This window comes from Plantibacter sp. PA-3-X8 (assembly GCF_003856975.1).
Classification (GTDB): Bacteria; Actinomycetota; Actinomycetes; order Actinomycetales; family Microbacteriaceae; genus Plantibacter; species Plantibacter auratus.
The window spans coordinates 56,433-279,347 of sequence record NZ_CP033107.1 but is presented as its reverse complement, the minus strand read 5'-3'; the positions used below and the strand labels follow the sequence as shown (position 1 = coordinate 279,347).

216 protein-coding genes, 4 tRNA genes, 1 pseudogene and 1 riboswitch (2 of these 222 running past the window's edge) are annotated in these 222,915 nt (G+C 69.0%); of the genes and pseudogenes, 129 read left to right on the top strand and 92 right to left on the bottom strand.

Annotation, left to right across the window (positions count from 1 at the left end; all coding sequences use genetic code 11):
* The 3 genes from EAO79_RS01340 to EAO79_RS01330 form a co-directional block, all read left to right on the top strand.
* On the top strand, positions 1-500 hold the 3' portion of the coding sequence (locus EAO79_RS01340) for a TetR/AcrR family transcriptional regulator (protein WP_124767497.1). It extends 49 nt beyond the left edge of the window; 500 of the gene's 549 nt are visible here — the last part of the coding sequence; its start codon lies off the left edge, out of view; it ends in the stop codon at positions 498-500.
* 181 nt (positions 501-681) lie between these two features.
* Positions 682-1,209, top strand: coding sequence for a cytochrome C5 (locus EAO79_RS01335; protein WP_124767496.1), 528 nt, complete (start codon positions 682-684; stop codon positions 1,207-1,209).
* Between the two features lie 148 nt (positions 1,210-1,357).
* Complete coding sequence (locus EAO79_RS01330) at positions 1,358-1,915, top strand: OsmC family protein (protein ID WP_124767495.1); 558 nt, start codon at positions 1,358-1,360, stop codon at positions 1,913-1,915.
* 97 nt (positions 1,916-2,012) lie between these two features.
* On the opposite strand, the gene EAO79_RS01325 is transcribed toward EAO79_RS01330, so the two are convergent.
* Both EAO79_RS01325 and EAO79_RS01320 read right to left on the bottom strand, forming a co-directional pair.
* Entirely contained in the window at positions 2,013-2,771 is a 759-nt protein-coding gene (locus tag EAO79_RS01325) for an MmpS family transport accessory protein (protein ID WP_124767494.1), read from the bottom strand.
* A 119-nt stretch (positions 2,772-2,890) separates the two neighbouring features.
* Positions 2,891-3,391: a DUF2510 domain-containing protein gene (locus tag EAO79_RS01320; RefSeq protein ID WP_124767493.1), complete on the bottom strand. Its 501-nt coding sequence runs from the start codon at positions 3,389-3,391 to the stop codon at positions 2,891-2,893.
* Between the two features lie 315 nt (positions 3,392-3,706).
* Between EAO79_RS01320 and EAO79_RS01315 the strand changes: the two genes are divergently transcribed.
* Together EAO79_RS01315 and EAO79_RS01310 are read left to right on the top strand one after the other, a co-directional pair.
* Positions 3,707-5,035 carry a HEPN domain-containing protein gene (locus tag EAO79_RS01315; RefSeq protein WP_124767492.1) on the top strand — a complete coding sequence of 443 codons (1,329 nt, stop codon included), beginning with the start codon at positions 3,707-3,709 and terminating at the stop codon, positions 5,033-5,035.
* A 116-nt stretch (positions 5,036-5,151) separates the two neighbouring features.
* Positions 5,152-5,916: a hypothetical protein gene (locus EAO79_RS01310; RefSeq protein WP_124767491.1), complete on the top strand. Its 765-nt coding sequence runs from the start codon at positions 5,152-5,154 to the stop codon at positions 5,914-5,916.
* A 185-nt stretch (positions 5,917-6,101) separates the two neighbouring features.
* Here EAO79_RS01310 and EAO79_RS01305 read toward each other — a convergent pair whose 3' ends face one another.
* The 3 genes from EAO79_RS01305 to EAO79_RS01295 form a co-directional block, all read right to left on the bottom strand.
* Positions 6,102-6,809, bottom strand: a complete 708-nt coding sequence (locus tag EAO79_RS01305) for an MmpS family transport accessory protein (protein ID WP_124767490.1) — start codon at positions 6,807-6,809, stop codon at positions 6,102-6,104.
* A 143-nt stretch (positions 6,810-6,952) separates the two neighbouring features.
* A complete protein-coding gene (locus EAO79_RS01300; RefSeq protein WP_124767489.1) occupies positions 6,953-7,375 on the bottom strand; it encodes a nuclear transport factor 2 family protein in 423 nt (140 codons plus the stop codon).
* Positions 7,366-8,172, bottom strand: a complete 807-nt coding sequence (locus EAO79_RS01295; protein ID WP_124767488.1) for an MBL fold metallo-hydrolase — start codon at positions 8,170-8,172, stop codon at positions 7,366-7,368. Before EAO79_RS01295 ends, EAO79_RS01300 begins: the two co-directional genes overlap by 10 nt.
* A 164-nt stretch (positions 8,173-8,336) precedes the next feature.
* Here EAO79_RS01295 and EAO79_RS01290 point away from each other — a divergent pair, with 164 nt between their 5' ends.
* Both EAO79_RS01290 and EAO79_RS01285 read left to right on the top strand, forming a co-directional pair.
* Positions 8,337-8,831 (top strand): MarR family winged helix-turn-helix transcriptional regulator, encoded by a 495-nt coding sequence (locus EAO79_RS01290; RefSeq protein ID WP_124767487.1) that lies wholly within the window; start codon positions 8,337-8,339, stop codon positions 8,829-8,831.
* Between the two features lie 82 nt (positions 8,832-8,913).
* A complete protein-coding gene (locus EAO79_RS01285; RefSeq protein WP_124767486.1) occupies positions 8,914-9,474 on the top strand; it encodes a suppressor of fused domain protein in 561 nt (186 codons plus the stop codon).
* Between the two features lie 239 nt (positions 9,475-9,713).
* Here the strand turns inward: EAO79_RS01285 and EAO79_RS01280 are convergent, their stop codons facing one another.
* On the bottom strand, positions 9,714-11,564 hold the full coding sequence (locus EAO79_RS01280; protein WP_206428265.1) for a DUF262 domain-containing protein: 1,851 nt from the start codon (positions 11,562-11,564) through the stop codon (positions 9,714-9,716).
* Positions 11,565-11,756: 192 nt separating this feature from the next.
* Between EAO79_RS01280 and EAO79_RS01275 the strand changes: the two genes are divergently transcribed.
* The 3 genes from EAO79_RS01275 to EAO79_RS01265 all read left to right on the top strand — a co-directional run bounded on the left by EAO79_RS01275 (position 11,757) and on the right by EAO79_RS01265 (position 14,406).
* The gene (locus tag EAO79_RS01275; protein ID WP_124767485.1) at positions 11,757-12,077 is read left to right on the top strand and encodes a nucleotide pyrophosphohydrolase; all 321 of its coding nucleotides are present in this window, start codon (positions 11,757-11,759) and stop codon (positions 12,075-12,077) included.
* Complete coding sequence (locus EAO79_RS01270) at positions 12,064-13,863, top strand: DUF2075 domain-containing protein (protein ID WP_124767484.1); 1,800 nt, start codon at positions 12,064-12,066, stop codon at positions 13,861-13,863. Before EAO79_RS01275 ends, EAO79_RS01270 begins: the two co-directional genes overlap by 14 nt.
* A gap of 81 nt (positions 13,864-13,944) precedes the next feature.
* Positions 13,945-14,406, top strand: coding sequence for a very short patch repair endonuclease (locus tag EAO79_RS01265; protein ID WP_124767483.1), 462 nt, complete (start codon positions 13,945-13,947; stop codon positions 14,404-14,406).
* Between the two features lie 15 nt (positions 14,407-14,421).
* Here EAO79_RS01265 and EAO79_RS01260 read toward each other — a convergent pair whose 3' ends face one another.
* From EAO79_RS01260 to EAO79_RS01245, 4 genes are all read right to left on the bottom strand, one after another.
* On the bottom strand, positions 14,422-14,640 hold the full coding sequence (locus EAO79_RS01260; RefSeq protein ID WP_241160952.1) for a DNA cytosine methyltransferase: 219 nt from the start codon (positions 14,638-14,640) through the stop codon (positions 14,422-14,424).
* Between the two features lie 419 nt (positions 14,641-15,059).
* Positions 15,060-15,572 (bottom strand): hypothetical protein, encoded by a 513-nt coding sequence (locus tag EAO79_RS01255; RefSeq protein WP_124767482.1) that lies wholly within the window; start codon positions 15,570-15,572, stop codon positions 15,060-15,062.
* Positions 15,569-16,129: an ImmA/IrrE family metallo-endopeptidase gene (locus EAO79_RS01250; protein ID WP_124767481.1), complete on the bottom strand. Its 561-nt coding sequence runs from the start codon at positions 16,127-16,129 to the stop codon at positions 15,569-15,571. Before EAO79_RS01250 ends, EAO79_RS01255 begins: the two co-directional genes overlap by 4 nt.
* A gap of 2 nt (positions 16,130-16,131) precedes the next feature.
* Positions 16,132-17,532 carry an ATP-binding protein gene (locus EAO79_RS01245; protein WP_164486865.1) on the bottom strand — a complete coding sequence of 467 codons (1,401 nt, stop codon included), beginning with the start codon at positions 17,530-17,532 and terminating at the stop codon, positions 16,132-16,134.
* A gap of 120 nt (positions 17,533-17,652) precedes the next feature.
* Here EAO79_RS01245 and EAO79_RS01240 point away from each other — a divergent pair, with 120 nt between their 5' ends.
* The 3 genes from EAO79_RS01240 (at position 17,653) to EAO79_RS01230 (ending at position 25,923) form a co-directional block, all read left to right on the top strand.
* Complete coding sequence (locus EAO79_RS01240) at positions 17,653-19,026, top strand: DNA cytosine methyltransferase (protein WP_164486863.1); 1,374 nt, start codon at positions 17,653-17,655, stop codon at positions 19,024-19,026.
* A 288-nt stretch (positions 19,027-19,314) separates the two neighbouring features.
* Positions 19,315-19,680, top strand: a complete 366-nt coding sequence (locus EAO79_RS01235) for a Swt1 family HEPN domain-containing protein (protein WP_124767478.1) — start codon at positions 19,315-19,317, stop codon at positions 19,678-19,680.
* 186 nt (positions 19,681-19,866) lie between these two features.
* Positions 19,867-25,923 (top strand): DUF4011 domain-containing protein, encoded by a 6,057-nt coding sequence (locus EAO79_RS01230; protein ID WP_164486861.1) that lies wholly within the window; start codon positions 19,867-19,869, stop codon positions 25,921-25,923.
* A gap of 112 nt (positions 25,924-26,035) precedes the next feature.
* Here EAO79_RS01230 and EAO79_RS01225 read toward each other — a convergent pair whose 3' ends face one another.
* Both EAO79_RS01225 and EAO79_RS19150 read right to left on the bottom strand, forming a co-directional pair.
* A complete protein-coding gene (locus EAO79_RS01225; protein WP_124767476.1) occupies positions 26,036-26,527 on the bottom strand; it encodes a hypothetical protein in 492 nt (163 codons plus the stop codon).
* 109 nt (positions 26,528-26,636) lie between these two features.
* Entirely contained in the window at positions 26,637-27,434 is a 798-nt protein-coding gene (locus tag EAO79_RS19150) for a DUF2510 domain-containing protein (RefSeq protein WP_206428264.1), read from the bottom strand.
* 239 nt (positions 27,435-27,673) lie between these two features.
* On the opposite strand from EAO79_RS19150, the gene EAO79_RS01215 reads away from it, so the two are divergent.
* Both EAO79_RS01215 and EAO79_RS01210 read left to right on the top strand, forming a co-directional pair.
* A complete protein-coding gene (locus tag EAO79_RS01215; RefSeq protein WP_124767475.1) occupies positions 27,674-28,186 on the top strand; it encodes a hypothetical protein in 513 nt (170 codons plus the stop codon).
* Positions 28,187-28,409: 223 nt separating this feature from the next.
* Entirely contained in the window at positions 28,410-28,814 is a 405-nt protein-coding gene (locus EAO79_RS01210) for a hypothetical protein (protein WP_124767474.1), read from the top strand.
* On the opposite strand, the gene EAO79_RS19265 is transcribed toward EAO79_RS01210, so the two are convergent.
* Both EAO79_RS19265 and EAO79_RS19260 read right to left on the bottom strand, forming a co-directional pair.
* Positions 28,786-29,235, bottom strand: a complete 450-nt coding sequence (locus EAO79_RS19265; protein ID WP_241161033.1) for a VOC family protein — start codon at positions 29,233-29,235, stop codon at positions 28,786-28,788. The two genes, EAO79_RS01210 and EAO79_RS19265, sit on opposite strands and share 29 nt — an antisense overlap.
* A 24-nt stretch (positions 29,236-29,259) precedes the next feature.
* Positions 29,260-30,105: pseudogene (locus EAO79_RS19260) on the bottom strand (LysR family transcriptional regulator); the annotation flags it as partial.
* A gap of 160 nt (positions 30,106-30,265) precedes the next feature.
* On the opposite strand from EAO79_RS19260, the gene tdh reads away from it, so the two are divergent.
* Positions 30,266-31,378, top strand: coding sequence for an L-threonine 3-dehydrogenase (tdh, locus tag EAO79_RS01200; protein WP_124770020.1), 1,113 nt, complete (start codon positions 30,266-30,268; stop codon positions 31,376-31,378).
* 51 nt (positions 31,379-31,429) lie between these two features.
* The gene (locus EAO79_RS01195; RefSeq protein ID WP_124767472.1) at positions 31,430-32,599 is read left to right on the top strand and encodes a glycine C-acetyltransferase; all 1,170 of its coding nucleotides are present in this window, start codon (positions 31,430-31,432) and stop codon (positions 32,597-32,599) included.
* A gap of 9 nt (positions 32,600-32,608) precedes the next feature.
* Here the strand turns inward: EAO79_RS01195 and EAO79_RS01190 are convergent, their stop codons facing one another.
* Both EAO79_RS01190 and EAO79_RS01185 read right to left on the bottom strand, forming a co-directional pair.
* Positions 32,609-33,154, bottom strand: coding sequence for a GNAT family N-acetyltransferase (locus tag EAO79_RS01190; protein ID WP_124767471.1), 546 nt, complete (start codon positions 33,152-33,154; stop codon positions 32,609-32,611).
* Positions 33,154-34,332 (bottom strand): Fic family protein, encoded by a 1,179-nt coding sequence (locus tag EAO79_RS01185; protein WP_124767470.1) that lies wholly within the window; start codon positions 34,330-34,332, stop codon positions 33,154-33,156. The genes EAO79_RS01190 and EAO79_RS01185 overlap by 1 nt, the downstream gene beginning before the upstream one ends.
* A gap of 153 nt (positions 34,333-34,485) precedes the next feature.
* Between EAO79_RS01185 and EAO79_RS01180 the strand changes: the two genes are divergently transcribed.
* Positions 34,486-35,295: a MerR family DNA-binding transcriptional regulator gene (locus tag EAO79_RS01180; protein ID WP_124767469.1), complete on the top strand. Its 810-nt coding sequence runs from the start codon at positions 34,486-34,488 to the stop codon at positions 35,293-35,295.
* Positions 35,296-35,354: 59 nt separating this feature from the next.
* Positions 35,355-36,677, top strand: coding sequence for a GNAT family N-acetyltransferase (locus EAO79_RS01175; protein WP_124767468.1), 1,323 nt, complete (start codon positions 35,355-35,357; stop codon positions 36,675-36,677).
* Positions 36,678-36,719: 42 nt separating this feature from the next.
* Here the strand turns inward: EAO79_RS01175 and EAO79_RS01170 are convergent, their stop codons facing one another.
* Positions 36,720-37,097 carry a bleomycin resistance protein gene (locus tag EAO79_RS01170; RefSeq protein ID WP_124767467.1) on the bottom strand — a complete coding sequence of 126 codons (378 nt, stop codon included), beginning with the start codon at positions 37,095-37,097 and terminating at the stop codon, positions 36,720-36,722.
* A gap of 38 nt (positions 37,098-37,135) precedes the next feature.
* Positions 37,136-37,972 carry a dienelactone hydrolase family protein gene (locus EAO79_RS01165; RefSeq protein ID WP_124767466.1) on the bottom strand — a complete coding sequence of 279 codons (837 nt, stop codon included), beginning with the start codon at positions 37,970-37,972 and terminating at the stop codon, positions 37,136-37,138.
* A gap of 166 nt (positions 37,973-38,138) precedes the next feature.
* Between EAO79_RS01165 and EAO79_RS01160 the strand changes: the two genes are divergently transcribed.
* The gene (locus tag EAO79_RS01160) at positions 38,139-41,231 is read left to right on the top strand and encodes a lamin tail domain-containing protein (protein ID WP_124767465.1); all 3,093 of its coding nucleotides are present in this window, start codon (positions 38,139-38,141) and stop codon (positions 41,229-41,231) included.
* Positions 41,232-41,365: 134 nt separating this feature from the next.
* On the opposite strand, the gene EAO79_RS01155 is transcribed toward EAO79_RS01160, so the two are convergent.
* The 6 genes from EAO79_RS01155 to EAO79_RS01130 form a co-directional block, all read right to left on the bottom strand.
* Complete coding sequence (locus EAO79_RS01155; protein ID WP_124767464.1) at positions 41,366-42,331, bottom strand: N-acetylglucosamine kinase; 966 nt, start codon at positions 42,329-42,331, stop codon at positions 41,366-41,368.
* A gap of 2 nt (positions 42,332-42,333) precedes the next feature.
* Positions 42,334-43,506 (bottom strand): SIS domain-containing protein, encoded by a 1,173-nt coding sequence (locus EAO79_RS01150; RefSeq protein ID WP_124767463.1) that lies wholly within the window; start codon positions 43,504-43,506, stop codon positions 42,334-42,336.
* Between the two features lie 114 nt (positions 43,507-43,620).
* Positions 43,621-44,517, bottom strand: a complete 897-nt coding sequence (locus tag EAO79_RS01145; protein WP_124767462.1) for a carbohydrate ABC transporter permease — start codon at positions 44,515-44,517, stop codon at positions 43,621-43,623.
* Positions 44,517-45,482, bottom strand: a complete 966-nt coding sequence (locus tag EAO79_RS01140; RefSeq protein WP_124767461.1) for a carbohydrate ABC transporter permease — start codon at positions 45,480-45,482, stop codon at positions 44,517-44,519. Before EAO79_RS01140 ends, EAO79_RS01145 begins: the two co-directional genes overlap by 1 nt.
* Positions 45,482-46,837 (bottom strand): ABC transporter substrate-binding protein, encoded by a 1,356-nt coding sequence (locus EAO79_RS01135; RefSeq protein WP_079706575.1) that lies wholly within the window; start codon positions 46,835-46,837, stop codon positions 45,482-45,484. The genes EAO79_RS01140 and EAO79_RS01135 overlap by 1 nt, the downstream gene beginning before the upstream one ends.
* 62 nt (positions 46,838-46,899) lie before the next feature.
* Complete coding sequence (locus EAO79_RS01130; RefSeq protein ID WP_124767460.1) at positions 46,900-48,216, bottom strand: alpha-glucosidase/alpha-galactosidase; 1,317 nt, start codon at positions 48,214-48,216, stop codon at positions 46,900-46,902.
* A 173-nt stretch (positions 48,217-48,389) separates the two neighbouring features.
* On the opposite strand from EAO79_RS01130, the gene EAO79_RS01125 reads away from it, so the two are divergent.
* The 4 genes from EAO79_RS01125 (at position 48,390) to EAO79_RS01110 (ending at position 51,742) form a co-directional block, all read left to right on the top strand.
* The gene (locus EAO79_RS01125) at positions 48,390-49,142 is read left to right on the top strand and encodes a DeoR/GlpR family DNA-binding transcription regulator (protein WP_124767459.1); all 753 of its coding nucleotides are present in this window, start codon (positions 48,390-48,392) and stop codon (positions 49,140-49,142) included.
* 68 nt (positions 49,143-49,210) lie between these two features.
* Positions 49,211-49,558 carry a GntR family transcriptional regulator gene (locus EAO79_RS01120; RefSeq protein WP_124767458.1) on the top strand — a complete coding sequence of 116 codons (348 nt, stop codon included), beginning with the start codon at positions 49,211-49,213 and terminating at the stop codon, positions 49,556-49,558.
* 80 nt (positions 49,559-49,638) lie between these two features.
* Positions 49,639-50,634: a hypothetical protein gene (locus tag EAO79_RS01115; protein ID WP_124767457.1), complete on the top strand. Its 996-nt coding sequence runs from the start codon at positions 49,639-49,641 to the stop codon at positions 50,632-50,634.
* A gap of 58 nt (positions 50,635-50,692) precedes the next feature.
* Positions 50,693-51,742 (top strand): aldo/keto reductase, encoded by a 1,050-nt coding sequence (locus tag EAO79_RS01110; protein WP_124767456.1) that lies wholly within the window; start codon positions 50,693-50,695, stop codon positions 51,740-51,742.
* A gap of 36 nt (positions 51,743-51,778) precedes the next feature.
* On the opposite strand, the gene EAO79_RS01105 is transcribed toward EAO79_RS01110, so the two are convergent.
* The 3 genes from EAO79_RS01105 to EAO79_RS01095 all read right to left on the bottom strand — a co-directional run bounded on the left by EAO79_RS01105 (position 51,779) and on the right by EAO79_RS01095 (position 53,996).
* Positions 51,779-52,531, bottom strand: coding sequence for a hypothetical protein (locus tag EAO79_RS01105; RefSeq protein WP_124767455.1), 753 nt, complete (start codon positions 52,529-52,531; stop codon positions 51,779-51,781).
* 89 nt (positions 52,532-52,620) lie between these two features.
* Complete coding sequence (locus tag EAO79_RS01100; RefSeq protein WP_124767454.1) at positions 52,621-53,178, bottom strand: hypothetical protein; 558 nt, start codon at positions 53,176-53,178, stop codon at positions 52,621-52,623.
* A 227-nt stretch (positions 53,179-53,405) separates the two neighbouring features.
* A complete protein-coding gene (locus EAO79_RS01095) occupies positions 53,406-53,996 on the bottom strand; it encodes a TetR/AcrR family transcriptional regulator (protein WP_124767453.1) in 591 nt (196 codons plus the stop codon).
* A gap of 83 nt (positions 53,997-54,079) precedes the next feature.
* Between EAO79_RS01095 and EAO79_RS01090 the strand changes: the two genes are divergently transcribed.
* From EAO79_RS01090 to EAO79_RS01080, 3 genes are all read left to right on the top strand, one after another.
* The gene (locus tag EAO79_RS01090; protein WP_079706584.1) at positions 54,080-54,796 is read left to right on the top strand and encodes a TetR/AcrR family transcriptional regulator; all 717 of its coding nucleotides are present in this window, start codon (positions 54,080-54,082) and stop codon (positions 54,794-54,796) included.
* Between the two features lie 32 nt (positions 54,797-54,828).
* Entirely contained in the window at positions 54,829-56,493 is a 1,665-nt protein-coding gene (locus tag EAO79_RS01085; protein WP_124770019.1) for an MDR family MFS transporter, read from the top strand.
* A 153-nt stretch (positions 56,494-56,646) separates the two neighbouring features.
* On the top strand, positions 56,647-57,441 hold the full coding sequence (locus EAO79_RS01080; protein WP_124767452.1) for an SDR family NAD(P)-dependent oxidoreductase: 795 nt from the start codon (positions 56,647-56,649) through the stop codon (positions 57,439-57,441).
* Positions 57,442-57,458: 17 nt separating this feature from the next.
* Here EAO79_RS01080 and EAO79_RS01075 read toward each other — a convergent pair whose 3' ends face one another.
* Genes EAO79_RS01075 through EAO79_RS01060 form a run of 4 tightly spaced genes read right to left on the bottom strand, consistent with a single transcriptional unit; the run spans position 57,459 to position 59,996 of the window.
* Positions 57,459-58,022, bottom strand: a complete 564-nt coding sequence (locus tag EAO79_RS01075; protein WP_124767451.1) for an SRPBCC family protein — start codon at positions 58,020-58,022, stop codon at positions 57,459-57,461.
* Complete coding sequence (locus tag EAO79_RS01070) at positions 58,019-58,480, bottom strand: hypothetical protein (RefSeq protein ID WP_124767450.1); 462 nt, start codon at positions 58,478-58,480, stop codon at positions 58,019-58,021. Before EAO79_RS01070 ends, EAO79_RS01075 begins: the two co-directional genes overlap by 4 nt.
* On the bottom strand, positions 58,477-59,712 hold the full coding sequence (locus tag EAO79_RS01065) for a serine/threonine-protein kinase (protein ID WP_124767449.1): 1,236 nt from the start codon (positions 59,710-59,712) through the stop codon (positions 58,477-58,479). Before EAO79_RS01065 ends, EAO79_RS01070 begins: the two co-directional genes overlap by 4 nt.
* Positions 59,713-59,735: 23 nt before the next feature.
* Positions 59,736-59,996, bottom strand: a complete 261-nt coding sequence (locus tag EAO79_RS01060) for a DUF6458 family protein (protein ID WP_064295666.1) — start codon at positions 59,994-59,996, stop codon at positions 59,736-59,738.
* A gap of 114 nt (positions 59,997-60,110) precedes the next feature.
* On the opposite strand from EAO79_RS01060, the gene EAO79_RS01055 reads away from it, so the two are divergent.
* The gene (locus tag EAO79_RS01055; protein WP_371413660.1) at positions 60,111-60,776 is read left to right on the top strand and encodes a metalloregulator ArsR/SmtB family transcription factor; all 666 of its coding nucleotides are present in this window, start codon (positions 60,111-60,113) and stop codon (positions 60,774-60,776) included.
* Between the two features lie 42 nt (positions 60,777-60,818).
* On the opposite strand, the gene EAO79_RS01050 is transcribed toward EAO79_RS01055, so the two are convergent.
* On the bottom strand, positions 60,819-61,505 hold the full coding sequence (locus EAO79_RS01050) for a M15 family metallopeptidase (RefSeq protein WP_206428263.1): 687 nt from the start codon (positions 61,503-61,505) through the stop codon (positions 60,819-60,821).
* A gap of 196 nt (positions 61,506-61,701) precedes the next feature.
* Between EAO79_RS01050 and EAO79_RS01045 the strand changes: the two genes are divergently transcribed.
* Both EAO79_RS01045 and EAO79_RS01040 read left to right on the top strand, forming a co-directional pair.
* A complete protein-coding gene (locus EAO79_RS01045) occupies positions 61,702-62,397 on the top strand; it encodes a response regulator transcription factor (protein ID WP_124767448.1) in 696 nt (231 codons plus the stop codon).
* Positions 62,394-63,566, top strand: coding sequence for a HAMP domain-containing sensor histidine kinase (locus EAO79_RS01040; protein ID WP_124767447.1), 1,173 nt, complete (start codon positions 62,394-62,396; stop codon positions 63,564-63,566). Before EAO79_RS01045 ends, EAO79_RS01040 begins: the two co-directional genes overlap by 4 nt.
* Before the next feature lie 64 nt (positions 63,567-63,630).
* Here the strand turns inward: EAO79_RS01040 and EAO79_RS01035 are convergent, their stop codons facing one another.
* The 3 genes from EAO79_RS01035 to EAO79_RS01025 all read right to left on the bottom strand — a co-directional run bounded on the left by EAO79_RS01035 (position 63,631) and on the right by EAO79_RS01025 (position 66,666).
* Positions 63,631-64,086 (bottom strand): hypothetical protein, encoded by a 456-nt coding sequence (locus EAO79_RS01035; RefSeq protein ID WP_124767446.1) that lies wholly within the window; start codon positions 64,084-64,086, stop codon positions 63,631-63,633.
* A 118-nt stretch (positions 64,087-64,204) separates the two neighbouring features.
* A complete protein-coding gene (locus EAO79_RS01030; protein WP_124767445.1) occupies positions 64,205-65,272 on the bottom strand; it encodes a hypothetical protein in 1,068 nt (355 codons plus the stop codon).
* A gap of 44 nt (positions 65,273-65,316) precedes the next feature.
* Entirely contained in the window at positions 65,317-66,666 is a 1,350-nt protein-coding gene (locus EAO79_RS01025; RefSeq protein WP_056777107.1) for an alpha-L-fucosidase, read from the bottom strand.
* A 224-nt stretch (positions 66,667-66,890) separates the two neighbouring features.
* Between EAO79_RS01025 and EAO79_RS01020 the strand changes: the two genes are divergently transcribed.
* The 3 genes from EAO79_RS01020 (at position 66,891) to EAO79_RS01010 (ending at position 70,053) form a co-directional block, all read left to right on the top strand.
* Complete coding sequence (locus tag EAO79_RS01020; protein WP_056777104.1) at positions 66,891-68,111, top strand: ABC transporter substrate-binding protein; 1,221 nt, start codon at positions 66,891-66,893, stop codon at positions 68,109-68,111.
* 72 nt (positions 68,112-68,183) lie between these two features.
* Complete coding sequence (locus EAO79_RS01015; protein ID WP_082455641.1) at positions 68,184-69,128, top strand: carbohydrate ABC transporter permease; 945 nt, start codon at positions 68,184-68,186, stop codon at positions 69,126-69,128.
* On the top strand, positions 69,121-70,053 hold the full coding sequence (locus EAO79_RS01010; protein ID WP_082455639.1) for a carbohydrate ABC transporter permease: 933 nt from the start codon (positions 69,121-69,123) through the stop codon (positions 70,051-70,053). The genes EAO79_RS01015 and EAO79_RS01010 overlap by 8 nt, the downstream gene beginning before the upstream one ends.
* A 34-nt stretch (positions 70,054-70,087) precedes the next feature.
* On the opposite strand, the gene EAO79_RS01005 is transcribed toward EAO79_RS01010, so the two are convergent.
* Entirely contained in the window at positions 70,088-70,759 is a 672-nt protein-coding gene (locus EAO79_RS01005; RefSeq protein WP_124767444.1) for a FadR/GntR family transcriptional regulator, read from the bottom strand.
* A 279-nt stretch (positions 70,760-71,038) separates the two neighbouring features.
* Here EAO79_RS01005 and EAO79_RS01000 point away from each other — a divergent pair, with 279 nt between their 5' ends.
* Genes EAO79_RS01000 through EAO79_RS00985 form a run of 4 tightly spaced genes read left to right on the top strand, consistent with a single transcriptional unit; the run spans position 71,039 to position 75,901 of the window.
* Positions 71,039-72,073, top strand: a complete 1,035-nt coding sequence (locus tag EAO79_RS01000; protein WP_124767443.1) for a sugar ABC transporter substrate-binding protein — start codon at positions 71,039-71,041, stop codon at positions 72,071-72,073.
* Positions 72,070-73,788 carry a sugar ABC transporter ATP-binding protein gene (locus tag EAO79_RS00995; protein WP_124767442.1) on the top strand — a complete coding sequence of 573 codons (1,719 nt, stop codon included), beginning with the start codon at positions 72,070-72,072 and terminating at the stop codon, positions 73,786-73,788. The genes EAO79_RS01000 and EAO79_RS00995 overlap by 4 nt, the downstream gene beginning before the upstream one ends.
* Positions 73,785-74,813: an ABC transporter permease gene (locus EAO79_RS00990; RefSeq protein WP_124767441.1), complete on the top strand. Its 1,029-nt coding sequence runs from the start codon at positions 73,785-73,787 to the stop codon at positions 74,811-74,813. Before EAO79_RS00995 ends, EAO79_RS00990 begins: the two co-directional genes overlap by 4 nt.
* Complete coding sequence (locus EAO79_RS00985; RefSeq protein ID WP_124767440.1) at positions 74,810-75,901, top strand: ABC transporter permease; 1,092 nt, start codon at positions 74,810-74,812, stop codon at positions 75,899-75,901. Before EAO79_RS00990 ends, EAO79_RS00985 begins: the two co-directional genes overlap by 4 nt.
* Before the next feature lie 179 nt (positions 75,902-76,080).
* On the opposite strand, the gene EAO79_RS00980 is transcribed toward EAO79_RS00985, so the two are convergent.
* Positions 76,081-78,072 carry an aldo/keto reductase gene (locus EAO79_RS00980; protein WP_124767439.1) on the bottom strand — a complete coding sequence of 664 codons (1,992 nt, stop codon included), beginning with the start codon at positions 78,070-78,072 and terminating at the stop codon, positions 76,081-76,083.
* 96 nt (positions 78,073-78,168) lie between these two features.
* On the opposite strand from EAO79_RS00980, the gene EAO79_RS00975 reads away from it, so the two are divergent.
* The 3 genes from EAO79_RS00975 (at position 78,169) to msrA (ending at position 80,690) form a co-directional block, all read left to right on the top strand.
* A complete protein-coding gene (locus EAO79_RS00975) occupies positions 78,169-79,275 on the top strand; it encodes a LacI family DNA-binding transcriptional regulator (RefSeq protein WP_124767438.1) in 1,107 nt (368 codons plus the stop codon).
* Positions 79,276-79,343: 68 nt separating this feature from the next.
* The gene (locus EAO79_RS00970) at positions 79,344-79,991 is read left to right on the top strand and encodes an MOSC domain-containing protein (protein WP_124767437.1); all 648 of its coding nucleotides are present in this window, start codon (positions 79,344-79,346) and stop codon (positions 79,989-79,991) included.
* Between the two features lie 150 nt (positions 79,992-80,141).
* On the top strand, positions 80,142-80,690 hold the full coding sequence (gene msrA / locus EAO79_RS00965; protein ID WP_124767436.1) for a peptide-methionine (S)-S-oxide reductase MsrA: 549 nt from the start codon (positions 80,142-80,144) through the stop codon (positions 80,688-80,690).
* Between the two features lie 61 nt (positions 80,691-80,751).
* Here the strand turns inward: msrA and EAO79_RS00960 are convergent, their stop codons facing one another.
* The gene (locus EAO79_RS00960; protein WP_124767435.1) at positions 80,752-80,961 is read right to left on the bottom strand and encodes a hypothetical protein; all 210 of its coding nucleotides are present in this window, start codon (positions 80,959-80,961) and stop codon (positions 80,752-80,754) included.
* A gap of 220 nt (positions 80,962-81,181) precedes the next feature.
* On the opposite strand from EAO79_RS00960, the gene EAO79_RS00955 reads away from it, so the two are divergent.
* The 6 genes from EAO79_RS00955 to EAO79_RS00930 all read left to right on the top strand — a co-directional run bounded on the left by EAO79_RS00955 (position 81,182) and on the right by EAO79_RS00930 (position 86,806).
* Positions 81,182-81,403, top strand: coding sequence for a hypothetical protein (locus tag EAO79_RS00955; protein WP_079706600.1), 222 nt, complete (start codon positions 81,182-81,184; stop codon positions 81,401-81,403).
* Between the two features lie 99 nt (positions 81,404-81,502).
* Positions 81,503-82,198, top strand: a complete 696-nt coding sequence (locus EAO79_RS00950) for an LON peptidase substrate-binding domain-containing protein (protein WP_241160950.1) — start codon at positions 81,503-81,505, stop codon at positions 82,196-82,198.
* A 236-nt stretch (positions 82,199-82,434) separates the two neighbouring features.
* Entirely contained in the window at positions 82,435-83,388 is a 954-nt protein-coding gene (locus tag EAO79_RS00945) for a sugar phosphate isomerase/epimerase (protein WP_079706601.1), read from the top strand.
* 27 nt (positions 83,389-83,415) lie between these two features.
* Positions 83,416-84,369, top strand: a complete 954-nt coding sequence (locus tag EAO79_RS00940; RefSeq protein WP_079706602.1) for a 3-hydroxyacyl-CoA dehydrogenase family protein — start codon at positions 83,416-83,418, stop codon at positions 84,367-84,369.
* Positions 84,370-84,444: 75 nt separating this feature from the next.
* Positions 84,445-85,218, top strand: coding sequence for an SDR family NAD(P)-dependent oxidoreductase (locus EAO79_RS00935; protein WP_124767434.1), 774 nt, complete (start codon positions 84,445-84,447; stop codon positions 85,216-85,218).
* A 214-nt stretch (positions 85,219-85,432) separates the two neighbouring features.
* Positions 85,433-86,806, top strand: coding sequence for an MFS transporter (locus EAO79_RS00930; RefSeq protein WP_228501934.1), 1,374 nt, complete (start codon positions 85,433-85,435; stop codon positions 86,804-86,806).
* Positions 86,807-87,016: 210 nt separating this feature from the next.
* On the opposite strand, the gene EAO79_RS00925 is transcribed toward EAO79_RS00930, so the two are convergent.
* The 5 genes from EAO79_RS00925 to EAO79_RS00905 form a co-directional block, all read right to left on the bottom strand.
* Positions 87,017-87,730 carry a GntR family transcriptional regulator gene (locus EAO79_RS00925; protein WP_241160949.1) on the bottom strand — a complete coding sequence of 238 codons (714 nt, stop codon included), beginning with the start codon at positions 87,728-87,730 and terminating at the stop codon, positions 87,017-87,019.
* A 102-nt stretch (positions 87,731-87,832) separates the two neighbouring features.
* Positions 87,833-88,609, bottom strand: a complete 777-nt coding sequence (locus EAO79_RS00920) for a triose-phosphate isomerase family protein (RefSeq protein WP_342365738.1) — start codon at positions 88,607-88,609, stop codon at positions 87,833-87,835.
* Between the two features lie 26 nt (positions 88,610-88,635).
* Entirely contained in the window at positions 88,636-89,097 is a 462-nt protein-coding gene (locus EAO79_RS00915) for a ribose-5-phosphate isomerase (protein WP_071258616.1), read from the bottom strand.
* A gap of 147 nt (positions 89,098-89,244) precedes the next feature.
* On the bottom strand, positions 89,245-90,975 hold the full coding sequence (locus tag EAO79_RS00910) for a dihydroxyacetone kinase family protein (protein WP_124767432.1): 1,731 nt from the start codon (positions 90,973-90,975) through the stop codon (positions 89,245-89,247).
* Between the two features lie 286 nt (positions 90,976-91,261).
* Positions 91,262-92,026 (bottom strand): GNAT family N-acetyltransferase, encoded by a 765-nt coding sequence (locus EAO79_RS00905; RefSeq protein WP_124767431.1) that lies wholly within the window; start codon positions 92,024-92,026, stop codon positions 91,262-91,264.
* 111 nt (positions 92,027-92,137) lie between these two features.
* Between EAO79_RS00905 and EAO79_RS00900 the strand changes: the two genes are divergently transcribed.
* Together EAO79_RS00900 and EAO79_RS00895 are read left to right on the top strand one after the other, a co-directional pair.
* Positions 92,138-92,929 (top strand): response regulator transcription factor, encoded by a 792-nt coding sequence (locus EAO79_RS00900; RefSeq protein ID WP_064295688.1) that lies wholly within the window; start codon positions 92,138-92,140, stop codon positions 92,927-92,929.
* An 80-nt stretch (positions 92,930-93,009) separates the two neighbouring features.
* Positions 93,010-94,557 (top strand): cell wall metabolism sensor histidine kinase WalK, encoded by a 1,548-nt coding sequence (locus tag EAO79_RS00895; RefSeq protein WP_206428262.1) that lies wholly within the window; start codon positions 93,010-93,012, stop codon positions 94,555-94,557.
* Between the two features lie 144 nt (positions 94,558-94,701).
* Here EAO79_RS00895 and EAO79_RS00890 read toward each other — a convergent pair whose 3' ends face one another.
* From EAO79_RS00890 to EAO79_RS00880, 3 genes are all read right to left on the bottom strand, one after another.
* Positions 94,702-95,340, bottom strand: coding sequence for a GntR family transcriptional regulator (locus tag EAO79_RS00890; RefSeq protein ID WP_124767429.1), 639 nt, complete (start codon positions 95,338-95,340; stop codon positions 94,702-94,704).
* The gene (locus EAO79_RS00885) at positions 95,337-96,311 is read right to left on the bottom strand and encodes a DMT family transporter (RefSeq protein WP_124767428.1); all 975 of its coding nucleotides are present in this window, start codon (positions 96,309-96,311) and stop codon (positions 95,337-95,339) included. The genes EAO79_RS00890 and EAO79_RS00885 overlap by 4 nt, the downstream gene beginning before the upstream one ends.
* Before the next feature lie 119 nt (positions 96,312-96,430).
* A complete protein-coding gene (locus EAO79_RS00880) occupies positions 96,431-96,880 on the bottom strand; it encodes a hypothetical protein (RefSeq protein ID WP_124767427.1) in 450 nt (149 codons plus the stop codon).
* 262 nt (positions 96,881-97,142) lie between these two features.
* On the opposite strand from EAO79_RS00880, the gene EAO79_RS00875 reads away from it, so the two are divergent.
* The 3 genes from EAO79_RS00875 to EAO79_RS00865 all read left to right on the top strand — a co-directional run bounded on the left by EAO79_RS00875 (position 97,143) and on the right by EAO79_RS00865 (position 101,292).
* Positions 97,143-99,146 (top strand): carboxypeptidase regulatory-like domain-containing protein, encoded by a 2,004-nt coding sequence (locus EAO79_RS00875; RefSeq protein ID WP_124767426.1) that lies wholly within the window; start codon positions 97,143-97,145, stop codon positions 99,144-99,146.
* A 104-nt stretch (positions 99,147-99,250) separates the two neighbouring features.
* Positions 99,251-100,528, top strand: a complete 1,278-nt coding sequence (locus EAO79_RS00870) for a CDP-alcohol phosphatidyltransferase family protein (protein WP_124767425.1) — start codon at positions 99,251-99,253, stop codon at positions 100,526-100,528.
* An 80-nt stretch (positions 100,529-100,608) separates the two neighbouring features.
* On the top strand, positions 100,609-101,292 hold the full coding sequence (locus EAO79_RS00865; protein ID WP_079706612.1) for an HAD family phosphatase: 684 nt from the start codon (positions 100,609-100,611) through the stop codon (positions 101,290-101,292).
* A gap of 10 nt (positions 101,293-101,302) precedes the next feature.
* On the opposite strand, the gene EAO79_RS00860 is transcribed toward EAO79_RS00865, so the two are convergent.
* Complete coding sequence (locus tag EAO79_RS00860; RefSeq protein WP_079706613.1) at positions 101,303-101,812, bottom strand: DUF1622 domain-containing protein; 510 nt, start codon at positions 101,810-101,812, stop codon at positions 101,303-101,305.
* 60 nt (positions 101,813-101,872) lie between these two features.
* Positions 101,873-101,973: riboswitch (TPP riboswitch) on the top strand.
* Between EAO79_RS00860 and thiM the strand changes: the two genes are divergently transcribed.
* From thiM to EAO79_RS00840, 4 genes are all read left to right on the top strand, one after another.
* Complete coding sequence (thiM, locus tag EAO79_RS00855) at positions 101,965-102,816, top strand: hydroxyethylthiazole kinase (RefSeq protein WP_124767424.1); 852 nt, start codon at positions 101,965-101,967, stop codon at positions 102,814-102,816. Its footprint overlaps the riboswitch before it by 9 nt.
* Positions 102,813-103,523, top strand: a complete 711-nt coding sequence (gene thiE / locus EAO79_RS00850) for a thiamine phosphate synthase (RefSeq protein ID WP_241160948.1) — start codon at positions 102,813-102,815, stop codon at positions 103,521-103,523. The genes thiM and thiE overlap by 4 nt, the downstream gene beginning before the upstream one ends.
* Positions 103,520-105,088, top strand: coding sequence for a bifunctional hydroxymethylpyrimidine kinase/phosphomethylpyrimidine kinase (locus EAO79_RS00845; RefSeq protein ID WP_124767423.1), 1,569 nt, complete (start codon positions 103,520-103,522; stop codon positions 105,086-105,088). Before thiE ends, EAO79_RS00845 begins: the two co-directional genes overlap by 4 nt.
* A 47-nt stretch (positions 105,089-105,135) precedes the next feature.
* Complete coding sequence (locus EAO79_RS00840; protein WP_064296149.1) at positions 105,136-105,432, top strand: pyrimidine/purine nucleoside phosphorylase; 297 nt, start codon at positions 105,136-105,138, stop codon at positions 105,430-105,432.
* Between the two features lie 154 nt (positions 105,433-105,586).
* Here the strand turns inward: EAO79_RS00840 and EAO79_RS00835 are convergent, their stop codons facing one another.
* The 3 genes from EAO79_RS00835 to EAO79_RS00825 form a co-directional block, all read right to left on the bottom strand.
* A complete protein-coding gene (locus tag EAO79_RS00835; protein WP_124767422.1) occupies positions 105,587-105,988 on the bottom strand; it encodes a hypothetical protein in 402 nt (133 codons plus the stop codon).
* A gap of 51 nt (positions 105,989-106,039) precedes the next feature.
* Positions 106,040-106,744, bottom strand: coding sequence for an ABC transporter ATP-binding protein (locus EAO79_RS00830; RefSeq protein WP_124767421.1), 705 nt, complete (start codon positions 106,742-106,744; stop codon positions 106,040-106,042).
* 61 nt (positions 106,745-106,805) lie between these two features.
* Positions 106,806-107,891 (bottom strand): ABC transporter permease, encoded by a 1,086-nt coding sequence (locus EAO79_RS00825; protein WP_124767420.1) that lies wholly within the window; start codon positions 107,889-107,891, stop codon positions 106,806-106,808.
* A 176-nt stretch (positions 107,892-108,067) separates the two neighbouring features.
* On the opposite strand from EAO79_RS00825, the gene EAO79_RS00820 reads away from it, so the two are divergent.
* Positions 108,068-109,333, top strand: a complete 1,266-nt coding sequence (locus tag EAO79_RS00820) for a sensor histidine kinase (RefSeq protein ID WP_124767419.1) — start codon at positions 108,068-108,070, stop codon at positions 109,331-109,333.
* Positions 109,326-109,982, top strand: a complete 657-nt coding sequence (locus EAO79_RS00815; RefSeq protein ID WP_124767418.1) for a response regulator transcription factor — start codon at positions 109,326-109,328, stop codon at positions 109,980-109,982. The genes EAO79_RS00820 and EAO79_RS00815 overlap by 8 nt, the downstream gene beginning before the upstream one ends.
* Before the next feature lie 159 nt (positions 109,983-110,141).
* Here the strand turns inward: EAO79_RS00815 and EAO79_RS00810 are convergent, their stop codons facing one another.
* From EAO79_RS00810 to EAO79_RS00795, 4 genes are all read right to left on the bottom strand, one after another.
* The gene (locus EAO79_RS00810; RefSeq protein WP_124767417.1) at positions 110,142-111,512 is read right to left on the bottom strand and encodes a deoxyribodipyrimidine photo-lyase; all 1,371 of its coding nucleotides are present in this window, start codon (positions 111,510-111,512) and stop codon (positions 110,142-110,144) included.
* 710 nt (positions 111,513-112,222) lie between these two features.
* Positions 112,223-112,783: a methylated-DNA--[protein]-cysteine S-methyltransferase gene (locus tag EAO79_RS00805; RefSeq protein ID WP_124767416.1), complete on the bottom strand. Its 561-nt coding sequence runs from the start codon at positions 112,781-112,783 to the stop codon at positions 112,223-112,225.
* Positions 112,780-114,282, bottom strand: coding sequence for an AlkA N-terminal domain-containing protein (locus EAO79_RS00800; RefSeq protein ID WP_241160947.1), 1,503 nt, complete (start codon positions 114,280-114,282; stop codon positions 112,780-112,782). The genes EAO79_RS00805 and EAO79_RS00800 overlap by 4 nt, the downstream gene beginning before the upstream one ends.
* 88 nt (positions 114,283-114,370) lie before the next feature.
* Positions 114,371-114,802 carry a MarR family winged helix-turn-helix transcriptional regulator gene (locus tag EAO79_RS00795; RefSeq protein WP_079706622.1) on the bottom strand — a complete coding sequence of 144 codons (432 nt, stop codon included), beginning with the start codon at positions 114,800-114,802 and terminating at the stop codon, positions 114,371-114,373.
* Positions 114,803-115,201: 399 nt separating this feature from the next.
* Here EAO79_RS00795 and EAO79_RS00790 point away from each other — a divergent pair, with 399 nt between their 5' ends.
* A complete protein-coding gene (locus EAO79_RS00790; protein WP_164486859.1) occupies positions 115,202-118,870 on the top strand; it encodes an SdrD B-like domain-containing protein in 3,669 nt (1,222 codons plus the stop codon).
* Positions 118,871-118,931: 61 nt separating this feature from the next.
* Here EAO79_RS00790 and EAO79_RS00785 read toward each other — a convergent pair whose 3' ends face one another.
* Genes EAO79_RS00785 through EAO79_RS00775 form a run of 3 tightly spaced genes read right to left on the bottom strand, consistent with a single transcriptional unit; the run spans position 118,932 to position 120,482 of the window.
* A complete protein-coding gene (locus EAO79_RS00785; RefSeq protein WP_124767414.1) occupies positions 118,932-119,300 on the bottom strand; it encodes an Asp23/Gls24 family envelope stress response protein in 369 nt (122 codons plus the stop codon).
* Entirely contained in the window at positions 119,293-119,910 is a 618-nt protein-coding gene (locus EAO79_RS00780) for an Asp23/Gls24 family envelope stress response protein (RefSeq protein ID WP_124767413.1), read from the bottom strand. Before EAO79_RS00780 ends, EAO79_RS00785 begins: the two co-directional genes overlap by 8 nt.
* Positions 119,907-120,482 (bottom strand): RNA polymerase sigma factor, encoded by a 576-nt coding sequence (locus EAO79_RS00775; RefSeq protein WP_236555260.1) that lies wholly within the window; start codon positions 120,480-120,482, stop codon positions 119,907-119,909. The genes EAO79_RS00780 and EAO79_RS00775 overlap by 4 nt, the downstream gene beginning before the upstream one ends.
* Before the next feature lie 175 nt (positions 120,483-120,657).
* Between EAO79_RS00775 and EAO79_RS00770 the strand changes: the two genes are divergently transcribed.
* Positions 120,658-121,932: an AI-2E family transporter gene (locus EAO79_RS00770; protein ID WP_079706627.1), complete on the top strand. Its 1,275-nt coding sequence runs from the start codon at positions 120,658-120,660 to the stop codon at positions 121,930-121,932.
* Positions 121,932-122,939, top strand: coding sequence for a DMT family transporter (locus tag EAO79_RS00765; RefSeq protein ID WP_124767411.1), 1,008 nt, complete (start codon positions 121,932-121,934; stop codon positions 122,937-122,939). Before EAO79_RS00770 ends, EAO79_RS00765 begins: the two co-directional genes overlap by 1 nt.
* 81 nt (positions 122,940-123,020) lie before the next feature.
* Here the strand turns inward: EAO79_RS00765 and EAO79_RS00760 are convergent, their stop codons facing one another.
* Together EAO79_RS00760 and upp are read right to left on the bottom strand one after the other, a co-directional pair.
* Positions 123,021-123,728 carry a winged helix-turn-helix domain-containing protein gene (locus EAO79_RS00760; protein ID WP_079706629.1) on the bottom strand — a complete coding sequence of 236 codons (708 nt, stop codon included), beginning with the start codon at positions 123,726-123,728 and terminating at the stop codon, positions 123,021-123,023.
* A gap of 502 nt (positions 123,729-124,230) precedes the next feature.
* On the bottom strand, positions 124,231-124,863 hold the full coding sequence (gene upp / locus EAO79_RS00755; RefSeq protein ID WP_079706630.1) for a uracil phosphoribosyltransferase: 633 nt from the start codon (positions 124,861-124,863) through the stop codon (positions 124,231-124,233).
* A gap of 51 nt (positions 124,864-124,914) precedes the next feature.
* Here upp and tadA point away from each other — a divergent pair, with 51 nt between their 5' ends.
* The 3 genes from tadA (at position 124,915) to proC (ending at position 127,581) form a co-directional block, all read left to right on the top strand.
* The gene (gene tadA / locus EAO79_RS00750) at positions 124,915-125,391 is read left to right on the top strand and encodes a tRNA adenosine(34) deaminase TadA (protein WP_124767410.1); all 477 of its coding nucleotides are present in this window, start codon (positions 124,915-124,917) and stop codon (positions 125,389-125,391) included.
* 111 nt (positions 125,392-125,502) lie between these two features.
* Positions 125,503-126,690 carry a MarP family serine protease gene (locus EAO79_RS00745; RefSeq protein ID WP_124767409.1) on the top strand — a complete coding sequence of 396 codons (1,188 nt, stop codon included), beginning with the start codon at positions 125,503-125,505 and terminating at the stop codon, positions 126,688-126,690.
* Between the two features lie 48 nt (positions 126,691-126,738).
* Positions 126,739-127,581 (top strand): pyrroline-5-carboxylate reductase, encoded by an 843-nt coding sequence (gene proC / locus EAO79_RS00740; RefSeq protein ID WP_124767408.1) that lies wholly within the window; start codon positions 126,739-126,741, stop codon positions 127,579-127,581.
* Positions 127,582-127,617: 36 nt separating this feature from the next.
* Here the strand turns inward: proC and EAO79_RS00735 are convergent, their stop codons facing one another.
* Together EAO79_RS00735 and EAO79_RS00730 are read right to left on the bottom strand one after the other, a co-directional pair.
* Positions 127,618-128,112 carry a GNAT family N-acetyltransferase gene (locus EAO79_RS00735; RefSeq protein ID WP_124767407.1) on the bottom strand — a complete coding sequence of 165 codons (495 nt, stop codon included), beginning with the start codon at positions 128,110-128,112 and terminating at the stop codon, positions 127,618-127,620.
* Positions 128,109-128,708: a TetR/AcrR family transcriptional regulator gene (locus EAO79_RS00730; RefSeq protein WP_124767406.1), complete on the bottom strand. Its 600-nt coding sequence runs from the start codon at positions 128,706-128,708 to the stop codon at positions 128,109-128,111. Before EAO79_RS00730 ends, EAO79_RS00735 begins: the two co-directional genes overlap by 4 nt.
* A gap of 61 nt (positions 128,709-128,769) precedes the next feature.
* Here EAO79_RS00730 and EAO79_RS00725 point away from each other — a divergent pair, with 61 nt between their 5' ends.
* On the top strand, positions 128,770-129,228 hold the full coding sequence (locus tag EAO79_RS00725) for a GNAT family N-acetyltransferase (RefSeq protein WP_164486857.1): 459 nt from the start codon (positions 128,770-128,772) through the stop codon (positions 129,226-129,228).
* 4 nt (positions 129,229-129,232) lie between these two features.
* Here the strand turns inward: EAO79_RS00725 and EAO79_RS00720 are convergent, their stop codons facing one another.
* The gene (locus EAO79_RS00720; protein WP_056013885.1) at positions 129,233-129,904 is read right to left on the bottom strand and encodes a TrkA family potassium uptake protein; all 672 of its coding nucleotides are present in this window, start codon (positions 129,902-129,904) and stop codon (positions 129,233-129,235) included.
* Positions 129,897-131,339, bottom strand: coding sequence for a TrkH family potassium uptake protein (locus tag EAO79_RS00715; protein WP_124767405.1), 1,443 nt, complete (start codon positions 131,337-131,339; stop codon positions 129,897-129,899). Before EAO79_RS00715 ends, EAO79_RS00720 begins: the two co-directional genes overlap by 8 nt.
* 72 nt (positions 131,340-131,411) lie before the next feature.
* Here EAO79_RS00715 and EAO79_RS00710 point away from each other — a divergent pair, with 72 nt between their 5' ends.
* The 4 genes from EAO79_RS00710 (at position 131,412) to EAO79_RS00695 (ending at position 132,927) form a co-directional block, all read left to right on the top strand.
* The gene (locus tag EAO79_RS00710; protein WP_064294613.1) at positions 131,412-131,816 is read left to right on the top strand and encodes a helix-turn-helix transcriptional regulator; all 405 of its coding nucleotides are present in this window, start codon (positions 131,412-131,414) and stop codon (positions 131,814-131,816) included.
* A 126-nt stretch (positions 131,817-131,942) separates the two neighbouring features.
* Positions 131,943-132,137 carry a helix-turn-helix domain-containing protein gene (locus EAO79_RS00705; RefSeq protein ID WP_124767404.1) on the top strand — a complete coding sequence of 65 codons (195 nt, stop codon included), beginning with the start codon at positions 131,943-131,945 and terminating at the stop codon, positions 132,135-132,137.
* Between the two features lie 139 nt (positions 132,138-132,276).
* Positions 132,277-132,375, top strand: a complete 99-nt coding sequence (locus tag EAO79_RS00700) for a 30S ribosomal protein bS22 (protein WP_003792170.1) — start codon at positions 132,277-132,279, stop codon at positions 132,373-132,375.
* A gap of 243 nt (positions 132,376-132,618) precedes the next feature.
* Entirely contained in the window at positions 132,619-132,927 is a 309-nt protein-coding gene (locus EAO79_RS00695) for a hypothetical protein (RefSeq protein ID WP_079706639.1), read from the top strand.
* A gap of 42 nt (positions 132,928-132,969) precedes the next feature.
* Here EAO79_RS00695 and EAO79_RS00690 read toward each other — a convergent pair whose 3' ends face one another.
* Entirely contained in the window at positions 132,970-133,269 is a 300-nt protein-coding gene (locus EAO79_RS00690; RefSeq protein ID WP_064294610.1) for a helix-turn-helix domain-containing protein, read from the bottom strand.
* Between the two features lie 192 nt (positions 133,270-133,461).
* Between EAO79_RS00690 and EAO79_RS00685 the strand changes: the two genes are divergently transcribed.
* Together EAO79_RS00685 and EAO79_RS00680 are read left to right on the top strand one after the other, a co-directional pair.
* Entirely contained in the window at positions 133,462-133,722 is a 261-nt protein-coding gene (locus tag EAO79_RS00685) for a glutaredoxin family protein (protein WP_124767403.1), read from the top strand.
* Between the two features lie 40 nt (positions 133,723-133,762).
* Complete coding sequence (locus tag EAO79_RS00680) at positions 133,763-134,071, top strand: Dabb family protein (protein WP_124767402.1); 309 nt, start codon at positions 133,763-133,765, stop codon at positions 134,069-134,071.
* 18 nt (positions 134,072-134,089) lie between these two features.
* Here EAO79_RS00680 and EAO79_RS00675 read toward each other — a convergent pair whose 3' ends face one another.
* The 3 genes from EAO79_RS00675 to aspS all read right to left on the bottom strand — a co-directional run bounded on the left by EAO79_RS00675 (position 134,090) and on the right by aspS (position 136,767).
* Positions 134,090-134,866, bottom strand: a complete 777-nt coding sequence (locus EAO79_RS00675; RefSeq protein WP_124767401.1) for a putative protein N(5)-glutamine methyltransferase — start codon at positions 134,864-134,866, stop codon at positions 134,090-134,092.
* Positions 134,867-134,955: 89 nt separating this feature from the next.
* Positions 134,956-135,408, bottom strand: a complete 453-nt coding sequence (locus EAO79_RS00670; RefSeq protein WP_124767400.1) for a flavodoxin domain-containing protein — start codon at positions 135,406-135,408, stop codon at positions 134,956-134,958.
* An 18-nt stretch (positions 135,409-135,426) separates the two neighbouring features.
* A complete protein-coding gene (gene aspS / locus EAO79_RS00665; protein ID WP_124767399.1) occupies positions 135,427-136,767 on the bottom strand; it encodes an aspartate--tRNA(Asn) ligase in 1,341 nt (446 codons plus the stop codon).
* An 85-nt stretch (positions 136,768-136,852) separates the two neighbouring features.
* On the opposite strand from aspS, the gene EAO79_RS00660 reads away from it, so the two are divergent.
* The 5 genes from EAO79_RS00660 to ccsB are packed head-to-tail and all read left to right on the top strand — an operon-like array spanning position 136,853 to position 141,539.
* The gene (locus tag EAO79_RS00660; protein ID WP_124767398.1) at positions 136,853-137,488 is read left to right on the top strand and encodes a histidine phosphatase family protein; all 636 of its coding nucleotides are present in this window, start codon (positions 136,853-136,855) and stop codon (positions 137,486-137,488) included.
* Positions 137,488-138,096, top strand: coding sequence for a TlpA disulfide reductase family protein (locus EAO79_RS00655; protein ID WP_079706646.1), 609 nt, complete (start codon positions 137,488-137,490; stop codon positions 138,094-138,096). Before EAO79_RS00660 ends, EAO79_RS00655 begins: the two co-directional genes overlap by 1 nt.
* Complete coding sequence (locus EAO79_RS00650) at positions 138,093-138,839, top strand: cytochrome c biogenesis CcdA family protein (RefSeq protein ID WP_124767397.1); 747 nt, start codon at positions 138,093-138,095, stop codon at positions 138,837-138,839. Before EAO79_RS00655 ends, EAO79_RS00650 begins: the two co-directional genes overlap by 4 nt.
* Complete coding sequence (locus EAO79_RS00645) at positions 138,823-140,487, top strand: cytochrome c biogenesis protein ResB (RefSeq protein WP_079003290.1); 1,665 nt, start codon at positions 138,823-138,825, stop codon at positions 140,485-140,487. Before EAO79_RS00650 ends, EAO79_RS00645 begins: the two co-directional genes overlap by 17 nt.
* Positions 140,484-141,539, top strand: coding sequence for a c-type cytochrome biogenesis protein CcsB (gene ccsB / locus EAO79_RS00640; protein WP_079706648.1), 1,056 nt, complete (start codon positions 140,484-140,486; stop codon positions 141,537-141,539). The genes EAO79_RS00645 and ccsB overlap by 4 nt, the downstream gene beginning before the upstream one ends.
* Positions 141,540-141,555: 16 nt before the next feature.
* Here the strand turns inward: ccsB and EAO79_RS00635 are convergent, their stop codons facing one another.
* Complete coding sequence (locus EAO79_RS00635; RefSeq protein WP_124767396.1) at positions 141,556-142,533, bottom strand: o-succinylbenzoate synthase; 978 nt, start codon at positions 142,531-142,533, stop codon at positions 141,556-141,558.
* 62 nt (positions 142,534-142,595) lie between these two features.
* Here EAO79_RS00635 and EAO79_RS00630 point away from each other — a divergent pair, with 62 nt between their 5' ends.
* The 5 genes from EAO79_RS00630 (at position 142,596) to EAO79_RS00610 (ending at position 149,566) form a co-directional block, all read left to right on the top strand.
* The gene (locus tag EAO79_RS00630) at positions 142,596-144,083 is read left to right on the top strand and encodes a hypothetical protein (RefSeq protein ID WP_124767395.1); all 1,488 of its coding nucleotides are present in this window, start codon (positions 142,596-142,598) and stop codon (positions 144,081-144,083) included.
* A 16-nt stretch (positions 144,084-144,099) separates the two neighbouring features.
* Positions 144,100-145,026 carry a 1,4-dihydroxy-2-naphthoyl-CoA synthase gene (locus tag EAO79_RS00625; RefSeq protein ID WP_064294597.1) on the top strand — a complete coding sequence of 309 codons (927 nt, stop codon included), beginning with the start codon at positions 144,100-144,102 and terminating at the stop codon, positions 145,024-145,026.
* Positions 145,027-145,083: 57 nt separating this feature from the next.
* Positions 145,084-146,244, top strand: coding sequence for an AMP-binding protein (locus EAO79_RS00620; protein ID WP_124767394.1), 1,161 nt, complete (start codon positions 145,084-145,086; stop codon positions 146,242-146,244).
* Positions 146,245-146,350: 106 nt separating this feature from the next.
* Positions 146,351-148,492, top strand: coding sequence for an acyltransferase family protein (locus tag EAO79_RS00615; protein WP_241160946.1), 2,142 nt, complete (start codon positions 146,351-146,353; stop codon positions 148,490-148,492).
* Between the two features lie 39 nt (positions 148,493-148,531).
* Positions 148,532-149,566, top strand: coding sequence for a 1,4-dihydroxy-2-naphthoate polyprenyltransferase (locus EAO79_RS00610; protein WP_079706653.1), 1,035 nt, complete (start codon positions 148,532-148,534; stop codon positions 149,564-149,566).
* On the opposite strand, the gene EAO79_RS00605 is transcribed toward EAO79_RS00610, so the two are convergent.
* A complete protein-coding gene (locus EAO79_RS00605) occupies positions 149,507-149,851 on the bottom strand; it encodes a DUF4229 domain-containing protein (RefSeq protein ID WP_079706654.1) in 345 nt (114 codons plus the stop codon). The two genes, EAO79_RS00610 and EAO79_RS00605, sit on opposite strands and share 60 nt — an antisense overlap.
* Positions 149,852-149,922: 71 nt before the next feature.
* Here EAO79_RS00605 and EAO79_RS00600 point away from each other — a divergent pair, with 71 nt between their 5' ends.
* From EAO79_RS00600 to EAO79_RS00590, 3 genes are all read left to right on the top strand, one after another.
* Positions 149,923-150,345 (top strand): PLD nuclease N-terminal domain-containing protein, encoded by a 423-nt coding sequence (locus tag EAO79_RS00600; protein WP_124767392.1) that lies wholly within the window; start codon positions 149,923-149,925, stop codon positions 150,343-150,345.
* Positions 150,342-152,078 carry a 2-succinyl-5-enolpyruvyl-6-hydroxy-3-cyclohexene-1-carboxylic-acid synthase gene (menD, locus tag EAO79_RS00595; protein WP_124767391.1) on the top strand — a complete coding sequence of 579 codons (1,737 nt, stop codon included), beginning with the start codon at positions 150,342-150,344 and terminating at the stop codon, positions 152,076-152,078. The genes EAO79_RS00600 and menD overlap by 4 nt, the downstream gene beginning before the upstream one ends.
* Before the next feature lie 98 nt (positions 152,079-152,176).
* Positions 152,177-153,040, top strand: coding sequence for a PPK2 family polyphosphate kinase (locus EAO79_RS00590; RefSeq protein WP_124767390.1), 864 nt, complete (start codon positions 152,177-152,179; stop codon positions 153,038-153,040).
* A 16-nt stretch (positions 153,041-153,056) separates the two neighbouring features.
* Here EAO79_RS00590 and EAO79_RS00585 read toward each other — a convergent pair whose 3' ends face one another.
* Together EAO79_RS00585 and EAO79_RS00580 are read right to left on the bottom strand one after the other, a co-directional pair.
* Positions 153,057-154,295, bottom strand: a complete 1,239-nt coding sequence (locus EAO79_RS00585; protein ID WP_241160945.1) for an isochorismate synthase — start codon at positions 154,293-154,295, stop codon at positions 153,057-153,059.
* 88 nt (positions 154,296-154,383) lie between these two features.
* Positions 154,384-155,226: a helix-turn-helix transcriptional regulator gene (locus EAO79_RS00580; protein WP_124767389.1), complete on the bottom strand. Its 843-nt coding sequence runs from the start codon at positions 155,224-155,226 to the stop codon at positions 154,384-154,386.
* A 101-nt stretch (positions 155,227-155,327) separates the two neighbouring features.
* Here EAO79_RS00580 and EAO79_RS00575 point away from each other — a divergent pair, with 101 nt between their 5' ends.
* From EAO79_RS00575 to EAO79_RS00540, 8 genes are all read left to right on the top strand, one after another.
* Positions 155,328-156,008, top strand: coding sequence for an SDR family NAD(P)-dependent oxidoreductase (locus EAO79_RS00575; RefSeq protein WP_124767388.1), 681 nt, complete (start codon positions 155,328-155,330; stop codon positions 156,006-156,008).
* Between the two features lie 63 nt (positions 156,009-156,071).
* The gene (locus EAO79_RS00570; RefSeq protein WP_124767387.1) at positions 156,072-156,776 is read left to right on the top strand and encodes a demethylmenaquinone methyltransferase; all 705 of its coding nucleotides are present in this window, start codon (positions 156,072-156,074) and stop codon (positions 156,774-156,776) included.
* 150 nt (positions 156,777-156,926) lie between these two features.
* Positions 156,927-158,486: an APC family permease gene (locus EAO79_RS00565; RefSeq protein WP_085514037.1), complete on the top strand. Its 1,560-nt coding sequence runs from the start codon at positions 156,927-156,929 to the stop codon at positions 158,484-158,486.
* 169 nt (positions 158,487-158,655) lie between these two features.
* Entirely contained in the window at positions 158,656-159,093 is a 438-nt protein-coding gene (locus tag EAO79_RS00560; RefSeq protein WP_079706662.1) for a hypothetical protein, read from the top strand.
* Between the two features lie 102 nt (positions 159,094-159,195).
* Complete coding sequence (locus tag EAO79_RS00555) at positions 159,196-160,257, top strand: polyprenyl synthetase family protein (RefSeq protein ID WP_079706663.1); 1,062 nt, start codon at positions 159,196-159,198, stop codon at positions 160,255-160,257.
* A gap of 113 nt (positions 160,258-160,370) precedes the next feature.
* Complete coding sequence (locus tag EAO79_RS00550; RefSeq protein ID WP_079707009.1) at positions 160,371-161,756, top strand: FAD-dependent oxidoreductase; 1,386 nt, start codon at positions 160,371-160,373, stop codon at positions 161,754-161,756.
* 96 nt (positions 161,757-161,852) lie between these two features.
* Positions 161,853-162,938 carry a hypothetical protein gene (locus EAO79_RS19145; RefSeq protein WP_206428345.1) on the top strand — a complete coding sequence of 362 codons (1,086 nt, stop codon included), beginning with the start codon at positions 161,853-161,855 and terminating at the stop codon, positions 162,936-162,938.
* A 74-nt stretch (positions 162,939-163,012) separates the two neighbouring features.
* Positions 163,013-164,050, top strand: coding sequence for an alpha/beta hydrolase (locus EAO79_RS00540; protein WP_124767386.1), 1,038 nt, complete (start codon positions 163,013-163,015; stop codon positions 164,048-164,050).
* A gap of 296 nt (positions 164,051-164,346) precedes the next feature.
* Here EAO79_RS00540 and EAO79_RS00535 read toward each other — a convergent pair whose 3' ends face one another.
* The gene (locus EAO79_RS00535; protein WP_056014685.1) at positions 164,347-164,835 is read right to left on the bottom strand and encodes a YajQ family cyclic di-GMP-binding protein; all 489 of its coding nucleotides are present in this window, start codon (positions 164,833-164,835) and stop codon (positions 164,347-164,349) included.
* A gap of 53 nt (positions 164,836-164,888) precedes the next feature.
* Here EAO79_RS00535 and EAO79_RS00530 point away from each other — a divergent pair, with 53 nt between their 5' ends.
* The 5 genes from EAO79_RS00530 (at position 164,889) to EAO79_RS00510 (ending at position 170,337) form a co-directional block, all read left to right on the top strand.
* A complete protein-coding gene (locus EAO79_RS00530; protein WP_124767385.1) occupies positions 164,889-165,653 on the top strand; it encodes a lytic transglycosylase domain-containing protein in 765 nt (254 codons plus the stop codon).
* 105 nt (positions 165,654-165,758) lie between these two features.
* A tRNA-Tyr gene (locus EAO79_RS00525) sits at positions 165,759-165,840 on the top strand.
* A 408-nt stretch (positions 165,841-166,248) separates the two neighbouring features.
* Positions 166,249-167,520: an HNH endonuclease signature motif containing protein gene (locus tag EAO79_RS00520; protein WP_124767384.1), complete on the top strand. Its 1,272-nt coding sequence runs from the start codon at positions 166,249-166,251 to the stop codon at positions 167,518-167,520.
* Positions 167,521-168,047: 527 nt separating this feature from the next.
* Positions 168,048-168,875: an inositol monophosphatase family protein gene (locus EAO79_RS00515; RefSeq protein ID WP_124767383.1), complete on the top strand. Its 828-nt coding sequence runs from the start codon at positions 168,048-168,050 to the stop codon at positions 168,873-168,875.
* 259 nt (positions 168,876-169,134) lie between these two features.
* Entirely contained in the window at positions 169,135-170,337 is a 1,203-nt protein-coding gene (locus EAO79_RS00510; RefSeq protein ID WP_124767382.1) for a M23 family metallopeptidase, read from the top strand.
* 224 nt (positions 170,338-170,561) lie between these two features.
* Here the strand turns inward: EAO79_RS00510 and rfbB are convergent, their stop codons facing one another.
* Together rfbB and poxB are read right to left on the bottom strand one after the other, a co-directional pair.
* Positions 170,562-171,560, bottom strand: a complete 999-nt coding sequence (gene rfbB, locus EAO79_RS00505) for a dTDP-glucose 4,6-dehydratase (RefSeq protein WP_124767381.1) — start codon at positions 171,558-171,560, stop codon at positions 170,562-170,564.
* Positions 171,561-171,615: 55 nt separating this feature from the next.
* On the bottom strand, positions 171,616-173,352 hold the full coding sequence (poxB, locus tag EAO79_RS00500; protein ID WP_124767380.1) for a ubiquinone-dependent pyruvate dehydrogenase: 1,737 nt from the start codon (positions 173,350-173,352) through the stop codon (positions 171,616-171,618).
* A gap of 244 nt (positions 173,353-173,596) precedes the next feature.
* Between poxB and EAO79_RS00495 the strand changes: the two genes are divergently transcribed.
* The 4 genes from EAO79_RS00495 to treZ all read left to right on the top strand — a co-directional run bounded on the left by EAO79_RS00495 (position 173,597) and on the right by treZ (position 180,933).
* Positions 173,597-174,658, top strand: a complete 1,062-nt coding sequence (locus tag EAO79_RS00495) for a serine/threonine-protein kinase (RefSeq protein ID WP_159453425.1) — start codon at positions 173,597-173,599, stop codon at positions 174,656-174,658.
* Between the two features lie 94 nt (positions 174,659-174,752).
* On the top strand, positions 174,753-176,801 hold the full coding sequence (glgX, locus tag EAO79_RS00490) for a glycogen debranching protein GlgX (RefSeq protein WP_124767378.1): 2,049 nt from the start codon (positions 174,753-174,755) through the stop codon (positions 176,799-176,801).
* A complete protein-coding gene (gene treY, locus EAO79_RS00485) occupies positions 176,798-179,152 on the top strand; it encodes a malto-oligosyltrehalose synthase (RefSeq protein ID WP_124767377.1) in 2,355 nt (784 codons plus the stop codon). Before glgX ends, treY begins: the two co-directional genes overlap by 4 nt.
* A 5-nt stretch (positions 179,153-179,157) precedes the next feature.
* On the top strand, positions 179,158-180,933 hold the full coding sequence (treZ, locus tag EAO79_RS00480; protein WP_206428261.1) for a malto-oligosyltrehalose trehalohydrolase: 1,776 nt from the start codon (positions 179,158-179,160) through the stop codon (positions 180,931-180,933).
* A gap of 202 nt (positions 180,934-181,135) precedes the next feature.
* Here treZ and EAO79_RS00475 read toward each other — a convergent pair whose 3' ends face one another.
* Entirely contained in the window at positions 181,136-182,917 is a 1,782-nt protein-coding gene (locus EAO79_RS00475; protein WP_124767376.1) for a glycoside hydrolase family 13 protein, read from the bottom strand.
* Between the two features lie 218 nt (positions 182,918-183,135).
* On the opposite strand from EAO79_RS00475, the gene EAO79_RS00470 reads away from it, so the two are divergent.
* The 4 genes from EAO79_RS00470 (at position 183,136) to EAO79_RS00455 (ending at position 184,768) form a co-directional block, all read left to right on the top strand.
* Positions 183,136-183,513, top strand: coding sequence for a PGPGW domain-containing protein (locus tag EAO79_RS00470; RefSeq protein ID WP_124767375.1), 378 nt, complete (start codon positions 183,136-183,138; stop codon positions 183,511-183,513).
* 231 nt (positions 183,514-183,744) lie between these two features.
* Positions 183,745-184,497, top strand: coding sequence for a lytic transglycosylase domain-containing protein (locus EAO79_RS00465; RefSeq protein WP_241160944.1), 753 nt, complete (start codon positions 183,745-183,747; stop codon positions 184,495-184,497).
* An 80-nt stretch (positions 184,498-184,577) separates the two neighbouring features.
* Positions 184,578-184,649: transfer RNA gene (locus EAO79_RS00460), tRNA-Thr, on the top strand.
* Between the two features lie 42 nt (positions 184,650-184,691).
* Positions 184,692-184,768: transfer RNA gene (locus EAO79_RS00455), tRNA-Met, on the top strand.
* 100 nt (positions 184,769-184,868) lie between these two features.
* Here the strand turns inward: EAO79_RS00455 and EAO79_RS00450 are convergent.
* The 6 genes from EAO79_RS00450 to EAO79_RS00425 all read right to left on the bottom strand — a co-directional run bounded on the left by EAO79_RS00450 (position 184,869) and on the right by EAO79_RS00425 (position 190,594).
* Positions 184,869-185,246 carry a hypothetical protein gene (locus EAO79_RS00450; RefSeq protein WP_124767374.1) on the bottom strand — a complete coding sequence of 126 codons (378 nt, stop codon included), beginning with the start codon at positions 185,244-185,246 and terminating at the stop codon, positions 184,869-184,871.
* Positions 185,233-188,076, bottom strand: a complete 2,844-nt coding sequence (locus EAO79_RS00445; RefSeq protein WP_164486855.1) for an immunoglobulin-like domain-containing protein — start codon at positions 188,074-188,076, stop codon at positions 185,233-185,235. Before EAO79_RS00445 ends, EAO79_RS00450 begins: the two co-directional genes overlap by 14 nt.
* A gap of 228 nt (positions 188,077-188,304) precedes the next feature.
* Positions 188,305-188,802: a DUF3592 domain-containing protein gene (locus tag EAO79_RS00440; protein ID WP_124767372.1), complete on the bottom strand. Its 498-nt coding sequence runs from the start codon at positions 188,800-188,802 to the stop codon at positions 188,305-188,307.
* A gap of 37 nt (positions 188,803-188,839) precedes the next feature.
* On the bottom strand, positions 188,840-189,391 hold the full coding sequence (locus EAO79_RS00435; protein WP_124767371.1) for a hypothetical protein: 552 nt from the start codon (positions 189,389-189,391) through the stop codon (positions 188,840-188,842).
* 82 nt (positions 189,392-189,473) lie between these two features.
* Positions 189,474-190,052, bottom strand: coding sequence for a hypothetical protein (locus EAO79_RS00430; protein WP_124767370.1), 579 nt, complete (start codon positions 190,050-190,052; stop codon positions 189,474-189,476).
* A gap of 143 nt (positions 190,053-190,195) precedes the next feature.
* Positions 190,196-190,594, bottom strand: coding sequence for a MerR family transcriptional regulator (locus EAO79_RS00425; protein WP_124767369.1), 399 nt, complete (start codon positions 190,592-190,594; stop codon positions 190,196-190,198).
* A 92-nt stretch (positions 190,595-190,686) separates the two neighbouring features.
* Here EAO79_RS00425 and EAO79_RS00420 point away from each other — a divergent pair, with 92 nt between their 5' ends.
* Positions 190,687-191,388 (top strand): SDR family oxidoreductase, encoded by a 702-nt coding sequence (locus EAO79_RS00420; RefSeq protein ID WP_124767368.1) that lies wholly within the window; start codon positions 190,687-190,689, stop codon positions 191,386-191,388.
* Between the two features lie 101 nt (positions 191,389-191,489).
* Here EAO79_RS00420 and EAO79_RS00415 read toward each other — a convergent pair whose 3' ends face one another.
* From EAO79_RS00415 to EAO79_RS00405, 3 genes are all read right to left on the bottom strand, one after another.
* Positions 191,490-192,179, bottom strand: coding sequence for a M23 family metallopeptidase (locus EAO79_RS00415; protein WP_124767367.1), 690 nt, complete (start codon positions 192,177-192,179; stop codon positions 191,490-191,492).
* 100 nt (positions 192,180-192,279) lie between these two features.
* A complete protein-coding gene (locus EAO79_RS00410) occupies positions 192,280-193,032 on the bottom strand; it encodes a M23 family metallopeptidase (RefSeq protein WP_164486853.1) in 753 nt (250 codons plus the stop codon).
* Positions 193,033-193,138: 106 nt separating this feature from the next.
* Complete coding sequence (locus EAO79_RS00405; RefSeq protein ID WP_206428260.1) at positions 193,139-193,510, bottom strand: hypothetical protein; 372 nt, start codon at positions 193,508-193,510, stop codon at positions 193,139-193,141.
* Between the two features lie 154 nt (positions 193,511-193,664).
* On the opposite strand from EAO79_RS00405, the gene EAO79_RS00400 reads away from it, so the two are divergent.
* From EAO79_RS00400 to EAO79_RS00365, 8 genes are all read left to right on the top strand, one after another.
* Positions 193,665-194,108, top strand: a complete 444-nt coding sequence (locus tag EAO79_RS00400) for a helix-turn-helix domain-containing protein (protein WP_124767365.1) — start codon at positions 193,665-193,667, stop codon at positions 194,106-194,108.
* Positions 194,080-194,547: an ImmA/IrrE family metallo-endopeptidase gene (locus tag EAO79_RS00395; RefSeq protein ID WP_164486851.1), complete on the top strand. Its 468-nt coding sequence runs from the start codon at positions 194,080-194,082 to the stop codon at positions 194,545-194,547. The genes EAO79_RS00400 and EAO79_RS00395 overlap by 29 nt, the downstream gene beginning before the upstream one ends.
* On the top strand, positions 194,540-194,845 hold the full coding sequence (locus tag EAO79_RS00390) for a DUF3253 domain-containing protein (protein ID WP_124767363.1): 306 nt from the start codon (positions 194,540-194,542) through the stop codon (positions 194,843-194,845). The genes EAO79_RS00395 and EAO79_RS00390 overlap by 8 nt, the downstream gene beginning before the upstream one ends.
* A gap of 58 nt (positions 194,846-194,903) precedes the next feature.
* The gene (locus EAO79_RS00385) at positions 194,904-195,494 is read left to right on the top strand and encodes a histidine phosphatase family protein (RefSeq protein WP_124767362.1); all 591 of its coding nucleotides are present in this window, start codon (positions 194,904-194,906) and stop codon (positions 195,492-195,494) included.
* A complete protein-coding gene (locus tag EAO79_RS00380; RefSeq protein ID WP_124767361.1) occupies positions 195,491-196,288 on the top strand; it encodes a sulfite exporter TauE/SafE family protein in 798 nt (265 codons plus the stop codon). Before EAO79_RS00385 ends, EAO79_RS00380 begins: the two co-directional genes overlap by 4 nt.
* 63 nt (positions 196,289-196,351) lie before the next feature.
* The gene (locus tag EAO79_RS00375; protein ID WP_079706694.1) at positions 196,352-196,801 is read left to right on the top strand and encodes a MaoC family dehydratase N-terminal domain-containing protein; all 450 of its coding nucleotides are present in this window, start codon (positions 196,352-196,354) and stop codon (positions 196,799-196,801) included.
* Complete coding sequence (locus EAO79_RS00370; RefSeq protein ID WP_241160942.1) at positions 196,798-197,229, top strand: MaoC family dehydratase; 432 nt, start codon at positions 196,798-196,800, stop codon at positions 197,227-197,229. Before EAO79_RS00375 ends, EAO79_RS00370 begins: the two co-directional genes overlap by 4 nt.
* A gap of 11 nt (positions 197,230-197,240) precedes the next feature.
* A complete protein-coding gene (locus EAO79_RS00365) occupies positions 197,241-198,377 on the top strand; it encodes a UDP-N-acetylmuramate dehydrogenase (protein ID WP_124767360.1) in 1,137 nt (378 codons plus the stop codon).
* Between the two features lie 48 nt (positions 198,378-198,425).
* Here the strand turns inward: EAO79_RS00365 and EAO79_RS00360 are convergent, their stop codons facing one another.
* From EAO79_RS00360 to aceA, 3 genes are all read right to left on the bottom strand, one after another.
* Complete coding sequence (locus EAO79_RS00360) at positions 198,426-199,637, bottom strand: pyridoxal phosphate-dependent aminotransferase (RefSeq protein WP_124767359.1); 1,212 nt, start codon at positions 199,635-199,637, stop codon at positions 198,426-198,428.
* 121 nt (positions 199,638-199,758) lie between these two features.
* Positions 199,759-201,414, bottom strand: coding sequence for a malate synthase A (gene aceB / locus EAO79_RS00355; protein ID WP_124770007.1), 1,656 nt, complete (start codon positions 201,412-201,414; stop codon positions 199,759-199,761).
* Positions 201,415-201,507: 93 nt separating this feature from the next.
* Positions 201,508-202,818 carry an isocitrate lyase gene (gene aceA, locus EAO79_RS00350; protein ID WP_124770006.1) on the bottom strand — a complete coding sequence of 437 codons (1,311 nt, stop codon included), beginning with the start codon at positions 202,816-202,818 and terminating at the stop codon, positions 201,508-201,510.
* 187 nt (positions 202,819-203,005) lie between these two features.
* Between aceA and EAO79_RS00345 the strand changes: the two genes are divergently transcribed.
* Entirely contained in the window at positions 203,006-204,499 is a 1,494-nt protein-coding gene (locus tag EAO79_RS00345; RefSeq protein WP_124767358.1) for a helix-turn-helix transcriptional regulator, read from the top strand.
* Positions 204,500-204,559: 60 nt separating this feature from the next.
* Here EAO79_RS00345 and EAO79_RS00340 read toward each other — a convergent pair whose 3' ends face one another.
* Complete coding sequence (locus EAO79_RS00340) at positions 204,560-205,633, bottom strand: alkene reductase (protein ID WP_124767357.1); 1,074 nt, start codon at positions 205,631-205,633, stop codon at positions 204,560-204,562.
* Between the two features lie 238 nt (positions 205,634-205,871).
* Here EAO79_RS00340 and EAO79_RS00335 point away from each other — a divergent pair, with 238 nt between their 5' ends.
* The gene (locus tag EAO79_RS00335; protein ID WP_164486849.1) at positions 205,872-207,140 is read left to right on the top strand and encodes a low temperature requirement protein A; all 1,269 of its coding nucleotides are present in this window, start codon (positions 205,872-205,874) and stop codon (positions 207,138-207,140) included.
* Here EAO79_RS00335 and EAO79_RS00330 read toward each other — a convergent pair.
* On the bottom strand, positions 207,115-207,675 hold the full coding sequence (locus tag EAO79_RS00330) for a DUF805 domain-containing protein (protein WP_124767355.1): 561 nt from the start codon (positions 207,673-207,675) through the stop codon (positions 207,115-207,117). The two genes, EAO79_RS00335 and EAO79_RS00330, sit on opposite strands and share 26 nt — an antisense overlap.
* Positions 207,676-207,815: 140 nt before the next feature.
* Between EAO79_RS00330 and EAO79_RS00325 the strand changes: the two genes are divergently transcribed.
* The 9 genes from EAO79_RS00325 (at position 207,816) to EAO79_RS00285 (ending at position 215,701) form a co-directional block, all read left to right on the top strand.
* Positions 207,816-208,415, top strand: coding sequence for a hypothetical protein (locus EAO79_RS00325; protein ID WP_124767354.1), 600 nt, complete (start codon positions 207,816-207,818; stop codon positions 208,413-208,415).
* Between the two features lie 81 nt (positions 208,416-208,496).
* Positions 208,497-209,852: a signal peptidase I gene (locus EAO79_RS00320; RefSeq protein ID WP_124767353.1), complete on the top strand. Its 1,356-nt coding sequence runs from the start codon at positions 208,497-208,499 to the stop codon at positions 209,850-209,852.
* Positions 209,853-210,026: 174 nt separating this feature from the next.
* Positions 210,027-210,099 (top strand) — tRNA-Trp (locus EAO79_RS00315).
* Positions 210,100-210,140: 41 nt separating this feature from the next.
* Positions 210,141-210,413 (top strand): preprotein translocase subunit SecE, encoded by a 273-nt coding sequence (gene secE, locus EAO79_RS00310; RefSeq protein ID WP_079706702.1) that lies wholly within the window; start codon positions 210,141-210,143, stop codon positions 210,411-210,413.
* A gap of 139 nt (positions 210,414-210,552) precedes the next feature.
* A complete protein-coding gene (nusG, locus tag EAO79_RS00305) occupies positions 210,553-211,515 on the top strand; it encodes a transcription termination/antitermination protein NusG (RefSeq protein ID WP_079706703.1) in 963 nt (320 codons plus the stop codon).
* Between the two features lie 93 nt (positions 211,516-211,608).
* Complete coding sequence (rplK, locus tag EAO79_RS00300; protein ID WP_056014074.1) at positions 211,609-212,040, top strand: 50S ribosomal protein L11; 432 nt, start codon at positions 211,609-211,611, stop codon at positions 212,038-212,040.
* Positions 212,041-212,154: 114 nt separating this feature from the next.
* Positions 212,155-212,844 (top strand): 50S ribosomal protein L1, encoded by a 690-nt coding sequence (gene rplA / locus EAO79_RS00295; RefSeq protein ID WP_079706704.1) that lies wholly within the window; start codon positions 212,155-212,157, stop codon positions 212,842-212,844.
* 79 nt (positions 212,845-212,923) lie between these two features.
* Positions 212,924-213,475: an N-acetyltransferase gene (locus EAO79_RS00290; protein ID WP_124767352.1), complete on the top strand. Its 552-nt coding sequence runs from the start codon at positions 212,924-212,926 to the stop codon at positions 213,473-213,475.
* 174 nt (positions 213,476-213,649) lie between these two features.
* Positions 213,650-215,701 (top strand): hypothetical protein, encoded by a 2,052-nt coding sequence (locus tag EAO79_RS00285; protein WP_124767351.1) that lies wholly within the window; start codon positions 213,650-213,652, stop codon positions 215,699-215,701.
* Between the two features lie 50 nt (positions 215,702-215,751).
* Here EAO79_RS00285 and EAO79_RS00280 read toward each other — a convergent pair whose 3' ends face one another.
* Positions 215,752-216,708 (bottom strand): NADP-dependent oxidoreductase, encoded by a 957-nt coding sequence (locus EAO79_RS00280; protein WP_124770005.1) that lies wholly within the window; start codon positions 216,706-216,708, stop codon positions 215,752-215,754.
* Between the two features lie 301 nt (positions 216,709-217,009).
* On the opposite strand from EAO79_RS00280, the gene EAO79_RS18985 reads away from it, so the two are divergent.
* Positions 217,010-217,639, top strand: coding sequence for a Pr6Pr family membrane protein (locus EAO79_RS18985; protein ID WP_164486847.1), 630 nt, complete (start codon positions 217,010-217,012; stop codon positions 217,637-217,639).
* Positions 217,636-218,409, top strand: coding sequence for a DUF998 domain-containing protein (locus tag EAO79_RS00275; protein ID WP_164486845.1), 774 nt, complete (start codon positions 217,636-217,638; stop codon positions 218,407-218,409). The genes EAO79_RS18985 and EAO79_RS00275 overlap by 4 nt, the downstream gene beginning before the upstream one ends.
* Here the strand turns inward: EAO79_RS00275 and EAO79_RS00270 are convergent.
* Both EAO79_RS00270 and EAO79_RS00265 read right to left on the bottom strand, forming a co-directional pair.
* A complete protein-coding gene (locus tag EAO79_RS00270) occupies positions 218,376-219,602 on the bottom strand; it encodes an ROK family transcriptional regulator (protein ID WP_124767349.1) in 1,227 nt (408 codons plus the stop codon). The two genes, EAO79_RS00275 and EAO79_RS00270, sit on opposite strands and share 34 nt — an antisense overlap.
* 42 nt (positions 219,603-219,644) lie before the next feature.
* Positions 219,645-220,307 carry a YqaJ viral recombinase family protein gene (locus EAO79_RS00265; RefSeq protein WP_124767348.1) on the bottom strand — a complete coding sequence of 221 codons (663 nt, stop codon included), beginning with the start codon at positions 220,305-220,307 and terminating at the stop codon, positions 219,645-219,647.
* 154 nt (positions 220,308-220,461) lie between these two features.
* Here EAO79_RS00265 and EAO79_RS00260 point away from each other — a divergent pair, with 154 nt between their 5' ends.
* The 3 genes in view from EAO79_RS00260 to EAO79_RS00250 are tightly spaced (each overlapping or abutting the next) and all read left to right on the top strand, a layout consistent with a single transcriptional unit that may run on beyond the window.
* Positions 220,462-221,208, top strand: coding sequence for a sugar phosphate isomerase/epimerase (locus EAO79_RS00260; RefSeq protein WP_079706711.1), 747 nt, complete (start codon positions 220,462-220,464; stop codon positions 221,206-221,208).
* The gene (locus EAO79_RS00255; RefSeq protein WP_079706712.1) at positions 221,205-222,314 is read left to right on the top strand and encodes a Gfo/Idh/MocA family protein; all 1,110 of its coding nucleotides are present in this window, start codon (positions 221,205-221,207) and stop codon (positions 222,312-222,314) included. The genes EAO79_RS00260 and EAO79_RS00255 overlap by 4 nt, the downstream gene beginning before the upstream one ends.
* Positions 222,311-222,915, top strand: partial view of a Gfo/Idh/MocA family protein gene (locus tag EAO79_RS00250; RefSeq protein WP_124767347.1) — the 5' portion only. 514 nt of this gene lie beyond the right edge of the window; only the first 605 of its 1,119 coding nucleotides appear in the window; it begins with the start codon at positions 222,311-222,313; the stop codon falls past the right edge of the window. The genes EAO79_RS00255 and EAO79_RS00250 overlap by 4 nt, the downstream gene beginning before the upstream one ends.

Genomic DNA, 222,915 nt, shown 5'->3' with positions numbered 1-222,915 from the left:
CGATCGTGGCCGCTGCGCGTGATGTCTTCGACCGCGACGAGCAATTGCGCTTCGATGACTTCGCGGCGCGCGCCGGCGTGGGGGTTGGAACCCTCTACAGACACTTCCCTACCCGTGACGCGCTGGCCGCCGCAGTGTACGAGGGCGAGGTCGCCGCACTCTGCGACCAGGCCAACGACCCGGCGCGGTCTCCGGGGGTGAACCTCGACATGTTCCTCCGCGGATTCGTCGAGTACGTGCTCGCCCACACCGGTCTCGCCCGCGCCCTGGCAGCGACGACAGACCCTGCAGTACTGGCCGACGGCGGCATCGCAGTCGAACGTGCCGTCGCCGACCTCCTGGAGCGAGCGGCCGCCGATGGCGCCATCCGCCCCGGCACGCCTGTCGGGGCGGTCATGATCGTGCTCCACGGCATCTCGTCTACGATCGATCGTCCCCTCTGGGCGTCAGAGGCGCGCGCAGCCGTCGAACTCCTGCTCGCCGGACTCCGAGAACACTGATCGCCGCATCGCAGAGGGGGCGAACTTCACCTTTCCAGGCGACTCAACGTGCGCGGGCGTCGCCACCTGTGTTGAGTCGCCCGGAACTGTTCCAATCTCGCCCGCTTTCCGACACATCCGGGCACCTCAGCGCGACGGCACGTTCCGCCTCCGTTCACCCGGTCGCGATAGCCTGGCGCGCATGACTGCATCGCTGACTGCCCTGGCCGAAGAACTCACGCGTCGGGGCCTCGTCGCCTCGCCCGAGGTGGAGGACACCTTCGTCTACGGGCTCGCCCGCTTCGACGCGATCGACGCCGAGGTCATGCTCAACGTCGACCCCGAGCCCGAGGAGCAGGAGGGCGAGCCGGAGCCGGCGGCGCTCGCCGACTTGGCGCAGCGGGTCCTCTCGACGCCGACAGCTGAATGGAAGGTGCTGCTCGACCGGGTGGCGTCGGAGATCGAGGAGGCCGTCGAGTCGGACGAGGTCATCGAGACCGCCGACCTCCGTGACGACCTCGTGCTGCGCTCGGTGATCGTCTTCATCGACGCCGTGCTGCTCTCGTTCGATGCGCCGAAGCAGTTCCCCGACAGCTCGGTGCTCGTGCAGCTCGACGCCGACCTCGCGTTCGAGGCCGTCGAGGTCGAGCCCGACGACGACGACGAAGAGGGCGTCGAGTCGATCAAGTTCTCGACCGTCGAGGAGCTCGTGCGCCGCCTCTCGATGTGAGTGCCGCGTCGGAGTGGCGGTACCGACTGCGAGTCGCCCCGTCAGTTGCGACGTTCCCGCCCCCCCCGAGGCCGGTGCCGTCGCCTTCGTGACGAGTTGTGTCATCGGACGCTGGCCAGGAGCCGTCCACACCGCTGACACTGTCCGCATGACTCTCCTCACGAACAACCTGGCCCCCGTCCCCTCCGTCTCCGCAACCGAGCGCGCGGACCGCCTCGCCGCCGCGGGCGCCTCCTGGTCTGAGCGGATCGCTTCCGCGCCATCGAGTGCGGCGCTCACCTACCGCGTCTCCGGCTCCGGCGAGGGCTCGGTCGCGAGTGCGATCACCGCGGGCAAGCACCGCTTCCTCGTCGACGAGCCGGCCGCGCTGGCCGGTGACGATGTCGCGGCGAGCCCGGTCGAGTTCGCGCTCGGAGCGCTCATCTCCTGCCAGATCGTCGTCTACCGGCTGTACGCGAGCGCGCTGGGTATCCAGGTCGACGACATCAGCGTCGATGCCGAGGGCGACCTCGACGTGCGCAACCTCTTCGGCATCACCGATGAGGTGCGCGCGGGGTTCTCGACGATCCGGCTGAACATCAGCATCACCGGCCCCGAGACCGAGGACCGCTACCAGGAGCTGCGCGCCGCGGTCGACGCGCACTGCCCAGTGCTCGACCTGTTCCAGAACCCGACACCGGTGGAGATCACCGTTTCGAAGGGATGATCGGGGCAGAGCGGCTCATCTCGTCCGCGCGACGACAAGACCCCACGAACCGGCCGAGGCGGGTTGGTGGGGTCCTGAACGACGACGGGCGAAGTGACTACTCGTTGAGGTCCATGCTCGAGGCGGAGCACGACGCCGAGGCGTACGCGCCGGTCGAGGTGTTCTCTGCGAGCACCTTGCCGTCGACGGTGATCTTGCAGGAGATGTCACCCGCGTCGTCGGCACCGTTCATCGCCATGACGTAGAACGAGCTGTAGTCGAAGGTGCCACCGGCCTTGATGGTGAACTCCTTGGTGAAGGGGAGCGCCTGGTCGTTGGCCTGCTCGGTGCCGCTGTTGCCGTCGGTGAACGTCATGTACGTGATCGACGATGCGGCGGACGTGCCGGTCACCTCGTAGACCACGGTGACGTCGCGGTCGGCTTCAGCGGACGACTCCGCCTGCGCGGTCTTGATGCCTTCGCTCACGGCACCGGCGAACCCGGCGGTGTAGGTGATCGCGAGGATGATGCTGAGGATCATCGCGATGAGCGACAGGACCGTGCCCGCGATGGCAAGCCCCTTCGACTTGTTCTTCAGGAAGAGGGCGATGATGCCGAGCACCAGGCCGACGAAGGCGAGGAAGCCGGAGACGAAGTTCACGAACGGGATGAACGCGCCGACGAGTGCGACGACACCGATGATGAGGGCGGCGAGTCCGAGGCCGTTGCCGGTCTTCGCGGGCGGCGGCGTCGGCTGGCCGAAACCGGGCTGGCCGTAGGGTGCCTGGCCGTAGGGCTGCTGGCCCTGGGGTGCCTGGCCGTACGGCTGCTGACCGTAGGGCTCCTGCGGTGACGGAGGCTGCTCGGGGTAGGACATGGTGGTGGTGCCTTTCTGCGGTGTGGTCGGCCGGCGTGCTGGCGTCGGTCGGTGATGCGGGGAAGCGAGGGGGAGAGCGCCTGGTCAGTGCTGCGCGCGCGACCTGGGTGCCCGGCGGGTCAGTAGGGGTACGCGATGAGGCGCCGGTTGGCGGTGTCGACCTGGGACTGCATGGTGCAGAGATCGATGATCCACCACACGAAGGCGGCGAGGATCGCGACGAAGCCGATGCCGAAGACGCTCAGCGCCCAGCCGCCCCACCAGAGGGCGATGAAGCCGATGCCGGCGCCGACGTTGCCCAGATAGAACTGGTGTGCACCGAAGCCGCCGAGGAGGATCGCCAGCAGGTAGCCGGTGCCGCTCTCCTTGAATGGACGGGCATACGGGACCGGTGCCGGGTAGGGCTGATGGTTGTAGGGCATGGGCGCATACGCGGATGGAGCAGCGGGTGCTCCGTACTGCGGTGGTGCGGGAAGCATCGGCATCGGCCCGGTCGGAGCGAGCGGTGCGACGGCCGAGGTCCAGGCGGTGCCGTCCCAGTACTGCTGCTGACCGGGGCGCTGCGGGTTCGGGTACCAACCGGCCGGGATGTGTCCGGGCTGCTGCGGGACGAGCGTCATCGAGGTGCTTTCGGAGAGGGCATGCACCGGCGGAGGTTCAGCGGGCAGGCGGCGAGGTCAGGTTCACGCCGTGAGGCCCCCTGTGTGTTCAGTCTGATGTCCGCACTGTGGGGGACATCAGTCACAATGTAGGGCACGCGACCAACTTCGAAGAGGGGGTTATCCCCTGGTCTGGAAGCGGATTGGGGCGTCCCGTTCCCGCGCCGCGCTCTGGATCAAGGGCCTACCATTCACGGTGAAGCCGATCTAAGCGGGGTCACCTCAACGATGGGATCCTTATCACCGAGAGGGGAACCTCTTCGGAGGGAGAAGCGAATGCCGAACAAGCTGCCGATGGGAACGCGGCGAACCGGGGATCTGTACGACTCTTACGAGGACACGCCTGATGTGAAGGTGACTCTGGAGAGATCCGAACAGGGACTGAGCGTCACCGTCGCGTGGTCGAGCCCTGAAGTGCCATACGCTGCCTGGTTCATGAGTCGGGGCGGCTTCTTGCCGGGTACCGAACCGAAGGAGCCGAAGCCGGTGCCGCAACGCGTGGTCTTCCATGATTCCCATGGGTCAGTCTTGCTGATCCGGTGCTGGGCTCGTGGATTCCACGCCGATGCCTTTGGTCCTGGAAGCGGTACTCTCTGGGCACGCGCAGCGATCCTGGGTGTCGAAGCGGATCTGCAGTATGACCGACCGCATGGGCTGTCGAGCGAAATATCCGGACTACGTGAGTGGCTTGGCGTGACTTCCTGGTCGATAGAGCACGAGCTGGTCGATGGTGTCGGTGTTGCGCGTCTGACGTCGGTCCCACCCGCCCGAATTGAGTTGGGAGATCATTCGGGTCTTGTCTTGGAACTCACCTCGGGTTGGCAGGTCGTTCCGGATGAGGGAGGCGATCGACGGGAGCTCCTCGACCTGCTTTGGTGCACGACTCGAAGCTCGGAGCCCATGGCATGGGACGAGCATCTGCAGCTGCATAAAGCTCTACGTGACCTTCTTGTTTTGTCGAGGTGGAGAAACGAGTCGTGCGTCGTTGTCCATGCGTTTCGGCAGGATGACCCCCTGGTCACCCTGGATGGTGCGACCCACGGGGAACAGTGGAGGGAAGTCATCGTCCCCGGCGACGAGCGTGTGCCGCCGCCGTCGGGTTGGCACCCTCATCTGCTGCGATTTGAGGATCTTGGAGTAGCTGGGATCAATCATTGGATCAATCTGAGGGACCATTTCGCCCGCGCCCTGGATCCGGTCATTTCCAGCATGGATTTGCGAAATGCTACGCCTCACACACGCCTCGCGCATACCGGGCCAGGCCTTGAGGCTCTCGGATACCTCCTGGTCCTACGGGATGGTGCTACCGAGCAAAAGGCTTCGAGGATGCCTTTGAGAGCACGCTTCGAGCGGATCTTGTCGGAGGTGGGCGATTGCCTCCCATTCGACGGTTCGACTTGGGTTGAAGACGCTGTAAGTAGGTACAACGGACTCAAGCACGCCAATCGCGCGCAGCCAGATGAGGTAGACCTGCTGAACACCTGGGCTGACAGCGTCATGGTGGTGCGCACTTGGGTCGCTCTGGAGCTTGGAATCCCGAAAGCTGAGGTCACGAAGCGTCTCGTGGACGACCGGCAGCCGCGCGGATTTTCGGTCCGGAATTGACGCTCGTGGAGTCTGAAGGCTCTCTGGCTGTGGACCACAGCAACGCTGGCTGAATACTGCTTCTCCTTCCCCGCAGCACTGTGAGCTCGTGTAACGCCCCGCACTACTCTGAGCTCATGTCACGGATGCCCTCGCGAGAACAACTCCTTCCCTGGATGCTTCGATTCGTCCAGGATCAACAACACGCGGCGGGTATTCAGGTCTTGGACGAGTATGCGTGGGACTTTCGGGTGCTCGGCGGACTGATTGAGCGCGTCCGTAGGGCAGCGCTCGCATATCTCCTTCTCGAGAAGCGCGGATACAGAACTGAAGGGCGTGCTCTAGTTCGGAGTGCGCTCGAGCACGCAGTAACCGCGCAGTGGGCGTATCTGACTCACGATGGAGTGTCGCGGCTCCAGACCAGACTCCTGAACGCGCGAGCTGACTACGCGACAGGTCTTCGAGATCCCGAAGACCCTGAATGGGAAGGCTTGATCGACGGTATTCGCGCCCAAATCCCGCGCACGGCCGACGGCAAGCCGGTCACAGGCATGCCTAAGCTGACCGGAAAAGGAGGAGTGATCGCCGAGCTTGACGCTACCGGCTACCTAACGCGAGCGTATGTCGTTCTGTCACGCGCTGGTCACGTGACAGATCAGGCCGTGACCGATTACTTCGTTGATGGAGATGATGGCGTTGCGGTGGCCTCCGCACCAGCAGAAACTCATGATTTGGATGTGTTTCATACGCTTGCAACCAGCTGCTGTCTGGCGGCATGGGTACTTGCTCGTATCGAGGGCGACGAGACCGGCATGGCGTTGGCGACTGAGCAGGGACTTCTTTGGAGGTTGGACACGCACCTGCCAAGTATTCGACGCAGGTTCCCAGGTGAAGATGCCTAATTGGTCGACACGTGCCTGGGCGGTATTGGGCGCGGGTATCCGTAACAATCCGAATCAGGCGAAGCAGACCCGCCCGGTGTAAGGGTAGGACCGGCGATCCTGCGAAAATTGGACCAGCTCGATACTCGTGACTAAGCCGCTATGGCCGCTCACGTCTGACTCTATTGAACCTCCCGCAACGGGGGTCAATTGTTCTCCGTCACCCCGTCGGCACCCGACGCGGAGCACGACACCGTCGCGTACGCGCCCGTCGACGTCTGCTCGGCGACCACGTCGCCGTCGACGGTGATCTTGCAGCTCACGGACCCGGTGTCCTCCGCGCCGTTCTGCGCCTGGAGGGAGTAGGAGGCGAAGTCGTACTGATGGCCGGCCTTGACGGTCAGCTCTTTGATGAAGGGGAGCGCCTGACCGGAGGACTGCTCGGTGCTGCTGCTGCCGGCCGAGTACGTGGAGTAGGTGATGGAGGCATCGGTCGCGGTGCCGTTGACCTCGTAGACGACGGAGATCTCCTTGTTGGCGGCCTCGGAGGAATTCGCTTTGGCGGTCTTCACGGCGTCGCCGATGAGCCCGGCGAACCCGGCCGTGTACGTGATCGCGAGGATGATGCTCAGGACGATCGCGATGGCCGAGACGATCGTGCCGGCGACAGCGAAGCCCTTCTTCCGGTTCTTCAGACACAGCGCGATGATGCCAAGGACGAGGCCGACCAGACCGACGAACCCGGCGACGTAGTTGAGGATCGGGATGAACGCCCCGATGAGCGCGAACCCACCGACGATGAGTGCGGCGATGCCGAGTCCGTTGCCGCGCTTGCCGGTCTTCACCGGAGCCGGGCCGGGCACCGGCAGCGGGTAGGGCTGGTTCTGGGCGGGCGGCTGATTCGAATACGACATGCGCGTGGTGCCTCTCTGCTGCGTTGGTTCCACCGTACCGAGGTCGACGCTCTGGATCACTGCCGTCTTCGGTTCGTGGCCCAAGCCGATAGCGCAGGGGCGGGGCATGTCGGCCCCGCCCCTTCGCTTGCTGGCACCAGTCGCTACCGGCTCGCGTCGCGGACGAGTGCCGTGTCGACGAACTGCTCGAAGCGCACGATGAGCCCGCCGCGGACGACGAAGTGGTGGGCCACCCGGGCATTCAGCTCTTTACCCGTGCCGCGGTGCGTCGCCGTGTACCGCGCGAGCACCACGACGTTCTCGCCGTCGACCACGTAGGTGTCGTCGTGCGCGGTCCAGTCGGCCCAGTCCTCACCGAGTCGTTCCATCACGTTGCTCGTGACGCCCTCCGGCGTCCGGTACGTTCCGGCGAGCGGGAAGCCGGCCATCTCGGTCCACTCGACATCGGGGGCGAGGGTCGCGCGCAGTGCGTCGAGGTCGCCGGCGGCGGAGGCGAGGTACTGCCTCCGCACGACGTCGCGTGGTGCCGAGGACGGCTCGGTCGTGGTGGTGTCGTTCAGCCCCATGTCATCTCACCCATCGCGACCTTCGGGCCGATCTGCGCGGCGATGAGCATGCCCGAGGACGGGTACTGCTCGACGAGCGCCTGCGTCGCGGCAGCACCATCGGCGGACGCCGCGACGATCGCCTCGAACGCCTGCAGGTACGAGCGCGTGTAGTCGATGGCGGTCGCGTCGTTCGCCGTGTCGGGGAGGCGGTGGCCGGCGATCACGAGCTGCGGGTCGAGGGCCTGCATCTCGTCGAGGAGTTCGATCCACGCTGCGCGGAGTTCCGGCGTCGCCGTGTCTGCCGTCCACACGTGCTCCTGCTGGAAGAGGAGGACGCCACCGAGGATGGCGCGGTGCTCCGCGTTCCAGAGGTACTGGCGGTCCGGGAGGGCGGTTGACGCGCCCTTGAGCTCGAGGCGCTGGCCGTCGACGACGAGCGCGTCTCCGCTGAGCGGGGTGTGGGGGACGAGGCGGGTGGGCAGGTTGGCGCCGAGGGACGCCCAGGCCGTCAGTTTGCCTTCGAACGACGCGTTGATGTGCTCGATGACGATGGGGGCGGCGACGAGCGCCGCGTCGGGGAAGGCGTCCGCGACGACCTCGAGGCCGAAGTAAAAGTCGGGGTCGGCGTGGCTGACGAACACCGTGGTGAGTGTCTTGCCGGAGTCGAGGATGGCCGCGACGAGGCGGTGGCCGTCGGCGCGCGTGAAGCCGGCGTCGACGAGGAGTGCCTCGGTTTCGCCGGTCACGAGGACGGCGGACTTGTTCTTCGAACCCGCGGGGAAGTCGAGGTCGAAGACGTCGAAGTTGAGCGTCATGGTGGTGGATCCTTCGGTTGGACGAGGCTCGGTGCGCCCGAGTCGATGCCGCGGTGCGGCCTACTTGAGGGTGCAACAAAAGCTGACTCGTCAGCTATTCCCGATCCCTAGGCGAAGATCTCCCGACCGATCGGCGGCCTGTCCCCGGCGTCTACTGTGGAGACGTGACGACTGAGAACGAGTTCGCTTCGGCGAAAGAGGCGGCGAGTGATGCCCGCATTCTGGTGTTCGGTCGTCTGTTGGGCGCGGCGAACGGCCTCGAGTACCTGCTGGGTAAGGAGCTCGAGGAGCAGACCGGTCTCAGCCATTCGCTGTTCGAGCTGTTGCTGATCGTCGGTCGGGCCGGAGCTGGTGGGCTGTCGGTGCGGGACATCGCGCAGGCGAAGGTCGTCACCTCCGGTGGGGCGACGCGGCTCGTGCATCGCGCCGTCGAGCAGGGGCTGGTGAGCCGCCGGGCCTCTGCCGAGGATGGCCGGGTGCAGCTCATCGAGCTGACGGCGAAGGGCGAGCGGGCGGTCGTCGAGGCCGCTGGTCTGCATGCTCGGAACATCGAGCGTCTGTTGCTTTCCGTCCTGCCGGCCGAGAACCGCGCGGCTTTCGAGGAGTCGGTGAAGACGCTGAGCAAGCATGCCTCGGGGGCGCTGCCGGTGATGCCGTAGGGCGCGTCTGCTCGTCTGTGATCCGCCGGTTTCAGTGGCTGCCCTCTGGCTCGCCGAGCACTTGCTTGGCTAGGCTCGCCGCATGACTAGCGACGTCCCTCTCGTCCCGGGCGAAGACGCCTTCCCGCTCCACATCTTCGACGCCCTCGGCTTGGATCCGGTGGTGTTCAAGGAACGCATCGGTGGGTCGGTGATGGTGATCGAGAAGCGGCCCGAGAATGGGCCGGTGACGATCCTCACCTCCGGGGTGTCACGGCTCGCGACCGACTCCGGTGAGCGGATCGAGTTCGCGGTGGAGGTCGTCGACGGTCAGCAGGGTGCGGCGATGGTCGCGCTGCGCATCGTGATCAACGAGATCGCGACCAACCGACGGGTACCACCGGTGCTCGCTCCGTGGCGCAACGGAACGCCATTCCTCAACGGGACGGAGATCTCCGCGCTCCTGGTGACGCCGTCGCGCTGGGGAGCATCGTTCGACGAGATCCGGAACGAAGCCGGCCAGGTGGTCGGGCACGTACGAACGCTGCGGTTGCTCACGGACGGCGAGGCCGCCGTCGCAGGGGAGCGTGGGTGGGATGCGCTCGTCGCCGAGGTGGGGTCAGTGGATGCGTTGTTGGATGTGGAGCGGAGGGCTAGATTCTGATCCGTGCGCTCGCCGGGATCCACGGCATGTCCGATCCCTAATTCGGTGACCTCGATAGACGGATGCGGAACTGGACTCCTATGCGCCACCAAGCTCTGCTGCGCGCGCTCACGCGAATCTCCGAAGGATCCCTGCAGATTATGCCCCGCTAGTAGGGCTGCGATGGAGGCCTGCGTCATCGCCAATTGTTCGGGGCGCTGTAGCCCGAGCCCAACGGCTGCCCGCCGGATCGTCTCCAGCTACGCGCCTGCTACAGATCCAGCAACTTCTGACTTCGTTACCAACTCGATGGCGGCAACCACGTCATCCAGTCTGCGGTCGATGAAAGCCGAGTAGTCGTCGGTCAGGAACGGATCGTGATCTTCATCCGCGTCGATCAAATGGGAACCGAGGATCTCTGCAATCTCTTGTTCTCCCGCGGCATCGCGAAGAGATCCGATATACGCACTCGGAGCCTTAGAGCCGATCGCCTTATTGGTAATCGGGTCAATCAGAGCGCGGTTGAGAGCAAGTTCGGAGTTGAAGGGCAACCCCTCTTCGTCCAACTTGCCGTTCAGGAAGGCCTTAGGGAAGATATGATGAGAATCGACCTTATCGGCGCGAACCTTAGCGGCGGTCAGCTTCTTGCCTGAATGAAAATCACGCGCGCCTGAAACGACCGTGAGAGCCAGAATGCCTGCGTAAAGCGCTTTCCTTCGGGTGGTGGCAGACCTGATAGCGCCACTCGATAGCTCAAAGTCAGTTACGGCTTCGGGCGCATCTTGAGTTGAGTCGAATACCCAGTGCTTCAACTTGGCATAGTCTGCGCCTGCCTGGCTGTTTGCGCCTTGGTCGTAATTGGTTGAAAATACGGTGCACCAAAAGAACTGCTTCAGGCGGCCCAGGACGTTGATTTGATCTGGCCCCTTGATCTTCGATACTTCATCCCAAACTGCAGCCAGAGGGACCAGGACCATGGAGTACGGAAGTAGTTTCGGTGAGACAACGCCGCACTCGTCCTGCACGAGTTCGAGCACTCTGGCGAACCCTCGAACCACGGGCTCCCAGTGAGCCTTCACGTCCGACGCTGTGAGTTTCCGAAGGACATCACTGCGCTGTGCGGAATTGTGCGCTCTCAACGTAATGGCCTGAAGGATGCTATAGGCGTCGATGGAGAACTCGCGCAGGATCTCGTAATCCGCAATTGCTGCATCCCACAAGTCGCGTAGGTGAACACTCTCTGGATAATAGCGCGCAGTTAGAAGCTCGAAAGGGCCAAGTGGCTTTCCGGTGCTGTTCAGGGTTTCGAATACTGTCGCAACAGCTTCGATGCGCGTGTTGCTTGGAAGGGTCACGACCGGGAAGCCATATGACCGAAGGGGAGACAAGTAGGCATCGCGGAATGCCCGCAGTAGCGACTTCGTCGTCTTTCTGTCCATCGTGCTTGCGTGATGATCGGCATAGTCATCGAGCCACTCATCGAACTGCTTGTGTTCAGAGACTGCCAAGATGTGTTTTGAGATACGATCTGATCGTTCAGTAAGAGCCTTCTCGTCTTTGCTGTCCGATGTATGCCAGAAAATCGCTTTCTCAAAGTCGACGTCCTGTGGATCCTTCAGTGCGCCCTGGGGGTGTGTAGGCGAGGGGAACGTAAGAAAATCGGGGATGGACAGGTAGAATCTCTCGTCACCAATGCCATTGAGTGCCCTGTAAAGTGATGTAAGGCGTTGTTGCCCGTCCAGAACCAGCTCTTGCGGTGGGGTGGTCTTCTCGGGAGCGCCTTCGACTTCACGCCAGCCGAACATCTCGTTGTCGGAGCCTCTAGCCCAGAACAAGAATGTTCCAGCCGGAAAGCGGGACATCATGGAGCGTAGTAGTGTTGCGGTTCGTCTTGGTTCCCACGTGAAGTCCCGCTGAAAGTCGGGTATCGCGAGCGATCCAGCATGAATCCGTTGGAGTAGGTAGTCAACATGCTGCGGAGTCGCTTGGAAAACAGGATCGGCGTCGTACGCTCCAGCAGTCATGTCGTGTGCTCCAAGCCCTTCAGGTCGTAATTGGTCTTCGGAGATAGTGAACCACACCTGATGGATTATGGCGTTGATCCGCTGCATGAGGCGACAGCCTCGCGGCTCTGGGCGACGTGAAAAGATGTCGAGTGGCTGGTGGTCATGGTTCCACCTATGCATGGAGGCTCGCGAAATTGCTAGGTAGCTGTTCAGGCTCGGCTGCTTCAGCAGCCTGTGGGATACTGTCGCTGGAGCAGGGGCCGGTGGTTGGCTGATTGTCACTGGTAGATTCATGCCATGGCGGACCCCTCACTGCGCGACGAGCTCGCCGTTTTCGTGGCCGAGCGTGACTGGGCGCAGTTCCATACGCCGGAGAACCTTGCGAAGAGCATCTCCATCGAGGCAGCCGAGCTCCTCGAGTGCTTCCAGTGGGAACCCGATGCCGACGACGATCGCGTGCGCGACGAATTGGCCGATGTCCTCACCTACTGCTTGTTGTTGACGGATCGGCTCGGTCTCGATGCGGAGACCATCGTCCGCGACAAGCTCGCACGTACGCGGGAGAAATACCCGGTGGAGAAGGCGCGGGGGCGGTCTGCGAAGTATGACAAACTTTGAGATCACGAGTCTCGACTTCACGTCGACCGAGGTAAAGCTCTGGGCGGCGGGTGATCGGCGGTTCAGCGACTGGCCTGTCGTGTATCTGTTGGATGGGCCGGTCGGATCGTCCAAGGTTCCTTCGGCCTCGCGACGGAGGCGGGTCGGAGCCGCCGCCGAGCGTGATGTCTATGTCGGTGAGTCGCTCAACGTCGCCGCGCGTATGCGCCAGCACTTCGAGTCCACGGCGAAGGAACATCTCACCGGCCTTAGGGTGATCGTGGATGAGACATTCAACAAGTCGGTTTGTCTTGATCTCGAATCCTTCCTGATCCGCATGCTCGCCGGGGACGGTGCCTACCAGGTGCTCAATCGCAATGACGGCATCGTCGACGCCAACTATTTCGATCGCGACCGCTACCGCGAGTCCTTCGAGGACGTCTTCGATCGACTCAGGGCGGATGGTGTCTTCACTCGATCCCTTCCCGAGATCGAGAACAGTGACCTCTTCAAGCTGTCGCCGTTCAAAGCGCTCACACCTGATCAGACCATCGCTGTCGAAGGCGTGCTCGAGGGGCTCTTCGAAGACCTCTCCCGGTCGCAACGAAGTACGACCGTCGTTCAAGGCGATCCCGGCACCGGCAAGACGGTCGTCGCGATCTACTTGCTGAAACTGATCGCTGACATCCGAGGATCAGCGGCCCTCGACGAACCTGACGATGACACGCTCTTCTCGTCGTTCTTCACCGAGCGTCACCGCGAGCTGCTGCAGGGTTTCAAGGTCGGGATCGTCGTCCCGCAACAGTCATTGCGCGCTTCGATCAAGGAGGTGTTCCGCAAGACGCCTGGCCTGCACCCGGACATGGTGATGACCGCTTTCGATGTCGGGGCATCCGACGAGGAATTCGACCTCCTTGTCGTCGATGAGGCGCACCGGCTCAATCGGCGTGCGAACCAACCATCCGCGGCACAGAACAAACAGTTCCGCGAAATCACTACCAAGTTGTTCGGTGCGGACGACAAGTCGAAGACGCAACTCGACTGGATCATCGAGAAGAGCGCGCACCAGATCTTCCTGCTCGACGCCGGACAGAGTGTCCGTCCCGCGGACGTTCCCGCTGAGCACCTGCACCAGCTGGTCGCCAGAGCGCAGTCTGCTGATCGATACGCGGGCCTCGCCTCGCAGATGCGTGTGCGCGCGGGGTCGGGTTACGTGGACTACGTCAGGAACATCCTCGGAAACCAGGTGGAGATCGAGTTGGCGCCGGACTTCGGCGAGTACGACCTCAGGTTGTTCGACGATCTCGCTGAGATGCGAGAGGAGATCCGCAAGCGGGACGCGGAGTTCGGACTCGCGCGAATGGTCGCGGGCTACGCCTGGGAGTGGAAGACGAAGAACGACAAGGAGGCGTTCGACATCGTGATCGGTGACGTCTCCATGCGCTGGAACGGAACGCAGACCGACTGGATCGCGTCATCGAAGGCCCTCGAGGAAGTCGGCTCGATCCACACCGTTCAGGGATACGACCTGAACTACGCAGGAGTGATCATCGGACCAGACCTGCGGTACGACGCTGAGACGAACCGTATCGTCTTCCACCGAGAGTCCTACTTCGACAAGAAGGGCAAGGAGAACAACCCGGCTCTCGGCCTGACCTACTCGGACAACGATCTGCTGCGCTACGTCACGAACATCTACACGGTGCTGCTGACGCGCGGTATACGCGGTACGTACGTCTACGTGAGCGATCCTCCGCTAAGGGCCCATCTGGCGCGCGTCATCTCCGGCTATCTGGTGCCACCGTGAACATCGCGGTGACAGTGTGGCCAGTGCCCGGCCTGTGAGTAGACAAATGACGATGTATGCCCTTTCAGCTACCTTCTGAGTATGGAGGCGGAGAGTTGGGCAACCACCGCGGGCACACGCCGGAGCATGCGGAGCAATCGGGGGCGTGACACGAAGCCCGAGATCGCGGTGCGACGGATGGTCCACGCCCAAGGCCTGCGATACCGAGTCAGCGCGCGGCCGGAACCGGATCTCCGACGAACAGCTGACCTATTGTTCACCCGTGCTCGCGTCGCTGTTTTCATAGACGGCTGCTACTGGCACGGATGTCCGGTCCATTACACCGCGCCCGTTGCGAATGGTCGCTTCTGGGCCGAGAAGGTGGCACGCAATCGGGAGCGGGACGGTGAAACCACAGCAGTACTGAAGTCACGTGATTGGACGGTGCTCCGCTTCTGGGAACACGAATCGGCCCAGCTGGTGGCAGATGAAATCGTGGCCACTGTCCGGAACAGGCGGGCTGAACATTCCGGCAGTACTCGACGAGCTACCAAAGGGCGGTGAAGTGACTCGGGCGGATCAGAGGTGATCCGCAAGCACAGACGCGACTGCTTGGCCGAGAGGAATGGGCACGGCGTTTCCGATCTGCCGAGCGATGGCGGTCTTCGATCCCACGAACTTGTGGTCGTCAGCGAACCCCTGGAGCACGGCGGCCTCGTAGTGGGTGATCTCACGGTCGGCAGACGGGTGCAGGTAGCGACCCTTTTCCGGCTTGAAGAACTCCGTGCGGATTGTCATCGAAGGACGGTCGACTCGCAGTCGCCCCATCACGTCACCTGAGCCCGACTTGTGCTTCTTCACGCAGACGGCGAGCAACTAATCCGCAAGGCCGAAATGGCTGCAACAAGCGGGGGCGGCCGCGAACCGGGCATCGGGCAGCTCCCACTCGCGCCGTCCAGAATGGAGGCCATTTGAGGTCAACGGGCCGGCAACTACTTTGCCGGCGAACGCCGTCCTGTCGGTGCAGGGACGGTCGCCCCGTCTGTTCTGATCAGGGTCTCGGACAACGTTTCGCCCACCGTACGGTGACGGCTGTCAGAACTTCAGTCGGTACCGCATGAGTTTTGGAAGGCCGATTGTCGTCCTCCGACAGGCCGTCGGCGGAGGACGCAGATTCGTGCTGCCGAGCGGATCGGGAGCTTCAGGAATAACTCCCGCTAGCCACTCCTTCTTCTCTTCTTCTGCTTCGGGCGTGCCTGATCCGATTTTCTTTTCGTACGATCTGGGAACAAATTGCGCGCAACTATAGCGACAATACCAATTACCTCCACGACGGAAGCTGAGAGCCAGGCAATCAGCACAGTGTCTGACGGATTGGGTGTAGCTAGGAGAACGTAATGAGCCAGGAAAGCATCGGCCACCAATAGCTGCAAAATAACCGCCGAGATAGCCACCCAGGCCATTAGCCGTTTCAAGCCAACGTCCTGCTCGCGTGCGCGAAGCTTGAGCGTAGCCTTCCTTGCTTCTCGTTCGGCTGGCTGCAATTCCACAGTTGCTCGTGGTCGTCGACGCCATCGAGGCCTCAGATCTGTAATCGGCTGGGCATCCTGAATCCCAGCGGCCTGCGCGAAGGCTCCCTCGTCGACCTGGGTTGCGTCCTCAGGCCCTTCTTCCTGGTCCTCCGGTTCGCGCAAGATGTCGACATCTATCGAAGCCTCTGGCTCGCTCATGCGAGCCCAAGGCTTGTCAGGCGAACGTCAACCGCAGCTGGGGAGACACCGAAAACACGAGCCAACCGCGACGGGCTCTCCGCCTGTGCCCAGAGGGCTCGCACCGCAGCGGCAGGCATGAGCAGTTCGGCTGCAAACTGATTCGCCCAAACCTCCTCCGGGTTTCGCCCCGTCCGAGCCTCCAGATCGCGGCTGTCCACATACCCAATACGCTCACCCTTGGTGATGCCACGCCTGCGAAGGTGCCCGAGCTCATGTGCACAGGTGAACCGCTGGCGTTTTTCGGCATCACCGGCATTGAGGTAGATGGTCGCTGCCTCGTCCTGCGGTTCCTTGACTAATAGGCCGGAAACATCGTCCTCCAAAGTCGCTCGGAGCACTCTTGCACCCATCCTCTGGGCGATCAAAACCGGGTCCACCGGGAAGTCGACTGTGCCGCTGCCGTTTGCCCAAAAATCGCTGAGGACGTCGAGCGCGGCCTGGCGAGGAGTCAAGTTCCGATCACTCCTGTCCAGCGATTGCTTTCGCTTCTGGTGCTCATTAGTTTTAGCGGACATCGCTACAACTCCACGTTCGCCGCATGATATGCATCGAAGGACTGGCGTCCGATTTCGGCGGCGTTGTTCATTCCCAGAGCAGAGGCGAGTTCATCGAAGTTTCGGACCAAAACGGTGTACTGGATCTTCTTCCAAGCCTCGGCCAGTTCGGGATTCGCTGCAGGATAAACTGCGCCGACAGAAGTGCCGCTCCGCAGATCCTCGATGGACATAGAGAATTCGACTTCTAGCAGAGAGCTTGCGTTCACGGGTATTGCAGAACGAATGGCGTCCAATGTAGGCGTGACCATGTCATCTGTGGCAAGCCGGCGTTCACCCTTTGCCTGATTCAGTAGATCGATCACCCCACGAGCCGACGAAATCATCCGTTCCAATACCTGGTGCCAGATCGGGCTGTCGGGATCTACGGTCGTCTTCATCGTGTTCCACGGAATGGCGGCTGCGTTGCTGGCGGTCATGTAAACGAATCCGCGGAAGCGTGCGTACTGGTTGTGGTACTGAGGGATTTTGGTGCGCCCAGAGCCCCAGCCGGTGAGTCGAGTCTTATCGTTGGCGAGCAACAGACGTCCGTTACCGAATACAAGCCAACCGGCGTCCGCGGCTGGACGGGACTGTTCCTCCGGTTCCGCGTCTTCGTCAACGCCGTTGGATCCCGAAGGGGCTACGCCTACTACGATTCGGACCGAAAGCTCTCCCGCTCCGGGTGTCGCGACTACAAATGAGCTCTTCGCGGGGCGCAAGAGATCACTCGTTGCGACCATGGAGTCTGCAGCAGTGAGGGGACTCCCGTTGAGGGTGATTCGAAGACCGTTGCCCATGGCGAGACGATGCCTCGAGCGGAGTTCTTCAGCCAGTTCGTCGAGAAAGGTCTGTGACGAGAAGGCATCCCTGACCTGCGGGTAGAGGCCATCGACAATGATGGTCGTCCCCGGTTGCTGGTCGAACGTTCCATGAATGGTCATTGGCAAGGTCCAGGTGTGCTCGTCGCTCATCCAAGTATTGGTGTTCACGTCCACGGTAAAGCAATCTTCCATCGTTGTAGATTCGACAACGAAGGCCGAGCCCATCTTGAATAACGCACGCTTCATGCCAACGCCGAACTGACCGATCGACTCGGGAGATGGATCGATGCCGTCGGGGCGCCCGATTCGAAAGACATATTCCCGAGCATTCGCCGCACCGATACCGGCGCAATTGTCCTCTATCGAGAATTCGCTAGCTGACGCCACAACCGCGACGCTCAGGCCGTCGAGCCTTCCATCGGGGCGCATTTCGTTGGCGCTGTCTATCGAATTGTCGACGAGGTCCATGATCGCTGCCGTGATTGAGATATCACGCGTTAGAATTTCAATGAAGAACCTCTTGGTTGGACTGCCGTCTATCAACTCGAGTACATCTGTCATCTTCGGTTCCCCCCAATTTCGTGCTCGTCTTCGAGCTCCATGCGAGTCTAGTTGTGGGCAGCCCCGATGATGTGCGATCGTTACCTGGTGAATGCCCCGATCGAACGTACCCGTCGCCCCGTGGTCGTAGACCTCTTCGCTGGGGCTGGCGGGCTCAGCCTTGGCTTCGAGATGGCGGGCTTCGACGTCGTTGCCGCTGTTGAGTATGACCCAGTCCATGCGGCAACCCACGCTTACAACTTCCCCAACGCACCCGTGATCTGCCGGGATGTCAGGCGGGTGGAGGCGCTCGATCTCCTTGCAGCAGCGCAGGAGGGGTGGAAGGCGCACAATCCTGAAGGAGAGTGGGACGGGGTCATCGATGTGGTTGTGGGTGGCCCATCGTGTCAAGGGTTCTCGTCGATGGGAAAGCAGGATGTCGACGATGATCGGAACGAGCTTGTTAGTGAGTTCGTGCGTCTCGTTGAGGGCCTATCGCCTCGCGCCTTCGTGATGGAGAACGTGCCGGGAATCCTGGCACCGCAGTTCGCGTCGCTCGTTGATGACGCCATTCGTCGTTTTGTCGCCGCTGGATATACTCTTCGGGACCACTCGCAGCCCTTGGATGCTACTGAATATGGTGTTCCTCAGCGACGGAAGCGCGTATTCATAGTCGGTGTTGCTCCTGGTTATGAACTGGTTCCAATTGCGAAGACTGGGTCCGAAGTGGTTACGGTCGCCGACGCTCTCATTGGGCTTCCATCGCTAAGTGGACGGACGCGATCTGATGGCGAGTTGCTAGAGATGAATAGAGAGCAGTCGGCTCGGTATTCAGAGAGTCTGACGACGCCTTATCTCCAAACTCTCACGGACATGGCGCCTGCTCGTCTAGGCGAAACCGATGGTGTACTAAGCGGCTATCTAGTGACTGCGCACTCGGCTGAGTCGGCCAGACGCTTCGCGCTGGTGCCGCAGGGAGGTACGGATCAGGTCTCGCGGTTGTGGAGGCTCGACGAACATCGACCGTCCCGAACGTTACGTGCGGGAACAGGAAGTGAACGTGGCTCATTCAGCGCCGCGCGCCCGCTGCACCCTTCGGAGCCACGTGTCATCACGGTTCGCGAGGCCGCCCGACTGCACTCATTTCCGGACTGGTTCCGCTTTCATGGCACAAACTGGCATGCCCATCGACAGATCGGTAACGCTGTACCGCCACTCCTGGCTAAAGCGGTTGCGGAGTCCGTCAGGTCATCCCTGGGGGAGCAGTTCGTTTTACGAACTTGCACCGAGATGAATGCAGAACGGGATGAGCGTCTATTGGTCATGACTTCTTCGGAAGCGAAGCTCTACTTTGAAGCTGGAGACGACGATATTCCGGCGAAGCGTAACAGGGTCCGCCATGCCACCGCGCCGCTGTTGGCGACCCCGATGGTCGACCCCGTAGACGCTGGCATCGTGTTGAACCGAACGCCCATCTCCACATCGCTCGGGATGGCTGTCTCCGCTCAGCTATGAACGCATCTAGTTGGCGTAGGACGCCCAGAGTCGAAGCTGCGGCATCCTCGTGCTGCCGTTTGTAATTTCGAAAGAAGGTGGCGGTCATTTGTAGTCATGGTGCTCGCCGTCGGCTCGTGTAGTTTTGAGGCCGCGCTAGGGGTGCCTAGTTGACGACAGCCGGCCAGCCTGGTGTCGGGCGCGAGATTCAATGCGAGTTACGGCCGCGGCCTTGCAATCTCGCAGTTGTGGTCAGAGGTACGTCCGTCGCACCGCTCAGCCCGCACCACCCCGATGAAAGGCCCGCACGTGGACGCTTCTGAACTCAACTCCGCCGTCGGCCAGGGGCTCGAGCTGCTTGGGTCGGGCCTTCGCCCGCTTGTGGAAGGCGCCTTCGCTGAGGTCGTGCCCGGGGTCGAGTGGACGCGGATCCTTGAGGAGAAGGACCGTGCAGCCGGGGGTGGCCACGGGCGGTACTCGGTTACCGACGTGCCGCTCATGCTTCGGGCGATGACCGAGCGGATCGGGGAGCTGGGGTACCCGTTCGACCGCGTGCTGTCGCGGAGCGCTCGCGGGTATGCGAGTGAGCTTCGGGAGGTTCGGAACGCCTGGGCCCACAACGCAGGGTTCACGGAGCAGTCGGCCTATCGGGCGTTGGATTCGATGCAGTTGTAGTTGGAGAGCGTTGGGGCTGCGGAGCAGGCTGCGGCTGTGGGGGAGTTGAAGGGGCGGGTGTTGCGACCTTCGACAGGCTCAGGGACCGAAGGAGTGGGGTCAGAGACCGAGACGGGTGTGTTGACGAAGACGGCGAGCGAAGACGAGATGGGCCCTTCGACAGACTCAGGGACCGAGAGGGTTGCGTTGACAGGAGACGCCAGCGATCGCGGAGCGGACGACGAGCAGAGCGCCGCAGGCTCCTTGTCTGCAGCAGGCTCCTCTCCCGCAGGCCCCACCTCCGTCTCCATCCGCGTCAGCGCGACGCCGACGCTCAGCTACGCGATGGCGCACTGCAGCATCGCGGTGATCGACGAGATCGTCCTCGAGAACCACGGCGGGGAACGCCGGGCGGCGTCCGTCGAGATCGACGTCGTCACCGCCGACGGCCCTCTCACCGACACCAAGGTGCTCCTCGCCGACCTCGGCGAAGACCGCACCACCCTCCTCCGCAGCCCCGAGGTCCTCCTCGACCCACGCCGCATGCTCCTCGTCGAAGAACAGCGTCCCGGCGTCATCCGCGTCACCGTGCGCGACGCCGCAGGTACCCAGCTCGGCACCGTCGATAGCCCCGTCACCGTGCTCGCGTCCAACCAGTGGATCGCCGCACCCGTGCAGCTCGGCCTCGAACTCCTCGCCGCCCACGTGCAGCCCAACGCGCTCGTCGTCAGCGAACTCATGCTCGAGGTCTCCGACCTCCTCGACAAGCAGACCGGCAACAGCTCCCTCGCCACCTATCAACTCGACGACCCCGCCCGCATCGATGCCATCGTCGCCGCCGTCTGGGACGCCGCCCGCGCCCGCGACATCCGCTACGCCGAACCGCCGGCCAGCTGGGGCCAGAGCGGCCAGAAGGTCCGCACCCCCGAGGAAGTCCTCACCAGCCACCTCGGTACCTGCCTCGACACCACCGTCCTGCTCGCGTCCGTCCTCGAAGCCATCGGCATCCACCCCCTCCTCTGGCTCCTCAAAGACCACATCTTCCTCGGCTACTGGCGCGTCCAGACCACCCTCGACGTCGTCGCCAGCACCGACGTCTCCGAAGCCGTCAACTCCCTCGAACTCGGCCGCATCGGCGTCGTCGAGACCACCATGCTCACCGGCAGCTCCGCCACCTTCGCCGACGCCTCTCGCCGGCCCCACACCGACCACCTCGCGGGCTCGCTCGACGACTTCATCGGCATCACCGACGTCGTCCAGGCCCGCCTCCGCAAGATCTACCCGCTGCCGAGCCGCCGGATCAACGCCGAGGGCGAACCCGTCGTCACCCTCTACCAGGCACCCGAAGCCCGCGCCCTCACGCAGGACGCCCCGGCCACCGCCGAGTCGACCGCCGCCGGCCACGGCCCCGACGTCCCGAAGCGCGTCTCCACCTGGAAGAACGCCCTCCTCGACCTCAGCCTCCGCAACAAGCTCATCAACTACACCGACCGTTCCGGCTTCGAGCTCGCCGTCCCCGGCCCCGCGCTCGGCCGCCTCGAGGACAGCATCAACCACGGCACCCCGCTCACCCTCGTCGCCTCCGACAGCGTCGCCACGATCGACCAGCAGCGCGGCATCCGCTTCGGCCGCGACCTCGACGAGAGCGACCGCATCAACTTCCTCGAGGACAAGAAGAGCGCCTTCATCGACGTCACCGAGGCCGCCTACCCGACGAAGCTCCGCGCCCTCGCCTACAAGGCCAAGACGATCGTCGAGGAGACCGGCGCCAACAACCTCTACCTCGCGTTCGGCATGCTGAGCTGGCGCTTCGGCGACCGCGACCTCCGCTCACCCCTCGTGCTCGTGCCCGTCACGCTCACGACCACGAGCCGCGGCTCCTCCTACCGCCTCACCCTCGACGAGTCGGGCTCCTCCACACCCAATTACTGCCTGCTCGAGAAGCTGCGCCTGAGTTTCGGCCTCGAGATCCCCGGACTCGCCAACCCCGTCGAGGACGGCTCCGGCATCGACCTCCCGGCCGCGTTCACCGCCGTGCGCCAGGCGATCCTCGACGCCGGCCTGCCGTTCCGCGTGGAGGAGACGGCGTCGCTGTCGATCCTCCAGTTCGCGAAGTACCGGCTGTGGAAGGACCTCGACGAGAACTGGGAGACGCTCGCCTCCAACAGCCTCGTCGACCACCTCATCAACTCGCCGCTCGAGGCCTATGCCGACCCCACGCCGGCGCAGACCGACACCGACCTCGACCGCCTCGGCCTCGACTGCCCGGTCGCCGCCGACTCCTCGCAGCTCGACGCCGTCGCCGAAGCGGTAGCCGGCCGCACCTTCGTGCTCGAGGGCCCTCCCGGCACCGGCAAGTCGCAAACCATCACCAACCTCCTCGCCCGGTCGCTCGCCGAGGGCAAGAAGGTCCTGTTCGTCGCCGAGAAGCGTGCGGCGCTCAACGTGGTGAAGCAGCGGCTCGAAGACGTCGGACTCGGCGCGTTCTCGCTCGACCTCCACGACAAGGGCGCCAGGCCCAACGTCGTCCGCGCGCAGATCAAGACCGGCCTCGACCTCCGCACCAAGGCCGACATCGACGCGCTGAGCACCAACCGCGAGCTGTCGGAATCCGGCCTCCGCACGCTCACCCGCTATGCCGACCGCCTCCACGAGGTCAACGCCGCCGGCTTCTCCCTCTACTCCGCGCGGAGTCGCCTGCTCGCGATGGACCACGACCTCGTCCCGATGGCGATCCCCGAGCAACTCGTCGCCGCCGGCACGCCCGAGGCGTTCGAGCAGCTGCGGCAGGTGTTCCGCGACCTCCCCGAGCGTTCCGACCTCGCGCGTCCGAGCACGACGCACCCGTGGGCGTTCCTCGACGGCCCGTCGGCTCCCGGGCTCGACGCCGCGACCGTGCAGCAGGCCGGCCGCGCGCTGGATACGGCCCTAACCTCGACCCTCGACGCAGGCCTCCCGATGGACGCGTTGCGCCTCGCGTCGCGCCCCGACCTCCTCGGCCTCTGGTCGACCGCGGTCGCCGCACCGCGCCTGCCGACCGGCGCGCTCATGGCGGGAACGCGGCCCGAGGACTTCGTCCGGCTCGACGACGCCCTCGCGGCAGCCGAACAGCTTCGCGACGCCCAGGCCGAGTGGCGCTCGACGTTCACGCCCGCCATCCTCGACCGCGACATCGCCGGCCCCCGCCACGCGGCCGAGCAGGCCGCGGCGTCGAGCTTCTTCGGTCGCAAGAAGCGGCTGCGGGCCGCGCTCGCCCAGCTGAGTGACGTGCTGGCCGTCGACGCGACCTCGTTCAAGGTGAAGCAGCTCGTTCCGCAGCTCACCGAGGCGAAGGCGGCGCAGGACCGTCTCGTCCAGCTGCGCGGCACGCTCCGATCCACCGCGCTCCCGCTCGTCGGCGACCGCTGGAACCCGCTCGTCGAGCCGACCCAGCCCGTGCGCGAACTGCTCGGCTGGTACCGCTGGCTGTCGGAGGGCTTCCGCCTGCCGGGCACCCCCGACGACGCGTTCATCACCGCCGTCCGCGACCAGTACGCCACGACCCAGCCGTCGCAGCAGGCGGCCCAGGCACTGACGACGCTCGCGAGCACCTGGAGCGACTTCCTGCGCATCGCGTCCGTCAGCACCGAGCGTCTCTCGGCGTGGTCGGGTGGCGAGGGCTTCCTGCAGGCCTGGTGGTCGACGCGCGACTCCCGCCGTCTCGACGCCGCCGAGCCCGTCGTCCTCGAACGCTGGCTCGACCTCGTGCGGGTCATCGAACCGCTGCGCACCCACGGGCTCGACGACGTCCGCGCTGCGATCCTCGCCGGTCGCATCGAGACCGAGGACGCGACGCTCGCCTTCGAGAAGGGCCTCGCGCAGGCGTCGATCGACGAGCGCGAGCGCACCACCACGCTCGACGCCTTCGACGCCACCGCCCACAACCGCAGCGTCACCCGCTTCACCACGAGCGTGAAGGCCGTGCGCGAGGAGCTGCCGCGGGCGATCCCGGCGTCGGTGCTCGGGCTGCGGACGTTCAGTTCGCAGTCGGAGAGCGGTCAGGTCGGCGGGCTGCGTCGGCAGATCGACCGTCAGCGCGGCGGCATGAGCGTCCGTGCCCTGCTCGAGAACTTCGGCGAGCTCATCACGCAGATCATGCCGTGCACACTCGCGAGCCCGGAGTCGGTCGCGCGGTTCTTCCCGGCCGCGGCCGAGCTGTTCGACATCGTCGTGTTCGACGAGGCGTCGCAGATCCGCGTCGCCGACGCGATCGGGGCGATGGGACGCTCGCGCTCGGTCGTGGTCGTGGGCGACAGCAAGCAGATGCCGCCGACGACCTTCGCCGAGGCCGGCGCGACGATCGACGACGACGCCGACTTCACGAGCGAGGTGTTGCAGGACGAGGAGTCGATCCTCTCCGAGTGCGTGCAGGCGCGGGTGCCGAGCAAGTGGCTGTCGTGGCACTACCGCAGCCAGGACGAGTCGCTCATCGCGTTCTCGAACCACCACTACTACGACAGCCAGTTGTCATCGTTCCCGGCGCCGTTCGCGGGCGCGGGCGACGGTGGGGTCGCGGGTCACGGGCTGGCGTTCGTGCGGCTCGACGGGCAATTCGAGCGGGGCGGTCGTGGCAAGTCGTTGCGGACGAACCCGGTGGAGGCGCAGGCGATCGTCGAGGAGATCTCACGCCGCTTCGAGGCCTCGCCGGACGAGACGCCGTCGCTCGGGGTCATCACCTTCAACGCGCAGCAGCGGACACTGATCGAGGATCTGCTGCGCGACAGCGCCGACCCGCGGATCGCGCTGGCGCTCGACGAGCAGGACGGGCTCTTCGTCAAGAACCTGGAGAACGTGCAGGGCGACGAGCGCGACACGATCCTGTTCTCGATCGCGTTCAGTGCGAACGAGAAGGGCGTGATCCCGTTGAACTTCGGTCCGCTCACACGGGCTGGCGGTGAGCGGCGGTTGAACGTCGCGGTGACGCGGGCGCGGCGGCAGGTGGTGTTGTTCGCGAGCTTCGACCCGTCGGAGCTGCGGGCAGAACAGACGTCGTCGATCGGCATCAAGCACCTGAAGGCGTACCTGGAGCTGGCGCAGCGGGGGAGTGAGGCGGCCGGCGAGGACGGTCGTCGTCAGGCGATCGTCGACCGCCACCGCGACGAGATCGCCGACGAGCTCCGCTACGCCGGGCACGCGGTGCGGACGGACGTTGGTTTGTCGGACTTCCGCGTGGACATCAGCATCGCGACCGAGGCGGAGCCGGACCGACCGCTGGTGGCGGTGTTGCTCGATGGGGCGTCGTGGCGTGAGCGTCGGACGGTCGCGGACCGTGACGGACTGCCGGTCGAGGTGCTGAGCGGCCTGATGCGGTGGCCGGGCGTCGAGCGCGTGTGGTTGCCGGAGTGGTTGCACCACCGCGAGGAGGTGCTGGACCGGTTGGTCGCGGCGGTTGAGGCTGCGGCTGAGCGGGTAGCTGCGGGGAGTGCGGTGCCGGAGGTGTCGGGTGTTGCGGAGTCGGATGCCGCTGATGCGTCGGTTGCCGACGATGCGGACGCCGCTCGCGATGCCTCGGATGCGCCCTCACCCGTTCGCAGCGCCCGCGTGCGCGAGTGGTCGGAGCGGCTGGCGTCGCTGGAGACCCTGTCGGAGTTCCGTGACCGCAAGGTCGGTTCGGTGGCTGCGGTCGAGACAGCCCCGGGGGCGGTCGCGTCCGATCGGCACCCAGAACTGTCGGAGTACCAGCCCTGGGACGCACCCATGCTGGGTGGGATCGAAGTGCTCGACCGCTTGCCCGGGCGGCAGTCGGTCGTCGCGGTGCAGGGCGCGATCCGTGCTGCGGTGGAGGCCGAGGGACCGATCCATGTGACGCGCCTGGCGAAGCTGGTCGCGGGTGCGTTCGGTCTGGACCGGGTGGTGGGTTCGCGGGCGAAGTCGATCCTCGACAAGGTCCCGGCCGAGTTGCTGGGTCGCTCCGACGAGCCGTTCGCCTGGCCGACCTCGATCGACCCGCTCACGTGGCGCGGTGCTCGTCAGTCCTCGGCGGAAGCCGCCCGAGCGATCGAGCACATCTCCCTGGTGGAGATCGCGAACGCGATGGCGATCGCCGCGGAGGAGTCCGCCGGCCTCTCGCCCGACGAACTCCGCCGCGAGACCCTCGCGATCTTCGGTGGCAAGCGAGTCACCGCTGCGATCGGAGCCCGCCTCGACGAGGCCCTCGAGTTCGGGCTGGGCTCGGAGCGCCTGGCGCGGAATGGGGAAGACACCATCGTGGCTCAGACCGTTTGAGATGTGTCTCCGCAGCGTCGTTCAGACCCTGAACGATGCTGCGGACGTATCGGTGAGCTGCGCCGCTCAGGCTCGACCTTGAGCCCGAACGCGCAGATCGAACTGGCCAGCACTAGGCGTTGTCGCCGCCGATCTCCGTTTTCACACCGAGTACCGCGACGGCCGCTGCCAGGCTGAACATCGCGACCGTACCGACAGCGCCAACGAGCTTGAACACGAACATCTTGTGCTCCGAATCCTTCGCCGCTTCGCGATCAATCGCTTCCGTGAGCAGGGCGAGGATGGCCAACCGATCGTCTGATGTCAGTCCCTCGCGATCGAGTTCGCGATTGAGGGTCTTCCGGTAGTCGGCAAAGGCCTTGTGGACCTTCTTCTGGCTCTTCCAATTGGCCTTGAGCCCGCTGGTTGCTTGGCTCTGCACCTCCGTCAGGGACTCCATCACGAGCGATTTGAAGTCGGGAAACTGCTCGACGACCTTGAGGGCGACTTCTTCGCTCATGTTTGGAAGCTCCGAGACGAACATCATGAACTTGTCCTTCGACAGGTTCCTCCAGGAGTCGATCCCCATCTTCTTCTTGAGCGCGTCTTCGTTATCGATGTTCATATTCGTCCTCTTTCTGGATGTACAGGGCAGCCGTTCGCTGGACACCGGGAGTCGGTCCTGTCGACCGTTGCTTCGCCGTGCAATCGTCCTCGTAAGGCGAGGCACATGATCAGGCCGCCCGAGTACCGATATCGCGTAGCACGGCGGCCGACGCGCGGACGCCGTCCATCGCGCCCTGGATAGTGGCTGGGTCGCCGCCCGATACCGCGGTCGTCAGCGTGTCGAGGTTGGTCTGCAGTCCGACGAGGGCGGGCGCCCACTCGGCGGCGATCGACGCCGGCGCGTCCAGCGATTCCAGCTGACCGAGGTTGAAGCTGATCTCAGCCGTGTTCGAGATCAACCGCCAGGTGCCACCTTCGGCCAGCGTGGTGACCATGTCGTCGAGGTCCTTGTCGATGTCGGCGGTGTGCTTGCTCGCGCCCGCCTGGAACGCGGCGACATCGACCACGGCGGGCGCAGCGGGTTCGGCAATGGGCTCGACCGTCGCGGTCGGAACTGGTGTCGGCGTTGCCGAAGGCGTCTGGGTTGCGGTCTGAGCGATGGCAACCGGCTCGGTTCGTCCGCCGTTGATCGCATTCGAGACGCCACCGACGAGTAGGAGCGAACCGACGACAGCGCCGGCGACGATCCAACCCTTCGCTTTGCCGCTCATGCCGGACGCGGTGCCTGGCTGTGCGGCGTACGGGGTCGGAACCGGCGCGGCGGCGAACGCGGGCGGCGCGGACTTCTGCAGCTGGAGCGGCTGGTTGACGAGCGGAGCGGTCGCCGCCTGCTGCGGAGGCGTGACTGCGGCGGGCGCGGTGTGGGTGGTCCATGCGGCACCGTCCCAGTAGCGCTGCTGTGTCGGGTCCGAGTAATCGGTGTACCAGCCGGCGGGCGTGGCAGAGGGCGGGGTGGTCGAGCTCATGGGAACGGTCCTTGCATCGGGTCAACGCGACCCGCAGCGGCATTGGATCATCGACGGCAGGTGACGGACCCGCGGACCGGGCCAAGCACAGTCTGGCGGGGGAGGGGCGGGGGTCATCAGTCCCAGAATGGGTCACGCGCCCGAGTTGTGGGAGGGTAGCGCAAGGTGGATCGACGAGCCCGGCATCTCCCGGCCAGCATTGACCACTCCGACTTGAACCGATGGAGAGTGACCTCCGCATGTCTGAACCGCTATCCGAAACGGATTCCGGGGGAGACCCACCCGCGCCGATGAAGTTCACGCGAACGACGGCGGGACAGTTGCTGATCGCGTGCTCGATCATCGCGGCGATCGGTGCGATCGTCGTCGTCAGCGTTGTCGTCGGCGGATCGCGTCCTCCAGCCGTCCAGTCGGACAGCCAGTCGTCGATGCACTCGCCGCCAGCTGACGGCCCTTCGATGCAGGCTGCAGATGATCCGATAGAACAAGCACGCGAGGTGGTTGGCGGCTCGTACTCCTACGAACGAGTGCAGCAGGCGACTGCCGCGGCGCTGGTCGCAACCGGCACGCCGGTCACGACCGACAACTTCTCCAGAGCCTGGAGTTCGGCCCTCGCTGTCACCGACAAGCTCGGTATCGAGCCGATGGAGGTCATGTTGTGCGTGCCAGAGCTCGCTTCCTCCAAATCGGGCCTCACCTTTCCAGAGGTCGCTGCGCTCTGTGCCAGTGAGATCTATCTCGGCAAGCGATGACGAGGGCTACTGGCCACCGACTCCGAACGAACCCGCTGGCGTTGGCGTCCTCGCGAGCTGACCCTGCGCCGCACCGTCATGAGGCGCGCGATCAGCGGTGGAGTAGCTGGTCTCACGGACCACGCGTGTGGCTTATGTCACCAGTGCATTGACGTCACTTCACCCTGCGCCTAGCGTCGATGAGATGCTCGGCATCGGCCGACCGCAGCGAGGGAGGAGCCTGATGGGGAAGCCCTGGTACATCTTCACGGCCGCCGTGGCAGGCGCCATCGTGCTCGTGTGGCTCGTCCGGACGGTTCTCTGGCAGGAGGTCCCGCCGCCGATCGTCAGTGCGGTCTATGCGGTGATTGTCCTCTCGGCCGGCCTGGGTTCCAAGATGCTCCGGGAACATCTCCTCGCGAAGGGTCGGGTCGACGAGTCGGCTGGTCTTGAGCGGGATCTATCCGTCACAGCCCGGGCCGGGAGCTTCAACGATCTCCTACTCGTCTGCCTCGGGCTCGGCGGAATCTTCCTGCTCAGCGGCAACACCATCGCCGGGCTCGGCTGCGTCGGCCTGGTCATCATCGCGATCGTCAGCGTCGAGACACGGGTGGCGCTGCTCAGACGTCGTCAGCCCGCGAACCGTTGAGACCGGGATCCGCGACCACCTCGACCTTGAACCCCGCCTCGTTCTCAAGCCAGCCCGCGTAGTGCTGCTCGCCACCGGCGTGCGGATAGCGGTCCTGGTACAGCGGCCGCCAGCCGCGCTCGGGGCCCGCCGCCATGATCGCGTCGACAGCCTCCCGCGTGCCTCCGCGGAACGCGAGATGGTTCACGCCCGGCCGTCGCCGATCGTGCGACTCCGCACTGAGGTTCGGCGACGCCGTCAGCGAGACGTAAGTGCCGCCGGCCTCCCAGGACTCGCCGCCCGGCCATTCGCTCTCCATGGAGAACCCGATACGCGACAGCAGCCAGGCCCAGCCCGCACGCTCCGCCTCCACATCTGCGAGCCACACCTCGACGTGATGCAGCCCGGGCCCGGCCGGCGCCGACGGACGCTCCCGCTGCAGCGCATCAGCTCCGTCCTGCAGCCGCTCCAGCGTCCCCGCCACCGCGACCCGAGCCAGCGCGTGCGGCCGCGCGAGCACGTCGATGTTGCGCGCGATCCGCACGTCCTCGAGCGGCACGAGCACCAATCGCGGGTCGGCCCGCGGCGCCGTGTACCGGGGAAACAACGCCAGCAGTTCCCCGCCCACGATGAGCGACGCCGCCAGGTGGTAGTCGTTCACCCGATGCGCCCGATGGAACCGCACCCCAGCCGTCGCCTCGACCACCCCGAGCGCGACATCCGGCGCGAAGCCCGCGTGGGCGGCGATCCACGACTCGTCCGCGAGTTCGACCGCCGACACCGACGACCGGCCCGCGAGCGGATGGTCCACCGACATCGCCACATCGAACGGCTCGCTCAACAGCGTCATCACCGACAGCTGCTCCGACGGCCAGGGCTCGTCGTGGTCCATCCGGTGCGCGATGACGAGGTCGTACTGATCGACGAGCCCGGCGAACTCCGGTTGCGCGACATCATGCTCGCCGAACACCAGCGACGGTCCACCCTCAGCGTCCTCCAGCAACCCCGGCAGCAACGCCTGCCCGGCACTCTGGAACGCCGCCACCCGCACCCGCGCACCCGTGTCGCCGCCGTACTCGCGCACCGTCTCGGCCGCGCGGTCGATCAGCGTGTGCACCGTCCCCGCCATCTCGGCCAGCGCCATGCCCGCCTCGGTCAGGCGGATCTCGCGCCCCACCCGATACGTCAGCGCGACACCGAGCTCGCGATGCAGGGCGGCCAGCTGCTGCGAGATCGCCGGCGCCGTGACATGCAGGTGTCGCGCGACCGCTGCGATCGTGCCGCGCTCGGCCAGTTCGCGCATGATCCGCATCTGAGAGAGATTCATCAGCTCAAGCTAACTGGTCACGTGGAAACCCTCAATATTCATGACGGATCGATCTGACTACGTTGGTCACCAGGACAGCGCAACGACGCCCGTCCGCGACAGCCGGCACCACCGGCCGCCGCCGCTCCCGCAGGAAGGAACGCCGTTGCTCGCCCTCTGGAAACGACCCGACACCGCCGGTTTCGAACTCGTCGAGCGCGCGATGCCGGCCATGGGTTCCGACGACGTCCTCATCCGCGTCCATCGCACCGGCATCTGCGGCACCGACCTCCACATCGAGTCGTGGGACCCGTGGGCGGCCGGCGCGGTCGACGCCCCGCTCGTGCCCGGCCATGAGTTCTCCGGTGAGGTCGTCGAGGTCGGCAGCCGCGTCGAGGGGATACCCGTCGGCGCAGCGGTCTCCGGTGAGGGGCACCTCGTTTGCGGCACGTGCCGCAACTGCCGCTCCGGCCGCCGCCACCTCTGCCGCCACACCCGCGGCCTGGGCGTCAACCTCGACGGCGCCTTCGCCGAGTACGTCGTCCTGCCGGCCTCCAACGTCTGGGTCCACGGCGACCAGGTCACCCCCGACCTCGGCGCCCTCTTCGACCCCCTCGGCAACGCCGTCCACACGGCCCTCAGCTTCCCGATCCTCGGCGAAGACGTCCTCATCACCGGCTGCGGCCCCATCGGCCTCATGGCCATCGCCGTCTGCCGGGTGGCCGGTGCGCGCAACATCGTCGCGACCGACGTCGTCGCCGACCGCCTCGAGAAGGCCCTCGCCGTCGGCGCGGACCGCGTCGTCGACGTCTCGAAGGAACGGGTCGCCGACGCCCAGGCCGAGCTCGGCATGCTCGAGGGCTTCGACATCGGCCTCGAGATGTCGGGACAGGCTGCCGCCGCCAGCGAGCTCATCGAGAACCTCAACACCGGCGGCAAGGTTGCGCTCCTCGGTCTGCCCTCGACCAACATCGAGATCGACTGGACCAAGGTCATCACCCGCATGATCACCATCAAGGGCATCTACGGCCGCGAGATGTTCGACACCTGGCACCACGCGAGCGCGATGGTCGACCACAGCCCCGAGCTCCGTAACGCCCTCGAATCGCTCGTGACCGCCCGCTTCCCGCTCGCCTCCTGGCAGGACGCGTTCGACACCGCACGCGGGGGAGCGGCGGGCAAGGTGCTCATCGACTGGACCGACACCCGCGACGCCGTGATCACCGGCGTCGTCGACGAGCAGGCACCGGTCGCCGCGCACGCCGCGACCGCCGCCTGAGCGACCGCGACAACCTCAGCTCAACCGCCCACTCGACCCCGAGGAGACGACATGTACGGCACCATCAAGACGCAACTGCGCGACCAGCTCGACCGCATCGAGGCCGACGACCTCACGAAGCGCGAGTTCGCGATCACGTCCCGCCAAGGCAGTCACGTGACGATCGACGACCGCGAGGTGCGGAACTTCTGCGCCAACAACTACCTCGGCCTCGCCAACGAGCCGTCGATCGTCGATGCGGCGAAGGTGGCGCTCGACGAGTGGGGCTACGGGCTCGCGAGTGTCCGCTTCATCTGCGGCACGCAGCAGATCCACCGCGACCTCGAGCAGGAGCTGAGCGCCTTCCTCGGCACGGAGGACACCATCCTGTTCTCCTCCTGCTTCGACGCGAACGGAGCGGTCTTCGGGGCGCTGTTCGGCGAGCACGACGCGATCATCTCCGATGCGCTCAACCACGCGTCGCTCATCGACGGCATCCGCCTGAGCAAGGCCCGACGCCTGCGCTATCGCAACCGCAACATGGCCGACCTCGAGCAGCAGCTCATGAACGCGGCCGACGCACGTCGCACCGTGATCGTCACCGACGGCGTGTTCTCGATGGACGGCTTCTACGCACCCCTGGACGAGATCTGCGACCTCGCCGACCGCTACGGCGCGCTCGTCCTCGTCGACGACTCGCACGCCGTCGGCTTCGTCGGCCCGGGTGGTCGCGGAACGCCGGAGTTGTTCGGCGTGCAGGACCGCGTCGACATCCTCACCGGCACCCTCGGCAAGGCGCTCGGCGGTGCGTCGGGCGGGTACGTGAGTGCGAAGCAGGAGATCGTGGACGTGCTGCGGCAGTCGGGCCGGCCGTACCTCTTCTCGAACAGCCTGGCGCCGTCGCTCGTCGCCGGAGCGCGTCGGGCTGTGGAGCTCGCGGTGGAGGGTGACGAGCTGCGCGAGGGACTGTTCCGCAAAGCCGACCTGTTCCGTGCCCGCATGACCGAAGAGGGCTTCCGGCTGCTGGAAGGCTCGCACCCGATCATCCCGGTGATGTTCGACGACGAGCAGCAGGCGGTGCAGGTCGCGGCGCGGATGCTCGAGCAGGGCATCTACGTGATCCCGTTCAGCTTCCCCGTGGTGCCCCGCGGCGAGGCCCGCATCCGCGTGCAGATCAGTGCCGCCCACAGCGAGCAGGACATCGAGGACTGTGTCGCGGCCTTCGTGGCGGCGCGGGGGTAGGTGTGGCGGCTACTCAGCGAGGTGATCGGCGTCGCTGAGGGCGGCCGTCGATCGAAGTCGCATGCTCAGCACGTGCCGCACCGACCCGTCTGCCCCGAGGTCGTCGTCCACGCGCCGCATGCCGATCTTCTCCGCCACGCGCGACGACGCCCGGTTGTCGGGGTGGACGATCGCGACGAGCTCTGACGAGTCCGTGTGCTCCTGGGCGAAGTCCCGACTGGCGGCGGCGGCCTCGGTCGCGAACCCTCGACCCTGCCAGGCGGGGCTCACGTGGTACCCGACCTCGAGCTTCCGGACGCCGTTGACCCGCTGCCAGGTCAGGCCGCAGTCACCGACGAAGTCGCCGTCGTGGGTCTCGATGATCCACAGTCCGAGGCCGTAGGACGTGTAGTTGTCCTGGTTCCAGGTGATCCACGCCGCGGCCTGCTCGCGGGTCTTCGGCGCCGGATAGAACTCCATGACTGCGCGGTCGCCGAGGAGCTTCGCCATCTCGTCGAGGTCCGCCGGTGTCATGCGCCGGAACCGCAGGCGCTCCGTGTCGTGGGGGAGCGCCATCAGCTGCGCCGCATGCTGCGCGCAGCGAACCCGTCGCGCGCTGCCAGAACGGGAGGCGCAGTCCAGAGACGGTTCCGCTGTCGCGACGAGCCGACCGTGAGGATGCCACGGTCGACGAGGGTGTCGAGGGTGTTGAAGACCGTGCGATCTGAGGCGTCGAGATGTTCGCGCACGAGTCGACTGTTCATCACCGGATGCTCCAGTGCCAGCGCCGTGATGAGGTGCGCGGCCGAATCGGCGCGGATGTCGCGCAAGGCCTGCTGCCATGCGGCTCGGATGGTCTCGATCTCCTCCACCAATGTCCGTCCGTTGGCGATCGCGAGGAACGCACCGTCGGCGAAGACGTGGACGATCGGCTCGACGTCGCCCTGCCGATAGCTGGTGAGTGCAGCGAAGTAGTCGTCGCGCTGCTGCAGGATGCCGGCTGAGATGGGCACAGTGACCCCGCTGGTCAGTCCGACTCGCCGGAGGGCGGCCTGCACCAGCGCTCGACCGGTGCGCCCGTTGCCGTCAGGGAACGGGTGGATGGTCTCGAATTGCGCGTGAGCGACGGCGATCGCAGCGAGCGGGAGGGGTGCCGGTCGGAGGGAGTAGGCGATGAAGTCGTCCATCGCCGCTGCGACACGGTCATGGTGCGGCGGAACGAAGTCCGCTTCATGCGGACCGAAGTTGCCGCCCCCGATCCAGACCTGCTCGTCGCGATATCGGCCGGTGATCTCCGGTGCCGATGTGCCGAGGAGCTGCTCCTGCATGGCGATGATCGTCGTGTTGGAGAGCTCGTCCGATGCCGCGAGTGCTGCCTCGAGAGCTCGGACATTGGCGACGATGAGTGGGGCGTTTCCGGTATCGCGCTCGTCCAACTCGGCCTCGGCGATCGCCTTCGCGCTGCTCGTCAGGTTCTCGATCTGCGAGCTCGACGCCGATTCGCTCCGCAGCAGGATCGACGAGAAGGGCGCGGTGACGTGACCGACCTCGCTGTCGAAACGGATGATCCGCTCCTGCGCTTCGCCCAGCAGCTCCACGAGATCATCCGACAAGCGGATGTCGAGGTCCGCGATCGGCGGCGGGACCGCGGCGTCGTATGGCTGTGCGAGGAGCAGCCGCTCGCGCTTCGGCAACGCGTCGGGAGCGATACGCGACCGCCAGGGCCGCTGTTCATACGTGACAGCGGTCGTCATCGTCCCCTCCTGTTTCCCGGCCGAAGTTGCAGTTACGACAGCCGTTAGTGAAGTTTAGGCGCTTATCCTTCACTAAGGAACCTTCGGGGTGCGGTTTGGACGCCGATGTCAGCGGTTTGACTCTCCCGTAGGGGGAGGCGTGATGCTTGAAGCATGTTGCACATCGGAGAGTTCGCAGGCATGACCGGGTTGAGCGTGAAGGCGCTCCGCCACTACGACGAGAAGGGCGTCCTGGTTCCGGCCGACGTCGATCCCGACTCCGGCTACCGCCGCTACGGCGAGGAGCAGGTGCGTTCGGGCGTGATCGTGAAGGCGCTCCGCGATGCCGGCGTCCCCCTCGCCGCGGTGGGCGTCTCCATCGCCGGCGCCGACCCGTCGACCGCTCTCGACGTGCACCATCGCCTGGTCCTGGAGCAGCGGGAGCAGGAGGACCACGCGTTCGCGCAGGCCCGCTCGGTCGTCGCGTCGCTCGCGGCACCGGTCGAGATCGTCGAACGCGCGCTCCCACCCCAGCCCTACGTCGGCCGGGTGCTCACCGTGCCGCGCGGCGACGAGGACGCCGTGACGGACGACGACGCGAACGAGCAGTTCTCGCAGCTCTACGTCGCCCTGCAGGAGGCCGGCGTCGGCCCGACGGGCACGTTCTGGACCGCGCTCCGTCCGGGCGAGCAGGGGGCAGTCGAGATCGTCTGCTGCTGGCCGACCTCGTCACAGCTCGAACCGACGTGGGGTGGTGACGAGACCACGGTCGACGTGCTGCCCGAGCGGACCGAGCTCGCCGCGGTCTGGCGATCCGAACCGGGCGTCGAGCTCCCGGAGGGATCGACCCACCCCGCGGTGGTCGCCCTGTTCGACGCGATCGCGGAGCGGGGGATCACGATGCCGACCACCGAGCTGCGGCAGCGGGTGCTGGGCCAGACCGCCGACGAGTACACGGTCGAGGTGTCGATCACCCTGCCGTGAGGTCGCGGTCCCATCGCGCTTCCCGGGGGCGTGTCAGGCCGGGTCGTTAGGCTGGAGTCGTGGCCAACAGCAAAGATTTCGACACCCGGTACGAGCTCCGTGAGTTCCCGTTCGCGAACGGGGCCGACGGCGAACCGACGCCCGAGAGCCTCGCGGCCCTCGACGCCATCGGATTCGGCTTCCACGAGTCCACCCCGAAGCCGGAGGCGCGCAAGCGCAAGGTGAACGAACTCATCGCCGACGAAGCTGTGCTGCTCGGCGCCTATGTCCGCAAGCCGCAGCCCGGTTCGGTCGACGAGACCTGGCCGGCGGGGACCTTCTCCTGGTTCCCGAAGGCGCTCAGCTGGGGCGACGGCACCAGCATCAACACGCAGGCGATCTCCGACGTCACGGTCCGCCCGACCGAACGACGCCGCGGCATCCTGCGCCGCATGATGACGCAGGCTCTCGAGCGCGGCGTCGCCGACGGCTATGCGATCGCGGCCCTCACCGCCAGCGAGGGCACGATCTACCGTCGTTTCGGATTCGGCTCCGCGATCCGCGAGCGCAACGTCGTCGTGAAGCGCGCGAAGGCGCTGCCGTTCCTCGCGCCGACGAGCGGCATCGTGTCGGTCGTCACCCCCGAGTACCTGGTCGACGGCGTCGCACGTCAGGTGTTCGATCGCTTCGACGAGCGTTCGATCGGGTCCATGGTCCGCAACACCGGATCCTGGCCGCTGGTCCTCGGCACGCTGGGTCGCGACGGTGAACCGGCGAAGGACACCCGCGCCGCCGTGCACCGTCCCGCCGACGGCGAGGAGGTCGACGGCTACGTCACGTGGCGCATGGTCGAGCTGCCCGGCGGTCAGACCGGCATCGAGATCATCGACCTCGTCTACGCGACCGACGCGGCCTACCTGTCGCTCTGGGAGTTCCTGCTCTCCATCGACCTCAACGACGTCGTGAAGTACAACCGCGCCAGGCTCGACGACCCGATCGTGTCGGCCCTCGGCGACAACCGGGCGTACGACATCGAGCACGAAGAGGACCACGTGTGGCTGCGCGTCCTCGACCTCCCGGCCGTCCTCGCGTCGCGTCCCTTCGCGGTCGACGGTTCGTTGACGATCGCCGTGACCGACGCCCTCGGCTACGCGGCGGGCACCTTCCGCCTCGAGGTGACCGGTGGTCGTGGAACTGCCACGAAGCTGAGCGACGAGACCGACGCTGCCGGCGCCGACCTCGCGCTCGACGTCGCCGACCTCGGTTCGCTTCTGCTCGGCGCGGTCTCCCCGGTGTCGCTCGCCGCAGCCGGTGTGCTGCAGGCGACCGACCCTGCTGCGCCGCTCCTGCTGCGATCAATGCTCCAGACGCCCCGCGCGCCGCACGGGATCACCTTCTTCTAGGCGGTCCCGAGCAGCGACCCGCGGATGCCGCGCCGTCGCGGATCAGTCGCGTTGCTCGATGAGGGTGAGTTGCGTGCCGTCCGGGTCGATGAGGAATCCGGCCCGGAGTCCCCAATCCTGCATCCGGACCGGATGCAGGCGAGGCGCGCCGACGGTCGCCTCGGGGACTCCTGAACGTCGGATGGCGTCGTAGAGTTCGTCGACGTCGGCCACACGCAGGCAGCACATGAAGTTACTCGATGCCGGGTCGAGGTCGGGTGCGGGGAAGAACTCGAGCTGCAGGCCACCGCGGACGAGGATCAGCCAGCCCTCGTCTCGGAACGTGCGCTCGAACCCGAACGCCGAGTAGAACGTCTCCGTCGCGTCGAAGCTGCGCGACGGCAGGTTCGGTGTCGCGCGGTCGTGTCGTGTCGAGGTCATGGAGTCGATGATCGCAGCGCGGCGGGCGGCTGGGAAGGTCAGGCCTGCGTGGCCGGTGTCGCGAGTCGTTCGCGGAGGAAGGCGACCACGCGCTTGCGGGCTTCGAACGCCGGGTGGCCGTCGCGCTCGCGGACCTCGCCGGTGAGGACGGAGTGGGCGGTCTTCGCGAAGCCGGCTGCGTTGCCGGGGGAGGAGTCGAGTTCGATGACTTCGAACGCGTCGCCGAGCTTGGCCGCGATGGTGGCGAAGCGCTCCCGCGGGACGGCCCGATCCTCGCTGAAGCGGAGGCCGAGTGCGCAGACCGAGCCCTGAGCCGCACGGGCTGCGACGGCGTCGAACTCGGTGGCGGACATCCCGGGATCGATGCGGCGGGCCCGGCTGACAGGGAACGGCGTGGACGGCTGGCTCATGACGGAGGCGAGGACGTGCTCGTCGACGGCAGCTGCGAGCGCGAAACCGCCGGTGAAGCACATGCCGATGACGCCGACACCAGGGCCCGGTGTGCGGGCCGCGAGGTCGGCGGCCAGTGCCCGGACGTGGTCGGCGACCGGTCGGTGGGCGCCGGTCGCGAACGCCTTGAACTCGGCGGAGACGCAGACCTTGCTGACGCTCGCGAGCGTGTAGCCGAGGGTCCCCTCGTGCCCAGGCGTCCCGAACGGTGACGGGATCGCGACGGTGAAGCCCTCCGCGACGAGGTGCTCCGCCAACCCGAGGACCTCGGGCGTGAGCCCGGGCAGCTCGGGGATGAGGACGACGCCCGGCCCGGACCCCTTCTCGAAGCGGTCGTGCGTGACGCCGCCGCCGGTGAACGGGGTCCGCACCCAGCCGGTGAGGTCTGCGCGCGGAGCGGTGTCGGTGGTCGCATCGTCGGTCATGGGGTGAGCGTAGTCCTGGTCGCTGCGTCCGATCTGCTGGATCGTGGCACGTCCCGCCTGGGAAGCCACCCGCCGTTCACCTCCCGGTCACCGCCGCTCCTCCACCCGGCCACCCCGCGCCGATGGGATGGAACACGATCCCCGTCCCTTCGTGCCCTGGAGACCCATGCCCCGCCTCACCCGTGTGTTGACGATGACCGCCGCGTGCGCCATCGGTGCAACCGCCCTCATCGCGACGCCCGCCGCCGCCATCGCCGCCCCAGCGCCGGGGCTCCAGATCAACGAGATCGAGTCCTCCGACGGCCAAGCCTCAGATTGGATCGAGTTCACCAACACCGCGACGACCGCCGTCACGCTCGACGGCTGGGTCGTGAAGGACAACAAGGACGACAAGCCCTACGCCTTCCCGGCCGGCACGGTCGTCGAGCCCGGCGCGTTCCTCGTCATCGACGACACGCAGTTCGGCTTCGGTCTCGGCAAGGACGACTCGGTCCGCCTGTTCGACCCGACCGCGGCGCTCGCCGACGAGTACTCGTGGACCGCCCACGCGCTGGTCACCTACGGCGTCACCGCCGACCGCACCGGCTGGGCCGAGACCACCGAGTCGACGAAGGGTGCCGCGAACGTCTTCACCGCACCCGAGGTTCCCGAGACCGACGGTGAGATCCGAATCAACGAGATCGACTCGCAGCCATCCGACTGGGTCGAGTTCTTCAACCCCGGCACGACGGCGCTCGACATCTCGCGCTACGAGATCCGCGACAACTCCGACGACCACCGCTGGCAGTTCCTGCCCGGCACGTCGATCGCTCCCGGCGAGTTCCTCGTGGTCGACGAAGCGACGATCGGCCTGGTCGGCGGCACCGAGACGCAGGGCGCGTTCCGCGACCCGATCGGTATCGGCAGCGCCGACGAGATCCGCCTGTTCGACGCCACCGGCACGCTCATCGACCGCTCGGGAACGTGGAGCGGCCACGCGGCCATCGACGGTGACTTCATCGCCGCGACGCTCGCCCGCTGCCCCGACGGTGAAGGCGACTTCACGCTCGCACGCATCACCAAGGGTGCCGCGAACGACTGCGTGCTCCCGAACGTCGCGATCAACGAGGTCGAGTCGAACAAGGACACGACCGACTGGGTCGAGATCGTCAACCTCGAGGCGGCCGCGCTGGACATCTCCGGCTGGACGCTCATGGACAACGACCCGGTGAGCCACGCTGCCGACACGACCCCGCTGCCCGCGGGCACGATCCTCGAGCCCGGCGCCTACTTCGTCTTCGACCAGAACGTGAACTTCGCGTTCGGTCTCGGCAACGGCGACACCACCACCGTGCGGAACGCCGCCGGCGCGACGGTCGCCGAGTACACCTACGCGGCTCACGCTGCTGGTGTCTTCGCGCGCTGCCCCGACGGCACGGGCGAGTTCGTCGACACCGCCGTGTCCACCAAGGGCCTGCGCAACGCCTGCGGCAACCCGGTGCGCATCAACGAGGTCGAGTCCGACGGCGGATCGCCCGACGACTGGATCGAGCTCGTCAACCCGACGACCGCAGCGCTCGACGTCTCCGGCATCGTCGTGAAGGACGACGACGACACCCACGCCTACGCCATCCCCACCGGCACGAGCATCGCGGCCGGCGGCTACCTCGTCATCGAGCGCGCAGCCCTCGGCTTCGGGCTCGGCGGCGGCGACACGGTCCGTCTGTTCGAGGGCGACGCATTGCTCGACTCGACCACCTGGGGCGAGGGGCACCCGGCGAACACCTGGGGACGCTGCCCCGACGCGACCGGCGCCTTCGCTGCGACGGCCGAGGCCACCAAGGGCACAGCCAACGTCTGCGCCGGTGAGATCCCGGTCGGTCCGTGGCCCGGTTCGCCCGACGTGACGGTGCTCGACACCACGCCGATGTTCCTCGAGGACAGCTCAGGACTCGACACCCAGGTCACCGCCGACGGCGCGTTCCTCTGGGCGGTCGACAACGGCACCGGCTCGTTCTGGAAGCTCGCGATCGCCGCCGACGGTTCCGTCTCGTTCGTCGACGGTTGGGAGAACGGCAAGCGCGCCCGCTTCCAGAAGGACGCGTCGAACCCCTCCGCAGCCGGCCCCGACACCGAGGGCATCACGGTCGACGGCGCGGGCTCCGTCTATGTCGGTGTCGAGCGCGACAACAGCGTGAAGGGCGCGACGCTCAACGCCGTGCTCAAGGTCGACCCGAACGCGCCCGGCCCCGACGTCGTCGCCTCCCAGGAGTGGGACCTCACGGCCCTGCTGCCGACGGTCGGTGCAAACCTCGGTGTCGAGGCCGTCGAGTGGGTGGCAGACGGCGACCTCGCCGGCAAGCTCTTCGACGACAACACGAAGGGAACGTACGACCCGGCGGACTACGCGGGCCACGGTGACGGGCTGTTCTTCGTCGGCGTCGAGGACACCGGCGACGTCTACGCGTTCGCACTGAACGCCGACGGCTCGGCCACGCTGATCTCGACGATCGACCCGGGCCTCCCGGCGGTCATGGCGCTCGACTACGACACGACGCTCGGCGTGCTGTGGGCCGTGTGCGACGACGGCTGCGCGGGTACCGGTGCTCAGATCACGTTGAACGGAACCGAGCAGCCGGGGATCGCTCAGGTCGAGCGTCCGGCGGGCCTGCCCGACCTCAACAACGAGGGCTTCGCGACCGCGCCGGCCTCGCTGTCGGTCGACGGCAAGCGTCCCGTGTACTGGTTCGCCGACGGCTACGCTTCCGAGGCCCTGCGTCTCGGGTCGCTGCCCGGCACGACCACGCCGCCCGTGACCCCGCCGACCGGTGGCGTCACGCCACTGCCCGGGACGAGCCTCACCGAGGGCAACCGCGGTGCGATCACGCTCGCCGACACGGTGCGGCGGGGCGAGACCGTGACGGTCGGCCTCGAGGACCGGTTCGCGGCGACGGCCGTCGAGGTGTGGTTGTACTCGACGCCGGCGCGGATCGCCACCGGCACGACGAACGCCGCCGGTGACCTGTCGGCGACCATCCCGGCCGACGCGACGCTGGGCGACCACCGGGTCGCGGTCTACGCGGCGGACGGCTCGCTCATCGGCTGGACCGAGGTGCGGATCATCGCGGCCGACGGGACGAGCGTCGACGGTTCGGCGTCGGGTGGGGCGCTCGCGACCACCGGTGCCGAGCTGCCGTTCGGCACGATCGGTGCGGGGGTCCTGCTGGTCCTTCTCGGTGGAGTCCTCGTCGCGATGCGTGCGCGTCGCCGCGCGGTCTGACCGACTGAAGGTCCGACGGCCCCGGGAGCACACTGCTCCCGGGGCCGTTCGCGTCACCTGTCGCCCCGCCGCGTGCGTAGTGGTCGCGTCAGCGCACCGCGCTGGCCCATGGCGACGGCGGGCGGAGGAGCGGGCTACCGGGAGCGCAGCACTTCGAGCGCCTGGGGCGAGAGCGGTGACCCGGCGCGCTTCGCGGCGTACAGCGCGGCGCCGATCGCCGGACCCAAGAGCGGGGTCCGGAGTTCGTACCGGGCGGGCAGCGCCGCGATGGCCTGCTCGAAACCCGACCGCACCGGCTCAGCGGAGAACACCCCGCCCGAGTACGACACCGGAACGACCTCGTCGCCGCTGAAACCGAGCTCCACGCGGGTCGTCTCGACGATCTCCGCCAGCTCCCCGCTCGCGTCGGCCAGGATCCGCCCCGCGACCTCGTCGCCCTGCTGGGCAGCAGCGACGACCGTCTTCGCGAGATCCGCGATCCGGCCACGCTGACCCTTCCAGCGGTTCATGACGACGTCGATCACATCGAGGTCGCTCGTGATCCCGACCCTCGCCCGCACGAGGTCGACGAGAGGACCGCGCGGCAGGCGACCATCGCTCATCCGCGTGAAGGCGTTCAAGCCCCGGGCGGCGATCCAGTACGCCGACCCTTCGTCGCCGAACAGTTCGCTCCACCCGCCGACCCGGTGCCCGCGGCCACGGCGCTCGCCGTACGTCATGGAACCGGTTCCGCTGATGACGTTGATGCCGTCGACGGCGCCGAGCGATCCGGCCCACCCGCACACCATGTCGTTGTCGCAGGAGAACCGGTCATGACCGAGCACGTCGCGCGGTAGCGCATCGAGGTGGGCGATGTCGGAACTCACCTCGCCGTACCCGGGCAGACCGAAGAAGGCCTGATCGATGTCGGCGGTCGTGACACCCGCCTGCCGGCACACCTCCGAGACACCCTCGGTGAGGATGCGACCGACCAGCTCGATCCCCTCGTCGAAGTAGTAGCAGCTCGCCGTCCTCGCTTCCGCGAGCACCCGTCCGGCGTCGTCGAGCAGCACGAAGGCCGTCTTCGACCCGCCACCGTCGACGCCGAGGTACCGCGCCACGACTACTGCTCCTGCAGCTGAGCGGCGACACTCCGAGCGTCGTCGACGCCGTCGAACTCGTGGATCCGGACGCCCTGCACGACGCGGTTCACTGTGCCGCTGGGGAACGGGTTGTCCGGGGTCGCACCGAGCTGGAGCGAGTACGACAGGCCGAGCAGCTGCGCGACGAGCACGTAGCCGATCGCGAGCTGCGCGTCGTCGAGGCCGACGAGCTCGGGCAGTACCCAGTCGTACGCCGTGGCGTCGGCGAGCGGCTCGGAGGAGATCGCGATCACGCGTTCCGGCGACAGCGTCGCGCGCAGTTCGGCGACGATGTCGAGGTCGTACTGCCGCGTGTACGGATCGGACGACAGGTAGACGACGACGAGCGTGCTGTCGTCGACGACCGCCTTCGGTCCGTGACGGAACCCGAGCGCCGAGTCGTAGTAGGTGACGATCCGTCCGGCGGTCAGCTCGAGCAACTTGAGCGCCGACTCGCGGGCCAGGCCGGTGAGCGGGCCGCTGCCGATGTAGACGACGCGTTCGCACCCCTCGTTGGCGAGGGCGCGGATGTCCACCTCGCGCTGGTCGAGGATCGTCGTCGCTCCGGCCGCGAGCGCCTGCACCGCGGCGTCGTCAGTGCCGCCGAGGATGAGGAGGACCGAGAGCAGCATCGAGCTGAAGCTCGACGTCATCGCGAAGCCCTCGTCGTTCGAGCGCAGGGGCATGAGGACGGTCAGCGACGAGGCGCGGTCGTGGTGGCGTCGGTAGAGCTCGCCGGTCTCGTCGCACGTGATCACCAGGTGGTGCACCTCGGCGAGCGACTGGTCGGCGAGTTCCGTCGCGGCCACGCTCTCCGGGCTGTTGCCGGAGCGGGCGAACGACACGAGGAGCAGCGGGACGTCCTCGGCGAACGACTCCTGCGGGTTGGAGACGATGTCGGTGGTCGCGACCGCGTCGATCCGGCGACGGAGCGTCCGGGTCAGGGCAGGTGCCGCGATCTCGCCGATGAAGGCCGAGGTCCCCGCCCCGGTCAGGACGACACGCAGCTCGGGTCGTGCGAGGAGCGGTGCGAGGAACGCGTCGATCTCCTCGCGGCGGGCGGCGATCCCCGTCGACGCCTCGAGCCAGACGTCGGGCTGCTGGGTGATCTCGCGGACGGTGGCTTCCGAACCGACGATGGTGGTGATGGACACGGGTTGCTCCTGGGGTGGGTCGAGGTGATGAGGGGGAGTTGCGAGGTAGCGATGTTGGTTGAGCGTTCGACGCGTGCAGCGATGGACGTGATCCTGCCACGCCGGGATCGGCGCCTACCCCTTGAGGCCTGAGAAGGTCATGGTCGCCACGAACTGCTTCTGGGCGAAGAGGAAGAACACGATCAGCGGGAGCGTGGCGACGACGTTGCCGGCCATGAGGAGCGCCCAGTCCGTGCGGCGCGCGCCCTGGAAGTTCGTGATGCCGAGCTGCAGCGTGAACGCCTGGTCGTTGTTGATCGCGATGAGCGGCCAGACGAGGTCGTTCCACGAACCCAACAGGGTGAAGATCGCGAGCGTCGCCAGAGCCGGCTTCGCGAGCGGCAGGATCACCCGGAAGAACACCTGCAGGCGGGTGCAGCCGTCGATGAGCGCGGCCTCTTCGAGCTCCGCCGGGAGCGACAGGAAGAACTGCCGCATGAGGAAGATGCCGAACGCGGACGCCAGCCACGGCACGATCGCCGCCCCGAGGCTGTCGATGAGTCCGATCCGGGAGAACAGGATGTAGGTCGGGATCATCAGCAGCTGCGTCGGGATCATGATCGTCGCGACGATCATGAGGAAGCCCATCGTCTTGCCGCGGAAGTTCAACCGCGCGAACCCGTAGCCGGCGAGCGAGCAGAGCACGAGGTGGGACAGGACCGCGACCGTCGACACGATGACCGTGTTGCCGAGCCAGAGCAGGATGTTCGACTCGGAGAAGAGCTTCGCGAACCCGTCGAAGGTGATGTGCGAGGGGAGGATGCGGGGCGGATAGGTGTTGATCTCCGACTCCGGCGTCACCGAGGTGATGAACATCTGCACGAACGGGATGGCGAAGATGATCGCGATCGGGGCAAGCACGAGATGCCAGGGGCTGAACCGCCGACGCGTGCGTCGTTCGGCGGGCGGAGCGGTCACGGACGACTTGCCGGTGGCGGCGTCGCCGCGTGGTGGGGTGGTCAGGACGGTCATCAGAATGCCTCCACGTTGGAACGGCGGGAGTACAGGACGACACCGATCGTGGCGATGAGCGTCACCACGAACAGCCCGTAGGCGACCGCGGAGCCGTACCCGAACTGCAACTGCTTGAACGCCGCGTCCCAGAGGTAGAACACGATCGTCTGGGTGGCACCGAGCGGGCCACCTCTGGTGGTGGTGTACACGAGGTCGAACAGCTGGATCGCCTGGATGAACTGCCAGATCGCGACGAACACGGTGACCGGTCCGAGCTGCGGGAAGGTGATGCGCCAGAACGACTGCCAGGCGTTCGCACCGTCGATCCGTGCGGCCTCGAGCAGTTCGGCGGGGATGTCCTGCAGGGCCGCCAGGTAGATGACGGTCGTGAAGGCGGCCTGCCCCCAGAGCGACATGATCGTGATGACGACCATCGCCTGCCCCTGGTCTTCGAGCCAGCCCTGCGCCGGGAGTCCGAGGAACCGGAACACGGTGTTGAGGAGCCCGAACTGCGGGTTGAAGAGGTACGTCGTGAGGATGCCGGTCGCGGCGGCGGAGGCGACGAAGGGGACGAAGATCGCCGTGCGGTAGACGCCGATGAAGCGGATCCGGCGGTTGAGCGCGACGGCGAGGAAGAGTCCGAGGCCGAGCGACGCGGGGACGAAGAGGAGCGTGTAGACGACGGTGTGGACGACGGCCGCCTGCAGCTCGTCGTTGCCGATCATGCTGGCGTAGTTCTCCAGCCCCACCTGCTCCGGCTCGCTGAACCCGTCCCACTTCTGGAGCGACAGGAAGAACGCCCAGATCGCGGGGAAGATCGACAGGCCCAGCACGATGAGCATCGCCGGGGCGACGAAGCCCCAGCCGGTGAGACTGTCGCGGAACCGTCGTCCGGAACGGCGGGGCCGGGCCGGAGCGCGCTCGGCACGCTCCGGCTTCGGCTCCGTCGATGGACGTGTGTCGCGTCCGGCGACCGTGGACATCAGTCCTCCGCCAGAGCGTCGTCGGCGGTCTTCGCGGCGTCCTCGAGGGCCTGCTTCGGATCGCCCTGGCCTTGCAGCACCGAGGAGATCGCCTTGCCGATGGCCTCCGACAGGCCGACGTAGCCGGGCACCGTCGGGCGGGCCTGCTTGGCGTTGACGCCGTTCTCGGCCATCACGTCGAGGCCGGGCAGCTGAGCCACCTGCGCCTGGAACTCGGGGGTGTCGATCTCGCTCGAGCGCAGCGGGAGGTTGCCGTAGGCGACGTTCCACTTGAGGTCCTGCTCCGAGTCGGTGAGCCACTTCGTGAACTCGTACGCCCAGTACTCGCGGTTCTTGTCCTTGTGGTCGAAGAGCGCCCAGACGTCGGGGCCGGAGACGGTCTGGTGGTCGCCGTCGGTGCCGGGGAGGACGGTGACGCCGTACTTCGTGCCCTTCGTCTGCAGCGTCGACAGCTGCCACGGACCGGAGGTGATCATGCCGATGCGGTCGCTGGCGAAGAGGTCGCCGAACTTCGTGTCGGTCTGGTCGAGGTAGACGCTCTTGTCCTCGACCGCCATGTCGCGGAGGAAGGTCAGTGCGTCGACGCCCGCATCCGAGGCGAACTCGGCCGTCTTGGCGTCGTCGGAGATGATCGATCCACCGTTCTGCCAGAGGTGCGGCCAGAACTGCCAGGTCGTCTCCTCGCTGCCCGACACCGAGTACGCGTAGCCGTAGGTGTTCGTCGCCGGGTCGGTGAGCTGCTTCGACGCCTCGCGGAAGTCGTCCCAGGTCCAGTCGGCCGTGGGGTAGTCGACGCCGGCCGCATCGAACACGGTCGTGTTGTAGAGGAGGGAGATGTTGTCGACCACGGCGGGGAAGCCGATCGTCTTCTCACCGGTCGGCTGCACCGTCTTGCGGGCCGCCTCGGAGAACTCGTCCCACTTGACGTCGGGCTCGGCCACCTGGTCGGTGATGTCGAGGGTGCGGCCGGACGCCTCGAGTCGGCTCGCCCAGGATCCGAAGGCGTACGAGACGTCGGGGTAGTTGCCACCCGCGAAGCTCGCGGAGAGTTTCTGCAGGAGGTCCTCCGTGGACGGCGCGCCCGAGGACACGTCGATGGTCACGTTGGGGTGCAGCTTCTCGAAGTCGTCGACGAGGCCGGTGAGGATCTGCTGCGCGGCGTCGGCCTGCCCGGTCCAGAAGGTGAGTTTCACCTTCGCGTCCTTGTCGAGCGTCGTGGCACCGGAGGATCCGCCGGCGCACCCGGAGAGCGCGAGCGCTCCGACGGCGAGGACGGCGGTCGCGGTGATGAGGCGACGTGCTCGGCGGGCGTGCGGGGAGGTGGAAGCGTGGATCGTGGAACGGGGTGGGAACATCGGTGGTCGTCTCCTGTGTCGATCGTTCGGGAAGGAATCGGTTCGGCGGTGCTTCGGGTCGGTCAGATGCGGTCGGCGGGGATGATCTCCCGCAGCGGCTCCGGCAGCAGCTCGCCGTGCGCGGCGACGAGGTCGTTGCACAGCTCCCAGATCTGCTCGGGCGTGAGGGCGGACGAGGCGTTCGGGTCCATGAGGACCGCCTGCCGGATGAGCGTCGGGTTGCCGGTGCGGGCCGCCTCGATCGTGAGCTCCGCGACGGAGACGTACGGGCGGTTGAGTGCGGCGCACTGCACGGGCAGGGCGCCCATGGGCTGCGGGGCGATGCCGTTCCCGTCGACCTGGACCGGGACTTCGACGACGGCACCCTGCGGCAGGTTGTCGATGAGGCCGCGGTTGACGACGTTCCCGTGGATGAGTCGCGGGGTGTCGGTCACGAGCGAGTGGATGAGCTGCGGGGCGTACTCGCTCGCCTCGTCCTCGAGCGTCAGCGGGGTCCCGGCCGCGAGGGCGGCCTTCGTCGCCTCGAACTCCGCGACGTTCTCCTCGCTGATGCCGAGGTACTCGAGCGGCTGGAGGCGGAAGCGCTCGACCTGCTCGCGGGAGCGGAGGAACCACGACAGGTACTCTGAGGAGTGCTCGCTCGTCTCGGTCGGGTAGTAGCCGATGCGGCGGAACATCTCGACGCGAACGCGGCGGCTGAGCTCCGGGTCCTCGCGGATGCGGTCGCGCAGGGCCGGATAGAGGTCGCGGCCCTCGTGGGTCCACTCGAGCAACCACGACTGGTGGTTGACGCCGGCTGCGCGGTAGCTCGTGCCCTCGATCGGCACGCCGACGAGCTCGCAGAGGTCGTTCACCGTCCAGAACACGCTGTGGCAGAGGCCGATCGCGCTGATGTCGGGGGCGACGACCGACGCCCACCAGATGTTCATCGCCATCGGGTTGGTGTAGTTCAGGAGGTGGGCGTCGGGGCAGATCTCCCGCATGTCGGCGGTCAGCGCCGAGAGCAACGGGAAGGTGCGGAGTGCGCGGAAGACACCGCCGACGCCGGTGGTGTCGCCGATGGTCTGCAGGAGACCGCGGGCCGCCGGGATCTCGAGGTCGGAGACGGTCGCGCGGATGCCGCCGACCTGGACCATGTTGATCACGAAGTCCGCGCCGGCGAGGGCGCGACGACGGTCGGACTCCGCCGAGATCGTCGCCCGGCCGTCGAGGCGCTCGTCGACGTGGCGGGCGGTGCCCTCGGCCACCGCGAGGCGTTCGGGGTCGATGTCGTGCAGGACGATCTCGAGGCCGGCGAGGTCGCGGTAGCGGAGGAGGTCGGCGATGAGTTGGCGGGTGAAGACGACGCTGCCCGCCCCGATGAAAGTCACTCGTGTCATGGAGTGATCATCGACTACAGTGATCGAACCGAGCAAGAACTTGATCGGAAATCGATTGAAATGATCACTTTCGCTGAGCAGAGCCGTCGGCGACGAGGGAGGGGTTCGCCGTGGGAGGACCGACCGCAGCCGAGCTCTCGCGACACGCTCCGTCCGGGAAACGCAGTCAGCGGATGCGCGCCATCCTTGCGCTCCTCGCGGCGGAGGACGCCGTCGTCTCGATCGACGACCTCACGGCCCGGCTCGACGTCTCGGCCCCGACGATCCGTCGTGACCTCGCCGACCTCGACGACCTGGGCCTCGTCCTCCGGACGCACGGTGGCGCTCGGGCGGTGGAGTCGCGCGACGAAGTGCCCGTGCGGTTCCGCGACACGCAGTTCCGTGAGGCCAAGCGTCGGATCGCCTTACGCGCGGCGGAGATGATCCCCGCAGGACCGTACGCGATCGCCCTGAGCGGTGGCACCACCACGGCGGCGGTCGCCAAGGAGTTGAGCAACCGGGCGGAACTGACGATCGTGACGAACTCGCTCACCACGGCGACCGAGATCGCCTCCCGGCCGAACCTGCAGGTGATCATGACGGGAGGCCTGGTGCGCTCCTCGTCGTTCGAGGCGGTGGGGGCGCTCGCCGAGAACACCTTCAGCGCGATCAACGTGGGTACAGCGATCCTCGGGACCGACGGCATCAGTGCGCAGGGCGGTGCGACGACGCACGACGAGCGGGAGGCGCGGACGAACCTCGCGATGGTGCGGCACGCGCAGCGGGTCATCGTGGTCGCCGACGGCTCGAAGGTCGGGAGGGTCACGCTCGCGCGCATGGCCGAGTTGGGGCAGATCCACGACCTCGTGACCGACTCCTCCGCCGACCCCGACGAGCTCGAGCGCCTGGCGGCCGCGGACATCGCCGTGCACGTCGTCGCCCTCTGATCCGCGCCGGACCTCAAGCCCACAGATGTCGCGGGCACGGACGGCATTGTTCTAGTACAATTGCAAACATGTTGTTCCGCGTCGATCCCACCTCCGCGGTCTCGCTCGCCGAGCAGATCGCGGTGCAGGTGCGCTCCGGCATCGCGACGGGCGCGCTGGCACCGGGGGAGCGCCTGCCGCCTGCCCGCGACCTCGCCCGCGCGCTGCAGATCAACATGCACACGGTCCTCCGCGCCTACGGAGAGCTCCGCGACGACGGCCTCATCGGGATGCGACAGGGCCGCGGCGCGTGGGTGAACGAGGATGCAGCACCGGGCCTCGTCCGGGTCAACGAACTCGTCGCCCAGCTCGTCACCGAGGCACGCAAGTTCGGGATCTCGCCGAAGGACCTCAGCCGGATGATCGAACGCACCTGACGGGCTCCGGCGCCCACCTCACGACCACGTCGGCCGTCACCACCGACGATCGGACCACCTCAGCAGCTCAGGGGGAGCACATGCACGACACCACCAACACACCGCCACCGGCAGCACCAGCGCGCGGACGGATCCTGCTCGCCGGCCTCGCCATGGCCGTCCCGGCGATCGCGATCGCACTCACCCGGCTCGTCTGGGGCGATGCGATCCCCGTCGACGTCGCATCGCACTGGTCGGGCACCGGGGCACCGGACGACTCCCTGCCGGCCGCGGGCGTCTTCCTCGTGACGCTGATCATCGCGTCCGTCGCCGCGATCACAGCCATCATCCTGCTCGCCCTGCCGAAGCCGGACATGCGCACCAAGCGCATGATCATCCTCTTCATCGGCATCGCCGCCGGGTCGGCCGCGTCCGTGTGGATCATCCCCACCTGGCTCACTGTGCAGGCGGGATCGGTCGACGGTGCCGTCCTCGGCTGGTGGGTCGTCCCGCTCGCCGCGTGCTCGCTCTGGGGCGTGATCCCCGCCGTGATCCTGCCGGCTCAGCCGCTGCTCGCCGGTGCAGCTGCACGACCGGCGCCGATGGACCTCGGCGAGACCGAGGTCGGTGCCTGGAGCCGGAGTGTCACAGCCCTGCTGTTCCTCTGGCTCACTCTCGCCCTCGTCGCGATCGGCGCCGTCGCCTACACGCCGATCCTGCTGGGCGGCGAGCCGGGTGTCGCGATGTTCGGTCTGTCGATCCTCGCCGTCGCGACCCTCCTCTGCGCCTCCTTCATCCGCCTCCGAGTGAGCGTCGACTGGCGCGGCCTCCGCGTCGTCTCGCTCTTCGGCATCCCGATGAAGCGCATCCCCCTCGACCAGGTCGACGTCGTCGAGGCCACCGACATCCGCCCGATGGACTGGGGCGGCTGGGGCTACCGGATCATGCCCGGCCGCTCGGCCGTCGTGCTGCGCTCCGGCCCCGGACTCGTCGTCACGAGCACCTCTGGCAAGCAGTTCGCGATCACGATCGACGACCCCGAGGAACCCGCCGCGCTCCTGCAGGCACTCGCCGCCCGCGTCGCGTCGCGGGTCTGACGTTGCACCGCGTGACGAACCGGACGTCGAACCTGTCCTGAAGTCGTACGGTGAATCCATGAGCGAAGCACCCCTGGCCACTGAGCCGTCCACGACCGCGCTGCCCTCGACCACGATCGGCGCGGGCGACACCACCACGGAGGTCGGCGCCATCGGGTACGGCGCGATGTCCATCGCCGGTACCTACGGGGCGATCGCCGACGCCGATGTCACCGCCATCCTCGACGCCACCCTGGCGAGCGGCGTGAACCTCATCGACACTGCGAACGTCTACGGGGACGGCCGCAGCGAGGAACTCCTCGGCCGGTACCTGACCGGGCGCCGCGACGACGTCTTCCTCGCGTCCAAGGTGGGCATCGTCACCGGCGGCGGCATCGGCAAACGAGGGATCCGTGGCGACCGCACCCACCTCCACGAGCAGATCGACGGGACGCTCACCCGCCTCGGCACCGACCACCTCGACCTCTACTACCAGCACCGCGTCGACCCCGACATCCCGATCGAGGAGACGGTGGGGGCGCTCGCCGAACTGGTCGCCGGCGGCAAGGTGCTCCGCATCGGTCTGTCCGAGGCGACGGGCGACGAACTCCGCCGCGCCCACGCCGTGCACCCGATCGCGGCGATCCAGTCCGAGTGGAGCATCGTCAGCCGCGACATCGAGACCTACGTCGTCCCGACGGCGGCGGAGCTCGGCGTGACGGTCGTCGCGTTCTCGCCGCTGTCGCGCGGGCTGTTCACCGAGGACTTCACGGCCGAGACGGTGCCGCTCGGGGGGACGCGAGCGAACTTCCCGCGCTTCCAGCCCGAACACCTCGCGGCAAACCTCGAACTGGCGGCCCGCTTCCGCACCCTCGCTCACCGCATCGGGACGACCGCGGAGGCGCTCGCGCTCGCCTGGGTGCACGACCGAGGACAACAGCTCGGCGCACGGGTCGTCTCGATCCCCGGCACCCGGAGCGTCGCGCACCTGCACGCGAACCTCGAGGCGTTCCAGGTTGAGCTGACGGACGAGATCCGAGCCGAGATCGACACCTACGCCGACCAGGTGAGCGGTCCGCGGGCCGCCGACCCGAACTGGGTGTCGGGCGGTCGCGAGGGGCTCATCTGACCCAGACCGGGCTCGAGCACGGTTTCGGTCGCGGGTTCAGCAGCCGATGGCGGGTTTGCCGGGTCGGCAGGGTTTGTCGACGCCGACGGTCGAGTTGCGGACGATCTGGACCGTGTGGGGTTCTTCGGTCGGGATCGAGAGGGTTCCGACGACGGGAAGCCACCCGCTGTCGCCGATGCGGTATTCGGCGGCGTACTCGACCTCCGTGGTGATGGTCTTGGTCCCGACCGTCGTGTAGCGGTGGCTGGTGGGGGTCTTGGAGAACTCGGCCAGTCCGAGGGCGGCCCAGGAGGATCCGCCGGTCCGGACGGTCGCACTCTCGCCGTCGCCGTAGTCGAAGGTGAAGCCGATGGGGATGAAGTTCACCTCTGCGACCTGGCCGAGGAGGGTGCCGGTGCGGGTGTGGCCGGAAGCAGCTGCGATGACGTTGGTGTGGAGCCCGCGGACACCCCAGGCGGCGGGTTCGGTGGTGACGGTGGGGGCGGCGGGGGCGAAGCTGGCGACGTCGCGGATCGTGACGGGGGCCGCCGGCGCTGCTTCGAGGTCGGTGCCGAGGTCGCCGGGGGTGAAGGTGTAGCACTCGTCCGGCCGCATGAGGCTGCAGACCGTCCGCTCACCGTTGGGCCCGTCGGTCACACCGGGCGGCAGCTCGGCCGAGCCTCCGCCTTCGTAGTCGCCTCCGCCGGTTCCGCCACCGGAACCACCGCCTCCACCCGAACCAGGCCGCTCGACGCTGCCCCCGATGTCGACCGAGCCGTTGCCGATGCAAGCGCCATTCATGTAGTCCACCTCGGTGCAGCTGTTTGCAGACGCCGACGTGACCGGAGCAGTGAGTGATACAACGGCGATCAGTGCGAGTACCGTAGCGAGCCTTCTGGTCATGAGCAGATCTCGCTTTCCGGGACAGGCTTCTTCGTGGAAATCAGCACTTCCCCGTCCGCTGCGGTGAGCTGAAGCTCTGTTGAGCGGAGTTGATCTCGCTCTGGATTGACGACTGAGGTTCCGCCGGAGTCCAGAACATCGACGCCGGTGTAGTCGATGCACGCTTGAGCAATCGCGATCACACCGACAGCGTCGGGCCGAGGCCACCACTGAGCGAGCTCGACGCGCCGAAGGGTGGCTTCGCCTGTGGTTCTCCAGCCCTTCGCGGCCATGTCTACGAATCCTGCGGTCTCTGCTTCCTTCAGATCGGGCGCGAGAAGGTGGTCGAGCCGTTCTGGGTTTTGTCCGCCTTCGGCGCCAATTGTGTTGACGACGGTGACAAAGGAACCAACCGTCTCCGTCACCGCAGCCAGGGCCTGTTCCTCGTTCTCGAAGACCGGCGGAGTGCTGCTCGGAGGGGGAGCCGGTTCGACTTCCGTGCACGCGGTGAGCGCGAGGAGTCCCACCGCTAGTGCAAGTGTGGAGAGGGTTCGAGGTGAGGAGATCGTTGACATCCCTCGACGCTACGGGCGGTCGAAGCGGCCGCCCGGGTTATCCACAGTGCAGATATGCCTACACCGACATATGTCGCGCATGAGGCCGTTGTGCCAGCGCGGTGCGCTGGCGTGAGCGCACCCCAGGGTAGGTGAGCGCGGGTCTCCGGAGGGGCGCGCTCACGTGAGGGACCCGCGCTCGCGTCAGCGCACCGCGCTGGCGTCAGGCCCAGGCCCAGGCGCCGGGGTCAGGAGCGGCCGAGCCACCAGGCGGGGGAGGCCGCGATGACGGTGCGGGCCGCCGCGTCGATGTCGTCGAGGTCGCCGGACCGGAGCCACTCCTCGATCGCCGCGACGGTGCCGGCGCCGGCGTAGGCCACGAGCATCCGCACGTGTCGCTCGGGCGTGATGCCGTCCTCGCGAGGTGGGGCGATGTGCGGGTGCCGGTCGAGGTGGTGCGCGAGCGCCTGCTCGATCCGCTCGGTGAGCGCGTCACGCAGGGGTCCGATGAGCCGGGGGTGCATGGCGTTGCGGTAGATCGTCGCGTGCTCGGCGACGTGACGCAGGAGGTCGCGTTCGGACTCGTCGAAGACGCTCAGCGTCGAGTCGCTGTGCGCCGGCAGATCGGCGTGCGCCTGGAGTGTCTCATCCAGTTCCTCGCCGAGCACGTCGGCGAGCAGGTGGACGGGCGTCGCGGCGTGACGGTAGAAGGTGTCGCGGGTGATCCCCGCCACCCGGGACACCTCCGCAACGGTCACCTGATCGATGCGCTTCGCCGCCGCGAGGGTGTGGATCGCGTCGCGAAGGGCACTGCGAGTTCGTGCCTGACGAGGGTCCATGCGTTCACTCTAGTGATGCCCGACCAGTCGGCTCGTGCGCCAAGTTGCACCCCGGCTCGGAAAGTGCAATACTGCACTTCGTGATGCAGAGTGCAACTTCGACGAATCGACTGTCCGACCGGATGGCCGCCACCGCCGCGCGCCTGACGACCGTGTCACGTCGGCTCACGGCCGCCCAAGGCCTCAACGGCTTCACGATCGAGGAACTCTGCGAGGAGGTCGGCGTCTCGCGTCGCACCTTCTTCAACTACTTCCCGAGCAAGGAGGACGCCGTGCTCGGCATCGACGAGACCGAGGAGACCGAGCGGTTCGCCACCGAGTTCCTCGCCCTCGGCTCGCGGGGGTGGCGCGCCGTGCTCGACGACTTCATGCTCATCGCGGCCGGCCATGCGGAGCGGTCCGGGTTCGGTCTCGCCGAGCACGTCGACTTCCACGCCGCCCTCGAGCGCGAACCCAAGTTGCTGGTCCGGTTCATGGGCCTCAACCGTGAGCGCGAGCAACTGCTCGTCGAGCTCATCGCCGTGCGGGAAGGCGTCCCGGCAGACGACCCGCGTGCCCGCGCCTGCGCCGACCTCTTCGGGATGGCGATCAAGACGACGATGGCGCGTGTCTTCGGCAGCGGCGTCGCCGACATCGGCCAGGGCGGGGAGTTCGACATCGTCGGCTCCATCCGCGACTGCCTCGCGACGTATCGCACCATCCTCGAGCCCGCCGACCCCGAATCCGCCGACGCCGGACCCACCGCCGCCGCACCCCAGATCCCCCACACGAACCCCACTCCCCGAAAGGACCTCCAGTGACCGCCGCCACCGCCGCACCCACCGAGGGCCCGATGCTGCTCACCAAGCGCCGCATCTGGATCATCTTCGCCGCCCTCATCGCGGGCATGCTGCTCTCCAGCCTCGACCAGACGATCGTCTCCACCGCCATGCCGACGATCGTCGGACAGCTGGGCGGCGTCGACCACCAGGTCTGGCTCACCACCGCCTACCTCCTGGCGACCACGATCGTCATGCCCGTCTACGGCAAGTTCGGTGACGTCCTCGGTCGTCGTCGCCTCTTCCTCGTCGCGATCGCCCTGTTCACGATCGCCTCCGTCGGTTGTGCGTTCGCGGGTGACTTCACGCAGCTCATCGTCTGGCGAGCCGTCCAGGGCCTCGGTGGCGGTGGCCTCATGATCCTGTCGCAGGCGATCATCGCCGACATCGTGCCCGCCTCCGAGCGCGGCAAGTACCTCGGCCCGCTCGGCGCCGTCTTCGGTCTCTCCGCCGTCGGTGGCCCGCTCCTCGGTGGCTTCTTCGTCGACCACCTCACCTGGCAGTGGGCGTTCTACATCAACATCCCGGTCGGCATCGCCGCCTTCGCGATCGCGTTCTTCACGCTGAAGCTGCCGAACAAGAAGGCGACCGCGCCGATCGACCTCCTCGGCGTGATCTTCCTCTCGGCGTTCACCACCTGCCTCATCTTCTTCACCGACTTCGGTGGCGACGCTGCGCACGGTTGGGGTGCCATCGAGACCTGGATGTTCGGCATCGGCATGCTGCTCGCCGCGCTGCTCTTCGTCATCACCGAGGCGCGCGCCAAGGACCCGATCATCCCGCTGTCGCTCTTCAAGAACCCGACGTTCATCAACGCGACCGCGATCGGCCTCACCCTCGGCCTCGGCATGTTCTCGGCGATCGGCTTCGTGCCGACGTTCCTCCAGATGTCGTCCGGCACCTCGGCAGCCGCATCGGGCCTGCTCATGATCCCGATGATGGTCGGCCTCATCGGTACCTCGATCGTCTCGGGGAACCTGATCACCAGGACCGGTCGCTACCGGATGTTCCCGGTCATCGGCACGCTCGTCACCGCCGCCTCGATGGTCGCGTTCACGACGCTCACGGCGGACACCCCGATCTGGCTGATCTGCGTCTTCCTGTTCTTCTTCGGCGCCGGTCTCGGCCTGATCATGCAGGTCGTCGTGCTCGTCGCCCAGAACTCGGTGGACGCGTCGATGGTGGGAACGGCGACCAGCACGAACAACTACTTCCGCGAGGTGGGTGCGTCGCTCGGCGTCGCCGTGTTCGGCACGATCTTCACCACGCGCCTCACGGCCAACCTGAAGGACGTGTTCGCGAGTTCGGGTGCCAGCGCGGGGGACGCTTCCAATGCGGCGGCGACGATCGACCCGCAGACGCTCAGCCAGCTTCCGCCGGGCATCCGCGACGGTGTCGTGACCGCCTATGCCGACGCTCTCGCCCCGGTGTTCTGGTACCTGCTGCCGTTCATCGGCGCGGCCTTCCTGCTGTCGTTGTTCCTCAAGCAGATCCCGCTGTCCGACGTCGCCGGGCTCGTCGCCCGCGGCGAGGCGGTCGGCGGGGACGAGGCGGAGTCACTCGAGGCCGCAGCGCGCGGCAAGGTGCCTGCCTCGACCACCGGGGCACCCGCGTTCGACCGGGCCTCGGGTGGCGACGGTGAACTGGCGGACGCTGATCGCGAGCAGTCGCCGCGGTAGGACTCGGCCGCTGCCTGACGCCGGCCCTGGGACACGTCGTCCCGGGGCCGGCGTCGTCATGCTGAGGACTGCCTGAAACTATCTGACATGTGACTGATAGATGCGTATGCTGGGGGTGCTCGCCAGAGCCGGTGAGCAGAACGGAGCGGCATCATGTCGAATGCATCAATCCAGGGCCGGTTCGCCGGCAAGGTCGCGATCGTCACCGGGGGCGTGTCCGGCATCGGGGCGAAGATCACCGAACGGCTGGTCGCCGAGGGCGCCTCGGTCGTCGTCGCGGACATCAATGCCGAGCTCATCGCGCGTGCCGCCGAGACCTTCGGCGATCGCGTGTGGGGTCGGCGCACCGACGTGACCGACGAGGCTGACTTCTCCGCGCTGGTCGCCGAGACCGTCGAACGCTTCGGCACGCTCGACACGCTCTTCAACGTCGCCGGTGGGTCGCGCGCCGGGACGATCACCGACATCTCCTTCGAGGACTGGGACTTCACGGTCCGACTGAACCTCTACAGCGCCTTCAACGGCACCCGGCTCGCCGCCCGTCAGTTCCTCGCCGAGGGCAAGGCCGGGTCGATCGTCAACATCGCTTCGCTCAACTCGCTCGTCCCCATGCACTTCGGCGTCGGCTACACGGCGTCGAAGGCCGGCGCGGTCATGTTGACCAAGCAGGCGGCGCTCGAGCTCGGTGAGCATGGCATCCGGGTGAACGCCGTGTCGCCGGGTCTCGTCGCGACGCCGTTGACGAAGTCGCTGACCGACATCCCCGGTGTGCAGGCCGCGTACGACGAGCGCATCCCGCTCCGACGTGCGGCTGCGCCGGAGGAGATCGCCGCAGCCGCCCTGTTCCTCGCGAGCGACGACGCGTCGTACATCTCGGGCGACAACCTCGTCGTCGACGGTGCCTGGCAGACCACCGGCTATCCGGACCTGCGACCGTTCATGAGCTGATCAGGTGGGGCCGACGGCTAGCCCTTCGGGGAGACGACCTTGATGCGGGAGTGACCCGAGGGGCCGCCGGTCGACTCGATGTAGGTCTTGAACGCCTCGAGCGCCCCACGGACGACCCGTCCGGCGAGCCCGAGCGCCGCAGCGGTCCGCTCCACCGCGGACACCGGCTTCCAGTGCACAGTGACGTCCACGCGGGTCTGCTGCTTGTCGATCGCGTCGAAGGTGGCGTCGCCACTGAACCAGACGTCGCCCTCGATGGTGCGCCAGACCAGACGCTCCTCGGGGAGCTGCTCCAGGATCTCGACGAGGAACTGCCGCGAGAGCTTGCTGATCGCGACGGTCCAGCGACTGTAGACCTCGCCGGTCAGCTTCACCTCGCGTACGGCCGGCAAGAACTCCGGGTACGACTCGAAGTCGACCCACTGCTTGTAGACGGCGGCGATGGGGAGGTCGACGATGATGCTGTGCTGGACGGTCGAGACCCCGTCCTCCGCCGTACGGGTTCGCTTCGCCGTCTCTTCGTCCCCGGGCTCGAACGATCCGTCGTCGGGGGCGGAGTCGGTGCTTCCTCGTCGCTTCATTTGTCCTTCTTGTCCTTGTTCTTGCCGTTGTTGCCGTTGTTCCCGTTGTTCCCGTTGTTCCCGGAATCGTCCCCGCCTCCGTCGTCTTCGACCGGTGCAGCGGGTTCGGCCGGCGCGACCGAACTGGGTTCCGGGGTCGGCGTCGGGGTCTCGACCGCGGGGGAGAGGTCGGCGCGGACGAGCGCGATCGCCGCACGGATGTCCGCGGCTCGGGTCGCCGAAACGGTCCCAGCCGCCTCAGCAGCGGCCATCTGCGCCTCGAGCGCGTCGAGAGCCGCGAGCGCGCCCGCAGTGTCGCCGTCGGCGGCTGCGTTCGCGACCACGAGTACACGACTCTGCAGGTCGCGGCCGGTGTTCGCGTCGAGGTCTGCAGCCGGTCCGGCGCAGCCACTCAGGAGGGCGACGACGACCAACGGTGCTGCGAACAGCCGGAGCCCTCGGTTCCAGGAGTTCCTCATGGCGTCACCTTCCGCAGGAGTTCGTCCAGATGCGTCGACAACGGTTCGGGCAGGGTGGGCAGCGTCGGAGCGGGCGGCTGTGCCTGGGACACGATGAACCAGACGACGGCGACCGCGATCACCAGCAGCACGGCCGCGAGGATCAGCCAGCGTCGAAGGCGCCGCGGCTGGTGCGCTGCGACCTGTCGCCGTGCACCAGCCGCGAGACGTCGCTCCGAGCGGCGAGTGCCGTCGAGCACCGTGGTCGGGCCGGTCTCGGCGCGCGCGCCTGTCATCGACTCGAACGGCGTCGTCGAGACGAGCGGCTCGGTCGCTGCCGTCGGTGCCGGGTCGGCGGTCGTCGTCATCGCAGGTGCCGAGGTCGCCACGGTCACATCCGCCGGGTCGAGCACGGGGTCCATCGCGCGGACGGTCGTCGCGACGTCGAGGGCGGTGGGGCGTTGCGCCGGATCGGCGGCGGTCATCGCGGTGAGCAGCGACTTCCACTGGTAGCCGAGCTCGCCGGGGATCGTCGGCGACGCGTTGAGGCGTGCCATGAGCGACTCGTGCGTGGTGGTCTGCGGGTAGGCGCGGCGACCGGTCAGGGCTTCGAGGAGGACGAGTCCGAGGGCGTACACGTCGGCCGGAGGGGCCGGATCCGCTCCACGGACGAGCTCAGGACTGAGGTAGGCGACCGTGCCCATCAGTGAGCCCGGCGCGGTCATGCGGGTGCTGTCGATGAGGTAGGCGATGCCGAAGTCGGCGAGCTTCGCGCGGTACTCCTGGTGGGGCAGGATCGTCGGTCGCAGCAGCACGTTGGACGGCTTGATGTCGCGATGGACGACCCGCGCCGCGTGCACCGTGTGGAGTGCCTCCGCGAGGTCGACGGCCATCGCGGCGACCTCGGACGACGGAAGCGGCGACCGAGCGATGCGTTGGGACAGCGTCGGGCCGTCGACGTGCTCCATGACGAGGTAGGAGCCGTCACCGGCCACGACCCTGGCGTCGAACAGGGTGACGAGGGCCGGGTGGTTCAGCGACGCGAGCAGACGCGTCTCCGAGGCGGTCCTGGCGCCGTCGGTCGCATCGGTCGTTCCCGGGCGGAACAGCTTGACCGCCACCTTGCGCCCGAGCACCTCGTCGGTCGCCAGATGGACGGTCGCCATCCCGCCGGCACCGATCGGTCGCTCGAGTCGATACCGACCGTCCAGCAGTTCGCCGCTCTGGGACGGCGCGGTGGCGGGTTCGGTCATGGGTGGTGCGGCCGGTCCGGTCGTCAGAGGACGGGGCCGTCGTTGTCGGTCGTGCTGCGGCGGGTGACGCGTTCGCCGCTACCGGGGTCCACGGCGGAGCGCGTGGTCGAGGAGACCTGTCGGCGGCGGAGCACGAGGACGAGCGAGATGAGGAACACCACGGCGCCGGCGGCCATGAGGATGTACCCGATGAGCGTGAGGTCCACAGCGGGGACGTCGACGTTCACGGCGAAGGCGAGGATGGCGCCGATGACGATCAGGGCGATTCCGGTTCCGAGACCCATGAGTAGCTCCTCTTCTCGACGACCGTGAGTTCGAGCGGATCGCTCAAGGGGTGTTCACGGACGACTCAGCCTATTATTGAGTCAATCACGGTTGAGTCAACGGGGGTTGTGTCGGTGGAGTCGCTGGCGGTAAGGGCGTCCAAGTTCGCCGCGCTCGCGGAACCGGCGCGGCTGCGCATCGTGGACCTCCTGGCGCTCGGCGACCTCTCGCCGACCGAGATCCAGCTCGCCCTCGGGATGGGCTCGAACCTCGTCTCCCATCACCTCAGCGTCCTCCAGCGAGCGGGGATCCTCTCGCGGTCGCGATCCGAGTCCGATGGGCGCCGGAACTACGTGCGGCTCGTCCCGGGGGCGTTCGACCGCCTCGCGCCCGAACCGATCAGCGCCCCGGCGCGGGTCGTCTTCGTCTGCACGGCGAACTCGGCGCGGTCGCAGATGGCGGAGGCGCTCTGGCAGGAGCGCAGCGACGTCCCCGTCGCATCGGCGGGTAGTCGGCCGGCGAGCGAGGTCAACCCGGGCGCTGTCCGGGCGGCGGCACGCCATGGCGTCCGGATCCGCCCGAGCGTTCCACGCGCGACGGCGGAGGTCCTCCGGCACGGCGACTTCGTCATCACCGTGTGCAACCGGGCGCACGAGGAGCTCGGCGGGCTGGACGACCTGCACTGGTCGATCCCCGACCCTGCCGCGCCTGCGACCGACGAGGCGTTCGACGAAGCGTTCCGGGACATCCGCCTGCGCGTGGACGAGTTCGTCAGTCGGCTGGCACCGGTCGCCGGATAGGACCGGGACGCCCGGCGGGAGCAGCTGGTCGCGGCACCGACCTCATCCGGCGTCGGGAAGAAGCTCCGGGCACTCGCCGCCGGGGACGGTGGCCAACTCGAAGTGCCAGATCTCGTTCGCGTAGGTCTGGCAGAGGCCGTAGTCGGCGCCGTGCTCGATGAGCCAGTAGTCGGCGTCCGTCGCACCGATGTCGACTGCCGCCCCGCGCGTGTGCGAGGACCCGTCGGGCGTGGCCACGTACTGCCGGGCGGCCGCCTCGCTGCCGTACTGGAGGATCGCCTCGTCGAGCAGGTGCTGCTGGTACGCCGTGCTCCGCCAGCCGGAGCTCACGTACAGCGCGATGTCGTCTTCCGCCGCTGCGTCGGTCGCCTGCTGGACGGCCTCCAGGAGGTCGGGGTCGAGGTTCGCGATGGCCGGGAGATCGGTGTCGTAGGCCGAGTACCGGTTCTCCTCCAACACGCCGTCGTCGGTTCCGAACGCGCCATCCGTCGTGGTCGTGGTTCCGGCACCCGCGTCTCCGGACGGGCGCTCGGCCAGCGCGGTGATCCCGCGGGTGATGGTCGGAGCGACGCCCGTGCACGCGACCAAGGCGATCGCGGCGGTGAGGGCGACGGCCGTGGCGGCGAGGATGACGACGGCTCGGTTGGAGCCTTTGCGGGCGACCGTGCTCTGTCGGCCTGGTAGCCGGTGGTGCTGGTGCTGGTGCTGGTGCTGCATGTCGTGCTGCATGGTTCCTCCTCGGTCGGTGGTCGGTGTTCGGCACGCGACGACCAGTCCCCAGTCCAACTCGACGGCGGTTGCGCGGGCGTCGGATGATCACCAGACGGTTCCGAAACACGGTGCCGCCTACGATCGACACGACGCCCATCGCGGGCGCCGGAGCGACGCCATCGACGCGTCGTCCGTCCCGAACACCGGAGGTCCCATGCGTGTCCTGATCGCCGAGGACGAGCAGTACCTCGCCGAGAGCATCCTCGAGGGCCTGCAGCACGAGGGGCTCGCCGCCGACCTCGTGTTCGACGGCGACACCGCGCTCGAGCGGCTCGCCGTCAACGCCTACGACGTCGTGGTGCTCGACCGCGACCTCCCTGGCACGCACGGCGACGACGTCTGCCGCTGGATCATCGCCCAGGAACTGCCCTGCCGGGTGCTCATGCTCACCGCGGCCGCCGACCTCGACGACAAGGAGAGCGGCTTCGAGATCGGCGCCGACGACTACCTGACCAAGCCGTTCGAGCTGCGCGAGCTCGTCCTCCGGCTCCGTTCACTGGCGCGTCGACCCAAAGCGTCGCTCCCACCCGTCCTCGAGTACGCCGGTGTGCGGCTCGACCCGTTCCGCCGCGAGGTGTACCGCAACGGCCGCTACGTGCGTCTGGCGAAGAAGCAGTTCGCGGTGCTGGAGATCCTGCTCGCGGCCAAGGGTGGCGTCGTGAGTGCCGAAGAGCTCCTCGAGCGCGCCTGGGATGAGCACGCCGACCCGTTCACGAACGCCGTGCGGGTGACGATGTCGACGCTGCGGAAGGTCCTCGGCGAGCCGTGGGTCATCCACACCGTGCCGGGCGTCGGGTACCGGGTGCTCCCGCCGGGCGAGGACGAGCGCACGAGGGTGGACGCCGAATGACCACCGCGTCCCCCGCTCGGCCGGTCGCGTCCCGTCCGACGCGCATCACGGCCCGCGTCAAGCTCACCGCGACCTATGCCGCCTTCACGGTCGTCACCGGTCTCGTCGCGCTGATCGTCATCAACGTCATCATCTGGCGCTTCCCCGACTACCCGATCGCGCCAGCCGGCGATCCGGAGCAGTTGTCCGGCATCACCCGTGGCGAGATCCGCGATTCGCTCATCAACTACTCGATGCTCGCGCTCATCGCGATGGCCGTGATCGGCACCGGTGTCGGCTGGATCGTCGCCGGTCGGGTCCTGCGACCGCTGCGCGACCTCAACGACGCGGTGCGGGCTGCAGCGGCGGGCTCGCTCGACCACCGCATCGCGATGACGGGTCCGCGCGACGAGTTCCGCGAACTCGCCGACCGCTTCGACGACATGCTCGCGCGCCTGGAGCAGTCGTTCCTCACGCAGAAGCGCTTCGCGGCCAATGCCTCGCACGAGCTGCGCACGCCGCTCGCGACCATGAAGATGCTCATCGAGGTGGCGCAGGCCGACCCGGAGGGCCGTGACGTCGACCGCGCGCTCCGCCGACTGCACGAGACGAACGAGCGGGGGATCGCGATCGTGGAAGCCCTGTTGCAGCTGAACCAGCTCGACCGCCGACCGCTCGTGACCTCGCCCGTCGACCTGGCGGCGGTGGCCCGCGACGCGTCGCAGCTCGTCGCACCGGACGTCGCCCACGCCGGCGTCACGATCTCCTCGACCCTCCGGAGCACCGCCGTGCTCGGCAATCGCGTGCTCCTCCAGCAGCTGCTGACGAACCTGCTGTCGAACGCCGTGCGGTACAACAGCGGTCCGGGCGGATGGGTCTCCGTCTGGGTGGGCGAGGATCCGCAGGCCGACCCGTCCGCGGCCGACCACGCGGTCGTGGTCGTCAGCAACTCAGGACCGCTGCTCGGCGACGACGAGGTCGCTCGGTTCGTCGAGCCGTTCGATCGCCACGACGCCAGGATCGCGCGCGCCGCCGGTGCCGACCGTGGCAACGGGCTCGGGCTGACGCTCGGTGCGCGGATCGTCGAGCTGCACGGTGGCTCGCTGGGCCTCGCGCCGCTGCCGGCCGGCGGGCTCGAAGTGACGGTGCTGCTGCCCGCCGTGCCCGCTCCTGAGCCGGACGACGCCTGACCCCGGAACGACGGGACGGCCGACCGATCAACGGATCGGTCGGCCGTCCCGTCCGGAGCGGTCGTCACTGCACGGCGCAGGCCCTGGCCTCGTCGAACAGGTCCTCCGGCAGGTCCCACACGCCGTTCGCGTCGGGGTCCGGGACGTCGAACCCCTGGTCGCGCAGGCACTGGGCGCGGAGCCGCAGTTCGTCGGAGATCTCCGCCCTGGTGGGCTGATCGGGGTTGGCCGGCGGTGGGCCGAGTTCCGTGCTGCAGGCGTCGTAGGCCTGGTTCATCGCATCGCTGCCGTCGAGGGTGATCGCCGTGCCGGGTTCCGGGTCCACGACGTCGACCCCGTGGTCGCGCAGGCAACCCGCGAGGGAGATCGTGTAGTCGTCGAACGCCTGGGCGTAGCCGTCGGCGGTCGACGGCGACCCGCCACCGCCGGACGGGGCGTCCGACGTCCCGGAGCAGGCGGTGAGCCCCAGCATGAGGGCGAGGACGGGGACGGCGAAGCCGAAGGCGGCTGATCTGCGCATGGGATGGTCCTTTCTGACGAGTGACCGGGGTCGGTCACCCAGCCATCCCAGCAACCGGCCTGTTCTGTCCTCGTCTGTCGATCACCAGACGTCCTCGACATGCGTGCGGACCATGTGGTCAGTTCATGCGCATGACGATCCAGAGGATCACCGTTCCGACGACGAACACGATGGGGATCCACGTGCCGGATCGTCGCAACCTGCGGCCGGACGGAGCGACCCCCGGCGGCGGCTTGAGCAGTCCGAGTGCTGGGGAGTCGGCCTGAGCGCCTGGTGCAGACGGATGCTCCAGCCCTCCTGGTGACTGCGGCTGGAGGCGGTCGTCCCGCCACCGCGCCCACTGGTCCAACTTCGTCATCAGCGCGTCGACGACGCTGAACAGCCAGGCCCAGGTGTCGGGATCGAGGGTCGACACCTCGCGTTTCGTGTACAGGAACATCCAATCGTCGATGATCTCGACGTCGAGTTGGGCGGCGTGGTCGATGAACCGCGCCATGATGTCCGGCGTGAATAGGTACAGGGCGTCGCGTTCGTAGCCGGCCGGGCAGTAGAGCGTGAAGTGCTGGTCGAAGTCGCCTTCGAGGGACAGCCGCTGGGCGCGCTGGAACGCCGCGGGAAGGTTCGAGCCGAAGCCGTTGTTGCCGATCGCATCGAGCACGATGTTCGGCAGGGGGACGTCCAGCTTCACCGCGACGTACCCCCAGTGGTGCGTCGTCGAACTCTTGCCATGGCGGACCGTGTACCGGTAGTTGCCGAACTCCACGGGGCGGGGACGATCAGCCCGCAGCACGTCGGTAGCCTGCCGCGACGATCCGATCCCGAAGATCATGCCGGGGAACGGTGGGTAGCTGAGGTCGGAGGTGTAGGTCATCCCGTTGGTCGCCGCGAACTGGGAGAGGCGGAAGCGCTTGATGCGCCTCGTGCGCCAGGAGAGGACCGCGACGACCGCGACGGCGGCGGCCGCGAGGAGTCCGATCCCGAGCAGCGGCGTCGGGCCGGAGCCGCCTCGTGAGGAAGACGACAGCGTCCCCAACAGGACGAACCCGGCGACGGTGACCACGACGACTCCCGCGATCAGGCCGATGAACAGCCGCGCGGAAGGCGCCCGGTGGTACGCGGGCGCCTTCGCCATGGCCTCGCTGTCGACAGGGTCGATGAGCGCTCGGGTGTCGATCGTGCCGTTCATCCCCTCAAACTACCCGCCCGCCATCGCGGGCAGCGGGAGCGGGCTCAGCTCAGATCGAAGCGGACCACCTGCGGGCCGGGCACCGAGCGCGTCGGAAGATCGACCCTGACACCACCGTCGACGACGGACGCGGCGAGCGACGTGCCGTCGACGAGTCGAGCGGAGTCGACCAGGATCGCGTCGGCAGCGAGTGTCAGCGTCACCGGGCCGTCCGCATCGATGATCGCGTTGGCGATGTCGCCGGTACGCGTCCACCTCGTCCACGGTGACTCCGAACCGCTCGCGATCCCGTCGTCGAGCTGTCGTGAACCGAAGACGACCGCACCGTTCACCGCGTTCCAATCGCCCAGCGCCTCCAGCGTCGCGCGCTGTTCCGGAGGGACGGTACCGTCCGCCTGCAGGCCGATGTTCAAGAGCAGGTTCCCGCCTCGCGCGACGATGTCCACGAAGTACCGGATCGCCTCCTCGCCGCTCAGCAGCTGCTTCTCGTCTTCGAGGGTGTTGTGGCCGAAGGAGTAGCCGATGCCGCGGCAGTTCTCCCACGGGTCATCGGTGATGCCGCCCATCTGGTACTCCGTGGTCCGGTAGTCCCAATGGGTGTCTCCCCAGCGGTCGTTGATCAGTCCGTCCGGGGCGGCGGCATAGAAGCGGTCGAAGAGGGAGACGAGTCCACGCGCGCCGTCGTCCTTGCCCGGGTCGGGCCATTCGATGTCGTTCCAGAGGATGTCAGGGCGGTACCGCTCGATGAGGTCGGCGACCTGGTCGTATGCGTAGTCGGCGTACGGCCGGTCGTTGGCCCGGTTCGTCCAGCCGTCCGGCCCGTCGGTCTCGACGACCGGTTCGGACGGGGAGAAGTGCCAGTCCAGCCCGCCCGAATAGTAGACGCCGAAGCGCAGCCCGGCGCGTTCCGTCGCTGCAGCGAATTCGCCGATGAGGTCGCGCTTCGGGCCTCGGGCGACGGTGTTGCGGCCGTTCGTCTCGGGAGCGTCCCAGAGCGTGATCCCGTCGTGGTGCTTCGTCGTCGGCACGAAATACCGTGCTCCCGTGTGCTTCACGAGGGCGAGCACCTCGTCCGCGTCGAAGCGCTCGGCGCGCCACAGCTCGAGCAGGTGGTCGTAGTCGACGTCTCCGAAGGTCTCCCGGTGGTGCTGCTGCGCCGGGCTCCCCTCGATGCGGATGGTGTTGAAGTACCACTCGGCGTACGGGTTCCGGGCGAAGTCGTGCGCGTGGTCCGTCGCCCCGAGCTCACCGATCGGTTCCGCCCAGGCTGCGACGGAGTACGCCCCCCAGTGGACGAAGATCCCGAGCTTGGCGTCGGAGAACCAGGCGGGTGTCTCGTGGACGAACTTCTCGAACTCGGGGAGGCGGACGGAGTCGTCCTTGAACATGGCCATGCGTGATCCTTCGTCGTCGATGATGCGGCTGAGATGCGAGTCAGGGATGCCAATCATCCGTACTCTGCGGGGCGAATGTCTCCAAAGTGGCCCAGATTCGCGGAAATATCAACAGTTGACAGATGAGACATCCGATGTTTAGATCGCACCACGTTCAGCCGTCTTTCCCGACCGGGTCTGGATCCCTTGAGTACTGCACGCCCAACGAAGTGGAGAAGCATCCGATGAAACGACAGCTCATGGCCGGCGCGGCGATGGCCGGTGTCCTCGCCCTCACGGCGTGTTCCGGTGGCAGCGCGACCGGCTCCCAGACTGCAGAGTCGCTCGTCTGGTCCATGTGGATCGCCGGTCAGGAGGACCAGGCAGCGTGGCAGACGGTCGCCGACGAGGTGAAGTCGTCGGACAAGATCGACGTCACCATCCAGGGCGCGCCGTTCTCCGACTACTGGACGAAGCTCCGCACCCAGTTGAGTGCCGGTACTGCCCCCTGCATCGTCACGGTGCAGAGCCTTCGGGCGGCCAACTACACCGATGTCCTCCTCCCGCTGGACGACCTCGCGAAGAGCAGCGGCACCGCGCTCGACGAGTTCGACGCGACCGCGCTCGACGCGATGAAGGTCGACGGCAAGCTCTACGCCCTCCCCTACGACACCGGCCCGCTCGTCATGTTCTACAACAAGGACCTCTTCGCCGAGGCCGGCGTCGCCGAACCGAAGCCCGGCTGGACCGTGGACGACTTCGAAGCCGCGGGTGAAGCGCTCAAATCGGCGGGGAAGCAGCTCTACGCGCCGAGCGCAGAGGATCTCTACCTCGAGTCCATGATCCTGTCCTACAACGGCGGTCGGGTGGTGAGCGAGGACGGTTCGCTCGACGTGACCAACGCCAAATTCGCTGCGGGTCTCGAGTGGATCGCCGGCCTCGTGAAGGACGGCTACGCGACGCCTGCGAGCGCCGACAGTTCGGCCGACGACAACGCCTTCATCAACGGACAGGCCGCCACCTATGTCGACGGACCCTGGTCGCTCATCAACACGAAAGCCAAGGCGACGTTCGACGTCGGCGTCGTGACATTGCCGGCCGGTAGCGCCCCGACGACCTTCTCCGCGGGATCGGGCTTCGGTGTCTCGAAGGAGTGCAAGTACCCCGAGCAGGCCTATCAGGCGATCACCACCATGACGAGTGAGGACGTGCTCTCGACACTCGGCAAGGAGGGGCGGGCGTTCCCCGCCCGCACCACAGCGCAGGGCGCCTGGTTCGACAACGCCGGTATCGACGGCGTCGAGGAGAGCTTCGCAGCAGCCCAGGACGGATCCGTCCCGCTGCCCGGGAACAAGAACAGCGATCAGCTCGCCCAACTGATGTCCCAGTACGCGATCCAGGCGATGAACGGACAGCAATCCGGCGCCGAGGTCCTCGACCAGATCTCGAGCCAACTGCCGAAGTGAGCTCCGGCTGGTGGGCGACCCACGTCGCCCACCAGCCGCTCCGATCGTCGTCGAAGCAAAGGAAGAACCCGCATGGCTACCCTCCCAGCGGCCCCGGTGCGAGCCGTCCGGCCCTCCAAGCGCACCGCGCGCGTCGATCCGGACGCGGTCCACGCCCGACGATCCTGGTGGGGACTGGGATTCGCCAGTCCGCACGCGATCGGTCTCGCGCTGTTCACCGTCGTGCCGATCATCGCGTCGCTCGTCATCAGCCTGAACAACTGGCCGATGCTCGGATCGCCGACCTTCGTCGGCTTCGACAACTACGCAGCGTTGTTCGCAGACCCGATCTTCCGAACGGTCATCCTCAACACGACCCTGTTCGTCGTCCTGTACGTGCCGCTCAACCTCATCGTGTCGATGGGACTCGCAGCCTGGCTCAGCCCGAAGATCAAACACCGTCAGATCTTCCGGGTCCTCTTCTTCATCCCAACGGTCACCCCCATCGTCGCGAACGCGGTCATCTGGCGGATGATCTACCAGCCCGACGGGCTGATCGACGCGACGATGCAGTCGAGCATCGGGGTCTCGGCTCCGAACTTCCTCGCCGATGAGCACTGGGCCATGCTCGCCATCGTCGCGATGAGCGTCTGGCAGGGCTTCGGCTACAACATGCTCATCTTCTCCGCAGCGCTCGACTCGGTACCGGAGAGCCAGCTCGAGGCGGCCGAGCTCGACGGTGCCGGGGCATGGACCTCGTTCTGGCGGATCAAGTTCCCGATGATCTCGCCGTCGATCTTCTTCGCCGCCATGATGACGCTCATCACCGCGTTCCAAGTGTTCGCCCAGCCGTTCATCCTCACGAAGGGTGGTCCGGGTTCATCGACCACCACGCTCGTGCAATTCATCTACAACCAGGGATTCGTGTTCCAGCAGCTCGGGGTGGCCTCCGCCGCCGCCTGGGTGCTGTTCATCATCATCCTGGCGATCACCGCCGTGCAGTTCCTCGGCCAGAAGAAGTGGGTGCACTATGAGTAATCGGATCTCGGCGGGCAGGTCGGCCGCCAGACAGCATCCGCCGACCTCGTCGTTCGTCACCGTCAACCCCCGCGGGCTCCGGCGGGGGCAGACGAAGTCCGTCAGCCGTGCTCGGTCGATCGTGTCCTACGTGGTGCTGTGTCTCGTCGCCCTCGCGTTCATCTCACCGCTCGTCTACATGGTGGCGACCTCGCTGAAGCCTCCGGCCGAGACGTTCACGACACCCCCGACGCTCATCGGCTCGTCGATCCGTTGGGAGAACTACTCCGAGGCCTTCAGCTACCTGCCCTTCGGCCGGTTCCTCCTGAACGGTCTGTTCGTCGCTGTCGTCGGCACCATGATCAACATGGCCGTCTCCGTGCTGAGCGGCTACGCCTTCTCCCGCCTCCGGTGGAGGGGCCGCAACCTCGTGTTCGTCCTCTTCCTGGCGACGATGATGATCCCGCAGGACGTGCTCCTCATCCCGCTGTACGTGATGATGCAGGGGTTCGGCTGGGTCGACTCGTTCCAAGCACTTATCATCCCGTTCGCGTTCACCGCGCTCGGCGCCTTCCTCTGTCGGCAGTTCTTCCTGACCGTGCCGCAGGAACTGGACGACGCCGCTCGTGTCGACGGCGCCGGCGTGATCAAGACGTTCACGCACGTCATGCTCCCGCTCGCCCGCCCGACGCTCGCGGTTCTCGCCGTCTTCTCGTTCATCGCCTACTGGAACTCGTTCCTCTGGCCGCTCATCATCGTCAACGACGTGAACACCTATGGGACGATCCCGCTCGGGCTCCAGCAGTTCTTCGGGCAGCAGGGCAGCCAGTGGAATCTGGTGATGGCGGCTTCGGTCATCTCGATGCTCCCGACCGTCCTCATGCTGATCCTGCTGCAGAAGCACCTCATCCGGGGCATCGTGACGAGCGGGCTCGGCGGACGCTGAGCCCGCTCCGACCCACCCGGGCACGTGGCAGGGGTCAGAGGGACCGGCGCAGCCAGCTCTCGACGCCGCTCACGTGCACGGTCACGAGGGCACGCGTCAGTTCGGTGTCGCGCTTCTCGAGGGCGTCGACGATCGCATGGTGCTCCTGCAGGGTGCGGGCGACGGCCTTCTCCTCGGTGAGGCCGCGCCAGATGCGGGCGCGGACCGTCTTGCTGCCGAGGGCGGCGAGCAGGCTCGCGAGGTAGGCGTTGCCGCTCAGCTCGATGACGCGGGCGTGGAACTGCAGGTCGTGCGCGACGAGGTCCTCGACGGTCGTGGACTCGTCCACCTCGTCGACCATCGCGCGCAGTTCGGCGATCTTCTCGTCGTCCAGGTGGCGGATCGCCATCACCGAGGCGGACGGCTCGAGGATCCGCCGCACCTCGAACATCTCGATGAGGGAACCGTCGGCGTGCATGTCGATGACGAACGACATCGCCTCGTGCAGCAGGCTCGGTTCGAGCGTCGTGACGTAGGTGCCGTCGCCGCGACGCACGTCGAGCACGCGGATGAGTTCGAGGGCCTTGACCGCTTCACGGAGCGAGCTGCGCGAGAGCCCGAGCGTCTCGCTGAGTTCCTTCTCCGGAGGGAGCCGCTGCCCGGGCTGGAGATCGCCGGCGACGATCATCGCCTGGATCCTCGCGATCGCTTCGTCGGTGACTGCCATGGAGACCCCCCGTTGGTGCACGACGGTCGCCGGTCGCTCCGCCTCGCGCCATGATACATCCGACGTTTTCGTGGGCTGCGCCGGCACCGGTCAGCGCGCACCTCCGACGCCGCGCGGCTTGTGTTACGTCAGGTTGAGCGCCCTCTCGCGGCCCGTCCGATCACTCCTTACTGTTACTGCAACCCGACGTCCCGGTGCGCCCCCACGCGCCGACAGCGGACGCCGGCCCGCCCCACCACCCTTGCACCCTCCCGCGCCCCACCGTCCTCTGGAGTCCCCATGCGTCGTCGATCACGCCTCGCGCTGTCCATCATCTCGCTGGCCGTCGTGGCCGGCCTCGCCACCGGCTGTTCGCTGAAGCAGTCCTCATCCGGCGAGTCGACGAGCGGCCCCGCCGCCAGCTCAGCGGCCTCCGACGCCGACGTCCCCTCGCTCAAGGGCAAGACCGTCGGCGTGGCAGCGAAGGACGTCGTGCGCGACTTCGGTCGCCTCACCTACCAGGGCGTCCAGGACCGCTTGGAGGAGCTCGGCGCGAAGGTGGTCGCGACCCAGGCCGACGCACAGGACGACAAGCACCTGGCCAACGTCGAGAACCTCGTCTCACAGAAGGTCGACGCGATCGTCGTCATCCTCGGCGACGCGACCACGCTCGCCCCGGCGCTGCAGCAGGCGAAGGACGCCGACATCCCGGTCTTCACGATCGACCACGCCAGCGAGAACTCGGTGAACAACATCGGTTCCGACAACTGGCAGATCGGCTCCACCCTCGCCCGCACCCTCGCCGAGGACATCGGCGGGAAGGGCAAGGTGCTCGTCTTCAACGGCTTCTACGACGTCACCCCCTGCCAGATCCGCTACGACGAGTTCAAGCTCGTGCTGAAGAACTACCCGAACATCGAGATCATCGAGCCCGAGCTGCAGGACATCTACGAGGGCACCATCGAGGACGCCAAGCAGAAGACGAACGATGCGCTCACCCGCTACCCCAAGGGCGAGATCTCGGCCGTGTGGTCGTGCTGGGACCTCCCGGCGATCGGTGCCTCCCAGGCCATCGACGCGGCGGGCCGCGACGAGATCAAGGTCTACGGCGTCGACGCCGAGCCCGGAGCGCTCGACCTCATCCAGGACCCCGACTCGGTGTATCAGTTCACGGTCGCGCAGCAGCCGACCCTGTTCGGGACGACGAGCGCGAACAACGTCGCCCTGTACCTCGGCGGCAAGCAGGACGAGGTGCCGCTGAGCACCTACCTCGACGCCGTGTTCATCGACAAGGCGAACGTCGCCGACGAGCGCAAGCGACTCGGCCTGGAATGACGCACGACACCTCGATCGACGAGTCGACCGCCCAGCGCTCGCTGGGCGGTCGGCCCGGTGCAGCCACGACCGAAGCCTCGGCTCCCGCCGTGAGTATGCGTGGCATCGCGAAGGACTTCGGCGGCGTCCGGGTGCTGGACGACGTCGACCTCGAGGTGCACCCCGGCGAGGTCGTCGCGCTCGTGGGCGAGAACGGCGCGGGCAAGTCGACGCTCATCAAGATCCTCACCGGCCTCTACACGGCGAGCGAGGGCACCATCGAGATCGACGGTGAACCGGTCGTCATCCGCAACCCGGGCGACGCCGAACGCCTCGGTGTCCGCGTCATCCACCAGGACCGCCACCTGGCCGGTCGCCTCACGGTCGCGGAGCAGCTGTTCCTCGGCTCGCGCTCCGCGTTCCTCACCGGCCGGCAGCTCGACCGGCGCGCCGAGCGGGAGCTGCTCGACCTCGTCGGGCTGGACGTGCCGGGCAAGACCCTCGTCGACGAGCTGAGCGTCGCCGAGCAGCAACTCCTGCAGCTCGCGATCGCGACGATCACGCGACCACGGGTCCTCGTGCTCGACGAACCCACCGCACCGCTCGCCGCCGGCGACGTGGAGCGGCTGTTCCGCATCGTCCGGACCCTGCAGAGCCAGGGCGTCGCCGTCATCTACATCTCCCACTACCTGCAGGAGGTGCGCGACATCGCGTCCCGCGTCGTGGTCCTCCGGAACGGTGAACGCGTCGGTGCCCTCGACCTCGCCGATCCCGACGCGACCCTCGACGCCATCGTCCAGCTCATGGTGGGGCGGAGCGTCGAGGAGTTCGGCGACCGGGAACGGATCGTCGCCGACGCCGTCGCCGAACCGGTCCTCGCGATCGATGGCCTGACGGTCCCCGAACGGCTGCACGGCGTCTCGATCGCCGTCCGTCCGGGCGAGATCGTGGGCGTCACGGGTCTCGTCGGCTCGGGCCTCGAGGAACTGGCCGACGCGGTCACCGGCTTGCGCGCGCACGGCGGAACCGTGCGGCTCGGCCGGGCGACGATCCGCTCGCCGAGGGCCTTCGTCCGGGCGGGTGGGGCGTACGTCCCGGCCAACCGCCACCGCGACGGCATCCTGAACCGTCAGTCCGTCCGCGAGAACCTCACCCTCGCCGCGCTCGACCGCATCACCGGGCTCGGCGGGATCCTGCGTGGTCGACGCGAGCGGGAGATCGCCGCCGACCTCGTCGCGAGGCTCGACGTCCGGCCCGCGAACGACACCGCGGTGGCCGGGAGCCTCTCCGGCGGCAACCAGCAGAAGGTCGTGCTCGGTCGATGGCTCGCGGCCGGATCGACGGTGTTCGTGCTCGACCAGCCGACCTCCGGCGTCGACATCGGGTCGCGTCAACAGATCTACGCGGAGATCGACGCGCTCGTCGCGCAGGGCGCCGGCGTCCTGCTCGTGAGCGTCGACCTCGAGGAACTGATCGGCCTCGCCGACCGCGTCCTCGTGCTGTACCGCGGGACGATCCGGACCGAGCTGCCCCGATCGCAGGCGACCGCCGACACGATCCTCGCCTGGTCGACGGGCGCCGCCGAGGTCGCGTCAACGCCGCCGGCCCCCTCGGTCCCGCCGGTCCCTGAGCTTGCCGAAGGGCCCACGTCGTCGACGCAGGCTGATCCCCCGAGGTCTGCCCCGTCGGCAGACCCTGGAGGCGGCACACTGCCCACCCGAGGAGCTTCCGCATGACCGCCCTCTCCGCTCCACCCGTCGCGCCCGGCCAGGCGCCGTCGGCCGCAGCCGAGTCCGCGACCAAACGCCGTCGCCCGGTCTCCCGGTTGGGACTCATCGGCTACGCGATCGTCGTCATCGAGGTCGTCGTCTTCGCGGTCGCCTCGCCCGGCTTCCTCGACCCGGCCAACCTCGCGACGATCCTCACCCAGTCGGCGGTCTACGCGATCGCGGCCTTCGGACTGTCCATCGTCGTCGTCACGGGCGGTGAGGACGTCGTCCGCGGCGGCATCGACCTCTCCATCGGCGCCGTCCTCGGCTTCTCCGGTGCCCTCGTCGCGGTGCTCCTGCAGGCCGAGCTCGGTCTGCCGCTCGCGCTGCTCATCGGGCTCGGAGCCGCGGCGGTCATCGGGCTCGTGAACGGTCTCGTCGTTGTCGCCGGGATCCGCCCGCTCCTCGTCACCCTCGCGATGATGAGCATCGTCACGAGTCTCACCATCGTCATCACGAACAACGTGAAGGTGCCGGTCTCCGACGCCGGGCTGGTCTGGTTGCGGAGTGGACACGTCGTCGGTGTCCCTGCCGCGGTCGTCGTGCTCCTGTTCGTCTTCGCGGTCGCCGCCTTCACCACCGGGCGCACCAGCTGGGGCGTGAAGAACGCCGCGGTCGGGCAGAATCCGACGGCCGCCCGGGTGGCCGGGATCGCCGTCAACCGCCACATCGTCGTCAGCTACGTCCTCGCGGCGGTCCTCGCCGGGATCGCGGGCGTCCTCATGACCAGTCGGTTGTCCGCTGCCCTGCCGGGGATCGGCGAGCAGTCGCTCATCGACATCCTCCTCGCGACGTTCCTGTCCATCGCGTTCTCCCGTCGGCTCGTCGTCACGATCACGGGGACTCTGTTCAGTGCCGTGTTCGTCGCGATCCTCACCAATGGCTTCAGCCAGCTCGGCGTCCCGAGCCAGTGGATCGGCATCACCAAGGGTGTGTTGATCCTGCTGGTCCTCGCGGTCGCCGCGATCCGCGAACGGAGCGTCAAGCGATGAGTGTCGACACGCGCACGCAGTCCTCCGCCACCACCGGCGTCTCCGTCCCGAAGGCCGGGTCGGTTGGACCGGGAGGCGGCGATGACCAGCGTCCCGGCGGCCCGCTCTCGAGGCTGACGGTCCGTGGCCTCGGTGCCGCGGTCCCGCAGGCGCTCGCCCCCGCCGTGCTGGCCGTGCTGCTCATCGTGTTCGCGGTGCTGTCGCCGTCGTTCCTGACCGCCGACAACCTCCTTGGCGTGCTCAACCAGAACGCGCTCCTCCTGCTCGCGGCCGTCGCGATGACGGTCGTCGTCCGCGCCGGTGGCATCGACCTCTCCATCGGTGTCGCCATCGACCTCGCGGCGCTCACCGCGTCGGCGCTCCTGGCCGACGACTACGTGGCCTGGGTGGCGATCGTCGGCGGTCTGGTCGTCGGCCTGCTCGTCGGGGCCGTGAACGCGTTCCTCATCGTGGTGCTGCGCATCCGACCGTTCCTCGCGACGCTGAGCGTCTGGTTCATCGGTGGTGGCGTGCAGCAGGTCGCGACCGACGGCGGGTCGCCCATCTACCTGTCGCGCAGCAGCGTGCCGGACGAGTTCGCGTGGCTGGGTGCCGGAACCGTACTCGGTGTCGCGGCGCCGATCGTCGTCGCCGTGCTCGTGCTGATCATCGTCTGGGCTGCGCTCGAACGGAGTCGCTGGGGTCGGGTGCTGACCGCGGCGGGTGAGCAGCCGACTGCGACCCGGATCTCCGGTCGGCTGGCGGGGACGTCGATGGCGACCGCCTTCATCTTCGCCGCCGGGATCGCGGCCATCGCCGGGCTGATCCTGGCCTCGCGGAGCCAGGGCTTCGTCGCGAACAGCGGGCAGCTCTACGTGCTCGACTCCATCGGTGCGGTGTTCATCGGGACGACGCTGAGTCGGACGGGGCGGCCGAACCTCTTCGGGACGCTCGTCGGCGTGCTCATCTTCGCGCTGCTGACGAACGGGATGAACCTCATCGGGCTGTCCTTTTACTGGCAGGGTCTCGCCCGCGGTGTCGTCCTTATCCTGATCCTGCTCCTCGGTGTCCTCCTGGCGCGTGACCGCACCCGCAAACCCCTCACCTGACACCCATCCGCCCGGGCGCGCTCCGGTGGTTGCGCCAGCGCGGTGCGCTGACGCGAGGAGGAGCGACTCGGCGCGAGCGCGCCCCGCACGCGTGAGCGCGGGCCTCTGGAGACCCGCGCCCACGTGCATGACCCGCGGTCACGCCAGCGCACCGCGCTGGCGTCACCCGAGGGAACGGATCAGACCCGGAGGTCGAGCCAGGCGACCTGCTCCGCGGTCAGCTTCAGGGAGAGGGCGTCGGTCGACGAACGGGTCTCCTCGATGGACCGCGGCCCGATGAGGGCGAAGGTCGGGAAGTCCTGCGCCAGGACGTACGCCAGGGCGATCGCCGTCGGCGCGACCCCCAGCTCCGAGCCGAGCTGACGCGCACGGGCCAGCCGCTCGAAGTTGTCGTCGCTGTAGTAGCAGCGCACGAGGTCCGGGTCCGACAGGTCCTCGGGCTCGGCACGCCCGGTGAAGAAGCCGCGCGCTTGCGACGACCACGGCAGCAGCGGCGTCTTCGTCTCCTCGAGCCACGCCCGGCTCGTCGGATCCGTCACCTCCACACACCCGGCCCACGGCACGTCGAGCGCGCGGGCGAGACCGAAGTGGTTGCTCAGCGCCGCGAACCCCCGCTTCCCGTTGGCCGCCGCATAGGCGTTCGCCTCCTCGAACCGGTCGATCGTCCAGTTGGAGCCACCGAACGCACGGATGCGACCGGCCTCGGCGTGCTCGTTCAGCACGTCGACGAACTCGCCCACCGGCACCTCCACGTTGTCGCGGTGCATGAGGTACAGGTCGAGGTGGTCGGTGCCGAGACGGTCGAGGCTCTCGAACAGCTGCCGGGAGATCGACTCCGGGTCGCAGAACGGTGTGTGCGCACCCTTGCCGATCACCACGACGTCGTCGCGGAGACCCCGGTTGGCGAGCCAGCGTCCGAGCAGCTGCTCCTGGAGCCCGTCGCCGTACAGCCAGGCCGTGTCGAAGGCGTTGCCGCCGCGCTCGAAGAAGTCGTCGAACATCGCCGACGCGTGCGACAGGGTCTGCTGGTTGTCGACACCCATCACGAGCCGCGAGATGTCGTGGTCGATGCCCGCGATGCGACCGGTCGGCATCGGGAGCTCGGCGCGCACGGCGAGCGGCCGACCGGAACCGGTCGGGATGTCGGTGTCGATCGACTCGAACGGGTACTCGAGGCCGATCGCCTCACGCCACCGGTCGAGGGTCGCGAGGTTGCCGAGCGAGTCCGCCCAACGCATCTGCGGCGCCTGGCCCGCGTCGGCGAACGTCGCGACCGCATCGGCCTGGATCGCGTACTGCGGCGCCCCGGGGATGTGGATCGACTCGGTGCCCGAGATGGTGCGGACCTCGATCGTCGAACCGTCCTCGACCGACGGCAGCCACGGGTCCGACACGATGATCTGCCCGGTGGACCCCGTGACGACCACGCGGTTGTCGTCCTGCAGGCGGACGCCGCTCGTGACGTGCGCCGTGATGCCCGACGGGAAGACGAGCGAGGCGCTGGCCCACTCGTCGACGCCGGTCGAACCGATGGTGCCGTTCCCGGTGACCTCCGTCGGGTCGGCGAACGGCGCACCCACGGCAGCACCCGCGATGAGCCGCGAGATGGAGACGGGGTAGCCGCCGACGTCGAGGATGCCGCCGCCCGCCAGCTCCGGGTTCATGAGTCGGTGATCGGCGGGCAGGTCTGCGGCGAACGCGAACGACGCCTCGATGTGCTGGACGTCGCCGATGGCACCCGACGACACGAGCTCGACGAGCTTCGCGGTCTGCGGGTGGAAGCGGTACATGAACGCCTCGGCGAGGTACACGCCGGCACGGCGGGCGGCCTCGATCGCGAGCATCGCACCGGCGCGGTTCACCGAGAGCGGCTTCTCGCTGACGATGTGCTTGCCGGCTTCCGCCGCTTCGATCACCAGCCGGACGTGCTCCGTGTGCGGGGTCGCGATGTAGACCGCGTCGACGCCGGGGTCGGCCAGCAACTCGGCGACCGAGCCGTACCCGCGGACGGGAGCCGTGCCGTCGCCGAAGCGCTCGCCGAACTCTTCGGCACGCGACGCGTCACGACTGGCGACGGCGGCGAGTCGACCGGTGCGACTGGCGTGCAGCTCGGTCGCGAACCGTTCGGCGATCGTTCCTGGGCCGATGATTCCCCAAGCGACGTGTTCCATATGGTGGTGCTCCTCAACGTTGATCGGCGGTGCGATGGTCTGTGGTGAACGTCACCGTGAACGTTCACGGTGTGAGCGTATCAGTACGATGTGACCATGACCAGGCCCCGCGACGATCACGCTCCGGCGCGAGCGACGATCATCGACGTCGCCAGGGTCGCCGGGGTCTCGCGGCAGACCGTCACCCGGGCGCTCAACGGCATGCGCGATGTCAGCGAGACCACCAGGCAGCGGGTCGTCGAGGTCGCGGCCTCCCTCAACTACCGCCCGAACCGCGCCGCGCAGCACCTCGTCAGCGGTCGAACGACCACGCTCGGCCTCGTCGTCGACGACCTGCGGAACCCCTACTACCCCGAGCTCGCCGCCGCCCTGGTGCAGCAGGCGTCCGAGCGGGGTTGGACCGTGCTGGTCGCCGAGGTCGGGGGAGCGGCGAACGCATCGGGCGACCGACCCGCCGCCGCGGATCGCGGACCGGACCTCCCCGACGCGGAACGTGCGCAGCTCGCCGAACTCGCGCGGCAGGTCGACGCGGTCGTCGGACGCAACGGCGCCGACCACGGAGCACTCCAGGGCGCCTTCGCCACCATCCCGTTCGTCTCCCTCGGCGACCATCGGTCAGACGAGTCCGAGGCAGGAACGAACCCGTCCGGCGCCGAGCCGACGCTGCAGGTGGCGGGCGTCGACATCGACTTCGAGGACGGCATCCGACAGGCGCTCGCCCATTTCGTCGCGACCGGGCGCCGGTCCATCGCGATGATCGACGCCTCGGCCGAACCGTCCGGACGACGTCTCGCGTACCGAGCGTTCCTCGAGGAGCACGGCTTGCCGTGGTCGGAGGCGTCGGAGACCTGGGCGGAGGACACCCACCAGGGCGGGGTGTCGGCCGCCCTGCGGTGCCGGGCCGCGATGCCCGACGTCGATGCCGTGCTCGTCTTCAACGACGTCATGGCCGTCGGCGTGCTCAAGGGACTCGCCCGTGCCGGGGTCGGCGTGCCGGAGGACGTCGCCGTCATCGGCATCGACGGACTCGACCTCGGTCGCTTCGTCACCCCGGAGCTGACGAGCGTGGCCGTCGACAAGGGCGACATCGCACGGCACAGTCTCGAACTGCTCGACGGCATGATGTCCGGCACGCTCCCGCTCTCGGGACCGTCCGTCCGACGCTCGGTCGGTGTCTCACTTGTCATCCGCGAGTCCGCCTGAGCCATTCCACCCGGGCCGCACCGGCCCCGTCGTCCGGACGGGCGCGGACGACACGGCAGACTGGTCCCATGTCTGAACTCCTCGCCCTCTGTCGCGTCGAAGCCCTCCAGGTGGACGACGGGTCGATCGGTGTCACCGCGATCGACAAGCGCCCGGTCGACGAGCCGCTGCACGTGCGGCCGATGGGGCTGTACGGCGACGTGCAGGCCGATCGCAAACACCACGGCGGTCTGACGAAGGCGCTCTACGCCTATGCCGAGGAGGACGCGCGGTTCTGGCAGGGCGAGCTCGGTCGGGAGATCACGCCGGGGCTGTTCGGCGAGAACCTCCGCACGCAGGGGCTCGACGTGAACGGTGCCGAGATCGGTGAACGCTGGCGGATCGGCGACGCCCTCGTCGTCGAGGTGACCTGCCCGCGGACCCCGTGCGGCACCTTCCAGCGGCGCCTGGGCGAGCCGCGGTGGGTGAAGCGCTTCGCCGACGCCGCGCGGCCCGGTGCCTACCTCAAGGTGGTCAAGAGCGGGACGGTGCAGGCGGGCGACCCGATCGAGATCGTCCGACAGCCCGGCCATGGCGTCACCATCGCCTCCTGGTTCGCCGCGGCGGACGAGGCGCAGGCCGTCACCCTCGAGCAGTCGGAGCAGTCCGGCGCCGTGGTGCTGGCGCCCGAGATCCACGAGTCGATCAAGCAGCTCCGCCGCAAGCGGACCGTCTGAGCCCTGCCGTCGCGTCCGCACACCTGTGCGAGCGCTGAGTGCAAGCCCCGGCCGGAACAGTCCGGAAGCGGACGCTGTTGCATACCATGGAGCCGAAGACCGGAGCACGCGGGGACCCCGCACGGTGCTCGGCACGAAGGAGGAGTCACGATGAGTGCAGCAGACGAGCAGAGCACGACGACCGAGCGCGCGGTGCTGGCCGGCGGATGCTTCTGGGGCATGGAAGACCTCGTCCGGAAGATGCCGGGCGTGAAGTCGACCCGCGTGGGCTACAGCGGTGGCGACGTCGCCAACGCCACCTACCGCAACCACGGCACCCACGCGGAGGCCCTCGAGGTCGTCTTCGACCCGAGCAAGCTGTCCTTCCGCGAGCTCCTGGAGTTCTTCTTCCAGATCCACGACCCGTCGACGAAGAACCGCCAGGGCAACGACGTCGGCCTGAGCTACCGCTCGGCGATCTTCTACACCTCGCCCGAGCAGGAGCGCGTCGCCCGCGACACGATCGCCGACGTCGACGCCTCAGGGCTCTGGCCCGGCAAGGTCGTCACCGAGGTCGAGCCGGTGTCCGAGTTCTGGGAGGCCGAGCCGGAGCACCAGGACTACCTGGAGCGCATTCCGTGGGGCTACACGTGCCACTTCGTGCGCCCGGGCTGGAAGCTCCCGCGCCGCGCAGGGGTCGCGGAGCAGGCCACCGCGTAAGCACGTCCACAGCGCCCGGCACCTCGGTGTCGGGCGCTGTGCTGTGTGTGGACCGGCAGGCTCAGACGCCGTCGGCGCGCGAGGAGTTGACGGCGTCGGAGGCCAGTCGTGGCGCGAACCGCGGGTCGAACTGCAGCGGTGGATCGTCGGGTGATGCCAGTGACGGTTTCCCGAGGCGGACCCACTCGAGGTACTGGAGGTAGGGGTCGGACCCGGCATCGACCGGCGCATCGACGATGCGCTTGCGTCCCCACGGCCACTTCCACCCCACGATCAGCATCCTACGGACGGTTCCTGAAGATCCGCGGACCATCGCGCCACGATCTCGCAACGATGGCGTCGAGGCGTGCTCGTTTCGTCTGATGGATACGGAGTTGTCCATCGGCCGTCGGTGCTGTCATGATGAAGCACGGCGGAGATAGCTAGACAATCGAGATACTTCGAAGGGTTGTCCGGACCCGGTCACTGCACCTGCCGAGAGAGGTCGTTCCATGGGCTCCGCCGGCAGCGAGACGTCTGAACTCCGCCGAGCCTGGGTGGAGCAGCTCACGGCCGACCGCTTCGGCGTCTTCGTGGGGGATCGGCGAATCGGGTTCATCGACGTGGACTGGCCGCTACACGTCGCCCTCCGCGGGGCCGACTACGAGACGGCGGTCGAAATCGATCGGGCGATCCGGTTCGACCAGGCCCTGCGAGCGGTCCTCGGCGACTGAGTCGCCTCCGGTGTCCGGCGACTATGATCGCAGCACGGTTCGGGTGGAAGGTTCGCCGGGCGGCACCCGGTCGGACCTGCGAGACGGAGGGAGAGTGACATGACCGACTCCTTCAGTGCCGAGCCCTGGGCGTCCGGCCTCCCGGTCCTCGAGCTGCCGATGTTCCCGCTCGGCTCTGTGCTGTTCCCGCACATGCCGCTCGCCCTGCGGCTCTTCGAGGAGCGCTACCTGACCATGCTCGCCCACCTGCTCGAGGCCGAGGACCCGGCGTTCGGCGTGGTGCTCATCGAGCGCGGGCGCGAGACGGGAGGCGGTGAGCACCGCTTCCGGACGGGGACCGTGGCGGAGATCGTCGAGGTCGACGGCGGCGAGGGCTTCGTGGCGGTGATCGCCGAGGGCGGTCAGCGCTTCGAGGTGACCGACTGGCTGCCGGACGACCCGTACCCACGCGCCGAGATCCGCACGCTCGACGACCTGGAGTGGGACGAGCGCTGGGAGCAGCTGCGGGACGAGACCGAGGCGGCGGTGCGGCGTTCGCTGGCCGTGGCCAGCGAGTTCAGCGAGCAGCAGTGGGCCTCGGTCGTGGAGCTCGCCGACGACCCGCTGGAGTCGTCGTGGCAGCTCGCGGGCATCGCCCCGGTGAGCGAGCTCGACCAGATGCGGTTCCTCTCGGCCGGTTCGCTGGAAGAGCTGTTGGTCGGTGTGCGCGATCGCGCCACCGAGGCCGGCGAAGCGTTCATCGCGGGCGGCATCGCCGACGCGGACGACGAGGACTGGGACATCCTCGGCGGCTGAGCCCCGTCTTCGCACCTCGACAGGCTCGGTGACCGGTCGGATTCGCCCCGGAAGCTCGCCTCCCGCCCCACCGGTCACCGGGCCTCCCCGCCGCCGGTCACCGAGCCTCCCCTCCGCCGGTCATTGAGCCTGTCGAAGTGCCCTTGCGCATTCGTGGAAACGCTTTACTATTTCCTATAGGATCTTTTTGACCGGGAGCACCAGCCCCGAGCAGTCCCTGAGCGCAATGGAGCATCATGACGGATACGACCGCGACCGCGTCGACCCCCCGATGGACCGCCGACACCTGGCCCATCGCCACCTGCCTGCACGGCATCCCACCCGTCGACCGCAACGGCGTCTCCCTGCACGACGCGGAACCCGAAGCCTGGGACGACCTCTTCGCGCAGGTCGCCGGCGTCGGGTTCACCCTCGCCGAACTGCCCGACAGCCACGTCCGACCCGCCGACCTCGAACCGTCCCGTCGCGACGAGTTCCTCGCCATCGCGAAGTCGCACGGCGTCGGCGTCCCGTCCGTCCACCTGCAGCGGCAGAGCGTGATCATGCCGGGCCACGAGGAGCGCAACCTCGAGTACGCGCACCGCACGATCGACGCCGCCGCCGAGTGGGGGATGCAGGTCTTCTCCACCGGCCTGCACCAGCCCTTCAGCGAGGCCCAGCGCAAGGCGCTCTGGTTCTGGACCGCCCAGGGCCCGAAGGACCCCGACGACCCCGAGGTCTGGAACGCCGCCGTCAGCCGCATCCGCGAGCTCGGCAAGCACGCGGCCGACGTCGGGCTGCCACTCGCCCTCGAACTCTACGAGGACACCTACCTCGGCACCGCCGACAGCGCGGTGCGGTTCGTGGAGGAGGTCGGGCTCGACAACGTCGGTCTGAACCCCGACGTCGCGAACCTCATCCGCCTGCACCGCCCGGTGGAGGACTGGCGCGAGCTGTTCGCCAAGACCCTGCCGTACGCCAACTACATGCACGTGAAGAACTACACCCGCGACGAGGCGGCCGACGGCACCTGGGCGACGTCCGTGCCCTCCACCATGGAGGCCGGGCTCATCAACTACCGCCAGGTCTTCCGCGACGCCGTCGAGCTCGGCTTCAACGGCATCATCCTGGCCGAGCACTACGGCGGCGACAGCCTCGGCATGTGCTCCACCAACCAGAAGTACATCAGGACCCTGCTGCCGCAGGCCTGATCCAGACGACCACAGGAGAGCTTCATCATGACCACACACACCATCGCCGTCGTCGGATCGGGGTACATGGGCGGCGGCATCGCCCAGGTGCTCGCGCTGTCCGGCGCCACCGTCCGCATCGCCGACATCTCCGAGGAGATCGCGCGCAAGAACTACGACCGCCTCATCGCCGAGGCCGAGCAGTTCGTCGCCGACGGACTCTTCCCTGCCGACGCCGTGGAGCGGATCCGCGCCAACGTCTCGCCCGCAGCGTCCATCGAGGAGGCCGTCACCGGAGCCGACTTCATCGAGGAGGCCGTCCCCGAGAAGATCGAGATCAAGCACGAGACCCTCCGTCGCATCAGCGCCGCGGCCTCGCCCGACGCCATCATCGGCTCGAACACCTCGACCATCCTCATCGGTTCGCTCGCTGAGGCCGTCACCAACCCGGAGCGGTTCCTCGGCGTCCACTTCTCGAACCCGGCCCCGTTCATCCCCGGCGTCGAACTCATCCCGCACGAGACCACCGCCGATGCGGCGATCGCCACCGTCGAGGAGATCGTCGCAGCGACCGGCAAGGAGACCGCCCGCGTCAAGGACGCGACGGGCTTCGTGCTCAACCGCCTGCAGTACGCGCTGTTCCACGAGGCGACGCAGCTCGTCGAGGAGGGCGTCGCGACGCCCGAGGACATCGACACGATCGTCCGCACCACCTTCGGCTTCCGGCTCCCCGTCTTCGGTCCCTTCGCGATCGCCGACATGGCCGGACTCGACGTGTACTCGTTCTGCTACGCCTCGCTCCAGACCCGGTGGCCCGAGCGGTTCGCCACGCCGGACTCCCTCAAGGAGCTCGTCGACGCCGGCAAGTTCGGCACCAAGTCGGGTGCCGGCTACCTCGACGTCCCGGCCGACCGCACCCCCGAGCTGATCGCCTACCGCAACAAGGCCTACGTCGCGATCAAGCAGCTCATGGACGAGCTCGGCCCCGCACCCATCAACTGAGCGCCGCGCCGACCGAGCGCACCGTCCGGCTCGATCGGACACCGACTTCACCACTCCCACGCAGAAAGGCCGGCCATGACCGCCACCAGCTTCCCCGAATCCAAGACCGTCGTCCTCACCGGCGCAGCCTCCCCGCGCGGCATCGGTCGTGCCTCCGCCCACCACCTCGCCGAACTCGGCTGGAACATCGGGATCATCGACCTCGACGAGGCTGCGGCGCAGGCGGTCGCCGCCGAGATCGCGGAGCAGCACGGGGTGCAGGCGGCCGGCGCCGGCGCGAACGTCGCCGACGAGGCGCAGGTGCGTGCCGCGTTCGACGCGCTCGAAGCCGCCCTCCCACAGCTCGTCGCCCTCGTGAACCTCGCGGGTGTCGCCTCACCCGTGCCCTACCTCGAGGTGAGTGCCGACGAGTGGAAGCGCGTCATCGACATCAACCTCAACGGCGTCCACTACACGACCCGCCGTGCGGTCGAGTCGATGGTGTCGAACGGCGTCGGTCGCGTCGTCAGCCTGTCGTCCGTCTCCGCCCAGCGTGGCGGCGGCACCTTCAGCAAGACGGCCTACTCGGCGGCGAAGGCCGGCGTGATCGGCTTCACCCGCAGCGTCGCCCGCGAGCTCGGCCACGACGGCATCACGGTCAACGCCATCTCGCCCGGACCCATCGACACCGACATCATGGGCGGCACCCTCACCGAGGAGCGCAAGACGGCCATGGCCGCCGACGGCGTCCTGCCGCGCATCGGCACCCCACGCGACATCGCCGCCGCCATCGCCTACCTCATCAGTGAGGACGCCGGCTTCGTCACCGGTCAGACGCTGAACGTCGACGGCGGCCTCTACATGCACTGATCCACCACACGCACCACGAGCGAACGGAGCAGCACCATGCAGCACCTCACCGGTCAGTGGACCAAATCCCGGTTGATCTTCCTCGGTCTCGGCGTCGTCTTCGTCGGCATCGGCCTCTGGATGATCGTCCCCTCGATGGTCTCCTGACCAGCAGCAGCAGCAGCAGTAGCGCCAGCAGCACCCACCCGCACCAGTCATCTCAAAGGAGAGTGTCTTGTCCACACCCAATCCGCCGGCGATCGGATCGACCAACGATCCGGCGCTGAAGTCGGCGATCCGCAAGGCGTCGAAGCACCTCATGCCGATGCTCGTCATTTTGTACTTCGTCGCGTTCCTGGACCGCACGAACGTCGGCTTCGCCGAGGAGGCGCTCAGCGTCGACCGCGGCATCTCGAACGGTGCCTTCGCCCTCGGGGCCGGCATCTTCTTCATCGGCTACGCGATCTTCGAGATCCCGAGCAACCTGCTGCTGAAGAAGTTCGGCGCCCGGTTCTGGCTCGCCCGCATCGCGGTGACCTGGGGCATCGTCGCCGCCCTGTTCGCCTTCACGACGAACGACACGATGTTCATCGTCCTGCGGTTCCTGCTCGGCGTGACCGAGGCCGGGCTCTTCCCCGGCGTCATCATGTTCCTGTCGGAGTGGTTCCCGAACAAGGTCCGCGTCCAGATGTTCTCGATCTTCTACCTGGCGCAGCCATTCTCGCAGATGCTCGGCGCCCCGCTGAGTGGTGGCCTCATCAGCTTCGGCGACGCCCTGACCCCGTGGCACGGCTGGCAGGTGATGTTCTTCGCCGAGGGCATGCTCGCGGTCCTTGCCGGCTTCGCAGCGCTCTACTTCCTCACCAACTCGCCACAACAGGCGAAGTGGCTGGATCAACAGGAGAAGGACTCGTTGACGGCCGCGATGGAACGCGAGGACACCGTGCGGCAGTCGGACGGCCCGACCGGTATCGCGAAGGCGATGACGAGTTGGAAGGTGTGGTACTTCACCATCATCTACTTCTGCCTGCAGATCGCGGTGTACGGCACGACGTTCTACCTCCCGCAGCAGGTGGCGAACCTCATCGGCCAGGACGTCGGCTGGCAGGTCGGTCTCGTGGCGGCCATCCCGTGGCTCGTGGGTCTGTTCGCCTGCTACTACGTGGGTCGGAACGCGAACACGGTCGTCCGTCGTCGCACCTGGGGAACGATGTTCTACATCTCCACCGGCGTCTTCATCCTGGCCTCCGCTTGGGCAGGCGCGAACAACCAGCCGATCCTCGGCATCCTGTTCATCACCATCGCGGTGGCGAGCTTCCTCTCGGTCGGGCCGATCACGTGGGCCTACCCGACGGCGTTCCTCACCGGCACGGCTGCAGCGGCGGGCATCGGCCTCATCAACTCGCTCGGTAACCTCGGCGGCTTCGTCGCCCCGATCATGCGCACCGGGATCAACGAGAGCGTGCCGACCGACAGCGGCGTGTGGGGCGTGGTCTCGCTCGGGGTGTTCGCCTTCCTTGCGGCCGCGATGCTCTACTGCACCCGGTTCTTCCGTGGGGCGAAGGCGGACGAGCTGCTCGAGACGACGGCGAACCGCACGGCGCACTAGTCACGACGCAACACCCGGACGGGGTCGATCGCTCAGGCGGTCGGCCCCGTTCTGCGCCCTTCGACAGGCTCAGGAACCGGTTTGGGGCGGCACAGGGACCGGAGCAGGGCGACTCGGGGACCGGAGGACTCGGTCCCTGAGCCTGTCGAAGGGTGTGTGCCCGGCCCTGCGGCTGTCAGATCCCGGTCCCTGAGCCTGTCGAAGGGCGGCTCAGTGCTCGGCGTCGCTGCGGGCGCGGGTGCGCACGAGCTCGATGTGCGAGCGCATGGCCGCCGCGGCGGCCTCGGGGCCGTCGGAGAACGCGTCGAGGATGGCGCGGTGCTCGACGACCGCCTGGTCGGCGTCGGTGACGCCCGTCTCGACCGTCTGGCGCATGCGGTGCACGCGGGTGGAGATGCCCTCGGACATGTCGAGGAGGAAGGGGTTGCGGGTGCCCTCGAAGATGAGGTGGTGGAAGTTCCAGTCGACCGCGAAGTATTCGCGGAGGAGTGCGACGGGGATCTCGCCGGCCGACGCCGCGGCGCGCACCCTGGCGGTCATCTCGACGTGCTGTGCGAGGGCGACCTCGAGGGCCGGGACGAGCTCGTCGGCGTGGGCGGCGGCCAGCGCGGTGGCGCCGCTCTCGAGCACGATGCGGGCGTCGAACAGCGACTCGAGCTGGTCGTCGGCGAGCGGCGGTGCCACCCGGTAGCCCTTGTGGGTGACCCGGGTGACGAGGCCGGTGCGCTCGAGCTGGACGAGCGCCTCGCGGACCGGCGTCGGCGAGACGTCGAGGTCGCGGGCGATCGCGTCGATCGACAGGCGGGCACCCGGTTCGATACCGGAGCTCAGGAGCATGTCGAGCACCAGCTCGTAGACGCGGTCGCGCAGACCGCGGCGTTCGAGCGAGGCGGAGGCGCCGAGCGGGAAGACGGCATCAACCACGGCAGCCTCCGAAGGGTGTGCTCGAGGCGTCGTCACGGAGGGGAACCTCCGGTCGAGCGGCCGCGATGATCGTCGAGGACCAGTTTACGGGGCCTCCAGGCGTCATCGCGGCAGGTCGGAGCCCGCGCGGTCGAGGCCGGCCACCTCGTCGAGCACCAGCGAGAGGGCTGCCGGATCGTGGGCGAAGCGGCCGAGGAAGACCCCGTCGACCGCGTCGCCGATCGTGGTCAGCAGGCCGGGTCCGGCGCTCCCGCCGTAGATGACGGCTGAGGAGGTGTCGATGTGCCCGGCCGCGGCGAGCGCGTCGAGGTGGCCGCGCAGCCGGAGGCACACCGTGCGGATGTGGGCTGGACTCGCGGCCTCGGTGGCGCCGATGGCCCAGTGTGGTTCGTAGGCGACGATGACGCGGCCCACGATCCCGGCGGCGACCGCCCCTGCCAGAGCGTCGTCGAGCTGTGCGACGCACTCCGCGGCCGCCACCTCGGCGTCTCGGTGCTCGGCCTCGCCGATGCACAGCACCGGCGCGAGACCGTTGCGGAGCGCGGCGGTCGTCTTCGCGCGGACGACATCGGGCGTCTCACCGAACAGTCGGCGCCGCTCCGCGTGCCCGACCTCGACGACCTCACAGCCGACCTCTTGGAGCTCGGCGCCGCTCACCTCGCCGGTGAACGCCCCGGTGTCCTCGGTCGCGAGGTCCTGAGCCCCCACGGCTGCGACGCCGCGGAGCCGCTCGACCGCGCCGGTCACCGAGAGGTATCCGGGGATGACGAACAGCTCCGCCGCGCCGGATCGGAGTGCGTGGTGCTCGGCCGACACCCCCGCGACGACCGAGCACCAGTCGAGCGTCTGCGCGTGCCCGAAGTACATCTTCAGGCTCACGCCGACGAGTCTGGGACGTCCTGACATCAGGACGCTTCGTATGCGCTGATCTCCTGCACCTTGTCGTTCGACGCGCTCGAGGCGTCGAACTCGTAGGTGAGCCACTCGCGCACGTTGCGGCGGGCGAGTTCGATGCCGACGACCCGCTGGCCCATGCAGAGCACTTGGGCGTCGTTCGAGAGCACCCCGCGTTCGACGGAGAAGCCGTCGTGCGCGGTGACGGCTCGGATGCCCTGGACCTTGTTGGCCGCGATCGCGACGCCGAGGCCCGTGCCGCAGATGAGCAGCGCGCGGTCGGCCTCGCCGCGGGCGACGATCTCGGCCGCGGTCACCGCGACGGTCGGGTAGTTGGTGTGGCCGTCGGCGTCGACCCCGACGTCGACCACGGAGGCGACCAGGTCGCTCGCCTCGAGGTCGCGCTTGAGGATCTCCTTGTAGTCGTAACCGGCGTCATCGGAGCCGATGACGATTCGCCAGGTGCGGGTCATGGTGTGCCTTTCGTTGCTGGCCCTTCGACAAGCTCAGGGACCGGGGTGTCGTTTCAGGGACCGGGGTGTCGTTTCAGGGACGGGGTGTCGCTTCGGGGAGCGTGGCGTTTGTTCAGGGAGCGGGTCGTCTGTCGGCGGATCGGACGTTCAGTGCTCGGTGAGGAGGGTACCGACACGCTCGACGATGAGGGCGAGGGAGACGGCTCCCGGGTCCTCGACGCCGACGGCCTTCGAGCCGTGCGAGCGGGCGCGACCCATGCCGGGCATGAGACCGGCCGTGTCGTGTGCCGCAGCGGTTGCTGCCGCCGCCGCGGTGGTCCAGGCGGTGGAGAGGTCGTCGCCGGCGGCGACGCGTTCTGCGAGCGTGTCGGCGAACGGGACCAGGGCGTCGACGAGCGTCTTGTCGCCGACGGAGGCCTTGCCATAGCGCATGACGGCGTCCTTCGCTGCGGTCACGCCCTCGCTCACGGCGGTGGCGGTCGGGCGTTCGGCGTCGCCGAGGCGCTCGCCGAGGGTGCGGAGCATGACGCCCCACAGAGCGCCCGAGGTGCCACCGGCGCGGTCGGACCAGGCGTCGCCCGAGCGGTCGAGCAGCGTCGCGACGCCGGCACCGGCCTCACGCAGGCGCTCGGCCTCGGCGGCGGCAGCGGTCGCCCCGCGGTCCATGCCGATGCCGTGGTCGCCGTCGCCGACGATGGCGTCGAGGCGTCCCAGCTCGTCCGCGTGCTCCGCGAGGAGCTCCTGGATCGCGGAGATCGCGTCGGCCACGACGGCCGCCGACTCCTGCGACTCGGGCGAGGCGTCCGGCACGACGAAGGCGACGTCCTCGGTGTCGTCGGCGGCGACGGTCTCGAGCGCGCCGGAGTCGACGGCGCCCGTGCGGAACGCGGGCGTGTCCGCAGCGGCACTCCACAGTCGCTCCAGCTCCTCGTCGACCCAGAGCAGGGTGAGCGAGACGCCAGCCATGTCGAAGCTCGTGCAGAACTCACCGACCTGCGGATCGACGAGGGTGATCCCGGCGTCCTCCAGTAGGGAGGCGATGCGGTCGTAGACGACGAACAGCTCCTCCGACTTCACGGAGCCGAGGCCGTTGAGGATCGGGACGACGCGTGCGCCGTTCGGCGTGACGCCGTCCGGGATCTCGGCCTCGTTCAGGAGGTGGTGCACGAACAACTCCGCCAACCCGTCGGCGGAGGGGATGTCGGTCTCGTCGATACCGGGCTCGCCGTGGATGCCGAGCCCGACGGCCATCCGTCCCTCCGGCACGGAGAACAACGGCTCGTCGGCACCGGGCAGCGTGCACCCGGAGAACGCGACGCCCATCGAACGGGTCCGGGCGTTGGCGAGGATCGCCACGCGCTCGACGTCGTCGATGGAGTACCCGCCCGATGCCGCACCGCCAGCGACCTTGAAGACGGTGAGGTCGCCCGCGATCCCGCGCCGCTTCTCGAGTTCGGTGGGCGGTGCGCTGAAGATGTCGTCGGTCACGGTGACGGTGCGGCAGTCGATGCCGTCGGCCTTCACGGCGTCCTGCGCCGCGGTGAAGTGCAACACGTCGCCGGCGTAGTTGCCGTAGCTGAGGAGGACGCCGCGACCCTGCTCGCTCGCGCGGACGACGCTCTCCACCTGGTGTGCGGACGGCGACGCGAAGAGGTTGCCCATGGCCGCACCGTGGGCGAGTCCCGGGCCGACGAGGCCGGCGAAGGCGGGGTAGTGGCCGGATCCGCCACCGATCACGAGGGCGACCTCCGGCTCCGCGGACCTCGTGGAGCGCGACACCCCGCCGGAGACCTTGCGCACCCAGCGTCCGTTGGCGCGGACGAAGCCGTCCACCATCTCGTCCGCGAAGTCGGCCGGTCGGTTCCAGAGCCTGGTCATCTGCATCTCCTCGTCATCGAGTCCGTCGATCCGGCGCAAGCCGGCACATCGCAATAATCCTATAGGATATTGGAACCGACCGAAACCCTGGACTGCGCACAACTCAGGACGCCACGGGCGGGTCGGCGCCCTCGGGCGGCAGCCGGAGGCGACGCGCCGGGGGCACCTGAGTTGTGGACGTGTGACACGAGGGACTCACGTCGCCGGCGTCCCGACGGCTGAACCTGCCGAGGCTGGAGTGGGGGAGACTCAGCCCCGGCAGGTTCGGCGATCGGGACGCCGGCGATCAGGGGCGCGTGACGGTGGACCCCGTGTGCCTGGCTTCGACGCGTTCTGCACGACGCGCGGCGAGGAGTGAGGGCGTGATCGCGAAGGTGATGCTCGACGACCGGCGCGGCGCGGTCGCCCGCAGGAAGCCGAGCCGCTCGGCGAGGGCGATGGACCTGGTGTTCTCCGGCTCGATGACGGCTGTGACGGTCTTCGCCCCGAGCTCGCGGAAGGCCAGGTCGATCATCGCCTCGGAGGCCTCGCTCGCGAGACCGCGTCCGCCGACGGCGGGGTCGAGGACCCATCCGATCTCGACCGAGCGCTCGGCGGGATGGACCTCCCGGAGATGCAGGGAGACATCGCCGACGAGCCGCCCGTCGTGCTCCACGGCCAGGGCGAGGAAGTCGCCCGACTGCCAGAGGCGGCTGTGCCGGACGCGGTGGCGCAGGTGCTCACGGGACGCCTCCCGGTCGCGGACCGGCCACGGCAGGTGCTCGACGACCGCCGGTGTGGACTGGATGCGGTACCAGGCCTCGGCGTCCTCCAACCGGTGGCGACGCAGGACGAGACGGTCGGTGCTGATCGGGTGCGCGTCGACGGGAGCCTCGATCCGCGGCCCGCGGAGGAATCGAGGACGTGAGACACCTGCCGGGAACAGGGGACGCAGAGCACGGACGGCGGCGGCGAGGCCGATCCGGATCCGGTCCGCAGGCTCGGCCGTCGCTCCGGCCGTCCGACGACGGCGGGGGGCGAACGACGTGCCCAGGGGCTCTGCTCGGGTCATGCCCTCCACGGTAGGCACCGCGCCCATGGGCTCGGCCTGAAAAGATATGAGGCCTCTATGAATCGCCCGTCGCTCCCCGCGCCTCGCAGCTCGACGACGGATAATCGACCCATGCCCTCCGACCTGCCAACGCAGATCGTCGACTCGGGGCGCCGCCGGGCGGTCCTCGCCAAGCTACCGCGGATGTACCGGGCCGACGGTTCACCCATCCGCGTCCTCCTCGTCGACGACGAAGCGGTCCTGACCGACCTCGTGAGCCTGGCCCTCGGCTACGAGGGGTGGGTCGTGGACGTCGCCACCAACGGTCGCGAGGCCGTCCAGCGCTACCGCACGGAACGTCCGGACGTCGTGGTCCTCGACATCATGCTGCCCGACATGGACGGACTGAGCGTCCTGCGCCAGCTCCGCAGCTTCTCGCAGGGGGAGCCGGAATCGGGCACCCCGACCCTGTTCCTCACCGCTCGCGACTCGGTGGACGACCGCATCATGGGACTCACCGCCGGCGGCGACGACTACATGACGAAGCCGTTCTCGCTGGAGGAGCTCGTGGCCCGTCTCCGCGGTCTCCTCCGCCGCACCGCGCACGTCGTGTCCGACGACGACTCCCGCATCACGATCGGCGGGCTCTTCCTCGACGAGCGCAGCTACGAGGTCAGCCGTGACGGCGAGCCGGTGGCGCTCACCACGACCGAGTTCGAACTGCTGCGCTACTTCATGCGCAATCCGAAGCGCGTGCTGAGTCGTGCCCAGATCCTCGACCGCGTGTGGAACTACGACTTCGCCGGCAAGGCCAGCATCGTCGACCTCTACGTCTCCTACCTCCGCAAGAAGATCGACGCCGACCGTGCGCCGATGATCCACACCGTCCGCGGTGTCGGATACGTGCTGCGGCCGGTCGAATGAGCACCGCATCGGTTCCGACTGCGGGCGTGCCGACGCCTCGGGCGGACCGGCGGCACCCGTGGACGCTTCAGCGACGGTTGGTGACGGGCATCGCGGCGGTCATCGCAGCGGTCCTCGCGGTGTCGGGCATCCTGACGATCGTCACGGTCGAAGGGTCGGTCACCGCCGTCGTCGACACCCAGCTCACCGGGTCGATGGAGGCCTTCGAGCACTCCGTGGTGAAGTTCCACGATCAGCAGGCCGGTGCCGGAGCGGTGGTGGACCCCGACGCCACGCGCGGTGAGCCCGGCTACGTCAAGCCGTTCGTGGACTACGTCGGCCACGGGCCCGGCACGCTCATCGCGCTCGTCGCGGACGGTGGGGTCGTCGACTCCGCGCGTTTCACCCAGTCCAACGCGACGGCGCTCGACGTGCGGACGAAGGCGCTCATCGAGGAGGCCGTCGCGGTCGACAGCTCCGAGCGACAGAACATCGAGCTGGGGTCGCTCGGCGGGTACCGGCTCGAGTTCCTCGACCACGGCGACGGCGAGACCCTCGTGGCCGGCGTCTCGCTCGCCACCCCGCGTGCCGCCGTGCAGCAGGAGGCGATCGTCATCGCGATCCTCGCCGTGCTCGCGCTCGCGGTCACCATCGTCGGGGCGATCATCGTGGTCCGCCTCGGGCTCCGACCGTTGTCCCGCGTGGCCGCCGCCGCCGAGGAGGTGTCCACCCTGCAACTCGAGCGTGGCGACACCGGGATCGACGTGCGGGTCGATCAGGCCGACACCGATCCCCGGACGGAGATCGGCAAGGTCGGCGAGGCGCTCAACGGCCTCATCGACCACGTCGACCGCGCACTCGCCGTCCGTGCCGCGACCGACAAGCGCATGCGCCGGTTCGTCACCGACGCGAGCCACGAACTCCGGACGCCGCTCGCTGCGATCCAGGGCTACGCCGAGCTCACCCGTCAGGACAGCGAGAACCTCCCGCCCATGACGGAGCACGCGCTCGCCCGCATCGAGTCGGAGGCGACCCGGATGAGTTCGCTCGTCAGCGAGTTGCTCCTGTTGGCGCGTCTCGACGAGGGCCAGGACCTGCACCTCGACGACGTCGACCTGAGCGACCTCGTCGCCGCCGCCGTGAGCGACGCGGCCGTCTCGGCACCGGCGCACCACTGGTCGGTCGACGTGCCGGAGCGCGCGATCATCGTGCGCGGCGACCGCGAGCGTCTCCACCAGCTCGTCGTGAACCTGCTGTCGAACGCCGCCGTGCACACCCCGGCCGGCACCTCCGTGGTCACCCGCATCAGCGCACCGAAGAGTCCCGGCGAGTCGCAGCGCGCCGCGCTGACGATCGCCGACGACGGACCCGGCATCGACGAGGCCTTCCTCCCCGAACTCTTCGACCGATTCGCCCGGGCGGACTCGTCGCGCTCGCGTGCCGCCGGCAGCACGGGCCTCGGCCTGGCGATCGCGCTGTCGATCGCCGAGGGCCACGAAGGCTCGATCGAGGTCGCCTCGTCGTCCGCCGGCACCACGTTCACCGTGACGCTGCCGTGGTCGGGCCCGTCCGAGCAGCACCTCGCGGTCCGGCCGGCGGCCGACGCCACCGCGACGCGGCCGGAGGCGGTCACCTCGACGCGAGGCTGACTGCCCGACCTGTCGTCGAGCGCCATCCGGTCACCGAGCGCCATCCGGTCACCGAGCCTGTCGAGGTGCCCTTCGACAAGCTCAGGGAGCGGAAGGGGTGGCTCAGGGGCCGGAAGGGGCGGCTCAGGGATCGGAAGGGGCGGCTCAGGGGGCCGACCGGCGGAGGGCGATGAGCTGCTCCGCCGAGTGCGCGAGGTGCCCGCGGAGCTCCGCCTCACCGTGGTCGCCGCTGAGCGCGTGGAGGAGTCGGTCGTGCTGGTCGATGAGTTCCTCGGGCGGGAGGACGCTCCGGAGCTGCACCATGAACAGGCCGAGCTCGGCGAGCAGGCCGGCGTGCGCCTCGCTCAGTCGAGGGCTCCGGGCCGCGGCGACGATCGCGTGGTGCAGCTCGGCGTGCGCGACCTCGATGGCGCGGTGATCGCCGGGTCGGTCGAGGCAGATGCGTCGGAGACTGTCGTTCGCTGCGACGATCGATGCCGCGGGACGTGATCCTGGTTCCGCACGCGTTCGCAGCAGCCGGACCGCCTCGGCCTCGATCGCCGTCCGGTACTCCATGAGGGCGAGGACCTCGGCGTCGCTGAACGCCCGCACCCGTGCGCCTCGGTAGGGCTCGAACGTGACCAGGCGCTCCGCCGCGAGTGCCTGCAGCGCCGCTCGGACGGTGTGCCGGTTGACGCCGAACCGGTCGGTGAGGGCGGTCTCCCGAAGTGGCTCGTCCGCGCCGAGTCGTCCGTCGAGGATGTCCTCCCGGAGCGCGTCCGCGACGGCGTCGACCGCGGTCATCGGTCGACCCCGCGGCGGTCGGAGCGCGTCGGCACCACCAGGATCGCGAGTCCGGCCACGAGGAGTGCCGCGCCGACCACCGTGGACGGTCCGAAGGACTCGCCGAGCAGGAGGATGCCGAGGAGCGTGGCGGTCATCGGCTCGAAGAGGGTGAGCGTCGCGACCCGCGACGCCGGCAGCCCGCCCAGCGCGTAGCCGAAGAGCAGGTACCCGGCCACCGTGTTCACGAGCGCGAGCCACGCGACCGCGAGTGCACCGGGCACGGTGAGGATCCAGGCGGTCTCCGTGGCGAGGAGGATCGGCACCGAGACGAGCGCCGCTGCGCCGAACAGGGCCGCTATGGTGCCGAGCGGCGACCAGCCGTGCTCGATGAGCGCCTTGCTGCAGAGCGTGTAGAGCGCGTACGAGGCGCCGGCTCCGACGGATGCGAGCAATCCGTCCACCGAGACGGCTCCGGTGCCACCGCCCGTCACTCCGGACAGGACGGCGACCCCGGCTGCGGCGACGATCGTGGCCAGGAACCAGCGGCCGCTCGGGCGTCGACGCTGGATCGCCCACTCGAGGAGGCCCGTGATGGCCGGGGCGGAGCCGAGCGCCGTGAGTGTCCCGATCGCGACGCCGTTGCGTTCCGCGCCGAGGAAGAAGAACGGCTGGTACGCGGCCACGCCGATGGTGCCGACGGCGACGGCGACGATCAGGGCGGGCCGGGCGAGGGGCGTGGTCCGAGACCGACGCGGTCGTGCAGTCCCGGAGCGCCGTCCGAGGGCGGCCCAGACGAGGACGAGGAGCGCTCCGCCGAAGACGATGCGCGCGGCACCGAACGCGACCGAGCCCACCTCGACGGGCAGGAGCGCGTGAGCCGTACCCGTGGTCCCGAAGCACACGGCGGCGAGGATGGCGGCCGCGACGGGGAGGCGCGCCGTGGCGACGGCGGTGTCGGTCGCCGGGCTCGCTGCGGGTGGACGGGGCATGGAGGACAGCCTGGCGGAGGATTGTGTAACAATCAATGCCGCGGTCGTCCTCGCGCCGAGCGAACACACCAGGACGCCCGCCCACTCGAGGAGTGGACGGGCGTCGGGTGGGAGGCGGGTCAGCCGGCGTAGCCGCTGCCGATCACCGACACCCCGAGGAGCAGGGCTGCGCCGGCGGCGACGATCAGAGCCAGCGCCAGCATGGTGCCGGAGATGATCACCGCGGTGAGCGCGAAGCCCTTCGACTTCGGCTTGCGGGCGAGTGCGATGATACCGAGCACGAGCGAGGCGATCGGCAGGAGCACGAACGACGGGGCGACGACCGCGGCGATCGACAGGGCGAACGCGATGATCGACAGCGTCTGCGTGGAGCTCTCGCGGTCGGCGGCCGTCGCAGCAGGAAGGGGTGCGAGGGGCAGCGGGGTCGTCGGCTGAGTCGGCGCGACCTCCTGCACGGGCGTGGCCTGGGTGAGGGGCTCGGGGCCGAACGCTTCGGTCGGGGCGTCTGCCAGGGTCACGTCCTCGGCGGGCGAGATCGTGGTGGACTCGGTGGTGGCTGAGGCGGACATGAGGTGGGGTTCCTTCCTCCGCGAGGTGCGGAGCTCTCTCCGCAGTGTGCGGAGCTGATCGGTTGATGGTTCCAGCCTCCTCGGATCACCGCCGTTGCGAGTCGCCCGTGCGCCCGATCTCCAATCCGCCTGCGGGATGATCCTGCGTGTCGCGCCCATGGGTCTGCGGTGCCGCCGCCGTTGTTACCACGGGTCACGCCGGCCCCCGTATTCGGGACAGAGGGGTTTCGCAGGCAATAGCTGTGCGTTTATCCTGACGCCCATGACCCGCCGCATCGGAGCAGCTGTGCTCGCCCTGCTCGGAGCCTCCGCGCTCGCCCTCACCGCAGCCGTTCCGGCCGCATCCGCCGCGACCACCTCGAGCTGGGCGTCCTGGCCCACGTTCTCCGGGAGCGCCGGGTCGTACCAGGGCACGATGACGCTGGCAGGTCAGCCGGCGCTCACCGCGGCGCTGACGAGCGACTCCGCCAGCGGCAGCGGTCTCGGCGTCATCTCCGGCGCGAACACCTGGCTTGCGGCGTCGACCCCGGTCGGAGCCAAGTACGGTAGCAGCCGCGATCAGCCCTACCTGAACCTCCGACCGAAGGCGAACAACCCGGCGTCGCCCTCGACCACGACCTACTCCTTCGCGACGCCGACGCCACCCTCCGGTTGGACGTTCGTGCTCGGCGACATCGACGCCGACCAGGTCGAGGTGACGGCGATCGGCCCCGACGGCGTGGCCCTCACCGCCGACGAGCTCGGCTTCAACGGCGGCTTCAACTACTGCGACCCGGGTCTCTCGGGCAAGCCCTCCTGCTCGGGTTCCGCGACGGACGTCCCCACCTGGGACCCGGCGACGCAGGTGTTGCGCGGCAACGCCGCCGCCCAGGACACCGCCGGGGCGGCGGGGTGGTTCGAACCCTCCGCCCCGATCTCCAGCCTCACCTTCTCGTTCCGGCAGCGGTCGGGCGCGCCCGTCTACCAGGCGTGGTTCGCGTCGATCGCGCGTGACGTGACCGGCACCGTGACCGACCAGACCACCGGCCCGCTGGACGGCGTCGGCGTCCGCCTCATCGACCGCGACGGTCGCGTGGTGGCGTCGACCACGACCGCTGGTGGCGGCGCCTACACCTTCGCCGGCTACTTCGCGACCGACGGCTACACGGTGCAGCTCGTCCCGCCGACCGGCAAGATCGCCGACGGTCCCGCACGAGCCGCCGCGGACCTCACGGACGCCGACGCCGTCGCGGACTTCACCGTCCGTGACATCGTGCCCGTCGCCGTGTCCGGCACCGCGCTCGACACGGACGGTATGCCGATCGTCGGAGCCACGGTCACGATCGACGGCGCGGGCAGCGTCACCACCGACACCGACGGGAACTACCTCTTCGACACCGTGCCGGTCGGCGAGCACACGGTCGTCATCACGCCGCCCGCGGGTTACGCGGTGCAGAGCCCGCCGAACGTCTTCACGGTCCCGGTCGGGAGCGAGACACCCATCACCGAGCAGGACTTCGTGCTCGTCGCGAATCCCAGTCTCGGCGGGGTGATCACGTCCGGTGGAGTCGGTGTGGCCGGTGTCACCGTGAGCGTCGACGGTCCGAACGGGGTCGAGAGCGCCGTCACGGCCGCCGACGGTTCTTACCGCTTCCCGCTCCTGCCCGCTGGCTCCTACGAGGTCTCGGTCGTCGCCCCGGAGGGTTACGTCGTCTCCGGAGCGGCCACCCGGGAGGAGGAGCTCGCCGGCGCCGATCTCGATGCGGTCGACTTCGAACTCGCTCGGCTCGGCACCGTCATCGGCGACGTCCGCACGGACACCGACCTCCCGGTGCCCGCAGCGACGGTCACGGTGACGACGCCGGGCGGCCCGGTCGCCCTGACCACGACGGCCGAGGGCTCCTACGGGCTCGCCGACCTGGCGCCGGGCAGCTACGAGGTCACGCTGACCGTCCCGGCCGGGTATTCGGTGCCCGCGGGTGGCACCACGACCGCCACCGTCGTCGTCGGCACGGACGGTGCGGTCCAGACGGTGCCCACCTTCGTGCTCGTCGCCGATGAGGTCGCTCCGGTGCCGCCCGTCCCAACGGCGACGCCGAGCGCCCCCGCCGTTCCGAGCAACCCCGCCGTTCCCAGCAACGCGGGTCGTCTGCCCTCGACCGGCGCGGACGCGATGCCGTGGATCGTCGCGGCCGGAGCACTCTTCGTGCTCGGCGCCGCAGGTGTCGTCACCGCGGCCGTCCTGCGTCGTCGACGCGCGAATCGGGACGAGCTGTCCGGCGAATGACCGTTCGGTCGTCTCCTTGGGGACGAGAGGGTGCGGCTCGTCCGTAGACTTGGGCGAGCCGCGCCCCACCCAGGAGTGCGGATCGCACTGCTGAACGGGGATCCGTGGACATCATCGGGTGGGTGAACGACGCCGCGACGGCGCTGCCCGATCCGCTGATCTGGCTCCTCGGGCTCCTATTCACGACCGCCGAGTCCGGCCTCTGGCTCGGCCTCGTCGTCCCCGGTGAACCGGTGGTGCTCCTCCTCGCGGCCATGCTCGACTCCGCCCCCGGTGCCCTCGTGCTGTTCCTCGCGGTCGCCCTCGGCGGGTCGCTCGGGGACCAGCTCGGCTACCTCGTCGGTCGTCGTTCCGGCGGTCGCCTCCGTGACTCGGCCATCGTCCGGCGGCTCGGCGTCCACGGCTGGGACCGCGCGGTCGAGGCGCTCGAGCGGCGCGGGGCCCAGGCCGTCTTCCTCACGAGGCTCGTCCCCGTGCTCCGGTGCCTGACACCGACCGCCGCCGGGGTCGCCCGCGTGCCCTACCGGTCGTTCCTCGCGGCATCGCTGCTGGGCTCCCTCCTCTGGTCCGCCGTCTACGTCGGGGTCGGCTCCCTCGTCCGCGCCACACTCGACACGGTCCGCCAGTACCTCGGTGCCACCGGCTGGGTGCTGCTGTTCGCGCTCGTCGTGGTGGTCACGGTGGTCGCGATCGCCCGATTCCGCCGCGGTGCCGCGATCCCCGGCGACGAGGCGATGATCCCGGTGACCCTGCACGAGAAGACGCCGCTCGCGCGCCTCCGGACGCAGCTGTTCTCCGACGACGACTGGAAGAACCTCCCGAACGCGATCACGGCGGGGCGCATCGTCCTGCTCCCGGTGTTCGCCGCCCTCGTGATCACCGGCTCCTACTGGGCTGCGCTCGTCGTCGGTGCGGTGGTGTTCCTGAGCGACGTCGCCGACGGGCAGATCGCGCGCCGCATGGGCACGGTCTCCGCGCTCGGCACCTGGCTCGACGGGGTCGCCGACCGTCTGACCGTGGTCGTGGTCGCCGCGTCGTTCGCCATCGCGCAGATCATCCCGTGGCAGGTGTTCGTGGTCATGATCGTCCCCGACCTCCTGCTCGCGTTCGTCGCCGTCGTCGCATTCCGCGGGACGCCCGAGGTGCCGGTGAGCATCGCCGGCAAGATCCGGACGGTGTTCCTCTTCGTCGGCTTCTTCGCGCTGCTCATCGGCCTCGCGCTCGGCGGCGGGGATCCGGCGTCGGCGCTCTACCGGGTCTTCGGCGGGGTCGGCTTCGTGGCGATCCTCCTGGGACTCCTCGGCCACTTCGTCGCGGCGACCCAGTATGCGCGACGCATGGTCGTCACCTGGCAGCGACAGAGCGTCCGCGCGGCCCGCTGACCATGACGCCGACCGCCGTCGGAGGTCGCCGCCGGAGGGCACACGGCCACAGCGCAGGCGGTGTCGTTTAGGCTCAGAGCATGCCAGTCGACTATCCGGACCTCGTCATCTTCGACTGCGACGGCACGCTCGTCGACACGGAACGCATCTCCGTCCGAGTGAACCTCCAGCTGCTCAACGAGGTCGGCGGCGACTACACCGAGGCCGAGGTGCGGGAGCTCTTCGTCGGCGCCTCGCTCGAGACCTACGCGACGCTCGTCGAGCAGCGTCTCGGGAAGCCGCTCGAGGCCGACTGGATCCAGCGCTGGAGCGACATGTTCCGCGGCATCTGCGAGCGCGAGCTCGAGGCGGTCGACGGGGTCGTCGACGCCCTCGACGGCATCGCTGCGACCGGGGTGCCGCTGTGCGTGGCCTCGAACGGGATGCTGCACGACGTCGTCCGCAACCTCGGGCAGGTGGGCATCCACGACCGCTTCGACGGGCGCATCTTCAGCGCGACCGACGTCGCCGTCGGCAAGCCCGCACCCGACCTCTTCCTCCACGCCGCCGCGGACTTCGACACGGCCCCCGAGCGGTGCGCGGTCATCGAGGACAGCGTCGTCGGCGTCCTGGCTGCCCGCGCGGCCGGCATGACGGTCTACGCCTACGCCGGTGGCATGACGCCCGCCGAGCGCCTCATCGGCGACGGCACCCACGTCTTCGACGACATGCGCCTGCTGCCCGACCTCATCCGCGACACCTGGGCGACCTCCGCGGCACGCTAGCCGCGCCGCACTAGCTGCGACTGCGGAGCTCGGGGAAGCCGTCCTCATCGTCGGCGACGGCCTGCGCTGTGCCCGTCGGCGCCGGTGTCGGATCGGCTGACGTCGACACGTCCTGCTCCTCGGCGCGACGCCGCGTGCGTTCGCCACCGCGCTTGACAGCACGGTCGAACAGCTGTGGGCCGGTCGTCGCCAGGCGCCTCCAGGGGAGGGTGCCCTCGATCTCGATCTGCAGGGAGAAGCTCAGCAGGGTGCGGATGACGACGATGATCGCGAGGACGAGTGCGTCGGTCAGCGACGGCGTCGACGTGACCGTCTTCACGAGGTCGGCGGCCACGAGGATCTCCAGCCCGAGCAGGATGACCGAGCCGATCGTCTCCCGCAGCATCCGGAAAGCCCGTGCGCCGTCGCGCGTGCTCCACCACAGGCGGGCCGAGAGGGTGACGGCGATCACGAAGCCCACGACCATCGCCCCGACACCGGCGACCTCGAAGACGATGGTGACCAGCTCGAAGAAGTCCATCCCTCCATCATCCTCGCCCGCCCGCTGGACGGGAAGCCGGGCCGACCCGCTAGGGTGGTCGCGAGTGACACGGGGTGCCGATCCCACGACGATCGGCTGAGAACACACCCGTCGAACCTGATCTCGTTAGTCCGAGCGAAGGGATGTCGCGAATGAGCATTCGCACACCGCAGCAGTCTGCCCACCCGTCCACCGACGAGCCGTCCGTCGGCGAGTTCGCGAGCGCCTCCGGGGACCTCCTCGACCGCCTGCGCGAGTGCACGCCGCTCGTCCAATCGATCACGAACGCCGTGGTGACGAACTTCACCGCGAACGTCCTACTCGCCATCGGCGCCGCCCCGGCGATGACCGACATCCCCACCGAGGCCGGACCGTTCGCCCGCATCGCCTCCGGGGTGCTCCTCAACCTCGGGACGCCGCAGGCGGAGCAGCGCGAAGCCATGGTCGAGGCCGCCACCGCCGCGAACGACGCCGGCACCCCGTGGGTGCTCGACCCCGTCGCCGTCGGCTTCCTGCCGGTGCGGACGGCGCTCGCCGCCGAACTCCTCGCCCTCCGGCCGACGATCGTCCGCGGCAACGCCAGCGAGATCATCGCGCTCGCCGGACTGGGCGCCGGCGGTCGCGGGGTCGACAGCACCGACTCGGTCGACAGTGCGATCGAGGCGGCCACCGCGATCGCCCGCACCTCGGGTGCCGTCGTCGCGATCTCCGGGCCGACGGACGTCATCACCGACGGTGAGCGCATCGTCCGCTGCTCGAACGGACATGCCTGGCTCACCCTCGTGACGGGCGGTGGCTGTGCCCTCGGTGCCGTACTCGCCGCCTTCGCGTCACTCGACGACGACCGGCTGCTGACGACGGTCGCGGCGACCACCGCGTACACGGTCGCCGCGCAGCTGGCGGCTGCGGAGAGCCGTGGCCCCGGTTCCTTCGCTCCCGCCTTCCTCGACCACCTCCACCTCCTCGATGCCGACACCGTCCGCAGCCTGGCGGTGATCGCGTGAGCGCCTCGACCACCGCGGACCGGGTCCTCGCGGCCCGTTCGCACGCCGAGCTCGTGCGCCGCGGCATCGCGACCTACCTCGTCACGGACGCCTCGGCCAGCGGCGATCGCGGTGTCCTCGACGTCGTGCGCCGAGCCGTCGACGGCGGGGTGACCGCGGTCCAGCTGCGGGAGAAGACCGCGTCGGCGCGAGAGCTGTTCGAGCTGACCGTTCGTGCTGCAGAGGTCGTCGCCGGGCGGGCGCTGCTCCTCGTCGACGATCGGGTGGACGTGTTCCTCGCCGCCCGTTCCGCCGGTGCAGTCGTCCACGGTGCCCACGTGGGTCAGAGCGATCTCCCGGTCGACGCCGTGCGTCGCATCGTGGGGCAGGCCGCCGTCGTGGGGCTGACGGCGAACACCCCGGCGCACCTCGACGCGGTCGCAGCGCTGCCTCCCGGGACCGCCGACTACCTGGGCGTCGGCGTCATCCGCCCGACGACGACGAAGCCGGACCACCCGGAGCCGCTCGGCGTGAAGGGGTTCGCCGCGATCGCCGCCGCGACCCCACTCCCGTGCGTCGCGATCGGTGGGGTGTCACTGGAGGACACGGTCGAGCTCCACGCTGCCGGTGCCGCTGGTCTCGCCGTCGTCTCCGCCATCTGCGCCGCCGACGATCCGGCGGCCGCCGCCCGGGCGTTCCGCAGCGCCTGGACCGAGGTCTCGGCATGAGCGCCGCGGAGCAGACGACGACGCCGGAGTCGTCGAGCTCGGACCGGGTGCGCGGTCGACGACCCGTCGCGTTCCGGGACACACCGCGGGTGCTGAGTATCGCCGGGACCGACCCGACCGGTGGTGCCGGGATCCAGGCCGACCTCAAGAGCATCGCCGCGAACGGCGGATACGGCATGGCGGTCGTCACCGCGCTCGTCGCGCAGAACACCCGGGGCGTCCGATCCGTGCACACCCCGCCCGTCGGGTTCCTCCGGGAGCAGTTGGACGCGGTCGCGGACGACGTGGTGATCGACGCGGTCAAGATCGGGATGCTGGGCGACGTCGCGATCATCGACACCGTGTCGACCTGGCTGCAGGAGACCGTGACCGGACCCGTCGTCCTCGACCCGGTGATGGTGGCGACGAGCGGGGACCGCCTCCTCCACCGCGACGCCGAAGCGGCCATGCGCGCGCTCCTGCCACACGTCGACCTCCTGACCCCGAACCTGCCGGAGCTCGCCGTCCTCGCGGACGAGCCGGTGGCGACGAGCTGGGCCGACGCACTCGCCCAAGCGGAGCGGGTGTCGGCGCAGGCGGGCGTGATCGTGCTCGTGAAGGGCGGGCACCTGACCGGGACGACCGCGTGCCCGGATGCGCTGGTCGACGCCGCGGGTGGTCTGGGCGACGACCGATCACTCGTCGAGTTCGACGGTCTTCGAGTCGACACACGGAACACCCACGGGACCGGGTGCTCCCTGTCGAGCGCGATGGCCACCCTCGTCGTCCGTTCGGGGTCCTGGACCGAGGCGCTCAGCGAGGCGAAGACGTGGCTCACGTCGAGCCTCCGACACGCGGACGTGCTCGAGGTCGGCTCGGGCAACGGGCCGATCAGCCACTTCGCCGAGCTGTGGGCATCGTCCGGGACGACCTCGAGTCGGCAGGACGGCGCCAGCATCCTCACGGGCTGGTGGGAGGACATCGCCGAGCTGCGGACGCGGATCGATCACCTGCCGTTCGTGACGACGCTCGCGGACGGCACCCTCGATCCAGCCCGGTTCGCCTGGTACCTGCAGCAGGACGCGATCTACCTGCGGGCCTATTCGCGGGTCCTTGCGCGAGCGAGTGCACTGGCGCCGACGGCCGAGGAACAGGTGTTCTGGGCGACCGGCGCGGCGGGCTCCATCGAGGCCGAGATGGAGCTGCATCGCACCTGGCTCAGCACGTATGCCGTCGGCGGTATGGATGTGGAGCCGTCGGCGACGACCACGGCCTACCTCGACCACCTGCACGCGGCGACCGTCGACGGCGACTACGGTCGGGTGGTCGCCGCCGTGTTGCCCTGCTACTGGATCTATCAGGATCTCGGCGAGCGGCTCGTCGGCGCATCGCACGCGGAGCACCCGTACGCGGCGTGGCTCGACACCTACGCCGACCCCGCCTTCGCGATGGCGAACGCCCGGGCGATCGAGATCGTCGCCGGGGCGGCAGCTCGTGCGGACGAGGCCGGCCGGGAGACGATGCGACGGGCGTTCCTGGCCTCGGCCGCGCACGAGGAGGCGTTCTTCGCCGAGCCGATACGATGAAGGCCGGATCCGCCGCCGCGGTCCCGGACCACGACGAGAGGCCCCTGATGCTGACGAGCAATGAGTACTTCGACGGCAACGTGAAGTCGATCGGCTTCACCACGAACGAGCCCGGTGCGGAGTCGGCCAGCGTCGGAGTGATGGAGCCGGGGGAGTACACCTTCACCACGGGCAAGGCCGAGGAGATGTCCGTGATCTCCGGCAAGCTCCGCGTGCTCCTGCCGAACACGAGTGCGTGGCAGGACTTCGGGCCCGACGCGCAGTTCAGTGTCCCGGGGAGCAGCAGCTTCCAGGTCGAGGTCGAGGTCACCACCGCGTACCTCTGCCGCTACCTCAACATCTGAGCGCCCTTCGACAGGCTCAGGGACCGGGGTAGGTGCGCCCTTCGACAGGCTCAGGGACTGGGGTGGGTGGGCCCTTCGACAGGCTCAGGGACCGGGGTGGGTGCGCCCTTCGACAGGCTCAGGGACCGGTTCGGTTCGTCCGAGCGTCCCCGGCTCAGGACCGGTCGACGACCTCGAGCGTGAGGACGACGGTCGAATCGTCGGAGCTGTTCGTCAGCGTCACCGTCGTGCTCCCGACCTCGAGCGGCTGCAGACCGGGGTTGAACGATGCGCCGCCGCGGGATCCGCCCGGCACGTACTCCGCGATCGACGGATCCTCGACCTTCGCGGACCAGACGGTCGGATCGACGGCGACGAGGTCCACCACGTTGTCGAGGCCGACGGTGACGGTGCGGCCGTCCTGATCGACGAGCTGCACGATGACGGGTGCGATCACGCCGGCCTCGCTCGCGGAGCTCTGACCGGAGGGCGAGTCCGCGCCACCGGTGCAGGCACTCGTGCCGAGCACGGCGCCGACGATCGCGATCACGGTCAACCCACGGGTCGCACGGCGCATGGCGGTCCTCTCTCGACGTGACCTCACCCTACCGCCGGGCGACGGTGGACCTCAGGACCGCAGGGCCAGCGCGTCGGCGGCAGCGCTGAGCCGGCCGTCCTCCATGACGAGCACCTGGTCCATGCGGTCGAGGTGGCTCCGATCGTGGGTGACCAGCAGCGTCGCGGCGCCCGAGGTCGCGGTGAGTTCGAGGATGAGCTCGATGATCGTGGATCCCCGCTCGTGGTCGAGCGCACTGGTCGGTTCATCCACGACGAGGGCGTCGGGCTCGTTCATGAGGGCGCGCGCGATGTTGACCCGCTGCCGCTGACCACCGGAGAGCTGGTGCGGCCGCTTGCCCGCCTGGTCGGCGAGCCCGACGGCGGCGAGCAGCATAGCGGCCCGCTCGCGGGTGAGCGTCCGGTCGGCCCGCGACGCGCGGCCACCGAGTGTCCCGAGGACGCACAGCTGCTCGAGGGCCGTGAGCGACGGCAGCAGGTTGCCCTGCTGGAACACGATGCCGAGCCTCGTGCGGCGGAAGTCGGTGGCCGCCCGGCGGTCGAGGGAGGTGACGTCGACCCCGGCCACCTCCACGAGGCCGCTGTCGGGCCGGATGAGGCCGGCCGCGACGGCGAGCACACTCGACTTCCCGGAGCCCGAGGGCCCGGTGAGCGCGGTGACGGTCCCGGCCGGGACGGTGAGGGTCGCGTGGTCGACGGCGGTGACGCGGTGGTCGCCGTCGGGGAAGGTGAGGGTGACGTCGGTGAGCGAGATCATGCGGTGACTCCGATGGTGACGAGGGTGGGTGCGAGGAAGGATGCGGGGAGGTCGGGCGCGTTCACCGGCTGCCGCCCAGCGCGGTCAACGGGTCGGCCGAGAGGATGGACCGCAGGGCGAACGCCGCGCCGATCAGGCCGAGGGCGATCATGATCACCCCGGGCACGAGCGTCGTCAGTGGGCTGAGCACGAAGGGCAGCGCCGTGCCCGCCGCGGAACCGAGTGCGGCGGTGATGCCGATGCCGAGTCCGACGCCGAGGACGAGGAGGACGAGCGCCTGGCCGAGCGCATCGAGCGACAGCCGACGGGTCGTCGCGCCCAGCGCTTTGAGGATCGCCACGTCGCCCGCGCGCTGCATGGTCCACACCGTGAAGAAGGCTCCGATGACGAGCGCCGAGATCCCGAACAGCATGGCGACCATGAGGAGGAGCGATCCGATCTCGGAGCGGAACGATCCGATCGCGAGCAGGGACGACAGGACGTCCTTCGACACCGTGCCGGTGGCCTGCTCCGCTCCCGCCACCGCATCGGCGCTCGGGTTCCCGGTGATGGCGAGCGCGGTCACCCCGTCGCCGGGGGACCCTTGCGCGGCCTGTAGCGACCGCCACTCCGACAGGCTCGTCCAGACGACCGGCGTGTGGCTGTACCACTGGTCGTCGACGACCGATCCGACCTCGAGTTCGCTGCCACCGATCGAGACGGTGTCGCCTCGGGAGACGTGGAGGGCCTCCGCGGCGGTCCGACTCAGGCGGGCGGTCCCGTCAGCGGGCACGTCGGCTGCGCGACCCGCGACGGCGTCACCACTGATCCCGAACAGTGCCACGGAGGTGCGCGCATCGTCCGTGGTCATCCGCGTCTGGCTGATGCCGAGCTCCTGGACACCGTCCACCCCGGGGACCGCAGCCCACGTGGTGGCCGCGTCCGCATCGATCGCGGAGTCGGCGAACGTCGCCTGCTCGCCGTCGGCGGGGGCCGCGAGGACGATGCTCGACGCACCCAGCCCGGTGATCGCCGAGATGTTCTGGTTCGCCAGCCCTGCGGTGAGGCCGCTGAGGAATCCGACGAGCAGGGTGATGAGGGCGACGACCGCCCCGATCAGCACGAAGCGACCGGTGGCGAAGCGCATGTCGCGCCAGGCGACGAACATGGGGACTCCTTGTCCGCCGCCCGACGGCGTCTCCGTGGTGCGGCAGGATTCCAGCCTCGCCGCGTCGCCGACGCCGGGCATCGTCGGACGGGACGGTCCTCAGGCGCGGTCAGGTGGAGGCGACGTTCCACCTTTCTGATGATTCGCGAGGACGATCCCCGCCGTACGCTGGGCGGATGAAGCACTCGGCACTCAGCCCCGTGTTCACCGGCCTGCAGCTCGGCCTCCACGGCCTCGTCACCGCACTCATCGTGCTCGTGATCGCGCGATCCGTCTCGGTCGGTGGCCAAGCGGGCCTCGCGGCGATCGTCCTCGCGGTCGTCATGCTGCTCACCTACGCCGCTGGCGCGATCCTCGGCGGTCGGGTTCGGCGCGCTGTGGCCGCCAGCGGAGGGACCGATCGCGCCACCGCGCCGGTGGGCGTCCGTCGAGGTCGGGTTTCCGTCCTCGTCTGGCTGGTGCTGCTCAGCGTCGAGTGGGTGGTCCTCGTCCTGCTCAGCCCGGATGCTGCCTACCTGGTCTTCCCGTTGTTCTTCCTCTATCTGCACCTCCTCCCCAGGGCCGTCGCGGTGCCCGCCGTCGTGATCGCCACCGTCGCCGCGGTGGTGGCGATCGGTCTGCACGCCGGTTTCAGCGTCGGAGGAGTCGTCGGCCCGCTCGTCGGTGCGGCCGTGGCCGTCGCGATCGGACTCGGCTACGAGACGCTGGCTCGGGAGGCGGCCGAGCGGGAGCGACTCATCGCCGAGCTCGTCGCAGCACGCGAGGAGCTCGCCGAGCGCGGTCGGCAGGCGGGCAAGCTGGCGGAGCGCGAGCGCCTCGCCGCCGACCTCCACGACACGGTCGCCCAGGCCCTGTCGAGCATCCAGCTGCTCCTGCACGCGGCCGAACGCTCCGCCGTCGAGCAGCCGGGCACGGAGCAGCTGCGTTCGCACATCGGGCTGGCGCGGGATGCCGCGGCGACGGCCCTCGCCGAGACGCGCGGTCTCATCGACGAGCTGAGTCCGCCGGCGTTGGTCGGCGCGACGATCGCGGACGCGCTCGGACGGCTCGCCGAGACGACGGCCGCCGAGAGCGGCACGCCGGTCTCCACGACGGTCACCGGCGATGCGTTCGTCCTCGGCACGCCGGTGACGACCGCGCTCCTCCGGACCGCGCAGAGCAGTCTCGCGAACGTCGTCCGGCATGCCGGAGCGAGCCGGGCGGACGTCACCCTCACCTACCTCGACGAGGAGGTCATCCTCGACATCGACGACGACGGGGTGGGGTTCGATCCGGCGAGGGTCGCCGAGCGCACTGCTGGCGGTTCGTTCGGCATGATGTCCATGCGCCGTCGCATCACCGAACTGGGTGGCGAGGTCGAGGTGCGCAGCGCGCCGGGCGCCGGCACGACCATCACCGTGCGGTTCGCGGTACCAGGAGTGGAGGGGGACGTCCATGCGTGACGATGCGACGGATGCCGGGGAGCCGCAGGTCATCCGGGTCGTGGTGGCGGACGACCACCCGATCGTCCGAGCCGGACTCCTCGCGGTCCTCGCGCCGATCGCCGACATCGAGGTGGTCGGGACCGCGTCGACTGCAGCCGAGGCCGTGGCCGCCGCACCCGGCGCCGACCTCGTCCTCATGGACCTGAGCTTCGGCGACGGTCCGACCGGGATCGATGCGACGAGGGAGATCGCGTCGCTGCCGGGCGGTCCGTCGGTCCTCGTGCTGACGAACTACGACTCCGACGCCGACATCCTCGGCGCGATCGAAGCCGGAGCCGCAGGGTATCTGCTGAAGGACGCCGCCCCGGAGGACCTCATCGACGGCATCCGCTCGGCGGCCGGCGGGAACTCGGTGCTCGGGCCGGCCGTGGCGACCCGGCTGGTCGCTCGGGTGAGCGCACCGCAACAGGCGCTGAGCGCGCGCGAGATAGAGGTGCTCGCACGGGCGGCCGAGGGGCTCACCAACCTCGAGATCGCCGGGCGACTCCACGTGGGGGAGACGACGGTGAAGTCGCATCTCGCCCACATCTACACGAAGCTCGACGTGTCGAACCGCTCGGCGGCGATCGCCGCGGCCCAGCGTGCCGGTCTCTTCCGCACCCGCTGAGCACCACCCCGGTCCCTGAGCGCCACCCCGGTCCCTGAGCGTCCACCCGGTCCCTGAGCTTGTCGAAGGGTCGACTGACTCACGGTCCGATCCACGCGGTCCCTGAGCCGAATCCCGGTCCCTGAGCCTGTCGAAGGGTCGAAGAACGACGGCCCGGAGCTATGCCCCCTTGACCTGCTCGTACGCCGCGAGCGCAGCCTGTCTCGTCTCGCCGAGGTCGACGATCGGCTCGGGGTAGTCGGGCGTCCCGAACTCGGGCACCCATCGCTTGATGTACGCGTCGTCGGCGTCGAAGCGTTCGCGCTGCCGTTCCGGGTTGAAGATCCGGAAGTAGGGCGAGGCATCGAAGCCGCTGCCGGCCACCCACTGCCAGTTGAAGGGGTTGGACGCCGGGTCGGCGTCGACGAGCGTGTCCCAGAACCAGTCCTCGCCGAGCTTCCAGTGGATGAGCAGGTTCTTGGTGAGGAAGGATGCCGTCACCATCCGGATCCGGTTGTGCATGGTGCCCGTCGCCCAGAGCTCCCGCATGCCGGCGTCGACGAGCGGGATTCCGGTCTTCCCGGCGGTCCAGGCGTCGAAGGCGTCCTGGTCGACGTCCGGCCAGGGGAACCGGTCGAAGGCCTGACGCCAGTTGCGCGTCGCGAGGTCGGGGAAGGCGAAGAGGCAATGGTAGGCGAAGTCGCGCCAGCCGAGTTCTTTGAGGAAGGTGGCGCCGTCGTCGCCGAGATGCCGGCGGCCGTCGCGGGCGGCGTGCCAGATCTGCGGCGAGCTGATCTCGCCGAACCGGAGGTGCGGGGAGAGCCCGGAGGTCGACGGCTGGGCCGGGAAGTCTCGGTCCTCCGCGTAGCCCGTGACGCCGTCGTCGAGGAACTCGGCGAGCCGCGCGTCGGCGCCGGCCTCACCGGGCGTCCACTGCTCCCGGAGTCCGGCCGCCCAGTCCGGCTTCGTCGGGAGCAGGTTCCAGGAGCCGAGCTCGTCGCCCGAGGGCGGTTCGGCCATGGCGGTCAGTGCGGTCGGCGCGGGGAGGGGGTGTCTCGGCGGGTTCGCCGCGTGCCGCTGCAGCGAGGCCTTCCAGAACGGGGTGAACACCGAATACGGCTGCCCCTGTCCGGTGACGATCTCCCACGGCTCAGCGAGGAGGTTCGCGGCGAAGCTGCGAGCGTCGAGCCCGGCCTCCTTCAGCTCCGACTTGATCCCGGCGTCGATCTCCCGCTCGGCCGCGCCGTAGCGACGGTTCCACAGGACGGCGCCGGCGCCGACCGAGTGGGCGAGTTCGGGGACGATGGTCGCGGCGCTCCCGGATCGGAGGAGGAGCGTGCCGCCGAGACCGCGGATGTCGTCGCCGAGCGCCTCGAGGCTGTGGTGCAACCACCAGCGGGACGCGCCGCCGAGCGGTCGCAGCGCTTCGCTGTCGTCGAGGACGAACAGGCAGAGGATCGGCGCGTCGAGCTCGACCGCTGCGTGCAGCGCGGGGTTGTCGGCCAGGCGGAGGTCGTCGCGGAACCATACGATCGTCGGGGCAGCAGCCATCCCGTCAGCCTACGCGGACGATGGAACCGGACCGGAGGGTTGACCGGACCCGCCCGTGCCGGTCATCGTGCCGTCCCGGTCACCGTGCCATCCTCCGGTCACTGAGCTTGTCGAAGTGCCCACGGGGAGGCGCCGCCCTTCGACAGGCTCAGGGACCGTGGGAGGGTTCTCCCGGTCTGGACGCGTGTCCTCGTGGTCCGGTGTTTCTTCCGCCGGTCCCTGAGCCATCTTCCGGTCACTGAGCTTGTCGAAGTGCCCCGGTGTGACGCAGCCCTTCGACAGGCTCAGGGACCGTGGGCGGGTTCTCCCGGTCTGGACGGGTGCCCTCGTGCTCCGCTGTCTCCTTCTCCGGTCACTGAGCTTGTCGAAGTGCCCACGGGGAGGCGCAGCCCTTCGACAGGCTCAGGGACCGTGGGCGGGTTCTCCCCGTCTGGACGGGTGCCCTCGTGCTTCGCTGTCTCCTCTTCCGGTCACTGAGCTTGTCGAAGTGCCCACGGTGTGACGCCGCCCTTCGACAGGCTCAGGGACCGTGGGCGGGTTCTCCCGGTCTGGACGCGTGTCCTCGTGGTCCGGTGTTTCCTTCTCCGGTCACTGAGCCATCCTCCGGTCACTGAGCTTGTCGAAGTGCCCACGGGGAGGCGCCGCCCTTCGACAGGCTCAGGGTCCGTGGATGGGTGCTCAGGGACCGTGTTCCCTGTTCCCGTGCCCACTCAGCTCAGCGCGGCCTCGCGGTCGAGCAACGACCGCTTGACGTCGAGTCCCCACGCGAACCCGCCGAGCGTCCCGTCGGTCCGGAGGACACGGTGGCACGGGACGAACAGGGCGGGCGCGTTCGTCGCGCAGGCGCTCGCCGCAGCGCGGACCGCCGACGGCCGACCGCTCGCCGCGGCGAATTCCGTGTACGTCACCGAGTGTCCTGCGGCGATCGTCCGCAGCACCGTCCAGGCGTGCGTGCGGAACGGGCCACCGAACTGGGCGACCGGTACGAGGTCGATCGCCGCCAGGTCGCCGTCGTAGTACGCCCGGACGGCGTCCATCGCCGTGATCGTCCCCGCCACGGTCTCGCGGGGGCGGTCGGCTGGCCGGATCCGTTCGAGCATGACGCCGATGTCGTCGGACCACCCTGAGGAGAGCACCGCTCCGTCCTCCCGCGCGAGAATCGTGAAGGGGCCGTCCGGAGTGTCGACGGTCTGGCTGGTCGCGGTGAGCTGCGCGCCGGACGCCCGGCCGTCACCGCGGCGGGCGCTCGTGCTGGAGATGATGGTGGTCATGCTGCTGGACCTTTCTCGAGGGCTGAGGGTGCGGCGGACGGCGCCGGTGTGGAGGCCGCCTTCCACAGGTGGAGGCAGAGGTAGGAGCGCCACGGGGCGAAGGCGTCCGCTTCCGCAGTGAGGGTGCGGGCGTCGGACGGCAAGCCGAGTCGGCCCGCACCCGTGCGGACGGCGACGTCGCCGGGCAGGAAGGCGTCGGGGTTGCCGAGCACCCGCATGCTGACGTAGTCGGCCGTCCAGGGGCCGATCCCCTTCATGGCGAGCAGGCGCGTCCGGAGCTCGTTGCGGTCGTCGCCGAAGCCGATCGTGAGTTCACCGGACACGAGTGCCCGCGCGACGCCGAGCAGGCTGTCGATCCGCGCTCGGGGCCCGACGAGTGTGGCCTCCCCGCCGTTCGCGATCTGCGTCGCCGTCGGGAAGAGCCGGTGCAGTCCGTGTCGTTCGGGGACCGTCGTGCTCACCTCGTCCGCGAGACGGCGGAGCCGGGTGCGCGCCGCGGCCACAGTGATCTGCTGGCCGACCATCGCCCGGACCAGCATCTCCTCCGGATCGACCGCCCCGGGGAGTCGGATGCCGGGTGTGGCCGCGACCGAGGCGGCGAGACGCGGGTCCGTCGCGAGGACGGCGTCGGCCGACGTCGGGTCGGCGTCGAGGTCGAAGAGTCGACGGACCCGCGAGACGAGCACCGGCAGGTCGGCGAGGTCCGTCACCTCGGCGGTGAGTCGGAGGTCGTCGCCGAGCTGTCGCACCTCGAACCACGCCGTGCCGCCGGGGAGGGCGAGGAGCCGGGCGTAGTGTTCGGGCCCCGCGAGCTCGACGCCGTCCACCGCCCGTGGCGCGAGCCAGGCGAAGACGCCCGCCGCGTCGAACGGGCGGCGGAACGGCAGGGACAGGGTGATCGAGCCGGAGGCGTGTTCGCCGACCGTCCGGTGTTTCGCGCGCAGCTCACCGGGGGTAAGCTCGAACACCTCCCGCATCGTGTCGTTGAACTGCCGGATGCTCGAGAACCCGGCGGCGAAGGCGATGTCACCGAAGGGGAGGTCGGTGCCGGTCAGCAGCTGGCGAGCACCCTGCGCACGGTGGGCCCGCGCCAGGGCGAGTGGACCCGCGCCCAGCTCGGCGCTGAGGATCCGCGTCAGATGCCGGCTCGAGTACCCGAGGCGCGAGGCGAGCCCGGGGACGCCCTCCCGTTCGACGACGCCGTCGGCGATGAGGCGCATGCTGCGCGCGGCGACGTCGTTGCCGAGGTTCCAGGCGGGCGTGCCCGGGACCGCTTCAGGCAGGCACCGCTTGCATGCGCGGAAACCGGCCTCGTGCGCCGCGGCGCTCGTCGCGTAGAAGGTGACGTTCTCCGGCTTCGGGGTTCGAGCCGGGCAGGACGGCCGGCAGTAGATCCCCGTGGAGCTCACGGCCGTGATGAACTGCCCGTCGAAGCGCTGGTCGCGGGCTTGGATCGCGCGGTAGCGTTCGGCGAAGTCCATGCTCCGGGTGTCGTCCATGATCCGAGTCTGACATGCGCCACCGGGTCCGACGAGCGGAAATCGGACACGACAGTGGGGCCGTCCGCGCCGGATCAGTCGGCGCGGCTCACGCTCCGCGGAGCTTGTCGCTGAGCGCCGCGAGGGTCGCCATCTCCTGTGGGTTGAGCGACGTGGTCACGCGTTCGGCGATCGTCGCGCCGTGGGCGATGGCGACCGCGCGGTAGACGTCGTAGCCCGCATCGGTCATGCGGACGAGGGTGCCGCGGCCGTCGTCCGGGTCGGGGCATTTGCCGACCAGTCCGCGCGCGACGAGTCGATCGACCAGGCGACTGATGCTCGGCTGCGAGAGCAGCACGCTCGAGTTGAGGTCGCGCAGACGGATGCGACGATCGGGCTCCCGCGACATCGTGTGCAGGACGTCGTACTCGTTGAGCGAGATGCCGTGGCTCGGGAAGTCGTGCGAGATGTGGCGCATCACGTCGACCTGCGCGCGGAACAGTGACTCCCACGCGGCGATCGCGAGTCGCCTCTCGTCCATACCCGCTCCCGCTGCCGTCCGACGATCCACCACCTGAATCTATCCTGCACGGCCGTCGAGCGGTGCGTCGAGGTGGGGTGGTTGCGCTCCGTATCGTCTCCGGACATGACGAGAGCCGGTCGCAGAGGCTACGACCGGCTCTCTTTCCCTTGCACCAAGAGTGTCCTGCAATCACATTCCGTCAGCTGCCACAGCAAAACAACTAACGTTCCAAAACCATATAACGGATCGGTAACGAGCGGTAGTTATCAGAACGTTATTTTTACTGGGAGTTGTCCGAGTGCGCTACACCGGCGGAGCGCGAGCGCATGGAGGCCGATGGTGCCACTTCCCCACGTGTGTTTATTATGTTACGCTCTGAAATACCACCCGACCACACGTTACCGAGACGAGACCCCCATGTCCACACCGCACCGGCCCCGACGCCGGATCGTCACCGCCCACGCGGGCGCCATCGTCGCGCTCGCCGCGCTGCTGACCGGCACGGTCGCTTCGCCCGCGACAGCGGCCGGCACCCCGGCAACGGCACCGACGGACCCCGCGCCCGTCGAGGAGCCCACCGACGACAGTCCGGTCGACACCGACGAGCCCTCCTCGGGCAGCGACCCCGACGACACGTCGCCGACGACCCCGCCGACTGAGCCCACCGCCACCCCCGACGCCGAGGCCCCGAACGCCGACCTCGCGCTGCAGATCGCGCTCGCGGGCGTCGCCACCGGCACCGCCCCGTTCGACGCGGACGACGCCCCCGGCCACGACAGCAGCGCGACGAACGACGTCGTCCGCACGCACGACACGGTCACCTACCGCGTCGAGGTCCAGCTCGACGGAGCCGCAGCCGGCGACCTCGTGACCGTTCGCCAGACCCTCCCCGACGGCCTGCGCTGGCCGATCGTCACCGCGCTCCCCGCCTACTGCGGAGCCGGGTCGACCGTCAGCGACGACCGACGCGTCCTCGATTGCGCCATCGGCGGCGTCCTGCCGAACTCCGTCACCACCTACGACCTCATCGCCACGGCAGACAGCATGCCGAACGGTTCCGTGCTCACCTCCCCGGCGGGAGCACTCAGCGCGGCGGCGAACGACGTGGCCTCCGGCGCGCTCGCCGAGGACGCGACGGAGGTTCCCGCGACGACCGCGAGCAGCGGTCCGCGAGTGAACCTCGGGGTGCGGACGGCAACGATCGTCAGCGCCGTGACCCAGGACGATGTGCCCGGGTTCCGCATCCACTACGACGCCTACCTCGACCTCGCCGGGTACAACGCCGCGGGTGGACTCGGTGCACGCGGGCAGTCGAACGTGGTCGATGACGTCACCTTCGTGATCGACCTCGATGATGTCAGCCCGAACGCCAGACTCTCGAACCAGACGGCTTGTGCGGCGGGCGCCGGTGAAGCGCGCGTCTTCCCGGGCGCCAGAGGCGGCGGCGAGAACGCCGTGACCGACTCCGGCGCCTGGACGTGTCGCGTCGACCCGGACGACCCGCGTCGGATCCACGTGACCATCTCCGGCGCGGACCTCAGCGCCGACCACATCCCCACCAAGACCGCGAACGGCGCAGCCATCCCGCTCCGCGGCTACCTCGCGCTCGGCCGCTTCGGCGTGTTCGTGCCTCGAGACGATGTGCCCGCGAACGGCTCGATCACCACCCGCCTCCTGGTCCGCGACCTCCTGGCGACGGGCCGAGACGCCGATGGACAGCAGATCGCAAACGCGGACGAGCCGCTCGACGACAACCGGACGAGCGCGAGTCTCCTCCGCCGTCCCGACGGAGGCCATGGCACTCGCTACATCGACGACACCAATGCGCTCATCCCGGTCCCCGGGCAGTTCCTGCCGGGCACGGGCGACGGCGTCGTCGTACCCGGACAGCAGTACCGTGCCCTCTCGATGTTCAACAACCGAGGCGGCACGGAGTTCACCGGACAGGTGTTCTGCCAGGCCTTCGACACGAAGACGCAGCATGCAGCCGTCGGACCCGACGGCGTTCCCGCTCGAGGGCACGCCTCGACGCCGCTGATCATCGAGTACGGCACACGATCGACCGTGGACGTGGCCGCTGACGACGCCACCAGGTGGCGTCAGATGACCGACACCACGTGCGGTGACGCCGACGACGACTGGACCACCGACCCCTCGTCGATCGCGGTGGAGGACATCACCAAGATCCGCTATCGCAGCGCGTCCGGCGTCATCCCGATCGGTGCCTCGCTCATGGCATCGCTCACACTCGTGATGAACGACGGTGTCCCCGCCGGCACCTTCCTCGCTGAGAGCTACTCGCTGTACAGCCCGGAGCAATACCCCGACGACGTCGACTACAGCACGTGGTACGCGAAGGACGGCTGGTTCCACAACAAGTACGACGCAGCGAAGGACGACAACGCGAACTACCCTCGCGGCGACCGGCTCATCGCCGCCAACGCCGTGATCGGCATCGGGAAGCGGGCGATCGAACCGGCCGTGGAACCCGGTTCGCCGGCCCAACTGCTCGCGGGTGACCGCGTCCGCTTCGAGGTCACGCCGCAGATCACGAGCGTGCCCGGCCAGGGGAACGCCGCACGCGACGTCGTCGTCGTCGACCGATTGCCCGCCGGGCTCGTCTACGACCCGACGGAGGTGTCACACGTGCCCGACTCGGTCGAACTCGCCGAGGACGGCACCACCCTCCTCACCTGGAGGCTCGGGCAGGTCGAGCGCGGCGCCGAGCCCGTCATCCGGTACTGGGCGACGTCGGATGCGACGCTCATCGGCGACCTGGTCAACCAGGTGGTCGTCGCGAGCCCGGACGACCCGGGTTCGCTCGAGGAGGTCCCCGAGGACGCCACGATGCAGGACGCGCACCACGGGCGCCAGACCGTGTCGCTCCGTGCGCCCGGTGGGCTCCGCGTGCAGAAGAGCGTTGAACAGCGCGTCATCGAGTCCGGCGACCGGATCGACTACCGCCTCGCCTACGCCAACATGAACGCCACCGGTGCTCAGCAGGACGTCGCCCTGGTGGACGTGCTCCCGTTCGTCGGCGACAACCGTGGATCATCCGCGGCCGGCGTCCTGGCCGACGAGATCGAGGCCGCCGATGGCGACCGGGTGCTCTACACCGCCGCCGACCCGGCCGCAGTGCAGGCCGCGTCCGCCATCGACGGCACGGACACCTCCCGGGAGCTTCCGGACGGGTTCGACTGGTGCACCTCCGACGACTTCGGTGCGGAGGCGTGTCCCGAATCGCTCGCCGACGTCACCGCGTTCCGCGTGGAGGTCGCCGAACTCGACGCCCTCGAACGTCACGAGATCGCCGTCGAGCTCACGACGGACGGCGCGGTGTCCGGTGCGGAGTACCGGAACGACGCCACGGTGCGCTCGGCGTCGCAGACCCTCGGAGCCCGGTCGCCGCTCGTGGCGACGACCGTCGTCTCCACGTCGATCGGCGAGCGCCTCTGGTGGGACCGTGACGGTGACGGACTCGACGACGACGGTGCCGACGGACAGCCCGGCGACGGCGTGGCCGGTGTGCCACTCCGGCTGGACGGCGTCGACAAGCACGGTGCCACCGTCTCCGAGGAGACCGAGACGGACGCCGACGGCCGATACCGCTTCAGCGGGCTCGTGTCGGGTGCGTACACCATCAGTGTCGACCTGCCTGAGGGCGCGGAGACCACCGGCTTCCGCGTCGGTGACGACGGCCTCGTCAACTCGGCGCTCGATCCGCAGTCGTCCACCATGGAGGACATCGTCGTGGTCGACCCGTCGCCGACCGGCGCGGACGCGGTCGACCTCACCTGGAACGGCGGCATCGTCGAGGTGGAGCTGCCCGTGAGCCCGCCGGTGACCGATCCCGAGGAACCGACGGACCCGTCCGTCCCCTCGGAGCCGACGCCGACGCCGTCCGGGACGCCGCAGGCGACCCCGGAACGTCTGTCCGGTACGCAGGGTCCGCTGGCCACGACCGGCGTGCTCTGGCTCGACCAGGCGATGATCGCCGCGATGCTCCTGCTCGTGATCGGCGGGGCGGCACTCCTCGTCGTGCGTGCGCGTCGCGCCCGCAGTGACGCCGAGGAGTCGAGCGGCTGAGTCGAGGAGCCACCGCACATCGAGCGCGCACGATCCCGGATCGGGACCGTGCGCGCTCGTGTCAGTCCTGGGAGCCGCTCGGGACGACGTCGATCACGCGGACGGTGATGGACGGTGCGCCCTCGCCGGTGAACGAGGGGAGCCGCTCCGCGATGGCGCGGTGGACCGCCTGCGCGACGGCAGGGGAGGCCGCCTCAGCTGCCACGGAGATGTTGGCGTGGACGGTCAGGACGCCTCGGACGCGCTTGACGCTCACCCGTGCCTGCTGGTCAGGCGAGCCGAGCAGTGCGCCGACGCCCTCCTTCGCGGCCCGGAGCAGCGTGGGTTCGACGGCGGTCAACCCGTCGACGCCCGGTAGCGCCAGGATCACGTCGTCGAGCGAACTCGCGAGCGCTCCGAGGTCGTCGTCCGTCTCCGTCAGGTCATGCATCGTCCCCCACCTCTCCGATCTCGTCGGCCTCGAAGTGCAGGTCGTCGACGACGATGTCGAGTCCTGCCACGACGAGGTCCGTGTGTTGCCGGAGGCTGGCGGCGACCTCCTCGCGGAACAACGCAACCGTGTCGGCGACCGACTTGCCCCAACCGATGCTCACGGTGACGTGGAGCATGATCGGTTCGCCGACCACGGTGACGTCGCCCTCGAGCACGCAGCGACCCACGAGCACGCCGGGCGTGCGGTCGCCGGCACCGCGGACCAGCCCGCGGACCGTGCCCTCCGTGATGACGAGCGCAGCGGCGTCGTCGGACGCGGCGAACGGGATGTCGCGTCCGGCCTTCGCCTCACGGCCGATGTTCTCCATGATCCCTCGGATCCAGTCCTGGTCGAGTGCGGTGACCGCCGCCTCGTCCGCCTCCCGCAATGGCGCGGCGAGCGAGCGGACCCGTCGCAGGGACCGGAGGATCCGCTGGCATTCGGGCGACTCGTCGATCGACGGGTCGGCCGGCAGCATGTCGCGTTCGAGGTAGTCCGTGAGGGCGTCGATGCCGTGCGCGCAACCGCCCGGTCCGCCCGGTCCGGAGCCCGGAATTTCGGTGTTCATCGCCACCCCTCCATGTCCTTGACCAGTGTCGCCCGAGCCCGTGCAAGACTCCCTCGGACGCTGGCGACGCTCTGCCCCAGCTGTTCGGCGATCTCCTCGTACGAGTATCCGCCGATCTCGCGGAGCACCCAAGCCTGGTGCTGTCCGTGCGGCAGTCTGTCGAGCGCTGCTGACAGTGCTCCCAGCTGCGACGATGCTTCGGCTCGCCGCTCGGGACCGTCGCGCTCCGGGGCCTCGATGATGGCGTCGTCGGTCGACTCGGTGTCCTTGCGCTGCCGCATGAGGTCGATCGCCCGGCGGCTGACGATGCGCATCAGCCAGCTCTTCACCATCGCGCCGTCCTCGAGCGTGTCGATCCGCTTCCAGGCCGAGATGAGCGCCTCCTGGACGACGTCGTCGCCGTCCGCGGAGGATCGCGTGAGTCGCACGGCGTACGCCTTCATCATCCGGCCGTAGCGCGTGATGAGCACCTGGAACGCCCGGGTGTCGCCGTCGACGCACCGTTCGACGAGGGTCCGGTCGGTCGCCTGCTCGAGGAGGCCACCCGACGTGCGCACTGGATCGACACCCACCGCCTGCCGCCTCTCTGTGCCGGCCGAGACAACTTCCGGCGGTTTCGTCACACCCGACCGTGACATCTGCGAGCCGGGCTCCGTCTCACTACTGTAGGCACAGAGCGGCGATCCATGTGAACGCCCCAGCACCACGATCGCACCACGATCGCATCACCACCGAGGAGACCGCACGATGAAGACCCCCAAACTCCGGTTGCCCGGGTTCTCCTCCACCCCGGAGGAGCGCGAGGCCAGGCGCGCCAAGCACCAGGAGGCCAAGCAGGAGCGCGCGGCGAAGGCCGCAGCCTCCTCGCCACCGTCGGCAGCCGTGGTCGCGGCCCTCCAGCCCTCGGCTCCGAGCGTGCGCATCAACGCGTTCCGCATCGGCCTCGTCGGGGGTATCGGCGTGCTCGTCGCGCTCGTGATCGGCAGCATCGTCACCCAGCTCAGCACCACCCTGATCTATGTCGGCGTCGCACTGTTCATCGCGCTCGGCCTGGACCCGCTCGTCTCCTGGCTCGAGCAGAAGCTGCCGCGCGGCCTCGCCATCGCCGTCGTCTTCCTCGCCGTGATCGGCGCGTTCGTCGGCATCATCTTCGCCATCGTGCCGCTGCTCGTGACGCAGATCTCGAACTTCGTGAGCGATTACCCCCGGATCTCGCAGCAGTTCCTGAACAGCGACTTCGTCGCGTGGGTGCAGAACACGATCGGGAACACCCTCGACATCGACTCGGCGCTCAACGACGCGTTCTCCTTCCTCAAGGACCCCAACAACCTGTTGAACATCGGTGGCGGCATCGTCGCGGTCGGTGCGGGCGTCGCATCGGGGATCACCGGCTCGATCATCGTCCTCATCCTGACCCTGTACTTCCTCGCGTCGCTGCGCTCGATGAAGGCCGTCACGTACCGCTTCCTCCCCGCCTACCGCCGCGAGGGCTTCGCGCAGGTGCTCGAGGAGATCACGCAGGCCGTCGGACGATACGTCGTCGGGCAGGTCGGGCTCGCGCTGGTCAACGGTGTGCTGAGCTTCATCTTCCTCAGCATCATCGGAGCGCCCTTCCCGCCGCTGCTCGCCCTGCTGGCGTTCATCGGGTCGATGATCCCGCTCGTCGGAACGCTGAGCGCCTCGATCGTGAACAGCGCGCTCTGCCTCTTCGTCTCGCCGGTCACCGCGCTCATCGCGATCATCTACTACCTGATCTACATGCAGATCGAGGCGTACGTCCTGAGCCCGCGCATCATGAACAAGGCGGTCGCCGTCCCCGGTGCCCTCGTCGTCATCGCGGCCTTCGGTGGCGGCGCCCTCGGCGGTATCCTCGGTGCCCTCGTCGCGATCCCGGTCGCCGCATCGATCATCATCATCGTGCAGAAGGTCGTCTTCCCGAGCCAGGACTCCAAGGTGGTACCGGAGAACAAACTCGGTGACGCCGAGACGGCGGCCGTCGGCACGAGCGCGGCGGCGAAGTGATGGCGGCGACGTCGTTCCCGGTCCTTGCGGCCGGCGCCCTGCTGCTGTCGGGTACCGCGGGCGTCGTCGCGCAGTCCGCTCGGGCCGCGGTCGATCTCGACATCCCGACGATCAGCGTGACGCCGTACCAGGCGATCGGCATCCCGATCGCCCTCGTCGGCGCCTTCTTCCTGGCGGTGGGGACCCAGCTCCAGTCCCGAGGCGTCGGGAAGGTCGAGGCGGCCTCGTCGGCGTTCGGGCTGAAGCAGCTCCCGCAGCTGCTCGGTCGCCCGTCCTGGCTCATCGGCACCCTGCTGCTCGGCCTGGCCATCGTCTTCCAGCTCGTCGCGCTGGCCTTCGCACCGCTCATCGTCGTGCAGCCGCTCGGGGCGATCGCCCTCGTGATCACGGCACTGTTGAACGCCAGGGTCACCCGGGTCAAGATCACCAAGGAGCAGACCCGCGCGATGGTGCTGTGCGTCGCCGGTATCGGCCTCTTCGTGATCGTCGCCGCGCTCTATGCGGTCGAGGAGCCCATCCGTCAGCCGCAGCTCATCATCATCCTCATCATGCTCGCGGTCGTGACTCTGGCGCTCGCCGGCGCGTACGCGCTGTGGCGCCGGAAGCTGCACACGGTGTTCTACGTGGTCGCGGCAGGCGTCCTGTACGGCTTCGTCGTGACCCTCGCGAAGGTCGTCATCAACCGGGTCATCACGCAGAACTTCGAGGGCCTCACCGTCGTCGGCATCATCGCGTTGCTCGTCGCGGCGGGACTCGGAGGGTTCTTCGTCCAGAAGGCCCACCAGAGCGGACAGCCCGACCTGGTGGTCGCGGGCCTCACCGTCGTCGACCCCCTCGTCGCCGTCGGCATCGGCATCGTCGTGCTCGGTGAGGCGGCCAGCGCTCCCTGGTTCGCGCTCGTGCTCTTCGTCGTCGCCGGCGCGATCGCCGTCTTCGGCGTGTGGAAGCTCGCGATGCGCCCGGTCCCGGCACCGGGGGAGAAGCCGAAGAAGCCGCGCGTCATCTGACGCAGGACGTCCGACGGGCCCGGCGAGTGGAACACCCACTCACCGGGCCCGTCGTCTTGTCGGTGGGGCCGCCGAACTGGCTTAGAACAGGTCGGGCGACGGGGTGCTGGCGTAGCGGATGGAGACGTCCGCGTGGCGGTCGAAGCGGTAGCCGACACCGCGCACGGTGCGGACGATGTCCTCGTAGCGGCCGAGCTTGGCGCGCAGGCGACGCACGTGGACGTCGATGGTCCGCTCGTTCGGGACCTCTTCGTCGTCGCCGGCACGCCACAGCGATGAGATGAGCTCGGCGCGCTCGATCGTGCGTCCTTCGCGGAGGACGAGGTACTGGAGGAGCTCGAACTCCTTGTACGTGAGCGGCGCAGCTTCGTTGTCGAGGACGAGGCGCTTCCGGGAGATGTCGACGACGACACCGGCGTGCGCGCGGTCCTGCTCCTCCTCGTCGACCTCGTCGCGGTGGGCCGCGAGTGCCGAGGGGTCCTGGAGGGCGAGCCGGACGACGTCGAGGTCGCGTCCGCCGGCACCGCGGGGGGCGAGGGCGACGGCCGCGTGCGTCTCGGCCTCCGGAGCGAACTGGGCCGTCAGGGCCTTGATGGCCTCGACGATCTCACCGAGGCTCGTGCCGGCGGCGGCCGCCTTCGCCTCGTCGAGGCCGACGTAGAGGACGAACCCTCGGGCTTCGGGGCCGGCCGGAACGGCGCGGACGTGCGGGGTCGCGGCCCGAGGCGCATCCTCGACGGCGGTGAGCTGGCGGGTGGGGCGGGTGGTCTGAACGGCTGCAAGAGACATGAGTGCGAGGTCCTCGGGAGTGATGATGCTACGACGGATCGTGCGCGGTGCGCTCGGGGTGATCCCGCCTGCCGGTGGGCAGTTGCGGTCCCGCGATCCGGGAAGTGGCGCGTCGGCCGGGTACGGACGGGGTACGTCCGGGAGTCGGCTCACCTGGTGGGGGAGCGGCGGACTCGGAGGTGCTGGGAGCAGTGGAGCGGATCCGTGTGGATCGCTACCGGTGCTGGAGGAGTCGGATCAGCGACACATTCGACAGCACATGACAGCGCGGCCGGGCATCATCATGCCGGCGTTCCCAGGGGCCTCGAAGGAGGTCGGGGTGGGCGCGTTGGTCGTCATAGTCCGCAATACAACAGGAATCCCCCGGATCCTGTCAAGTGCGAGCGGAAGATGACGTTCTGTTACTCGGGGATTGTCAGCTGGCGGCACAACTGAGATGAGGCGGATCGTCGTCCATCGCGGGGATGGACGACGATCCGCCTCATGTCGGCGGGAGCAGGGGTCAGACGACGCCGTAGAGGCGGTCGCCGGCGTCGCCGAGCCCGGGGACGATGTACCCGTTCTCGTCGAGCTTCTCGTCGAGGGCGCCCAGGACGATGGTGACGTCCTTGCCGGCCGTCTCGGCCTCGAGGCGCTCGAGACCCTCGGGGGCGGCGAGCAGGCAGATGGCGGTGACGTGCATCGCGCCACGCTTGAAGAGGAAGTCGATGGCCGCCGCGAGCGAGCCACCGGTCGCGAGCATCGGGTCGAGCACGAAGCACTGGCGGTCCGACAGGTCGTCGGGGAGACGCTCCGCGTACGTGGTGGGTTCGAGGGTCTCCTCGTTGCGCACCATGCCGAGGAAGCCGACCTCGGCGGTGGGGAGCAGCTTCACCATGCCCTCGAGCATGCCGAGGCCGGCCCGCAGGATCGGGACCACGAGCGGACGCGGCTCGCTGATCTTGACGCCGACCGTCTCGGTGACGGGCGTCTGGATCGTGATCTCCTCGACCGTGACGCCGCGCGTCGCCTCGTAGGCGAGCAGCGTGACGAGCTCCTCGGTGAGGGCACGGAACACCGGTGACGGTGTCGTCTTGTCGCGGAGCACCGTGAGCTTGTGGGTGATGAGGGGGTGGTCGGCTACGTGCACTCGCATACGATCAATCTAGTCGCTCGCGCGGCGACCAGGATTTCGGGGAGATGACGGATGCACGCACCGGCCGAGTTCGCCGTGTGGATGGACCTCGCCATCGCCGAGGCCGAGGCGGCACTGGCCAGTGACGACGTCCCGGTGGGCGCGGTGCTCGTCGCCCCGGACGGCACGGTGGTCTCCGTCGGACGCAACGAGCGCGAGCTGCACACCGATCCGACCGCCCACGCCGAGGTGGTCGCCATCCGCGCCGCAGCGGCCGCGCTGGCCGTCTGGCACCTCACGGAGCTGACGCTCGTCGTCACGCTCGAACCCTGCGTCATGTGCGCCGGCGCGATCCTCGCCGCCCGGATCCCGCGGGTCGTCTTCGGGGCCTGGGACGAGAAGGCCGGTGCGGTCGGTTCCGTCTACGACGTCCTGCGTGACCGGCGCCTGCAGCACCGTGTCGAGGTCTATGCGGGGGTAGAGGCCGAGCGCTGCTCGGCGCTCCTCACCGACTTCTTCCGGGGCGCGGGCGGCGTCGGAGCCCCCTGAGGGCGCACACGGCCCCGGAGGTCGCCGCGCCTCGACAGACTCGGTGACCGGATGCGGCTGCTCCCAGCACTTCCGGAGCCCGTTGTCGGCGGGTGATGGCAGGATCGCAGGATGCAACCCGGCGTGATCCTCGACATCATCCTCGTCGTCGTCCTGATCGGCTTCCTGATCCGCGGGTGGCGTGCGGGGCTCCTCGGGAGCCTCGGCGGGCTCGTCGGGCTGGCGGCCGGCGGGGTCGGCGCCTTCTTCGCGATCCCGCTCGTCGCCTCGTGGGTGCCGGATGCGGCCTGGCGTGGCTGGGCGGCGGTCGCGGCGGCGGTGGTCGTCCTCGCCGTCGGCTACACGATCGGTGCGTTCATCGGCGGGGCCATCGGCCCCGTCGTCCGCAAGACCCCCCTGCGCGGTCTGGAACGCCTGCTCGGTGCCGCCCTCAACCTCGTCGTCACCGCGCTCGTCCTCGTGACCGCGGCACTCGGTGTCGGCTCCCTCGGCATCCCGCTGCTCGCCCAGGCGGTCGGGTCGTCCGCGGTGATCGGCACGATCGACCGCGTCACGCCCGTGCAGGTGAAGAGCACGCTCGCGCAGCTCCGCTCCACGGTGGTCGACGGCGGGGCCCAGCGCGTCATCGAGGCGTTCGGCGGAACCGCGGACGTCCCCGCCGCCCCGCAGCTCGACACCTCGACGCCGGCCCTGCAGACGGCCTCCGCGTCCGTGGTCCGCATCAGCGGCACCGCCGAGTCCTGCTCTCGGAGCCTCACCGGAAGCGGATTCGTCTTCGCGGACGACCTGGTCATGACGAACGCGCACGTTCTCGCCGGCGTGACGAACCCGGTCGTCGAGGTCCCGGGAGCCATGCCCAGGGAAGGACGGATCGTCTACTTCGATCCGGTCGACGACCTCGCCGTCATCCGCGTCGACGACCTCGGCGCCCGATCGCTGCCGCTCGCACCGAATCCGGCGCCCGGTTCGAACGCCGTCGTCGCCGGGTATCCGTTCGGTGGCCCGTACACGGCCGGTGGCGCGCAGGTCATCGTGGTGGGGCCGAGCCTCGTCGCCGACATCGGCGGGAACAACCCGACGAGCCGTCAGGTCGTGACGCTGTCCGGGACGGTGCAGCCGGGCAACTCGGGTGGCCCGCTCCTCACCGAGTCCGGTGAGGTTGCGGGCGTGATCTTCGCCCGCGACGCGAACTCCGCGCCGGTCGGGTACGCGCTCGCGATGGACGAGGTCCTGCCCGTCGTCGCGCTCGCCGGGTCGCTGCAGTCCGCGGTCCCGTCGGGCGCCTGCCTCGCCGACTGACCCGGCCGGGCAGGTGCCGCCGAGCATGCAGGTGCCTAGACTCGCAGGGTGAGTGAAACGATCAGCCTGCCCAGCATCGCCATCCTCGGAGCCGGTTCGATGGGAGGGGCCGTCCTTCGCGGTCTCGTCCAGCCGGGTGTCGAGGTCGACGGTGGCATCACGGTGACGAACCGGACCATCGCCAAGGCGGAGGCTCTCGCCGAGCTGCCAGGCGTCACCTCGATCGCCCTCGAGCAGGACGCCGACGGCAATCGTCGCGCGGCAGCCGCGGCGAAGATCGTCCTGATCGGCGTGAAGCCCTACCTGGTCGCCGACCTCCTCGCCGAGATCGCCGACGCGTTGCAGCCGGGCACGATCGTCGTGAGCCTTGCGGCCGGCATCCGCGGTGCGGCCTTCGAGGCCGCCCTGCCGGAGTCGGTGTCGGTCCTCCGCTCCATGCCGAACACCCCGTCCTACGTCGGGCTGGGTGTCACCGGGCTCGCGCCGGGTACCCGGTCGAGCGAGGACGACCTCGCCGTCGTCACCGCGCTCTTCGAGACCGTCGGCGAAGTGGTCGTCATCCCCGAATCGAAGATCGACGCCCTCAGCGCCATCTCCGGTTCCGGTCCGGCGTACGTCTACTACCTCATCGAGGAACTGACCCGCACGGCGATCGGCCTCGGGTTCACCCCCGAGCAGGCGGCCGTGATGGTCAACGGAACCTTCCGCGGCGCGACGGAACTCCTCGCGACGACGGGGGAGAGCGCCGAGCAGCTGCGGATCAACGTCACGAGCCCGAAGGGGACGACGGAGCAGGCGCTCGCCGTGCTCGCCGAGGCGGGCTTCAGCGAGACGTTCGACCGCGCCGCGGCAGCCGCCGTCGCACGCGCCGAGGAGCTGTCCGCCTCCTGACCGGCCACGGTCCGAGGTGATCCGTCGCGGAGGTCGTCAGCGGAGCGATCGGACGAAGCAGTCGAGCCCTGGCCGATCGTCCCAGGAGGGGACCGGCCGGAAGCCGGATCGTCGGTACAGCGCGATCGCACCGGTGCGCCAATGCCAGACCGACAGGCGGACCTCCGGATCGCCTCGGTCCGTCGCTGCGCGGATCGCCGCGTCCAGGAGTGCCGTCGCGACACCTCGTCGGCGCGCGCCATCGGCGACCCAGAGTCGTTTGATCTCCGGTGACGGCCCCGGGGTCAGGACCACGCACCCCGACAACGTGGAGTCGTCCGCCCTCGCGACGAGCACCACGTCCCGCTCGAAGGCGGTGGCCGGGTCGTCGACCTCACGTCGGTGGCGTTCGGGCAGGGCCGAGGTGGGTGCCAGGTCGTCCGGAGCCGGTTCGCGTCCGAGGAGCTTCTCGTGCTCCGTGCGGCGGTGGTAGTCGTCGAGCAGCGCGGAGAGGTCGGCATCCGCAACAGTCCACCGGTCGACGACGATCATGCGGCGGCCGTCCGGTCGAGCCCGAGGACCAGCAGCAACCGGTCGAGTGCCGCGAGCTGCGCAGCCGGGTCGTACGCGTCGGTGTCGGCCGTCGCCAGGCTGTTCAGGCCCTCCACGAGGCCGACCAGGGTGGTGGCGGTGGAAGCCACCAGAGCCGGGGGCAGCTCGGGGCGGATCTCGGCGACCAGGCGTCGGGTGCGGGTCACGAACACGGCGTGGCCCGTCCGGTGCCGCTCGGCGAGGACGTCGTCGTCCAGGGCGGCGGCCAGATATCCGAGCCAGACCCGCGCTTCCCGACGCGTCTCCTCGGTGAGGGAGAGGGCCTGTTGGAGGACGGCACGCAGCGCGACCTGGGGGCTTCCGGCACTCGCTTCGAGTGCCGCGGTGCGTGCAGCCGTCCGCTCGTGGAGTAGGTCCCGAGCATGGAGCAGCAGCGCACGTTTGTCCGGGAACCGATGGAGGACGAGGCCGGTCGTGCACCCGGCGCGCTCCGCCACCGCGCGCAGGGTGAGGCCCTGCGGTCCGTGGTCACCCAACACCTCCCACACCGCCTGGGAGATCCTCGCCTGGGCTTCCGGGTCCTTCGTCCTCGCCATGTCCACACTCCTTCGTCACAGATGTTACCGTAATGATCGTTACGGAATGAAGGAGCGCGGGATGACCATCACGATCGGCCGGATGGACTGGACGGACGAGGTCGGAGCACGGTTGCGTCGAGCGCAGCGGACCGAGCTCGACGCCCGATACGGCAGCGACGACCACGAGCCGGGAACGCCCCCGTCGGGCGACGACATCGCGGTCTTCCTCGTGGCAACCGATGCCGCGGGGACGGCGCTCGGCTGCGGCGCACTCCGACTCCTCGCCGAGCACCGTGCGGAGGTCAAGCGCATGTACGTCGCGCCGGCGGCCCGGGGGACCGGCGTCGCCGTCGCCGTGCTCCGAGCGCTCGAGGACGAGGCGAGGTCGCTGGGCGTCGAGGAGCTGCTCCTCGAGACGGGAACGGCGCAACCCGACGCGATGCGGTTCTACGAGCGCGAGGGGTATGCGCCGATCCCCGCCTTCGGGCCGTACGTCGACGAACCCCTGTCGCGGTGCTACGCGCGCCGGCTCGCCTGAGGCGTCAGCCCTCGAGTGAGGCGAAGCGTTCGATGTCGGCCGAGGTGCCGGAGACGATGATGAGGTCGTGGTTCGACACGACGGTGTCGGCGGTCGCGTAGGTGAAGGGCTTCCCCGGAGACTTCACCCCGACGACCGTGATCCGGTACTTCGTCCGGACGCCCGATTCCGTCAGGTTCAGCCCGCGGATGGGCTTCGGCGGGTACATCTTGACGAGCGCGAAGTCGTCGTCGAACTGGATGAAGTCGAGCATGCGGCCCGACACGAGGTGGGCGACGCGTTCGCCGGCCTCGCGCTCGGGGTAGATGACGTGGCTCGCCCCCACTCGGGCGAGGATCTTGCCGTGCGACTGCGAGACGGCCTTGGCCCAGATCTGCGGGATCTTGAGGTCGACGAGGTTTGCGGTGATGAGCACGCTCGCCTCGATGGAGGATCCGACCGCGACGACCGCGACCGAGAAGTCCTGCGCGCCGATCTGCCGGAGCGCCTCGATGTTCTTCGCGTCGGCCTGCACGGTGTGCGTGACCCGGTCGGACCACTTCTGCACGAGGTCGGAGTTGTCGTCGATCGCGAGCACCTCGCGGTCGAGTCGGTCGAGTTCGCCGGCGCAGGCCGCACCGAACCGACCGAGTCCGATGACGAGGACCGGGGCGTCGTGCTTGATGCGGTCAACCAACGATGGGCCTCTCTTCGGGTCGTTTGAACAGCTGGCCGCTCTGACTCGCGGCCACGGCTGCAGCGAGTGTCACTGTACCAACGCGGCCCAGGAACATGGTGACGGCGAGGACGTACACCCCGGCGTCGGGCAGGTCCGCGACGAGGCCGGTGCTCAGCCCCACGGTCGCGAAGGCGGAGATGACGTCGAACAGCACGTGGTCGAGCGGAGCCTTCGTCATCTGCAGGATGACGATCGTCGACAGGGCGACGATCGTCGCACCCCAGAGGACGACGCTCACCGCGACGCGGAGCACGTCCTGCGGGATCCGGCGGCGGAAGACCTCCACGCCCTCGCGGCCCCGGGCCTCGGCGAACGCCGCCAGGAACAGGACGGCGAGCGTCGTGACCTTGATCCCGCCGGCGGTCGAGGCGGAGCCACCGCCGATGAACATGAGCATGTCGGCGACGAGCAGGGTCGAGCCGTTGAGGTCGCCGATGTCCACGGTGGAGAAGCCGCCCGACCGCGTCATGGCCGACAGGAAGAACCCTTGGAAGATCGTGTCCCAGAGGTTCCACTTGTTCCAGGTCTCGGGGTTGTTGAACTCGAGCAGGATGAAGGCGAGCGCCCCGGCGAAGAACAGGATGATCGTCGTGACGAGCGTGAGCTTGACGTGCAGCGACCAACGGCTCGGTCGACGGAAGTTCCGGCTCAGGGCGTAGATGACCGGGAAGCCGATGCTGCCGAGGAAGACCCCGAGCATGAGGATGCTGAGGAACCAGTAGTCGTTCTCGAAGGCCGCGAGCCCCTCGGCGTTCGGCGTGAAGCCGGTGTTGGTGAAGGCCATGGCCGCGTAGTAGACGCTGTTCCAGGCGGCGTCCCAGGGGTTGATGCCGTCGAGCAGCATGCGCGGGAAGAGCAGGATCGCCAGGGCCGCCTCGATCACGAGGGCGCTGACGGCGACGGTGACGAGCAGGTTGCCGATCTCCCCGAGGCGGACCGCCTGACCCTCGGCGACGGGGCCGTGGTGCGACCGCAGGGGGTTCGTGTCGCTCGCCGCCATGAGCTTCTGGCGGAGCCCGAGTCGTCGCGCGATCACGAACCCGAGGATCGAGGCCAGGGTCAGGACGCCGAGCGCGCCGATCTGGACGCCGATGAACACGAGCACGTGGCCGAAGAGCGACCAGTGCGTGGCCATGTCGACGGTCGAGAGCCCGGTGACGCAGATGACGGAGACGGCGGTGAAGAGGGCGTCGGCGATCGGAGTCACCTGGCGGTCGGCGCTCGCGATGGGGAGCGAGAACAGCATCGTGAAGACGAAGATCAGGAAGCTGAACACGAGGATGGCGAACCGCGAGGTCGACTTCGCGGCGAAGTCGCTGACGGCCTCCCTGACCCTCGCGAGTCCGTGACGGACGGTGATCGAGGGACGACGCCCCATGGCATTGCCGCTCATCTGACCCCTCAACACCTCAGGACTGCGCCGGAGGCAATGGTACTCCGTGCGCTCCATCACTATCGTTGGAGCATGGCCGACATTTTCGACGTGATCGCTGACACCACCAGGCGGGACATCCTCGCGCTGCTGCTCGAACGGCACGGTGGCACCGGGACGAGCGTCTCCGAGATCGTCGCGCAGCTCGGCCTCAGCCAGCCGACGGTGTCCAAGCACCTCAAGGTCCTGCGCGAAGCAGAGCTCGTGGAGGTGCGCGAGGAGGGCCAGCACCGCTACTACAGCCTGGACTCGGCGCCGCTCGAGGACGTGGAGGACTGGCTCATCCCGTTCCTCAGCGTCGACTACCAGGACGACGGTGTCGATTTCGCGGCGCTGTCACTCCCGGACCAGGCCAAGGCGGTCGCCGGATCGGTCGGCAAGGTCGCTGCGGACGTGACCCACGCGGTGCAGTCGGTCACGAAGAAGCTCCGCCCGTAGCCCGGCCCCCATACCGTTCACACAGGGGATGTACAGGGCGGGCGTGGGCCCTCTAGAGTTGCCATGCGGCGTTCCGGTCCTCGGGGCGCCGTTCAAGCGGGTTTCCAGAGGCGCAGGAGGGGTTCGATGACGCAGGACACTGCTGACGTCCGCTTCCTCACTGTGGCCGAAGTCGCCGAGATGATGCGGGTGTCCAAGATGACCGTGTATCGCCTGGTGCATTCGGGGGAGCTCCCGGCAATCCGGTTCGGGAAGTCGTTCCGAGTGCCGGAGACCGCCGTCGAAGCCGTCCGGCAGCGCCCGGTCGCCGACGTCGGCTGAGGCGTTTCCCGCTCCTAGCAGCCTGCAGGCGTACGGCGTGTGAACGACGCGCGCTGCAATCGGCTAGACTGGCAACAAGACTTGTTCTCTTCGGTCGCGATCCCTGCGGCCAAGCCCCCCAATTCTGTGAGGTAAATCCGTGGGTTCTGTTATCAAGAAGCGCCGCAAGCGTATGGCGAAGAAGAAGCACCGCAAGCTGCTTCGCAAGACCCGTCACCAGCGCCGCAACAAGAAGTAGCCGGCTGCTCCGTTCGGAGCGCCTGACGACTCTTCGTCCACCGGAAGCGCCTGCCCATTGGGGTACGGCGCTTTCTGGCGTTGTCGAGGTGATCCGTCTCGTCGGTCGGTCAGGGTGGTCTCCGCGGGTCGAGCGGCGTCGAGGTTCCTCCACAGGCGAGGTCGGACGGGACTGATCCACAGCGCGTCGCGGCACGCGGTCCGTCGCCCCGAGATCGTCGGCGGTCCTTCGTAGGTTCGTCGCATGACCCGCGATCTCCCGCCAACCGTCCACCGCAACCGACGCGAGCTCGCGTACCGGGTGCCGTTCGTCGTCGAACGAGACGACGCACCTCGCTATCGACTCCGGAACGTCGGTGACGAAGCCGTCCACTGGGTCGTGCTGCGCCTGATCGGACCCGGACTCCTCGCTCCACTGGAACCGTGTCGCCTGACGCCGGGGAGCGCCCTGGAGTTCGAGGTGTTGGGCACCGAGCTGGCCCGCGCGACCAGTGTGCAGGTGTCCTGGTTCCGTCCCGGTGGTCACCAGTACCTCTGGCGGGTCACCTTCTGATGGGCGCCGGCGGGTGGAGCGGAGTGGTCTCCGGCGGGCGGGTCAGCGTTCCTGGTCGCGGCGAGCGGCCAGCAGATCGCGTGCCGTCAGCTTGTGCGCCCGCCCCGGGTACATGTCGGCGTTGAGGCCCGTGATGAACGGGGCCGGGTCGAGGTCGAGCGCGGTACTCAGCCGGACGAGCGTCTCCACGCTCGGGTGCACCTGCCCTCGCTCGATCTTGCCGATGTTCGTCCAGTGCATCCCGGCCAGCACGCCCAGGTCCTCGAGGGTCAGCTGTCGCTCGTTGCGCGCGGCACGCAGCCGCTCGCCGAGGATCGTCGCGGCTTCCGAATGTGTAGGCATCACACAATGACAACGGACCTCGACCGGCGCATGCCAGAGTGTCTGAGCCCGGTGGATTCGACACGCATGGTTCTCAACCTTGGGTTCATCGGCATCATCATTCCGGCATCGTGTCAGATGTCTCGGTGAAACACCACACGTGTCGGTTCCTTGGACGTGCTCCGACCTCGGGCACCCCGTACAGTTGAGGAGGTGTCCACTCTGCACGTCACGCTCATCGGAAAGCCCGGCTGTCACCTCTGCGACGACGCCCGCGCCGTGATCGACGAGGTGGTCGCAGGCCTCCCGTCCGACGGCCCGACGATCGAACGCGAGGAGCTCTCGATCCTCGACGATCCCGCGCTCCACGACCGCCACTGGGAGGAGATCCCCGTCGTCCTCATCGACGGTAGGGTCCACAACTACTGGCGCATCGACCCCGACCGCCTGCGGTCCGCGTTGCTCGCCGAGTGATCCGCACGTCCATCCATCCACATCGACCCTTGGGGGCCCAGTGACCATCCGCCACATCGTCAGTTGGAAGCTGGCAGCAACGGACGACGCCGAGCGCGACGCTGCGTTCGCCACCATGCAGTCCGAACTCGAGGCACTCGCCGGGTTCATGCCGGACGACATCGAGCACCTCCAGGTCGGACGCAACATCGCCTACCCCGAGAGCAACTGGGACGTCGTGCTGGTCGGCGACTACCCGAGCCTCGAAGCCCTGGAGCGCTACCAGATCCACCCGGAGCACGTCCGCGTGGTGCAGATCGTCCGTCAGCTCGTCGTCGAGCGCTCCGCGGTCGACTTCCAACTCGACTGAGCCCGGCACCCGCAGGGCTCAGGCCATGACGCCGACGGCGACGGTGCCGTCGAGTTCGTCCTCGCGGACGATCGACGCCGTGAGGCCCGCCGCCCGCATCAGCGCGGCGGTCTCGGGGGCCTGACGTTCGCTCGTCTCGATCAGGAGGGAACCGGTCGGCGCGAGCCAGTCCGGGGCCTGCGCGATGATCCGACGCTGCACGTCGAGCCCGTCGGCACCGCCGTCGAGCGCGATCACGGCCTCGTGCTCCCGAGCCTCCGGGGGCATCGTCGCCATCGACGCTGTCGGGACGTAGGGTGCGTTCGCGAGCAGGAGGTCGACGCGCCCCGCGAGCGACCGGGGCAGCCCGTCGAACAGGTCTCCGGGCAGGGCATGCCCACCGAGTGGCTCGAGGTTGCGCCGTGCGCACTCCACCGCGGCGAGGTCGATGTCCGACGCCCAGACGTCGATCGGGCCGGGTGCCTCGGTGAGGAGGGCACTCCCGACGGCCGCGGCACCACAGCAGAGCTCGACGACCACCGAACCGTTCCGGAGGCGCGGGAGGGCGGCGTCGACCAGGAGCTCGGTCCGTCGCCGCGGCACGAAGACCCCGTCCTCGACGACGACCCGGCGTCCTCGGAACGCGACCCAGCCGAGGACGTGTTCGAGCGGCCGGCCGGCGACCCGTGCCGCGACCATCCGTTCGAGTCGATCCGGATCATCCGACTCGGCGAGGAGCAGCGCCGCCTCGTCCTCGGCGAAGACGCACCCCGCCGCACGAAGGCGCAGGACCACGGATCCGGCGGTCGCGTTCATCTGGCTCACCCCTCGCTCACGTGCGAGGACGCCGCACGGCCGGTGCGAGTCAGGCTACCGTCGCGTCCTGGCACGCACCAGAGCGGTGGTCAGAGCTGTTCTGCTGCGGCGAGCACGCCGGGCAGCCAGGCGAGCGCGACGTCCTTCTTGCGCTCGAACCCGCCGTCGTCGTGCAGACCGAACTCGCCGAAGCGGGTCGCGCCGTGCTCGGTGAGGATGGCGTCGAGCAGCGAGCTGCCCTGGTTGTACGTGTCCTCGTAGCTGCTGTCGCCCAGCCCGAAGATGGCGTACCGGAGCCCGTCGAGCTCGACGTCGGACTCCTCGAGCGCCTCGTAGAAGATCTGGCCGGTCTCACCGAGGAGGCCGTCGCCGTACGTCGACGTGATGAAGATGTGGATCTCGTCGGTCGACAGCTCCGCCGGGTCGACGTCGCCGAGGTCGGCGACGCGCCACTGGTGCTGCGAGCCGATGGCCTTGCCGATGTCGCCGGCGAGGCGTTCGGCGTTGCCGGATTCGGTCCCGTACAGGATGACGATCTGCATGGCGTCCTTCTTGCGGGGTTACGGGGCGAGGCGGGTCGGGCCGCGGAACAGGTAGGTGACCTCGCGGATGGAGGTCTCGTGCAGCATGAGCATGAGCACGCGGGCGAGGCCCATGCCGAAGCCGCCGTGCGCCGGGACGCCGTAGCGGAAGAAGTCGAGGTAGAACTCGAGTTCCTCGGGCTCCAGGCCCTTCTCCTTGGCCTGCTCGACGAGGACGTCGACCCGGTGCTCGCGCTGCGCGCCCGTGGAGATCTCGACGCCGTTGTAGATGAGGTCGTAGCTGTTGGTGAGCGAGCCGTCCTCGGCGTTGCGCATGTGGTAGAACGGCCGGATGCTCGACGCGTAGTCGGTCAGGAAGACGAAGTCGTGACCGAAGGTCTCCTTGACGTAGGCCGCGATCTGACGCTCGCCCTCGGGGTCCATGTCGTCGTCGGCGCGGGGGATCTCGTAGCCGCGCTCGGCGACGATACGCTTGGCCTCGGCCAGCGGGATGCGCGGGAACGGACGCGACGGGACCTCGAGCTCGATGCCGAAGAGCTCGGAGATCTGCTCGCCGTGCTTCTCCTTGACCGCCGTGAAGCCGGCGACGAGGAGCTCCTCGTGCAGCTGCATGACGTCCTCGTGGGACTCGATCCAGCTGATCTCGGCGTCGACGCTCGTGAACTCCGTCGCGTGTCGGCTGGTGAACGACGGGTCGGCACGGAATGCGGGTCCGACCTCGAACACCTTGCCGAAGCCGGCGGACTGCGCCATCTGCTTGAAGAACTGCGGGGACTGCGCGAGGTACGCCTTGCCCTCGAAGTAGTCGACCTCGAAGAGCTCGGCGCGCGACTCGCTCGCGCTCGCCATGAGCTTCGGGGTGTGGATCTCGATGAAGTCGTTGTCGATCCAGTACTGACGCAGTGCGTGCTCGAACGTCGTCTGGATGCGGAAGATCAGGGCCTGCTTCGGCTGGCGCAGGTCGAGGAAGCGCCAGTCGAGCCGCTTGTCGAGCGAGGAGTCCGCAGCGATCGGCGTCTCGGGGTTGGCGGCGGTGACGACCTCGAGCGTGGCGACCTTGACCTCGATGCCGCCGAGCTTGACGCGCTCGTCGTGCTTGAGCTCGCCGGTGACGGTGATGAAGGAGCCGTGCGCGAGGGCGGAGATGGCCTCGGTGGTGGTGAGGCGCTCGGCGGAGCCCTCGACCTCCGGGTCGACCTCGCGGACAGCCGGGTTCACCAGCTGGACGGCGCCGCTCTCGTCGCGGAGGACGACGAACTGCACCTTCTTCTGATCGCGGACGGTCTCGACCCATCCGGAGACGGTGACGGGACCGTCGGACAGGGCGGCCAGGTTCTTCACAACGACGCGTTCACTCACCCCGACAGCTTAGCCGTCGCTCGTGGCTCGGACCTGGACGGAGGTCACGGTGAATCCGCAGCTTGGGGAAACGTACACTTGAAGGGTGGTAGCCGACCAGATCCATCTCGTGCGTCACGGCGAGGTGCACAATCCTTCTCGTGTGCTCTACGGTCGACTCCCCGCATTCCGACTGTCGGAGCTCGGCGAGCGCATGGCGCAGGCCGCCGCGGACGACCTCGTGAGCCGTGATCGCACGGTGGGCGCGCTCTACGCGTCTCCGCTGCAGCGCACGCAGGAGTCCGCCGCGCCGGTCGCCGCAGCGTTCGGGCTCGCCGTCGTCGCCGAGCCGCGCGTGATCGAACCGTTCAACGAGTTCGAGGGCAAGCGCATGAGCCGCGCCCTGAAGAACCCGCTCAACTGGTCCAAGCTCCGCAACCCGTCCCGTCCGAGCTGGGGCGAGCCGTACGCGTCGATCGTCAACCGCATGACCGCGGCCGTCGAGGACGCTTGGCGCGCGACGCCGTCGGGCGACGTCGTCATCGTCAGCCACCAGCTGCCGATCTGGATGCTCCACAGCTCCGTCGTCGGGGCGCCCTATCGTCACGACCCGCGGAAGCGACGCTGCGCCCTGTCGAGCATCACCACCTTCGAACGGACCGAGCAGGGCTTCCTCGAGGTCGGCTACGTCGATCCGGCGGCCCGTCTGGCGTCCGGCGCGACCGATGTCGGGGCCGTCTGATGGCCCGCCGATCGAGGACGTTCGCCGTCGCCGCCGTGTTGGCCGTCGGGGCGCTCCTGCTCACGGCGTGCGGGAGCGATCCGCTCGCCGAGCAGTACCGCGAGGGAAGCAGCAAGGGGTACGTCGCGGGCGACGGCAGCGTGACCGAGGTCGCGCTCGACGACCGCGGTGAGTCGATCAGCTTCTCAGGCGTCGGCGAGGACGGCGAGCAGATCTCCTCCGCCGACCACGCGGGCCAGGTCCTCGTCGTGAACTTCTGGTACGCCGCCTGCGCCCCCTGCCGCGCGGAGGCGAAGGACCTGCAGGCGCTCAACGAGGCCTACACCGACAAGGGCGCCACCTTCATCGGCGTCAACGTCCGCGACACCGCCGACACCGCGAAGGCGTTCAACGGCACCTTCGGCATCACCTACCCCTCCATCCTCGACGTCGACAGCGGGGAGGCGAAGCTCGCCTTCACGGGCAGTGTCCCGCCGAACGCGGTGCCGACCACCATCGTCCTCGACGCCGAAGGTCGGGTCGCCGCACGCATCCTCGGGCAACTGCAGGACCGCACCATCCTCGACACCCTCATCCGCGACACGATCGCCGAGAGCGCCCCAGAGTGAGCCCCGGCGAGCTCGTCTACGGCGGCCAGCTCCTCGTGGCGATCCCGATCGCCATCGCGGCCGGTCTGCTGTCCTTCCTCTCGCCGTGCGTCCTGCCACTCGTCCCCGGCTACCTCGGATACGTCGGCGGCATGACGACGGTCGAGGAGGGGCGCTCCGGTGCGGGTCGCCGGCGCGTGCTGCTCGGCGTCAGCCTCTTCATCCTGGGCTTCACCGTCGTGTTCGTGGCGATCGCGGCGTTCGTCGGAACGATCGGCGCCTGGTTCGTCGAGTGGGAAGGCGTCATCACCCGCGTCCTCGGCGCCGTCGTCATCCTCATGGGGCTCATCTTCATCGGACAGTTCTCGCGGCTGCAGCGCACGGTGCGCACCAACTGGGCACCCGCCACCGGCCTCGCCGGCGCGCCACTGCTCGGCTTCGTCTTCGCCATCGGCTGGACGCCCTGCCTCGGCCCGACCCTCACCGCGATCAGCGCGCTCTCCCTCTCGGGCGGCTCCGCCTGGCGCGGGGCCCTCCTCGGGCTGTTCTACTGCCTCGGTCTCGGCATCCCCTTCCTGCTCGTCGCGCTCGGACTCGGTTGGGTCACGGGGTCGTTGGCGTTCCTCAAACGGCACATCCGCACGATCAACATCATCGGCGGCGTGCTCCTCATCGTGATCGGTGTGTTGATGGTGTCTGGTCTCTGGTCCGCTTGGATGTACTCGTTGCAGGGGGTGATGAGCGGCCTTGTCACGCCCCTCTGATCACATCGATTCCGCCGCACCGGCTCCGGCCGACGGCATCAACCAGCCGAAGCTCGGGTTCGTGGGTTGGCTCCGCTTCTTCTGGCGTCAGCTCACGAGCATGCGCACGGCGCTCTTCCTGCTGCTGCTCCTCGCCATCGCCGCGGTGCCCGGTTCGCTCGTCCCGCAACGGTCGAGCGACCCGAACGGCGTCACCCAGTACTTCACCGACAACCCGGACCTCGCGCCCATCCTCGACAAGGTGCAGGCGTTCGACGTCTACAGCTCGGCCTGGTTCTCCGCGATCTACCTGCTGCTGTTCATCTCGCTCATCGGCTGCGTGATCCCGCGGACGAAGCACCACTGGCTCGCCCTGCGCTCCCGCCCGCCGCGGACGCCCGCGCGCCTGTCGCGGCTCTCCGCGTTCGAGCGTCGCAGCGACGACAGCGGCGCGACCGCCACCGAGCTCATCGACGACGCGACGAAGCAGTTGAAGCGCCAGGGCTACCGAGTCGAACGCTACGACGCCGAGGGGTCCGCATCGGTGTCCGCCGAGCGCGGCTTCCTCCGCGAGACCGGCAACCTCGTCTTCCACTCGGCACTCGTCGGCATCCTCGTGACGGTCGGTTTCGGCGGCGGTTTCGGCTTCTCCGGTCAGCGCGTGCTCGTTGAGGGTCAGACCTTCGTCAACACCCTGCTCGACTACGACTCGTTCAACCCCGGCCGCTTCTTCAACGAGTCGGAGCTGGCCCCCTACAAGTTGACGCTCGACGAGTTCGGCGTCACCTACGAGACCGAGAACCTCGACGCGTACGGGCAGGCGATCGACTACCGCGCGAAGGTCACGACGACCTCGCCCGGCGGGAAGCCGCAGGACGCGACGATCAAGGTCAACGATCCGCTCCGGTTCGAGGGCACCGACGTCTACCTGCTCGGCAACGGTTACGCGCCGACGATCACCGTCCGCGATCCCGAGGGCAAGGTCGTGTTCAGCGACTCCATCCCGTTCCTGCCGCAGGACGCCCAGCTCACGTCGCTCGGCATCGTCAAGGTCCCGGACGGCCTGGCGGAGCAGCTCGGCATGATCGGGTTCTTCTACCCGACGCAGGCCGCGTCCAAGCCGCCGTTCTTCTCGTCCTACCCCGACCTCGCCTACCCGGTGCTGACGCTCAACGTCTACTCCGGCGACCTCGGGATCAACGCCGGTGCTCCGAAGTCGGTCTACGCGCTCGACGTCGACGACATGAAGCAGCTCACGGGGGGCGACACCGGCGTCGAGTCGATCGAACTCACGCCCGGCCAGATCACCGACCTGCCGAACGGACTCGGCACGGTGTCCTTCGACAACGTCGCCGCCAACCCGTCGACCGAGAACTACGCCGGCTCCGTCAAGCGGTTCGCCTCGTTCGACGTCCACCACGACCCGACCCAGCTGTGGGTGCTCGCGTTCGCCATCCTCGCCCTGTCCGGTCTCATCACCTCACTCTTCGTCGCCAGACGCCGCGTCTGGGTGAAGGCCGTGACCGGGAGCGACGGCACCGTCTCCCTCGAATACGCCGGGCTCGCCCGCGGCGAGGACCCCGGCCTCGAAGCGGCCGTCGCGGCGATCGCCGAAGCGCACAGTCCAACGCCTGTCCCGTCCGAACCCGAAGGTAGAATCACCCCGTGACCCTCGTCGAAATCTCGAACCTCTGCCTCTGGTCGGCCGTCGCCGTCTACGCGCTGGCGTTCATCGCCTTCACGTTCGACCTCGCGCGCCGCAGCGCCGAGGTCACCGCGGCGATCGACGCGGCCGAGCGGGCTGAGCTGGAACGGTCGGCAGCCGCCGAGGAACGCGTCGGTGCACTCGCCTCCGCCGCGGCGCGGACCGCCGCACCGATCGTCACGAGCGACGGTGTCCCGCGCAAGACCCGCCGTCCCTCGGACGAGCCCGAGCAGCAGGCGTCGCGCAAGTCGCCGAGCCTCCGGGTCGGAGTCTCGCTCACCGTCATCGCCTTCCTCCTCCACCTCGTCGCGGACGTGACGCGCGGTATCGCCGCCGGTCGTGTCCCGTGGGCGAACATGTACGAGTTCGCGATGACGGGCACGCTGCTCATCGTCGCGGTGTTCCTCGTGGTCATCGCGCGCGTGGACCTCCGGTTCCTCGGCAGCTTCGTGATCGGCCTCGTGACCGTGCTCCTCGGCCTCGCGACCGCGAACTTCTACGTCGAGGTCGTCCCGCTGCCGCCGGCGCTGCAGTCGGCGTGGCTCGTCATCCACGTGTTCGTCGCGAGCCTCGGCACGGCGTTCTTCGCCATCGGCTTCGCGTTGAGCGTCGTGCAGCTCCTGCAGGGGCGTCGCGAGCGACGGCTCGGGCTCGTGCAGCCCACCCAGAGCTCCGGGCGTCTCCGCTTCCTGCTCACCCTCCCGAACGCGGAGCGCCTCGAGAACCTCGCCTACCGCGTCAACATCATCGGTTTCATCTTCTGGACGTTCACGCTCATGGCCGGTGCCATCTGGGCTGAGCGCGCCTGGGGTCGGTACTGGGGCTGGGACACCAAAGAGGTGTGGACCTTCATCATCTGGGTGATCTTCGCCGGGTACATCCATGCCAGGGCGACGCGCGGCTGGCGCGGATCACGCGCGGCCACGCTCGCCATCATCGGCTTCAGCGCCGTGATGTTCAACTTCGTCGTGGTCAACGTCTTCTTCAAGGGTCTGCACGCCTACAGCGGCCTGTAAGCCCCTGCGCCGGCCCTCAGCCGAGCAACGCGTGCGTGCGGCGGAGCCGGTCGAGCCACCAGGCGGTCCGCTCCGGTGACGCCGTGAAGTGCTCGAGGAGATCGACGTCCACCTCGACGCGCCGAACGGCGATGCCGCCGTCCACGGGATCGAGCGGTGCGGTCGTCACGTCGCCGCCGAGGAGCGCGGTGGTGGCGAGCCCGCAGTCGTAGTCGAGTTCCGGCAGGGCCGCCGCGAGGTGGGCCCCCATGGAGATGCCGACGGAGGTGTCCAGCGCGCTCGAGACGACGATCGGCAGGCCGGCCTCGCCCGCGATGCGGAGCGCGGCGTGAACGCCGCCGAGCGGCTGCGCCTTCACGACGAGCAGGTCGGCGGCGCCGGCGCGAGCCACGGCGAGGGGGTCCTCGGCTTTGCGGACGCTCTCGTCCGCCGCGATGGCGACGTCCAGGGAGGAGACCCGTTCACGGATCTCGGCGAGTTCCGCGACGGTCGCGCAGGGTTGCTCGACGTACTCGAGGTCGAAGGGTTCGAGAGCGCGGATGGCGTGTTCGGCCTCGTCGACGTTCCAGTTGGTGTTGGCGTCCACGCGGAGTCGACCCTCGGGTCCGATGGCCCGCCGGACGGCGGCGACGCGCGCGACGTCGTCGGCCAGCACCTGCCCGCGCTCGGCCACCTTCACCTTCGCGGTCCGGCAGCCCGGGAAGCGGGAGAGGATCGACGGCACGTCCGCCGCGTCCACCGCCGGGACCGTCGCGTTCACGAGGATGCGATCCCGGTGGAGGGGCGGGAGGTCCGACCAGCCGAAGTCGATGGCGGCCCGCAGCCACGCGGCTGACTCCTGGTCGTCGTACTCGACGAAGGGGGAGAACTCCGTCCACCCGGCGGGCCCACGGAAGAGGACGGCCTCGCGGGTGTCGATGCCCCGGAACCGGACGCGGAGGGGGATGGAGACCACGCGGGCGGTGGCGAGGACGTCGTCGAGGTTCGCTTGCATGACCCCATCCTGCACCCGGACGTCGGAAGCCGTCGCGGGACGCCCGTGACACAATCGATCCCGTGCCGCTGTTCTCCCGACGCAAGCCGACGCCAGGCGATCGGCGAAGCGTGCCCGCGGACGAACCCGCCGCCTTCTCGGTGCCCGAGCCGATCTTCGAGCCGAGCCCCGAGGCCGAGGTGCTCCCGGTGATCGAGGAAGCGCCCGGCGGATCCTCCGACGAGCCGCGCGATCCGAACGCCCCGCCGATCCCCGGAGCGCCGCCGGCAGCCGTGTCCTCGAGCGCGCCAGCGCCTGCCGCCCCGGAGCGCTCGCCCGAGGAACTGGAGGCGGAGACCGCAAGGTTCCGTCGTCCGGGGTCCCGAGGACGACGGACGCCACGGCAGCCCGCATCACGGAAGCCGTCGTCGCGCCGTCAACGGAAGGCGGCGGCGCGCGCGGCCGCTTCGCGACCCGAGTCCGCGGCGATCCCGGCCGACGGCGGCGAGCGGAGTCCGGCGGCCCACCCGCCTGCCGGCGGTGCGTCCCCGACCGGGCGGGACGAGCTCGGCGCGCGGAGTCGGGGTGTCGTCGCCTCCTTCTCGCCGCTCGCCCTGCTCGGCGCGGTGGTGGCCGTCACCCTCTTCACCGTCCTGCTGGCCGTGAGCTACCGGCCCGGCGAGGGGGCCTGGGCCATCCTCGTGGCGTTCGTCCTCGTCGTCGTCGTGCAGATCGTGCTGCTCATCGGGAGTGTCATCGTCATCCGCCGGAAGGTGCGGCGCCGCTGGGGTGTGCTGGCGCTGGTGCTCATCCTCGTCGTCAACCCCGTCACGGCGATGGCGGTCGGCGGTCTCTCCCCGGATCGGGCCGGGAATGGTGCCTCCGCCGGTGGCAGCGGCGACGAGGAGCACGACCCGATCTGGGACACCTACCCGGGGTCCGCCTACGTCGACGCGAAGGAGACCCTCGACGGGCCGAGCTACGAGGACTTCGTCGGGACGTCCGACGAGATGCTCGCGGAGATCCGGACGGCCCTGACCGCCGAGTTCGGCTTCGACTGGGTGGAGCGACAGCCCGCCGAGACGGAGGTCGATCAGAACGGGTACGGCGGGGACTCCATGCTCTTCGAGTACACGGCACCGGTGTGGCAGACGACGACGACCGTGCGCACCTTCGAGGAGAAGTCGCGGGTCGTCGAGCTGATCCGGCAGGTGCTGCTCCGCTACGGGATCGCGAACCTCGACATGCAGAACGCACCGTCCTCCTGGCGTGAGCCGGGCGAGCTCACCGAGCGGTACGGCGGTGAGACCCTCGACACCCAGGCACTGTGGGACCTGCACACCTACAACGCCATCACGGGGGCCGGCGACTTCCGGACGAGCATCGTCGACCTCACGCTCGACTCGGCCGGCACGGTCGCGAAGGACCGCGAGTTCGACGTCGACTACTACGACATGGCGGCGGAGGGCATCGAGCTGCACCTCGACTCGTATGCGCTCCTGAAGGAGGCGGACCGCGCCGACTACCTGGAGGCGCTCAAGCCCTACGCGGACCTCGACAAGCCGAAGTAGTGCCTAGGCTGGACGCATGAGCGATCGAGTGTCCGAACTGTTCGACCCGGAGATCTGGGACGTCGTACCGGGGTTCGAGGACCTCACCGATCTGACGTACCACGTCGCGCGCGAGGGCGGCTTCGTGCGCATCGCGTTCGACCGCCCCGAGGTGCGCAACGCCTTCCGCCCGCACACCGTCGACGAGCTGTACCGCGCGCTCGACCACGCTCGCCAGAGCCCGACGGTCGGAGTGGTGCTGCTCACCGGCAACGGTCCGAGCGCGAAGGACGGCGGCTGGGCGTTCTGCTCGGGCGGCGACCAGCGCATCCGTGGTCGCGACGGCTACCGGTACGCGAGCGACGACGCCGCGGACGACGAGACGGCGAGCGGCATCGACGCCGCGCGCAACGGTCGCCTGCACATCCTCGAGGTCCAGCGCCTCATCCGCTTCATGCCGAAGGTCGTCATCAACCTCGTTCCCGGGTGGTCCGCGGGCGGTGGGCACTCCCTCGGCGTCGTGTGCGACCTGTCGATCGCGAGTCGGGAACACGCGCGGTTCAAGCAGACCGACGCCGACGTCGGTTCCTTCGACGCGGGGTACGGGAGCGCGTACTTCGCCAAGCAGGTGGGTCAGAAGTTCGCCCGCGAGGTGTTCTTCCTCGCCCAGGAGTACGACGCGGAGCGCGCGCTGCAGGCGGGCGCGATCAACGCGGTCGTCCCGCACGCCGAGCTCGAGCAGACGGGCGTCGCCTGGGCCCGCACCATCCTCGGCAAGTCACCGACCGCCATCCGCATGCTGAAGTTCGCCTTCAACGCCGTCGACGACGGTCTCGTCGGCCAGCAGGTCTTCGCGGGCGAGGCCACCCGCCTCGCCTACGGCACCGACGAGGCGGTGGAGGGGCGCGACGCGTTCCTGGAGAAGCGCAAGCCGGACTGGGCTCCGTTCCCCTGGCAGTTCTGAGCTGCCTGACCGCGAGGAGTCGGCGGAGCGCCGACGCACCCGGCGTACGCTGAATCCATGACCCGTCAGCTGCTCCCCGTCGACGCGTCCGCCTCGGCGATGCTCGCAGCCCTGGAGACGGCGCTCGACGGCTCCGGACCCGCGGTCCTCCCGATGCAACCCGGATCGTCCGCGGCACCGGCCGTGGTCGACGTCCGGGTGGCTCTCGTGATCGAGACGTCCGGTTCGACGGGCGTGCCGAAGCGGGTCGCCCTCTCGGCTGAGGCCCTCCTGGCCAGCGCGGCGGGTTCCGCGGTGGCTCTGGATGGCCCTGAGGCCCATCGCCGTTCGTCCCAGTGGATCCTGGCACTCCCGACGCACTACATCGCCGGCGTCAACGTGCTACTCCGGTCGATCGTCGCCGGGACCAGGCCGCTCGAGGCACCGACAGGGTCGTTCGACGCCCGGGCGTTCTGCGGACTCGTCGAGCGGCTCGACGCAGATGCCGGATTCGCCGCCCTCGTACCGGCACAACTGCGCATGCTCGTCGACGCCGCCGAGACGAGTACCTCCGTGCGTGACGCGCTCGCCGGACTCGCCGGGCTGCTCGTCGGGGGACAGGCCACCCCCGCTCCGCTGCTCGAGCGGTCCGCGGCGCTCGGCATCCGCGTCGTGCGGAGTTACGGCTCGAGCGAGACCTCCGGCGGCTGTCTGTACGACGGCGTGCCGTTCGCCGGTGTCGAACCCCGGCTGGTGAACGGGGAGCTCCTCATCGCCGGACCGGTGCTCGCCGAGGGCTACCTCGGCGAACCGGACCGCACGGCGACCGCCTTCCCGGACGACGGCGGCCGCCGGTGGTACCGCACCGGCGACACCGCCGAGCTCGTCGACGGCGTCGTCCGGGTGACCGGTCGGGCCGACAACGTGATCATCAGCGGCGGGGTGAACATCTCCCTCGACCGGGTGCAAGCGGTCGTCCGGTCGGTGCCGGGGCTGGCCGAGGCCGTCGTCGTCGCCGTCCCCGACGAGCGGTTCGGCCAGGCGTCCGTGATCGTGACGGGGGTCGGGACCCCCTTGGACCAGCGCCCGGACGACGCGCTGCTGCAGACCGCCCGAGACGCCGTCGCGGAGGCGCTCGGCCGCCCGGCGCGCCCCGCCCGACTGGTCCGTCTGACCGAGCTGCCGCTGCTCGCGAGCGGCAAACCCGACCTCGTCGCACTCCGCTCACGACTGGGCTGACCCCGTCCTCCGCGTGCCCGCGAGCGCCGGTTTGCAGGCGGTTGTCGCATAGGGCATGCTCTCCCATGCGTGTCGACGAGCGACCGCAGCCGGGGGACGACGACAGGTGACAACGGGGACCGACACGGGCGCTGCGCCCACGAGGCCGACCACGGCGTTCCGCGCCGACATCCAGGGGATGCGGGCGCTCGCCGTGACCGCGGTGATCCTCGCCCACGCGACCGGCTGGCCGGCCGGCGGCTTCGTGGGCGTGGACGTGTTCTTCGTGATCTCCGGCTTCCTCATCACCGGGTTGCTCCTGCGCGAGCACGAGCGTTCCGGACGCATCTCCCTGCCGGCCTTCTTCGGGCGGCGGATCAAGCGGATCCTGCCCGCGTCGCTCGTCGTCCTGGCCGCGACCGTCGCGCTGGCGTCGTGGCTGTTCAACGCCCCGCGGGCGCTCGCGACCTGGTGGGACGCGGTGTCGGCCGCACTGCTCGTCTCGAACTGGCGTTTCGAGGCGTCGGGCACCGACTACTTCCACGCGACGGACGCCGCGTCACCGCTGCAGCACTTCTGGTCCCTCTCGATCGAGGAGCAGTTCTACCTCGTGTGGCCGGTGCTGCTCCTCGTCCTGCTCGCCGTCGCGGCCCGCGGAGCCAGACCCGTGCTGCGCTCGCGCATCGTCGTCGGTGGCGTCCTCGTCGTCCTCATCGCGGCCTCGTTCGCCGTCGCCGTATGGCAGTCCGGGGCGGCTCCGCAGGCCGCCTACTTCGCGACCGGCGCGCGGGTCTGGGAGCTGGGGGCGGGCGCACTCCTGGCCGTGTCCGCGCCGCTCCTCGGCCGGCTGCCGCTGGCGCTCCGGGTGGTCGCCGGATGGGCGGGGCTCGTCGGCATCGTCGCATCCGCGCTGCTCATCACCGGGTCGATCGGGTTCCCCGGCCCCTGGGCGGTCGCCCCCGTCGTCGCCGCGATGCTGCTCATCGCCGCCGGGACCGGAGCCGGCCCGGCGTACCCGCGCTGGATGTTCCCGCTCGCGAACCCGCTGAGCCGTGGCGTCGGAGCGATCTCCTATTCGCTCTACCTCTGGCACCTCCCGATCCTCGTGTTCGTACCGATGCTCGTCCCCGACACCGCCCTCAGCACGGTCCCGGGGATGCTCGGGCTCATCCTCGGGGTCTCGGTGCTCTCCTTCCTGCTCGTCGAACAGCCGTTGCACCGCACGCCACTCGTGGGTTCCTTCCACGGCGACCGCGACGCCAGGGACGCCGCCTGGGCCGCCTGGCGCGAGCGGTTCGCCTCCCAGTTCCTCTACTCGGCGGTCGGACTCGTGATCGTCGCCGGGCTCGCGGTGATCGCCATCGGCCCCGCGCTCCGCATGCCGGTGACCACCGGCGGACCGGCGGCCGTCGCGGCTCCGGCCGGAGACCCGCTCCAGGGCATCGCCGCCGAGCTGCAACTCGCGGGCCAGGCCTCGGCGTGGCCCGACAACCTCTCGCCGAGCCTCGACGACGCGATCCGCGCGACCTCGAGCACCAACCCCGCCCGGGCCTGTTTCGACCTGGGTTCGACGCCCGACGACGGTTCGTGCACCTGGGGCGATGCGTCCGCGCCGAAGCACGTCTACCTCGTCGGCGACTCGACCGCGCTCGCCTACGCGCCGGCGTTCCGCGCGATCGCGGATCAGAGCGGTGGGGCGGTGCGGATCACCACCATCGGCCTCTACGGGTGCCGCTTCACGCAGGACCTCATCCAGAACAGCGGCGCCGGGGTCATGGACGACTGCCCGACGCGCAAGCACGACATCGCCGAACGCATCGCCGCGGACCAGCCCGACCTCGTGATCGTCTCGAACGCGTTCGCCGCAGGCCGTACCACCGACGGCCGATCGCTCGACACGACGTCGATGGTCGCGTCGGCGCTCGCCGAGACGGCGGGGTATCAGGTCCCGGGCCGCGTCGTGTTCCTCGCGCCGCCGCCGCTCGGTGCGGATCTCGGTTCCTGCTACTCGCGGGTGTCCAGCCCGCAGGACTGCGCCGTCGGCGTCGACGCCGCCTGGAACGACTTCGCCGCGGCGACCGAGTCGGCGGCGGGAGCAGCCGGGGAACGCTTCGTCTCGTCGCTCCCGTTCAGCTGCGCGGATGACGTCTGCCCGGCGTTCGCCGGGACGACGCCGACGAAGTACGACAGCGTGCACCTCACCCCGGCGTTCGCCGAGCACATCGCTCCTGCGATCCTCCAGACGCTCCAGGCCGCCGGGGCCCTGTGACGCCGTCCGCCCCGAGGCTCCGCGGGTAGACTCGCCGTCGTGGCACATGGAGCACGGCCGGCAGCGCCGAAACAGCAGAAGACGTCCGCACCGCGCAGCACGGCGGGTCGTGGCGCGAACGGTGGACGATCCGGCAACCCCGCACGCGGTGGCGGTCGCAAGGTTCCGCTCGCGAAGCCGGCGACCTTCGGCGACTGGGTCGGTGCGGCCCGGATCCGCACGCTGCCGATGGCCGTCGCCCCCGTGCTCATCGGCACCGGTGCCGCGACGATCATCGCGGGCCCCGGGGTCTACCACCCGGTCCGTGCGCTGCTCTGCCTCGTCGTCGCGCTCGCGCTGCAGATCGGCGTCAACTACGCCAACGACTACTCCGACGGCATCCGCGGAACGGACGACCTACGGGTCGGCCCGAGCCGACTGACCGGTTCCGGTGCGGCGAAGCCCAAGACGGTCCTGACCGTCGCGCTCGTGTTCTTCGGTATCGCGGCGGTGGCCGGCATCGTCCTCACGATCCTCACCCAGTTCTGGTGGCTGCTCCTCGTCGGGGCGGTCGCGATCGTCGCCGCCTGGTTCTACACGGGCGGGAAGCGCCCCTACGGGTACTTCGCGCTCGGCGAGGTCTTCGTCTTCGTGTTCTTCGGCCTCGTCGCCACGCTCGGCACGACCTTCGTCCAGGTCGGGACCGTGAACCAGGAGGCATGGTTCGGCGCGATCGGCGCGGGCCTCATCGCCTGCGCGGCGCTCGTCGTCAACAACCTCCGCGACCTCGAACAGGACAAGGCGGTCGGCAAGCGCACCCTGTCGACGTTCATAGGCCGGATCGCGTCGAAGGTGCTCTACTGCGTCCTGCTGCTCGTGCCGTTCGGCATCGCCGCGTTCCTCGCGCTCTTCTACCCGATCGCCTGGTTCACGATGTTCGCGCTGCTCGCCGCCATCCCGGCGTGCGTGATCGTGCTGTTCTCCACGACGGCCAGGGAGCAGATCCTGGTGCTCAAACTGACGGGGCTCGTGCAGCTAGCGTTCGGGGTGATCCTCGGTCTGGCGTTCTTCTACACGCCCGGCATCGCCGGCTGACGACGCTTCCGGTGCCGCCGCGCTCGCATCGAGCGCCGCGTCCTCGGAGTCCTCATCGTCGTGCGGCGTCGGCTTGTCGCCGTGCCGACGGGCGTAGAGCTCCTGCGCGACGGTCTCCCGCGGGGTGCGCAGGAAGATGTAGGACACGCAGAGTCCGATGATCGCGGCGATGATCGCGGCGACCCAGGGCTGCAGACCCGTGAGGAAGACGAGGAGCAGGAGCGGCACCACGAACGCCAACAGGCGGAGGATGGTGTACCGGACGGCGGCGGGAACGCGTTTCACCAGACAAGTCTAGGCGTCCCGCCTGAAGGCAACCCCAGGTAATCACGTCACCTGGCGTTTACGATGGAGACATGGTTCGTCTCTGGATCGGCCTCGCCGTCGCGGCAGTCGTCTTCATCGTGTATTCGGTGGTTGACTGCGCCACGATGCCGCGCGACCGCGTCCGAGGGATCAGCAAGACCTCGTGGATCATCGCCATCCTCCTCCTGCCGGTCATCGGCGGAGTCCTCTGGTGGATCATCGGCCGGGTTCGCGCTCCGAAGGCCGTGCCCCGCGGCTCAGCGCCGGACGACGACCCCGACTTCCTCAAGAAGCTCGACGCCGACCGTGCGCAGACGAAGCGCATCCGCGACCTCGAGGACGAGCTCAACCGCTTCGACGACGAGTCGGGCGACAGCCCGGATGCGACGACGCACGACGACCCCGCCCCGGGATCCGACACGCCCGACGACGGTTCCGGCCGCAGACCGCCTGGCGCCCCGAGCGCCTCGTGAACCCGTCCGCTGCTCCCGAGCCCGTCGGCTCGGCTCGCTCGTCGAGCCCGGCCAGCGCGTCCGCGTGGGCACTCCTCGACGCGCTCGTCGCCGTGGGTGTCTCCGACGTCGTCGTCTGCCCCGGTTCCCGGTCCCAGGCGCTCGCGCTCGCCGCTGCCGAGCTGGCGGCCTCCGGACGGATCACCCTGCATGTGCGCATCGACGAGCGGGTCGCCGGCTTCCTCGCCTTGGGCCTCGGCGTCGAGACCGACCGTCCGGCCGTCGTGATCACGACCTCGGGGACGGCGACCGCGAACCTGCATCCGGCGGTCCTCGAAGCGCATCACTCGCGCGTGCCGCTCATCGTCCTCACCGCCGACCGGCCGGCCGAGGCGCACGGCATCCGGGCGAACCAGACGACGAAGCAGGACGACCTCTACGGGTTCGCCGCGCGCCTCGCCGTGGTCGTCGAGGCCCCGACCGGTGCCGACGGTGAGCAGGACGCCGCCCGCGATCTCGCCCAGCGGGCGTACCTCGCAGCGACGGACGTCCTCGATCCGGGCCCGGTGCACCTGAACCTCGCCTTCCGGGAGCCGCTCTCGGGCAGCTTCGACCCGGTCGTCGCCGGGGCGACCCCCGACGTCCCGGTCGAGACGGACGCCACCGCGGAAGCACCGCTCTACCCGGGGCGACCGCATCTCGTCCTCGAGCGCGGACCCAGGACCCTCGTCGTCGCCGGGCACCATGCCGGCCCGGCCGCCGAGCAGCTCGCGGCGGACGGCGGATGGCCGCTGATCGCGGAGGTGTCGAGCGGATCCCGGTTCGGGCGGAACGTCATCGCCGCCTACCGGGAGCTGCTCCGCGAGGACGACTACCGCGAGGCCGTCGAGCGCGTCGTCGTCTTCGGCCACCCGACCCTCAGTCGCGAGGTCCCGCTCCTGCTCCAGCAGCCGCAGGTCGAGACGATCGTCGTCGCCCCGGCCGGAGCCGAGGTCTACAACCCCGGACGACGGGCCGACCGGATCGTGTCCTCCGTCTCCGTCGAGGTGGGGCCCGCGGATCGCGCTTGGCTCGGAGCCTGGGTCGTCGGATCCCGCGAACGGGTGGTGGACCCCTCGCCTGCAGCCCCCGATCTCGAGGGGCTGCACTCGACGACTCCCGCCGAGCGACTGGCCTCCGTCCGGGCAGAGCTCGACGCCGTCCGCCTCCCGGTCACCCGCGAGGTCCTCGTCGACGCGGTCTGGCGTGCCACCTGGCCGCACGACCGCCTCGTCGTCGGCGCGTCGAGGCTCATCCGCGTGGCCGACGGTCTCGTTCCCGGCCGCAAGATCAGCGTGCACGCCAACCGCGGACTCGCGGGTATCGACGGCACCATCGCCACCGCCACGGGGATCGCGCTGGCGAGCCAGGCCGACGGAGGCCCAGGTGTGACGCGGGTGCTCCTCGGCGACCTCGCCTTTCTCCACGACGTCGGCGCGATGCTCCTGGACGACGGCGTCGCGCCGCGTCTCCAGGTGATCGTCGGCAACGACGGGGGCGGCACCATCTTCGACGCGCTCGAGGTCGCCCAGAGTGCCCCTGGAGCGCTCTTCGACCGCGTCCAGTACACGCCACAGCACGTCCGGCTGGAGTCGCTCGCGACCGCCTACGGGTGGGAGTACCGCTCGGCCCGCACGCGCACGGAACTCGACCAGGCGTTCACCGCGCCGGTGACCGGTCCCGTCCTCATCGAGGTCCCGCTGCCGCGAGCCTGATCCGCCGGCCCTTGAACTCCATCCCGGTCCCTGAGCTTGTCGAAGGGCGGCCGTCGCAAGGGTCGACTTCCGACCCGGGCTCCGGCCAGAATGGGCGGATGACGGCATCGAAGCACGCATCGACCTGGACGGCACCACCCCGAGACACGCTGCGCGTGGGGGGGGGGTTCAGCCTCGCCGACGTCGATCCCTCATCGACGCCGGGCTTCGACGGTGACAAGCAGCAGGGCCGGGTCGAGCTCGACGCGGGGGTGCCCGCGCTGTCCGAGCTGCAGGAGCGACTCTTCGCGGCGAGCACGCAGGGAGCCCCGGAAGCGGTGCTCCTCGTCCTGCAGGCGATGGACACGGCGGGCAAGGGTGGCATCGTCAAGCACGTCGTCGGCTCGGTCGACCCGCAGGGCGTGCACCACCACGCCTTCAAGAAGCCCACGGAGGAGGAGCGCTCCCACGACTTCCTCTGGCGGGTTGAGCCGCACCTGCCGAAGCCCGGTCAGATCGGCGTCTTCGACCGTTCGCACTACGAGGACGTCCTCATCGGTCGGGTGCGTCAGCTCGCCGAGCCGGACGAGATCGAGCGTCGGTACGGGGCGATCAACGACTTCGAGGCGGGCATCGTCGCGAGCGGGACCCGCATCGTCAAGGTGATGCTGCAGATCAGCGCCGACGAGCAGAAGGAACGGCTCGCCGACCGGCTCGCGCGTCCGGACAAGCACTGGAAGTACAACCCGGGCGATGTGGACGAACGCGAGCTGCGGCCGGCCTATCAGGACGCCTACCAGGTGGCGTTCGAGCGGACGAGCACCGAGGCCGCCCCCTGGTTCGTCGTGCCGGCGGACCGCAAGTGGTACGCGCGCATCGCGGTCCAACGGCTGCTGCTCGACGCCCTCGAGGACATCGATCCGCAGTGGCCGGCGGCCGACTACGACATCGCCGTCGAGCAGGCACGACTCGCGGCGAGCTGAGCCGAGGTTCTTCGGCTCAGCCGAAGGCTTCCACGATCGGACGGAACTTCATCTTCGTCTCGACGAGCTCCGTCGCAGCGTCCGAGTCGGCGACGATGCCACAGCCGGCGTAGGCAGTGATGTCACCGTCCGGCGCGATCTGCGCACAGCGGAGGGCCACCGCCCACTCGCCGTCACCCGAGGCGTCCACCCACCCGACCGGACCGGCGTAGCGACCGCGGTCGAACGGTTCCAGCTCGCGGATGAGGGCGACGGCGTCGCGCGTCGGGGTTCCGGCGACGGCGGCGGTCGGGTGCAGGCCGTCCATGAGGTCGAGCGAGGACGAGCCGTCCGAGAGTCGTCCGTCGATGTCGGTCGCGAGGTGCCAGAGGTTCGGCAACTTGAGGGTGAAGGGGACCTCGCTGCGGCGCAACTGGGGGCTGTGTGCCTGCAGGGCGGTCAGCACCGACTGCACGGCGAACTGGTGCTCACCCTGGTCCTTCGCGCTCGTCATGAGTGCGACGGCCTGGTCGTGGTCGCTCTCGGCGTCGGGACCACGCGAGATCGTGCCGGCGAGGACGCGTGCCGAGACGGCACCCCGATCCACTCGGACGAGCGTCTCCGGGCTCGAGCCGATGAAGCCGTCGACCGCGTAGGTCCAGCAGTCGGGGTAGCCGAGGGCGAGGTCGTGGAGCACTCGGCGGCGGTCCGCTTCCGCGGGGAGGTGCCCGGCCAGGTCGCGCGCGAGCACGACCTTGCTCAGGCCGCCGGCCTGGATGCGGGCGATGGCGCGCTCGGCCGAGTCGAGGTAGCCCTCGCGGCTCTGCACGCCGGGGGTCAGCTGGATGCGGTACTCGGGCCCGTACGCCGTGGTCGCGGGATCGACGTCCTCGGCGCCGTCGCCGAGGGAGACCCGCGTGATGAAGCTCGCGTCGGGGTACCGGCCGATGATCGTGCGCGGCACGATGAGGACGCTCGTCGCGGAGGACTCGTCGTCGAAGGCGAACGTGCCGAACGCGACCAGGCCGGTCCCGGGCCGACGCACCTCGTCCGTCACCACTGCTGCGGCGCAGACGTCCCGCCAGGCCGCCGCGGCACGCGTGAACCGGTCGGGGCCCGAGAACTCCAGGCGGAGCGCCTCACCAAGTCCGACCAGCCCGTATCCCTTCCGCACCCAGAGGAGCGGCGAGGTCTGGTCGGCGAACGGGAGGAGCTGGCGCGGGTCGTCGATGGCGACGGTCTGGGCGACCAGTGACGAGGTCAGGGGAATGGTCACCGTTCAACCCTACGCCCGCGCAGGAGGGGTCCCTCCCCGCCGCAGCCCGACCGGTGGAGGGGCAGTCACGGCCTCGTCGGCGGGGCGTTCACCGGCCGGGCGTCCCGATCGTCTGCAACCCGGTGACCCCGAGCAGTGCGAGTTTCGCCGCGTCCTCGGTGCCCGGTGCCGCCGTGTACACGACGATGCGCAGGTCGCCGCCCGGCGTGGACAGGACGTCGCAGTCGACGGTGATCGGTCCGACCGGTGTCCGCGTGACCATCTTCCGGCTCGCCCGGTGCTCCGCGACCCTTGCCTCCGCCCAGCGCCGTTCGAACTCGGGCGACACCGATCGCAGCCGGGCCACGAGTCGAGCCAGCTCGTCGTCCCGCGGGTAGCGCCCGACCGCGGCCCGGAGGTCTGCTGCGAGGTCGCTCGCGAACTCCTCCTCGTGCTGCTCGTCGAAGTCGGTGCCGTCGTGCCCCGCGGTGAAGTGCCGCCACACCAGGTTGCGATCGTCACCGACGAGGGCGGAGGGATCGCCGTTCACCGCGGCCCACAGCGGGTTCCAGAGCAGGATGTCGTGGGCGGCGGAGAAGACCGCCAGCGGCACGTCGCCGAGCCGGTCGACGATGCGCTGCACGCCCGGACCGATGTGCCGGGGGACGACCCCGGGCGGTGGTGGCGCGGCTCCGGCGACCCGGTAGAGGTGGTCGCGCTCCTGATCCGTCAGCCGCAGTGCGACCGCGAGGGCCCGCAGCAGCTGCGGCGACGGGTTCTTCGCGCGGCCCTGCTCGAGCCTGACGATGTAGTCCACGCTGATGCCGGCGAGGGCGGACAGCTCCTCGCGGCGCAGGCCGGCCGTCCGTCTTCCTGGGCCGGCGGGGAGACCGACCTCGGCAGGGGAGACCCGTTCGCGCCAGGCCCGGAGCACGCCGGCGAATTCGTCCATCCGGCCATTGTGCCCCCGGTGGCGGTCCGCATCCTGGTACTGCCGGTCCCCCTGTCGACCGGGGCCTGGCGGACCGACCATGCCGGGCGGAGCATGGACCCATGACCACCACACTCATCACCGGGGCCAACAAGAGCCTCGGACTCGAAACCGCACGCCGACTGATCGACGCCGGCCACACCGTCTACGCCGGCATGCGCGACCTGGGCCGTGGCGATGCCGTCGCCGCGCTCGGTGCTCACCCCGTCCAGCTCGACGTCACCGATCAGGCGAGCGTCGACGCGGCCCTCGCGGCGCTTCCGGAGCTCGACGTGCTCGTCAACAACGCCGGCGTGCTCGGCACGTCCTTCGGCGTGGACGACCTCACCCCGGAGTCGATGCAGGACGTCCTCGACACGAACGTCGTCGGTGTCGTCCGCGTCACCCAGGCCGCGTTGCCCCTCCTGCGCCGTTCGTCCCGACCCGTCATCGTGAACGTCGCCTCGGGAGTGGGATGGCCCCGCTTCCTCACCTCCGAGGGGGCCGACGAGTTCGCGGTGCCGACGATCCCGTACGCCGCGTCGAAGGCGGCCGTCATCACACTCACCGTGCAGTACGCGAAGAACCTGCCCGGGTTCCGGGTGAACGTGAGCGACCCGGGATACACCGCGACCGATTTCAACGGACACGGTGGCCATCAGACGGTGACCGAGGGGACGGACGCGACCGTCGCGCTCGCCCTGCTCGGTCCGGACGGTCCCACCGGGGAGTTCCACAACCGGCACGGACGCATCGACTACTGAGCGCGAGCCTGGGAGCCGTGCTCGGACGGCCGGCTCCCAGCGGCGCGGACGTAGGATGGACGGGTGAACCGCGCCGACCTCTCCAAACAGCCCGAGCAGGTCTCGGCCATGTTCGACGACGTCTCGACGAAGTACGACCGCATGAACGCGGTCCTCTCCGTCGGGAACGACGCCCTGTGGCGCATCGCGACCACTCGTGCGGTCGGTCCGGCCGCCGGTGAGCGCATCCTCGACCTCGCGGCCGGCACGGGCACGTCCTCCGCGGCGCTGGCGCGCAACGGTGCACAGGTCGTGGCTGCCGACTTCTCGCCCGGCATGATCGCCGTGGGTCGCGACAAGTACGCCGACCGCTCCGACATCCAGTTCGTCGAGGCCGACGCGACCGACCTCCCCTTTGCCGACGAGGAGTTCGACGCGACGACGATCTCCTTCGGCCTCCGCAACGTCGTCCGCCCGAAGGACGCCCTCGCCGAGATGCTCCGGGTCACGAAGCCCGGCGGCCGGATCGTCATCTGCGAGTTCTCCACGCCGACCCTCGCCCCGATGCGCGCCGCCTACAACCTCTACCTCGAGCGCGTGATGCCGCTCGTCGCCGGCGTCGCATCGTCGAACGCCGAGGCGTACACCTACCTCAACGACTCGATCCGCGCCTGGCCGAGCCAGCCGGAGCTGGCCGCCTGGCTGCGTGAAGCGGGCTACGAGCACGTCGCGTACCGCAACCTCACCGGCGGAATCGTCGCCCTACACCGCGGACTCAAGCCGGCCTGAGTCTCGACACCGTCGGGGTTCGTCTCGGCATTCTCGAGGGGTGGAACCTGTTGATCCCGTCACTTCCCGCGAGTCGGCGCGACTGATTCCGTAGCCCGGTCCCGAACGGGAGCATTGACACACGGGTGCGCCCGGCCCTACCGTTCCGTCATGACAGCACAGGACACGGCCCGCGGGTCCCAGCCGGCATCACCCACCGGCGGTAAGGGTCTCGCCACCGGCACCCTCGGCCTCTTCGGCTCCGTGATCATCGGCTTGGCGTCGACCGCGCCGGTGTACTCGCTCGTCGCGACGCTCGGGTTCGTCGTGCTCGCCGTGGGTGCCCAGGCGCCGATCGCCTTCATCGTCGCCTTCATCCCGATGCTGTTCATCGCGTTCGCCTACCGCGAGCTGAACCGCGACGTACCGGACTGCGGCACCACCTTCACCTGGGCGACGAAGGCCTTCGGCCCGGTCACCGGCTGGATCGGCGGGTGGGGCGTCGCGCTCGCCGGCATCGTCGTGCTCGCGAACCTCGCACAGATCGCGGGGCAGTACCTGTGGTTGCTCATCGGCGACGGCTCCCTCGCCTCGAACGTCCCGCTCGTCACCGCGACCGGTGTCGTGTTCATCGCCCTCATGACGTGGGTGTCGTACCGCGGCATCGAGCTGGGGGAGCGGATCCAGAACATCCTCCTCGCGGTCCAGTACCTCGCACTCGTGCTGTTCGCCGTGTTCGCCTTCATCGGAGCGTCGAACGGCACCGCGCCCGACGCGACGCCGATCTCGCTCGACTGGTTCAACCCGTTCGCGTTCACCGATTACCACGGCTTCATCGAGGCGGTGCTGCTCGCACTCTTCATCTACTGGGGGTGGGACACCTGCCTCGCCCTGAACGAGGAGACGAAGGACCCGCAGAAGATCCCGGGCCGCGCGGCGGTCATCTCCACGGTCATCCTGCTGGTCACCTACGTCACCGTCACGGTCGCCGCCATGGTCTACGCCGGACTCGGTACCACGGGCACCGGCCTCGCCAACGAGGACAACGCGAACGACATCTTCCTGGCGCTGAAGGACCTCGTGCTCGGACCGTGGGCGTGGATCCTGGTCGTCGCCGTGCTCATCTCGGCGGTGTCGTCGACGCAGACGACGATCCTCCCGACGGCGCGCGGCACGCTCGCGATGGCTGCCTACAAGGCGCTGCCGAAACGGTTCGCGACCGTCCACCCGACCTTCAAGACGCCGTCCTTCTCGACGCTCGTCATGGGCATCGTCGCGATCGTCTACTACGTCGGCATGACGCTCGTGAGCGAGAACATCCTGGCGGACTCGATCCTCTCCCTCGGACTCGCGATCGCCTTCTACTACGGCATCACCGGGTACGCGTGCGTCTGGTACTTCCGGAAGGTGCTCTTCCGCTCCGCGCAGGACTTCTTCTTCAAGGGCCTCTTCCCGCTCCTCGGGGCGCTCATGCTCACCTTCGCCTTCGTGCAGAGCTGCATCGACATGTTCGACGTCGACTACGGCTACACGGTCCTCTTCGGCGTCGGCGGCACGTTCGTCATCGGCGTCGGTTCGCTGGCCTTCGGTTTCGTGCTCATGCTGCTCTGGTACAGCCGGAAGTCCTCGCGGCCCTTTTTCCGCGGGGAGAGCCTCAACCGAGACACCGAGGTCCTCGTGCCCGACGAGCCGATCGAGTACGGCCGCTCCGTCGACGGCGGTCTCGCCTGACCTCCGGTCCCTGAGCCTCACTCCGGTCCCTGAATCTCACTCCGGTCCCTGAGTCTCACTCCGGTCCCTGAATCTCCCCTCCGGTCCCTGAGCCACCCCTTCCGGTCCCTGAGCCTGTCGAAGGGCACATCTCCCGGGGTCGTCCAGGCGGGCCGGGCATACTGGTGGGATGTTGGACACCCTGCCAGGCGGCCCGTGGATCTGGGGCGTCGCGATCGTCGGTCTCGTGCTCGTCGTCATCCTCCTGAACGCCAGGCGGGCGAAGTCCGCGTTCGCGAAGCCGTACGAGCGCTACGACACCACCGAGATCCCGCCGGACACCCCGGGTACCCGTGAGTTCATCGTGCGAGACGACGCGACCGGTGCGCGGCTCCAGTTCGTGGCGTCCGGGCCGTCGGCCAGGATCGCCCTCGTCGTCGTGCCGCCGAAACACCTCGGGACCGGCGTCGAAGCGGGCCTCTTCCGCGCCGCGTTGCCGACCGCGCAGGGCGTCGACGCCTGGACCTGGCCGCCGCTCAACACCGACGGATACTCGATGCTGCTCGACCTCGCGCACGAGTTCCCGCATCTGGCGTTCTACGACGCCGAGGGCGTGCGACTCCGCTGAACCGAGTCATGTGGTCCGACCACAGCTGCCAATCGCCTGATCGCGCCCGTGGATTCCGGTCCTCCGGCACAGGTGACGGGCTGCCCCGGCTAGGCTAGAGCTGTGAATCCCAGCGCGACCCGCCGTGTCAGCAACCTGGCCAGCCAGGCCGGGCTTGCCGAACGCATGTTCGCGACCGGTGCAGACCGGAAGCTCGCCAAGACCATCGACGACGGCGTGGCCCGCCTCGAGATCGGTCTGGAGGAGCAGCTCGGGTTCACCGACGACCTCGTCGACGTCACCGCGCGCTATCTGCTCGAGGCCGGCGGCAAGCGGGTCCGCCCGCTGCTCACCATGCTCATCGCCCAGCTCGGCGACGGCATCACCGACAACGTCCTGCGGGCGGCCGAGGCGATCGAGATCACCCACCTCGGCTCGCTGTACCACGACGACGTCATGGACGACGCCGACAAGCGTCGCGGCGTCCCCAGCGCCCACCAGGTGTTCGGCAACAACACCGCCATCCTCACCGGCGACCTCCTGTTCGCGCGCGCCAGCCAGATCATGGCCGACCTCGGCGAGCGGGCGATCCGGATCCAGGCCGCCACGTTCGAGCGCCTCGTGCTGGGGCAGCTGCACGAGACCACCGGCCCTCGCGAGGGTCAGGACGAGGTCGAGCACTACATCCAGGTCCTCGCCGACAAGACCGGCTCGCTCATCGCCGCCGCGGCCCGGAGCGGCGTCATCTTCTCCAACGCCCCCGAGGTGTACGAGAGCGCGGTCGTCGAGTTCGGTGAGAAGGTCGGCATCGCCTTCCAGCTCATCGACGACGTCATCGACCTGTCGCCGCAACCCGAGGAGACCGGCAAGGTCCCCGGCACCGACCTGCGGGCCGGCGTCGTCACCCTCCCCATGCTCTACCTGCGCCGCGAGGCGGTCGCCGACCCCGAAGCCGCGGCCCTCGTCGCCCGTCTCGACGCCGAGGTCACGGAGACGGACCACGACCCCGTCCGGTTCGCCGCGCTCGTCGCCACCCTGCGCGACCACGCCGTGACCGCGCGGACCTTCGCTGAGGCGCGGCAGTGGGCCGACGAGGCGATCGCGGCACTGGCACCGCTGCCCGACGGCTCGGTCAAGAAGGCGCTCGTGCACTTCGCGAAGGCGATCGTCGACCGAAGGAGTTGATGGCGGCGCCGCTCCACCGGAGCGGCACGGCATCCCAGACGCGCATGCATGACGGCCGGAGCGCTCAACCGGCCGCACCCGGAACCCCGCACGGGGACACGAAAGGAACCACCGTGACCAAGCTCAGGCTGGCCATCGTCGGCGCAGGACCCGCAGGCATCTACGCGGCGGACATCCTCCTGAAGGCGGAACGGAAGTTCGACGTCTCCATCGACCTCTTCGAGCAGCTGCCGGCCCCGTACGGCCTGGTCCGCTACGGCGTCGCGCCCGACCACCCGCGTATCAAGGGGATCATCAACGCGCTCCGCGACGTCCTCGACCGAGGCGACATCCGGATCTTCGGCAACGTCCGCTTCGGCGTCGACATCACGCTCGACGACCTCAAGCACCACTACAACGCCGTGATCTTCTCCACGGGCGCCGTCGAGGACGCCCCGCTCGACATCCCGGGCATCGACCTCGACGGGTCGTACGGCGCCGCCGAGTTCGTGAGCTGGTTCGACGGACACCCCGACGTCCCCCGCACCTGGCCGCTCGAGGCGGAGTCGATCGCCGTGATCGGCAACGGCAACGTCGCGCTCGACGTCGCACGTATGCTCGCGAAGCACCCGGAAGACCTGCTCCCGACCGAGATCCCGGCCAACGTCCACGAGGGGCTGCAGCAGTCGCCCGTGACCGACGTGCACGTCTTCGGGCGTCGCGGGCCCGCGCAGGTGAAGTTCACGCCGCTGGAACTCCGCGAGCTCGGGGAACTCAACGACGTCGACATGATCCTGGCCGACGAGGACTTCGACTACGACGAGGCGTCGAAGGCGGCGGTGGCGAGCAACAAGCAGGTCATGGTCATCGACCGCGTCCTGCAGCAGTGGCGCAAGCGCGAGACCGGCCAGGCCTCGCGCCGACTGCACCTGCACTTCTACGCGAAGCCGCTCGAAGTCGTCGACGACGGTTCCGGCAAGGTCGCCGCCTTCCGGTACGAGCGGACGAGACCAGACGGACAGGGCGGGGTCGAGGGCACGGGTGAGATCCGCGAGGTCCCGATCCAGGCGCTCTATCGCGCGGTGGGGTACTTCGGAAGCCCGCTGCCCGGCGTGCCCTTCGACTCGCGGCACGGCGTCATCCCCAACCACGAGGGCAAGGTCCTCCACCCCGAGAGCAACGAGCGCGTCCCAGGCGTCTACGCGACCGGGTGGATCAAGCGTGGTCCGGTCGGCCTCATCGGCCACACGAAGTCGGACGCGATGGAGACCATCAGTCACGTCATCAACGATCAGGCGGACTGGTGGGCGCCCGCGGAACCCGAGGAGGAGGCCGTCGTCGCGCTGCTCGAGTCGCGTGGCGTCGCCTACACGGACCTCGAGGGCTGGCACCTCCTCGACCAGCACGAGATCGCGCTCGGTGAACCACAGGGTCGTGCCCGCATCAAGGTGGTGCCGCGCGAGGAGATGGTGGCGATCTCGCGGGCGCAGTCGTCGGATGACGGGACACCGTCCGCCTGAGCCGCGCCCGCGACGGTCGCAATCCGGCCGATCGCCGCGAGTCAAGCCGCTTCACGGAACCCGGTTTCGGCGCGAGTCGGTCACTATGCTGGACGGATGACCGACCCCAACGCGCCCCAGAACGTCCCGTCGGAGCAGCCGACGTCCGTACCGCCGTCCGAGCCGCCGGCATTCGTCGCCGACGGCCAGCAGCAGCAACAGCAGCAGCCGCGCTACGGCGAGATGCACCCGGACCCCGTGCAGCAGCAGTGGGACCAGACGGGCCAGCAGACCCCGGCTCCGCAGCAGGGTGGCCAGTGGGGTCAACCGCAGACGGGTGAGCAGGCGGGCCAGTGGGGTCAGCCGCAGCAGGGCCAGTACGGCCAGCCGCAGCACCCGGGCCAGCCGCAGCACACGGGCCAGTACGGCCAGGACACCGGCCAGTACGGCCAGCCGCAGCAGACCGGTCAGTACGGAGCCCCCCAGGGTCAGTACGGTGAGCCGCAGCAGGGCCAGTACGGTCAGCCGCAGCAGTACGCGCAGGCTCCGAAGGCGCCGAACCCCCGTGCACGCGAGACGCGTCTCGCGCTCGTGTCGGTCGGGATCGCAGCGGGTATCGCCGCGGCCGTCGCCCTGGTGAGCCTCATCGGGTCGTTCTTCAGCATCTCGGAGTTCTACCCCATCGGCGACGTCCTGTTGAGCTTCGGCGCGAACCTCGTCAACATCGCGCTCTGGGGTGCGGGAGCAGCTCTCATCCTCATCATGGTCCGTCCGCTCACCCGGGTCCGCACCGCCCGCGACCTGATCCAGTCGGTGGGCATCGCCGCGGCCGTCGGCACCGGCGTCATGCTGCTCATCGTGCTCATCGTCACCATCGTGCGCGGCGTCGTCGAGCAGTACGGCACGCCGGCGTTCTTCGTCAACCAGGGCTTCCTCTCGCCGATCCTCTACGGGATCACCCTCGCCGGCTTCCTCACGATCGGCGCCGTGCTCGTGACGCGGTTCGTCGCACCCGAGGGCCTCGCCGACGCTCCGCGCGAGCAGCACAGTGGTCAGCAGCACGGACAGCAGTTCCAGCAGGGTCAGCACGAGCAGCACCAGCAGGGTCAGCACGACCAGGGCTCGCAGCAGCACGGTCAGGCGCAGCAGCCCTACGGACAGCAGCCGCAGGCTCCGCAGCAGCACAACCCGTACCAGCAGTAGTCGGAGGGTCGGGTGGTCGGCGCGCGAGCCCGACCATCCGACCCTCCGATCACCGGGCGCGGTAACGTGACGGTATGGCCGGATCTCGAGGGTGGACCGCCGACATCCTCGGCGAGGGCTTCCAGCGGCGCACGCTGACGCTCGAACCGGATGACGAGGGCGACGTCGTCGCGACCCTCGTCCGCTACCGGATGCCGCCCCTCGAACAGCTGGGCGAGTTCCTCCTGCCGGACGTCGCGGACGGTATCGACGTCCTCTACGTCCACGGCTGGTCCGACTACTTCTTCCAACGTCACCTCGCGCGATTCTGGGCCAGGCTCGGTGCGCGGTTCTACGCGCTCGACCTGCGCAAGTACGGCCGGAGTCTCCGTCCGCACCAGACGCCGGGATACGTCGATGACCTCCGCACCTACGACGAGGACATCGAGGCCGCGCTCGCGGTGATGGGGCACGGCTCCGAGGAGCATGCCGCGGGGCGGCGGACCCGGCGCCGACTCGTCCTCCTCGGCCACTCGACCGGCGGGCTCACCCTGAGTCTCTGGACGGCCAGGAACCAGGATCGCGTCGCCGGTCTCGTCCTGAACAGTCCGTGGCTCGAATTCCAGGCGAGACAGCTCGGGCGGCTCGCGATCGCCCCGCTCGTCCAAGCCGGATCGCGGATCGACCCGCGTGCGCAGCTCCCTGTCGTCGACCTCGGGTTCTACACCCGCTCCGTGTCGAGCACGATGGACGGCGCCTGGGACTACGACTTCGCCTGGCGTCCGCTCCACGGCTTCCCGTTGCATCCGGGATGGTTGAACGCGATCCTGCGAGGGCATCGGCTCGTCGACGCGGGCTTGCAGCTGCGTGTGCCGGCACTCACGCTGCTGTCGGCGCGGAGTGTCCTGCTGCCGCGGTGGAACGACGCGATGATGCGCAGTGACACGGCGCTCGACGTCGACGCGGTCGCGGAACGTGCACTCGATCTCGGCGAGACCGTCACGATCGTGCGCCTCGACGGCGCCTTGCACGACGTCTTCCTGTCCGAGGAGCCCGTCCGACAGCGTGCGTTCGAGCAGATCGTCGCGTGGGGACGTGGCTACCTCACGAAGCTGCCGGCCGTCGACCGCTAGCGTTCAGCGGGCGGGAGGCGCCGTCGCGAGCCCATCGGACGCCGCGGATCCGGTCGGCCGGCGGCGAGCCAGTCGGCGTAGCTGTGATTCGCGCCGATCGCGCACCAACACGGGACACCGACCTCCTGGCCGGCGCGCGAGGTCCGGAAGAGTTCGAGATGCGACCCGTCCGCGGGTCTCTGGTGATCCACTGCTCCACTCCAACCATCGAGCCCGCTCGTGCGGGTGCTCCGGTGAAGAGAGTGGTGCGGGGGCCGATCATGACGCGATCGAGGTGATCGACCGCGTCCGACCCGCTAGCGGTAGTTGACGAACTGGAGGTCGATGTCGAGGTCGGCACCCTTGAGCAGCGCCATGGTGGCCTGGAGATCGTCACGACTCTTCGACGAGACGCGGAGCTCGTCGCCCTGGATCTGCGACTTGACCGACTTCGGGCCCTCGTCGCGGATGAGCTTGTTGGCCTTCTTCGCGATCTCCTGGCTGATGCCCTCCTTGAGGGTCGCCTCGATCCGGTACTCCTTGCCGCTCGCGAATGGATCGCCGACCTCGAGGCTCTTGAGCGAGATGCCGCGCTTGATGAGCTTGGACTCGAAGACGTCGAGGATCGCCTTCACGCGCTCCTCGGTGTTGGCCTTCATGAGGATCTTCTCGCCGCTCCAGGCGATCGAGGCACCGACGTTCTTGAAGTCGTACCGCTGCTCGACCTCCTTGTGCGCCTGGTTGAGGGCGTTGTCCGCCTCCATCTTGTCGACCTTGCTCACGACGTCAAACGATGAATCTGCCATGTGGACCATGGTAGCGCCGGTGTCGCTCAGGCAGGTGTGGTTGGGTGGGTGCGATGCGCAGCCCGGTGAAGCAGGACCAGCGGACCATCGTCGGACGACGAGGGGCGCTCGCCGGAGCGACCCTGGCGATCGGTGTGCTCGTATTGAGCGGTTGCGCTCCCGAGCCGGACCCCGTCCCATATGCGGTCCCCGTCGAGCTCCCGCCGAAGAGCGACGCCCCTGACGGCGGTGTCGCGAACGTCGACCTCGCCGACTCCCAGTGGATCACCGAGGTCGCCGAAGCGAGTGGCATCCCCGAGCGCGCCCTACGTTCCTATGCCGGTGCCGCCATCCGCAAGGCCGAGCTGACGCCGGAGTGCGGTATCGGCTGGACGACGATCGCGGCCGTCGGGTTCGCCGAGAGCGACCACGGTCGCCACGACGGGTCGAAGCTCGGCGAGGACGGTGTCGTGACGCCGCCGATCTTCGGTGTGCCACTGAAGGGTGGCGAGACCGAGGAGATCACCGACACCGACCAGGGGGTCATCGACGGTGATCCGGTCCACGACCGTGCCGTCGGGCCGTTCCAGTTCATCCCGCAGTCGTGGGAGAACTGGGGGACCGACGCGAGCGGTGACGGCGTGCTCGACCCGCAGAACCTCGACGACGCGGCGATGGCGGCCGCGAACTACCTCTGCCGGGCGAGCGACTACGACATGCGGACGGAGGACGGCTGGCTGAGCGGGATCCGGGCGTACAACTCGTCACCCGAGTACCTTCGGCGGGTCGCCGCAGCGGCGAACGAGTACGCCGAGGCCGTGCCGTCCGACGAGCGCTGAGCGGCCCGGTGACGGATGCCGACGCTGATTTCGCGTCCGGCGGTCTGACGGCTATATTGGTCAAGCGCTTTCGGTTGGCTGTTCGAAAGTCGGTCGGGCGCGCTTGGCGAGTTACCCTAGCGGCCAAAGGGATCTGACTGTAAATCAGACGGCTCAGCCTTCGGGGGTTCGAATCCCTCACTCGCCACGGACAAATCGCCTCATCCTCAGGATGGGGCGATTTTTCGTCGTGCCGGAGAGTCGGGCGGGAGTGGACTGCCGGTCCCTGAGCTGCGTCGCACTGAGCCTGTCGAAGTGTCGCAGTGCCCACGGAGTACCCCACGGACCCGGGATGCCTCCTCCGGACCCTGACCACCCCTCTCCGGTCCCTGAGCAACCCTCTCCGGTCCCTGAGCTTGTCGAAGGGTGCACGGAGAACCCCGCCAATCCGGCATGCCTCCTCCGGTCCCTGAGCTTGTCGAAGGGCACACGGAAAACACCGCCAATCCGGCCGACCTTCACCGGTCCCTGAGCTTGTCGAAGGGCACACGAGCAACTTCCACATCCGAGACGACTCACCATCTGGAATGTCAGTGGTCCATGATGGACTTGTTCCATGACCGAGACCACCGCCTCCGCAGTTCGAGCTGGCGACGAGTGCGCCGCGCGCCTCGCGGAGTTCTCGGATCACTACGCGGACATCCAGCGTCGCCGCGCGGCTCTGGACGCCGAGGAGGCTCGCCTACTCGCCCGTTCTGCTGCCTACGCGGACGCCTTCGCAGATGCCACCGTCCCGGCGATCTTTCCGCGCGCGGAGCGGCAGGCGCTCTCCCGCCGGTCGGCATGTGCAGCGCTTGCGATGGCGACGCGCACGCCTGAGCGGACCGTTCAGCGGGCGACGAACGGCGCCGAGCGTCTCGTGAACGAAGCACCTGCCGTGCTTGCCTCGCTCGAGGCGGGTCGTATCTCGGCGCGGCACGCGCAGACGATCATCGACCAACTCAGTGACGTGCCGACCGCGGGGCGGGCGGCGTTCCTGGAGGCTGTGTTGCCGGCCGCGGAGCAGCTGACCAACGCGAACCTCCGCAGGCGCGCCCGAGTGCTCCGCGAGCGCCTCCACCCCGAGTCCATCACCGCCCGAGCGGTCCGCTCCGAGGCGGACCGCCGGGTCGAGTTCGAGCCCGCAGCCGACGGCATGGCCTGGGTTCATCTCTTCACCACGGCGCCCATCGCGCAGGGCATCATCGAGCGTGTCGAAGCGGCGGCAGCGGAGTCACGCGCAGCTGGCGACACCCGCACCTGCGCACAACTCCAGGCCGACGCCCTCGCAGCCCTCGCCCTCACCGGCGTCACGCCGGAAGACGTCATGTCGAGCCCGGTGCTCCCGCACCCGATCGAGGTCCAGGAGCACATCAAGCCGACGGTGCAGATCACGGTTCCGGCGCTCAGTATGGCCGGTGTGAGCGATGCCCCGGCGACGCTCGACGGCTACGGCCCGATCGACCCGGAGACTGCGGCCCGTATCGCGGTGAACGCCCCGAGCTTCACCCGGATCCTCGTCCAGCCGGAGACGGGTGCGATGCTCTCCGTCGGACGCAACCAGTACCGCGTTCCCGCCGACCTGCAACGGGCAGTGCGCCTCCGGGACGGCACCTGCCGGGCACCGGGCTGCGGCAGGCGAGCACGGGCCTGCGATCTCGACCATTCGGTCGCCTGGGAGGACGGCGGGGCAACGGATGTCGGCAATCTCGCCTGCCTGTGCCGACATCATCACCGGATGAAGCATCTGCCCGGATGGAACCTCGACCACGGACCCGGCGGCGTGCTTGAGTGGACGACACCCGACGGGAAGCAGTATCGGACCGAACCCGATCCCGCGCCCTTCTGACCAGTTTCGGTCCCTGAGCCTGTCGAAGGGGGTGGGTCCTCGTGGGCACTTCGACAAGCTCAGTGACCGGGAGAGGTGTGCCCGGAACGAGGAGGCTTCCTCGTGGGCACTTCGACAGGCTCAGTGACCGGGCTGGAGTGTGTCCGGAACGCACCGGTCCCTGAGCTTGTCGAAGGGCACTCGGGTTGCGCTGCCTCGGTGAGCGGGGAGAGGTGTGCCCGGAACGTTTCGGTCCCTGAGCTTGTCGAAGGGCACTCGGGTTGCGCTGCCTCGGTGAGCGGGGAGAGGTGTGCCCGGAACGTTTCGGTCCCTGAGCTTGTCGAAGGGCACTCGGGTTGCGCTGCCTCGGTGAGCGGGGAGAGGTGTGCCTGGAACGCTTCGGTCCCTGAGCCTGTCGAAGGGTGCCCGGGTTGCGCCGCCTCGGCCCGCGGCGGACGAGTGCCCGGGTTCGATCCGGTCCCTGAGCTGCAGCGCACTGAGGCGGTCGACGTGTCGAAGGGCAGGAGGGGCCGCCATAGGGTGGTGGGGTGACCGGACACGAAGAACTCCTCCAGATCGCCACCGACATCGCCGCAGAGGCCGGCGAACTGATCCTGCGCCGACGCCGGGAGGGCGTCGAGATCGCGGCGAGCAAGTCGTCGGTCGAGGACGTCGTGACCCGAGCCGACCGCGAGTCCGAGCAGTTCATCCGCGACCGCCTCCTCGCTGCACGACCGGACGACGGATTCCTCGGCGAGGAGACCGGCAAGGAAGGCGGCGCGACGGGGACCTCCGGCCTGACCTGGGTCGTCGACCCCATCGACGGCACCGTCAACTACCTCTACGACATCCCCGCGTACGCCGTCAGCATCGGGGTCGTCGAAGGTGAACCGGACCCGGCCACCTGGACCGCCCTCGCCGGGGCTGTGGTGAACCCGGTCCTGGGTGAGCACTACACCGCCTCCCGCGGCGGTGGAGCACGACTGAACGGCCGCGCCCTCGAGGTCAACCGAGGCGTGGCACCGAACGTGGCGCTGCTCGGCACGGGCTTCTCCTACACCGCCTCGCGTCGCATGGAGCAGGCAGCCGTGCTCGGCGCCCTCCTCGGGACCTTCCGCGACGTCCGGCGGATCGGATCCGCCGCACTCGACCTCTGCAGCGTCGCCTCCGGCCGCCTCGACGCCTACTACGAGAGCGGCCTGAAGCCGTGGGACCAGGTCGCGGGCGCGCTCATCGCTGCCGAGGCGGGCGCGACGGTCGCCGGCTTTGACGGTGCTCCGGCCACCACGCAGCTCATCATGGCCGCCGATGCACCGCTGCTCGCGGTCCTCGAACGGCTCCTCGTCGAGCAGGGCTTCGCGACGCCGATCGGGTGACACTCCATGCGCGCCGCCGCCGCTCGCGGTAACGCTCCGGGGGCGACTCGTTCATAAGAGAACTCTCATATGGCCTCTGACCAGGCCTTTATCGGATAAAACCGATCACTGCCATGGCTTTTTCAGCCTCCCGTTGCTAGCATTTATGCATTCGTTACCTTCGCGTTCCCCCGCGCGGACGGACGTCGAGATCTTCCTGCTAGCCCATTGAAAGGCTCCCGCCCCCTTGTCACGCCATGCAAGCCCTGAGGACACCCCTGTGCTTCCCGACCCTCAGGACCCGCAGAACACGTCTGTCGAGAACAGCGCTGCACCCGTGCAGACGCCGCCGCTCAGCCGCCGTGAACTCCGCGAACGTGAGCGTCAGGCGGCGGCCGCCCTGGAGCACCAGGAGTCCGTGCTGCAGGAGCCGACGCATGAGGCCAGCGCCGACCAGGGGGAGACGGCCGCGGCCATCGACCCGGTCGACCAGATGATCGCCGAGGCGATCGACGCCGTGCACATCCCCGACGTCGCCGACATCGCGCCGGTCGAGGCAGAGCCGCTCATCGCCGAACCGGCCGTGGCCTCCGACACCACTCCAGCCACCGAGTCCATCACGGTGACGGTCGACGCGTCCACCGTCGACGCTCCCCGTGCACGCCGCGCAGCTGCACCGAGGCCGGCCTCGAAGCCCCGCGCATCGTCCCGTCCGTCCGCCGCACCGGCGTCGCCCCGCCCGACGACCATCGCGCGCAAGCGTCGCATCACCACCAAGATCTTCGCGGGTGCCGCGATGGGCTTCGTCGCCCTCATGGCCGTGGCCACCTCGGTGCCCGCCAACGCGCTGCTCACCGCTGAAGACGTCGCGACGTCGGTGGCCGAGGCCTCGCAGGCCGAGCTCGGCGACGGCAACGGGCTGAGCAACCAGGCGTCGCAGTCGCTCGACAGCGAGGGATCGGCTGAGCTGACCTTCACCCGCGACGACTACACGACGAGCACCGTCGAGGAAGCCGCCGCCGCAATGGGCATCCGCCCCGCGAACACCTTCACGAACAACCCGAACGGGACCATCCAGTGGCCGTTCGCGGTCGGTGTCACCATCGGTGACCGCTTCGGTGCCCGCGACTGCGCCGGCTGCTCGAGCGACCACCACGGCCAGGACTTCAACCCCGGCAACGGTGCGCCCATCCAGGTCATCGCCGACGGCGTCGTCCGCCACGTCGAAGACGGCGAAGGCTCGCTCGGCGTCAACGTCATCGTCGACCACACCATCAACGGCCGCCTCGTCTCGAGCGTCTACGCGCACATGCAGCACGGCTCGGTCCGCGTCGTCGAGGGGCAGGCGATCAAGGTCGGCACCATCCTCGGCCTCACCGGCAGCACGGGCATGTCCACGGGCCCGCACCTCCACTTCGAGATCCGACTCGACGGCGTCACCTGGGTCGACCCGCTCGAGTGGCTCTACGCGAACGTCGACTGACGCCACGGAACCCAATACTTCGACTGCCTCGCCCGACCCCGGGCGGGGCAGTCGTGTTTTCACCCCGAGGGCGGGTGCCCTTCGACAGGCTCAGGGACCGGTTTGTGGCTCAGGGACCGGTGTTGTGGCTCAGGGGCCGGTGTCGGGGCTCGGGGGCCGGGGCACGGAACGACGAAGGCCCGCCCGGCTGATGCCGGGCGGGCCTTCGTGACGGTGTCTGAGGGTTACTGACCCTGCTCCTGGTACTTCGCCTCGGTGGCGGCCTTCTGCGGCTTCCACCACGACTCGTTGTCGCGGTACCAGGCGATCGTGTCGGCGAGGCCGGCCTCGAAATCACTGAACGCCGGGGTCCAGCCGAGCTCCGTGCGCAGCTTCGACGAGTCGATCGCGTAGCGGAGGTCATGGCCGGGACGGTCGTTCACGTGGTCGTAGGCGTCCGCCGGCTGACCGAGCTGGGTGAGGATGAGCTCGACGACGTCCTTGTTGTTCTTCTCGCCATCGGCACCGATGAGGTACGTCTCGCCGATGACCCCCTTGTCGAGGATCGTGAGGACGGCGGACGAGTGGTCGTTCGCGTGGATCCAGTCGCGGACGTTCTCGCCCGTGCCGTACAGCTTCGGTCGCTCACCGCCGAGCACGTTCGTGATCTGGCGCGGGATGAACTTCTCCACGTGCTGGTACGGACCGTAGTTGTTGGAGCAGTTCGAGATCGTCGCCTTGACGCCGAAGGACCGCACCCACGCGCGGACGAGGAGGTCGCTGCCGGCCTTCGTCGAGGAGTACGGGCTCGACGGGTTGTACGGCGTCTGCTCGGTGAAGCGCTCCGGGTCGTCGAGCTCGAGGTCGCCGTAGACCTCGTCGGTCGAGATGTGGTGGAACCGCGTGCCGTGCTTGCGAGCCGCCTCGAGCAGCGTGTACGTGCCGATGATGTTCGTGTCGAGGAACGGGCGCGGGTCGTGGAGGGAGTTGTCGTTGTGCGACTCCGCCGCGTAGTGCACGACGGCGTCGTGACGGGCGACGAGCTCGTCGACGAGCGTCGCGTCCTGGATGTCGCCGACGACGAGCTCGAAACGATCGGCCGGGAGGCCGTCGAGTGAGGCGCGGTTGCCCGCGTAGGTCATCTTGTCGAGGACGGTCACCGAGTGATCGGTGTTGTTCAGGACGTAGTGGACGAAGTTCGAGCCGATGAATCCGGCGCCGCCGGTAACGAGAAGTCTGGACACGGTAGACGAGTCTACCCGGCGGTCTCTGGATACCGCGGGGGAATCCGGCCGTCGCTCAGTGGCCGGGCAGGATGCGGCGCAACAGGTTCGTGTTCGCGAGGTCGAGCAGTTCGTCGCCGCGGCCCGACATGACCGTCCGGAGCGCGTACAGGGTGAACCCCTTCATCTGCTCGGCGGTGATCGTCGGCGGGATCGACAGCTCTTGTCTCGCCGTCACGACGTCGACGAGCGCTGGACCGTCGTGATCGAAGGCCCGACGGATGGCGCCCTCCAACTCGCTCGCCCGCTCGACGCGTTCGCCGTGGATCCCCATGCCCTCCGCCACACGCGAGAAGTCGGGGTTCACAAGGTCGGTGCCGAAGTTGACGAACCCGGCGGCCTTCATCTCCAGCTCCACGAAGTTGAGCGAGGAGTTGTTGATGACGATGATCTTCACGGGCAGCTTGTTCTGGGTGAGCGAGATGAGTTCGCCGAGCAGCATGGTGAGTCCGCCGTCGCCCGCGAGCGCGATGACCTGGCGGCCGGGGTGGGACGCCTGGGCTCCGAGACCGTGGGAGACGGCGTTCGCCATGCTGCCGTGGCTGAACGAGCCGATGAGTCGGCGCCGCCCGTTCATGGTGAGGTAGCGCGACGCCCAGACGACGGGGGAGCCGACGTCGGGGATGAACACGGCGTCGTCCGTCGCCAGCCGGTCGACGACCTTCGCGAGGTACTGCGGGTGGATCGCCTGGCCGTCGTGGTCCGCGGTCGCGAGGTCGTCGAGGCCCTTCCGCGAGCTGCGGTAGTGCTTGAGCGACTCCTCCAGGTGCTTGCGGTGCGTCTTGCGCTCGAGCTTCGGCAGCAGCGCGTCGAGCGTGTCCCGGACGGTCCCGACGAGCGGCAGGTCGACCGGGTGCCGCCGGCCGATCTGCTCACCGCGGATGTCGACCTGGATGACGGTCGCGTGCTCGGGGAAGAACTGCGGATAGGGGAAGTCGGTGCCCAGCATGAGGAGGACGTCGCACGAGAGCATGGCGTGGTAGCCGCTGGCGAATCCGAGGAGGCCGGTCATGCCGACGTCGAACGGGTTGTCGTACTCGACGTGCTCCTTGCCGCGCAGGGCGTGGACGATGGGGGCGCCGAGCGCGTCCGCGGTCGCGATGAGCTGCTCGTGCGCTCCGGCGACTCCGGCTCCGGCAAGGATGGTGACCCGCTTGCCGCCGTTGAGCAGGCGAGCGGCCTCGTCGAGTTCGTGCTCCGACGGCAGGATCCGGGGTCGCGTCGCCCGGATGGCGGCGACGTGCTCCGAGACCGCGTGCTGGAGCATGACGTCGCCCGGGACGACCACGACGGCCACGCCGCGGCGCTCGACCGCGGTGCGCATCGCGATCTCGAGCACCCGCGGCAGTTGCTCCGGCTGGGAGACGAGTTCCACGTAGACGCTGCACTCACGGAACAGCTCCTGCGGGTGGGTCTCCTGGAAGTAGGTGGTCCCGATCTCGGAGCTCGGGATGTGGGCGGCGATCGCGAGCACCGGTACCCGTGAGCGGTTCGCGTCGAAGAGGCCGTTGATGAGGTGCAGGTTGCCGGGGCCGCAGCTCGCCGCGACGACCGCCAGCTCGCCGGTCAGCTCCGCTTCCGCCGCCGCGGCGAAGGCGGCCGCCTCCTCGTGGCGCACGTGCACCCAGTCGATGCCGCCGGAGGAGCGGAGAGCATCGGTGAAGCCGTTCAGGGAGTCGCCCGGGAGGCCGTAGACGCGTTGTACACCGCTGGCCTGGAGGGTGGCGACGACGGTTTCAGCGACAGTGGACATGGGTGCTCCTCGCAGCAGACGACTCGGCCCGGGTTCCCCGGCCCTCTCCATGGTCCTCGTCGCGGTTCGGGGCCCGCAAGGGAGCATCGGGGTCTTGCAGACGCCTACCAGGTGCGCTAGCCGTTCTCAACACTCCGACACGAATCCGCCTGAACGACGAACGCCTTGTAACGTGGTTGCTGGAACAGCCTGCCGAGAACACGGTGGCGCGGCCAACATCGACTGCACCGTGAAGGGGGCGGCCGTGAGCGACTCCCTGCACCGACCGCCGGCACACGCCGGATCGATCACCGATCCAGCTGCGATGTTCACCGAGCACACCGAGACGGTCGTCACCGGCGTCAGCCTGTCGAACGGGCGTTACAGCATCGGTGAGCAGCTCGGCTCCGGCGGGTCCGCCAACGTCTACCGCGCACGCGACGAGCTGCTCTCGCGCCCCGTCGCCGTGAAGCTCTTCCGCGACGAGGCCGCGACCGCGAACGACCGGCTGCGTCAGGAGCGGGAGATCCGTCTGCTCGGGGAACTCCGCCACCCGGGGCTCGTCGAGCTCTACGACTCCGGTTCCGTCGTCCACCGCGGCGTCGAGCACCGGTTCCTCGTCATGGAGTACATCCCGGGCGCCACGCTCACCGACAAGCTGCAGGCCGGCCCGATGCTCCCGCGTGACGCAGCCGCCCTCGGTGCGCAGGTCGCCGACGCGCTGTCCTTCATCCACACGCGGTCGATCGTGCACCGCGACATCAAGCCCGACAACATGCTCTTCAGCGACATCGCCGCGTTCGGCCACGCGAACCTCGTGAAGCTGTCCGACTTCGGGATCGCGCACTTCGTGGGCGGGTCGCGCCTCACGAACACCGAGGCCATCTCCGGCACGGCGTCCTACCTCTCGCCCGAGCAGGCGCTCGGCGACACCGTCGGCACCGAGACGGACATCTACTCGCTCGGCCTCGTCCTGCTCGAGGCCGTCACCGGTCGCCGGGAGTTCGACGGCGGTCTCGTCGAGGCCGCCATCGCACGCCTGCACCGTGACCCGGTGATCCCGCCCGAGCTCCCCGCCGCCTGGCACCCGCTGTTGCGGTCCATGACCGCCCGCAAGCCGGAGGACCGACCCGCCGCCCACGAGGTCGCAGCCAGCCTGCGCGAGATCTGGTCCGAGTCGCGCGTCCGCCGGGTCCGCCGGGTGCGTGCGCGCCTCGGTCTCGTCGTCGACCAGGGCGTCGACCCCCGGATCGCATTGCTCCTCGCCGCCGCGACGGCCGCTGCGGGGCTCGCCATCGGCGTCGCGATCGGCATCTTCGCGTTCTGATCGGCCCATTACCACGTTTCGTCCGGAACCGGGGAAGTCATCCGGCCGGTGTACCGTCTCAACAACGATCGATCCCTTCGAGTGAAAGGGCGCCATGACGCTCTCGACCCCCTATCCGCTCGGCGTCACCCTTCGGGGCGATGGTGCGAACGTCGCCATCTACTCGGAGACCGCCGACGCCGTCACCGTGTGCATCTTCCCCGAGGGTGGGGAGGAGCAGCAGACGCGCCTCGAACAGCGCACCGGACACGTGTTCCACGGACTGGTGGAGGGCCTCGTCCCCGGGACGCGGTACGGCATCCGCGTCGACGGCCCCTGGGACCCGGCGAACGGTCTCCGCCACAACCCGGCGAAGGTGCTGCTCGACCCGCACGCGACGGCGGTCACGGGGCGCTACGACCTCGGCCAGGCGCAGTTCAGCCACCGCCTCGACGCTCCGGAGACGATGGACGACACCGACTCCGCGGGCCACGTCGCGCTCGGTGTGGTCACCGACCCGTCCTCGTTCGACTGGGACGCCGACGGCCAGGATGTCGCCCCGCGCATCCCGCTCGCCGAGACGATCGTCTACGAGGTCCACGTGAAGGGCTTCACCAAGCAGCTCGCCGAGGTGCCCGAGGAGATCCGCGGCACCTACGCCGGCCTCGCCCACCCGGCAGCCATCCGCTACCTCACCGACCTCGGCGTGACCGCGGTCGAACTCCTCCCGGTGCACCAGTTCGTGCAGGACAGCCACCTCGAGGAGAAGGGGCTCCGCAACTACTGGGGCTACAACTCCATCGGCTTCTTCGCCCCGCACGGCGAGTACGCGGCCGCCGGCGATACCGGTGGGCAGGTCGACGAGTTCAAGGCCATGGTCAAGGCGATGCACGCCGCCGGCCTCGAGGTCATCCTCGACGTCGTCTACAACCACACGGCCGAGGGCAACCACATGGGCCCGACCCTGTCGTTCAAGGGCATCGACAACGCGGCCTACTACCGTCTCGTCGACGAGGACCGCGAGCACTACTTCGACACCACGGGCACGGGCAACAGCGTCAACGTCGGCCACCCCGCGGCGCTCGGCCTCATCATGGACTCCCTGCGCTACTGGGTGACCGAGATGCACGTCGACGGCTTCCGCTTCGACCTCGCGACGACGCTCACCCGCCAGGACGGTTCCGCCGAGATCCACAGTGCGTTCCTCTCACTCATCGAGCAGGACCCGGTGCTCGCCCCGATCAAGATGATCGCCGAGCCGTGGGACACCGCCGGCTACCAGGTCGGTGGCTTCCCCGCGAGCTGGTCCGAGTGGAACGGGAAGTTCCGCGACGACGTGCGCGACTTCTGGAACGGCGCCGACAGCGTGCTCGGCACCATGTCGCAGCGCGTCCTCGGTAGCCCCGACGTCTACGAGGCGTCCCGACGCTCGCCGCTGTCCAGCGTCAACTTCGTCACCGCGCACGACGGCTTCACCCTCGCCGACCTCACGGCGTACTCGACGAAGCACAACGCGGCGAACGGCGAGGACAACAACGACGGCGAGAGCGACAACCGCTCCAGCAACAACGGTGCGGAGGGTCCGACGGACGACCCCGCCGTGAACGCGCGCCGCGGCCGTCAGCGTCGCAACTTCCTCGCGACGGTCCTGCTGTCGGCCGGTGTCCCGATGATCCTCGGCGGCGACGAGATCGCCCGCACCCAGGGCGGCAACAACAACGCCTACTGCCAGGACAACGAGGTGTCGTGGTTCGACTGGGAGCACGCCGACCACGACCTCCTCGGCTTCACGAAGCGTCTGATCGCCCTGCGCCTCGCCGAGCCGGCCCTGCGACCCGACTGGTTCCGCCAGGGTCCGGGCTCCAAAGCAGACGACCGGGTCTTCATCACCCGGTCCGACGACGAGCCCTTCGCCGACGAGGACTGGGACAACCCGGACGCCCGCTCGATCACCTTCGTGTTCCGTCACGCCGGATCGGCGTCGTTCGCCCTGCTGCTCAACGCGGCCGAGAACGGCGTGGAGTTCAGCCTGCCGAAGGCTCCCGGCCTGCCATGGGCGCTCGTCGAATCGAGTGACCCGGAGCAGATGCTCGCCGAGGGGTCGACGACGGTGATCGTGCAGGGGACCTCCTTCACCCTCCTGCGATCGGGGGTCGCATCATGACCACCGTGTCCGGCGGCGGGCCACAGCGTTCCACCGTGCCCGTCTCGACCTACCGTCTCCAGCTGACCGCGGACTTCCGACTCCAGGACGCCGCGGCGCTCGTCGACTACCTCCAGGCCCTCGGTGCCGACTGGGTCTACCTGTCGCCGATCCTCCGCGCGGAACCCGGATCCACCCACGGCTACGACGTCGTCGACCACACCGAGGTCGACCCGGAGCGCGGCGGTGCCGACGGGCTCACGGCGCTCGCCGAAGCAGCCCACGCGGCCGGCCTCGGCGTCCTCATCGACACCGTCCCGAACCACATGGGCGTCGCGACACCGGTGGAGAACGCCTGGTGGTGGGACCTGATCCAGCACGGTCGGGACGCAGAGCACGCGGCCGCGTTCGACGTCGACTGGGAGGCCGGCGACGGTCGGATCCGGGTGCCGATCCTGGGCGACGACGAGGACGGACGTCGTGCGCTCGACGACCTCAGCATCGAGGACGGCGAACTGCGCTACTTCGACCACCGACTGCCCATCGCTCCCGGGACGGCGGACGACGACGCGAGCGCCCGCGAGGTACACGACCGCCAGCACTACGAACTGGTGAACTGGCGCCGCGCCGACAGCGAGCTGAACTACCGACGGTTCTTCGCCGTCAACACGCTCGCAGCGATCCGGGTCGAGGACCCGGCGGTCTTCGACGGCTCGCACGTCGAGATCGGTCGTTGGTTCGACGACGGCCTCGCCGACGGGATCCGCGTGGACCACCCGGACGGGCTCCTCGACCCCGGTGCCTACCTCGACCGACTGTCCGAGCGCATCGGCGGAGCACCCATCTGGGTGGAGAAGATCCTCGAGGGCGAAGAGGACCTGCCGGCCGAGTGGGCCACGCTCGGGACCACCGGGTACGACGCCCTGGGCGACGTCGACCGGGTGCTCGTCGACCCGACCGGGCTGCCGACGATCGGCCAGCTCGCCGGCGTCGAACTGACGCGTGAAGCGTGGGACGACCTCGTGCACACCACGAAGCGCGGCATCGCCGACGGGATCCTCGGTTCCGAGGTGCGACGTCTCGCGAGACTCGTGCCCGAGGTCCCGGACGCCGTGGACGCCCTCGCCGAGATCCTGACCGCGTTCCCCGTCTACCGCTCCTACCTGCCGCTCGGCGACGAATACCTGGACGCCGCACTCGACGAGGCGGAGACCCGTCGGCCGGAGCTCGCAGACGCCTTCGCCGCCTTGGCTCCGCGCCTGCGCAACTCGACCGATCCGCTCGCCGCGCGGTTCCAGCAGACCTCGGGCATGGTGATGGCGAAGGGCGTCGAGGACACCGCGTTCTACCGCTACACGGCGCTCACCTCGCTGACCGAGGTCGGTGGCGACCCCGCCGAGACCGACATCAGCGTCGCCGAGTTCCACCACCGCCAGGCACGGCGGCAGGCGGAGTGGCCGTCCTCGATGACGACGCTCAGCACGCACGACACGAAGCGCAGCGAAGACGTCCGCGCCCGTATCGACGCCCTGAGTGAAGTCGCGGACCGGTGGGCGGAGCACGCCGTCGCCCTCCACACCTCGAACGGCTTCCCCGACCGGCAGCTCGAGCAGCTGGTCTGGCAGGCGGCCGTCGGTGCGTGGCCGATCGAGCGCGAGCGACTGCACGCCTACGTCGAGAAGGCCGCCCGTGAGGCAGGCGACTCGACCACGTGGACCGCACCGGACGAGACGTTCGAGGCCGCCCTGCATGCAGCGGTCGACGGACTGTACGACAGCCGTCGTGCGAACGCCGCGCTGCTCGACGCCGTCGCGGACGTCGAGGCGGCCGGATGGACGAACAGTCTGGTCGCCAAGGCGATCCAGCTCACGATGCCGGGCGTGCCGGACGTGTACCAGGGCAGCGAGCTCTGGGACCGATCGCTCGTGGACCCCGACAACCGTCGCCCGGTCGACTACGCCGAGCGTCGCGCGGTGCTGGCCCGTCTCGACGAGGGCTGGCTGCCGCCGGTCGACGCCGACGGAGCCGCGAAGCTCCTCGTGACCAGCCGGCTCCTCCGCCTGCGACGGGAGCACCCGTCGCGGTTCGCCGAGTACACCCCCGTCGGGGCGGACGGACCGGCCGCCGACCACGTCGTCGCGTTCTCACGCGGTGGCGTCACCACAGTCGCGACCCGGCTCTCGCTCCGGCTCGCGGAGCATGGCGGTTGGAAGTCGACCACGGTCACCCTGCCGGAGGGCCGGCTCGTCGACGTGCTGACCGGCCGTGAGCTGCAGGGTGGCGAGGTCCGTCTCGCGGCGCTGCTGGAGCAGTATCCCGTCGCCGTCCTGACGCGGCCCGACGATGCGGCCGAGGCCGCGAGCGAGGAGTGAGCACGATGACGACCAGCACCACGAGTCCGGCTGCCGGGTTCCGCGTCTGGGCACCCGAGGCCGAGCGCGTCGACCTCGTCCTGGACGGTGAGCAGCACCCGATGGACCGCGACGTCGCCGAGGGGTGGTGGATCGCGCTCGACGGTGCCGAGCCCCGCGCGGCGGTCGTCGACAGCGACTACCGCTATCTCGTCGACGGTGAGGGTCCGTTCGCCGATCCGCGCTCGCGCCGGCAGCCGGAGGGCGTCCACGGCCCGTCACGCGTCGTCGCATCCGACCCGGCACCCTGCGACGGGACCGGCTGGCGGGGTCGCTCGCTCATCGGTGCCGTGCTCTACGAACTCCACATCGGCACCTTCACCGAGGCGGCCACCTTCGACGGGGCGATCGAACGCCTCGACGAGCTGGTCGAGCTGGGCGTCGACGCCGTCGAGGTCCTGCCGGTCAACGCGTTCAACGGCGTCTGGAACTGGGGCTACGACGGCGTCTTCTGGTCGGCTGTCCACGAGGCCTACGGCGGACCGGACGGCTACCGTCGCTTCGTCGCCGCGTGCCATGAGCGCGGGCTCGCCGTCATCCAGGACGTCGTGTACAACCACCTCGGCCCCTCCGGCAACGTCCTGCCGCGCTTCGGTCCGTACCTCGCGGACGGCGCCGGCAACACCTGGGGCGACAGCCTCAACCTCGACGGGCCGGACTCCGACGAGGTGCGTCGGTACATCATCGACAGCGCGCTGCTGTGGTTCGAGGAGTACGGGGTGGACGGCCTTCGCCTCGACGCCGTACACGCCCTGCGCGACACCCGTGCGATCCACCTTCTCGAGGAACTCGACGCCGCGGTGGATGCGCTCAGCGCCGACCTCGACCGACCGTTCACGCTCATCGCCGAGTCGGATCTGAACGACCCGAAGCTCATCACGCCCCGGGGGCCAGGCGGTGCCGGCGGGTACGGTCTCGACGCGCAGTGGAGCGACGACTTCCACCACGCACTGCACGTGGCGCTCACCGGCGAGGTGTCCGGCTACTATGCCGACTTCGCGCCGCTCGGTGCGCTCGGCAAGGTCATGGAGGAGGGGTTCTTCCACAACGGCACCTGGTCGAGCTTCCGCAAGCGCCACCACGGCCGCCGCATCGACCTCGAACGGACGCCGAGCTGGCGGCTTGTCGTCTCCGACCAGAACCACGACCAGATCGGGAACCGCGCGACGGGCGACCGGCTGGCCGCGACCCTCGACGACGGGCAGCTCGCCATCGCCGCCGCCGTCACGCTGCTCGGACCGTTCACCCCGATGCTGTTCATGGGGGAGGAGTGGGCCGCCTCGACGCCCTGGCAGTTCTTCACCTCGCACCCGGAGCCCGAGCTCGGTGAGGCGACGGCGAAGGGCCGGATCGCCGAGTTCGCCCGGATGGGTTGGAACGAGGCCGACGTGCCGGATCCCCAGGATCCCGAGACCTACCGTCGGTCGGTGCTCGACTGGTCGGAGCGGTCCCGTGGGCGGCACGCGACGCTGCTGACCTGGTACCGACGGGTGATCGAGCTGCGGCGGACGGTCCCGGCGTTCACCGATCCAGCGTTCGCCGACACGACCGCGATCGTCGACGAGGCGACCGGCTCGTTCGTCCTGCGTCGTGGCTCTGCGATGCTCGCGGTGAACTTCGGGACGGAACCGGTGGAGCTCACCCAGCGGGTCGGTGAGCTGCTCGACAGCTTCGGCGAGGTCGTCACGACGGAGGGGTCACTGCGGCTCGGAGCGCACTCCGTCGCCATCCTGCACCACTGAGTCCCTGGGCCTCGGGTCAGCGCGGTGCGCTGACCCGGGCGCGGGTCTGCGGCGTGAGCGCGCCCCTTCGGAGGGGCGCGCTCACGCGCACGCCCCGCGGCGGGGCCGATTCCGGCGCGCTCACGTCATCGCACCGCGCTGGCACCGAAACGCCCGCGGTCACGTCGGCGCACCGCGCTGGCACATCGGCCAGCGGAGTGAGTCAGCCGGCGGGCAGCGTCGACGGCGTGGTGAACCAGACCGTCGTGTCGCCGTGGATGGTCGTGCCGTCGAACGGCCCGCTCGCCACGAGCACGGCGGCGTCGGAGAGCGACGACGGGACCCCGATGTCTTCGGAGCCCGTGTTCGCCACGACCGTCACGCGTCCGTTGGTCAGCGCCAGGATGGTCTCCGGAGCGCCTTCGATCCAGGCGATCGAACCGAGTCCCAGCTGGTGCTCGCGCCGGAGCCGGAGCAGCGTGCGGTACAGCTCGAGGGTCGAACCCGGGATCCCGGCCTGGGCGTCACGCGAGTAGTCGTTCCAGTCGTCGGGCTGGGGGAGCCAGGACGCCCCGGTCTCGTTGAAGCCGTACGCCGGGTGGCCGGCCTCCCACGGGATCGGGACGCGGCAGCCGTCGCGGCCGTACCGCTCGTGGTTCGTGCGGAACCACGTCGGGTCCTGTCGGGCGTCATCCGGCAGGTCGATGACCTCGGGGAGCCCGAGCTCCTCGCCCTGGTACAGGTACGCCCCACCGGGCAGGCTCAGCATGAGGGCGGTCGCCGCCCTGGCCCGCTGCAACCCGAGGGCCCGGTCCGGCTGGCCGGGGGTGTTCGGACCGACGCCGTAGCCCTGGGGGTTCTCCTCCGTGAGCGCGAGGCGGGACGCGTGCCGGACGACGTCGTGGTTGGACAGCACCCACGTGCTCGGAGCGCCGACCTGCGCGAACGCCCGCAGCGACTCGCCGATGACCGCCTTGAGGTCTGCGGCGTTCCACGGGGTCTCGAGGTACGGGAAGTTGAACGCCTGCTGCATCTCGTCGGGGCGCACCCACAGGGCCATCTTGTCGAGCGGGTCGACCCAGGCCTCGGCGCACAGCACACGGTCGCCGTCGTACGTCGCGAGCAGCTCGTGCCAGTCGCGGTAGATCTCGTGGACGCCGTCCTGTCCCCAGTACGGCGCGGTCTCGGGCCACGAATCCGGACCGGTGCCGGCGGCTTCGAGCGACGCGTCCACGGAGGCGCCACCCATGCTGCCGCCCTCGGCCGGTGGGGTGTAGTCGGGCAGGCCGTCGGCCTTGATCATGCCGTGCGCCACGTCGACGCGGAACCCGTCGACGCCGCGGTCGAGCCAGAACCGGAGGATGTCGCGGAACTGCTCGCGGACCCACGGGTTCGTCCAGTCGAAGTCGGGCTGCGAGGAGTCGAAGATGTGCAGGTACCACTGGCCAGGCGTGCCGTCGGCCTCGGTGACGCGCGTCCAGGCCGGACCGCCGAAGACGGACTCCCAGTTGTTGGGGGCGATCTCGCCGTGCTCGCCCGTGCCGTCGCGGAACATGTACCGGGCGCGCTCCGCCGAGCCGGGCCCGGCCGCGAGGGCCTCTTGGAACCAGCGGTGGGCGCTCGAGGAGTGGTTGGGGACGAGGTCGACGATGACGCGGATGCCGGCAGCGTGCGCGGCAGCGGTCATCGCATCGAAGTCGGCGAGCGTGCCGAAGATGGGGTCGACGTCGCAGTAGTCGGCGACGTCGTAGCCGGCGTCCTTCTGCGGGCTCGTCATGAAGGGGGACAGCCAGATGGCGTCGACGCCGAGCTCCTGCAGGGCGCCGAGGCGGGAGGTGATCCCGGGCAGGTCGCCGAGGCCGTCGCCGTTCGCGTCCGCGAAGGATCGCGGATAGATCTGGTAGATGACGGCGGAGCGCCACCACTCCGAACCGGGGGTGGAGCCTCCTGCGGGGGAGACGTGCTGAGCTGCGGTCGCGGACGTGGTCGGGAGGGCGGAGTCCATGTCGCTACCCTAGGCCATTCACGGGGCCCGTCGCCGCTCGTGGACTGGCCACCGCGGTGCGCTGACACGAGTGCGATGCATGGCGGCGAGCGCGGCGCTCCGGAGGGGTGCGGTCGCGCTGGCACCCCGCGCTCACGTCGGTTCGGTCACACGGGAGCCACGTCGATTCGGACCGGATTCCCGGCCACCGACCCGCCCGCCCTGCTTAGAGTGGGGACATGACCACGGAATCGGACGGCTCGGCCCGCAGCACGGCGAAGCGCGTCGCCTCGCAGGCGGCAGGCATCGCCGGATCAGCGGCCCGGACGACGCGTGGCATCATCCGTCGGAATCCGACCGCGAACCGGGTCTACCGGGCGGGCGTCGGTGTCGTCGGCGGTGGCACCGTGGCCCTCGGCGTGGCCCTGATCCCGCTTCCCGGACCGGGAGCATTGATCGCCGTCGGCGGGCTCGCCGTCCTCGCCTCGGAGTTCGAGGGTGCGAAGCGCGCCAGCACGAAGGCGAACGCCGCCGCCAAGAAGGGTGTCGCCGTCGCGAAAGACCTTCGGGCGAAGCGTCAGGCCAAGCAGGCTGCGAAGGCTGCTCCGGAGCACTGACCCCGCGGCGCACGGCGCCGACCGACGCGCGGGTACGGTGGACCGGTGGGGACATCGGCGAAGGGGAGTGGTGCGCGTCGGCCCGCACAACGCAAGACCGCTGCGCCCGGACGACGCACGACCAGCGCCACCCGCTCGACGCGGAAGCCGCGGTCCCGACCGTCCGGCGCGCGCAACGGCTCCCGGCGCCCCGTCGCACCGACACGCCGGAACCGGCGGTCGGGCATCCGCGTGGGATGGCTCGTCGCCGGCGGAGCGGTCGCGATCGTCGGTCTCGCCGTCATCGTGGCAGCGGTCGTCTGGGGACCGGAGCTCATCAGTCGGGCGGAAGCACGGGACTCGACCCTCGGAACCGCGCCACATGCTGCCGTCGAGGGACCGGGCATCCCCGCCGCGGGCTCGGCTGGAACAGCGCCGGCGGCCGTCACCGACCGGGTGGACCGTGCCTGGGCGACGGCCACGGCGCTCCGCCTCGGCATCCCCGAGCGGGCGATGGTCGCCTACGCCGGTGCGGCGCTCGCCGTCGCGGAGACGCAGCCGGGCTGCGGGATCGCCTGGAACACCCTGGCTGCGCTCGGGAGCGTCGAGTCCGGCCACGGCACGATCTTCGGTGGTGCGCTCGACGACGCCGGGCGGGCCGTTCCACCCATCGTCGGCCCGGCGCTCACGGGCACTGAGTTCGATGCCGTCACCGACACGGACCGCGGCGCTTTCGACGGTGACGCCAGATGGGATCGTGCGGTCGGGCCGATGCAGTTCATCCCGTCGACCTGGCAGCGGTGGGGCGCGGACGGGAACGGCGACGGCGTCGCGGACCCGCAGCAGATCGACGACGCGGCGCTCGCCGCAGCGCACTATCTGTGCCACGGTGGCCGGGACCTCCGCATCGAGGCCGAGTGGATCGCGGCGATCGGCTCGTACAACGGGGCCGCGTCGTACCTGCAGAAGGTCGTCCACGCCGCGGACACCTTCGCCGCGAACTGATCCCGATCCGGTGTACGAAGCACCCCTCGCGGGATGCTAGTCTCTACTGGTGCCATTTCCGCGTGAGCGGTTTGGTTCGCGCTCCGATAGCTCAGTGGTAGAGCACTTCCTTGGTAAGGAAGAGGTCGCGGGTTCAAGTCCCGCTCGGGGCTCGTTCTCTCCGTCACTGCTCTCGCCGGCATACGGAGAGACGTGGCAGGGTAGCTCAGTTGGTGAGAGCGCACGACTCATAATCGTGAGGTCGAGAGTTCGAATCTCTCTCCTGCTACCAGATCAGCTGTTCAAGAGAGAAGCACCGGAGATTTCTCCGGTGCTTCTCTGTTTTGCCGCAGCGTTCGCTGAATCGCGCACGACTGCGAGTAGCGATCCGGTCAGCTTAGAGCGTCGTCAAGTTGCTGGAGCCACTGCTGGAACTCGCCGGGACCTGAGAAGTGGACTCCGGGCATCCGAGCGACCTCCTCCGCAGCGTCGGGGCCCTCGACGACGAGTGCATACCCGCCGCTGGCCAGCGCCACTCTGAACGCAGGCAGGTCCCCGCGGTCGTCACCGGCGTATGCGACGACACGCAAGCCATCAGCCCGGATGATCCTCTGCAGCGCCGTGCCTTTGTCCTCATCCAAGGGCATCCACAGCTCTTCGACGTCGACACCGTCGATGCTGTCGAGTCCTCGGTGGAGTTCACGCGTCGCTGACTGGACAGCAGCCGTCCACGCCTGTGCGACGACGAGACCGCCCTCAGATCTCCCCACGTCTCGTGCGGCGCCGGGTGAGCAGCCCGCCGACGAGGAGGGCGATGGTCGCGGCCGTCGCCAGGAGCGCGACGGCCTCCGTGTCGACCCCCGTGGACGCCAGGCCGTCCCTCGGGCCAGGGCCGCTGACGGCGTCACCACCCGACGACGAACCCGGTTCCGCCGCTGGCGGGGTGGACGGCTCGGGTCCACCCGGCAGCGCGCCCCCCGCCCGCACGGTGACGGTGACGTCGACCGGCGTGCGGGCATCGTCTGCCGCCGTGCCCGACACGGTGAAGCTGCCGGGCGCTCCATACTGATCGGCCTGCACGGCTGCCCAGTCCACAGGGACCGTCTCGACCGAACCGTCCACCTTCGTCAGCACGGCGGACGGCAGGCTCGGAGCCGTACCCACCGCGGTGACGACGTCGGGTACGGAGACGCCCTGGACGGCGACAGCCGGAGCGTAGGCGGTCAACAGACGTTCGTACTCAGCACGGGTCACGGGGATGACCGTGCCGTGCCTCGGCTTTCCGCCGTCCGCGTTCTGAGGAAGGTTCTCCCGGAGCTTGGCCCCCAACGGCTCCCAGGAGTCGCCGTCGTCGAGGGAGTCGGTCCCGAACGGGATGTAGTGGTTCGGGCCACCGTGGTAGTCGGGTTGGTCGATGAACAGATACCAGTCGAGCCCGTTCACGTCGCCGGGATTCGCGGGGAAGACACTCGGGCCCTCGCCGTTCAGGTAGACACCGCCCGGCTCGCCGTTCGGCAATCCGGAGGCGACCTGGTCCTTGACGAGACTCCACTGGTCGGCAGGTCCTCCCGCACCGGGCAGGGTCCCCGTCTCGGTGGCGAGGAGATCCGTCGACCGCTCCTCGCGGATGGTCAGCGTCCCCTCGTCCTTCGTGAACCGGTAGTAGTAGTCGCCCGACTTCGTGACCGAGGAGTCGATCGTGCCGAGACCGGGCCCACGCGAGACGTCGATCCACGGCTCGGGATCGGAGAAGGTGATGAAGTCGTCGGTCGTCGCGTACATCATCCGGTTGTAGGTCACGTTCGTCCGCTGGCTCTCGTCCGTGGTGTCGTACAGGTTCGAGGCCCAGAACACGACGAAGGTGTCCAGCTTGTCGTCCCAGTAAGCTTCGGGCGCCCAGGTGTTCCCGGCGAAGTCCGAGGAGACCTTCACATGCCGTTGCTCGGACCAGGTGACCAGGTCGTTCGACTCCCAGACCTCGATGTACCGCGACCCACTGATCTGGGCCGTGGCGAAGCCGCCGGGAAGACCGTCGATCTTCAGGTCGGTGGCGATCATGAAGAACCGGTCGCCATCGGGGGAGCGGAGGATGAACGGGTCGCGCAGGCCGGTCGTGCCCTGGGTCGACGTGAAGATCGGCTTGCCCTCGTTCAGCGTGTTCCAGCTCAACGCGTCGTTGCCCTTGGATGCAGCGAGGCTGACCTGCTCGGCACCACTGCCCTCCCCGGTGAAGAACGCCCACACATAGGCTTCGGGATCCGGCTGGTCCGCCGGCAGCGGCTGGACGGACACGGTGATGTCCCGCGTCAGTTCGGATCCGGCGATGCGCGCGGTGGCGCGGAGCGTCACGGTCACGGCACTCCCGGTGGCGGGGCGTACGACGTCGATGGTCTTCGACGATTCGTCGACTCCCGCGCGGACCGTCGCCGCCCCGGTGCCGCCGATGACGGACCAGGTGAAGGACGATCCGTTCGGGCCCGCGCCTGGGACGGAGAAGTTGGACCGGATGTCATCCGAATTGGTGATCCGGATGCCCTCCAGGTCGAGGGCGAGCTTCTCAGCGTCGGAGCGGTCGGCGGCGACCCGGACGGGGAATGCCAGCGTCTCCTGTCGGTCTCCGGCGGTCACCGTGGCAGTGAGGGTCACCGTGGCGTCCTGCTCGCCATTCGTCGGCCGGACCACCCGCGCGAGCCCGTCCTCCACGACGATGGCGGCGTCATCCGAGGTCCAGCTCAGACGCGTTCCATAGGAGGTCGAGGGGAGTGGGAAGTCGCTCGTAGCCTCCGTCGGTACGCGCAGCCCGGACGACGCCTTCTCGATCGACTGCTCGATGAACGCGTCCTGGACCTCCGTCGCCGTCATCGCGACGTCGCTCAGGACGACCTCGTCGATGGAGCCCTTCCACCCGGCGTCCGCGTAGGTGGAGCGGCCGAGGTAGGCGACGAGGTCCGGGCCGAAGGACGCCACGTCGCGCGTGATGGCGGTCTGCGCGATCCGCTCACCGTTCACGTAGCTCGTCAACGTTCCGGCCAGGCCGTCGATCACGGTCGTGTGGAGCGCCATCCCCGTCGGGGTCCGGAGTCCGCTGGTGGGCGCGTTGGTCGAACCGGCGCCCACCTCGGTCGTCCAGGGTGCTCCGGGGTTCACCGAATCCGTGATGACGGACTTGACGTACCCGTTCGGATTCGCCGGATTGAGCAACCAGTAGCCCGCTGAGAACTGGCCATCGCCGACCGGGCCACCGATGAACGCTGCAGCGGTGTTCCCAGCTGGTGACTGCGACTCGAGCCAGATGCTCGAGGTCAACGTCTGCACCCCGGCCAGATCGTCGGTCGGGATGTCGAGATAGGGCGCCGAGTCGGCCGAGCCGCCGGGCAGGGTGAGCAGGCCGTCGGCGACCGTGCCGCCCACGTTCCTGAGCGTCCCGTCGTTGCCGTTACCGCTCACATCCGGCACCACACCGTTCGCGGCCGTGTCGAATCGATAGTGCAGCAGCGCGCTCGAGTCTGCGGCTGCCGTCGCAGGCGTGGCGCCCAGAGCGGAGATGACTCCCACCATGATCATCGCGCCCCAGGCAGCGGCCCGCTTGGGTGAGGCCACCAGCGGGGTTGTCCGGTTACGGGACAGGTGCCGGGGTCGCATGGTCGATAGGCGTTGTGGACTCACCTGGAAACTCCATCGTCTCGGGATCGGGGTCACGGATTGTGATCGCTCACATCGTGATGTCGACCCTGGCGCATGCAGACCCGGTCCGTCAAGAGCGAGGAGCTGTGCGAGTCGACCCGGTGACGGATGCTCGGACGGGCGGCGACCTCGGTCACCGCACGGTCACGGCTTCGAGATCTCCTCGGGGTTAGGCCCGCGGCCTGCTCGAAGCAAGACCCCGACGAGCATCGCGGTACCGATCAGGAGACTCACGCCGGTCAGCACGACACCGATCCCGACGACCGAGGTCCCCGGTCCGTCATAGCCCTCGAGCACCGCCGTGCCGGGGTCGTCCGCGCGGTAGATCACCGTGACGACGTCGCCGACGGCGGGTTTGCCGTCGAGGGGCCAGTCCGCCCAGACCCGTTGTGGCGAACCGTCGGGTGCCAGATAGTCGGTCCTGAACCGGTGGTGAGATGCCTTCCGGCCGTCGTCGACCTCGGTGACCGTCCCACTCGTCCGCTCCCCGTTCTGCAACAGGTCGCTGTCGGCTGCCATCATGAAGGAGCCGACGACCACGGCCACCGGACCGGCCAACAGCATCAGGACGATCGCCACCGTCTGGAACACCCTGCTGTGCAGGAAGCCGCGTGTGTCGCCCGTCGCGCGCTTGCGTGCCATCACCAGTGCACCACCGTCCCGATTCGAAGCTCCTGCATCAGTGGTTCCCGGTGAGGGAAAGACTCAGCATGATGATGGCCGGCACGATCAGGCCGATCGCGACGCCACCGGCCGCCGCCCAGAGCCCGATGCGGACGTGGGGGCTCATGCGGGGACGCAGACCGAGTTCCTCGCCGATCTCCTTGATCCGCGCGCGTTCGTTCTCGGGGCTGAACGCGATCTCGAACCCGCCGGGGGAGGTCCCGAGCATGATGACCCTGCCGTAGCGGACCCGGCCGGATTGCCAGGAGAACGACCAGGAGAGGCGCGGCACGAAGCCGGAGACACCAGCCGACCAGCTCATCCGCTTGACCGTGTCGGTGATGCTGAACCGCCGGCGTCGCTCATCGACCCGCACGGTGTAGGTGATGCTGTCGGACACCTCGTTCAGCTGGAGGACGTTCCACCACCGGGCGTCCGCGAGATCGTATCCGACCTGGAACCCGTCGGAAAGCCTGGTGACGATGAACGGGGTGTTCTGCAGCTCGGCTTCGACGGCCCACTGATAGTCCTGCAGCACGCCCGTCGGCGCAACGTCGGTTCCACTCACGGACTCAGTATGGCAACGCGGCGAGAGTCCGCGACGATCGGCGGATGGGCAGTGCTCCCCATCGCACACTGACCTCGAACTGCTATCGCTCCCAGATGCGACGGTAGCCGGGCATGAAGGCGATCATCGCCGCGAGCAGGGTGCCGAGGTTGAGCAGTGGCAGAGCTGGACCGATGGTCCAGAGCGAGTCGGCGTAGACCCCCATCAGCATGACCATCCAGGCGCCGATGTTGCCGAGGATGAGCACGATGATGAAGGTCACCGCGGTCGCTCCCGCTCGCGACGAGACCCGCTTGCCCGCGAGGGTCGGCGCGGTGCAGATCGTGCCGACGATCACGACGATGAGTATCAGGAACGCACTCGCGAACAGGATCGAGGCGGCCTCCGGGTCGCCGTCGTCGTCGCGATCGGCGAATCCCGCGAGGAAGAAGAACAGGTTGAAGGACTCAGGGTCCTCATCCGTCTTCGTCTGGCTCGCGTAGGGGACGAACAGCGAGAGGATGAGGGCGATCTCGAGCAGCAGCATCGGGACCGAGATCAGGATCGACTCGATGCCCGCCACGCGCTCCTCGAGCCGGGTGCGCGCCGCCTGGGCGGCGACCGACTCGGTGGCGGTCGCTGGTCCCTGCTTCGCTGACCCCTGCTTCGCTGATTCACTCATCGCTTACCCCCCCCGGATCGGGAGTCGGGCTCAGGCGTGCCCGACTCGGCTGCCGCGAAGGCGAGCGACCGGTAGCCCTCGACCTCCGACGTGGTCATGGTAGCCGCGATGGGCCGACCATGCCGGAGCCGTGCCGGGTGGCGTCAGGCGGCGTCCAGCTCGGCCGGAAGCTCCTCGCGCAGGGCGGGGCAGTGCTCCGGCGTCGGGTGGAGGGTGATGTCGATGACCGCTTCCAAGCGGGCGCGTGCTGCTTCGAGGTCGGCCATCTGCGCGGTGATGCGGTCGCGTTCGGTCCGGAGCAGCGCGAGGGACTCCGGCGTCGCGACTCCCGCATCGACGCAGGGGAGCAGCTGGACGATCGTGCGGCTCGGCAGGCCGGCCGCGAAGAGCTGCTGCACGAGCTCGACGCGTTCCACCGCCGCTCGTTCATAGGTCCGCTGGCCACTCGTCGTGCGGGTGGCGGTGAGCAGCCCCTGCTCCTCGTAGTAGCGGAGCGAGCGGACGCTCACCCCGGTCCGAGCCGCGAGATCTCCGATGCGCATCGATCTTCCATTCCTGGCTTGCACCTGACATTGATGTGAGGTCTTAGCCTAACCAGGCTGCTGCGGGATCGACCCGCACGCGGAAGGGAATCATGGACATCGCAGGATCCGTCGCACTCGTCACCGGCTCGAACCGGGGCATCGGACGCCGGTTCGTCGTGCAGCTGCTCGAGCGCGGCGCCTCGAAGGTGTACGCCACCGCGCGGCGCCCGGAACTCGTCGACATCCCGGGCGTGGAGGTGCTGCAGCTGGACATCACCGATGAGGCGTCCGTCGCTGCGGCGGCCGAGATCGCGACCGACGTCACGCTGCTCGTCAACAACGCCGGCATCGCCACGCAGGGCTCGATGTTGACCGACGACCTCGCGAACGCTCGGCGCGAGATGGACACGCACTACTGGGGCAACCTCGCCATGGTGCGTGCGTTCGCGCCGGTGATCGAGGGGAACGGTGGAGGGGCGATCGTCAACGTGCTCTCCGCCCTGAGCTGGTTCGCGCACCCCGGCTCCGGCGGATACGCCGCGGCCAAGGCGGCGGAGTGGAACATGACGAACGCGGTCCGTCTGGAACTCGCCCCGAAGGGCGTCACGGTGCAGGGGCTCCACCTCGGGGCCGCCGACACCGACATCATGGCCGGCTACGAGGGCCCGATGGTCGACCCCGCGGACGTCGCACGGGCGAGCCTCGACGGCGTCGCAGCCGGCGCTTCCGAGGTCGTCGTCGACGAGTGGAGTGCCATGGTCAAGGCCTCGCTCGCCCACGGACCTGACGCGTTCTACGCGCAGTTCGCCTGAGCATCGAACCTGGGCCCTGTGCACCGGGCGTGCACCGTGCAGAATGGAGGAAGCCCCCGAGCAGTTACGGTCTGCTCGGGGGCTTCCTCGTGCCGGTGCGGCTATCGCGCGGCCGCGACGAGGTCGGCGATGCGCTGGCCTCGGGCGTTCGCCTCGGCGACGAGGGTCGAGACCTGGTCCTGGGTCAGCCCGCTGACCTGACCGTAGGCCTTCGTGTTGGCGGCGATGGAGAATCCCTGCCCGCCGCTGGCGGACGTGTACATCGTGCCGAACGTCTCGGTGACGAGCGCGATGGTGCCACCTGGCACGCTGATGATCTTGGGCATGTCTGACTCCTTGAGAGGGTGAACCGGGTCCTCGCCGTTCAGGCGAGCGTTGATGAAGAGATACGGATCGGTGGTGACGCCGATGTCTGCGTTGTTCCACGTGCCGTCCGCGGTGAAGGTGATGGTGAGGTGGAGATGGGGTCCTCGGGCTGCGGACCCGGTGCTCCCGACGACGCCGACGGGTTCACCGCGGACGATCGCCGCACCGACCTGATGGGGTGAGGCCGCCGCCAGATGCGAGTAGCCCGAGTACATGCCGTCGGGATGTGCGATGACGACGATCTGCCCGAGGGTCGCGTTCCACCGGTTGGCGGAGACGACCCCGGCTGCGACAGCGGGGATCGCGGCTCCGGCGCCGGGTTGGTAGTCCAGTCCGCGGTGCGGTTGGGTCCGCCCGCCGGCCATCGATCCCCAGCCGTCGGCGAGGTCGATCTGGGCGAACGGGTGTTGATATCTGAGAACCATGTGGCTCCTCCGTACTGAGGGGGGGCATCCCCCGAGCAATTACGGTCTGCTCGGAGGATGCCCGGTGTGGGAGTGATTCCCTTGCGAGAACCCGGAAGGGTTACAGCGGGCGGTTGGGCAGGTAGATCTGCCAGCCCTCGTACTTGGCGTCGGTCGTGCCAGCGGGGATGCGTCGTTCCTGCTGGTCGAGCGTGTACCGGCCGACCCGCTGGATGATCGGGTCGAAGCTCGCCGGCGCGAGGTCGTTGAGCTTCAGCCCCTGGTTGGTGTACGCGGCGAACTGGCCACCGTTCAGCGGGTACAGCGGAGCGAGCGGGTGCTCCTGCCAGTAGACCGCCGCGTTGTCCTGTCGCTTGATGAGGGTTCCTGCTGCCATGTCGTCTTCTTCTTTCTGTGGTGGGGTGGTGTTGGGGTCGTCGCCGTTGAGGCGAGCGTTGATGAATGCGTACGGGTCGACAGTGACGTTGATGTCACCGTTGTTCCAGGTTCCGTCCGCGGTGTAGGTGATGGTGAGGTGCAGATGCGCGGCCCGAGACGCCGTGCCGGTGTTCCCGACGTAGCCGACGTGCTGGCCCCGCGTGATCCCCGTCCCCGGCGCATGCGGCGATCGATCACGCATGTGCGAGTATCCCGAGTACATGCCATCCGGATGGGCGATCACGAGGACGTTGCCGAGCGCGGAGTTCCAGTCGTTGTACGACACCGTCCCGGTTGCCACTGCGGGAATCGATGCGCCGGCCCCCGGTTGGTAGTCGACGCCTCGATGGGCCTGTGTACGCCCATCCGCCCAAGAGCCCCAGCCGTCTGTCGCCTGATCCGTCTGTGTGAACGGTTGCTGGTACTTCAAGACCATGAGCCCTCCTTTCTGTTGATGGAGGAAGTGTCCTCCGACATTCGAACGTGTGTTCGAGAGAGACTTTACGACCATCTCGTCAACTTGTCCAGTTCATCTTGCCGATTCATCCTGAAATTCTTTCTCCAGTGGCAGATTCGACGTCTGAATCGAGTCGAGCGTGGCGAGGTGCGGATCCTGCGCTCAGCCTGGTCAGGAAGCCATTCACGCCGGGGATCGCCATGATCCGGGCCAGTGCTGCGGCGATCGCCGCCGTCGTGGCCACGGCCGCAGCCGCCCAGGCGTAGACGTCGTCCGGGAGGAGCTCCCGGATCGCCTCCAGGAGCTGTGGCGCGATGATGCTCGCGGTCGTGATGCAGGCCACCGAGCTCAGGATCACGGCCGCGGTCGTCTGGATCACGGTGCGGATGATCCGCTGTGCTGGAAACGGGACGGGCGGTGGTGTCGGTGGTTCCGGTGATGTCCGGTGTTCGGTCATGGTGCCTCCTCAGGCGTCGTGGGTGATGGTGGACGACCTAGATGGTTTCCAGAAGTTGTCTCATCTGGCATCATTCAGGTCGGAGATGACACTATAGAGCGCAGGAGGCAGGTTTTCTGCCGTTCCCGACAGGGTTTCTGGCTACGATCGGAACGTGAACGCAGCAGAGGCGATGGTCAATCAGGCGTTGGCGGACGAACTCGTCGCCGCCTACAAGCGGCGACGGATGAATCAGCGCACCCTGGCTGAGGCGACGGGGATGAGTCCGACGACGTTGCAACGCGTGCTCGCCGGTCGCAGCGAGATCAGCGGCCCGACCTTCGTGACGCTCTGCGCGGTGACCGGCGCCGATCCGGTGCGACTCCTTGCCGACGCCCTGCAAGCCGTCGGGGGGATGAGTCGGATCGAGGCCGAACTGCAGGCGAGCGCCGACGAGCGTATGGCTCCGGTGTCGGACACCGCTGCTACGAATGACGAGCTGGATCGCAAGCGACGCCAGCGCGAGGCTGCGTCGTGGACGACGGAGCAGTTGGAGGGGGAACGTGGGGCGGCAATCACCGATCCAGAACTTGAGCAACCGGAGCCGGAAGCCCCGTGAGCGCGGGCGGGCCTACGACCCGTATGCCCACGCGGAGGAGCTCGGGCTCGCGGTGATCTTCCGGCCGCTCCGGGTCTCGCATGAGCGCTGGCTGCCGGACGCCCAGACGATCGTCATCCAGGAGTCGCTCCGGTCCGTCCACCGCCGGAACGCCCTCGCGCACGGCATCGCGCACTGCGTGCTCGGCCACGAGGACGACCGGCCGAAGCACGAGGCCCAGGCCGACCGGTTCGCCGCATCCAACCTCATCGACCTCGACGAGTTCCGGGCGATCGCGCGGTGGGCACCGGATCTCGAGCACCTCGTCGCGGAACTCGGCGTGACGACGCGCCTGGCGCGCGCGTTCGTCGCCCAGCACCTGGATCTCGCGCAGCACGCGGATCCGGCCCAGCAGGCTGAAGCCGCTCCGGGGCGCGCGCATACTGGGACGCATGACTGACGGAGCGGAGTCGCAGCCGAAGCGGGCTGGGGTCGTCGACGACGATGTCCTCGAGCGGACCATCCTCGACCTGCTGGGCAAGCGCGCCGCCACCTCGTCCATCTGTCCGTCGGACGTGGCACGAGCCGTCGGCGGCGACGACTGGCGAGCGCTGATGGACGACACCCGCCGGGTCGCCTGGCGCTTGGTCGACGAGGGCCGGGTGCGGATCACGCAGGGCGACGAGGCGGTCGACCGCGCGACGGTCCGTGGACCCATCCGGATCCGATGGGCGAAGGACGCCGTCGACGAGCAGTGAGCCCCGTGTCGCGGTGAAGGCCGGAAGACCTCGGTCCGACGCCGGTTAGGCTTGAGACATGACCATCGCCCTCATCCGTCACGGACAGACCGCCTGGAACTTCGAACGACGGCTGCAGGGCACGACGGACATCCCCCTGAACGACACCGGGCGGGAGCAGGCGGCCACGGTCGCCCCTCGGCTCACCGGCACCTGGGACGTCGTCGTCAGCTCCCCACTGGGGCGCGCACGCGAGACCGCGCAGATCATCGCCGACGCGCTCGGACTGGAGCTCGGCCCGTCTTATCCCGACGTCATCGAGCGGCACTACGGCGACGCCGAGGGCGCGACGGCGCAGATGGTCCTCGAGAACTGGCCCGACCACCAGTACCCGAACCTCGAGTCCGAGGAGTCGGTGATCGAACGCGGCGTCCGCGGCATCGACGCCATCGCCCGTGACTTCCCCGGCCAGAACGTGCTCGTGGTCAGCCACGGAACGCTCATCCGTCTCACGCTCAGCCACCTCTCGGGTACGACGGTCCCTCCGCTGGAGAACTGCTCCGTGTCGGTCATCGAGGCGACCGACACCGGTTGGTCACTCCTGGACGCCGGTACCGCTCGCACGACGCCCTCGCTGGAGACGGCGCTGTCCGGCTCCAGCGCGCAGTGAGCGGGAGCGACTCGACCGGCCGTCCGGTCCGCTCCCCGTCGGGCATCGCCTGGCTGATCGGCATCGGACTGACCGCCGGATTCCTCTCCGGCTTGTTCGGCGTCGGCGGCGGTATCCTCATCGTCCCCGCCGTCGTCTTCCTGCTCGGCTTCGGCCAGCGGCTCGCCGCGGGGACCTCACTCGCGGCGATCGTCCCGACCTCGCTCGTCGGCGTCCTCTCCTACGCGGTGAACGGGACCGTCGACTGGGTGGCGGCGATCCTCCTGGCGATCGGTGCGATCGGCGGGGCACAACTCGGCAGCTACCTCCTCTCCAAGCTCCCCAAGAAGGCGCTCCAGTGGGGCTTCATCGGCTTCCTGCTCGTCGTGGTGGTCTCGCTGTTCCTGATCGTCCCGTCCCGCACAGCCGAGATCGATCTGCACGTCGGATCGATCATCGGCCTCATCGTGCTCGGCTTCCTGACCGGCGTCCTGTCGGGACTGCTCGGCATCGGCGGTGGGGTCGTCGTCGTGCCGATGCTCATCCTGCTGTTCGGCGCGAGCGACCTCATCGCGAAGGGCACCTCGCTGCTCATGATGGCGCCGACCGCGATCTCCGGCACCATCGGCAACGTCCGGCGAGGCAACGTCGACCTGACGGCCGCAGCGATCATCGGTGTCGCCGCCTGCACGACGACCGCACTCGGCGCCATCGTCGCCTCGGTGGTGCCCCCGTTCGTCGGCAACCTGCTCTTCGCTGCCTTCCTCGTGGCCATCGCGATCCGGATGGTGTTCCAGGCGATCAAGCGCTCCTGACAGCCCGCTGCCGGTCCGTCCGTGCCCGGTCGGCGAGCCAGGGCAGCGGGTAGGCTGGAGGGCGTGTCAGTGAACCCAGAGCTCGCCGGTCGGGTCTTCCCGCCCGTCGCCCCGTACCTGGTCGGACGCGAGAAGATCCGCGAGTTCTCGCGGGCCGTCTTCGCGACGAACCCGATCAACCTCGACCCGGAGGCGGCCCGCGCCGCAGGATACGCCGACGTCGTGGCGCCGCCCACTTTCGCCGTCGTCGTCCAGGAGCACACGCTCCAGCAACTGCTCGCCGCACCCGACGCGGGTATCGACTTCAGCCGGGTGGTCCACGGCGACCAGCGTTTCGTGCACCACCGTCCGATCGTCGCCGGCGACGAGCTCACCGCGCAGCTGACCGTCACCGCGGTGAAGTCCCTGGGTGGCCACTCGATGGTGACGTGCGACTCGGTCATGACCGATGCCGCCGGCGAGCCCGTGGTCACCGCGACCTCGACGCTCGTGGTGCGAGGAGACGAAGGATGAGCGACGTGCAGCAGACCCCGACCATGCCGGCTGTCGGCGACGTCGTCGCGGAGCGGACCGTCCACCTGACGCGCGACGCCCTCGTGCGGTACGCCGGCGCCTCCGGAGACTTCAACCCCATCCACTACCGCGACGACGTCACGGCCTCCGTCGGGCTGCCGGGCGTGCTCGCCCACGGCATGCTGACGATGGGGATCGCCGCACAGCCGGTGGTCGACTGGATCGGCGACCCCGGTCGGGTGCTCGAGTATCAGGTGCGGTTCACCCGACCGGTCGTCGTCGACCCCGAGACCGGCGCCGACCTCCAGATCGTCGCCAAGGTCGGCAAGGTCGACGAGGAAGCCCGCACCGCGCGCGTCGACCTCACCGTCACCTACGCCGAGCAGACGGTGCTCGGCAAGGCGCAGCTCGTCGTCAGCTTCGCCTGACCCGGAGGACCATGAACGACGCCATCCGTCTGAGCGAGCTCACCACCCTCGGGGTGGGCGGGCCCGCCGCAGCCTTCGCGGAGTGCACGAGCGAGGCAGCGCTGATCGAGGCCGTGCTCGACGTCTGGAACACCGACCAGCCGTGGCTGTTGCTCGGCGGCGGGTCGAACCTGCTGATCGGCGACGAGCCCGTCGACGCGACCGTCATCCGGGCGGCCAACCGCGGCATCGAACGCCTCGACGCGCCGTCGGGCCGTGTCCGCCTGCGGGTGCAGGCCGGTGAGGACTGGAACGCGCTCGTCGCCTTCACCGTGGAGCACGGCTTCGCGGGCATCGAGGCGCTCTCCGGCATCCCGGGATCCTGCGGGGCGGCCCCCGTCCAGAACATCGGCGCCTACGGGCAGGAGATCGTGTCGTCGCTCGTCGCCGTCGACCTGCTCGACGAGGAGTCGCAGACCGTCGAGCGCGTTCCCGCCGCGGAGCTCGGTCTCGGGTACCGGACGTCGGTCTTGAAGCGCCACGGTGGCGGAGAGCCCGAGCGCTCCGGCGTGGTCGTGGCGATCATCATCGACCTCGACGACGTCGGCGCCGACGGCCTGGCCGCACCGATCGCCTACCAGCAGCTCGCCTTCGCGCTCGGCGTGGAGGTCGGCGAGCAGGTCCGCCTGGCCCAGGTGCGCACGACCGTGCTCGCGCTCCGGACGTCGAAGGGTATGGTGCTCGATCCCGACGACCCCGACACCGCCAGCGCCGGGTCGTTCTTCACGAACCCGATCGTGTCGGAGCACGTCGCCCGCTCGCTCCCCGGCGATGCTCCCTGGTGGCCCGTCGACCCGCCGGCCGACGACGACACCGAGTACGTCTTCCCGCTCGGCGAGGTCGTCAACCCGCCCCGTCCGGCCCCGACCGAGCGCCTCGCGAAGCTCTCGGCCGCCTGGCTGATCGAGCGGGCCGGCGTCCGTCGCGGGTTCGCACTCCCCGGATCGCACGCTGCGGTCTCCACGAAGCACACGCTCGCCCTGACGAACCGTGGCGGGGCGACCGCCACCGAGATCGCCGAGCTCGCGCGATTCGTGCAGGCGCGCGTCCACGCCGAATTCGGCGTCCTCCTGCAGCCCGAGCCCGTCGTGGTCGGCGTCACGATCTGACGCTGATGCGAGGTCCGCTCGCCCGGGGACGAGCGAGCGGACCTCGGGTCAGGATGTGAACAGGCGCTGGAGGCGCTGGACGCCCTCGAGGAGCTGGTCGTCGCCGAGCGCGTAGCTGAAGCGCAGGTAGCCGGACGGCCCGAACGCCTCGCCGGGCACTGCCGCGACCTCGGCCTGGTCGAGCATGAGGTCGGCGAGTTCGAGCGACGTCTTGGGCGTCACCCCGCCGAACGTCCGGCCGAGCAGCGCCGTGACGTCGGGGTAGACGTAGAAGGCGCCCTGCGGGGTCGGCGTCTCGAAGCCGTCGATCTTGTTGAGCTCACCGACGATGAGCTTGCGGCGGCGGTCGAACGCCTCACGCATCGCCTCAGCGGCATCCTGCGGACCGGTGAGGGCCGCGATCGCCGCGCGCTGCGCGATGTTGTTCACGTTGCCGGAGAGGTGCGACTGGAGGTTGCCGAGCGCCTTGATCGCGTCCGCCGGGCCGACGGTCCACCCGACACGCCAGCCCGTCATCGCGTATGTCTTGGCCACGCCGTTGACGAGCAGCGTCTGCTCGGCGAGCTCGGGGACCGCTTCGACGATCGACGTCGCGCGGACGCCGTCGTAGGTGAGGTTCTGATAGATCTCGTCGGTGATGACCCAGATGCCGTGCTCGAGCGCCCACTCGCCGATCGCCTTCGTCTGCTCGGGGGAGTAGACGGACCCGGTCGGGTTCGAGGGGGAGACGAACAGGAGGACCTTGGTCCGCGGGGTGCGCGCAGCCTCGAGCTGCTCGACGGTGACCTGGTAGTTCTGTGAGGCGTCGGCGAAGACGTCGACCGCGACACCGTCGGCGAGCGCGATGGCCTCGGGGTAGGTGGTCCAGAAGGGGGTCGGCACGATGACCTCGTCGCCCGGGTTCAGCAGGACCTGGAACGCCTCGTACACCGACTGCTTGCCGCCGTTGGTGACGATGACGCGGCTCGGGTCGACCTCGAGACCGGAGTCGCGGAGCGTCTTCTCCGCGATGGCGGCGCGGAGGTCCGGCAGGCCGGCCGCTGGGGTGTACCGGTGCGCCTTCGGGTCGCGGGCGGCGACGAGCGCCGCTTCGACGATGTGCCCGGGCGTCGGGAAGTCCGGCTCGCCCGCCGCGTAGGAGATCACGGGTCGGCCTTGCGCCTGCAGCGCCTTCGCCTTCGCGTCCACCTTCAGCGTGGCGGACTCGGCGATCGCTGAGATCTTCGTGGACAGGCGGGGCGTGGGAGTCGATTCAGGCACGAGTCCGAGCGTACCGAACCCGGCATCGAGAGGACAGTGTGTGTCCGACGTCGCGTGCAGCGAGGTGAGGCACGTCGTCGCCCGGTCCGCCGGGGAACGACGACGTGCCTCACCTCGGTCCTCATGCGGGGTCGACGAGGTACCGCGTGTACGCCGGGACGGTGAGGAAGGTCGGGAACTCGTCCCTGAGCGCGACCTCGCGGAACAGCTCGGCGGCGTCGTCGAAGCGGTCGTCCGCGGTGCGGGGGAGCGAGGCGAGGAGCTCGTCGAGGAGGTCCTCGACCCGCTCACGGGTGATCGGACGGCCGTCGTCGGTCGCGACGTCCTGGTGGATCCACTGCCAGACCTGCGATCGACTGATCTCCGCCGTGGCCGCATCCTCCATCAGTCCGTCGATGGCCGCGGCGCCGATCCCCCGGAGCCAGGAGTCGAGGTAGCGGACGGCGATCGACACGTTGTCACGGAGACCGGCGTCCGTGACCGCCCGACCGATGCGCACGTCGAGGAGCTGTGACGGTGTCACCGACACGTCCTCCCGCAGTCGGTCGAGCTGGTTCGGACGATCGCCGAGGACCGCGTCGAACTCGGCCCTGGCGGTCTCGATGAGGTCCGGGTGCGCCACCCAGGTCCCATCGAAGCCGTCACCCGCCTCGCGGCGCTTGTCGGCTGAGACCTTCTCGATGGCGCGCGCCGTCGCCTCCGGATCGCGCCGGTTCGGGATGAACGCGGACATCCCGCCGATCGCGTGCGCACCGCGGCGGTGGCACGTCTGCACGAGGAGTTCCGTGTAGGCGCGCATGAACGGCACCGTCATCGTCACCTCGCTGCGGTCGGGCAGGACGAACCGGGCACCGCGCCCCCGGTAGTTCTTGATGATCGAGAAGATGTAGTCCCACCGGCCGGCGTTGAGACCGGCGCAGTGGTCGCGGAGCGCGTACAGGATCTCGTCCATCTCGAACGCCGCCGGGAGCGTCTCGATGAGCACGGTGGCGCGGATCGTGCCGTGGTCGAGACCCAGGCGTTCCTCGGTGAACGTGAAGACGTCGTCCCAGAGCTGCGCCTCCTCGCTCGACTCCAACTTCGGGAGGTAGAAGTACGGCCCGCGGCCGGCGTCGATGAGCGGTCGGGCGTTGTGGAAGACGTAGAGGCCGTAGTCGACGAGGCTCCCGGAGGCGGCCATCGCCGCCCCGGAGCGGTCGATGAACCGCAGGTGCTTCTCCACGAGGTGCCAGCCGCGCGGTCGCATGACGATCGTCGGCGTCTCCGTCGCGGTGACGCGGTACACCTTCCCCGCCTCGTTCGTGAACGTCAGCTCACCGCGGACGGCGTCGCGCAGCGAGAGCTGACCACCGATGACGTTGGCCCACGCCGGGCTCGTCGCGTCCTCCTGGTCGGCGAGCCAGACGTTCGCACCGGAGTTGAGGGCGTTGATCGTCATCTTCGGGTCCGTGGGGCCGGTGATCTCGACCCGGCGGTCCTCGAGACCGGGCCCGGCGCCGGCGACGCGCCAGGAGCGGTCCTCCCGGATCGCCGCGGTGTCGTCGCGGAACCGCGGGTCGCGGCCGTTCCCGATCTCGAAGCGTCGGCGCATGCGCTCGGCGAGGCGGTCGTGCCGCGCACCCGCGAACCGCTGGTGCAGGTCCGCGAGGAAGGCAAGGGCGTCCGAGGTGAGGATCTCGTCGTACCGGTCACCGAGGCGACCGACGACCTCGATGGCGGGGCCGGTGCGCTGCGTGGGCACCGGCGCGGTGGTGGGTGTGGACGGGGAAGCGAGCATGGTGTTCATGGGGTGACTCCGTTTCGGATGGTCGTGCGTCGGATGGCCCTTCGAGCGGTCCCTGAGCTTGTCGAAGGGCGGGGCTGGTGTGGATCAGTGGAACTGTTGTTCCTCGGTCGACCCGGCGAGGGCGAGGGTGGCGCTGCCGGGGTTGAGGGCGGTCGCGACCAGGTCGAAGTAGCCGGTACCGACTTCCCGCTGGTGCTTGGTGGCGGTGTAGCCGCTGGCCTCTGCGGCGAACTCGGCTTCCTGGAGGTCGACGTAGGCGCTCATCGCCCGCTCCCGGTAGTCGCTCGCCAGGGTGAACATCGAGTGGTTCAACGCGTGGAAGCCGGCGAGGGTGATGAACTGGAATGCGTATCCCATGGCGGCGAGCTCACGCTGGAAGGACGCGATCTGCGCATCGTCGAGGTGCGACTTCCAGTTGAACGACGGCGAGCAGTTGTAGGCGAGCAGCTTGCCCGGGAACCGCTCGTGGACGGCCTCGGCGAACCGCCGGGCGAGGTCCAGGTCGGGTTCCGCCGACTCGACCCAGAGCAGGTCGGCGTACTCCGCGTAGGCGAGGCCGCGAGCGAGCACCGGACCGATGCCGTTCTCCACCTCGTAGAAGCCCTCCGGGGTCCGGTTCCCGTTCAGGAACGGCAGATCGCGCTCGTCGATGTCGCTCGTGAGGAGGGTGGCGGCCAGCGCATCGGTGCGGGCGATGACGATGGTCGGGACGCCGGCGACGTCCGCCGCCAGCCGGGCCGCATTGAGGGTCCGGATGTGCTGGCTCGTCGGCACCAGCACTTTGCCGCCCATGTGGCCGCACTTCTTCTCAGCCGCGAGCTGGTCCTCCCAGTGGACGCCCGCGGCGCCGGCCTGGATCATGCCGGCCATGAGTTCGTAGGCGTTCAGCGGTCCACCGAAGCCGGCTTCGGCGTCGGCGACGATCGGCGCGAGCCAGTCGATCGCCTCGGGTCCCGGCGTCTCCCCGACGGCTCGCTCGGCGAAGTCGATCTGTTCGGCCCGGAGCAGCGCGTTGTTGATCCGCCGGACGACCGCCGGAACCGAGTTGGCCGGGTAGAGGCTCTGATCGGGGTAGGTCTGCCCGGAGAGGTTCGCGTCGGCGGCGACCTGCCAGCCGGAGAGGTAAATCGCCTGCAGGCCCGCCCGGACCTGCTGCACGGCCTGGTTGCCGGTCAGCGCGCCGAGGGCAGGCACCCACTCCTCGGTGTGGAGGAGGTTCCACAAGCGCTCCGCCCCCCGGCGGGCGAGCGTCGGCTCCTCCCGGACACCGCCGCGCAGGCGGACGACGTCCTCGGCGGTGTAGTCGCGGCGTACCCCGTCCCAGCGCGGGTCGGTGTCCCACTCGCGCTGCAGCTCCTCGGCCGTCTGCGTCTGGTCGCCGGCGCGGAGGGGCATGCGGTGGTCGGTCGGTCGGGTGGCTTCATTGCTCACGATGACTCCTGTGGTGTCGAGGTCGGTGGGGCGGGTCGTGCTGTGGGAACGATCCTGCGCTCGCCGCAACCCCGACGGACGTCATCCGTGGACAGAAGAACGGCCGACCTTCTGTTTGCCGGAACAACCGGCGCGTGTGAGCATGATCACCATGACCAGCACCGCCGCTGCTCCACCCGTCTCCGCCACCGCTGGTGACGGACCTGCTCCGCACGCGGACGCCCTCGTCCTCGGTCGCCGGATCCGCGATGCCCGATCCCGCGCGGGTCTCACCCTCGACGAACTCGCACAGGCGATCGACCGCGCACCGTCGCAGGCGTCGGCGATCGAGAACGGGCATCGGGAGCCGAGCCTGTCGATGCTCCGCGTCATCGCCGCGGCCCTCGGCACCACCGTCGACGACCTCCTCCGTGACGAACCGCCGAGCGACCGGGCCGCGCTCGAGATCGCCGTCGAGCGTGCCCAGCGGGGGCCCGTCTTCTCCGCCCTCGGGATCGCGCCCATCCGCGTCTCGAAAGGGACAGCGGACGAGACGCTGCGCACCGTGCTGGCGCTGCACGACGAGGTCGCCCGCCTGCATCGGGAGCGAGCGGCGACACCCGAGGAGGCGCGCCGGGCCAACGCGGTCCTCCGGGCGGACATGCGCGCGGCCGACAACCACTTCCCCGAGCTCGAGGCCGTCGCGAAAGGACTGCTCGACGCCGTCGGCTACACCGGAGGGCCGGTCTCGCACCAGACGGTCGCGGAGATGGCACAGCACCTCGGGTTCTCGCTCCACTACGTCGGCGACCTGCCGCACTCGACGCGCTCGGTCACCGACCGGCGCAACGGTCGGATCTACCTGCCGACCGAACCCTCGATGTCCCGTGATTCGCGTTCCCCCATCCTCCAGGCGTTCGCCAGTCACCTGTGCGGACACGAGGAGCCGGGAAACTACGCGGACTTTCTGCGCCAGCGCGTCGAGACCAACTACCTGACGGCGGCCATCCTGCTGCCCGAGCGTGACGCCGTGCGCGTCCTCGGTGAGGCGAAACAGCTCCGGCGCATCTCGATGGAGGACCTGCGCGACGCGTTCGCTGTGTCGTACGAGACCGCCGCGCACCGCTTCACCAACCTCGCGACGAGGCACCTCGGGCTGCCGGTGCACTTCATGAAAGTGCACGAGTCGGGGACGATCATCAAGGCGTACGAGAACGACGGGGTGACGTTCCCGTCCGACGTCCTCGGAGCAGTGGAGGGCTCGCTCGTCTGCCGCAACTGGACGGCCAGGACCGTCTTCGACGTCGAGGACCGCTTCAGCCCCTGGTATCAGTACACCGACATGGACACCGGCACCTTCTGGTGCACCTCGCGGATCGAGAAGGCCAAGGAGGGCGAGTACTCGGTCAGCGTCGGCGTCCCGTTCGCGCACGTGAAGTGGTTCCGCGGACGCGAGACGCCGCATCGGTCGACCTCGAACTGCCCCGACGAGCGATGCTGTCGTCGGGCGTCGCCGGCGCTCGCCGAACGGTGGGAGGGGAAGGCCTGGCCGGCGGCGCGGACGCCGACGAGTCTGCTGGCCGCGCTGCCGACCGGATCCTTCCCGGGGGTCGACTCCGTCGAGGTGTACGAGTTCCTCGAGTCGCACGCGCCGCGGGCGGACTGAGGTGAGGCAGCTCGTCGCGCGACGAGGTGTCGAGCGACGAGGTGCCTCACCTCAGCGTGATCAGCTCGCGAGGCGCGGGTAGTCCGTGTAGCCCTCGGCGCCCGGGCCGTAGAAGGTGGCCGGGTTCGGGGTGTTCTCCTCGTGCTCGCCCGCCCAACGCTCGACGAGGTCGGGGTTCGCGATGGCGAGACGCCCGACGGCGACGGCGTCGGCATGCGCGTGCTCGACGAGGGCGATCGCCTCGTCGCGCGTCGTGACGGTGCCGAAGCCGCTGTTGACGATGAGCTTGCCGCCGAAGTGACCACGCAGGTCCTGGACGAGCGCGCCGGCCGGGTCCTCGTGGAGGATGCTGACGTAGGCGAGGCCGAGCGGTGCCAGGGCGTCGAGCAATGCCTCGTAGGTCGCGCGGACGTCGGCCTCGTCGGTCTCCGCTGTGTCACCGGCGCCGTTCATCGGGGAGATGCGGATGCCGACGCGCGCTGCACCGACCGCCGCGGCGACGGCGCTGACGACCTCGGCGACGTACGACGCGCGGGCCTCCGGGCTGCCTCCGGCGCGGTCGTCGCGCACGTTGGAGACGGGGGAGAGGAACTGGTGCAGCAGGTAGCCGTTCGCGGCGTGGAGTTCGACGCCGTCGAGGCCTGCCTCGATCGCGTTGCGGGCGGCCTGGACGAACTCCTCGCGGACCGTGTCGAGCTCCTCGGTGCTCAGCGCGTGCGGGACGGGGTACGGCTGGGCGCCCGCCGGCGTCCGGACCTCGCCGGCGATGGCGATCGCGCTCGGCGCGACGATGCGGTCGGTGCCCGTGATGTCGGTGTGCGAGACGCGGCCGCCGTTCATGAGCTGCATGACGATGAGCCCGCCCGCTCCGTGCACGGCCTTCGCGACGCCACGCCAACCCTCGACCTGCTCGGGGGTGACGATGCCGGGCTGGCCCGGGTAGGAGCGCGACTCGGCGCTCGGGTAGGTGCCCTCCGTGATGATGAGCCCGAGTCCTGCGCGCTGGCTGTAGTGCTCGGCGACGAGGTCGCCGGGGACGCCGTCGGCTCCGGACCGCATGCGGGTGAGCGGGGCCATGACGACGCGGTTGGCGAGTTCGAGGTCGCCGAGTCGGACGGGCGCGAAGAGATCCATACGGGTGATGCCTTTCGTGGGGGATGCGGCTCGCGGAGGACGCGGCCTCCGGACGCAACCCGGCTGCGGCCGTCGATATTCCGATGATGCTTCTGGACCTTGTGCATCTGGAATACTTCTTGCTAGGCTCACGGTGTGGTCGTCGGGCTCTGTCCCCGCAGCTCGCGACGAGCACGACCCGGTGTCGACGAATCCGAGGGGGAGGCGTCGGCACCGGGAACCCTGCCAGGATACGAAGATGCCCGCCCCCAGATTCGGCCTCGTCTCCGATCTCCGTCGCCCGGAGTCCGGTGAACGCGCCGAGCGCGTCACCTTCGTCGAGTTGTTCTTCGACCTCGTCTTCGTCTTCGCGCTCACCCAGCTGAGCAAGCTCATCGCCGACGACCAGAGCGTCACCGCCGCGCTCGAGTCGATCGTCCTCATCCTGGCGCTCTGGTGGTCCTGGGTGTCCACGAGCTGGGTGACGAACTGGCTCGACCCGGAACGGCTCGCGGTGCGACTCGCGCTCATCGGCTTCGGCCTGTTGGCGTTCGTCGCGGCGGTGTCGGTGTCGGCGTCGTTCACCGACCGCGCGCTGGCGTTCGCCGTCGCCTACGTCGTGCTCCAGCTCATCCGGACGCTGTTCATGGTCGTGGCGACCTGGCGGCACGACCGCGACGTGGCCCTGAGCTTCGCACGCGTCCTCGTCTGGACCGCGTTCGCCGCGGTCTTCTGGATCGCCGGCGCGCTGGTGCCGACCGACTGGCAACTGGCGTTCTGGATCTGCGCCGTCGCCATCGAGTACGGCGGCGGGGCCCTCGGATTCCGGTTGCCGGGTGTGCGGACCTCGGAGGTCGAGAGCTGGGAGCTCTCCGGTGCGCACCTCTCGGAGCGGGCGTCGCTCTTCATCATCATCGCGATCGGCGAATCGCTGCTCGTCACCGGGTTCGCGTTCGTCGAGCTCGAGACGTCGGTCGCCGCCGTCGTCGGGATGCTGAGTGCCTTCGTCTCCGCGGTCGCGCTGTGGTGGTTGTACTTCCACCGCACGGAGGCGGCGGGACGCCGAGCGGTCGAGGCCGCCGAGGAGGAGGCCGACCGCGCCGACGGTGACGAGGGTCGTCCCGGTCGACGGGGACCGGGACGTCTCGGACGCATCGCGCGCGACGGATACAGCTACGCCCACGTCGTGATCGTCGCCGGGATCGTGCTCGTCTCGGTGGGGGACAAGGAGATCCTCGACCGACCGGCCGACGCCGTCGAACTCGCCGGGGGCGTCGTGATCCTCGGCGGCCCGGTCCTCTACCTCCTCGGGCTGTCGCTGTTCCGGTTCGTCGTCGACCGTGCCGTTCCACTCGCGCCGGTCATCGGCCTCGCGATGCTCGCTGGCTGCGCGGTCGCCGCGTTCCTCGTGCCGCAGCTCGGGGAACTCGTCCTCGGGTGTCTCTGCACGCTGGTGCTCGTCCTCGCCGCGATCGCCGACACGGTCCTCCCGGACCGGCGGGTCACTGCGGAGCGTCACCAGGCTTGATCTGGGCGCCCTCGCGGTGCGGCCCCGTGTCGTAGCGGGCACCGCCCCGGTCGCTCGGCTGCGCCGCGAGCCAGATGAAGAAGAACCAGCCGAAGATCGGGACCAGGTTGATGAGCTGCCACCAGCCGCTGTGGTCCGTGTCGTGCATGCGACGGGCGTTCAGTGACAGCCCCGGGATGATCGTCGCAAGGCCCCAGATCCCGGACAGGACGCTCTGGACACCCCATGCGGGTCCTTCGGTGACCTGACCCTCCCAGAAACCGGCCGTCACCCCGGTCGCGACGTCGACACCGCGTCCGATCACCAGGAGCGCGGTGACGATGACCGCGTGGACGACCACCCACCACCAGAACTCGCTCCGGCTGGCCCGCCCGGTGAAGATCGGATACCGCTTCCAGAAGCGGAGGAACGCCTGGATCGGGCCGGCGCCCGGGAGCGGGCTGTCATCCGCGAAGCGGGCCGGGATCCGGCGATCGTCCTTGCGGTCCGTCGCCGCCGCATTCGCGGTGACTGCGTGTTCGTCTGCGCTGCTCATCGGTCCCCCTGGGTCGAGTCGTCGTGCATTCGTGCGTCCACCCTACCGACATCGCCAGCACATGTTGTATTTCAGAACAACATATGGAATATTAGTTGTACAACACGTGCCGATTTCGGCCCCGACCCTGGAGAATCACCATGACCACCGCCCTGTCCCCTCGATCCCGCCGTCTCGTCCGCTGGGCCGCACTGCCCGTCGCCGTCCTGGCGAGCGGCGTCATCGTCTCGACCGCCTCCTACGCCGCCTTCACCTCGTCGACTGACAACTCCGGTAACGCCTGGAGTGCCGGAGCGATCGCGCTGAGCGATGACGACTCCGGCGCCGCGATGTTCGCCGCGGACGACCTGCAGCCCGGCTCGACCGGTGTGAACTGCATCGCCGTCACCTCGGACGGTTCGCTGTCGTCCGACATCCGTCTCTACGCGGACAACGCGGCGCAGACGCAGGACCTCGACCAGCACCTGCAGCTCGACATCCTCCAGGGCGCCGGCGGCGGCTACGGGTCCTGCGAGGACTTCGTCCCCGCGACCACGGGCGCGTCCGTCTACAGCGGCACCCTCGCCGGCCTCGCGAACACTGCGTTCGACCACGCGTCCGGACTCGGCTCGTGGGCCTCCGTCGGCGGCGGCGAGGAGCGCGTCTTCAAGGTCACGTACACGCTGTCCCCGGATGCGCCGAACACCGTCCAGGGCGGCACGGCGGCGGTCGACCTCGTCTGGGAGGGTCGCACCTCCTAGGCGATCCCGGTGCTCTCGTCCCGCTGACGGGAGCACCGCGGCCCGCCTGTCCCCGTCCACCTCGTCCCTCTGGGAGCTCTCATGGAACCGTCATCCGCCCGCCGGCGCATCGTGTCGTCCGGCATCGTGGTCGTCGCCCTCGGTGCGCGCGTCCTCGCGTTGCTCGCGCTGTGCCTCCTGGCGTGGGCCGCTGTGCCGAAGCTCGTCGGGTGGGTTCCGACCACCGTGGCGTCAGGTTCCATGGAGCCGCGCATCAGGACCGGCGACGTCGTCGTCTCGATGCCGATCGACGGCGCCGACGCCGCGGCAGGGCAGGTGGTGCTCGTCGATGACCCCGCGAAGGACGACACCTACCTCCTGCATCGCGTCGTCGAGCGGACGTTCGACCGGCTCCGCTTGCAAGGCGACGCGAACCGTCAACCGGATCGGCAGCTCGTGGACGATCAGGATGTCCGTGGTCTCGGTATCCTCCGCGTCCCGTTCATCGGACTTCCGATCGTGTGGGCGCACGAGGGTCGGTGGGCGGAGCTGGCCCTGCTCGCCCCTTCGGCGGCGGCGACCGGCTGCGCCATCGTGTGGACGCGGCGGTTCCTCGTCGACGAGCGTGGCCGCACGACCTCGCGTGGGCGGTTGCAGGCCATGGCCCCGGTGGGTGGCGTCGCTCTGGCCGGTGTCCTGGCGATCGCGGCAGTCGTGCCGACCGCCGGTGCGTCCTGGACGAGCGCCGCGGACTCCTCGGGCAACCACCTCGGAACCGAGGTGTTCTCCTGCCTCGGCCAGCCGCTCGGTGCTCCGGAGATGTGGTTCGACTTCAACGAGCCGAGCGGTACGGCGCTCGTCAACGCCGGGTCCGGCCCCGGGTTCGCCTTCATCAGCAACGAGGCCGTGCGCGTCGACGGTGGCTGTGGCGACGGTCCCTTCGCCCGACTGGACGGAGTCGGGACCCAGGTCACGACGATGCCTCAGGTCTCTTCGCCGCGGACCTTCTCGCTCGAGACCTGGTTCCGCACCACGCGCCCGCAGGGCAAGCTGATCGGCTTCGGCGTGGCACAGACGGTCGGGTCCTGGAAGGCCGATCGGCACCTGTACATCGGCCCTGACGGACGACTGGTGTTCGGCGTGCAGTCCGGTTCGCCTGAGGTCGTCATGTCGCCTGAACCGGTGGTGGACGGCGAGTGGCATCACGTGGTCGCCGTCATGTCTGAGTCGTCAGGAATGGAGCTGTACCTCGACGGCGAGTTGGTCGCGTCGAACCCGAGCACCGGTTCCACGAACTACCGCGGCTACTGGCGTATCGGTTTCGACAACGTGACGGCTGGCTGGCCGAACGCCCCCACGTCGCCCTGGTTCGGGGGCGACCTCGACGCCGTCGGCGTTCATCTGCGCGCGCTGTCGGTCGAGGAAGTCGCCGATCACGCGGCAGCCGGGCGCCCGTGACCGACCGTGGTCGGCTGCAGGGTCCCGCCGGTTTTACAGCCGGGCGACCGTGCCGTACACTGGATGGAGGTAGTTGAAATCTGCCATGATTTTCTGCGCCTGTTTTCACCCCTGCGGTGAGGCAACGCTCAGGAGCTCAGGGTAGCTTCGACCCCTCCGGTGCGTCAGCACTGAAGGGCGGTGGCTCAATTGGTAGAGCAGCGGTCTCCAAAACCGCAGGTTGCAGGTTCAAGTCCTGTCCGCCCTGCGAGTCGGTGCGTATGCACCGGCACACGAAAGGTGTAACGAGTGGCCCCGAAGAGTACCGACACGCCCGGCGAGGACGTCGTCGTCAAGGCGAAGGCGGACCGTGCCGAACGGCGCGGCTTCTTCTCGGGCATCGTCCTGTTCCTGAAGCAGGTCTTCGCGGAACTCAAGAAGGTCGTCACGCCGACGCGGAAGGAACTCCTCAGCTACACGGCTGTGGTGCTCGTCTTCGTCTGCATCATGATGGCGCTCGTCTACGGCATCGACTTCGTCTTCGCCTGGGTCGTCACGCTGGTGTTCGGTACCGCGAGCTAGTTCCGCTCAGGTTCCGGTGCTCCGGTCCGGCACCAGGGTTCCACAATCACAGACGGCGACGCAGTCGTCACGCGCCAGGATCTGGCGCCGCGGTCGGGGATCACCCACGATCCGCACAACAGAAACGGAATGGAAATCAGTGTCTGAGCGAAACTCGAACGACGTCGACTGGGCAACCGCTGCCGAGCAGTCCTCGGAGGACGACGAGGCCCAGGAGGGCAACGTGCTCTCGGCCGACGAGCACTCCGTCGACCCCGCTGAGCACAACGCCGTCCACGTCGAGGAGACCGGCGACACCGAGGTCGACCTCGACGCCGTGCTCGACGCGATGGCCGAGGCCGTCGACCCCGAGGCCGACGCCGTCGTCGACGACGCCCTCGAACTCGACGAGGCAGCCGAGGTCGAAGCCGCAGCAGAGGCCATCGCCGAAGAAGAGGCAGACCCCACCGACGCCGACGCCGAGCCCGCCGAGGAGTCCGAGGAAGACCCTTACGACGCGTTCCGCAAGGAACTCCGCTTCCTGCCCGGCAAGTGGTACGTCATCCACTCCTACGCCGGTTTCGAGCGCAAGGTGAAGGCCAACATCGAGCAGCGCAAGTCGACGCTCGAGGTCGCGGACTACATCTACCAGGTCGAGGTCCCCATGGAAGACGTGGTCGAGATCAAGAACGGCCAGCGCAAGATGGTCACCCGCGTCCGCATCCCCGGCTACGTGCTCGTCCGCATGGACCTCAACGAGGACAGCTGGTCGGTCGTCCGCCACACGCCTGGCGTCACCGGCTTCGTCGGCAACGCGCACAACCCCACGCCGCTCCGCTTCGAAGAGTCCTTCAACATGTTGAAGTCGCTCGTCGAGGTCAAGGAGACCGCGCCCGTCAAGGGCTCCGGCACCAAGGGCAGCGCCACGCAGCAGCGTGTCATCCCCGCCGAGGTCGACTTCGAGATCGGCGAGACCATCACGATCAAGGAAGGCTCGTTCGCGGGCCTCCCCGGCTCCATCAGCGAGATCAAGCCCGAGAGCGGCAAGCTCACGGTGCTCGTCTCCCTCTTCGAGCGCGAGACGCCGGTCGAGCTCAGCTTCGACCAGGTCACCAAGCTCTAAGCCACACGGCTCCACAGTCCACCGCCGCCCGACGGGCGCGCGGGAGAGCGCACATCATCCGATGGCGTTCGAACCCCAGAAGAAGGAAGAAACATGGCACCGAAGAAGAAGGTCACGGGTCTCATCAAGCTGCAGATCCAGGCCGGCGCCGCAAACCCCGCTCCCCCCATCGGCCCCGCCCTTGGTCAGCACGGCGTCAACATCATGGAATTCTGCAAGGCGTACAACGCGGCCACCGAGTCGCAGCGCGGCAACGTCATCCCCGTCGAGATCACCGTCTACGAGGACCGTTCGTTCACCTTCATCCTGAAGACCCCGCCCGCAGCGGAGCTCATCAAGAAGGCCGCCGGCGTCGCCAAGGGCTCCGGTACCCCGCACACCGTCAAGGTCGCGAAGCTCACCAAGGAGCAGGTCCGTCAGATCGCCGAGCAGAAGGCTCCCGACCTGAACTCGAACGACATCGACGCAGCCGCGAAGATCATCGCCGGCACCGCCCGCTCCATGGGCATCACGGTCGAGGGCTAGTCCTTCCGAACCGCACGGGGTGAGCCGTCCAGGCCACACCCTCGCACCTTTCTTTTTCACTCGTGGCAGCGCCGGCCAGGCGCAGATGACCACATTTCTCATAGGAGAACACACATGGCACAGAAGTCGAAGGCCTACCGGGCCGCAGCCGAGAAGATCGAGGCTGACAAGTTCTACACCCCGAACGAGGCCGTCGCCCTCGCCAAGGAGACCGGTTCCGCCAAGTTCAACAGCACCGTCGAGGTCGCGCTCAAGCTCGGTGTCGACCCGCGCAAGGCGGACCAGATGGTCCGCGGCACGGTCATCCTCCCGCACGGCACGGGCAAGACCGCCCGCGTCATCGTCTTCGCGACGGGCCCGGCAGCAGAGGCCGCGATCGCGGCCGGTGCTGACGAGGTCGGCGGCGACGAGCTCATCGCGAAGGTCGCCGAGGGCTACACCTCGTTCGACTCCGCGGTCTCCACCCCGGAGCTCATGGGTAAGGTCGGTCGTCTCGGTAAGGTCCTCGGTCCCCGTGGCCTCATGCCGAACCCCAAGACCGGCACCGTGACGCCGGACGTGGCCAAGGCCGTGTCCGACATCAAGGGCGGCAAGATCGAGTTCCGCGTCGACAAGCACTCCAACGTGCACTTCGTCGTCGGCAAGGCCTCGTTCGACGCATCGCAGCTCGAGGAGAACATCAACACCGCGCTCGAGGAGATCCTCCGCCTCAAGCCGTCCTCCTCGAAGGGCCGTTACATCCAGAAGGGCGCCGTGTCGACCACGTTCGGCCCCGGCATCCCGCTGGACGTCAACTCCATCTAGTCTCACCAGTACGGAGGCCCGGTCGCGTCACGCGACCGGGCCTTCGTCGTTCTCCGGGGTGGCGTCGTACGATGCAGGGATGGTCTCCACCCGCACTGCTCACGCCGACGACGCCGCCACCCTCGGCACGCTCGCCGCAGCGACCTTCGCCCTCGCTTGCCCACCCGGCACCGCGCAGGAGCACATCGACGCGTTCATCGCCGAGCACTTCACCCTCGACCGGTTCACCGGCTACCTGGCAGATCCCGGACGCGCGCTCCGGCTCCTCGTCGACGACGATGACGGCACGGCCATCGGCTACACGATGCTCGTCTTCGGTGATCCGATCGACCCCGACGTGCTCGCCGCAGTCACGCACCGCCCGACAGCGGAACTCAGCAAGCTGTACGTGCTCCCCGCGAGCCACGGTGCCGGCGGAGCGCGCATGCTCATGGAGGCGACGCTCGACGACGCCCGGTCCCGAGGCGTCACGTCGGTGTGGCTCGGGGTGAACCAGCAGAACGCCAGGGCGATCCGGTTCTACGGCAAGAGCGGCTTCGAGGTGGTGGGGACGAAGACGTTCCTGGTCGGGCCCGAGCGGCACGACGACTTCGTGATGGAGCGGATGTCGGAACGGGGCCCGATCGGCTAGCCCTGGCAGGCCTCGGTAGGAGTGCGGACGAGCAAGCTGTCGACTGATATGTTTGTGGACGACATGAGCGGCGCTCGGTGAGCTGCGCCCTCGATCCTCCCAAGCACGTCTCCCTCCTGGTGGAGGCCGAGGCGGCGCGGGCCGACAGGCCCGATCACGAAAGGACGCCCCTCCATGAAGCCCCACACAGCCCTCTCGATGGTCGTCCTGACGGCCGTCGCCGCCACAGCACTGGTGTCCGGTCCGGCATCGGCCGCGCCCGTCGGTCAGGCCGGATCAGACGCGGAGACGTCGGTGACCGCCACGCAGCCGCGGTTGCGCGGCAAGTTCGTGACCGATCCGGCGTGGTCCACCGGATTCCACGGATGGGCGCCGCGGGGGTCCTCGCAGTGGCTCACCCACCCGCAGTCGATCGGCACCGGCGGGCCCTACGGGTTGTCGTACGAGGCAGCGCTGGCCGCCGCCGCCACCGCGACCTTCCCTGCCGTCGGCACCAGCGGTCGGATCGAGATCAACGGCCAGTGCCTCACCACGGACCGGGGCGGCACGAGGACCGATCTCGTGCGCGTGGCGAGCTGCTCCTCGGCGAGCACGCAGTACACGCTGGCCGCCGACGGGTTCCTCACCGATCCGTCCGGGCGGCGCCTGAACGTCCTCGGGGTCGGCACGAAGGACATGCAACTCGGATTCGGGCCGAACAACGACGCAGACGTCAGCAAGCTGGTGATGAGCCAGCTGGTGCCGGACCTGTCGCCGTCGGCCTCCGTGCCGACCCCGTCGCTCCGGCAGGGCGAGTCGGTCCAGGTCCAGGCGACCTTCAACACGGATGCGGGCGGACAACGGATCGACATCGTGCCGCCCCTCGGCACCAGGATCACCGCCGTGGCGAACCCGGCTTTCGCGCTCGACGGCACCGGTACCGGCGGCACCCTGCCGATCGGCACCACCGCCGTCACCTTCACCCTCACTGCCGACGCCGACGCGCGGCTCGGCCTGGCCACCGGCGGGAGCGTCAGCTGGTCCACGAACCGGGTGAAGCTCGCGGACTTCACGGCGAACGTCCTCGCGGCACCCATCGCGCCTGGTGTCACCATCCCGAACGTCACCGTCCGCCAGGGGGACGCCGTCGAGGTACCCGTCGCCTTCACCGAATCGGTGTCCGGATCCGCGGAGATCGTCGTCCCGGCCGGGCTCAGGCCCACCGGCGATGCGCCGGCCGGATTCAGCTGGTACCCCGCGAGCAACAGCTACCGGGGCACGATCACGGCCGCGAACCGATCGTTCACCCTGGCGCTGACCGCGAACGCCGATGCCGCCGTCGGCGTGTTCGACGGCGCCGTGCGCGCCACAGGGATCGACCAGGTGTGGACCGCGACGATCGAGGCCGGTGCGCCGGTTCCCGACGCCCCGGTCGTCCTGCTCTCGCCGGCGACCGGTGGGGTCCTCGAGCCCGGCGCCCCGGTGTTCTCCGGGACCGGTCAGCCCGGCGCACTGATCCAGGTCTACGGAGCGTGGGGTTCGCTCCTGGGTGAGACCCGCGTGGAGACGGACGCCACCTGGACGCTCACCTGGAACAAGGCGCTGACGCCCGGGACCTACTCGGGCGGTTCGGTCCGGCAGTACCTCGACGGCAAGCCGTTCACGAGCGTCCCGTACGACTTCCGAGTCGACTGGCGGGTGGCGCCCCTCGTCGTGACCTCCCCGTCGGTCGGGGCGATCGTCTTGGAGACCAACCCCGTGTTCACGGGCACCGCGCAGCCGGGTGCGGCGATCGAGATCCGCGGTGCGTCGGGAGACCTCCTGGGCGCCGTCGACCGCGTCGCCGACGACGGTCGATGGACCATCACCTGGAACAAGACCCTGCTGCCCGCACGGTACGTCGGCGGCACCGTCCGGCAGTTCGTGGACGGGGAGCAGACCCACTCGGTCGTCTACGACTTCACCGTCGTCGTCCCACGCCTCGAGGTGGTGTCGCCCGCGCTCGGCGGCACCATCGCCGGAACCCGGCCGGTGTTCTCCGGCCGCGCGAACCCCGGCGCCCTGATCCAGATCCGCGGGGCCTGGGGCACGGACCTCGGGAGCGTCACGGCCGGACCGCAGGGCGACTGGAGCATCACCTGGCCGTCGGACTACCTGCCTGCTCGGTACTCGGGTGGCACGGTGACGGAAGCCGTGGGTGGCACGGTGGTCAGGACACTGCCCTACGACTTCACCCTCGTCCGCTGAGCGTCGGGTGGCGGCGCCGTAGCGGCGTCGTCACCCGACGGCCTCGGTCGTCAGCCGTCGGCGACCTTGAGGACGATCTTGCCGCGTGAGTGACCGCCCTCGAGAAGCACGTGGGCCTGCCGGACGGCGTCGAGGTCGAACACCTGGTCGACGAACACCCGGACGTCCCCGGACTCCAGCAGTCGACTGATGGTGTCGAGTGTGGCGCCGTCGGGGGCCACGGTGAACCGCGTCGCGCGGACGCCTGCGGCCCGGGCCTCCTCCTCGAGCGTCGGCCAGGAACCGGTCGGCGCGTTGATGATGAGCCCGCCAGGGCGGAGGACCCGCAGGGAACGCGACCCCGTGTCGTCCACGGTGTTGCCCACGAGGTCGATCACGACGTCGACCTGGTCGACGACGTCCTCGAACCGGTGCAACTCGTGGTCGACAGCCTGATGGGCGCCGAGTTCGCGCAGCCAACCGACGTTGCGACCGGAGCCGGTGGCGATCACCCGCGCGCCGAAGTAGGTGGCGAACTGCACGGCGAAGTGCCCGACACCGCCGCTCCCGGCGTGGATGAGGATGCGCTGTCCCTCGTGCGCCTTCGCGACGTCGACGACCATGCCCCACGCGGTCAGCGCGGCGAGAGGGACCCCGGCGGCCTCGACGTGTGACAGCGTCGTCGGCTTCCGCGTCAGGCTCAGGGAGGACACCGCGACGTACTCGGCGTAGCTGCCGCCCGTCCGCGGGAAGCTCGTCATGCCGTAGACCTCGTCACCGGGCAGGAGGCCGGCGGCAGCGAAGGGCGACTCGACCACGATGCCGCTGAAGTCGTACCCGAGGACGGCCGGCATCGCCGTGATGGCAGAGGAGACGCCCCGGCCCGCGCGGGTCTTGGCGTCGACCGGGTTCACGCCGGCCGCGACGACCTTCACGAGGAACTCCGCCATGACCGGACGCGGTGTCGGTACGGTCTCCATCCGGAGGACCTCAGGGCTGCCGACGGCGTCGATCACCGCGGCTCGCATGGTCTCCGGTGCCGGCTTCACCGCGTCCGCGGTTGTCGCCAGAGACCAGGAGTGTCCGACTCCTTGACGCATCGAGTACTCCTTCGTCGTTCATCCCCCGAAAGCTCCACCCGGCGGAGGTCGGCTCGGCGACGAGTCTCGCTCCGGTGCGTGGTCCGGCTCTGTTCTCATCAAAGCCGTCGAATGAGTCGGCGCTGTTACGGGGGTGTCAATTGGCTGGAAACGATTCCCTCTCTTCGGGGGACACGGCGGCCCGACTGTCGCCCGATCCTCGGGCGCGTGCTTCCGATACAGTGGCGCAATGCGCGCACTGTTCGGAGTCATCAGGATCATCGCGGGTGGGGTGATCATCGCCGCCATCGTCGGCCAGTTCGTCTACACCCTGTCCTTCGGTGATGCGCCCGACGACTTCTTCGTCAACTTCTTCAGCTACTTCACGATCCTGTCGAACGCGCTGAGTGCGATCGTCCTGTTGGTCGGCGCCGGGTTCTGCTTCCGCCTGCGACGCGATCCGGCCTGGTACAACCTGGTCCTCGGCTGCGTCGTGACCTACATGGCGACCACGGGCGTCGTCTACAACCTGCTGCTCCGCGGCATCGCCCTCGACCAGGGGCACACTCTCGGCTGGTCGAACGAGGTGTTGCACCTCATCGCACCGATCTATCTGGTGCTCGTCTGGATCGTGACGCCCGGCAAGTCCCGCCTGGAATGGCGTCAGGTGTGGGCGATCATCGCGTTCCCGCTCGTCTGGACCGTCTACACGATGATCCGCGGATCGATCGTCGGCTGGTACCCGTACCCGTTCCTCAACCCGGCCCAGCCAGGCGGCTGGGGAGCCGTCGTCGTGTACATGATCGCCATCGCCGGGTTCATCGGCCTGATGGGCTGCGCCGTCGTCGCGTTGAGCCGGACGAGGCTCATCCGCGGATGACGGGGGGCACCTCAGACCAGCGGGTCTCTCGCCCGTCGGCCGTCCGTCGGCGCCGATCCGTCGCCCTCGGGTTCGCGATCATCGGTGGCGTGCTCGTCGTGGTCGCCACGATCATGATCTGGGCCGCACGACTCAGCCTCGGCAAGAACAGCTACGTGAGCGGCCTCGGTGCCACCGGCGAGGTGACGGCGCCGGTCTTCAACGCGGCACTGCTCATGGTCGCGGTCGGTGGTCTCAGCATCGCCGTGGCGCTGCAGCGAGTGGTCCCGTCCCGCGAGCCCGGTCATCGCCGCACGAGGGTTGGACTGCTGCTCATCCCCTGGCTGCTCGTGGGACTGTCGAGCCTGTGCTTCCTCGTGGCGTCCCGGGTGACCTGCACCTACGAGTGCCCGATCCCGTCGAATCCGCTGTTCACGCTCCAGGACGCGGTGCACATCTCCTTCGCCGTGCTGGGCTTCGCCCTCGCCTGCCTGGCGATGATCGGGTCGGCCCTCGGGTCGCGGCTGCGCGCCGTCCGGCGGCTGTCCTGGTTCGCCGGATCCGCCGTCGCGGTGGTCGCGGGGCTCGGTGGCCTGCTCTCACTCGCGGAGGTCGGGCAGCAGGTCGGCAGTTGGCTGGAGTTCGCGGCGATGACCATCGCCCTGTTCTGGCTCGTCGGGTACGGCCTGGCGGAAGTCCTCGCCGTCGGGAAGGCGGACGACGTCGGACGCCCTGGTTCCGCACTGGAGGACGCGCGTCAGGTCGACGCGGCCTCGAGCGCCCGGGGCTGAGTCATCGCGTCGATCGCCGGTGCGGACAGGGCGTCGCGCAGCACCATGATCGCCGCTCCCAACACCCCGGCCTCCTCGCCGGCCGTCGAGGTGACGATGCCGAGGTGTCCGGTGGCGAGCGGCATCGACCGGCGGTACACCACCTCGCGGACACCGGTGAGGAGATGTTCACCCGCCCGGGTCATCGTCCCACCGAGCACGATCACCGAGGGGTTCAGGAGGTTCACCACGACACTGAGCACCTCACCGATCTCCCGGCCGGCCTGCCGCGTGGTCTCGATGGCCGTACGGTCGCCCGCGCGGATGAGTGCTGCGACGTCGCGACTGCTGACGGCGTCGATCCCGCGGGCGCGGAGCTCGGTCGCGATCGCCGGCCCGCTCGCGATGGCCTCGAGGTCGCGCTCGTCGTCCGCAGCGCGCGGGGAGTCTCGGCCGACGGGGACCTGGACGTGCCCGATGTCGCCGGCCGCACCGAGTGCCCCGCGCTGCAGCTCGCCACCCGCGATGATGCCGGCACCGATACCCGTGGACACCTTCACGTAGACGAGGTCGTCGGTGTCCGGCCAGGAGATCGCGTGCTCGCCGAGCGCGAGGACGTTGACGTCGTTGTCGACGAGGACCGGGACGTCGATGGTCCGACGGATGTAGGCGGGGACGTCGAAACGGTCCCAGCCCGGCATGATCGGCGGGTTCGTCGGCCGTCCGGTCGAGTGCTCGACCGGCCCCGGAAGCCCGATCCCGATCCCGATGACCGGGGGCGCGACCGGCTGGGGTGTGGCCCAGGTGTGCGGAGCGGCCAGCAGGGCCGACGCCGCTTCGACCACCCAGTCGAGGACGGGCTCGGGTCCTGCGGCGATCTGCAGCTCCGCGCGGCTCGTCGCGAGGATCGCGCCGGCCAGGTCGGTGACGGCCACCGTCCCGTGCGTCGCCCCCAGGTCGACGGCGACGACGACGCGCGCGAGCGGGTTGAATGCGATCCGTGCGGGCGGGCGACCACCCGAGGAGGCTGCCTCTCCAGCGGGACGGAGCAGGTCTGCGGCCACGAGGGCGTCGATCCGGAGGGAGACGGTGGAGCGGGCCAGGCCGGTCAGGGCGCACAACTCCGACTTCGTGCGTGCCTCACCGCCGCGGAAGAGTTGGAAGAGGTCGCCGGCGCCCGGTGCTCCGGGGGAGGGGCGTAGCGGCTCGGTCATGGCGACAGTCAACCACCTCGGCCGACTTCTGTCGACTTGTCGTCAGAAGTCGGCGCTCAGCAGTGGTTCCCGGAGCTGCCGAGTGACGGGCGCAGGCTCCGGGAGGACCGGGCGCCGGGCGGCTGGATTGGTGCGGTGGTACAGCTCGTCGATGAGTGCGTTCGCAAGGCCCACAAGCTTCGCGATCTCGACGTCATCCCGCTCGACCCATCGACAGAGCGGTTCGTCGTCGATGGGGACGAAGTCCTTATGCTCCTCCCAGACGACGAGCGTCCGCTCCGCGCCGATCACGTACTGCTGCCACCACACCTGACGCAGGTAGTTGCGGGGGATCGAGCGCCAGGACTTCGTCGTGGTCTTGATCTCCGCGAGCACGACGGCCCCGCGCTCGGTCACGGCGATGCCGTCGGGGGTGGCGAGGTGGCGATGTTCGACCTCGGCCCGGAAGAGCGCCGACGAGGGGTTGATCCCGTGTGTCGCGGCGACCCACCGGGCGATCTCCGGCTCGCGGGCGCGACCGTGGTCGGTGAAGGCGTTGCCGGAGAAGCCCGTCCCGCCGAGCTTCGCGTCGGCCGCCCGCTGGATCGAGGCCGGGGTCGAGAGGGTGGCGACGTCGGTCGCGGTGATCCCGCGCGAACGAGCCCGCAACCACGAGATGCGGTCGCTGGAGTCAGCGACGATCCGGGAGAGCAGAGCTGAGTTCACCTCTCCATTGTCCCCCACGCTTCCGACTCCTGCGGTATTCGTCGCCGGGGGAGCGGCGACCGGTGGGAGACTTTTGTTTGACCACCGACAGAAGTGTGGTTAGCCTGGATCTCGCAGCAGCGGCTGCCTGACACCATCATCATTGAGGAGCATCGTGTCGACTTCCCAACTCTCTGTCCAGCTCTACTCGGTACGGGAGCCGCTCACCGCGGATCGTGCCGCAGCGCTGCAGCGCCTGACCGAGATCGGTTTCCGCCAGGCCGAGCCGTTCGGCTTCGGTCCCGGCGTCAGTCTGCAGGACATCCACGATGCCGGCCTCGCCACCCCGAGCGCGCACGGCAAGGTCATCGCCGACGACATCGACCTGTCGGCGGCCTTCGGCGCGGCGGCGGAGCAGGGCGTGCAGGTCCTCATCGACCCAGCCATCGCCGAAGAGCGCTTCGCCACGGCGGAGACGGTCGCTTCGATCGCCGACGAGCTGAACGCCGCGGCAGCGGTCGCCGCCGGTCACGGAGTCCAGGTGGGCTACCACAACCACTGGTGGGAGCTCGAGGGCGACGTCGCGGGCACCAGCCCGCTCGAGCACCTCGCCGCACTCACCGACCCGGCCGTCGTGTTCGAGGTCGACACCTACTGGGTCGAGGTCGGCGGACGCCGCGCGGTCGACGTCCTCGGTGCGATCGGCGATCGTGTGCGCTTCATCCACGTCAAGGACGGCGACGCCTCGCGCGACACGCTGAAGCAGCTGCCCGCGGGCGCCGGGGTCGTCCCGGTGCTCGACATCCTCGCCGCGGCACCGCAGGCCCTCCGCGTCGTCGAGTTCGACGCGTTCGACGGCGACATCTTCCAGGGGCTCGAGCAGAGCTTCACGTACCTCACCACGAACGGAGTCCAGGCATGAGCAACAGCACCGGAACGGTCGGTGTCGGCCTCATCGGCGCCGGCGTCATCAGCGACCAGTACCTCAGCAATATGGTCACCTTCCCCGACCTCGACGTCCGGTTCGTCGCGGACCTCGACCTCGAGCGGGCGAAGACGCAGGCCGAGAAGTACGGGGTGCCCGGCCACGGCTCGGTCGCCGAACTCCTGGCCGACCCCGAGATCGAGATCGTCGTCAACCTGACGATCCCGAAGGTCCACGTCGAGGTCGCCATGCAGATCCTCGACGCCGGCAAGCACGTGTGGAGCGAGAAGCCCTTCGCGCTCGACCGTGAGAGCGGGCAGGCCCTGCTGGCCGCCGCGACGGAGAAGGGGCTCCGCGTCGCCACGGCTCCGGACACCTTCCTCGGCGCCGGCATCCAGTCCGCCCGCCGGCTCGTCGAGGCCGGTGGCATCGGCCAGCCCCTCACCGCGCTGACCCTCATGCAGAGCCCCGGCCCGGAGTCGTGGCACCCGAACCCCGACTTCCTGTTCCAGGACGGCGCCGGTCCGCTCTTCGACATCGGCCCGTACTACATCACGGCGCTCGTGCAGCTGTTCGGTCCGATCGCCCGTGTCACCGCGCTGGCTTCGCAGGCCTTCCCGCAGCGGACGATCGGATCCGGCCCGCGCGCCGGTCAGTCGTTCGATGTGACGGTGCCGACGCACGTGAGCGCCCTCTTCGAGTTCGAGAGCGGCCAGCTCGCGCAGAGCGTCTTCAGCTTCGACTCCAAGCTCGGCCGCACGCAGTTCGAGGTCGCCGGCTCGACCGGCACGCTCGTCGTCCCCGACCCGAACACCTTCGAGGGCGACCTGCTCGTCTACGGCGGTGGCGAGGAGCCCGAGTCGATCCCGTCGACCGGTCCGACGCAGGGTCGCGGAACCGGGGTGGTCGAGCTCGCCCAGGCGATCCGCGCCGGTCGTCCCGAGCGCGCCTCCGGTGAGCTCGCCTACCACGTGCTCGACGTCATGGTCTCGACGGCCGAGTCGGGCCTGAGCCGTACCTCGGTGGACGTCGTCAGCACCGTGGAGCTCGCTCCCGCACTGCCGGAGTCGTGGACCCCGGCGGACGGCACCTTCGGAGCATGACCGTGGCCGGTCCCGGTATCGCGGTGGTGGGCGGTGGCTTCATGGCCACCGTCCACAGCCGGGCGGCCCGCGCTGCGGGTGCCCGGCTGGTCGGTGTCGTCGCCTCGACACCCGAACGCTCGCGGGAGGTCGCCGCGAGCCTCGGGTTCGAGCGTGGATACGGCTCGCTCGACGAGCTGCTGGCCGACCCCTCGGTCGACGTGGTACACGTCTGCACGCCGAACGCGCTCCACGCCGAGCAGGCACTCGCGGCCATCGCGGCGGGCAAGCACGTCGTCTGTGAGAAACCCCTCGCGACCGACGCCGCGACCGCCGAGCGTCTCGTCGCCGCCGCGGCCGAGGCCGGTGTCGTCGGCACGGTGCCGTTCGTGTACCGCTTCCACCCGCTCGTCCGGGAGGCCCGGGCGCGTGTCGCCGCCGGTGACCTCGGGACCCTGCTCACCATCAGCGGGTCCTACCTCCAGGACTGGTTGCTCGCGCAGGCCGACGACAACTGGCGGGTCGACTCGGCGGCCGGTGGCCGCTCGCGCGCCTTCGCCGACATCGGTTCGCACCTCGTCGACCTCCTCGAGTTCATCACCGGCGCGCGCATCACGGAGCT

Excerpts from the sequence above, each read along its gene's own strand:
- EAO79_RS00270 (WP_124767349.1), bottom strand. The coding sequence starts at position 219,602 with ATGACCGAGCCGCTACGCCCCTCCCCCGGAGCACCGGGCGCCGGCGAC.
- EAO79_RS00800 (WP_241160947.1), bottom strand. The coding sequence starts at position 114,282 with ATGGACGACACCCGGAGCATGGACTTCGCCGAACGCTACCGCGCGATC.
- EAO79_RS00275 (WP_164486845.1), top strand. The coding sequence starts at position 217,636 with ATGACGGGGGGCACCTCAGACCAGCGGGTCTCTCGCCCGTCGGCCGTC.
- EAO79_RS01180 (WP_124767469.1), top strand. The coding sequence starts at position 34,486 with ATGTTGCACATCGGAGAGTTCGCAGGCATGACCGGGTTGAGCGTGAAG.
- EAO79_RS01110 (WP_124767456.1), top strand. The coding sequence starts at position 50,693 with ATGAGCGAAGCACCCCTGGCCACTGAGCCGTCCACGACCGCGCTGCCC.
- rplA (WP_079706704.1), top strand. The coding sequence starts at position 212,155 with ATGGCACAGAAGTCGAAGGCCTACCGGGCCGCAGCCGAGAAGATCGAG.
- aceA (WP_124770006.1), bottom strand. The coding sequence starts at position 202,818 with ATGCCCCTCCGCGCCGGCGACCAGACGCAGACGGCCGAGGAGCTGCAG.
- EAO79_RS00635 (WP_124767396.1), bottom strand. The coding sequence starts at position 142,533 with ATGCAAGCGAACCTCGACGACGTCCTCGCCACCGCCCGCGTGGTCTCC.
- tadA (WP_124767410.1), top strand. The coding sequence starts at position 124,915 with ATGCACGCACCGGCCGAGTTCGCCGTGTGGATGGACCTCGCCATCGCC.
- EAO79_RS00560 (WP_079706662.1), top strand. The coding sequence starts at position 158,656 with ATGTTGGACACCCTGCCAGGCGGCCCGTGGATCTGGGGCGTCGCGATC.
- EAO79_RS01115 (WP_124767457.1), top strand. The coding sequence starts at position 49,639 with ATGCACGACACCACCAACACACCGCCACCGGCAGCACCAGCGCGCGGA.
- EAO79_RS00590 (WP_124767390.1), top strand. The coding sequence starts at position 152,177 with ATGACGGCATCGAAGCACGCATCGACCTGGACGGCACCACCCCGAGAC.
- EAO79_RS01120 (WP_124767458.1), top strand. The coding sequence starts at position 49,211 with ATGTTGTTCCGCGTCGATCCCACCTCCGCGGTCTCGCTCGCCGAGCAG.
- EAO79_RS00980 (WP_124767439.1), bottom strand. The coding sequence starts at position 78,072 with ATGGAACACGTCGCTTGGGGAATCATCGGCCCAGGAACGATCGCCGAA.
- EAO79_RS00625 (WP_064294597.1), top strand. The coding sequence starts at position 144,100 with ATGAGCGATCGAGTGTCCGAACTGTTCGACCCGGAGATCTGGGACGTC.
- EAO79_RS00910 (WP_124767432.1), bottom strand. The coding sequence starts at position 90,975 with ATGACCAGGCTCTGGAACCGACCGGCCGACTTCGCGGACGAGATGGTG.
- EAO79_RS01075 (WP_124767451.1), bottom strand. The coding sequence starts at position 58,022 with ATGAAGCGACGAGGAAGCACCGACTCCGCCCCCGACGACGGATCGTTC.
- EAO79_RS00875 (WP_124767426.1), top strand. The coding sequence starts at position 97,143 with ATGACCCGCCGCATCGGAGCAGCTGTGCTCGCCCTGCTCGGAGCCTCC.
- EAO79_RS00915 (WP_071258616.1), bottom strand. The coding sequence starts at position 89,097 with ATGACCCGCACCTGGCGAATCGTCATCGGCTCCGATGACGCCGGTTAC.
- EAO79_RS01325 (WP_124767494.1), bottom strand. The coding sequence starts at position 2,771 with ATGTCCTACCCCGAGCAGCCTCCGTCACCGCAGGAGCCCTACGGTCAG.
- EAO79_RS01050 (WP_206428263.1), bottom strand. The coding sequence starts at position 61,505 with ATGCAGCACGACATGCAGCACCAGCACCAGCACCAGCACCACCGGCTA.
- EAO79_RS01185 (WP_124767470.1), bottom strand. The coding sequence starts at position 34,332 with ATGACGACCGCTGTCACGTATGAACAGCGGCCCTGGCGGTCGCGTATC.
- EAO79_RS01010 (WP_082455639.1), top strand. The coding sequence starts at position 69,121 with ATGAGTAATCGGATCTCGGCGGGCAGGTCGGCCGCCAGACAGCATCCG.
- EAO79_RS00540 (WP_124767386.1), top strand. The coding sequence starts at position 163,013 with ATGGCCGGATCTCGAGGGTGGACCGCCGACATCCTCGGCGAGGGCTTC.
- EAO79_RS18985 (WP_164486847.1), top strand. The coding sequence starts at position 217,010 with ATGCGCGCACTGTTCGGAGTCATCAGGATCATCGCGGGTGGGGTGATC.
- EAO79_RS00325 (WP_124767354.1), top strand. The coding sequence starts at position 207,816 with ATGACCACCGCCCTGTCCCCTCGATCCCGCCGTCTCGTCCGCTGGGCC.
- EAO79_RS01275 (WP_124767485.1), top strand. The coding sequence starts at position 11,757 with ATGGCGGACCCCTCACTGCGCGACGAGCTCGCCGTTTTCGTGGCCGAG.
- EAO79_RS00885 (WP_124767428.1), bottom strand. The coding sequence starts at position 96,311 with ATGCCCCGTCCACCCGCAGCGAGCCCGGCGACCGACACCGCCGTCGCC.
- EAO79_RS00795 (WP_079706622.1), bottom strand. The coding sequence starts at position 114,802 with ATGGACGAGAGGCGACTCGCGATCGCCGCGTGGGAGTCACTGTTCCGC.
- EAO79_RS00715 (WP_124767405.1), bottom strand. The coding sequence starts at position 131,339 with ATGAGCGGCAATGCCATGGGGCGTCGTCCCTCGATCACCGTCCGTCAC.
- EAO79_RS00840 (WP_064296149.1), top strand. The coding sequence starts at position 105,136 with ATGCTGACGAGCAATGAGTACTTCGACGGCAACGTGAAGTCGATCGGC.
- EAO79_RS00765 (WP_124767411.1), top strand. The coding sequence starts at position 121,932 with ATGGCGGCGACGTCGTTCCCGGTCCTTGCGGCCGGCGCCCTGCTGCTG.
- EAO79_RS00620 (WP_124767394.1), top strand. The coding sequence starts at position 145,084 with ATGACCCGTCAGCTGCTCCCCGTCGACGCGTCCGCCTCGGCGATGCTC.
- EAO79_RS01015 (WP_082455641.1), top strand. The coding sequence starts at position 68,184 with ATGGCTACCCTCCCAGCGGCCCCGGTGCGAGCCGTCCGGCCCTCCAAG.
- EAO79_RS00995 (WP_124767442.1), top strand. The coding sequence starts at position 72,070 with ATGACGCACGACACCTCGATCGACGAGTCGACCGCCCAGCGCTCGCTG.
- EAO79_RS01195 (WP_124767472.1), top strand. The coding sequence starts at position 31,430 with ATGTACGGCACCATCAAGACGCAACTGCGCGACCAGCTCGACCGCATC.
- EAO79_RS00820 (WP_124767419.1), top strand. The coding sequence starts at position 108,068 with ATGAAGCACTCGGCACTCAGCCCCGTGTTCACCGGCCTGCAGCTCGGC.
- EAO79_RS00815 (WP_124767418.1), top strand. The coding sequence starts at position 109,326 with ATGCGTGACGATGCGACGGATGCCGGGGAGCCGCAGGTCATCCGGGTC.
- EAO79_RS00535 (WP_056014685.1), bottom strand. The coding sequence starts at position 164,835 with ATGGCAGATTCATCGTTTGACGTCGTGAGCAAGGTCGACAAGATGGAG.
- EAO79_RS00390 (WP_124767363.1), top strand. The coding sequence starts at position 194,540 with ATGACTGACGGAGCGGAGTCGCAGCCGAAGCGGGCTGGGGTCGTCGAC.
- EAO79_RS01305 (WP_124767490.1), bottom strand. The coding sequence starts at position 6,809 with ATGTCGTATTCGAATCAGCCGCCCGCCCAGAACCAGCCCTACCCGCTG.
- EAO79_RS01000 (WP_124767443.1), top strand. The coding sequence starts at position 71,039 with ATGCGTCGTCGATCACGCCTCGCGCTGTCCATCATCTCGCTGGCCGTC.
- EAO79_RS19145 (WP_206428345.1), top strand. The coding sequence starts at position 161,853 with ATGACCGACCCCAACGCGCCCCAGAACGTCCCGTCGGAGCAGCCGACG.
- EAO79_RS00335 (WP_164486849.1), top strand. The coding sequence starts at position 205,872 with ATGCCCGCCCCCAGATTCGGCCTCGTCTCCGATCTCCGTCGCCCGGAG.
- EAO79_RS00670 (WP_124767400.1), bottom strand. The coding sequence starts at position 135,408 with ATGCAGATCGTCATCCTGTACGGGACCGAATCCGGCAACGCCGAACGC.
- EAO79_RS00425 (WP_124767369.1), bottom strand. The coding sequence starts at position 190,594 with ATGCGCATCGGAGATCTCGCGGCTCGGACCGGGGTGAGCGTCCGCTCG.
- EAO79_RS01295 (WP_124767488.1), bottom strand. The coding sequence starts at position 8,172 with ATGACGCTCAACTTCGACGTCTTCGACCTCGACTTCCCCGCGGGTTCG.
- EAO79_RS00565 (WP_085514037.1), top strand. The coding sequence starts at position 156,927 with ATGACAGCACAGGACACGGCCCGCGGGTCCCAGCCGGCATCACCCACC.
- EAO79_RS00290 (WP_124767352.1), top strand. The coding sequence starts at position 212,924 with ATGGTCTCCACCCGCACTGCTCACGCCGACGACGCCGCCACCCTCGGC.
- EAO79_RS00365 (WP_124767360.1), top strand. The coding sequence starts at position 197,241 with ATGAACGACGCCATCCGTCTGAGCGAGCTCACCACCCTCGGGGTGGGC.
- EAO79_RS00675 (WP_124767401.1), bottom strand. The coding sequence starts at position 134,866 with ATGAACGCGACCGCCGGATCCGTGGTCCTGCGCCTTCGTGCGGCGGGG.
- EAO79_RS01145 (WP_124767462.1), bottom strand. The coding sequence starts at position 44,517 with ATGACCGTCCTGACCACCCCACCACGCGGCGACGCCGCCACCGGCAAG.
- EAO79_RS01270 (WP_124767484.1), top strand. The coding sequence starts at position 12,064 with ATGACAAACTTTGAGATCACGAGTCTCGACTTCACGTCGACCGAGGTA.
- EAO79_RS01280 (WP_206428265.1), bottom strand. The coding sequence starts at position 11,564 with ATGCAGCGGATCAACGCCATAATCCATCAGGTGTGGTTCACTATCTCC.
- EAO79_RS00345 (WP_124767358.1), top strand. The coding sequence starts at position 203,006 with ATGACCAGCACCGCCGCTGCTCCACCCGTCTCCGCCACCGCTGGTGAC.
- poxB (WP_124767380.1), bottom strand. The coding sequence starts at position 173,352 with ATGTCCACTGTCGCTGAAACCGTCGTCGCCACCCTCCAGGCCAGCGGT.
- EAO79_RS00280 (WP_124770005.1), bottom strand. The coding sequence starts at position 216,708 with ATGCGAGCCGCGGTGATCGACGCCGTCGGCAGCCCTGAGGTCCTCCGG.
- EAO79_RS00880 (WP_124767427.1), bottom strand. The coding sequence starts at position 96,880 with ATGTCCGCCTCAGCCACCACCGAGTCCACCACGATCTCGCCCGCCGAG.
- EAO79_RS00255 (WP_079706712.1), top strand. The coding sequence starts at position 221,205 with ATGAGCAACAGCACCGGAACGGTCGGTGTCGGCCTCATCGGCGCCGGC.
- EAO79_RS01310 (WP_124767491.1), top strand. The coding sequence starts at position 5,152 with ATGTCACGGATGCCCTCGCGAGAACAACTCCTTCCCTGGATGCTTCGA.
- EAO79_RS00320 (WP_124767353.1), top strand. The coding sequence starts at position 208,497 with ATGGAACCGTCATCCGCCCGCCGGCGCATCGTGTCGTCCGGCATCGTG.
- EAO79_RS01225 (WP_124767476.1), bottom strand. The coding sequence starts at position 26,527 with ATGAACATCGATAACGAAGACGCGCTCAAGAAGAAGATGGGGATCGAC.
- rplK (WP_056014074.1), top strand. The coding sequence starts at position 211,609 with ATGGCACCGAAGAAGAAGGTCACGGGTCTCATCAAGCTGCAGATCCAG.
- aceB (WP_124770007.1), bottom strand. The coding sequence starts at position 201,414 with ATGCTCGCTTCCCCGTCCACACCCACCACCGCGCCGGTGCCCACGCAG.
- EAO79_RS00475 (WP_124767376.1), bottom strand. The coding sequence starts at position 182,917 with ATGGACTCCGCCCTCCCGACCACGTCCGCGACCGCAGCTCAGCACGTC.
- EAO79_RS00710 (WP_064294613.1), top strand. The coding sequence starts at position 131,412 with ATGGCCGACATTTTCGACGTGATCGCTGACACCACCAGGCGGGACATC.
- EAO79_RS01135 (WP_079706575.1), bottom strand. The coding sequence starts at position 46,837 with ATGTTCCCACCCCGTTCCACGATCCACGCTTCCACCTCCCCGCACGCC.
- EAO79_RS00520 (WP_124767384.1), top strand. The coding sequence starts at position 166,249 with ATGACCGAGACCACCGCCTCCGCAGTTCGAGCTGGCGACGAGTGCGCC.
- EAO79_RS01315 (WP_124767492.1), top strand. The coding sequence starts at position 3,707 with ATGCCGAACAAGCTGCCGATGGGAACGCGGCGAACCGGGGATCTGTAC.
- EAO79_RS00575 (WP_124767388.1), top strand. The coding sequence starts at position 155,328 with ATGACCACCACACTCATCACCGGGGCCAACAAGAGCCTCGGACTCGAA.
- EAO79_RS01330 (WP_124767495.1), top strand. The coding sequence starts at position 1,358 with ATGACTCTCCTCACGAACAACCTGGCCCCCGTCCCCTCCGTCTCCGCA.
- EAO79_RS00760 (WP_079706629.1), bottom strand. The coding sequence starts at position 123,728 with ATGTCTCTTGCAGCCGTTCAGACCACCCGCCCCACCCGCCAGCTCACC.
- EAO79_RS01045 (WP_124767448.1), top strand. The coding sequence starts at position 61,702 with ATGCGTGTCCTGATCGCCGAGGACGAGCAGTACCTCGCCGAGAGCATC.
- EAO79_RS00830 (WP_124767421.1), bottom strand. The coding sequence starts at position 106,744 with ATGATCTCGCTCACCGACGTCACCCTCACCTTCCCCGACGGCGACCAC.
- EAO79_RS00905 (WP_124767431.1), bottom strand. The coding sequence starts at position 92,026 with ATGACCCGAGCAGAGCCCCTGGGCACGTCGTTCGCCCCCCGCCGTCGT.
- EAO79_RS00785 (WP_124767414.1), bottom strand. The coding sequence starts at position 119,300 with ATGCATGACCTGACGGAGACGGACGACGACCTCGGAGCGCTCGCGAGT.
- EAO79_RS00330 (WP_124767355.1), bottom strand. The coding sequence starts at position 207,675 with ATGAGCAGCGCAGACGAACACGCAGTCACCGCGAATGCGGCGGCGACG.
- EAO79_RS01040 (WP_124767447.1), top strand. The coding sequence starts at position 62,394 with ATGACCACCGCGTCCCCCGCTCGGCCGGTCGCGTCCCGTCCGACGCGC.
- msrA (WP_124767436.1), top strand. The coding sequence starts at position 80,142 with ATGAGTGCAGCAGACGAGCAGAGCACGACGACCGAGCGCGCGGTGCTG.
- EAO79_RS01165 (WP_124767466.1), bottom strand. The coding sequence starts at position 37,972 with ATGACCGACGATGCGACCACCGACACCGCTCCGCGCGCAGACCTCACC.
- EAO79_RS01320 (WP_124767493.1), bottom strand. The coding sequence starts at position 3,391 with ATGACGCTCGTCCCGCAGCAGCCCGGACACATCCCGGCCGGTTGGTAC.
- EAO79_RS01090 (WP_079706584.1), top strand. The coding sequence starts at position 54,080 with ATGCAGAGTGCAACTTCGACGAATCGACTGTCCGACCGGATGGCCGCC.
- EAO79_RS01125 (WP_124767459.1), top strand. The coding sequence starts at position 48,390 with ATGCGCGCCATCCTTGCGCTCCTCGCGGCGGAGGACGCCGTCGTCTCG.
- EAO79_RS00790 (WP_164486859.1), top strand. The coding sequence starts at position 115,202 with ATGTCCACACCGCACCGGCCCCGACGCCGGATCGTCACCGCCCACGCG.
- EAO79_RS00690 (WP_064294610.1), bottom strand. The coding sequence starts at position 133,269 with ATGCCTACACATTCGGAAGCCGCGACGATCCTCGGCGAGCGGCTGCGT.
- EAO79_RS00410 (WP_164486853.1), bottom strand. The coding sequence starts at position 193,032 with ATGGTCTTGAAGTACCAGCAACCGTTCACACAGACGGATCAGGCGACA.
- EAO79_RS00530 (WP_124767385.1), top strand. The coding sequence starts at position 164,889 with ATGCGCAGCCCGGTGAAGCAGGACCAGCGGACCATCGTCGGACGACGA.
- EAO79_RS00415 (WP_124767367.1), bottom strand. The coding sequence starts at position 192,179 with ATGGTTCTCAGATATCAACACCCGTTCGCCCAGATCGACCTCGCCGAC.
- EAO79_RS00970 (WP_124767437.1), top strand. The coding sequence starts at position 79,344 with ATGTCTGAACTCCTCGCCCTCTGTCGCGTCGAAGCCCTCCAGGTGGAC.
- EAO79_RS01100 (WP_124767454.1), bottom strand. The coding sequence starts at position 53,178 with ATGTCAACGATCTCCTCACCTCGAACCCTCTCCACACTTGCACTAGCG.
- treY (WP_124767377.1), top strand. The coding sequence starts at position 176,798 with ATGACCACCGTGTCCGGCGGCGGGCCACAGCGTTCCACCGTGCCCGTC.
- EAO79_RS00845 (WP_124767423.1), top strand. The coding sequence starts at position 103,520 with ATGAGCGCCGCGGAGCAGACGACGACGCCGGAGTCGTCGAGCTCGGAC.
- EAO79_RS00580 (WP_124767389.1), bottom strand. The coding sequence starts at position 155,226 with ATGGACGAATTCGCCGGCGTGCTCCGGGCCTGGCGCGAACGGGTCTCC.
- EAO79_RS01265 (WP_124767483.1), top strand. The coding sequence starts at position 13,945 with ATGGAGGCGGAGAGTTGGGCAACCACCGCGGGCACACGCCGGAGCATG.
- EAO79_RS00440 (WP_124767372.1), bottom strand. The coding sequence starts at position 188,802 with ATGGCACGCAAGCGCGCGACGGGCGACACACGCGGCTTCCTGCACAGC.
- thiM (WP_124767424.1), top strand. The coding sequence starts at position 101,965 with ATGAGCATTCGCACACCGCAGCAGTCTGCCCACCCGTCCACCGACGAG.
- EAO79_RS00985 (WP_124767440.1), top strand. The coding sequence starts at position 74,810 with ATGAGTGTCGACACGCGCACGCAGTCCTCCGCCACCACCGGCGTCTCC.
- EAO79_RS00730 (WP_124767406.1), bottom strand. The coding sequence starts at position 128,708 with ATGGCGAGGACGAAGGACCCGGAAGCCCAGGCGAGGATCTCCCAGGCG.
- upp (WP_079706630.1), bottom strand. The coding sequence starts at position 124,863 with ATGCGAGTGCACGTAGCCGACCACCCCCTCATCACCCACAAGCTCACG.
- EAO79_RS00810 (WP_124767417.1), bottom strand. The coding sequence starts at position 111,512 with ATGGCTGCTGCCCCGACGATCGTATGGTTCCGCGACGACCTCCGCCTG.
- EAO79_RS00770 (WP_079706627.1), top strand. The coding sequence starts at position 120,658 with ATGAAGACCCCCAAACTCCGGTTGCCCGGGTTCTCCTCCACCCCGGAG.
- EAO79_RS01140 (WP_124767461.1), bottom strand. The coding sequence starts at position 45,482 with ATGTCCACGGTCGCCGGACGCGACACACGTCCATCGACGGAGCCGAAG.
- EAO79_RS01285 (WP_124767486.1), top strand. The coding sequence starts at position 8,914 with ATGACTAGCGACGTCCCTCTCGTCCCGGGCGAAGACGCCTTCCCGCTC.
- EAO79_RS00975 (WP_124767438.1), top strand. The coding sequence starts at position 78,169 with ATGACCAGGCCCCGCGACGATCACGCTCCGGCGCGAGCGACGATCATC.
- EAO79_RS01190 (WP_124767471.1), bottom strand. The coding sequence starts at position 33,154 with ATGGCGCTCCCCCACGACACGGAGCGCCTGCGGTTCCGGCGCATGACA.
- EAO79_RS00745 (WP_124767409.1), top strand. The coding sequence starts at position 125,503 with ATGCAACCCGGCGTGATCCTCGACATCATCCTCGTCGTCGTCCTGATC.
- treZ (WP_206428261.1), top strand. The coding sequence starts at position 179,158 with ATGACGACCAGCACCACGAGTCCGGCTGCCGGGTTCCGCGTCTGGGCA.
- EAO79_RS00935 (WP_124767434.1), top strand. The coding sequence starts at position 84,445 with ATGACCGCCACCAGCTTCCCCGAATCCAAGACCGTCGTCCTCACCGGC.
- EAO79_RS00340 (WP_124767357.1), bottom strand. The coding sequence starts at position 205,633 with ATGGATCTCTTCGCGCCCGTCCGACTCGGCGACCTCGAACTCGCCAAC.
- EAO79_RS01025 (WP_056777107.1), bottom strand. The coding sequence starts at position 66,666 with ATGGCCATGTTCAAGGACGACTCCGTCCGCCTCCCCGAGTTCGAGAAG.
- EAO79_RS00705 (WP_124767404.1), top strand. The coding sequence starts at position 131,943 with ATGACGCAGGACACTGCTGACGTCCGCTTCCTCACTGTGGCCGAAGTC.
- EAO79_RS01215 (WP_124767475.1), top strand. The coding sequence starts at position 27,674 with ATGTCTGAACCGCTATCCGAAACGGATTCCGGGGGAGACCCACCCGCG.
- EAO79_RS01245 (WP_164486865.1), bottom strand. The coding sequence starts at position 17,532 with ATGACAGATGTACTCGAGTTGATAGACGGCAGTCCAACCAAGAGGTTC.
- EAO79_RS00950 (WP_241160950.1), top strand. The coding sequence starts at position 81,503 with ATGACCGACTCCTTCAGTGCCGAGCCCTGGGCGTCCGGCCTCCCGGTC.
- EAO79_RS19150 (WP_206428264.1), bottom strand. The coding sequence starts at position 27,434 with ATGAGCTCGACCACCCCGCCCTCTGCCACGCCCGCCGGCTGGTACACC.
- EAO79_RS01300 (WP_124767489.1), bottom strand. The coding sequence starts at position 7,375 with ATGGGGCTGAACGACACCACCACGACCGAGCCGTCCTCGGCACCACGC.
- EAO79_RS00285 (WP_124767351.1), top strand. The coding sequence starts at position 213,650 with ATGAAGCCCCACACAGCCCTCTCGATGGTCGTCCTGACGGCCGTCGCC.
- EAO79_RS00470 (WP_124767375.1), top strand. The coding sequence starts at position 183,136 with ATGACCACGGAATCGGACGGCTCGGCCCGCAGCACGGCGAAGCGCGTC.
- EAO79_RS00655 (WP_079706646.1), top strand. The coding sequence starts at position 137,488 with ATGGCCCGCCGATCGAGGACGTTCGCCGTCGCCGCCGTGTTGGCCGTC.
- EAO79_RS00990 (WP_124767441.1), top strand. The coding sequence starts at position 73,785 with ATGACCGCCCTCTCCGCTCCACCCGTCGCGCCCGGCCAGGCGCCGTCG.
- EAO79_RS01160 (WP_124767465.1), top strand. The coding sequence starts at position 38,139 with ATGCCCCGCCTCACCCGTGTGTTGACGATGACCGCCGCGTGCGCCATC.
- EAO79_RS00890 (WP_124767429.1), bottom strand. The coding sequence starts at position 95,340 with ATGACCGCGGTCGACGCCGTCGCGGACGCGCTCCGGGAGGACATCCTC.
- EAO79_RS00900 (WP_064295688.1), top strand. The coding sequence starts at position 92,138 with ATGCCCTCCGACCTGCCAACGCAGATCGTCGACTCGGGGCGCCGCCGG.
- EAO79_RS00735 (WP_124767407.1), bottom strand. The coding sequence starts at position 128,112 with ATGATCGTCGTCGACCGGTGGACTGTTGCGGATGCCGACCTCTCCGCG.
- EAO79_RS00420 (WP_124767368.1), top strand. The coding sequence starts at position 190,687 with ATGGACATCGCAGGATCCGTCGCACTCGTCACCGGCTCGAACCGGGGC.
- EAO79_RS01335 (WP_124767496.1), top strand. The coding sequence starts at position 682 with ATGACTGCATCGCTGACTGCCCTGGCCGAAGAACTCACGCGTCGGGGC.
- EAO79_RS00430 (WP_124767370.1), bottom strand. The coding sequence starts at position 190,052 with ATGAGTGAATCAGCGAAGCAGGGGTCAGCGAAGCAGGGACCAGCGACC.
- EAO79_RS00600 (WP_124767392.1), top strand. The coding sequence starts at position 149,923 with ATGGTTCGTCTCTGGATCGGCCTCGCCGTCGCGGCAGTCGTCTTCATC.
- EAO79_RS00725 (WP_164486857.1), top strand. The coding sequence starts at position 128,770 with ATGACCATCACGATCGGCCGGATGGACTGGACGGACGAGGTCGGAGCA.
- EAO79_RS00860 (WP_079706613.1), bottom strand. The coding sequence starts at position 101,812 with ATGGACTTCTTCGAGCTGGTCACCATCGTCTTCGAGGTCGCCGGTGTC.
- EAO79_RS01005 (WP_124767444.1), bottom strand. The coding sequence starts at position 70,759 with ATGGCAGTCACCGACGAAGCGATCGCGAGGATCCAGGCGATGATCGTC.
- EAO79_RS01070 (WP_124767450.1), bottom strand. The coding sequence starts at position 58,480 with ATGAGGAACTCCTGGAACCGAGGGCTCCGGCTGTTCGCAGCACCGTTG.
- EAO79_RS01210 (WP_124767474.1), top strand. The coding sequence starts at position 28,410 with ATGGGGAAGCCCTGGTACATCTTCACGGCCGCCGTGGCAGGCGCCATC.
- EAO79_RS01035 (WP_124767446.1), bottom strand. The coding sequence starts at position 64,086 with ATGCGCAGATCAGCCGCCTTCGGCTTCGCCGTCCCCGTCCTCGCCCTC.
- EAO79_RS00385 (WP_124767362.1), top strand. The coding sequence starts at position 194,904 with ATGACCATCGCCCTCATCCGTCACGGACAGACCGCCTGGAACTTCGAA.
- EAO79_RS00370 (WP_241160942.1), top strand. The coding sequence starts at position 196,798 with ATGAGCGACGTGCAGCAGACCCCGACCATGCCGGCTGTCGGCGACGTC.
- EAO79_RS00825 (WP_124767420.1), bottom strand. The coding sequence starts at position 107,891 with ATGTTCGTCGCCTGGCGCGACATGCGCTTCGCCACCGGTCGCTTCGTG.
- EAO79_RS01095 (WP_124767453.1), bottom strand. The coding sequence starts at position 53,996 with ATGGACCCTCGTCAGGCACGAACTCGCAGTGCCCTTCGCGACGCGATC.
- EAO79_RS01065 (WP_124767449.1), bottom strand. The coding sequence starts at position 59,712 with ATGACCGAACCCGCCACCGCGCCGTCCCAGAGCGGCGAACTGCTGGAC.
- EAO79_RS01255 (WP_124767482.1), bottom strand. The coding sequence starts at position 15,572 with ATGAGCGAGCCAGAGGCTTCGATAGATGTCGACATCTTGCGCGAACCG.
- EAO79_RS00780 (WP_124767413.1), bottom strand. The coding sequence starts at position 119,910 with ATGAACACCGAAATTCCGGGCTCCGGACCGGGCGGACCGGGCGGTTGC.
- EAO79_RS01260 (WP_241160952.1), bottom strand. The coding sequence starts at position 14,640 with ATGACAATCCGCACGGAGTTCTTCAAGCCGGAAAAGGGTCGCTACCTG.
- EAO79_RS01060 (WP_064295666.1), bottom strand. The coding sequence starts at position 59,996 with ATGGGTCTCGGAACCGGAATCGCCCTGATCGTCATCGGCGCCATCCTC.
- EAO79_RS00945 (WP_079706601.1), top strand. The coding sequence starts at position 82,435 with ATGACGGATACGACCGCGACCGCGTCGACCCCCCGATGGACCGCCGAC.
- EAO79_RS01130 (WP_124767460.1), bottom strand. The coding sequence starts at position 48,216 with ATGACACGAGTGACTTTCATCGGGGCGGGCAGCGTCGTCTTCACCCGC.
- EAO79_RS01020 (WP_056777104.1), top strand. The coding sequence starts at position 66,891 with ATGAAACGACAGCTCATGGCCGGCGCGGCGATGGCCGGTGTCCTCGCC.
- EAO79_RS00805 (WP_124767416.1), bottom strand. The coding sequence starts at position 112,783 with ATGACCACCATCATCTCCAGCACGAGCGCCCGCCGCGGTGACGGCCGG.
- glgX (WP_124767378.1), top strand. The coding sequence starts at position 174,753 with ATGACGCTCTCGACCCCCTATCCGCTCGGCGTCACCCTTCGGGGCGAT.
- EAO79_RS01080 (WP_124767452.1), top strand. The coding sequence starts at position 56,647 with ATGTCGAATGCATCAATCCAGGGCCGGTTCGCCGGCAAGGTCGCGATC.
- EAO79_RS00955 (WP_079706600.1), top strand. The coding sequence starts at position 81,182 with ATGGGCTCCGCCGGCAGCGAGACGTCTGAACTCCGCCGAGCCTGGGTG.
- EAO79_RS00865 (WP_079706612.1), top strand. The coding sequence starts at position 100,609 with ATGCCAGTCGACTATCCGGACCTCGTCATCTTCGACTGCGACGGCACG.
- EAO79_RS01030 (WP_124767445.1), bottom strand. The coding sequence starts at position 65,272 with ATGAACGGCACGATCGACACCCGAGCGCTCATCGACCCTGTCGACAGC.
- EAO79_RS01250 (WP_124767481.1), bottom strand. The coding sequence starts at position 16,129 with ATGTCCGCTAAAACTAATGAGCACCAGAAGCGAAAGCAATCGCTGGAC.
- EAO79_RS00405 (WP_206428260.1), bottom strand. The coding sequence starts at position 193,510 with ATGACCGAACACCGGACATCACCGGAACCACCGACACCACCGCCCGTC.
- EAO79_RS00940 (WP_079706602.1), top strand. The coding sequence starts at position 83,416 with ATGACCACACACACCATCGCCGTCGTCGGATCGGGGTACATGGGCGGC.
- EAO79_RS01085 (WP_124770019.1), top strand. The coding sequence starts at position 54,829 with ATGCTGCTCACCAAGCGCCGCATCTGGATCATCTTCGCCGCCCTCATC.
- EAO79_RS01170 (WP_124767467.1), bottom strand. The coding sequence starts at position 37,097 with ATGACCTCGACACGACACGACCGCGCGACACCGAACCTGCCGTCGCGC.
- EAO79_RS00835 (WP_124767422.1), bottom strand. The coding sequence starts at position 105,988 with ATGCGCCGTGCGACCCGTGGGTTGACCGTGATCGCGATCGTCGGCGCC.
- EAO79_RS00695 (WP_079706639.1), top strand. The coding sequence starts at position 132,619 with ATGACCCGCGATCTCCCGCCAACCGTCCACCGCAACCGACGCGAGCTC.